Origin of the sequence: Aquimarina sp. MMG016 (assembly GCF_018100805.1) — a bacterium.
Classification (GTDB): domain Bacteria; phylum Bacteroidota; class Bacteroidia; order Flavobacteriales; family Flavobacteriaceae; genus Aquimarina.
In genome coordinates this window covers 115,343-346,028 of sequence record NZ_JAGJEA010000005.1, presented here as the reverse complement: position 1 = coordinate 346,028, position 230,686 = coordinate 115,343, and the positions used below count along the sequence as shown (strand labels likewise).

The 230,686-nt window shown below is 33.9% G+C and carries 196 protein-coding genes and 12 tRNA genes (2 of these 208 cut by a window edge); 110 read left to right on the top strand and 98 right to left on the bottom strand.

All coding sequences use genetic code 11. From position 1 onward, the window contains the following. The 6 genes from J8M14_RS12680 to J8M14_RS12655 form a co-directional block, all read right to left on the bottom strand. Window positions 1-866, bottom strand: partial view of a matrixin family metalloprotease gene (locus tag J8M14_RS12680; RefSeq protein WP_211074988.1) — the 5' end (the start) only. Its footprint begins 7,927 nt before the window's first position; only the first 866 of its 8,793 coding nucleotides appear in the window; it begins with the start codon at window positions 864-866; its stop codon lies off the left edge, out of view. 415 nt (window positions 867-1,281) lie between these two features. Continuing rightward, window positions 1,282-2,136, bottom strand: a complete 855-nt coding sequence (locus J8M14_RS12675; protein ID WP_211074987.1) for a hypothetical protein — start codon at window positions 2,134-2,136, stop codon at window positions 1,282-1,284. Then, a complete protein-coding gene (locus tag J8M14_RS12670; protein ID WP_211074986.1) occupies window positions 2,129-2,515 on the bottom strand; it encodes an STAS/SEC14 domain-containing protein in 387 nt (128 codons plus the stop codon). Before J8M14_RS12670 ends, J8M14_RS12675 begins: the two co-directional genes overlap by 8 nt. Window positions 2,516-2,541: 26 nt before the next feature. Continuing rightward, window positions 2,542-2,688: a hypothetical protein gene (locus J8M14_RS12665; RefSeq protein ID WP_211074985.1), complete on the bottom strand. Its 147-nt coding sequence runs from the start codon at window positions 2,686-2,688 to the stop codon at window positions 2,542-2,544. 189 nt (window positions 2,689-2,877) lie between these two features. Then, the gene (locus J8M14_RS12660) at window positions 2,878-4,596 is read right to left on the bottom strand and encodes a 7TM-DISM domain-containing protein (protein ID WP_211074984.1); all 1,719 of its coding nucleotides are present in this window, start codon (window positions 4,594-4,596) and stop codon (window positions 2,878-2,880) included. Window positions 4,597-4,766: 170 nt separating this feature from the next. Beyond that, window positions 4,767-4,848, bottom strand: a tRNA-Leu gene (locus tag J8M14_RS12655). Window positions 4,849-4,999: 151 nt separating this feature from the next. On the opposite strand from J8M14_RS12655, the gene J8M14_RS12650 reads away from it, so the two are divergent. Beyond that, entirely contained in the window at window positions 5,000-6,391 is a 1,392-nt protein-coding gene (locus J8M14_RS12650) for a dipeptidase (RefSeq protein ID WP_211074983.1), read from the top strand. Between the two features lie 230 nt (window positions 6,392-6,621). On the opposite strand, the gene J8M14_RS12645 is transcribed toward J8M14_RS12650, so the two are convergent. Both J8M14_RS12645 and J8M14_RS12640 read right to left on the bottom strand, forming a co-directional pair. After that, window positions 6,622-6,807, bottom strand: coding sequence for an Arc family DNA binding domain-containing protein (locus J8M14_RS12645; protein ID WP_211074982.1), 186 nt, complete (start codon window positions 6,805-6,807; stop codon window positions 6,622-6,624). Between the two features lie 6 nt (window positions 6,808-6,813). Continuing rightward, window positions 6,814-7,665 carry an SPFH domain-containing protein gene (locus tag J8M14_RS12640; protein WP_211074981.1) on the bottom strand — a complete coding sequence of 284 codons (852 nt, stop codon included), beginning with the start codon at window positions 7,663-7,665 and terminating at the stop codon, window positions 6,814-6,816. Window positions 7,666-7,954: 289 nt separating this feature from the next. Between J8M14_RS12640 and J8M14_RS12635 the strand changes: the two genes are divergently transcribed. The 3 genes from J8M14_RS12635 to J8M14_RS12625 all read left to right on the top strand — a co-directional run bounded on the left by J8M14_RS12635 (window position 7,955) and on the right by J8M14_RS12625 (window position 11,598). Continuing rightward, entirely contained in the window at window positions 7,955-8,326 is a 372-nt protein-coding gene (locus tag J8M14_RS12635) for a BlaI/MecI/CopY family transcriptional regulator (protein WP_211074980.1), read from the top strand. Continuing rightward, window positions 8,323-10,386 carry a M56 family metallopeptidase gene (locus J8M14_RS12630; protein WP_211074979.1) on the top strand — a complete coding sequence of 688 codons (2,064 nt, stop codon included), beginning with the start codon at window positions 8,323-8,325 and terminating at the stop codon, window positions 10,384-10,386. Before J8M14_RS12635 ends, J8M14_RS12630 begins: the two co-directional genes overlap by 4 nt. Before the next feature lie 111 nt (window positions 10,387-10,497). Then, window positions 10,498-11,598, top strand: coding sequence for a DUF4407 domain-containing protein (locus tag J8M14_RS12625; RefSeq protein ID WP_211074978.1), 1,101 nt, complete (start codon window positions 10,498-10,500; stop codon window positions 11,596-11,598). A gap of 111 nt (window positions 11,599-11,709) precedes the next feature. Here the strand turns inward: J8M14_RS12625 and J8M14_RS12620 are convergent, their stop codons facing one another. The 4 genes from J8M14_RS12620 to J8M14_RS12605 are packed head-to-tail and all read right to left on the bottom strand — an operon-like array spanning window position 11,710 to window position 16,510. Continuing rightward, a complete protein-coding gene (locus J8M14_RS12620; protein ID WP_211074977.1) occupies window positions 11,710-12,957 on the bottom strand; it encodes an FAD-dependent oxidoreductase in 1,248 nt (415 codons plus the stop codon). A gap of 1 nt (window position 12,958) precedes the next feature. Continuing rightward, window positions 12,959-13,969: a 4-hydroxyproline epimerase gene (locus J8M14_RS12615; RefSeq protein ID WP_211074976.1), complete on the bottom strand. Its 1,011-nt coding sequence runs from the start codon at window positions 13,967-13,969 to the stop codon at window positions 12,959-12,961. 1 nt (window position 13,970) lies between these two features. Further along, window positions 13,971-15,554 carry an aldehyde dehydrogenase (NADP(+)) gene (locus tag J8M14_RS12610; protein ID WP_211074975.1) on the bottom strand — a complete coding sequence of 528 codons (1,584 nt, stop codon included), beginning with the start codon at window positions 15,552-15,554 and terminating at the stop codon, window positions 13,971-13,973. Window positions 15,555-15,577: 23 nt separating this feature from the next. Beyond that, the gene (locus J8M14_RS12605; RefSeq protein WP_211074974.1) at window positions 15,578-16,510 is read right to left on the bottom strand and encodes a dihydrodipicolinate synthase family protein; all 933 of its coding nucleotides are present in this window, start codon (window positions 16,508-16,510) and stop codon (window positions 15,578-15,580) included. Window positions 16,511-16,640: 130 nt separating this feature from the next. Between J8M14_RS12605 and J8M14_RS12600 the strand changes: the two genes are divergently transcribed. Further along, window positions 16,641-17,504, top strand: coding sequence for an AraC family transcriptional regulator (locus J8M14_RS12600; protein ID WP_211074973.1), 864 nt, complete (start codon window positions 16,641-16,643; stop codon window positions 17,502-17,504). Here the strand turns inward: J8M14_RS12600 and J8M14_RS12595 are convergent. From J8M14_RS12595 to J8M14_RS12540, 12 genes are all read right to left on the bottom strand, one after another. Further along, the gene (locus J8M14_RS12595; protein ID WP_211074972.1) at window positions 17,478-19,247 is read right to left on the bottom strand and encodes a DNA mismatch repair protein MutS; all 1,770 of its coding nucleotides are present in this window, start codon (window positions 19,245-19,247) and stop codon (window positions 17,478-17,480) included. The genes J8M14_RS12600 and J8M14_RS12595 overlap by 27 nt on opposite strands. Before the next feature lie 83 nt (window positions 19,248-19,330). Beyond that, the gene (locus J8M14_RS12590; RefSeq protein ID WP_211074971.1) at window positions 19,331-19,687 is read right to left on the bottom strand and encodes an MmcQ/YjbR family DNA-binding protein; all 357 of its coding nucleotides are present in this window, start codon (window positions 19,685-19,687) and stop codon (window positions 19,331-19,333) included. A gap of 3 nt (window positions 19,688-19,690) precedes the next feature. Continuing rightward, window positions 19,691-20,098: a GNAT family N-acetyltransferase gene (locus tag J8M14_RS12585; RefSeq protein ID WP_211074970.1), complete on the bottom strand. Its 408-nt coding sequence runs from the start codon at window positions 20,096-20,098 to the stop codon at window positions 19,691-19,693. Continuing rightward, window positions 20,098-20,715: a DUF4230 domain-containing protein gene (locus tag J8M14_RS12580; protein WP_211074969.1), complete on the bottom strand. Its 618-nt coding sequence runs from the start codon at window positions 20,713-20,715 to the stop codon at window positions 20,098-20,100. The genes J8M14_RS12585 and J8M14_RS12580 overlap by 1 nt, the downstream gene beginning before the upstream one ends. Window position 20,716: 1 nt before the next feature. After that, window positions 20,717-21,073, bottom strand: coding sequence for a DUF4260 domain-containing protein (locus J8M14_RS12575; RefSeq protein WP_211074968.1), 357 nt, complete (start codon window positions 21,071-21,073; stop codon window positions 20,717-20,719). Between the two features lie 2 nt (window positions 21,074-21,075). After that, window positions 21,076-21,822, bottom strand: coding sequence for a cyclase family protein (locus J8M14_RS12570; protein WP_211074967.1), 747 nt, complete (start codon window positions 21,820-21,822; stop codon window positions 21,076-21,078). Next, window positions 21,819-22,616: a class I SAM-dependent methyltransferase gene (locus tag J8M14_RS12565; protein ID WP_211074966.1), complete on the bottom strand. Its 798-nt coding sequence runs from the start codon at window positions 22,614-22,616 to the stop codon at window positions 21,819-21,821. The genes J8M14_RS12570 and J8M14_RS12565 overlap by 4 nt, the downstream gene beginning before the upstream one ends. A 13-nt stretch (window positions 22,617-22,629) precedes the next feature. Continuing rightward, window positions 22,630-23,766, bottom strand: a complete 1,137-nt coding sequence (gene hemW, locus J8M14_RS12560; protein WP_211075077.1) for a radical SAM family heme chaperone HemW — start codon at window positions 23,764-23,766, stop codon at window positions 22,630-22,632. 67 nt (window positions 23,767-23,833) lie between these two features. Further along, window positions 23,834-24,391 carry a crossover junction endodeoxyribonuclease RuvC gene (gene ruvC / locus J8M14_RS12555; protein WP_211074965.1) on the bottom strand — a complete coding sequence of 186 codons (558 nt, stop codon included), beginning with the start codon at window positions 24,389-24,391 and terminating at the stop codon, window positions 23,834-23,836. A 56-nt stretch (window positions 24,392-24,447) separates the two neighbouring features. Beyond that, the gene (locus J8M14_RS12550) at window positions 24,448-24,927 is read right to left on the bottom strand and encodes a hypothetical protein (RefSeq protein ID WP_211074964.1); all 480 of its coding nucleotides are present in this window, start codon (window positions 24,925-24,927) and stop codon (window positions 24,448-24,450) included. 88 nt (window positions 24,928-25,015) lie between these two features. Then, entirely contained in the window at window positions 25,016-26,839 is a 1,824-nt protein-coding gene (locus tag J8M14_RS12545) for a M56 family metallopeptidase (protein ID WP_211074963.1), read from the bottom strand. A gap of 5 nt (window positions 26,840-26,844) precedes the next feature. Continuing rightward, window positions 26,845-27,210, bottom strand: coding sequence for a BlaI/MecI/CopY family transcriptional regulator (locus tag J8M14_RS12540; protein WP_211074962.1), 366 nt, complete (start codon window positions 27,208-27,210; stop codon window positions 26,845-26,847). A 304-nt stretch (window positions 27,211-27,514) separates the two neighbouring features. Here J8M14_RS12540 and J8M14_RS12535 point away from each other — a divergent pair, with 304 nt between their 5' ends. Next, window positions 27,515-28,015: a DUF456 domain-containing protein gene (locus J8M14_RS12535; RefSeq protein WP_211074961.1), complete on the top strand. Its 501-nt coding sequence runs from the start codon at window positions 27,515-27,517 to the stop codon at window positions 28,013-28,015. A gap of 150 nt (window positions 28,016-28,165) precedes the next feature. Here J8M14_RS12535 and J8M14_RS12530 read toward each other — a convergent pair. From J8M14_RS12530 to trxA, 3 genes are all read right to left on the bottom strand, one after another. After that, window positions 28,166-28,239: transfer RNA gene (locus J8M14_RS12530), tRNA-Asp, on the bottom strand. An 86-nt stretch (window positions 28,240-28,325) separates the two neighbouring features. After that, window positions 28,326-29,255, bottom strand: coding sequence for a DUF58 domain-containing protein (locus tag J8M14_RS12525; protein ID WP_211074960.1), 930 nt, complete (start codon window positions 29,253-29,255; stop codon window positions 28,326-28,328). Window positions 29,256-29,383: 128 nt separating this feature from the next. Beyond that, complete coding sequence (gene trxA / locus J8M14_RS12520) at window positions 29,384-29,701, bottom strand: thioredoxin (RefSeq protein ID WP_103865399.1); 318 nt, start codon at window positions 29,699-29,701, stop codon at window positions 29,384-29,386. 254 nt (window positions 29,702-29,955) lie between these two features. On the opposite strand from trxA, the gene J8M14_RS12515 reads away from it, so the two are divergent. Continuing rightward, window positions 29,956-30,318, top strand: coding sequence for a hypothetical protein (locus tag J8M14_RS12515; RefSeq protein WP_211074959.1), 363 nt, complete (start codon window positions 29,956-29,958; stop codon window positions 30,316-30,318). A gap of 3 nt (window positions 30,319-30,321) precedes the next feature. Here the strand turns inward: J8M14_RS12515 and J8M14_RS12510 are convergent, their stop codons facing one another. The 3 genes from J8M14_RS12510 to J8M14_RS12500 all read right to left on the bottom strand — a co-directional run bounded on the left by J8M14_RS12510 (window position 30,322) and on the right by J8M14_RS12500 (window position 36,789). Continuing rightward, the gene (locus tag J8M14_RS12510) at window positions 30,322-31,542 is read right to left on the bottom strand and encodes a multiheme c-type cytochrome (RefSeq protein WP_211074958.1); all 1,221 of its coding nucleotides are present in this window, start codon (window positions 31,540-31,542) and stop codon (window positions 30,322-30,324) included. Window positions 31,543-31,709: 167 nt separating this feature from the next. After that, the gene (gene dnaE, locus J8M14_RS12505) at window positions 31,710-36,092 is read right to left on the bottom strand and encodes a DNA polymerase III subunit alpha (RefSeq protein WP_211074957.1); all 4,383 of its coding nucleotides are present in this window, start codon (window positions 36,090-36,092) and stop codon (window positions 31,710-31,712) included. Between the two features lie 193 nt (window positions 36,093-36,285). Continuing rightward, window positions 36,286-36,789 carry a DUF6252 family protein gene (locus J8M14_RS12500; RefSeq protein WP_211074956.1) on the bottom strand — a complete coding sequence of 168 codons (504 nt, stop codon included), beginning with the start codon at window positions 36,787-36,789 and terminating at the stop codon, window positions 36,286-36,288. A gap of 336 nt (window positions 36,790-37,125) precedes the next feature. Here J8M14_RS12500 and J8M14_RS12495 point away from each other — a divergent pair, with 336 nt between their 5' ends. The 3 genes from J8M14_RS12495 (at window position 37,126) to J8M14_RS12485 (ending at window position 39,004) form a co-directional block, all read left to right on the top strand. After that, window positions 37,126-37,686 (top strand): 30S ribosomal protein S16, encoded by a 561-nt coding sequence (locus J8M14_RS12495; RefSeq protein ID WP_211074955.1) that lies wholly within the window; start codon window positions 37,126-37,128, stop codon window positions 37,684-37,686. A 14-nt stretch (window positions 37,687-37,700) separates the two neighbouring features. Next, window positions 37,701-38,225 carry a ribosome maturation factor RimM gene (gene rimM / locus J8M14_RS12490; RefSeq protein ID WP_211074954.1) on the top strand — a complete coding sequence of 175 codons (525 nt, stop codon included), beginning with the start codon at window positions 37,701-37,703 and terminating at the stop codon, window positions 38,223-38,225. A 65-nt stretch (window positions 38,226-38,290) separates the two neighbouring features. Further along, window positions 38,291-39,004, top strand: a complete 714-nt coding sequence (locus J8M14_RS12485; RefSeq protein ID WP_211075075.1) for a methyltransferase — start codon at window positions 38,291-38,293, stop codon at window positions 39,002-39,004. A gap of 136 nt (window positions 39,005-39,140) precedes the next feature. Here the strand turns inward: J8M14_RS12485 and J8M14_RS12480 are convergent, their stop codons facing one another. Then, the gene (locus J8M14_RS12480; protein ID WP_211074953.1) at window positions 39,141-39,452 is read right to left on the bottom strand and encodes a hypothetical protein; all 312 of its coding nucleotides are present in this window, start codon (window positions 39,450-39,452) and stop codon (window positions 39,141-39,143) included. Between the two features lie 383 nt (window positions 39,453-39,835). On the opposite strand from J8M14_RS12480, the gene J8M14_RS12475 reads away from it, so the two are divergent. The 5 genes from J8M14_RS12475 (at window position 39,836) to J8M14_RS12455 (ending at window position 44,333) form a co-directional block, all read left to right on the top strand. Then, window positions 39,836-41,014 (top strand): acyl-CoA dehydrogenase family protein, encoded by a 1,179-nt coding sequence (locus J8M14_RS12475; RefSeq protein ID WP_211074952.1) that lies wholly within the window; start codon window positions 39,836-39,838, stop codon window positions 41,012-41,014. 7 nt (window positions 41,015-41,021) lie between these two features. Then, complete coding sequence (locus J8M14_RS12470) at window positions 41,022-41,699, top strand: glycerophosphodiester phosphodiesterase family protein (protein WP_211074951.1); 678 nt, start codon at window positions 41,022-41,024, stop codon at window positions 41,697-41,699. Beyond that, on the top strand, window positions 41,696-42,910 hold the full coding sequence (locus tag J8M14_RS12465) for an NAD(P)/FAD-dependent oxidoreductase (protein WP_211075073.1): 1,215 nt from the start codon (window positions 41,696-41,698) through the stop codon (window positions 42,908-42,910). Before J8M14_RS12470 ends, J8M14_RS12465 begins: the two co-directional genes overlap by 4 nt. Window position 42,911: 1 nt before the next feature. Next, window positions 42,912-43,463, top strand: coding sequence for a DUF1697 domain-containing protein (locus J8M14_RS12460; RefSeq protein WP_211074950.1), 552 nt, complete (start codon window positions 42,912-42,914; stop codon window positions 43,461-43,463). Between the two features lie 81 nt (window positions 43,464-43,544). Beyond that, window positions 43,545-44,333 (top strand): hypothetical protein, encoded by a 789-nt coding sequence (locus J8M14_RS12455; protein WP_211074949.1) that lies wholly within the window; start codon window positions 43,545-43,547, stop codon window positions 44,331-44,333. 50 nt (window positions 44,334-44,383) lie between these two features. On the opposite strand, the gene J8M14_RS12450 is transcribed toward J8M14_RS12455, so the two are convergent. The 4 genes from J8M14_RS12450 to J8M14_RS12435 all read right to left on the bottom strand — a co-directional run bounded on the left by J8M14_RS12450 (window position 44,384) and on the right by J8M14_RS12435 (window position 47,022). Then, window positions 44,384-45,022: a response regulator transcription factor gene (locus tag J8M14_RS12450; protein WP_211074948.1), complete on the bottom strand. Its 639-nt coding sequence runs from the start codon at window positions 45,020-45,022 to the stop codon at window positions 44,384-44,386. Between the two features lie 65 nt (window positions 45,023-45,087). After that, window positions 45,088-45,918 (bottom strand): SDR family oxidoreductase, encoded by an 831-nt coding sequence (locus J8M14_RS12445; RefSeq protein ID WP_211074947.1) that lies wholly within the window; start codon window positions 45,916-45,918, stop codon window positions 45,088-45,090. Between the two features lie 30 nt (window positions 45,919-45,948). Further along, complete coding sequence (locus J8M14_RS12440; protein ID WP_211074946.1) at window positions 45,949-46,521, bottom strand: TetR/AcrR family transcriptional regulator; 573 nt, start codon at window positions 46,519-46,521, stop codon at window positions 45,949-45,951. A 27-nt stretch (window positions 46,522-46,548) separates the two neighbouring features. After that, window positions 46,549-47,022: a TspO/MBR family protein gene (locus J8M14_RS12435; RefSeq protein ID WP_211074945.1), complete on the bottom strand. Its 474-nt coding sequence runs from the start codon at window positions 47,020-47,022 to the stop codon at window positions 46,549-46,551. A gap of 101 nt (window positions 47,023-47,123) precedes the next feature. Here J8M14_RS12435 and J8M14_RS12430 point away from each other — a divergent pair, with 101 nt between their 5' ends. From J8M14_RS12430 to J8M14_RS12420, 3 genes are read left to right on the top strand one after another with little or no spacing between them, the layout of a single operon-like run. Next, the gene (locus J8M14_RS12430) at window positions 47,124-48,209 is read left to right on the top strand and encodes a diphosphomevalonate decarboxylase (protein ID WP_211074944.1); all 1,086 of its coding nucleotides are present in this window, start codon (window positions 47,124-47,126) and stop codon (window positions 48,207-48,209) included. A gap of 45 nt (window positions 48,210-48,254) precedes the next feature. Beyond that, a complete protein-coding gene (locus J8M14_RS12425) occupies window positions 48,255-49,190 on the top strand; it encodes a mevalonate kinase (protein WP_211074943.1) in 936 nt (311 codons plus the stop codon). A 13-nt stretch (window positions 49,191-49,203) separates the two neighbouring features. Beyond that, window positions 49,204-50,112 (top strand): geranylgeranylglycerol-phosphate geranylgeranyltransferase, encoded by a 909-nt coding sequence (locus J8M14_RS12420; RefSeq protein ID WP_211074942.1) that lies wholly within the window; start codon window positions 49,204-49,206, stop codon window positions 50,110-50,112. Between the two features lie 61 nt (window positions 50,113-50,173). On the opposite strand, the gene J8M14_RS12415 is transcribed toward J8M14_RS12420, so the two are convergent. Continuing rightward, entirely contained in the window at window positions 50,174-50,521 is a 348-nt protein-coding gene (locus J8M14_RS12415; protein ID WP_211074941.1) for a hypothetical protein, read from the bottom strand. A gap of 427 nt (window positions 50,522-50,948) precedes the next feature. Here J8M14_RS12415 and J8M14_RS12410 point away from each other — a divergent pair, with 427 nt between their 5' ends. Together J8M14_RS12410 and J8M14_RS12405 are read left to right on the top strand one after the other, a co-directional pair. Continuing rightward, complete coding sequence (locus J8M14_RS12410; RefSeq protein WP_211074940.1) at window positions 50,949-51,905, top strand: carbon-nitrogen hydrolase family protein; 957 nt, start codon at window positions 50,949-50,951, stop codon at window positions 51,903-51,905. Window positions 51,906-51,953: 48 nt separating this feature from the next. Next, window positions 51,954-52,793, top strand: a complete 840-nt coding sequence (locus J8M14_RS12405; protein ID WP_211074939.1) for a pseudouridine synthase — start codon at window positions 51,954-51,956, stop codon at window positions 52,791-52,793. Here J8M14_RS12405 and J8M14_RS12400 read toward each other — a convergent pair whose 3' ends face one another. The 5 genes from J8M14_RS12400 to J8M14_RS12380 are packed head-to-tail and all read right to left on the bottom strand — an operon-like array spanning window position 52,794 to window position 57,732. Then, window positions 52,794-53,621: an alpha/beta fold hydrolase gene (locus tag J8M14_RS12400; RefSeq protein ID WP_211074938.1), complete on the bottom strand. Its 828-nt coding sequence runs from the start codon at window positions 53,619-53,621 to the stop codon at window positions 52,794-52,796. Further along, the gene (locus J8M14_RS12395) at window positions 53,611-55,011 is read right to left on the bottom strand and encodes a mannosyltransferase (RefSeq protein ID WP_211074937.1); all 1,401 of its coding nucleotides are present in this window, start codon (window positions 55,009-55,011) and stop codon (window positions 53,611-53,613) included. Before J8M14_RS12395 ends, J8M14_RS12400 begins: the two co-directional genes overlap by 11 nt. Further along, complete coding sequence (locus J8M14_RS12390) at window positions 55,011-56,483, bottom strand: cellulose synthase family protein (protein WP_211074936.1); 1,473 nt, start codon at window positions 56,481-56,483, stop codon at window positions 55,011-55,013. Before J8M14_RS12390 ends, J8M14_RS12395 begins: the two co-directional genes overlap by 1 nt. A 2-nt stretch (window positions 56,484-56,485) precedes the next feature. Next, window positions 56,486-57,178: a glycosyltransferase family 2 protein gene (locus J8M14_RS12385; RefSeq protein WP_211074935.1), complete on the bottom strand. Its 693-nt coding sequence runs from the start codon at window positions 57,176-57,178 to the stop codon at window positions 56,486-56,488. Then, window positions 57,178-57,732, bottom strand: a complete 555-nt coding sequence (locus tag J8M14_RS12380) for a hypothetical protein (protein WP_211074934.1) — start codon at window positions 57,730-57,732, stop codon at window positions 57,178-57,180. The genes J8M14_RS12385 and J8M14_RS12380 overlap by 1 nt, the downstream gene beginning before the upstream one ends. Window positions 57,733-58,070: 338 nt before the next feature. Here J8M14_RS12380 and J8M14_RS12375 point away from each other — a divergent pair, with 338 nt between their 5' ends. After that, window positions 58,071-59,348: a HAMP domain-containing sensor histidine kinase gene (locus tag J8M14_RS12375; protein WP_211074933.1), complete on the top strand. Its 1,278-nt coding sequence runs from the start codon at window positions 58,071-58,073 to the stop codon at window positions 59,346-59,348. A 94-nt stretch (window positions 59,349-59,442) separates the two neighbouring features. Here J8M14_RS12375 and J8M14_RS12370 read toward each other — a convergent pair whose 3' ends face one another. Together J8M14_RS12370 and J8M14_RS12365 are read right to left on the bottom strand one after the other, a co-directional pair. Continuing rightward, complete coding sequence (locus J8M14_RS12370) at window positions 59,443-61,041, bottom strand: 4Fe-4S dicluster domain-containing protein (RefSeq protein WP_211074932.1); 1,599 nt, start codon at window positions 61,039-61,041, stop codon at window positions 59,443-59,445. Window positions 61,042-61,087: 46 nt separating this feature from the next. Further along, window positions 61,088-62,389 (bottom strand): FAD/NAD(P)-binding oxidoreductase, encoded by a 1,302-nt coding sequence (locus tag J8M14_RS12365; protein ID WP_211074931.1) that lies wholly within the window; start codon window positions 62,387-62,389, stop codon window positions 61,088-61,090. A gap of 294 nt (window positions 62,390-62,683) precedes the next feature. Between J8M14_RS12365 and J8M14_RS12360 the strand changes: the two genes are divergently transcribed. The 9 genes from J8M14_RS12360 to J8M14_RS12320 all read left to right on the top strand — a co-directional run bounded on the left by J8M14_RS12360 (window position 62,684) and on the right by J8M14_RS12320 (window position 78,645). After that, entirely contained in the window at window positions 62,684-63,397 is a 714-nt protein-coding gene (locus J8M14_RS12360; protein WP_211074930.1) for a DUF547 domain-containing protein, read from the top strand. A 90-nt stretch (window positions 63,398-63,487) separates the two neighbouring features. Then, complete coding sequence (locus J8M14_RS12355; protein WP_211074929.1) at window positions 63,488-64,411, top strand: hypothetical protein; 924 nt, start codon at window positions 63,488-63,490, stop codon at window positions 64,409-64,411. A 43-nt stretch (window positions 64,412-64,454) separates the two neighbouring features. Then, a complete protein-coding gene (locus tag J8M14_RS12350; protein WP_211074928.1) occupies window positions 64,455-65,456 on the top strand; it encodes a glycoside hydrolase in 1,002 nt (333 codons plus the stop codon). Window positions 65,457-65,542: 86 nt separating this feature from the next. Continuing rightward, complete coding sequence (locus J8M14_RS12345) at window positions 65,543-66,799, top strand: POTRA domain-containing protein (RefSeq protein WP_211074927.1); 1,257 nt, start codon at window positions 65,543-65,545, stop codon at window positions 66,797-66,799. 394 nt (window positions 66,800-67,193) lie between these two features. Continuing rightward, the gene (locus J8M14_RS23080; protein ID WP_247672626.1) at window positions 67,194-68,639 is read left to right on the top strand and encodes a tail fiber protein; all 1,446 of its coding nucleotides are present in this window, start codon (window positions 67,194-67,196) and stop codon (window positions 68,637-68,639) included. 1 nt (window position 68,640) lies between these two features. Continuing rightward, complete coding sequence (locus J8M14_RS12335) at window positions 68,641-69,981, top strand: hypothetical protein (protein ID WP_211074926.1); 1,341 nt, start codon at window positions 68,641-68,643, stop codon at window positions 69,979-69,981. Window positions 69,982-70,053: 72 nt separating this feature from the next. After that, complete coding sequence (locus J8M14_RS12330) at window positions 70,054-73,731, top strand: RHS repeat domain-containing protein (protein WP_211074925.1); 3,678 nt, start codon at window positions 70,054-70,056, stop codon at window positions 73,729-73,731. Window positions 73,732-73,744: 13 nt separating this feature from the next. Further along, entirely contained in the window at window positions 73,745-78,082 is a 4,338-nt protein-coding gene (locus tag J8M14_RS12325) for a DUF6443 domain-containing protein (protein ID WP_211074924.1), read from the top strand. Then, a complete protein-coding gene (locus J8M14_RS12320; RefSeq protein WP_211074923.1) occupies window positions 78,079-78,645 on the top strand; it encodes a hypothetical protein in 567 nt (188 codons plus the stop codon). The genes J8M14_RS12325 and J8M14_RS12320 overlap by 4 nt, the downstream gene beginning before the upstream one ends. A 1,277-nt stretch (window positions 78,646-79,922) precedes the next feature. On the opposite strand, the gene J8M14_RS12315 is transcribed toward J8M14_RS12320, so the two are convergent. The 9 genes from J8M14_RS12315 to J8M14_RS12275 form a co-directional block, all read right to left on the bottom strand. Next, window positions 79,923-80,792, bottom strand: a complete 870-nt coding sequence (locus tag J8M14_RS12315; RefSeq protein ID WP_211074922.1) for an NAD(P)-dependent oxidoreductase — start codon at window positions 80,790-80,792, stop codon at window positions 79,923-79,925. Between the two features lie 92 nt (window positions 80,793-80,884). Then, entirely contained in the window at window positions 80,885-81,751 is an 867-nt protein-coding gene (locus tag J8M14_RS12310; RefSeq protein ID WP_211074921.1) for an AraC family transcriptional regulator, read from the bottom strand. A 76-nt stretch (window positions 81,752-81,827) separates the two neighbouring features. After that, complete coding sequence (locus J8M14_RS12305; protein ID WP_211074920.1) at window positions 81,828-82,400, bottom strand: YceI family protein; 573 nt, start codon at window positions 82,398-82,400, stop codon at window positions 81,828-81,830. Between the two features lie 14 nt (window positions 82,401-82,414). Then, the gene (locus tag J8M14_RS12300) at window positions 82,415-82,903 is read right to left on the bottom strand and encodes a hypothetical protein (protein WP_211074919.1); all 489 of its coding nucleotides are present in this window, start codon (window positions 82,901-82,903) and stop codon (window positions 82,415-82,417) included. Between the two features lie 2 nt (window positions 82,904-82,905). Next, a complete protein-coding gene (locus J8M14_RS12295; RefSeq protein ID WP_211074918.1) occupies window positions 82,906-83,307 on the bottom strand; it encodes a hypothetical protein in 402 nt (133 codons plus the stop codon). A 124-nt stretch (window positions 83,308-83,431) separates the two neighbouring features. Continuing rightward, on the bottom strand, window positions 83,432-84,547 hold the full coding sequence (locus tag J8M14_RS23395) for a helix-turn-helix domain-containing protein (RefSeq protein ID WP_211074917.1): 1,116 nt from the start codon (window positions 84,545-84,547) through the stop codon (window positions 83,432-83,434). Between the two features lie 24 nt (window positions 84,548-84,571). Continuing rightward, a complete protein-coding gene (locus J8M14_RS12285; protein ID WP_211074916.1) occupies window positions 84,572-85,282 on the bottom strand; it encodes a TIGR04283 family arsenosugar biosynthesis glycosyltransferase in 711 nt (236 codons plus the stop codon). Between the two features lie 79 nt (window positions 85,283-85,361). Further along, entirely contained in the window at window positions 85,362-86,108 is a 747-nt protein-coding gene (locus J8M14_RS12280; RefSeq protein WP_211074915.1) for a DUF547 domain-containing protein, read from the bottom strand. 378 nt (window positions 86,109-86,486) lie between these two features. Next, a complete protein-coding gene (locus tag J8M14_RS12275; protein WP_211074914.1) occupies window positions 86,487-87,341 on the bottom strand; it encodes a DUF547 domain-containing protein in 855 nt (284 codons plus the stop codon). 318 nt (window positions 87,342-87,659) lie between these two features. Between J8M14_RS12275 and J8M14_RS12270 the strand changes: the two genes are divergently transcribed. Further along, window positions 87,660-88,880: an NADH:flavin oxidoreductase/NADH oxidase family protein gene (locus tag J8M14_RS12270; RefSeq protein ID WP_211074913.1), complete on the top strand. Its 1,221-nt coding sequence runs from the start codon at window positions 87,660-87,662 to the stop codon at window positions 88,878-88,880. Between the two features lie 42 nt (window positions 88,881-88,922). Here J8M14_RS12270 and arsM read toward each other — a convergent pair whose 3' ends face one another. From arsM to J8M14_RS12240, 6 genes are all read right to left on the bottom strand, one after another. Beyond that, the gene (arsM, locus tag J8M14_RS12265) at window positions 88,923-89,891 is read right to left on the bottom strand and encodes an arsenosugar biosynthesis arsenite methyltransferase ArsM (protein WP_211074912.1); all 969 of its coding nucleotides are present in this window, start codon (window positions 89,889-89,891) and stop codon (window positions 88,923-88,925) included. A 97-nt stretch (window positions 89,892-89,988) separates the two neighbouring features. Next, on the bottom strand, window positions 89,989-90,801 hold the full coding sequence (locus J8M14_RS12260; RefSeq protein WP_211074911.1) for a purine-nucleoside phosphorylase: 813 nt from the start codon (window positions 90,799-90,801) through the stop codon (window positions 89,989-89,991). Beyond that, entirely contained in the window at window positions 90,798-91,448 is a 651-nt protein-coding gene (locus J8M14_RS12255; protein WP_211074910.1) for a TIGR04282 family arsenosugar biosynthesis glycosyltransferase, read from the bottom strand. Before J8M14_RS12255 ends, J8M14_RS12260 begins: the two co-directional genes overlap by 4 nt. Further along, window positions 91,412-91,909 carry a rhodanese-like domain-containing protein gene (locus tag J8M14_RS12250; protein WP_211074909.1) on the bottom strand — a complete coding sequence of 166 codons (498 nt, stop codon included), beginning with the start codon at window positions 91,907-91,909 and terminating at the stop codon, window positions 91,412-91,414. Before J8M14_RS12250 ends, J8M14_RS12255 begins: the two co-directional genes overlap by 37 nt. 2 nt (window positions 91,910-91,911) lie before the next feature. Further along, window positions 91,912-92,979, bottom strand: coding sequence for an arsenosugar biosynthesis radical SAM (seleno)protein ArsS (gene arsS, locus J8M14_RS12245; RefSeq protein ID WP_211074908.1), 1,068 nt, complete (start codon window positions 92,977-92,979; stop codon window positions 91,912-91,914). Between the two features lie 107 nt (window positions 92,980-93,086). Further along, window positions 93,087-93,422 (bottom strand): arsenosugar biosynthesis-associated peroxidase-like protein, encoded by a 336-nt coding sequence (locus J8M14_RS12240; RefSeq protein WP_211074907.1) that lies wholly within the window; start codon window positions 93,420-93,422, stop codon window positions 93,087-93,089. Window positions 93,423-93,694: 272 nt separating this feature from the next. Between J8M14_RS12240 and J8M14_RS12235 the strand changes: the two genes are divergently transcribed. Beyond that, entirely contained in the window at window positions 93,695-94,705 is a 1,011-nt protein-coding gene (locus J8M14_RS12235; protein WP_211074906.1) for a LacI family DNA-binding transcriptional regulator, read from the top strand. A 2-nt stretch (window positions 94,706-94,707) separates the two neighbouring features. Here J8M14_RS12235 and J8M14_RS12230 read toward each other — a convergent pair whose 3' ends face one another. Continuing rightward, the gene (locus J8M14_RS12230; RefSeq protein ID WP_211074905.1) at window positions 94,708-96,759 is read right to left on the bottom strand and encodes a glycoside hydrolase family 65 protein; all 2,052 of its coding nucleotides are present in this window, start codon (window positions 96,757-96,759) and stop codon (window positions 94,708-94,710) included. A 105-nt stretch (window positions 96,760-96,864) separates the two neighbouring features. Next, window positions 96,865-97,917, bottom strand: coding sequence for a LacI family DNA-binding transcriptional regulator (locus J8M14_RS12225; RefSeq protein ID WP_211074904.1), 1,053 nt, complete (start codon window positions 97,915-97,917; stop codon window positions 96,865-96,867). A 339-nt stretch (window positions 97,918-98,256) separates the two neighbouring features. Between J8M14_RS12225 and J8M14_RS12220 the strand changes: the two genes are divergently transcribed. The 9 genes from J8M14_RS12220 (at window position 98,257) to glpK (ending at window position 120,689) form a co-directional block, all read left to right on the top strand. After that, a complete protein-coding gene (locus tag J8M14_RS12220) occupies window positions 98,257-99,930 on the top strand; it encodes an alpha-glucosidase (protein WP_211074903.1) in 1,674 nt (557 codons plus the stop codon). Window positions 99,931-100,214: 284 nt separating this feature from the next. Next, the gene (locus J8M14_RS12215) at window positions 100,215-103,361 is read left to right on the top strand and encodes a TonB-dependent receptor (RefSeq protein ID WP_211074902.1); all 3,147 of its coding nucleotides are present in this window, start codon (window positions 100,215-100,217) and stop codon (window positions 103,359-103,361) included. Window positions 103,362-103,373: 12 nt separating this feature from the next. Then, complete coding sequence (locus J8M14_RS12210) at window positions 103,374-104,975, top strand: RagB/SusD family nutrient uptake outer membrane protein (protein WP_211074901.1); 1,602 nt, start codon at window positions 103,374-103,376, stop codon at window positions 104,973-104,975. A 99-nt stretch (window positions 104,976-105,074) separates the two neighbouring features. After that, window positions 105,075-108,392, top strand: coding sequence for a VCBS repeat-containing protein (locus J8M14_RS12205; RefSeq protein ID WP_247672625.1), 3,318 nt, complete (start codon window positions 105,075-105,077; stop codon window positions 108,390-108,392). A gap of 1 nt (window position 108,393) precedes the next feature. Further along, the gene (locus tag J8M14_RS12200; RefSeq protein ID WP_211074900.1) at window positions 108,394-111,699 is read left to right on the top strand and encodes a VCBS repeat-containing protein; all 3,306 of its coding nucleotides are present in this window, start codon (window positions 108,394-108,396) and stop codon (window positions 111,697-111,699) included. Window positions 111,700-111,838: 139 nt separating this feature from the next. Further along, window positions 111,839-115,015, top strand: coding sequence for a VCBS repeat-containing protein (locus J8M14_RS12195; RefSeq protein WP_247672624.1), 3,177 nt, complete (start codon window positions 111,839-111,841; stop codon window positions 115,013-115,015). Beyond that, entirely contained in the window at window positions 114,981-116,390 is a 1,410-nt protein-coding gene (locus J8M14_RS12190) for a vanadium-dependent haloperoxidase (protein ID WP_247672623.1), read from the top strand. The genes J8M14_RS12195 and J8M14_RS12190 overlap by 35 nt, the downstream gene beginning before the upstream one ends. 22 nt (window positions 116,391-116,412) lie before the next feature. Continuing rightward, window positions 116,413-117,327, top strand: coding sequence for a hypothetical protein (locus tag J8M14_RS12185; RefSeq protein WP_211074898.1), 915 nt, complete (start codon window positions 116,413-116,415; stop codon window positions 117,325-117,327). Window positions 117,328-117,509: 182 nt separating this feature from the next. After that, entirely contained in the window at window positions 117,510-120,689 is a 3,180-nt protein-coding gene (gene glpK / locus J8M14_RS12180; protein ID WP_211074897.1) for a glycerol kinase GlpK, read from the top strand. Between the two features lie 3 nt (window positions 120,690-120,692). Here the strand turns inward: glpK and J8M14_RS12175 are convergent, their stop codons facing one another. Next, entirely contained in the window at window positions 120,693-121,559 is an 867-nt protein-coding gene (locus J8M14_RS12175; protein ID WP_211074896.1) for a phosphatase PAP2 family protein, read from the bottom strand. 67 nt (window positions 121,560-121,626) lie between these two features. After that, window positions 121,627-122,541, bottom strand: coding sequence for a LysR substrate-binding domain-containing protein (locus J8M14_RS12170; RefSeq protein WP_211074895.1), 915 nt, complete (start codon window positions 122,539-122,541; stop codon window positions 121,627-121,629). A gap of 113 nt (window positions 122,542-122,654) precedes the next feature. Here J8M14_RS12170 and J8M14_RS12165 point away from each other — a divergent pair, with 113 nt between their 5' ends. The 4 genes from J8M14_RS12165 (at window position 122,655) to J8M14_RS12150 (ending at window position 124,644) form a co-directional block, all read left to right on the top strand. Continuing rightward, a complete protein-coding gene (locus J8M14_RS12165; RefSeq protein WP_211074894.1) occupies window positions 122,655-123,146 on the top strand; it encodes a hypothetical protein in 492 nt (163 codons plus the stop codon). Between the two features lie 87 nt (window positions 123,147-123,233). Then, window positions 123,234-124,013 (top strand): prohibitin family protein, encoded by a 780-nt coding sequence (locus J8M14_RS12160; RefSeq protein WP_211074893.1) that lies wholly within the window; start codon window positions 123,234-123,236, stop codon window positions 124,011-124,013. Window positions 124,014-124,064: 51 nt separating this feature from the next. Further along, complete coding sequence (locus J8M14_RS12155) at window positions 124,065-124,292, top strand: hypothetical protein (protein ID WP_211074892.1); 228 nt, start codon at window positions 124,065-124,067, stop codon at window positions 124,290-124,292. A gap of 55 nt (window positions 124,293-124,347) precedes the next feature. Next, on the top strand, window positions 124,348-124,644 hold the full coding sequence (locus J8M14_RS12150; RefSeq protein ID WP_211074891.1) for an HPF/RaiA family ribosome-associated protein: 297 nt from the start codon (window positions 124,348-124,350) through the stop codon (window positions 124,642-124,644). A 155-nt stretch (window positions 124,645-124,799) separates the two neighbouring features. Here the strand turns inward: J8M14_RS12150 and J8M14_RS12145 are convergent. Then, window positions 124,800-124,872, bottom strand: a tRNA-Phe gene (locus J8M14_RS12145). A gap of 185 nt (window positions 124,873-125,057) precedes the next feature. Here J8M14_RS12145 and J8M14_RS12140 point away from each other — a divergent pair. The 7 genes from J8M14_RS12140 (at window position 125,058) to J8M14_RS12110 (ending at window position 132,826) form a co-directional block, all read left to right on the top strand. After that, on the top strand, window positions 125,058-125,789 hold the full coding sequence (locus J8M14_RS12140; protein ID WP_211074890.1) for a type III pantothenate kinase: 732 nt from the start codon (window positions 125,058-125,060) through the stop codon (window positions 125,787-125,789). Further along, complete coding sequence (locus J8M14_RS12135; RefSeq protein ID WP_211074889.1) at window positions 125,786-127,030, top strand: hypothetical protein; 1,245 nt, start codon at window positions 125,786-125,788, stop codon at window positions 127,028-127,030. The genes J8M14_RS12140 and J8M14_RS12135 overlap by 4 nt, the downstream gene beginning before the upstream one ends. 18 nt (window positions 127,031-127,048) lie before the next feature. Next, window positions 127,049-128,419 carry a hypothetical protein gene (locus tag J8M14_RS12130; RefSeq protein ID WP_211074888.1) on the top strand — a complete coding sequence of 457 codons (1,371 nt, stop codon included), beginning with the start codon at window positions 127,049-127,051 and terminating at the stop codon, window positions 128,417-128,419. After that, window positions 128,419-128,976, top strand: coding sequence for an LPS export ABC transporter periplasmic protein LptC (lptC, locus tag J8M14_RS12125; protein WP_211074887.1), 558 nt, complete (start codon window positions 128,419-128,421; stop codon window positions 128,974-128,976). Before J8M14_RS12130 ends, lptC begins: the two co-directional genes overlap by 1 nt. Window positions 128,977-128,984: 8 nt before the next feature. Beyond that, window positions 128,985-129,182: a hypothetical protein gene (locus J8M14_RS12120; RefSeq protein WP_211074886.1), complete on the top strand. Its 198-nt coding sequence runs from the start codon at window positions 128,985-128,987 to the stop codon at window positions 129,180-129,182. After that, window positions 129,182-130,471 (top strand): hemolysin family protein, encoded by a 1,290-nt coding sequence (locus tag J8M14_RS12115; protein WP_211074885.1) that lies wholly within the window; start codon window positions 129,182-129,184, stop codon window positions 130,469-130,471. The genes J8M14_RS12120 and J8M14_RS12115 overlap by 1 nt, the downstream gene beginning before the upstream one ends. A gap of 243 nt (window positions 130,472-130,714) precedes the next feature. Further along, the gene (locus tag J8M14_RS12110) at window positions 130,715-132,826 is read left to right on the top strand and encodes a peptidylprolyl isomerase (RefSeq protein ID WP_211074884.1); all 2,112 of its coding nucleotides are present in this window, start codon (window positions 130,715-130,717) and stop codon (window positions 132,824-132,826) included. Window positions 132,827-132,907: 81 nt separating this feature from the next. Here the strand turns inward: J8M14_RS12110 and galE are convergent, their stop codons facing one another. Beyond that, complete coding sequence (gene galE, locus J8M14_RS12105) at window positions 132,908-133,924, bottom strand: UDP-glucose 4-epimerase GalE (protein WP_211074883.1); 1,017 nt, start codon at window positions 133,922-133,924, stop codon at window positions 132,908-132,910. 43 nt (window positions 133,925-133,967) lie between these two features. Continuing rightward, entirely contained in the window at window positions 133,968-134,423 is a 456-nt protein-coding gene (locus tag J8M14_RS12100) for a GAF domain-containing protein (protein WP_211074882.1), read from the bottom strand. 141 nt (window positions 134,424-134,564) lie between these two features. On the opposite strand from J8M14_RS12100, the gene J8M14_RS12095 reads away from it, so the two are divergent. From J8M14_RS12095 to J8M14_RS12065, 7 genes are all read left to right on the top strand, one after another. Further along, window positions 134,565-134,978 carry a hypothetical protein gene (locus J8M14_RS12095; RefSeq protein WP_211074881.1) on the top strand — a complete coding sequence of 138 codons (414 nt, stop codon included), beginning with the start codon at window positions 134,565-134,567 and terminating at the stop codon, window positions 134,976-134,978. A gap of 103 nt (window positions 134,979-135,081) precedes the next feature. Next, the gene (locus tag J8M14_RS12090; protein WP_211074880.1) at window positions 135,082-138,804 is read left to right on the top strand and encodes an efflux RND transporter permease subunit; all 3,723 of its coding nucleotides are present in this window, start codon (window positions 135,082-135,084) and stop codon (window positions 138,802-138,804) included. Window positions 138,805-138,855: 51 nt separating this feature from the next. Then, the gene (locus J8M14_RS12085) at window positions 138,856-140,112 is read left to right on the top strand and encodes a TolC family protein (protein ID WP_211074879.1); all 1,257 of its coding nucleotides are present in this window, start codon (window positions 138,856-138,858) and stop codon (window positions 140,110-140,112) included. Between the two features lie 13 nt (window positions 140,113-140,125). Then, complete coding sequence (locus tag J8M14_RS12080; protein WP_211074878.1) at window positions 140,126-140,689, top strand: DUF3347 domain-containing protein; 564 nt, start codon at window positions 140,126-140,128, stop codon at window positions 140,687-140,689. After that, the gene (locus J8M14_RS12075) at window positions 140,686-141,402 is read left to right on the top strand and encodes a heavy metal-associated domain-containing protein (protein ID WP_211074877.1); all 717 of its coding nucleotides are present in this window, start codon (window positions 140,686-140,688) and stop codon (window positions 141,400-141,402) included. The genes J8M14_RS12080 and J8M14_RS12075 overlap by 4 nt, the downstream gene beginning before the upstream one ends. Continuing rightward, window positions 141,399-142,622 (top strand): efflux RND transporter periplasmic adaptor subunit, encoded by a 1,224-nt coding sequence (locus J8M14_RS12070; protein ID WP_211074876.1) that lies wholly within the window; start codon window positions 141,399-141,401, stop codon window positions 142,620-142,622. The genes J8M14_RS12075 and J8M14_RS12070 overlap by 4 nt, the downstream gene beginning before the upstream one ends. Before the next feature lie 212 nt (window positions 142,623-142,834). Beyond that, window positions 142,835-143,593 (top strand): M15 family metallopeptidase, encoded by a 759-nt coding sequence (locus tag J8M14_RS12065; protein WP_211074875.1) that lies wholly within the window; start codon window positions 142,835-142,837, stop codon window positions 143,591-143,593. A gap of 47 nt (window positions 143,594-143,640) precedes the next feature. On the opposite strand, the gene J8M14_RS12060 is transcribed toward J8M14_RS12065, so the two are convergent. Together J8M14_RS12060 and aceB are read right to left on the bottom strand one after the other, a co-directional pair. After that, complete coding sequence (locus J8M14_RS12060) at window positions 143,641-144,939, bottom strand: hypothetical protein (RefSeq protein WP_211074874.1); 1,299 nt, start codon at window positions 144,937-144,939, stop codon at window positions 143,641-143,643. 481 nt (window positions 144,940-145,420) lie between these two features. Further along, window positions 145,421-147,019: a malate synthase A gene (gene aceB, locus J8M14_RS12055; RefSeq protein ID WP_211074873.1), complete on the bottom strand. Its 1,599-nt coding sequence runs from the start codon at window positions 147,017-147,019 to the stop codon at window positions 145,421-145,423. A gap of 121 nt (window positions 147,020-147,140) precedes the next feature. Here aceB and J8M14_RS12050 point away from each other — a divergent pair, with 121 nt between their 5' ends. After that, window positions 147,141-148,622 (top strand): XRE family transcriptional regulator, encoded by a 1,482-nt coding sequence (locus J8M14_RS12050; protein ID WP_211075068.1) that lies wholly within the window; start codon window positions 147,141-147,143, stop codon window positions 148,620-148,622. A gap of 127 nt (window positions 148,623-148,749) precedes the next feature. On the opposite strand, the gene groL is transcribed toward J8M14_RS12050, so the two are convergent. From groL to miaB, 7 genes are all read right to left on the bottom strand, one after another. After that, window positions 148,750-150,390 carry a chaperonin GroEL gene (gene groL / locus J8M14_RS12045; protein ID WP_211074872.1) on the bottom strand — a complete coding sequence of 547 codons (1,641 nt, stop codon included), beginning with the start codon at window positions 150,388-150,390 and terminating at the stop codon, window positions 148,750-148,752. Window positions 150,391-150,478: 88 nt separating this feature from the next. Continuing rightward, entirely contained in the window at window positions 150,479-150,754 is a 276-nt protein-coding gene (locus J8M14_RS12040; protein ID WP_211074871.1) for a co-chaperone GroES, read from the bottom strand. A gap of 149 nt (window positions 150,755-150,903) precedes the next feature. Then, window positions 150,904-151,227: a preprotein translocase subunit SecG gene (gene secG, locus J8M14_RS12035; RefSeq protein WP_211074870.1), complete on the bottom strand. Its 324-nt coding sequence runs from the start codon at window positions 151,225-151,227 to the stop codon at window positions 150,904-150,906. A 9-nt stretch (window positions 151,228-151,236) separates the two neighbouring features. Further along, on the bottom strand, window positions 151,237-152,166 hold the full coding sequence (locus J8M14_RS12030; RefSeq protein ID WP_211074869.1) for a hypothetical protein: 930 nt from the start codon (window positions 152,164-152,166) through the stop codon (window positions 151,237-151,239). A 10-nt stretch (window positions 152,167-152,176) separates the two neighbouring features. Then, window positions 152,177-152,677, bottom strand: a complete 501-nt coding sequence (locus J8M14_RS12025) for an LptE family protein (RefSeq protein WP_211074868.1) — start codon at window positions 152,675-152,677, stop codon at window positions 152,177-152,179. A gap of 6 nt (window positions 152,678-152,683) precedes the next feature. Next, window positions 152,684-153,955, bottom strand: coding sequence for a sigma-54 dependent transcriptional regulator (locus J8M14_RS12020; RefSeq protein WP_211074867.1), 1,272 nt, complete (start codon window positions 153,953-153,955; stop codon window positions 152,684-152,686). 29 nt (window positions 153,956-153,984) lie between these two features. Next, complete coding sequence (miaB, locus tag J8M14_RS12015) at window positions 153,985-155,430, bottom strand: tRNA (N6-isopentenyl adenosine(37)-C2)-methylthiotransferase MiaB (RefSeq protein ID WP_211074866.1); 1,446 nt, start codon at window positions 155,428-155,430, stop codon at window positions 153,985-153,987. A gap of 137 nt (window positions 155,431-155,567) precedes the next feature. On the opposite strand from miaB, the gene J8M14_RS12010 reads away from it, so the two are divergent. The 8 genes from J8M14_RS12010 to J8M14_RS11975 all read left to right on the top strand — a co-directional run bounded on the left by J8M14_RS12010 (window position 155,568) and on the right by J8M14_RS11975 (window position 165,934). Further along, entirely contained in the window at window positions 155,568-156,350 is a 783-nt protein-coding gene (locus J8M14_RS12010) for a hypothetical protein (protein ID WP_211074865.1), read from the top strand. A gap of 109 nt (window positions 156,351-156,459) precedes the next feature. Continuing rightward, complete coding sequence (topA, locus tag J8M14_RS12005; protein WP_211074864.1) at window positions 156,460-158,961, top strand: type I DNA topoisomerase; 2,502 nt, start codon at window positions 156,460-156,462, stop codon at window positions 158,959-158,961. A 3-nt stretch (window positions 158,962-158,964) separates the two neighbouring features. Continuing rightward, the gene (locus tag J8M14_RS12000) at window positions 158,965-160,128 is read left to right on the top strand and encodes a formimidoylglutamase (RefSeq protein ID WP_211074863.1); all 1,164 of its coding nucleotides are present in this window, start codon (window positions 158,965-158,967) and stop codon (window positions 160,126-160,128) included. Between the two features lie 110 nt (window positions 160,129-160,238). Further along, the gene (gene gldK / locus J8M14_RS11995; protein ID WP_211074862.1) at window positions 160,239-161,612 is read left to right on the top strand and encodes a gliding motility lipoprotein GldK; all 1,374 of its coding nucleotides are present in this window, start codon (window positions 160,239-160,241) and stop codon (window positions 161,610-161,612) included. A gap of 81 nt (window positions 161,613-161,693) precedes the next feature. Next, window positions 161,694-162,320: a gliding motility protein GldL gene (gldL, locus tag J8M14_RS11990; protein WP_211074861.1), complete on the top strand. Its 627-nt coding sequence runs from the start codon at window positions 161,694-161,696 to the stop codon at window positions 162,318-162,320. Between the two features lie 47 nt (window positions 162,321-162,367). Then, entirely contained in the window at window positions 162,368-163,915 is a 1,548-nt protein-coding gene (gene gldM, locus J8M14_RS11985) for a gliding motility protein GldM (protein WP_211074860.1), read from the top strand. Between the two features lie 14 nt (window positions 163,916-163,929). Next, on the top strand, window positions 163,930-164,820 hold the full coding sequence (gene gldN, locus J8M14_RS11980) for a gliding motility protein GldN (RefSeq protein ID WP_211074859.1): 891 nt from the start codon (window positions 163,930-163,932) through the stop codon (window positions 164,818-164,820). A gap of 67 nt (window positions 164,821-164,887) precedes the next feature. Then, window positions 164,888-165,934 (top strand): FAD-binding oxidoreductase, encoded by a 1,047-nt coding sequence (locus J8M14_RS11975; RefSeq protein ID WP_211074858.1) that lies wholly within the window; start codon window positions 164,888-164,890, stop codon window positions 165,932-165,934. Here the strand turns inward: J8M14_RS11975 and J8M14_RS11970 are convergent. Then, complete coding sequence (locus J8M14_RS11970; protein WP_211074857.1) at window positions 165,926-166,312, bottom strand: DUF983 domain-containing protein; 387 nt, start codon at window positions 166,310-166,312, stop codon at window positions 165,926-165,928. The two genes, J8M14_RS11975 and J8M14_RS11970, sit on opposite strands and share 9 nt — an antisense overlap. Window positions 166,313-166,370: 58 nt before the next feature. Between J8M14_RS11970 and J8M14_RS11965 the strand changes: the two genes are divergently transcribed. The 10 genes from J8M14_RS11965 to J8M14_RS11920 all read left to right on the top strand — a co-directional run bounded on the left by J8M14_RS11965 (window position 166,371) and on the right by J8M14_RS11920 (window position 179,636). After that, window positions 166,371-168,293 (top strand): ABC-F family ATP-binding cassette domain-containing protein, encoded by a 1,923-nt coding sequence (locus tag J8M14_RS11965; RefSeq protein WP_211074856.1) that lies wholly within the window; start codon window positions 166,371-166,373, stop codon window positions 168,291-168,293. A 214-nt stretch (window positions 168,294-168,507) separates the two neighbouring features. Further along, window positions 168,508-168,963 carry a MarR family transcriptional regulator gene (locus J8M14_RS11960; protein WP_211074855.1) on the top strand — a complete coding sequence of 152 codons (456 nt, stop codon included), beginning with the start codon at window positions 168,508-168,510 and terminating at the stop codon, window positions 168,961-168,963. A gap of 172 nt (window positions 168,964-169,135) precedes the next feature. Continuing rightward, window positions 169,136-170,302, top strand: coding sequence for an HlyD family efflux transporter periplasmic adaptor subunit (locus J8M14_RS11955; protein WP_211074854.1), 1,167 nt, complete (start codon window positions 169,136-169,138; stop codon window positions 170,300-170,302). A 2-nt stretch (window positions 170,303-170,304) separates the two neighbouring features. After that, on the top strand, window positions 170,305-173,532 hold the full coding sequence (locus J8M14_RS11950) for an efflux RND transporter permease subunit (protein ID WP_211074853.1): 3,228 nt from the start codon (window positions 170,305-170,307) through the stop codon (window positions 173,530-173,532). Further along, window positions 173,501-174,898, top strand: a complete 1,398-nt coding sequence (locus J8M14_RS11945; RefSeq protein ID WP_211074852.1) for a TolC family protein — start codon at window positions 173,501-173,503, stop codon at window positions 174,896-174,898. The genes J8M14_RS11950 and J8M14_RS11945 overlap by 32 nt, the downstream gene beginning before the upstream one ends. A gap of 278 nt (window positions 174,899-175,176) precedes the next feature. Continuing rightward, complete coding sequence (locus tag J8M14_RS11940) at window positions 175,177-175,359, top strand: CPXCG motif-containing cysteine-rich protein (protein ID WP_211074851.1); 183 nt, start codon at window positions 175,177-175,179, stop codon at window positions 175,357-175,359. 227 nt (window positions 175,360-175,586) lie between these two features. Beyond that, window positions 175,587-176,681, top strand: coding sequence for a helix-turn-helix domain-containing protein (locus J8M14_RS11935; RefSeq protein WP_211074850.1), 1,095 nt, complete (start codon window positions 175,587-175,589; stop codon window positions 176,679-176,681). A gap of 101 nt (window positions 176,682-176,782) precedes the next feature. Beyond that, entirely contained in the window at window positions 176,783-177,361 is a 579-nt protein-coding gene (locus J8M14_RS11930; protein ID WP_211074849.1) for a hypothetical protein, read from the top strand. A gap of 225 nt (window positions 177,362-177,586) precedes the next feature. Beyond that, the gene (locus J8M14_RS11925) at window positions 177,587-178,147 is read left to right on the top strand and encodes a hypothetical protein (protein ID WP_211074848.1); all 561 of its coding nucleotides are present in this window, start codon (window positions 177,587-177,589) and stop codon (window positions 178,145-178,147) included. An 85-nt stretch (window positions 178,148-178,232) separates the two neighbouring features. Then, window positions 178,233-179,636 carry a S41 family peptidase gene (locus J8M14_RS11920; RefSeq protein WP_211074847.1) on the top strand — a complete coding sequence of 468 codons (1,404 nt, stop codon included), beginning with the start codon at window positions 178,233-178,235 and terminating at the stop codon, window positions 179,634-179,636. Window positions 179,637-179,773: 137 nt separating this feature from the next. Here J8M14_RS11920 and J8M14_RS11915 read toward each other — a convergent pair whose 3' ends face one another. Next, window positions 179,774-180,310, bottom strand: a complete 537-nt coding sequence (locus J8M14_RS11915) for a glutathione peroxidase (RefSeq protein ID WP_211074846.1) — start codon at window positions 180,308-180,310, stop codon at window positions 179,774-179,776. Window positions 180,311-180,365: 55 nt separating this feature from the next. After that, a complete protein-coding gene (locus J8M14_RS11910; protein ID WP_211074845.1) occupies window positions 180,366-180,803 on the bottom strand; it encodes a 6-carboxytetrahydropterin synthase in 438 nt (145 codons plus the stop codon). Between the two features lie 971 nt (window positions 180,804-181,774). Between J8M14_RS11910 and J8M14_RS11905 the strand changes: the two genes are divergently transcribed. Further along, window positions 181,775-183,055 carry an NAD(P)/FAD-dependent oxidoreductase gene (locus tag J8M14_RS11905; protein WP_211074844.1) on the top strand — a complete coding sequence of 427 codons (1,281 nt, stop codon included), beginning with the start codon at window positions 181,775-181,777 and terminating at the stop codon, window positions 183,053-183,055. Window positions 183,056-183,066: 11 nt separating this feature from the next. Here J8M14_RS11905 and J8M14_RS11900 read toward each other — a convergent pair whose 3' ends face one another. The 9 genes from J8M14_RS11900 to leuC all read right to left on the bottom strand — a co-directional run bounded on the left by J8M14_RS11900 (window position 183,067) and on the right by leuC (window position 190,523). Further along, on the bottom strand, window positions 183,067-183,438 hold the full coding sequence (locus tag J8M14_RS11900) for a DUF2237 domain-containing protein (protein ID WP_211074843.1): 372 nt from the start codon (window positions 183,436-183,438) through the stop codon (window positions 183,067-183,069). 27 nt (window positions 183,439-183,465) lie between these two features. Beyond that, entirely contained in the window at window positions 183,466-183,897 is a 432-nt protein-coding gene (locus J8M14_RS11895) for a hypothetical protein (RefSeq protein WP_211074842.1), read from the bottom strand. A gap of 30 nt (window positions 183,898-183,927) precedes the next feature. Beyond that, window positions 183,928-184,149: a hypothetical protein gene (locus J8M14_RS11890; protein ID WP_211074841.1), complete on the bottom strand. Its 222-nt coding sequence runs from the start codon at window positions 184,147-184,149 to the stop codon at window positions 183,928-183,930. A gap of 271 nt (window positions 184,150-184,420) precedes the next feature. Next, window positions 184,421-184,906 (bottom strand): hypothetical protein, encoded by a 486-nt coding sequence (locus J8M14_RS11885; RefSeq protein ID WP_211074840.1) that lies wholly within the window; start codon window positions 184,904-184,906, stop codon window positions 184,421-184,423. A gap of 20 nt (window positions 184,907-184,926) precedes the next feature. Further along, window positions 184,927-185,283, bottom strand: a complete 357-nt coding sequence (locus J8M14_RS11880; protein ID WP_211074839.1) for a VOC family protein — start codon at window positions 185,281-185,283, stop codon at window positions 184,927-184,929. A 250-nt stretch (window positions 185,284-185,533) separates the two neighbouring features. Beyond that, the gene (gene leuB / locus J8M14_RS11875) at window positions 185,534-186,592 is read right to left on the bottom strand and encodes a 3-isopropylmalate dehydrogenase (protein ID WP_211074838.1); all 1,059 of its coding nucleotides are present in this window, start codon (window positions 186,590-186,592) and stop codon (window positions 185,534-185,536) included. 187 nt (window positions 186,593-186,779) lie between these two features. Next, window positions 186,780-188,303: an alpha-isopropylmalate synthase regulatory domain-containing protein gene (locus J8M14_RS11870; RefSeq protein WP_211074837.1), complete on the bottom strand. Its 1,524-nt coding sequence runs from the start codon at window positions 188,301-188,303 to the stop codon at window positions 186,780-186,782. Window positions 188,304-188,414: 111 nt separating this feature from the next. Then, the gene (gene leuD, locus J8M14_RS11865; protein WP_211074836.1) at window positions 188,415-189,011 is read right to left on the bottom strand and encodes a 3-isopropylmalate dehydratase small subunit; all 597 of its coding nucleotides are present in this window, start codon (window positions 189,009-189,011) and stop codon (window positions 188,415-188,417) included. A 99-nt stretch (window positions 189,012-189,110) separates the two neighbouring features. Further along, window positions 189,111-190,523 (bottom strand): 3-isopropylmalate dehydratase large subunit, encoded by a 1,413-nt coding sequence (leuC, locus tag J8M14_RS11860; RefSeq protein WP_211074835.1) that lies wholly within the window; start codon window positions 190,521-190,523, stop codon window positions 189,111-189,113. A 321-nt stretch (window positions 190,524-190,844) separates the two neighbouring features. Between leuC and J8M14_RS11855 the strand changes: the two genes are divergently transcribed. After that, window positions 190,845-190,917, top strand: a tRNA-Met gene (locus J8M14_RS11855). A gap of 118 nt (window positions 190,918-191,035) precedes the next feature. Here J8M14_RS11855 and J8M14_RS11850 read toward each other — a convergent pair. Genes J8M14_RS11850 through J8M14_RS11835 form a run of 4 tightly spaced genes read right to left on the bottom strand, consistent with a single transcriptional unit; the run spans window position 191,036 to window position 196,107 of the window. Further along, window positions 191,036-191,785 carry a LytTR family DNA-binding domain-containing protein gene (locus J8M14_RS11850; RefSeq protein ID WP_211074834.1) on the bottom strand — a complete coding sequence of 250 codons (750 nt, stop codon included), beginning with the start codon at window positions 191,783-191,785 and terminating at the stop codon, window positions 191,036-191,038. Continuing rightward, window positions 191,782-192,825, bottom strand: coding sequence for a histidine kinase (locus J8M14_RS11845; protein WP_211074833.1), 1,044 nt, complete (start codon window positions 192,823-192,825; stop codon window positions 191,782-191,784). The genes J8M14_RS11850 and J8M14_RS11845 overlap by 4 nt, the downstream gene beginning before the upstream one ends. Before the next feature lie 16 nt (window positions 192,826-192,841). Continuing rightward, window positions 192,842-193,717, bottom strand: coding sequence for a DUF4249 family protein (locus J8M14_RS11840; RefSeq protein ID WP_211074832.1), 876 nt, complete (start codon window positions 193,715-193,717; stop codon window positions 192,842-192,844). A gap of 11 nt (window positions 193,718-193,728) precedes the next feature. Then, complete coding sequence (locus J8M14_RS11835) at window positions 193,729-196,107, bottom strand: TonB-dependent receptor (protein ID WP_211074831.1); 2,379 nt, start codon at window positions 196,105-196,107, stop codon at window positions 193,729-193,731. Window positions 196,108-196,410: 303 nt separating this feature from the next. Here J8M14_RS11835 and J8M14_RS11830 point away from each other — a divergent pair, with 303 nt between their 5' ends. Both J8M14_RS11830 and J8M14_RS11825 read left to right on the top strand, forming a co-directional pair. Beyond that, window positions 196,411-196,812, top strand: a complete 402-nt coding sequence (locus J8M14_RS11830; protein ID WP_211074830.1) for a hypothetical protein — start codon at window positions 196,411-196,413, stop codon at window positions 196,810-196,812. Between the two features lie 11 nt (window positions 196,813-196,823). Then, the gene (locus J8M14_RS11825) at window positions 196,824-197,537 is read left to right on the top strand and encodes a hypothetical protein (RefSeq protein ID WP_211074829.1); all 714 of its coding nucleotides are present in this window, start codon (window positions 196,824-196,826) and stop codon (window positions 197,535-197,537) included. Between the two features lie 289 nt (window positions 197,538-197,826). Here the strand turns inward: J8M14_RS11825 and J8M14_RS11820 are convergent, their stop codons facing one another. The 6 genes from J8M14_RS11820 to J8M14_RS11795 all read right to left on the bottom strand — a co-directional run bounded on the left by J8M14_RS11820 (window position 197,827) and on the right by J8M14_RS11795 (window position 205,864). Then, on the bottom strand, window positions 197,827-198,702 hold the full coding sequence (locus J8M14_RS11820; RefSeq protein ID WP_211074828.1) for a hypothetical protein: 876 nt from the start codon (window positions 198,700-198,702) through the stop codon (window positions 197,827-197,829). A gap of 252 nt (window positions 198,703-198,954) precedes the next feature. Then, window positions 198,955-199,758 (bottom strand): DUF4249 family protein, encoded by an 804-nt coding sequence (locus tag J8M14_RS11815; protein WP_211074827.1) that lies wholly within the window; start codon window positions 199,756-199,758, stop codon window positions 198,955-198,957. A 4-nt stretch (window positions 199,759-199,762) separates the two neighbouring features. Next, window positions 199,763-202,459, bottom strand: a complete 2,697-nt coding sequence (locus J8M14_RS11810; RefSeq protein WP_211074826.1) for a TonB-dependent receptor — start codon at window positions 202,457-202,459, stop codon at window positions 199,763-199,765. Between the two features lie 84 nt (window positions 202,460-202,543). Next, on the bottom strand, window positions 202,544-203,506 hold the full coding sequence (locus J8M14_RS11805; RefSeq protein ID WP_211074825.1) for a FecR domain-containing protein: 963 nt from the start codon (window positions 203,504-203,506) through the stop codon (window positions 202,544-202,546). Between the two features lie 73 nt (window positions 203,507-203,579). Next, window positions 203,580-204,047, bottom strand: a complete 468-nt coding sequence (locus J8M14_RS11800; RefSeq protein WP_211074824.1) for a sigma-70 family RNA polymerase sigma factor — start codon at window positions 204,045-204,047, stop codon at window positions 203,580-203,582. A gap of 209 nt (window positions 204,048-204,256) precedes the next feature. Next, on the bottom strand, window positions 204,257-205,864 hold the full coding sequence (locus J8M14_RS11795; protein ID WP_211074823.1) for an isocitrate lyase: 1,608 nt from the start codon (window positions 205,862-205,864) through the stop codon (window positions 204,257-204,259). A 1,202-nt stretch (window positions 205,865-207,066) separates the two neighbouring features. Here J8M14_RS11795 and J8M14_RS11790 point away from each other — a divergent pair. Further along, on the top strand, window positions 207,067-207,780 hold the full coding sequence (locus J8M14_RS11790) for a glycoside hydrolase family 11 protein (RefSeq protein ID WP_211074822.1): 714 nt from the start codon (window positions 207,067-207,069) through the stop codon (window positions 207,778-207,780). Between the two features lie 101 nt (window positions 207,781-207,881). Next, entirely contained in the window at window positions 207,882-208,727 is an 846-nt protein-coding gene (locus tag J8M14_RS11785; RefSeq protein WP_211074821.1) for an SUMF1/EgtB/PvdO family nonheme iron enzyme, read from the top strand. On the opposite strand, the gene J8M14_RS11780 is transcribed toward J8M14_RS11785, so the two are convergent. Beyond that, on the bottom strand, window positions 208,724-209,764 hold the full coding sequence (locus J8M14_RS11780) for a LacI family DNA-binding transcriptional regulator (protein WP_211074820.1): 1,041 nt from the start codon (window positions 209,762-209,764) through the stop codon (window positions 208,724-208,726). The two genes, J8M14_RS11785 and J8M14_RS11780, sit on opposite strands and share 4 nt — an antisense overlap. 648 nt (window positions 209,765-210,412) lie before the next feature. Further along, complete coding sequence (locus tag J8M14_RS11775) at window positions 210,413-211,423, bottom strand: WYL domain-containing protein (protein ID WP_211074819.1); 1,011 nt, start codon at window positions 211,421-211,423, stop codon at window positions 210,413-210,415. A 142-nt stretch (window positions 211,424-211,565) separates the two neighbouring features. Here J8M14_RS11775 and J8M14_RS11770 point away from each other — a divergent pair, with 142 nt between their 5' ends. The 26 genes from J8M14_RS11770 to J8M14_RS11645 all read left to right on the top strand — a co-directional run. Further along, window positions 211,566-211,862, top strand: a complete 297-nt coding sequence (locus tag J8M14_RS11770) for a hypothetical protein (protein WP_211074818.1) — start codon at window positions 211,566-211,568, stop codon at window positions 211,860-211,862. Between the two features lie 254 nt (window positions 211,863-212,116). Then, a complete protein-coding gene (locus J8M14_RS11765) occupies window positions 212,117-212,752 on the top strand; it encodes a hypothetical protein (RefSeq protein WP_211074817.1) in 636 nt (211 codons plus the stop codon). 199 nt (window positions 212,753-212,951) lie between these two features. Beyond that, window positions 212,952-213,260 carry a DUF6331 family protein gene (locus tag J8M14_RS11760; RefSeq protein WP_211074816.1) on the top strand — a complete coding sequence of 103 codons (309 nt, stop codon included), beginning with the start codon at window positions 212,952-212,954 and terminating at the stop codon, window positions 213,258-213,260. Further along, window positions 213,257-214,639, top strand: coding sequence for an RtcB family protein (locus tag J8M14_RS11755; RefSeq protein ID WP_211074815.1), 1,383 nt, complete (start codon window positions 213,257-213,259; stop codon window positions 214,637-214,639). Before J8M14_RS11760 ends, J8M14_RS11755 begins: the two co-directional genes overlap by 4 nt. 1,067 nt (window positions 214,640-215,706) lie before the next feature. Beyond that, window positions 215,707-215,946 (top strand): hypothetical protein, encoded by a 240-nt coding sequence (locus J8M14_RS11750; protein ID WP_211074814.1) that lies wholly within the window; start codon window positions 215,707-215,709, stop codon window positions 215,944-215,946. 540 nt (window positions 215,947-216,486) lie between these two features. Then, window positions 216,487-216,660 carry a hypothetical protein gene (locus J8M14_RS11745; RefSeq protein ID WP_211074813.1) on the top strand — a complete coding sequence of 58 codons (174 nt, stop codon included), beginning with the start codon at window positions 216,487-216,489 and terminating at the stop codon, window positions 216,658-216,660. Between the two features lie 85 nt (window positions 216,661-216,745). After that, complete coding sequence (locus J8M14_RS11740; protein ID WP_211074812.1) at window positions 216,746-218,680, top strand: tetratricopeptide repeat-containing sensor histidine kinase; 1,935 nt, start codon at window positions 216,746-216,748, stop codon at window positions 218,678-218,680. A gap of 11 nt (window positions 218,681-218,691) precedes the next feature. After that, window positions 218,692-220,650 carry a tetratricopeptide repeat-containing sensor histidine kinase gene (locus J8M14_RS11735; RefSeq protein ID WP_211074811.1) on the top strand — a complete coding sequence of 653 codons (1,959 nt, stop codon included), beginning with the start codon at window positions 218,692-218,694 and terminating at the stop codon, window positions 220,648-220,650. A gap of 11 nt (window positions 220,651-220,661) precedes the next feature. Continuing rightward, on the top strand, window positions 220,662-221,330 hold the full coding sequence (locus J8M14_RS11730) for a response regulator transcription factor (protein WP_211074810.1): 669 nt from the start codon (window positions 220,662-220,664) through the stop codon (window positions 221,328-221,330). A 233-nt stretch (window positions 221,331-221,563) separates the two neighbouring features. Beyond that, complete coding sequence (locus J8M14_RS11725) at window positions 221,564-221,866, top strand: GIY-YIG nuclease family protein (protein ID WP_211074809.1); 303 nt, start codon at window positions 221,564-221,566, stop codon at window positions 221,864-221,866. A gap of 481 nt (window positions 221,867-222,347) precedes the next feature. Further along, complete coding sequence (locus J8M14_RS11720) at window positions 222,348-222,908, top strand: sigma-70 family RNA polymerase sigma factor (protein WP_211074808.1); 561 nt, start codon at window positions 222,348-222,350, stop codon at window positions 222,906-222,908. Between the two features lie 1,134 nt (window positions 222,909-224,042). Continuing rightward, window positions 224,043-225,434 carry an RtcB family protein gene (locus J8M14_RS11715; RefSeq protein ID WP_211074807.1) on the top strand — a complete coding sequence of 464 codons (1,392 nt, stop codon included), beginning with the start codon at window positions 224,043-224,045 and terminating at the stop codon, window positions 225,432-225,434. A gap of 140 nt (window positions 225,435-225,574) precedes the next feature. Then, window positions 225,575-226,165, top strand: a complete 591-nt coding sequence (locus J8M14_RS11710) for a hypothetical protein (protein WP_211074806.1) — start codon at window positions 225,575-225,577, stop codon at window positions 226,163-226,165. Continuing rightward, on the top strand, window positions 226,166-226,861 hold the full coding sequence (gene prfH / locus J8M14_RS11705; protein ID WP_211074805.1) for a peptide chain release factor H: 696 nt from the start codon (window positions 226,166-226,168) through the stop codon (window positions 226,859-226,861). 4 nt (window positions 226,862-226,865) lie between these two features. Then, window positions 226,866-227,423, top strand: coding sequence for a hypothetical protein (locus J8M14_RS11700; RefSeq protein ID WP_211074804.1), 558 nt, complete (start codon window positions 226,866-226,868; stop codon window positions 227,421-227,423). Window positions 227,424-227,536: 113 nt separating this feature from the next. After that, window positions 227,537-228,106, top strand: coding sequence for a hypothetical protein (locus J8M14_RS11695; protein WP_211074803.1), 570 nt, complete (start codon window positions 227,537-227,539; stop codon window positions 228,104-228,106). Further along, complete coding sequence (locus J8M14_RS11690) at window positions 228,103-228,648, top strand: 3'-5' exonuclease (RefSeq protein ID WP_211074802.1); 546 nt, start codon at window positions 228,103-228,105, stop codon at window positions 228,646-228,648. Before J8M14_RS11695 ends, J8M14_RS11690 begins: the two co-directional genes overlap by 4 nt. Window positions 228,649-229,522: 874 nt before the next feature. Next, a tRNA-Cys gene (locus J8M14_RS11685) sits at window positions 229,523-229,595 on the top strand. A 9-nt stretch (window positions 229,596-229,604) separates the two neighbouring features. Then, window positions 229,605-229,687: transfer RNA gene (locus tag J8M14_RS11680), tRNA-Tyr, on the top strand. 208 nt (window positions 229,688-229,895) lie between these two features. Beyond that, a tRNA-Glu gene (locus tag J8M14_RS11675) sits at window positions 229,896-229,967 on the top strand. A 136-nt stretch (window positions 229,968-230,103) separates the two neighbouring features. Then, a tRNA-Leu gene (locus J8M14_RS11670) sits at window positions 230,104-230,177 on the top strand. Between the two features lie 7 nt (window positions 230,178-230,184). Then, a tRNA-Arg gene (locus J8M14_RS11665) sits at window positions 230,185-230,255 on the top strand. A 5-nt stretch (window positions 230,256-230,260) separates the two neighbouring features. Further along, window positions 230,261-230,331 (top strand) — tRNA-Gln (locus J8M14_RS11660). 6 nt (window positions 230,332-230,337) lie between these two features. Further along, window positions 230,338-230,412 (top strand) — tRNA-His (locus tag J8M14_RS11655). Between the two features lie 3 nt (window positions 230,413-230,415). Further along, window positions 230,416-230,488, top strand: a tRNA-Phe gene (locus J8M14_RS11650). 43 nt (window positions 230,489-230,531) lie between these two features. Beyond that, window positions 230,532-230,686 carry the 5' portion of a hypothetical protein gene (locus J8M14_RS11645; protein WP_211074801.1) on the top strand. The gene runs 22 nt beyond the window's last position, so 155 of the gene's 177 nt are visible here — the first part of the coding sequence; the start codon lies at window positions 230,532-230,534; its stop codon lies off the right edge, out of view.

Sequence of the window (230,686 nt, the reverse complement as noted above, 5' to 3'; positions counted from 1 at the left end):
CTATAGGTTACAGTAAGATTAGCATTACTTGTTCCTGTTTCGGCAGTACTATTGGTCACCTGAATAGCACCTGTACCTGCCAACGAAGGGACCTGTACCTGGATCTGTGTATCCGACCAACTAATAATCTCAGAACTTAAGGCATCTGTATAGGAGAGACCGCCCGCATTGGCATTTGGAAAACTTACAGTACCAGCGACAGTTCCAAAATTAGAACCGTTAATGGTTAAAACGGTTTGCGTACCTGCACTAGCAGAAGTTGGCGAGAAATTAGAAATAGCGGGTGTTGCCAGTAATGCTTTTGCATTGGTAGTAGTTCTATCCGCAACGGTAGGGCGTTTTTGTAGGGTTCTAAACCTTTTGGCAGTGACTCTTTGGATTTTGGGGTATAATTCTTTTGTAATAGATTGATATTTGTTAAAAACATCAGATGCACTGTCGCTACGCTTACTATATTTTATGACTCCTTGTGCGGCTCCTACAAGCTCATACATAGTGCTTTTGCCGCTAAGTTTTACTGCACTTTCTTTTAAGAAAAAGGTAGCTATAACTCCAACTTCTAACGAAGCTTCACTAGAAGTTATTTGCATAGCATCGCCTACCTGCCCGCCCATCGTTACAAATTGTACGGATGAAGCACTATTACCAAGCATATCTGCGTATACACTTACAGTATGCAAGGTATAGATATTATGTTTTGATATATCCCAATAACTCTGGCTACTGGTAATAACACCTTCTACAATTTGGGTAGATTCATTTACACGATCTTCAATAGATATTGGAACCATTAAAGCTCCACACGATTGGCCAAAAGACCAAATCGGGATTAAAAGAATGAATAGGTTAAGTAAATTTCTTTTCATAAAGGGGTAGTATTAAAAGTTCTATGTAAAAGTTTTTATTTATTTTCTTAGTAATTGTTGCTTTACTTTTGGCAAAAAAGATCCTATGTCACTTTGCACAGTACAAAGTGATTGCAGTATGAAATGCTACCTTTTATTGGAAAAATTCCTTGTAAAGTATGATCATAACAAGAAGTTAATAACTTCTCTATTCATTTCTTTCTAAGGAAAAAAGTGTATGATGTTCATAGTATAGAGATTTTAGGCTTTTAAAAGTTCAGTGGTATACTAACTAGCTCTGATTTGGGTTAATTATTATATTATTCACTTACTTTATTTTATGGTTCAAAATTACCATCCGCTTTTGTTAAAAAAAACTAAAAAGGGAGACTTATGGGAGACATTGTCTTTAATTATCATATTTAACATTTAACTTTTAGACTTCTATCGTAAATATAAACTGTCGTAACGATTCTTGAGGTTGTAGTCCCAGCTTTACACGTAATCGTTGTATCGCTTTTTTAACTCCGGCAATTGATATTCCCATAAAAAATGATATTTCAGAATTATTAAAATTCATCTTTAGAAAAGCTGCGAGTTTGAGATCATTATTCGATAAATCTTCATTGATCGCCAGTAACTTTTTATAAAACAACGGATGCACCTCTTCAAAATGTGCTTTAAACAGTTGATAGTGATCTCCTTTTTTTAAGTTATCGGCAATTAAATCATCTATCTTCAGGAGTTCTTTTTTGATTTCTGGTGTAATTATAGTGTGAAGCTGATTGAGTTGTTGTTGTACTTTTTCTAAACATTCATTTTTGGCATCCAGGATCAAATAGTTGGTTGATAAAATTCTGTTCAATTGATTTGTCTTAAGTAAAACGCTATTTAATCTTTTCCAATATTTCACTGTTGCCATAACCGCTCGAAGAATTGACTTCGAATTTTCTCGCTGTACAAACAAAAATTCTTTGTTCCAGTTAGAAAAGACATCTTCGATCTGCACTTCATCATTGTTTAATACAATAACTGGTATATCTTTATAAGCACTGATTTTTCTGATACTATCTAATTTACTTTCCCAATCTTTATCGATCTTATTGTCCAAAATAATAGTATCCGGGCTTACTTCCCAGGATTCTATATCCGTAGGAATCGCATCCATCAAGTGAACCTTTACATTACGCTCTTTCAACAGCTCCATAAATTCCAATTCTTTATCAGTTGTAACTACTGATATGATAGCTTCATTATAATCACTTGTAGATTCAGTATCAATATTAATCATTCGTTACATATTTAATAGCAGCTTCTTTGTCCGTAAAAAACTTGATCTTACTACCTGTATAACTGATATATATTTTCATTAATAATGACACAATCCCTACAGATCCCACCAATGCGGACTTTTTAAGCTTGGGTTGTACTAGTTTGCCTAATTTTTTAATAGTCCGCATGGCCTTCGGACTTGTTTTCATTCCTTTAGTGTACACCAATGCCCGAACTGATTTATCTGGTCGCTGAAGTCCCATTTCAGCTGCATCTGACACGCATTGAATAATATCTTCTTCTTCATACAATCCTGTAAAATCGATTTCTATATATTCTACATTCATATGATGCTTCCAGGTTGGAGGAGTATACAGAGGAGAAGTGTTTTCTGTCATTATATACATATTTAAGGGGTCCATATCTAGTTACTTTTTTTTACTTGTCTTAGTTCTTCTTCTATCTTTTGCAAATTATTTAGGATATCTTCTAGCTTTTTTTTCTTCATTTCCATATCCTGAATTTTCTCAAATTGACTATTTGATTTTTCAGCGATAAATATCTTTTTCAAAAAAGGTATCATAATAGTTAATTAATCATACTGCTAAGTAACTGATAAAATTCATTTTTCTATAAAAAATAGAGGGTACACCTAGGGGTACAAGCCCTAAATCCCTATAAAAACAAGGAGTTTCAGTTTTTTAAACTACTCTATTAAACAAAGATTTTTCTGCTTTTACATCAGCTGATCCAATAAAAACTAAATAGATTTTATATACTCCTCCAAGTTTACATCTGTAGAAAGATTCATTCTCTTACGTAAACGACTTCGAGATTTTTTTACAGCTTCTATCGAAGTAAAACGAAGTCTGGCAATTTCTTTTCTTCCTAAAGACATTCGCAGGTAGGTACATATCTCCAGATCGGTATCGGTCAAATTGGGATGGATTTCTTTAATGCGTCGTGTAAATTCGTAATTCAATGTTTCGATGTCGTTTTTGATCAAAGTTAATTGTGAATCTTCTAATAGTTCTGATTTAAGATCTGCAATTAAGTTTTGGATGGAAATCGACTCATCATGAGAAGCAACTTTTTTCAGATTTTCTACCAGTTTTTCTTTAGACTTCAATTGTTGAAAGGTTTCATTTCGTAGTTCTGATATTTCTTCTTCTTTCTTGCTGATTCGCTCGGTCATATTTTCGATATCGGTAGATAATTTGACCAGCTGCTTTTCGGTTTGTAATTGTATTCGGTTATTCAGGATAATTTGAAAGCAGACATAAAACAAAAAGCCATATGTAATTATATATTGTGTTTGTATGATCAACATTGCATTCAAAAGATCATTTGCAAGCATTGCACAGGTAATTCCCATACTGATCAGCATTCCTTTGGCATATGGTTTTTTATCTCGTACTGCCATAATCATTTGATAAAAACCTAACAGGATCACAAACAGTCCAAATACCTGAAAGAATAGAGCACTGTAGGTGCTATAAAAAACAGGTGTAACAATGACATACAAAACCCCAAGAATAGGAATTAAAACTAAAAGTCGTACAAACTTTAGGGAAACGTATCCTGGAAATAATAAAGCATGATACATAAATACAGATGACAGCCCGCCGTAATAACCAATATATCGCATTTTTTGAACGCTTTCAAATGAGATTTCGGGAAAGAAATAATAAATCAAGCCCTCTCCGACGAACAATTGTCGTGATACTCCTAATAAGCAAAACAACCCAAAATACAGAAAATAGGAATACTTTGGGAAGCTGAAAAAATGTAAAATCTGATACCCCCCAAAAAGTAAAATAAGAAACGTAACCACTCCTTCAATTAATGGTATTGCTTTATTATCGTTGATAAAATGGGTTGCTTCCTGAATCTTGGTTCTTAAAGCAAAACCGCCTCCTAATCGATGCTTATGGTTGGAAACCAATAACATTACATCCAAATTAGGTTCATTGGGTAGTTCAAATCGCAAAGGGCGCCCATCGATCTTTTCCAGATCAGCGGTTTTTGAGATCTGTCCATGATCGAGGATTTTTTTTCCATTAATCCATACTTGCGCAGCAGCAAGGCATCGGGAAATATTTAACATCAAAGACTTTTGAAGCTTTTTTCTTTGGATAAAAAACCGAAATGTTCCGTAGCCTTGACCTTCATCTATTTTTTGAGACCATATTGCGCCTGGCCAGGAAATCGTATCAGCTGATTGTAATAAAGCGGGAGTAAAGTTATTACTTTCATTAAGTGGCCATTGTTTCCAGTAAAACAGGCCTTTTCCTTCAATCGAAACTTCAGGATTTGTACCAAAATCCCAATCAGAAAGATCTAATGTCCCTTTTTCCATAGTAGGAACATCTTGATTTTTGCCCCCACAACCCGTAAAAAGTATCATCAACATACCTATAACACCTATGTATAATTGAGGCTCTATAAATAAAAATAAAGAGGTTAACGATTTTTTCATCTCAAGAAGGGCAACTATGACTTGATCAAAGATAATTTAAAATAGGTTGAAGAATCCGATTTTAGGGTACATTTAATATTTTGAAGATGTTGTTTATTTTAGCTTGATCCATCCAAAGTGTTACCCCAAACAAAAAACCCAGATCAACTGATCTGGGTTTTTCTTTGCTGTGCGGGCGGAGAGACTCGAACTCTCACACCTCGCGGCACTAGATCCTAAGTCTAGCGTGTCTACCAATTCCACCACGCCCGCATTATTTATTTTTGTACCACTTAGGACTCAGTACAAAATCACTTACTTTTATTAGTAAGCGGGTGCAAATATAAGGAATAGTTTTAAAATAAAAACAACCTTCCAAAAAAATATAAACTTTTAGTACTTTAGGCAAAAATTAACTCATCTCATGCAAAATATTCAATCCTATGTTCAGGAACATAAAGATCGTTTTATAAACGAGCTTCTAGAACTATTAAAAATGCCCTCAATTAGTGCTGATTCGGCTTATGAAAAAGATGTCATCAAAACTGCGGGTGCTATTAAAGAAAGTTTAGAAACGGCTGGCTGCGATAAAGTAGAAATCTGTGAAACTCCAGGATATCCTATTGTTTATGGAGAAAAAATAATTAGCCCCGACTTACCAACAGTTTTAGTATATGGTCACTATGATGTGCAACCACCGGATCCTATGGAATTGTGGGACAGCCCACCATTTGAACCCGTGATTAAGAAAACAGAGATACATCCTGAAGGAGCAATTTTTGCAAGAGGTTCTTGTGATGATAAAGGGCAAATGTATATGCATGTCAAAGCGCTGGAACTGATGACCAAAACCAACCAGTTACCTTGTAATGTCAAATTCATGATCGAAGGAGAAGAAGAAGTAGGGAGTAAAAGTCTTGGGTGGTTTGTAGAACGCAATCAGGAAAAATTGGCTAATGATGTGATTCTGATCAGTGATACAGGAATGATCGCTAAAGATGTACCCTCTATTACTACTGGATTGAGAGGTCTAAGTTATGTAGAGGTCGAAGTTACTGGTCCTAATAGAGATTTACATAGTGGTTTGTATGGAGGAGCTGTGGCTAATCCAATCAATGTATTGACCAAAATGATTGCCTCACTTCATGATGAGAACAATCATATTACCATCCCTGGTTTTTATGATAAGGTAGAAGAATTATCCGCGGAAGAACGTGCGGAAATGGCCAAAGCACCATTTTCTTTAGAAGCATATAAAAACTCATTAGATATCAAAGATATATATGGTGAAGATGGATACTCTACAAATGAACGAAATTCAATTCGCCCAACACTGGATGTTAACGGAATTTGGGGAGGATATACAGGAGAAGGCGCAAAGACAGTGATTGCCAGTAAAGCATTTGCAAAAATTTCTATGCGTTTAGTGCCTAATCAGGATTGGGAGGAGATTACTGAACTATTCCAAAAACATTTTGAAAATATTGCTCCCGAAGCAGTAACCGTAAAAGTAACTCCGCATCATGGGGGACAAGGGTATGTAACACCCATTGATAGTATTGGATATCAAGCAGCAAGTAAAGCTTATACTGATACCTTTGGAAAAACACCTATTCCACAACGGAGTGGAGGAAGTATACCCATAGTTTCTTTATTCGAAAAAGAACTAAGGAGTAAAACTATCTTAATGGGATTTGGGTTGGATAGTGATGCTATTCATTCACCTAACGAGCATTTCGGGATTTGGAATTACCTAAAAGGAATAGAAACTATACCATTATTTTATAAGTATTTTACAGAACTGAGCAAGGATTAAGGCGTTACCCCGATTTGGATCGGGGTCGGGCTTTCTCTACTCGCTCTTACCTAATTAACTGTTAAAATCAAGGTTAACTTCTCTCAGGTTTATGGGTCATAGGCATGAGCAAAGTGTAAAATAAAATAGGTAAGGAGCTCAGACAAAACCGTTCAATCCCTAACGCAAATAGACCTGCAAAGTTTTGGAGAAACTACTTTTGCAGGTCTATTCATATATGCATCAATCGCTTATTTCTTTTCGTCCGAATCTTCAGATTGATTCTTTTGTTTTAGTCGTTTAGCATCTTTTAAGGACTTATTAATCATCCATTCTAGCTGTCCGTTAACACTTCTGAATTCATCATCAGCCCATTTTTCAATTGACTTGAATGTTTCAGGATCAATCCTCAGGACAAATGACTTTTTCTTACTCATGAATTACTAATTTAAGCTACCTGCATTGATGACAGGTATAGCCTCCTTATCTCCACACAAAACTACCATTAAATTACTCACCATGGATGCTTTTTTGTCATCATCAAAATCAATTATATCATCTTCAGATAATTTTGCCAAAGCATCTTCTACCATTCCCACTGCTCCTTCCACAATTTTCTTACGAGCAGCTACGATAGCAACAGCTTGTTGTCTTTTTAGCATAGCGCTTGCTATTTCGGGAGCATATGCCAAATATCCTATTCTAGCTTCCAACACTTTGATACCTGCCATTGCTAGACGTTCTGTAATTTCATTCTCTAAAGCCTCATTTACCTCATCCATTCCAGATCTTAATGTTAACTCAGTTCGTGCATCATCAAAGTTATCGTATGGATACGATCCCGCAAGTTTTCTCACTGCAGCATCGGTTTGTACACGAACGAATTCCTGATAGTGATCCACTTCAAAGGCAGCTTTATAGGTATTATTCACTTTCCAAACCAAAATCACATTGATCATAATCGGATTCCCAACCTTATCATTCACCTTTACGCGTTCACTATCAAAATTCCTTGCTCGCAAGGAGATTTTTTCTTTCGTATAAAAAGGATTTGCCCAAAAGAAACCATTTTCTATCACTGTTCCTTTATATGCTCCAAACAGTACCATTACTTTAGAATTATTTGGGTTCACAATAAAAAAACCTTTAATGATCAGTAATATTACAGGAAGTAATATGAAAAACCAGCGATTTTCTGTAGTTGTTATTCCAGTGATAAGGGACACAATTAAAACTATCAATACTCCAAAGACCAAGTAACCGTTGCCTGCTTTTATAATTTTTTCTTTCTTCATAATAGTATTATTTTGATATCACAATGATACTAATAAATTTTGAATTATTAAAATTATTGGAAAGAAGTATATTAAGTAGTTTATGGGATATATTGAAAAACGTGCTACGCGATAAATAAAGATATATTAATAAATACCTACCTGTGCGCCTTATACTTCTCTTAGTTGTATGAAATATGATTGAAATTATAAGAGATCGAGTGCAGGTCTTATATTTTTTGAAGGCAAATATTTGGAAATACAATTTTTTATTCTACATTTGTAGAGTTAATTCTAATTAAGTAGAGCAATGCAGCTATCCAAAGCCGAAGAACAGTTAATGAAATATCTCTGGAAATTAGAGAAAGCCTTTATGAAAGATCTTTTGGATGCATATCCTGATCCTAAGCCTGCAACTACTACAGTAGCTACTTTACTTAAAAGAATGCAGGATAAAAACTTTGTAGATTATACTTTATATGGTAAATCCAGAGAGTATTATCCACTTGTAAAAAAGACAGATTATTTCTCTAAGCACGTAAATGGTCTAATCAAGAATTTCTTTAATAATTCTGCTTCTCAGTTTGCATCTTTCTTTACTTCAGAAACGAATCTTTCGACTTCAGAATTAGAAGAATTAAAGAAGATTGTAGATCAACAAATCAAAAAACAAAAGTTATGATAGCTTATCTAATCAAATCCTCACTTTGCTTATTGGTGTTAGGAACATTTTATAAGCTCTTTTTAGAAAAAGAAAAGATCCATAACCTTAAGCGATATTATCTGATATTCAGTATGATGTTTGCCTATACAATTCCATTGATGACATTTACCTATGAAAAGGAAGTATACATTAATCCTGAAGAAATATTGGTTGCACCTGTAGAAGTAACCACTAATCCTGGGTATACTACAAAAGTGTATCAAGTTGTAGAAAAACCTACAAACTACCTTTCTATATTGTTGTGGACTATATATGGAATAGGAGTCATAGTCTTTACATTTAGATTTATTAGAAATATATATAACCTTACCCAAAAAGTAAGAAGTAACGAAAAACTAAGAGAACAATCACATACAAATGTATTATTAGGAGGATCTGTAATCCCACATACCTTTTTGAAATACATTTTTGTGTCAAAAACCGAATTTTTACAAAAAGCTATTCCTGAAGAAGTATTATTTCATGAAAAAGCTCACGTAAATCAAAGACATACCTTAGATATACTGTTTGTAGAGGTATTGCAAGTTATATTTTGGTTTAATCCATTACTGTTCTGGATTAAAAAATCCATTAAGTTAAATCATGAGTTCCTTGCAGACCAAACCGTATTGAAACATCAATTTTCGATACAGCATTATGTAAACTTGCTTGTAAGTTACCCCAGTAGTTCTAATCAAACTGCACTTACAAGTACTATTAATTATTCATTAACCAAAAAACGATTACAAATGATGACTAAAGAATTTTCTAAAAAAAGAGTAGCACTAAAATTGCTAGCTGTATTACCTGTTTTATTACTATGTGTGTTATTTTTTAATAATGAAATAGTAGCACAGGAAAAAAATAATTGGAGTTACTCTAAAACGACGAGTACTCAGGACAAGGACATAGAAATTAGAGTCAAAAATGAGCAGATAAGAGTAAATGGTATTTCTGTTACTTTGGATAAATTGGCTAATACGATCGATGATCTCACCAAGACATGGGAAGATGATGAATTAGCGGGATTTAATTTTAATGTAAAATTACAGAACGTTAATGACGAATTTTTGGATAAGGTAAATAATGCTTACCGATCTACGCGATTATATAAGGCAAATCCTGATCACGATTTAATTCCGCCAGCACCTCCAGTTCCGCCATCTCTGAGAGTTAGAAAAGGAGAAGTAAGTGACCTACCTTCTCCAGCCAGAGCTCCAAAATCACCTAAGGCAGTGGGAAAATTCGAAAAAGGTATTGCTCCAACACCTCCGACTCCTCCTTTAGCACCAACATCGGAAGAGATGGAAGATCAAGTAGAACAAGCAGAATTAGCCAGAGAATATGCTGAGGTGGCTGAAATGGAAGCAGAACAAGAAGCAGCTATAGCAATGGTAGAGGCAGAAGAAGCGTTAGCTGAAGCAGAAATGATTGAGGGTGAATCCAGAGAAAATACAAGGGCAGATGTAAGGAAAGCAGAACGAGTGCAAGAGCTGGCAAGACGTAAGGCAGCAATTGCAGCAAAAAAGGCTGAGAGAAGTAGAAGTAGGGCGATGCAAGCAAGAGAAAGAAATTATGTGAGAGCGCAAGAAAGTCAGGTGAGAGCTAGAGAAGCGGCGGAAAAAGCTAGAGCGATGGCTATGGAGCAGTCAAAAAAATCCAGAGAACAGGCAGAAAAAGTAAGAGCAATGGCCAGAATGGAAGCTCAAGTCGCTCGTGAAGAAGCCCAGATAGCGATGAAGTTAGAAAGAGAAAGAGCTCGTTCTGAAGCAGCCTTGGCACGAGAAGAAGCTCAATTAGCAATGAAAATGGAGAGATCTCGTATGAGAATGCAAAGAGAAAATCTTGGAAATGAAGAAGAACTAAAAAAACTCGAAAAAGAAATGCGAAAGTTGGAGAAGGAAACCAAAAAGAAAATCGAAAAAGCTAGAAAAAAGCAATTAGAAGCTACTAAAAAACTTAAAGAGACGCAGCAAAAGGCTCAAGAAAAAAGAATGAAAGCTTTAAAGAAGCACAAAGAATCATTAGACAATAATTAGTTAATGATCCACTTTTCTGATGTTTAAACTCCCACTAGGGAGTTTTTTTGTGCAACATTTTGCTGTAAATCAACGTTCTGTATATTAGTTTCAATCAAAAACCCTTAGATTATGTTAAAACGTTTTTTTATTCTCTGCTCGGGAGCTGATGCAAATATTTTATCGGATTGTTCCAATGGGGAACAAAATAAATATGCAGGTATTGGCGCTACGGTTTTCTTTACAGCTGTTATGGCTTTTATTGCTGCCAGTTATGCATTATATACTGTATTTGATAATTATTTTACTGCAGTTTTCTTTGGAGTAGTTTGGGGATTATTAATTTTCAACCTAGACCGGTTTATAGTCTCAACGATTAAGAAAAAGGAAAATTTTATGGATGAACTACTGCAGGCTTCTCCAAGAATTGTTTTAGCAGTAATTATTGCAGTTGTAATATCTAAACCTTTGGAATTAAAAATATTCGAAAAGGAAATTGATCGTGTTTTGTTAGAACAGAAAAATGATTTTACCCTGGCAAATAAAGAGCAAATAGCAACTCAATATACTCCTGTTATTACAGGGATCGATTCAGAAATAACAAGCTTAAAGGAAGAAATAATTTCTAAAGAAACAGAGGTAAATACTCTGTATGATACTTATATAGCAGAAGCTGAAGGTCGGGAAGGGACTAAACTATTAGGTAAAGGCCCTGTATACAAAGAGAAAAGAGAAAAACACGATGCTGCTTTGGCAGAACTGGCGGAATTAAAGAAAACAAATACTGAAAAAATTACAGGATTAGAAGTTCAAAAAGCAGAGTTGTCTGCTGAGTATGAAGATCAAGTAGTTAATTCTCAACCTATCATTGATAACTTTGATGGGTTAATGGCAAGAGTTAATGCTTTAAATGAACTCCCCTGGCTACCTAGTTTCTTTATCTTTTTATTGTTTCTGGCAATAGAAACTTCGCCGATTTTTGCAAAACTGTTATCTCCAAAAGGCGAATACGATTTTAAATTAGAGGATATAGAAGGAGAAGTGAAAACCTGGGTTGCTCAGAAAGAAGGACAACGCAGAGTAGTACTAGATACAGATCATACTATTAATGATAGAGTATATGGTGACCTTACTGAAGAAGAAGAATTATATGCTTATAAAAAGAAAATTGCTCGTGAAATGATGAAAAAACAACAGGATGCCTTTTATAAAAGACAGACTGGGATTTTGTAACTTCTTGAAGATTTTCCCTCTGTCACCTTCAGCGGAGTCAAGAGATTCCTGATGTGTATACTTCGACCTTGTTTTGGTTGACAGAATTAATGTAAATAGCTTTAGAAAAACTTAAAACTTTCTGTCTGGATGATAAACATCGAGATCTAAAGAAGTTTTCTTGTCAGAAATTATTTCTGAAACTAATTTTCCAGTTGCAGGCCCCATGCTCCAACCCATCATAGCATGACCTGTAGCAATAGTTAGATTTTTGCATTTGTAGGACTTTCCTATATAAGCCATTCCGTCAGGTGATACGGGTCTTAGACCGCAAGCTGCATTATCTTTTTCAGATGTAGAAAGTTCGATTTTTGGGTAATATCTTTTTGTAGCATTTGCAATAGCTTCAACTCGTACTTGATTGATATTATGATTTATCCCTGCAATTTCCATAGTTCCTGCAAATCTGGTAAAACCCTGCATTGGAGTGATCGCTACTTTTGCTTCAGCTAATATAGTGGGGATTGTAATCCCCAGATCTCTTGCTGCATTAATTCGGTATCCTTTTCCGGCTTCTAATAATAGTTGAATTCCTAATTTTTTACTCAATATATTTGACCAAGAACCAGCTGCTAATATGAACTCATCTGCTTGATAAGTACTGTTTTCGGTGTATATAGTATTTATTTTTTCACCTTTAACTGTAATATCAATTACTTTTTCATTTTTAAGAAAGACGACTCCAGACGTTTTTAAATATGCTTTCATCTCATCCATAAATACGTGAGGAGTAGTATGACCATCACATTCATACCATACAGCTCCTTTGGCATTGAACTGTGCATTGGGTTCCATTTGCTTTAATTCGTCCAGCGAAAGATCTTTTACTGTTAACCCTTCTTTTTTAGCAACTTCGGCAACTTGGATTTCTTCTTCAAGCATTTTATCTGTTTGACAAAGCATAAGTAACCCCTTTCGTTCTAACTGAAATTTAAATTTCTCTTGTTGTTTAATTTCAGCATATAGATCTCGCCCCAACAAGTTAATATCCTTAATAGCAGTGATACTACGTTCTACATTTTTTATAGAGCAAGATTTATTAAAAGCCCAAGCCCATCTTAGTAGATTTTGATTTAAACGAGGTTTAATAAACAATGGACTGGCTGGATTAAACATCCATTTCAACCCTTTTTTCATAACACCAGGAGCTGCTAAAGGAATAATATGACTAGGAGTCAAATACCCGGCATTAACATAAGACGCTCCAAAATCCATAGAAGATTGATCAATTACAGTGACTTGATGCCCTTCTTTACTCAAATAATATGCTGAGCATAGTCCTATGATTCCACCCCCAATGATTATTACTTCTTTTGTCATATTATATTACTTGAAATCCGTGAGCATACGGGTCATCTTCACTATCAATAATGATATGATTATACCCATATACTTTTGCCCATCCTTGGATACTCGGTATAATAGCTTTTTTGCCATCTAATTTGGTTTCTTTTTCGATTCGCCCAATAAAAGTGCTGCCAATAAAACTTTCATGAATGAATTCATCACCTTGTTGTAATTTGCCTTTAGCATACAACTGCGCCATTCTTGCAGAAGTCCCAGTTCCACAAGGAGACCTGTCAATGGCCTTATCTCCATAAAAAACTGCATTTCTTCCTGATGAAGCTGGATTAATTGGATCTCCTGTCCATAGGATATGACTTACATCTCTTATGGTTTCGTTTTCAGGATGAATAAAGTGATCCGGATATTTTTTGTTTATACGTTTCCGTATGATTTGAGAGTATTGAATAAGTTTACTTGCTGTGAAATTTTGTACCCCATTAAAGTTTTCTTGTGTATCAATAATAGCATAAAAATTTCCGCCGTAGGCAACATCAAAAATCAAACCTCCTAATTCAGGACAATCTGTTGTTAAATTTTCTGCTGCGAGGTAAGACTTTACATTTTTAAGCTTTACCCACTCTACTTTTTTTCCGGTTTTTTGATATTGGATTTCTACTAATCCTGCTGGAGCTTCCATTCGTATTTTTCCAGGAGTTTTAGGATGAATTAAACCTTCTTCAATTGCGATAGTAATTGTTCCAATAGTTCCGTGTCCACACATAGGTAAACACCCTGAAGTTTCTATAAACAGAATCGCAAAATCATTCTGCGGATCATGTGGTTCGAACAAAAAACTGCCACTCATCATATCGTGTCCACGAGGTTCAAACATTAGTCCTGTTCGGATCCAATCAAATTCTTTTAAGAAATGCTGCCGCTTTTCGCTCATTGATTTACCTTTTAAAGGGGGATGCCCAGTAGTAACTACTCGAACCGGATTACCACAGGTATGTGCATCAATACATTTAAAAGTTGTTTTCGACATTTTAGATCGATTCATTAGTTTGGATACCGTTTACAAGTCTAGAAATATGGAGTGGATTTTCATTTTTAAGCTCATCAGGCAACAAATCATTCGGCCAACTCTGGTAACTAAATGGTCTCACCCATCTTTTAATAGAGTGAATACCCACAGCGGTAAATCTGCTATCTGTTGAAGCAGGATAAGGTCCCCCGTGTAACATCGCCGGGCATACTTCTACACCAGTTGGCACTCCATTAAAAATAATTCTTCCAACTCTGTTTTGGAGTGCTTCAATCACTGAATTATATGTTGAAGCTTCCTCATTTTCTGCGATGATAGTTCCTGTTAGTTGTCCTTCTAGATTAGATATTATGGTTTCTAATTCTTCTGCGCTCTCACATTGTACTACTAAAGAAAAAGGTCCAAATATTTCTTGGTGTAAGGTTGTGTTTTCTAAAAATGTTTTTCCTTCTACAGTAGTAATCGTTTGTCTAGCATGATTTATCGCAATATCTTGATCATACTCTGCGGTAACCGATAACCCATCTTGTTGTAATGCATTAGCTTTATTTCTTTCGTAGTTGCCAATGATATTAGGATGTAACATGCAAGAAGGTTCAATTTTTATAATTTCATTAGACAGTATTTGAATAAAACTATCCAAAGCTTCTCCTTTAATTCCTATAATCAACCCTGGATTAGTACAAAATTGTCCTGTTCCTAAAGTAATAGACTTAGCATATGTTTTAGCAAGATTTTCTCCTCTGGATTTGGTTGCTTTCGGCAGTAAGATAACGGGATTTATACTTCCCATTTCTGCAAAAACCGGTATCGGTTCTGGTCGTTGTGATGCTAGATCAAACAATGCTCTACCCCCACGAATACTCCCTGTAAAACCTACTGCTTTTACATTTGGATGTTTTACGAGTTGAACTCCGACTTCAATCCCTGAACTGTTCAGGTTAGAAAAAACGCCATTAGGCATTCCGGTTTTTTGAGCTGCTTTGATGATTGCAGAAGCAACTAACTCACCAGTTCCGGCATGCATAGGATGCGATTTTACAATTACCGGGCATCCAGCTGCAAATGCAGCGGCAGTATCTCCACCAGCTGTAGAGTACGCTAACGGAAAATTACTAGCTCCAAAAACAACCACAGGCCCTAAAGGGATAAGCATTTTACGAATATCCTGCTTTGGTATTGGTTTTCTGTCCAAATCAGCAGTGTCAATAGTAGCTTCTACCCAAGAGCCATTTGTTACAAGGTCTGCAAACATTCTTAATTGACCTATGGTTCTTCCTCGTTCACCTTTTGCTCTTCCTTCTGGTAAGCCTGTTTCGGACATATAAGTATTAATTAATATAGTATCTAAAGCCAGGATTTCATCTGCAATAGCATTGAGGAATTCAGCTTTTTTGAATCTTGATACCTTTTTAAAAGTTTCAAAAGCTTTTGAGGCTAGTGATACTGCCATATTTATTTCTTCCTCTGAAGCTTCAAAAAAAGTATGCTCGTTTTCAATATTCAGCTTGGGATTCAACGTTTTGTAGGTTTTGTTACCTTCTGATAAAAGTTGATTTCCTATATAATTTTTTCCTGTTATCATATTCAAAGAGGTGAATTAATGATTTAGTTTGATAGTGAATGGTTTAATGTTTTGTAATCAGGTAATTTAGGTCTGGTTTTTATGCCTTTTTCTATAATCTGTAATACTCTGTTACGTTCTTCTCCAAAAAGTGGTAATCGCGGAGCTCGCACGTTTTCAGTGCCAATTCCGGTTGCTACCTCTGCTAGTTTAATGTTTTGTACTAATTTAGGGTTTATATCTAACTCTAACAATGGTAAAAACCATCGGTAGATATCGATAGCTTCTTTAACTCTGCCTGCTTTTTGAAGTTCGTAAATAGCCACGGTTTCTGCTGGAAATGCATCTACTAATCCTGCGACCCAACCATCAGCTCCCATCAATAGACTTTCTAATGCCAATGTATCAACACCACTTAATATCTTTAAACGATCTCCAAATCTATTTTTGATACGTGTTACATTAGAAATATCCCGAGTGGATTCTTTTACAGCTTGAATATTATCAAATTGTAATAATTCTTCAAACATATCTAAGGTTACTTCAATTTTATAGTCTATGGGGTTGTTGTATACCATAATAGGTAAATCTGTATTTCTGGCAACTTCAGAAAAGTAAGTTACAGTTTCTTTATCCCCTGCTTTATATCTCATAGGAGGTAACATCATTAAAGCACTTGCACCATCTTCTTTTGCTTTCCTTGCAGCTTCAATAGCACCTTTTGTAGTTTGCTCTGCAATATTAATAATTACAGGAACCTTAGCTGAGACAATATCTACTGTAGTTCTAACCAGAATTCTTTTTTCCTCATCACTTAAGGTACTGGCTTCTCCTAAAGTCCCTCCTAGTATAATTCCATGTACTCCTGCTTCGAGTTGAGCTAAAACATTTACTTTAAACATTTTTAGGTCTAAAGTATCTTCATCAGTAAATTTTGTTGTTACTGCAGGCATTACACCTTCCCATTGTATTGACATAATATGTGAATTTTGATCAAAGATATTATGATTGATATGTGTAGTATGTTATGAAATTAGCCATTTATGATACTATATTACCTTATATAATGATTAATATCAATTAAATGATTAATATTGATTTAGTTATATGAAGGCATTACCATTTAAAATACCTAAAACTACCGCTACAACTCTCATCATTCAAGAGGATAGAGGTGATTTTTTTTATGATAAACTTCATCAACACGAGGAGATTCAGATTTCTCTTATCGTATCCGGGGAAGGTAGTTTGATTGTCGGCGATTCTATTACAAACTACAAAGCTGATGATATTCTGATTTTTGGTAGCCATGTACCTCATGTATTAAAAAGTAACTACTCTTCTTCAGAATCATATATGATTTCTATGTTTTTCACTGAACAATCTTTTGGGGAAGAGTTTTTTGACCTTTCGGAATTTGAGGATTTAACAAATTTCTTCAGAAATATATCTTATGGTGTAAAAGTGATAAGCCAAAAAGATGAATTAAAAGAACAAATATTAGCTATTAAAGAAGAGGAGCATAAGTTGGATCGTTTTATTACTTTTTTGAAAATTTTAAAGCTTTTTTGTCAAATAGATGTAAAGACGATATCAGAATCAGTTCCAAAGAAAAATTATACTGACAATGAAGGGAAACGAATGGCAAATGTTTTTCAATTAGTGATAAATGATTTTCATAGAGATATTACATTAAACGAAGCTTCTAGTATTGCTAATATGACTCCAAATGCTTTTTGCAGGTATTTTAAACAAAGGACAAATAAGACTTTTTTTCAGTTTTTAACCGAAGTAAGAATAGAAAACTCATGTCAGATGATATCCAAAGAGCTAGATATATCTATTAGTGAAGCTTCTTTTTCTAGTGGGTTTAGAAATCTTTCTAATTTCAATAGGAAGTTTAAAATGATAAAAGGTATAACTCCATCAGAATTTAAAAAGAGGTTACACAATCCCCATCTTCTTCAATAAAAAAGAGGCATTCATATTTTGACAAACACCATCCTTGAATTTGTAATCAAAATAAAGTTCATCATTTACAATCTGAGCATCAAAAAAACGGTTTTCTACTTGTGGCAATTCTGAAGTGATCTCACATAAACTTAAGTCGTGAGTGGCAATAATACCAGAAGCATTGGCTCCAACTAATTTTTCTACAAATTTTCTCGACCCTGCTGCTTTATCTTTACTATTGGTTCCTTTTAGGATTTCATCTAAAATGATAAAGTACTCATCTTCTTCGAGTTTGTCGACAATCTTTTTTAGTTGAGTTAGTTCAGAAAAGAAATAGGAAGCATCATCACTTAATGAATCTGAAGTTCGCATACTGGAAATCAGTTTGATAGGATTGTATTCACAAGATTTTGCACAAACTGGTAATCCAATATTGGACATCACTATTTGCAAAGCTACTGTGCGCAGAAAGGTACTCTTTCCGGCCATATTGGCTCCTGTGATAATAAAAAACTGTTCACGGTTAATCTCAATATCATTATCAATTCTTTTTAGCGTATTTAGCATGGGATGACCAAGCTCTTTTGCCTTAAGAATGATATTATCAGATACAATTCTAGGGTATACATACTTTGGATGATTGAATGCAAAATTACCTAATGAGTTATAGGCATCAAAGAAGGCTATTACCTCAAACCATTGGGTTACTTTATCATGATTTTTGGTAATCCACTGTTCAATACGATAGCTTTGTATGATATCCCACAATGCTAAACCATTCGCAAAAACACCAAACATCATATTATTACGTTGATCAAATGCGCTAAGAATACTTGCAAATTGTTTTAGGGTTTGAGAGGCTTTTTCATTATTACTAATCACTAGTTGCTGTTTTTCTTTTAATAAAGCTGAAGAAAATTCTTCTTTTTCGATAAGAGCAACTAATTTATAATACTGTTCAAAAGTATCTTTTACTTTACTAGCATCATTATATAAAGCATTTACTTTTTTTAGTTGAGTTCCAGCGATCGCAAGCCCAATAAAAAACCAAAATAAAAACACTTGGAATGTGATAATATCTAAAAATAATAAGACTAACATCAATATGGAAATTGCGGATACCATACCTGGAAGAATCTTCATAACTTTTGGTACGAAAGGAGTATAGTTCTGTAACCATTTTTGAATAACAGAAATAGGTGCAGTTACATCAACTAAAGAAGCAATAGCACTGAATTCTTGTCTCCACTTTGGCAGCCCTGTCAGGTTTTTAATGGCTTGCTGTTTTCTTTCGATATCATCAATTGAATTCTCAGTGAGTATAGAGGCCAAAGTATCTTTACCTGCCAGCGTAGTTGTACGATTACCATATTGAAAAAAAGAACGGACACCAAAAAGATCTATATCGTGACTATAGAGGTGAGTAGTATCAATATATTCCTTTCCTGGAGAAAGTTTACTAATATCATCGTTAAAGACATCTAGTTCTAATTGATTAATATCTATAAGTTTTTGAAGCTTATCTCTGGTGTAGCTAAGATCTGTATGCCGATTGACTAAAAAGATAAATATTGTGATCCCAATAGCAATACTTCCTATAATAATCTGAGTATTAGGATATCCAAAATAGATTACCGAAATAATAGCCAGGAAAACCACTAATCGGGTTGTACTCGAAATCGCTAATTGTTGTTTTACTTTCTTTAGAGATTGAGTATGTAGGGATATTTGCTGTTTGTAAAATTCGTGTGGGTTGTTCATATTGTTAATCAGAAAAATAGAGAAATAACATAGAAAATAGAAGTAGTCTATATTCTTTTAATTTTCTTCTATATTCTCAATTTTTATAGATTTTCTAATTCTTGTTTTAGTTTTTTAGTAAGGCTGTTTACAACCAAATCATAAGAATGATCTATTAATTCAAATAATAGATCGGTTGGGAGACCGCCTGTAAAGTCTATTGTATTCCAATGTGTTTTACTCATATGATAGCCTGGTGTAATTTCGGGATGATATTCTCTAAGTTCTATAGCCCGATCAGGATTACATTTTAGGTTAACACTAAAAGGTATTCTGTTTAGTCCCGTAAGTGCAAACATTTTTCCCATTACCTTAAAAACTAGTGTATTTTCATCAAAAGGAAATTCTTCTGTTACTCCCTTTTTTGCTAAGCAATAGTCTCTAAATATTTCTACATTCATCTTTTAACGTTCTATAAGTTTACCCATAATCAATGAAGGATCAGGAAGTGGCTTGAACCCAAATTGTTGATATAAACCGTGAGCATCTTTAGTAGCTAACATCCATCTTTTTACATTTTGTAAATTCGGGTGTTCTACAATAGCTTGCATCAATTGTTTTGAATATCCTTTACCTCTATACTCTTCAACGATAAATACATCCATCAAGTATGCAAAAACTGTATAATCAGTTAAGATTCGGGCAAATCCAATTTGTTTGTTTTTATAATAAACCCCAAAACTCAAACAGTTATTAATACTAATTACGACCTCTTCACGAGTTCTCCCTTTTGCCCAATATGCATTGGTAAGAAATTGATGTATGAAGTCAATATCTAACCTTTTATGATCAGTTGAAATTTCTAAACTCATTATTCCTCTAGCTGTTTTGCGTTATCCTTATTATCTAATTCTAATGCAGAATAATCTAGTTCCCAGCCTATAGCTTGTGCAAGGGTTTCCATTAGAGAGATAGCTGTTAACGCTTCTCTCCTTGCAGATTCCATTAAACCGCTTTGCGGAATTTTATCTTTGATAAACTGTTTAGCTTCTTTGTTTAATTCTGTTAAGTCACCAGAGGTAAATGGATTTAACCAACCTTCTTTTTTATCATAGTATTTAAAATCGGTTTCTATGGTAAGTAATTTTGGTTGCGGAAAATGCGTAAGAATAATACGCTTGTTTTTGGTGTCACTTTCCAGTTTGACCTGGGATAAATCAAAACCGACATAAGCTTTAGCATCGATTACAATTAGTGCTTTTTTAGTTCCTGATAATAGTTTAAAAAATTTTTCTTTTACACTCTCGTAGTGATAAATTTCTGCAAAATCACCTTCAACAGTAATCAGTTTGCATACATTTTTTATTTTTTCCATCAACACTGTAGACTGTGAGCGTACAGTTGATCGATTTTTGGCAATACTGAATCTGGCAAAAATAAAATACGCTACGATAGCACCACCTAATAACCCTACAAATAATAATTCCATGCTAATTCTTTTTCCCTATTTCACCTAGGTGTGTAAATTTAAAACCTTTTTCGTACTTCAGACCATATCCTAGTATTCTATCAAAAGAAGCATGGCCAAAGAGAATAATGCCGGAAAACTGAAGTAATTCATTAGATACATAAACTCCTAGACCATATATTAATATTGCTAATCCTTTATGATGAAATAGATTGTAACAAAATGCACCTGCTTTATTATGTATAGCATATCCAATCATCCCAATATCCGGAGTGAGAAATAAAACTAAAAATAACCACCAAGGATAGGATAGTAAACTGAATAGATAAATACTTAATCCCAACATGGCAATCTCTTCAAGTTTTAATGTCGTTTTCATTATTATAATATTTTATATAGTACCGGTTTACTTGGGGAAGCGTCATTTTCGAATGAGGCAATCTGAAGATTTAATATATATTGTCCATCTCTGATATCATTGGCTACGTAAATCATCTCTGTTATAGTAGCTTGATATCTGGTTGATTCAGGATAATTCCAAAATGCTTTATGTGCCAATAACTTACCATTATCCTTTTCTTTATCGATGGAGGGTAAGTCGATCAGTAAATGCTCTATATCTAAATCTCTAATGTAAGAAGCAGCTTCTTCTGTAAGGTACGGCCAATTGGTATGAGAATATTGCTTATTAAGCTTATCTTCTTTATTAGGAAGTGTTCTTATGATTAGTGCTTTGGAGTTTTTTGAAGTAATTACAGTTTTGATTTGTTCTTTGGTAATTATGTAGTCTTCTTTTAGTTTTTTCGGTTTAACCGAAATAACTTCTGCTAAAAAGAAAAACTGTTTTAATGTTTGATTAATGCTGTGGAATTCAGGAGTGATATGACCTACACATTCGGTATGTGTTCCGTGTCCGTGTGGATTAAAAGAGATGTTATTAAAGTTTGTAGATGCTCCTTCAGATACTTTGCCAACCCAATCTCCATCTTTAACGGGTTCAATTTTAGGAGCTGATATATACCAGGCATTTATATTTTCTTCTGAAGCTCTAATAGGAATAGAAATATCAAGAGGTTTTGATAAATCGACAGTGTAGAATTGTTTGTTATACGTAATTCTTGTAATCATAAATTGTTTTTAGATTTTTTGATAACCATAAAAAGATAATCTCCATCTGTATTTTCATATTTTTTAATAATACGTTGTATGTTTCCTGAAACAATGTCTTGCTTCAAAATTTTTAGCCCTTTTTCAACTTCTTCAGTGTTAGCAAGGGACGAGAAAGAAGAAATTCCTTGCTGTACCTTAGGGTCAAAATATAGCTTAGGATTGTGCTTTCCAGAATAAAGAAATAGATCGCGCAAATCTGGTTGGATAAAATATTTTTCAGTGATTTCAATTTCCAGGTTATTGATCTTAAGTGTATCTTCAATTACTTCGTAAGAAGGCATCTGATTTTTTGAATCTTCTAGCATTTTCGGAAAATAATGATTCAGCCAATATCCATTCATTTGAGAGGGAGTAGCCGTAAAAACTACAATTTTGCCATTAGGTTTTAAAATTCTATTGAGCTCAGAAAAACCCTGTTTTAAATCCGTCCAATGATGTAATGTTAAACTGGCAATAATCCCATTAATACTTTCGTTGGGTAAATCAATTTTTTCGGCTTTGCCTATTTTCCATGTTATAGTATCATTTTTGGCCTTTGCCTTTTCCAGCATTTTGTATGAAGGGTCAATACCTATAAATTGATAACCTTTTTTGGCGAATTCATTAGTATAATTACCAGTACCACATCCAATATCCAGATAGGTTTCTTTTGAATTAGGATCGAGGTGAAAAAGTAATCGACTGAAGAGATAAGGATCTGCTTTTCTTGTTGTATTGTAATCAATCCCTATGATATCGTACTTTTCTTTCACAGCCCATATTTTGCTACCCTAAATTTACTAAGAAAAGATCACTTGCAATACCGTCACTAAGAAACTTTCCTTTTTTGGTAACTAATAGTTTGTCTTTGTCCAAAAACAATAAATGTTCATCGAGATGTTTCTTAGCTTGTAGCAGAAGATGTTCTTTATGTTTATTACCAAATTCTTTTTCTACTTTGTCTAAAGAAACTCCCCAAATTGTCCTTAAACCAGTCATCACGTATTCGTTATACCGATCTATAGTTGTTAAGTCTTCTGTCTCATTAGGAAGCTCGTTTTGCTGTAGAGCTTTGATGTATTTTATGTTGTTTTTGATATTCCAACTTCGTTGTTTACCACTGTATGAATGCGCAGAAGGGCCAATACCCAAATACTTTTTGCCTTGCCAATACGCAGTGTTATTCTTACTAAAGAAACCAGATTTTCCAAAATTGGAGAGTTCATAATGTTCAAAATCGTTATTTTCTAAGGTTTCTACTAAAACCTCAAAATGTTGTTGAGCGAGATGATCATCAACAGGTGGGATTTCTCCTTTTTCGATCAATTTAGGTAATGCAGTATTAGGTTCTACCGTTAAAGCATAACAAGAAATATGCGGTACTCCAGAATCCAAAGCCTGTTGAATATTCTGTTTCCAACGTTCCGTAGACATATTAGGAACACCATAAATTAGATCTATCGAAATATTCTCAAACTCGCGAGTCGCTAGGGACAAGCAATGCAGAGCTTCTTGAGCATTATGAGCACGGTTCATAATTTTCAGGTCTTCATCAAAGAAGGACTGAATCCCAATACTTAGTCTATTGACTTGAGTTTTTGCTAATGCTTTGATATTTTCTTCGGTAAGATCATCTGGGTTAGCTTCTATAGTAATTTCGGCATCATCGGCTACTAGGTAGTTTTCATAAATAGTGTCAATAATAAACCGAAGAGCACTAACTGATAATACTGTCGGTGTTCCTCCACCAAAGTAAATGGTTTGAATCTCTTCGTAATCATCAATTTCTGGTCTTCGAAGCTTAATTTCATTACAAATAGCAAATACCATCTGATCTTTCTTTTCCAACGAAGTTGAAAAATGAAAATCACAATAATGACATGCTTGTTTGCAAAATGGGATATGGATGTAGATACCGCTGATAATTTTAGATTTTAGAGTGTGATTTATGAAATTTATATAATCTGAAATCAAATATCGTAATTCGTAACTACTTTTTTACTCTTTTCTCATTCTGTTTTACAAAAGCTGCCCAGCCCGTATAACTTTTACCCACAATATCTGCTCTACCCATATTATAAAAGTGGCAAACTGCAGCAGCTAATCCATCAGTAGAATCCAGATTTTTTGGTAAAGTTTTGAGTTGTAAAAGGCTTTGTAGCATTTTGGCAACTTGTTCTTTACTGGCGTTACCATTTCCTGTAATGGCCATTTTTATTTTTTTTGGAGAATACTCTGTAATTGGTACTTCACGGCTTAATCCTGCAGCCATAGCTACTCCTTGAGCACGACCTAATTTAAGCATAGATTGCACGTTTTTACCAAAGAAAGGAGCTTCAATAGCGATTTCATCAGGATGATAAGTATCTATGAGTTCTACTGTTCTCTCAAAAATAAGCTTTAGTTTTAGGTAATGATCATCATATTTACTCAGTTGCAATTCGTTCAATTGCAGAAAAGACATTTTTTTATTGACAACTTTTATGAGCCCAAAACCCATTATTGTAGTTCCCGGATCAATACCTAATATGATTTTTTCTTTAGTCAAAAGGAAATTTTACATTGTGTTTTACAAAACTACATAATTCAAACTAAGCAAAACTATTAATCAATATCTATTACCAAAGGAAGTTTATAGCGTGCTGAGGTTGGAGTCCCTCTTGTATGTGCAGGTTCAGCTTCTGGAAGGGAACTAATACTGGCTTCTAAAACAGTCTTAAAATCAGGAACTTGATTCTGAATGATGTCTGGCAGTAAAAATTCTTCTAGAATAATCTCTCCGTCTTTTGTAATTAGTAATGGAACCCAAACCGTATCATTGATAGCTTCTTGCACCTTAAAAGTATGATCTATCAGGTGATCCTGAATATGTTTGGTAATCGTATTTTGGAAACACCGTTCGAGTTCTTTTTCTGTTTTGTATTGACAAGTTTTGAATAGAGGAGGTTGATCCACTTCATTTTTATCTACCTCACTCCACTTTTTTTGAATGATATCTTTGCGATTATCTTTTTTAAAAACAAAGTTATCACATGAAGTGGATGTGAGCACAATTAAATAAATATACCAATATCTCTTACTCATTATTTGTTATGCAATTTAGCAAATAGCAAACTACATAATTTTTTTGATAGTATGAAGATCTTATGGGGCGGTTATTTTTTAATAGCTTTTATTTTCCATATACTTTTAGAATATACATATCTCCATAGTATCTTTTATCCAGATTATTTAATAGTTTCTTTTTTGCTTCTTCTAGTGTGTCGTATCTTCCAAGATAGACGTAAGAGTACCCATCTTTTGGGTTTTTAAACATTTTTGCAGGAAGCCCTAATTCATTGAATTTTTTAAGCATTTTATCAAGATAATTTTTATGCTTAAAAATATTAGTGATCAAATAATATCCTGATTTAATATCATGATCCAGATGCTCAGTTAAGTTTTCTGAGATTATATTACCTTCTGTAATCACAGGTTTTTTTTGAATTTTGTTTTCTTCCGTCTTAGCAGAATTAAAGAACACGATAGGTAAGGTGTATAAAACAGAAACTTTTTGTCCTTTATGTTCTCCAGGAATCATCTGTGGCAGTAACTTAATTACTCGAGTAGCTTCTTTTTGCATTTCTGGTGCTGGACCACGAGCTTGTATATCTGCTATGTTTCCTAGCGTGTCAATTTTGAAACGTACATAGATTCTATTCATATCCGGTTGCGCATATTTACGCATTTCCGCTATGTTGAAGTTTTCGTTTACGAATTTTTTGATTTCATCAGATACACATTTTTTGCGCTCGGTATTATCGGCAATATCTTTGCAAGATTCTGTAGTTGGTGTTTTTTCAACCTCATCAAAAGGAAAATCTAATTTTTGAGGAATTACAGTGTGTTTAGTATTTCTAGTTTTGTTATTAATTTCTTCTGAAAGCTTATTTTCAAGCTCTTTTTTCTCAGTGTCATTAATAGATATAGGAGCTTCCGTATTTTTGGTGCTTTTCGGATCTATATTTGTACCAGTAGTGTTGTTTTTTTGAAGGTTGTTATAATGGATTTTATTTGTTTCACTTTGTAACTTATCTGTCGTCTGTTTATTCATTGGTGGAATTAAACTTTCTTGATCTTTAACAAAAGAACTTAGTACAATCATTAGAGTAAGAATAGGTAATATTACCAAGTATTTATATTTTACGATAGCTTTGGATTTAGATTTTTGCAACATTAATATTCGTTTTTTGAGTAAAGAGTGATTATAAAATTGATTAATGAACTTTATATCTTCGGTATCAAAGACAGTATTTAATAATTGTTCATAGTATTTTCTTTTTCCAAGAACTCCAACACTTTTTGCATCAGCAATAAATTCGTGTAATGTATTTATATTGGATTGATAAACATATACCAAAGGGTTAAACCAGAAGATGATTTTTAGCATTTCGAACCATAATAGATCTAATGAATGTTTTTGTTCCAGGTGTACAATCTCATGGGCGATAATCCGTTCTTTTTCTAATTGAGGTATTCTGTCTCCGAGATAAATTGTGTTCCAAAAAGAGAATGCATCTTTGCTTTTAGGTAAAGTAAGTAGTTTGTAATTCCCGATTTTGGTATGAGTAGAATGAGTTCTAAGTTTTCTGAGTTTTACACTTTTTGAAATTAGATGCAAAAGCATTAGAATTACACCGCTAACATAAATTACAATCCACCAGTTTATATTATCGAAGATATAAGAGGTGTTTTGTATAGTAGTTACTGTCTCTGCAGCTAGAATATTTTCTGGCTGTTGACCTATAAAAATAGTTGGTAGATTAACTGCATATTCTTCAGGGATATTTTCTTGAATGCTTTTGATTTTTATAAAAGGCAATACAAATGATAGTACAGATGTAATAAGTAAATAAGCTCTGTTTAAAGAGAAAAAAGTATCCTTTTTATGAAATACATCATAAATGATGAGGAATAATAGCTGAAACAGTAGGGTTTGTAAGATATAGTAGAGCATGATAATTATTTTTCTTCTTCTTTATCTATTTCAGTTAGAATTTTTTCCAGATCCTTGATATCCATGTCATTCTTTTTTACAAAAAAGGAAACCATATTTCTAAAAGAACCATTAAAGTAGTTGTTCATCAACTTGTTTAATGATTGATTGCTGTACTCTTCTTTTTTAACTACAGGGAAATAGATATACCCTTTTCCTTCCTTACGATGAGATACAAAAGCTTTGTTTTCCAAAATTCTAATAATAGTGGAAATTGTGTTGTATGCGGGTTTAGGGTCTGACATCTGGCCAATTATAGAAGCTACATTAGCTTCTTCTAACCGCCATAACAATTGCATTACTTCTTCCTCTGCTTTGGTAAGTTGCTTCATGATTTTTAACTAAAAAATTAGTTGAATGAGACAAATATAGGAAATATTTTGTTTCAACTAATTTTTTAGTTAAAAAAACAAACCAGTGTTGTTTTGCAATATTTAGTTTAAATAAACTGAAGATGAGTTATCAATTTCCTGTTAACCGTTCTCCCAGAATCTTTATATCACTTTCTTTAATATTAAATAAAATTGGTAAGGTGTGATATTTTTTTGAGCTATATTTTTATTGAAACTTAACTTTTGGATGAAACTTAAGTAACAAATCTGTGACATTTTCGTCACATAGACAATTGTATAGATTATGGATATAGTTTTAGTAGTAGTAGGTTTTCTTTTTTGTGTTTTGGGAATAGTAGGTAGTTTTCTTCCTGTATTACCGGGGCCGTTTACTTCGTGGATTGGCTTATTAATACTTCATTTTACCAAGGCGATACCTCAAAATTGGACTTTTTTAGGAATTACACTTGGTGTCTCGATTTTGGTATGGGTGTTGGATTATATTGTGCCAGCCCTGGGGACTAAGAAATTTGGCGGAACTAAATATGGAATGATAGGTAGTTCTCTTGGTCTTATTATTGGTCTGCTATTTCTTGGGCCGTTTGGGATTATTATTGGGCCTTTTGCGGGGGCGTTTATTGGTGAGATTATTAAAAACAGCGAAGATTCTTCAAAAGCACTAAAAGCTGCATTTGGATCTTTTATAGGTTTTTTGGCGGGAACATTATTAAAGTTTATCGTTTCTGTATGGTTTGCCGTGCTTTATTTTCAAAAAGTATGGGAATATAAAGAAGGGTTATTTTGAAAAGATCATAAATTAAAAAAAGCCTCTCCAAATTTATATGGAAAAGCTTCTCATTGGTTTACTACTAAACCGCTCACGCTAGGCGTGAGACAACACAACATTTTCTTGCTAAAAAAAGCTTCAATTATAATTGAAGCTTTAGCAATTTTGCGGTCTGGACGGGACTCGAACCCGCGACCCCCTGCGTGACAGGCAGGTATTCTAACCAACTGAACTACCAGACCAAGGCCTTATTGCGGATGCAAATATACACCTCATTTTATTACCCGCAAATGTTTTTTTTGTTTTTTTTATATTTTATATTTTGTAATCACGCAAACTTCTGTCTTTCAACTAAATATGTTGTGAGAATTTTATCAAAATCTTTTGTGGTGTCTGCAGCTACATACTTTATTCCGTATTGAGCACATTTCATTTTTAGATCATAAAAATAATCAGCAACTTCTTTTCGGTAATTATCCTTGATATTATCGGCGTATAGGTTAATAAATTCTCCAGTTTCAACATCTACGTATCGAGTGGGGCGATTACTAAAATCAAAATTCAATTCTTTTTCGCTATCAAAAGTGTGGAACAAAATAACTTCGTGTTTATTATATTTTAAATGTCTAAGTGCTTCAAATAATTTATCAGGGCTAGAGGTTGCTTGTAGCATATCTGTAAATAAAAAAATCAGAGATCTGCGATGTATTTTTTCAGCAATTAAATGCAAAAAACTGTAAGTATCTGTTTTTTTAGACTCAGTTGTATGGATTAGTGTATTGTTAAGAGTGTTTAATAACATTTGGTGATGTCTTTCACTTCCTTTTTCAGGAGCGTAATAATCATATTGGTCACTATAAATACTGAGCCCTATAGCGTCTCGTTGTTTTTTTAAGATATTCATTAAACAAGCAGTTGCTAATACAGCAAAACTAATCTTATTCAAAGATCCTAAATGATGTTCCTTTACTTTTGGAAAATGCATTGAAGAGGAATTGTCAATAATGATGTGACACCTTAGATTAGTCTCTTCTTCATATCTTTTAGTAAAAAGTTTATCGGTTTTAGCATATAATTTCCAATCAATATGCTTAGTACTTTCGCCGTTGTTATATACTTTATGCTCTGCAAATTCTGCAGAAAAACCATGGAATGGGCTTTTATGCATTCCTGAAATAAAACCTTCGACTACTTGTTTAGCTAATAGCTCTAGATTAGTAAAACCTCCGGTTTTGTTTATTTCTTTTTGAATATCCATGGAATAAAATAGAAGCTTTTGTTTATTTAATGATTACTGCAAACAATATACGTATAACTACTATATAATGCACAAAAAAAGGTTTGACACTTTGCCAAACCTTTTTTGATTTAATAATATGTACTTTTTTATAAAAGAGAGTCTAATGCCTCTGCATATACGTTTTTAGGAGATACTCCAACCTGACGTCCTACAACTTCACCATTTTGGAAAACCAAAACAGTTGGGATGTTTCTTACTCCATATTTTGCAGCAAATTCTTGATTCGCATCAACATCTACTTTTCCTACAACAGCTTTCCCGTCATATTCGTCACTAATTTGCTCGATAATTGGACCTACCATTCTACAAGGGCCACACCATGCTGCCCAAAAGTCAACAAGTACAGGTTTATCACTTTTAAGTACTACTTCATCAAAAGTAGCATCTGTTATTTCTAGTGCCATAGTTATCTATTTTGTTTAAAAATTTTATTTATTTTAAATATTCACAAAATTAGTCAATAATTCTGCGAAAGCTTACAACCCTGATATTTGTTTTAGCTATAGGGTTATTTAATTTACTGATACCTAAAGTATAGTTGAGTTCTATTCTTTAGCTAATACCTTATGTAAAGCAATAATAGGGATTAAATTTCAAAATAAGAAGGAGAGGGTGTTCAAAATAAAATTAACATTATATTTGTATGTATGATTTATAGATGATGAAAGAAACCCAATTATCTTACTGTGACTTAATTTTTAAAGAATCTCATGCAATTTTAGTGATGCGTGAAGGCTCTGCCATTACTATTGAGACGGCAAGTGAAATTACCTCTTATCTAGAAGAATACTATAAAGGTAGAAATTTTATATTCATAACTCATAGAAAATACCCCCATGACATAGACCTTAATGTCTATAAAGGTAGAATTCTAAAGAATATGATTGGATTTGCTATTGTTTCTGAAAATCCTGAAGAAGTAAAAAGAGCGATGCAAGAACAGCCGCTTTGGAATGAGGCCTTTACTTTTTTTAAAGATCTTGAAGAAGCCGAAAACTGGGCAAGAAGTTTTTTTGATTAAAAATTAGTCTGAAGTTTTATTATATATCCCTATAAAATGTGTTCTTACCTGAACTGAGACTTCATCTTTTTCTGAGACTTGTATTTTCATAATTTTACTGTTGACCAATGGCATATGACATTGCACACAATTATTCCCCATTTTCTTGATTTCATTTTTGTTCCCCGAACAGTTTATAGGTTTTTTCTGTGTAGTGTGACAATCTATACATTTTTGGTTGAATACAGCGATATTACCTCTTTCCTTTTTATGTGGATTATGACAAGTTGTACAATCGAGAGTAGCACTTTTTTTAAAACATTGACTTGCTTTTAATAAATCATATTGATTTCCATGAACATCTAAGTCTTCAAGATTGGTTTCATTGTAATCAGAAGAAGAGAAGTTAGCTAAGGTGTCTCCGATCATAAATGTAAAAGCACGTTCTGTGGCCTTGGTTCTTAAACCAGAATGACAAAGCGCACAGGCATCTAATCTTTGTTGACGTGTGAGAGAACTGTATTTGAGAATATGTTTTGCAGTTTTTTCTTTTGGATGCTGTTTGTGAAATTTTACGTGTTTAATTACCGAGCCATGACAACGTTGACAATCTATGCCGTAGACTATGTTTGTTTTATGGAACTGATTTCCATTTTTGTTTCCTGATGTATTTTGAGCATAAGTGGTATGGCATTCTAGACATCTTTCTATAACAGGCCTTGCTGGTGTTAACTTATCTGGTGCTCCAGGGCTGTTGATCCAACTATTGGTTGGTGTAAAGTAAGAAGCCTGCAATTGAAATAAATTGTTTTTATTCCACATCAAGTATGATTGCCCTTTTGTACCTGATCCTATAACAAGATCCATCTTAGCAGCATAAAAAGGAGTGCTTTGTTTCTTGATAATTGGTTCCTGATAAAACCCTGAACTTCGTTTTATCATATTAAAAATTACATTTTCATTAAGTCTGAAGCTATTATGTTCTTTTTTAAAACTGCCTTTTATAGTTTCGTCATTTGCAACTTTTAGAGAATTATAATGTGCTGTTTTATAATGATCCTCTACAATCTGTTGATGACATTCTATGCAAGTAGAGGAATCTATAAATTCCATTCCGTTATCATGGGTTGCAATAGGGGTGATGTCTACATATACGTTTTTTGTATGCTTGTATAGGGTTAAAAAAAAGATAAGGCAACAGATTATAATTGCTAGTGTAGTGATGATGAATATCTTTTTTTGCATAGGTGATAGTGAATAAACCTATTACAATATAAAGGTATTTTTACAGATAACTGAGCAAATCTATAATGTGTTTATAAAATCAACAAAACTTTTTCTCCATACAATTTAATGCATTGAGTAAAATGTTGTTGATAAATAATATTCGAATATCAAATGATACATTGTTTCTAATTCAATTTATAGTAAACAGAATCATTTTCCAATGCTGTGAGTAATTCTGGAGATATGTTTACCTTTTGTTTTCGACTTGGCATATGTAATTTTAGTTTTTCAGCCATTTCGAAAATTACAAAATTCAGCGTATGATTTCCAGAATGTTCTGTCAGTAATTCTTTTAAATTATCAATTCTTGAGTCCGACAAATCATTAATGTCTAGCTGGATAGTTAATTTCTTTGCGTAGCTTTCCATGACATCGTGTAATAGTTGGAAACTATTAAACTGAATTCTTGGATCACCTTTTTTACCTGTATCACGATTAACCCAGCCTTCTTTGATAAAAGCTTTGACATAAACAAAGGTACTTTGAACCAAAAATGGACGATGTTTTAGATAATCTTCGCCAAAAACTCTAAACTCGTGAGCTGTATTATAGTCTTCTATTGTAAAAGTTGCCCAACCTTTACCATTTTTTGAAGTACGGTGTTCTACACCAGTAATTACTCCACCGAATGAGATTTCACGATTCAGATTGTTTTCTAGATCTGCAAAATTGAGTAAAGTGCCATTGCAGAAGTATTTCATTTCGTATTTAAAATCATCTAGCGGGTGCCCTGAGAGATAAATACCTACAACCTCTTTTTCTCTGGCAAGTTTTTCCATGGTTCCCCATTCTTCGCATGGAGGGACTATCGGCTCCGGGATTTGAACATCGCTAGATTCTCCAAACAAGCTTACCTGAGATGAGTTTTCATTTTCCTGATATTTAGCCCCATATTTCATGGCTTTTTCGAGAAAAGTAATACTATCCCCATCCTGATGGAAATATTGTCCTCGATGAGTATTTGCAAAAGAATCAAATCCTCCTGCTAGCGCTAAACTTTCAAAGGCCTTTTTATTGGCAGCCCTGAGGTCAATACGTTTGGCCATATCAAAAATGGATTTATAATGTCCATCTTTTCTGTTTTCTACTATAGTAGCAACTGCACCAGTACCTACTCCTTTAATAGCTCCCATCCCAAATCGTACCGCACCGTCTTTGTTTACTGAAAACTTTCGATAAGATTCATTAACATCAGGTCCTAAAACATCTAACTTCATTCGCTTACATTCTTCCATAAAGAAAGTAACTTGTTTGATGTCGTTCATGTTATTGGATAACACTGCAGCCATATATTCTGCAGGGTAATGAGCTTTGAGATATGCAGTTTGATAAGCAATCCAAGCATAACAAGTAGAGTGGGACTTGTTAAAAGCATATGCAGCAAAGGCTTCCCAATCTTTCCATATTTTCTCTAGTTTATCTTCTGCATGTCCTTTGGCAGATGCCTGAGAGATAAACTTAGGTTTCATCTTATCCAGTACTGCTTTTTGTTTTTTACCCATTGCTTTACGCAATACATCAGCTTCACCTTTGGTGAAATCAGCTAGCTTTTGCGAAAGTAACATTACCTGCTCTTGGTATACTGTGATTCCGTAGGTTTCTTTCAGGTATTCTTCGCAAGCTTCTAAGTCATAAATAATCTCTTCGGTACCATGTTTTCTGTTAATGAAACTAGGGATGTATTCTAAAGGACCTGGACGATACAATGCATTCATAGCAATGAGATCTGCAAAAACTGTAGGTTTCAGTTCCTTCATATATTTTTGCATCCCAGGAGATTCATATTGGAATATTCCTACAGTTTCCCCGCGTTGGAAGAGTGCATAAGTCTCTTCATCGTCTAGCGGAAAGTTTTCCGGATCGAGTTCTATACCATGCTTTGCTTTGACAATCTTCACGGTATCCTTAATAAGGGTTAAGGTTTTCAGTCCCAGGAAATCCATTTTTAGTAACCCTGCATTTTCTACTACAGAGTTATCAAACTGGGTGCAGTACATGTCAGAATCCTTTGCTAATGCCACAGGAACGAATTTGGTAATGTCATCAGGTGTAATGATTACCCCACAGGCGTGAATTCCAGTATTTCTTACTGAACCTTCTAATACACGTGCTTGATTCAGTGTTTCAGCCTCTAGGTCTGAACCTTCAGCAATATTTAGGAGCTCATTGACTTTTTCGAGTTCATCACTTCTAAATTTTTTCTTTAAGGTAGCTTCGTCTACTCCAAAAATCTTTCCAAGTTTAGACATATTCGGAATTAACTTGGCAATACGATCCGCATCTCCTAAAGGAAGATCTAGTACACGTGCAGTATCTCTAATAGAAGATTTTGCTGCCATAGTACCGTAGGTAATGATTTGTGCTACTTGATTTGCCCCATATTTTTCAATTACATAATCCATGACACGACCTCGTCCTTCATCATCAAAATCAATATCAATATCAGGCATACTTACACGATCCGGATTCAAGAATCTCTCAAAAAGTAAATCATACTTAATTGGATCAAGATTGGTAATCCATAAGCAATAAGCTACTGCAGAACCGGCAGCTGATCCACGTCCTGGGCCTACCGAAACCCCCATATCACGGGCGGCTCGAATAAAGTCTTCTACAATTAAGAAGTATCCTGGATACCCTGTTTTTTCGATTACTTTTAGTTCAAAATCTAATCGCTCATCAATTTCTGGAGTGATTTCTTCATAGCGAATCTTTGCACCTTCATATGTAATATGTCTTAAATATGCATTTTCACCTCTTTTCCCACCATCTACTTTATCTTCTTCAAACTGAAACTTTTCCGGAATATCAAAAGCAGGTAATAATACGTCTCTAGCTAATACAAAAGGTTCTATCTTATCCACGATTTCCTGGATATTGATAACGGCTTCAGGAAGATCTTTAAATAAAGTTTTCATTTCCTCTGAAGACTTGAAATAATATTCCTGATTAGGTAATCCGTAACGATAACCTCTTCCACGTCCAATTGGTGTTGCCTGCTTTTCGCCATCTTTTACACATAGTAAAATGTCATGGGCGTTCGCATCCTCTTTCTCGCAATAATATGTGTTATTGGTAGCAACTATCTTGATATCATGCTTTTTACCAAAATTGATCAATACTTGGTTTACCCTTTTTTCATCTTCCTGGTTATGACGCATAATCTCAATATATAGATCATCACCAAACTCTTCTTTCCACCATAACAAGGCTTCTTCAGCTTGTTTTTCTCCAATGTTTAATACTTTACTAGGAACCTCTCCGTAAAGGTTTCCTGTAAGTACAATGATGTCTTCTTTATATTGTTTGATTACTTCTTTATCAATTCTTGGCAAATAGTAAAACCCATCTACAAATCCAATGGAAGACATTTTTGCTAGGTTATGATATCCGTTTTTGTTTTTGGCAAGCATCACAATTTGATACCCATTATCTTTTCTGGATTTATCTGTATGATTTTCGCAGACAAAAAACTCACAACCTACAATAGGTTTGATTTCTATACCTGTGGGTGCTGAACCATTTTCAATTGCTTCTTCATTAGCTGCCTTTACTGCTTTGTTATGATTTGTTACTGCAGAAACAAAATGAAACGCTCCCATCATATTGGCGTGATCAGTCATTGCGACAGCATTCATTTTATGCTTTGCCGTTACTTTTACTAAGCCTGGAATACTTGTGGTGGATTGTAATACTGAAAACTGAGTGTGATTATGTAAGTGAGTAAAATTTATTTCGTCAAGTGCGGCTAGGTTATCGTCAATCTCCTGCTGCGACAGATCAGATCCAACTTGTTTTTCCAGGGCTTCTCGTATTTTTTGAGAAGCTTTTTTTAGATTAATATGTTTTAAACCTATGATTTGTATAGGTTCAGGATTAGCTTCTGCAAAATTTTGAAAATAATCCGGTTGAACATCAAGTTCTTCTTGGGTGAATATTTGTTTACGGATTAACTCCAGAAAACAGCGCGTAGTAGCTTCTACATCGGCTGTTGCATTATGCGCTTCTCCAAACGCAGTGCCAAAAAGATGTTGGTGTAATTCTGTTAATGTAGGCAACTTGTATTTTCCTCCACGTCCTCCGGGAATCTGACATAGTTCTGCTGTAGTTTCTGTACAGGTGTCAAGCACCGGGAGTTCCTGAAGCTGATTATCAACTCCTAAGCGATAAAACTCGGCTCCCATGATATTGACATCAAAACCAACATTTTGTCCTACAATAAATTTGGTTTTGGATAAAACTGTATTGAATTTTTCTAAAACCTCCTCAAGAGTAATACCATCCTGAGCGGCCAACTCCGTTGATATGCCATGAATTTTCTCAGCATCATAAGGGATGTTAAAACCTTCTGGTTGTACTAAATAGTCCTGGTGTTCGATACAATTGCCCATAGCATCATGCAACTGCCATGCAATTTGTATACATCTTGGCCAGTTATCAGAATCGCTAATAGGAGCATCCCATCGTTTAGGTAATCCGGTGGTTTCGGTATCAAAGACTAAGTACATAAAATATGTTTGGAGAAAGTTATAACCTTACAATTAACCTTCAAAAATAATTAAAATTAAGAGGTGGTCTTCAGAAAAGTTATTCAGAATTATTAACTAATACTATTTATGATAAAACTATAATGTGTTAAAAAATGAAAAGCGCCCATTTTTAAAAAAATGAACGCCTCTCGCCCTATAATTGAGTTAATGTTTAGTAACCGAATTCAAAAAAACCTTCAGAAACAGCAATATCGTTTATTGTTTTAAACTCAAAGTTGCCAGCAATACATTTAGTATAAATGTTGTAATCTTTAATTATTAGTTTTCCTGAAAGGGAGGAATAAGTTTTGTTATTAGTTTGATAAGAGGCACTATACTTTCCTTTTTTGGATAATTTGTATACTCCGGGTGAGGTGTTTATAGGAAACTTAAGTGTTGTGCTCTTTGTTTCATTATTTGCTTTTAATGTTATGATCTGATTCTTAGCATCTACAGTAGCCGTATGATCATCTGTAATCATTTTGGAATCATTTATTATTGCCGTTAGGGATGCGTCCAAAAGACAAGGGTTAATTATTTCTGAAGTATTATATGCACTATGTTTAGTAAATTTTTGAACTTTAAAAGTTTGAGCAAGGTTAACATCTGTATCTTTAATACAAGATATTATAGCAAAAGGAATACATAAGAATAACAGTGTAGTTTTTCTATTCATAGGCTTGGGGCGTTGAATGCTTTTTACAAAAAACTGTAAAAAAGTATGGAAACAAACATATTATAAAAATCCTGGTTACACAATTTTTTGACGACAAAAGAATGTTTTTATCGATGAAATACACAAAATCAATAATTTTTGATTTAAAAATGAAGATTTAAAATTTTTCCTTTAACTAGTTATACGTTTTTTTAGAATAGTATACTAAAGAAGTACGACTAAGCATTTGTCTTATAAGAGAATAAACTTTGAATTTAGTAACTTCTTTTATTTAAAAAATACTTACCTTTGCGCCCTTAATTATGAACAGGGTCGTGTACCCAAAAATTAATTTTTATGCCTGTTAAAATTAGATTACAGAGACACGGTAAAAAAGGGAAGCCTTTTTACTGGATCGTAGCAGCAGATGCTAGATCAAAAAGAGATGGTAGATTTCTTGAAAAGTTAGGTACTTACAACCCTAATGTAAACCCAGCAAGTATTGACTTAGATGTTGATGGAGCTGTAAAGTGGTTACAGAATGGTGCGCAACCTACCGATACTGCAAGAGCTATATTATCTTACAAAGGAGTAATGCTAAAAAATCACCTTGCTGGTGGAGTTAGAAAAGGTGCTCTTACTGAAGAACAAGCTGAAGAAAAGTTCCAAGCATGGTTATCAGAGAAAGAAGGATCTGTTAATGCTAAGAAAGATGCAGTAGCAAAAGCTGAAGCTGATGCAAAAGCTAAAGCTCTTGAAGCTGAGAAAGAAGTAAATGCTAAGCGAGAAGCAGAAGCTGCAAAAGCAGAAGCTGAGGCAAATGCAGAAGAAGCGGCTGAAGCAGAAGTAGCTACAGAAGAAACTGTAGATGCACCTGCAGCAGAAGTAACTGAAGAAGCTAGCAACGAGGAAGAATAGTTGCATTATTGACGATGAAGAAAGAAGAATGCTTCTATCTAGGTAAAATCGTAAGTAAATTTAGTTTTAAGGGTGAGGTCCTAATTAAATTAGATACCGATGAACCCGAAAGTTATGTAAAAATGGAATCAGTGTTTATCAATTATAATGATAATCTGGTTCCATTTTTTATTGAAAAATGTTCATTACACAAAAGTGACCTACTTCGCGTAAAATTCGAAGATGTAGATACAGAGGAAGATGCTGATGATTTAATGAAAGCCGAATTGTACCTGCCACTTAGTCTACTTCCTAAATTAGAAGGGGATCAATTTTATTTTCATGAAGTAATAGGTTTTACTATTATAGATAATTCCTTTGGAGAAGTTGGGATTATAAAATCGATTAACGATTCTACTGCTCAAGCTTTATTCGAAATTGATAGGGAAGGTACGGAGGTTCTTATACCGATGGATGATGAATTCATTGATAAAATAGATAGAGACTCTAAAGAAATATATGTCAATACTCCTGAAGGGCTTATTGATCTTTACCTATAAATTAAGCTAATATTTTTGTTCTCTTGATGCAGATTGGAATTTCTTCTGCCGGTTTTAAGATAACTATGAATAAACCTTTTGAATTTAAACAATTTACCGTTCATCAAGATCGTTGTGCTATGAAAATAGGCACTGATGGGGTGTTGTTAGGTGCTTGGGCACCGATAGATAATAATATTGGATCAATTTTGGATGTTGGTACAGGAACTGGAGTTGTTGCTTTGATGATGGCACAACGCTCTGATGCAGAAATTATAGACGCTTTAGAGATTGACTCAGATGCTTATGAACAGGCAGTTGAGAATTTTGAAGCTTCGTCTTGGGGAGATCGATTATTCTGCTACCACGCATCTTTTCAGGAGTTTGTTGAAGAGATTGAAGATGAGTATGATCTTTTGATTAGTAACCCTCCTTTTTATACAGAAGATTATAAAACTACAGATACTAAAAGAGATGTGGCAAGATTTGAAGATGCACTTCCTTTAGAACATATTTTGATGGGTGGTGTTTCATTATTATCAAATCAAGGCAAATTAGCTATAGTTTTACCATATAAAGAAGAGCAAAGAGCAATTGACATTGCCGAAAAAGTAAAATTGTTTCCTCAGAAAATCACTAGGGTAAAAGGTACTCCAGATTCAGAAATTAAAAGAAGTCTTTTGTTATTAGGTTTTGATCAAATATCGGTAGACATTAATGAATTGATCATAGAACACTCACGCCATAATTATACTAGTGATTATATAGATTTAACAAAGGAATTTTATTTAAAAATGTAATATTATTGTAAAAGGAAAAGGAGAACCATAACGATCCTCCCTTTCTGAAAATTCAATCACTCTATTGTTAGTCAGCTATAAAATAATATGGATAACTCACTTAATTTTGGTTAGTTATTACTATTTGGTGGTTTAGTTACTTGGTGATCCAATTTCCTTCAGCGTCACAGTATACTTCAACTGTTTCCCCATCTTCTTTGGCTAGTTCTAGTTTAAATTCTGAAGCATCTTCTTTCGCAGCAGCTTTGCTAATAGTAGATCCTTTAAAATCTCGAGCAACAGCATCTAGCACAGATTGTGGCAAATTCTCGACAGCAAGATCAATATATTTCTCTTGAGCTACTGTAATCTCATCCTGATCGTTAGATGCTGTTTCCTGAGCATAGCTATTTTGAGTTCCTAATAATAATACTAATGCTAAGATTGGTAATACAAATAAATTTTTCATGGTTATTTCCTTTAAGATTTTAAAATTTTGTTACGCTTAGTTAGTATAGAATAATTATGCCACAGCAATTAGGGATATGTAGAACAGGACGTTAATACTCTGAAAAACAATTATTTAAGAATTGAAAAGGTTAGATTGAAGATGTTTTAATGCCTTAAATAAGTGTAGAAAAAAGTTGTAAACTGCGGAATTTATACACGGATTTCTTCGCTAATGCAAAGGATAAAGGTATTAAAGAAGTGTTAACTGATGATATGTATAATTATTAATCTTTTTCTAGTTTTTTTAAAAATGTCAAAAAAATTGGTTGCTCTTTTTCCATTAATTACATTTGTTGACGGTTTAACGATCTTGATTTTGATAATACTATAAAATAATTTTAAATGAAACCAGACCTTTTTGAAGCTCCTGACTATTATAACCTTGATGAATTATTGAGTGATGAACATAAATTGGTTCGTGATGCAGCCCGCAGTTGGGTAAAACGCGAAGTATCGCCTATTATTGAAGAATATGCGCAACGTGCAGAATTTCCGAATCAAATTATCAAAGGTTTGGCAGAAATTGGGGCTTTTGGGCCTTATATCCCTGAGGAATATGGCGGAGCTGGTTTGGATCAAATCAGTTATGGTCTGATTATGCAGGAGATCGAAAGAGGAGACTCTGGAGTACGATCTACATCTTCTGTGCAATCGTCATTAGTAATGTATCCAATCTGGAAATATGGTTCAGAAGAACAGCGTAAAAAATACCTTCCTAAATTAGCATCAGGAGAATTTATGGGATGTTTCGGTCTTACGGAGCCTGATCATGGATCTAATCCTGGGGGGATGACAACTAATTTTAAAGATAAAGGAGATCATTATCTATTAAATGGAGCTAAACTATGGATATCTAATGCTCCTTTTGCTGATATTGCAGTAGTTTGGGCAAAAAATGAAGAAGGAAGAATTCACGGATTAGTAGTGGAACGAGGAATGGAAGGTTTTTCTACTCCTGAGACTCATAATAAATGGTCGCTAAGAGCTTCTGCAACCGGAGAATTGATTTTTGATAATGTAAAAGTGCCTAAAGAAAATCTTTTACCTGGTAAAAGTGGATTAGGAGCTCCATTAGGATGTCTAGATTCGGCACGTTTTGGGATCGCTTGGGGTGCTATTGGCGCAGCAATGGATTGTTATGATACGGCTTTGCGTTATTCTAAAGAACGTATACAGTTTGATAAACCTATAGGAGGAACACAATTACAACAAAAGAAACTGGCAGAAATGATTACCGAAATCACCAAAGCGCAGCTATTAGCATGGAGATTAGGAGTATTACGAAATGAAGGTAAAGCCACTTCTGCTCAGATTTCTATGGCTAAACGTAATAATGTAGATATGGCAATCAAAATTGCCAGAGAAGCACGACAAATCCTCGGTGGAATGGGTATTACAGGAGAATATAGTATTATGCGTCATATGATGAATTTAGAAAGTGTAATTACTTATGAAGGAACTCATGACATTCATTTGTTAATCACAGGTATGGATATAACAGGAATTTCTGCTTTTAAATAAATAAGAAGTGAAAATATTTGGTCATCGTGGGGCAGCGGGACTAGTTGCCGAAAACACGTTAGAATCTATTACAGAAGCACTGAAACAAGGTGTAGATGGAATCGAAATTGATGTTCATAGGTGTAAATCAAGTGAGTTGGTCGTTATACATGATCATACATTAGAAAGGACTACCAATGGCAAAGGAAAAGTATCAGAGTTTACCTGGTCAGAGTTAAAAAGATTTAGAACTCCTGAAGGTTATAGAATTCCAAAATTAGATCAGGTACTAGATCTGATAGATGGAAAATGTGTTCTAAACATAGAATTAAAAGGAATAGGAACGGCTATACCTACCATAGAACTTTTAGAAAAGTATATTAAAAATTATAGTTGGGACTACAATCATTTCATTTTATCAAGTTTTGATCATTCGCAGTTATTTCAGATAAAAAGAATAACTTCTAAATATAAGCTAGGTGTTTTAACAGAAGATGATATTTTTAGTGTGGTGTCCATTGCAGAAGCTTTGGATACATTCTCGATACATCCGCCTGTTTATTCGCTCACTAAAAAAGAAGTTGATTTGGCTAAATCAAAAGGGTTCCAAGTATATGTTTGGACTGTAAATGATAAATTGAAAATGCAACAATCAAAAGACTGGAAGGTAGATGGAATCATAACTGATTTTCCTAATTTTGCATAATGCAATATGATCTCATCATAGTTGGTGGCGGAGCTGCCGGTTTTTTTACTGCAATTAATGTAGCTGAAAATAATCCAAAGCTCAAAATCGCTATTCTAGAACGCGGAAAAGAAGTCTTATCCAAGGTTAGGGTTTCTGGTGGGGGTCGATGTAATGTGACCCATGCCGAATTTATCCCTAATGAATTGACAAAGAATTACCCTAGAGGAGAAAAAGAACTGAAAGGGCCTTTTCATACTTTTATGACTGGTGATACGATGGAGTGGTTTGATAATCGTGGAGTAGCGTTAAAAATTGAAGAAGACGGAAGAATATTTCCGGTTTCTGATTCTTCACAGACAATTATTGATTGTTTTCTGAAAGAAGCGAAACGATTGCAGATAGAAATTCTAAAGAGTCATGCCGTAAAGAATTTTAGCAAAGAGGAGGATTCCTGGATATTAAAAACAAATCAAGGTGATTTTAGCACCAAAAAATTGATGATTGCTACTGGTAGTAATCCTAAAATATGGAATTTACTAGAAAATCTTAATCATACTATTGTAGAAGCCGTACCCTCTTTATTTACTTTTAATATCAAAGACTCCAGAATTAAGGATTTACCGGGAGTAGCTACCAATGCTTCAGTTAAGGTTAGAAATTCTAAATTATCGAGTGAAGGGCCTTTGCTTATTACGCATTGGGGAATGAGCGGCCCGGCAATTTTAAAGCTTTCTGCTTGGGGAGCCATAGAACTTAATGCTTTTGACTATAATTTTGAGATAGAAGTCAATTGGCTTCAGTTTTATAAAGCTCAGGAAATAGTTTCAGAATTAAAAGAGCTTAAGGATGCTAATGCTAAGCAACAGGTACATAAATATGCCCAATTTGAATTGCCTAAAAGATTGTGGCAAAGCCTGGTTGCTGCTTCAGGAATCAATAATGACACAAGATGGGCAGATGTTAATAAATTTCAACTTAAAACATTATCAGAGCAATTGACTCAAAGCATTTTTCAGGTAAAAGGGAAAAGTACTTTTAAAGAGGAATTCGTAACTGCTGGTGGGGTTGATTTAAAAGAAGTGAATTTTAAAACTTTCGAAAGTAAAAAATATCAAAATTTGTACTTTGCAGGAGAGGTGTTGAATATTGATGCCATCACAGGAGGATTTAATTTTCAGAATGCTTGGACAGGAGCCTATATTGCAGCTCAAGCTATAACTTCTAAATAATATGAAAACATATATCGCTTTGCTACGTGGGATTAATGTCAGTGGTCAGAAAAAGATCAAAATGATTGATCTTAAGACTATGTTTGAGAATCTAGGTTTTACTTCTGTAATAACCTATATCCAAAGTGGTAATGTTGTTTTTCAAAGCGCTTCTCAGACAACAGGTTCGCTAAGTATTTTAATTCATAAGGGTATTGAAGATCGTTTTGGTTTTGACGTTCCTGTTTTAGTCTTGACGCGAGATACTTTAGCAAAAATTCATCAAAATAATCCTTATAGAGAAAGACTTGACAGCGGAGAAATTGAAGACAAAAAAATGTATTTCACCCTGCTTTCCGGAGAGTCTGATGCTTCAGCTGTAGAAGAGCTTACCTCTACTTCTTATGAGCCAGAAGAATATGTAATCACCAAAAATGCAGTCTATTTCTTTGCTGCTAACGGCTATGGAAGAACAAAATTAAACAACAATTTTTTCGAAAAGAAACTACAATGCACAGCTACTACAAGGAACTTAAAAACAGTATCTAAATTACTGGAATTAAGTAATTTATAACATAAAATTATAAAGCCTTTGATTAGTTGTTCTGAGTAATTTTTTGTACCTTATTAAGGTTTAACTAATTCCTTATGAAAGATGAAAAAAATTACTTTTACTCTTGTTGTTTTGTTTTTGTTTAGTGGTTTACACCAAAGCTATGCCACAGTCAATGAAGAACCTATAAAAAAATTGTTAATGGATTACATTAACAAGATCAATGCTCTAAATCAGGGGACCAAAAAAAATGATGTTTTAGGGTTGTTTGACGAGAAGTATAGTGGAAATACCGTATATGTTAATCTTTCTGGAGCTTTAGTCAGGAAAACGTATGAGAAAAAAGATATTTCCTCACAATTAGATGATATTATTGATGATGACAATTATGATTTTAAAATGACGTTAGATAAAATCGTTTTTCAGACTCAAAAAGAAAGAGCGGGTATTATTTCTGCTGTTATAAATTTTGAATCTAGTATAGATAAGAGGCTTGCAGAAAAGGGAACAATGTTAATGGATATTGTTGGAGTAAGAATAAATGGGGGGTGGAAAATTGTACAAAATAATATGGTTAGGGTTTCTGAAGCAAAAGATATTGGAGAATGTGTTTGCTATGTGTATGAAAAAGGCTCCACAAAATTTGTAACAGAAGTATATTTTCCTTCAGGATTAGAGTATAGTCAGGAGTTTGATGCTTTTCAGGTAACAAGCAAAGATAATAAGCGAATTATTAAGTCTAATAGTAATGAGTTTTATTGGAATCGATCAACCGGAAAACTCACTTTTAAAGGAGGCTCACTAGGAAAAGCTCAGAGCGCCAGAAAAGCTATTGAATTTGTCTTAAAAGATTTATATAAAGACGCATGTGTAAAGATTGCATTCAATTAGGGTTAAAAATCATAAATATTATAAATAAAGCAGCTTTCTAGCTGCTTTATTTATGCAACCGCCAAATTATATTTTTCTTGCCTATTCATAAGTTTAATAATTTCATCCCTATTTGTTACTTGTAATTTTTCATAAATATTGCGCACATGCATTTTAATGGTATTGATACTGACATATAGTTCTTCTGCAATTTTAGAATAGCTTTTTCCTTGAGAAAGTATAAAAAGGACTTCATTTTCTCTATTGGTCAATTGGTCAAACTTTTTTTGCTGGAAAGATTCTACTACCAATCTCGAAATGGTGTCACTTAATGGTGCACCTCCATTAGATAATTTTATGAGTGCTTCTGTAATTTGTTGTTTGATATAGGTTTTGGTAATAAAACCGGTTGCTCCGGCGCGCAAGGTTTCAAAAACGTATTTTGTATTTTCAGCCATTGTGACAACTAATATTTTTGATTTAGGAACCATTTCTTTGATATACTCTATTCCTTGAATCCCAGATACAGCAATGTCAGTTATGATAATATCTGGATTTAGATATTCAAGTTCTGTAACTGCAGATTTGTGATTTCTAAATTCTCCAATTACTTTGTGTGCAGAAGAATTATTAATAACTTCTCTATAGGTTTTTAAAACGCCAATTTGTTCCTCAATAATTACAATACGCATCATACCTGCTTTTTTCAATTAACAGCTTTAATGTATTGAAGTAGAAAAATGTTACCTTTTTTAATTAAATAAAGATTATAAAGCTATTGCTTATCATACCCTCTTTCTACCACCGAGCTTACCATTTTGGTAAACCAAGAAAGGGGAATAAGTTTACGAAGCATTAAAAAAAGGCCGGCTGATGGCCCTACGGGATATCTCAATTTAAAACTTTTGCTATTCGCTGCTTTATAAACAGTCTTAGCTACGATTTCTGGACCCGGAGCATCTTTACCAGCTTTTTGAGTATTAGCAAAGGTTATTTTTTCATAGTCATCATAATCTGCGATTTCCGGATTCTGAAACAATTCCTGAGAGCGATCATAGAAATCAGTTTTGATAGCTCCCGGTTCTACATTCTTGACTTTGATATTAAATGGCTTTAATTCAAATTGTAATGCTTCTGCAAATCCTTCTACAGCCCATTTCGTGCCGTGATATACAGAATATAGAGGAAAAGTAATTCTACCACCTACAGAAGTGATGTTAATGATAGTGCCGTTGTGGTTTTTTCTGAAATGTGGTAAAATATATCTCGTTACATTCATTAATCCAAAAACGTTGACATCAAACTGTTTTTGAATATCTTTATGTTCAGATTTCTCAAAAATACCTACAGCACCATATCCCGCATTGTTGACTACAACATCAATTTTATCAAAATCTTTTATGATATCATTTATGGCGGTTTGGATACTGTTTTGATCAACAACATCCAAGGGATAGAGTTTTATGTTTTTTAGATGTTGAAGCTCTGTTTCTTTATCAGGTTTACGCATAGTAGCGGCAACATTCCAGTTTCTTTCAGAAAAGTAAGTAGCTATAGCACGACCAATTCCGCTACTGGTTCCTGTAATGAGTATAGTTTTTATCACTTATTGAGGTTTAGAGATGTGTGTGTTTACCTATCTGATGATTGTATTATCCTTTAAAAAACCTCTCCATGAAATCTCAATAGCCTGATTGATGTGTTTTTCCTGAAGCTTTACCGTTTCATTTTCGTGAATTTTTACAAGAGAGACCACGTTTCCGAAAAACAATTCTTCCATTACCAAAGTGTTGTACGACTTAAATATTTTTTGACGGATACCTTCTTTAAAATAACTCTCAATGTCAGCATAGTATTCTCGAGCTTTGTCTTTTAGCGATTGCGGAATCTCAGGAGAACGTGCTATCTGTTCAGAGAAAACAAAAGCAAGTGGGTTATTGACAAAATAATAAAACAGGTTGAGCCACATTATCGTGAATTGTTTTTTGATATCATCTTTTGGGATGTTACGCATCACAACAGTACCAAAATCCTGAGTCAACATTAAATACAATTCGGTTATAATTTCTTCTTTATTTTTAAAATGATGATATACAGTTCCATTGGCTACCCCGGATTCTTTGATAATTTGTGAAAGAGACGTAGCACGGATACCTTGCTTGGTAATTAATTCTAAAGTAGTCTGTAAGACTATAGCTTTTTTACTCATAAAAAATCTTATTCCTTATTTCTTGGTTTAGTTAAGTTGCCATATTCCATAATTCAATGCAGTCGCAAAAGCAACCCATGTGGCATAAGGTATAAGTAGGTAGGCGGCAGTGGTATTTACTACTTGAAACCATCTAATCGTAAACAATAATAGGATAAAAAGGGCTATAATATCCAATAATGCGATTAGCGGGTTTTGTAATCCAAAGAAAAAAATGGACCATGCAGCATTGAGTAACAATTGAAATCCAAAATGATATAACGCAACTTTTACCCATTTATGATAAAAACCTTTGCTCCAAACAATTCCGGCAGCGACACCCATCATAATATATAGGATCAACCATACCGGAGCAAAAATCCAATTGGGCGGAGTAAACGATGGTTTACGTAATGTGGCATACCAAGTATCAATAGAGGTTTGAGTAGCGACACTGCTCAAAAAACCAATCAATAAACAGATAAATACCGCAATTCCAATACGAAAAAGCTTCTTTTTCATCTAAATGCGTTAGTGTTGTACTAAAATAGCAATTTATTTTTAGTACTAATATGCTGTAAATATACTACAGCGCTTATATTTGCTAAAATTTATTTTGAACTATGATTAATTATCCTGAGTTCGTCTTATCATTAGGATCAGGTTTCCCTGAAAATGGAATAGTCACTTGTACTTCTCCTAGTAATATTGCTTTGGTTAAGTATTGGGGTAAAAGACCAGTGCAGCTGCCAGAAAATGCTTCAATCAGTTTTACATTAGATAGTTGTAAAACTATAACTATTTTAAAATATCAGAAATTAGATACAGTTTCTGAAGGTTTTAATTTTGAACTATTTTTTGAAGGGAAACCTAAGCCAGATTTTAAACCAAAAATTAATAGTTTTTTCGAAAGAATTTCTGGATACCTCCCTTTTTTAAAGCATTATAAATTTACCATAGAGACCAGTAACACTTTTCCGCATAGTAGCGGGATTGCTTCTTCTGCAAGTGGGATGAGTGCTTTAGCATTTTGTTTGATGCAAATAGAACGAGAAATTAATCCGGGGATTACAGATGAAACTTTTATAAAGAAAACTTCATTTCTAGCTCGATTAGGTTCAGGGAGTGCTTGTAGAAGTCTCGAGGGACCAATTACAGTTTGGGGAGATCATCAACACATTGAGGGCAGTAGTGATGCCTATGCTATACAGTTTCCACATAAGATTCATTCTAATTTTAATAATTATCAGGATACAATCTTATTAGTAGATAAAGGAGAAAAACAGGTTAGTAGTACCGTTGGGCATGATTTAATGCACGGCCACCCATTTGCTAATAAACGTTTTGAACAAGCTTCTGATAATATTATAAAGCTAAAAGAAGTATTAATTTCAGGTAATTTGGATGCTTTTGTCGAGATTGTAGAAAGTGAAGCGCTAACGCTCCATGCGATGATGATGACCTCATTGCCTTATTTTATTTTGATGAAACCTAATACTTTATCGGTAATTAATAAGGTTTGGCAATATCGTAAGGATATAGGTTCTAAACTTTGTTTTACACTCGATGCAGGTGCAAATGTACATTTATTGTATCCTGAGGCTGAAAAAAATGAGGTTTTAGACTTTATTAATAATGAGCTAGTTGTGTATTGTCAGAATGGGCAGTATATTTGCGACAAAATAGGATTAGGCGCCAAAATATTGTAACTTTATAGGCGTTAGGGATACAAATAAGATAAATCATCAGAATTCATGAAAGGACCGCTATTTTATTCAAAAATATTGTTGTTTGGAGAGTATGGTATTATTAAAGATTCCAAAGGCCTTTCTATACCTTATAATTTTTTTAAAGGGGCATTAAAAGTTTCTGAAACACCAGACGAAGAAGCTATAAAGTCTAATGAAAATCTAAAGAAATTTACAGAGTATCTTGAGAACATTCAGGATGAGGGCGTTGTTAAGTTTGATTTAGAAAAACTTCAGGAAGACATTACTTCAGGAATGTATTTTGATAGTAGTATTCCTCAGGGATATGGAGTAGGAAGTAGTGGTGCTTTGGTAGCTGCTATTTATGATAAATATGCAGAAGATAAAATCACAGTGTTAGAAAACTTAACCAGAGATAAATTATTAAAGCTTAAAGAGATTTTTGGATTAATGGAGTCTTTCTTCCACGGAAATAGTTCTGGCCTTGATCCTCTTAATAGCTATCTTAGTTTACCTATTCTTATCCATTCTAAAGATAATATTGAACCTGCAGGAATCCCTTCTCAAAGTATTGATAATAAAAAAGGTGCTGTTTTCTTATTAGATAGTGGTATCGTTGGAGAGACTGCTCCTATGGTTAGTATTTTTATGGAAAACATGAAGCAAGAAGGATTTCGTAATATGCTAAAAGAACAGTTCGTAAAACATACAGATGCTTGTGTAGAAGATTTCCTGAAAGGAGATGTTAAGTCTCTATTCTCTAATATCAAACAATTATCACACGTTGTGTTAGATAATTTTAAACCAATGATCCCTAAACAGTTTCACACTTTGTGGAAAAAAGGTATAGAGACTAATGATTACTACCTTAAATTGTGTGGATCTGGTGGAGGAGGTTATATTCTCGGTTTTACCCAGGATTTTGAAAAAGCACAATCTGCACTTAAGGGCCACAAACTAGAAGTGGTTTATAACTTCTAATAAGCATTTTTGTATGCTTACCAGAAAAAATAAACTTTTTCTTCTAAAACTATTGAGTTTATTTTCTGTTGTAAGAGGATATAATATTCTAATTATTGTATTAGCTCAATACTTTACTTCGATATTTATCCTAGCCCCTCACATTAGGTTACGAAATGTGATTCTGGATCCTAATCTATTCGTAATTGTATTAGCTTCTTCAGGAGTAATTGCAGCAGGATATATCATTAATAACTTCTATGATCGGGAAAAAGATCTAATCAATAGACCACAGAAAACAATGCTGGATCGTTTGGTAAGTCAGCAAACCAAATTAACAGGGTATTTTATACTAAATTTTCTTTCAGTAGTACTGGCAAGTTATGTTTCCTTTAGAGCAGTATTGTTCTTTTCATTTTATGTATTTGCAATTTGGTTCTATTCACATAAACTAAAGAAGTTTCCTGTAATTGGTAACATAGTGGCTTCAATTTTGGCGATTACACCATTCTTTGCAGTATTTATTTATTACAAAAATTTTGATGAGGTTATATTCGTTCATGCTACCTTTTTATTTTTAATGTTAATGATGAGAGAAATGATTAAGGACCTGGGGAATCTAAGTGGCGATATGGCTCAGAATTATAAAACAATTCCAGTTGTGTATGGTGAACCTGCCTCTAAAAAAATATTGAGTACTCTGATTTTTGCAGCTGGTATCCCAATTTATTTATTATTAACAAAATACGAAATAGGATATATGTTCCTGTATTTCTATGTTTGTATAGCGCTTTTGGGAATTTTTCTAATAGGTATATGGGGTTCAAAAGGGAAGACACACTATGTATGGCTTCATAATATCTTAAAGCTGATTATAGTCTCAGGAGCTTTTAGCATTATATTAATTGATGTCAACATGATTTTGGATAGAATTCTTTGGTAAAAAGAAAACAGCTATACAAATTAATGTATAACTGTTTTTTTAGGTTTCGTGATTACCTTTTTTAAGCCTCTTGTGGCTTTTGAATTTTCAAAGTAATATTGAATACTCTGTTTCCAGTTGACAATACTTCTGGATCTACTTTTTTATAATTCAATCTAGATTTTACAAAATCTTCTACTATATAGTTTTTAGACTCTACATTTAGCACCACAATTTCTCTTTTATTGTTTAGAGTAAATTGGATATTAGCTTTTAGTTCAGTTTCCACTTCGATTTGTGGAGCTTCTAATAACGCAGCGATGGTGTTTCTTAGTTTTTGTACTTGATTTTTGTTCGGGTTGTTATCAGAAGCAAATACTTGACTTGATCCTAATACGGCTACTACTAATAATACAGCTAACTTTTTCATTTTTTACGTGTTTTAAGATTTGAGTTTTTTAAACATTGTTTGTAAATCATTTACAGTACAAATTTATGTCCCCGCATTAGATTATTCTGATTTTAGCTTTTATTAGAACGTGCCTTAATGGTTACTATTAAGTTAAAAACGATGTGTTTTAACGTAAATTAAACTTTGAGTGATATATAGTTTTTATATGTTTACTGCGTATAGATCAATATAGAAATGTTTTTTTAGTTGAATAATCTATACTATTTAAAAGGAAACATTATCATTTTTTGGATTTTAGACACTTGTCTAATGTTACCAGAATGTTATTTGAATAGTTTCTTGTAGTGTAATTTTACTTATTTAAGTATTTGGTAATCAATTTGTTGAAAGTTAATTGTTTGTTAATAAAACATTGTGAATTTCCCAAAAAAAAGAACTACTATATATGAAAAATCAATTACTTAAAGTTGCCTTGGCACAGATTTCCCCAGTCTGGTTGGATAAAGCTGCTACGATACATAAAATCGAAAACTCGATTCTTGAAGCCGTATCCCAAAAAGTCGAACTTATCGTTTTTGGAGAATCACTGTTGCCGGGATATCCATTTTGGGTCTCACTTACTAATGGGGCACAGTTTGATAATGCAATTCAAAAAGAAATTCATGCACACTATGCACAGAATGCTGTGGTTATTGAGAATGGAGATTTAGATTCAATCTGTAATATTGCTAGAGAACACGAAATAGCGATATATCTCGGTATTATCGAACGTCCATTGGATCGTGGTGGTCATAGCTTATATGCTTCTTTGGTGTATATTAATGAAAATGGAGAAATAAGGTCAGTGCATCGTAAGCTGCAACCTACTTATGAAGAAAGATTAACATGGTCTCCCGGAGATGGTAATGGTTTGAGGGTACATCCATTAAAGGAATTTATGGTCGGAGGATTAAATTGTTGGGAAAACTGGATGCCATTGCCGCGTGCTGCATTATATGCACAAGGCGAAAATTTGCATATTTCTGTATGGCCGGGTAGTGATTATAATACCAAAGATATTACACGGTTTATTGCTAGAGAATCTCGTTCGTATGTAATTTCTGTTTCTAGTTTAATGAAGAAAGAAGATTTTCCTTCTCACACTCCGCATCTTGATAAAATATTAAAAAATGCACCTGATATTTTGGGTAATGGGGGATCGTGCATCGCAGGTCCTGATGGAGAATGGGTTCTGGAACCGGTATTACATAAGGAAGGATTGTTGATCGAAACTATAGATTTTAATAGAGTTTTGCAGGAACGTCAAAATTTTGATCCTGTTGGTCATTATTCACGCCCAGATGTTACCCAATTAAGTGTTAATCGAGAACGACAAAGCACCATTTGGTTTGATGAAGAATAGTTATACAATCTAAAGACTAAACAGCTATCTTTGCACAAAATGTAAGATATGAGTCGTGGAGATCATTCCCGTAAAGGAAATAGTAGTGGAAAAAGAGTTGGAAAATCAGCTGGGAAACAATATGGAAAAGGAAGTGCACCTGTAAGAAAGACTGCCAATTCACCCAAAAAGATTTCCGATCCTGATGAAATACGATTAAATAAGTTTGTGGCGAACTCTGGGGTTTGTTCCAGAAGAGAAGCCGATTTATATATTCAGACAGGTAGTGTTTGGGTAAACGGAAAACCGGTTACAGAAATGGGTTATAAGGTAAAACTAACCGATGAGGTAAAATTTGACGGTAGACTAATTACTCCTGAGAAAAAAGAATATATTCTTCTGAATAAACCTAAAGGTTTTGTAACTACTACCAGTCCTGAAAAAACCAGAACAGTGATGGAATTGGTTGCTAATGCTTCCAGAGCTAGATTAAAACCAGTAGGAAGATTAGAGCGTAATACTACAGGATTACTATTATTTACTAATGATGTGGATCTTGAAAAGAAACTCACTCATCATAAAAGCGGTGTACGCAAGATATTTCATGTAGAGTTAGGTCGTAACCTTAAATTTGAAGATCTTCAGAAAATTGAAAATGGTATTAAGTTAAAAGAAGGTTTTATTCAGGTTGATGAAATCTCTTATATAGAAGGTGCTTCAAAAAATGAAATAGGAATCCAATTGCAATCGGCTAAGAATAATATCATTCATAAACTTTTCGAACATCTTAATTATGATGTAATTAAATTAGATCGTGTAATTTTTGGAGGATTGACCAAAAAAGACTTGCCGCGTGGTCATTGGAGAGTATTAACTGAGCAAGAAGTGATTAACCTAAAGATGATGTAGTTAGTATCTATTCAACAACTCTTTTAATTCATCATAATATTGTTTGGTAAGATAAATACCATTATGTCCTGCACCCTTGATCATGGTGTGCTTAATTTTATTAGGGTATAAAGCTTCCAGCCTTTTTGAATTTTCTTCTGGTTTGATTAGAAAGTCTCTAGATCCATGATAAACCTGAATGGGACATTTGACTTCTTTTAAAAATTTATATGAAGGAATTTCATAATTGATAAGAGATTCCGGAACGGGAGCCATACTGGCTATAAATTCATTCCATGCATAATAAGGAGCTTCGAGTATTAACAGTTTTGGATTGTTCTTTGCTGCTGTATATGAAGCAAAGCCTGTGCCTAATGAAAAACCAAGTACAATAATATCCTTTTCATTATAGCGAGTTTTAACATAGTCATATATCTTTTGTGCATCGTTATACAATTGTGACTCTTTAGAATAAAAACTATCACTTTTACCATAGCCTCTATAATCCACAAAAAGAATATCATAGTTGTTTTCAGTATATAAAGGTGCGCGTTCACCCCACTCATGGATTGCTCCTGCATTGCCGTGAAAGTATAAAATAACACCTTTGCTTATAGAATCTGTCTTGAAAAGTAAGGCGTTTAAAGATATATCTTTGTCAACATCTATATTGATTTCTTCGAATGGTTGGTCAAAAGAATATTGATAATTTTTATCTAATGTTTTTGGGTTGAAAAAAAACCGTTCTTGTTTGACATATAAGAAGATATAACCGCAAAAAATTAAAACTGCAATTACGGCTATAACTCTTAGGAGCCGTCTTCCTATTTTTTTAAAATTAATCTTCAATGTATATTGATTTTACTGAAGTAAAAGTAGTGTTCTTATAAATCTCAAAAATAAAAATACCAAATACAGTGAGATATTCTAGAGAGACAAACCATAAATTTTCTTTAAAATTCGGGTTAAGATATGCCGTATAACTAAGAATGATTACAAATGACCACGCGATCGGAAATTTATAATTTGTAAAAATACAAAGTGCTAGAGGTACTGAAATATACCAGGGATGAATGGTAGTAGAAAGAAAATAGTAACTACAAATACCTATAACCATTACAGTAATTAACTGAATGGTAGTTTTGTTGTTTCTAAAGAAGGTTAACCCTAAAAGAATAGTAATCGTAACCAAAGGCAAAACTTTACCAGCAGTCTCAATAACATTCCACCCTACAATCTGATAGCCAATCCATCTGATGATATAAAATATACTGGCATTAAACTCAAAATTCTGAAACCAAAGGCTAATGGTTTGACTAAAGTTATTAATAAACTGCTCCGAAAGAAAGGGAGAAAATGTTAATAATACTGTTATAATGAGAAGACTATAAAACCCTATTAGTTTAACTAACCCTTTTGTTAGATCTGGACGATCCAGGTTTTTTTGTCTATTTAGAATGAATTTCTGAAAAAACAGCGGTAAAAATAGCAAAGGGATCAATTTTACAGAAACCGAAAGTGCTAAAATAATTGCCGCCCAATACCAATACCCTTTTTGTAAGAGATATAAGGACCAAATGATAAAAAACACCATTACAGCTTCAAAATGAAGGTTTCCGGTCAATTCTATGATGATAAAAGGGTTCAGAGTGTACCAAAAAATGTTGTTTACCGGAAGATTAAGAGATTTCAACAATTTCTTCCCGAAGAAAAAAGTACCTACATCAGCCAAGATGATCAATACTCTAAAAACCATAGCTGAACCTAAAATGCTTTTACCGGCGAAAAGCGCCGCGATAACATAACAAAATTGGCTTATGGGAGGGTAATTTGTATAATGATGGCCGTTAAGTTGCCCCATACCGTTATATAATTCCTGAGCTTGTGCAATTGGAGCATTACCATCAGCAATCCAAACTTCTGGTAAGGATAAGTAAGGATTATATCCTTCTAGTAACATTCGCCCATCCCAGATGAATCGATAAAAATCCTGTGATAAATTAGGTATAGCAATTAGAAATATGATTCGGAATAATAAAGCTGTTATGGCCAGTAGCTTCCAGTTATTAGGGTTAAGCCGGATAAGTTGATAAGAAATGATAAACAACCCAGTCCAAAGTGTTATCATTTTTACAACATCGGTTCGAACAAGTTGATAAGCAAAACTCCAATAAAAAAGAATGCCAAGAACAATAAAAAGTATGGAAAGCTTATGATATTTCCATACTTCTTTTATCATTATAGTTTAGAAGTAACCGATTTAAAGAATACAAATCCAAATCCAAGAAATAACATAATATGAAATAGGAATAAACCAAAATCCTGAAGTTTGAAGGCGCTATACAATGCAAAACCAAAATATCCCATCAATAAAGCTTCGATAATAGTATTGCCAGAGATATTTTTGTTAATGTATTTGTTATCCTTCCAGGAATCTTTCAATGAATTAATATTAAACTTCGGTGTACGTACAAATTCGCTTTTCTTTCCAAAATGACCTTCTAAAACTGCCATAGAATTATGTACAGAGAATCCCATTGCAATAGAAAAGAAAGTAAAAAACATTTTGATGTATTCTATAAAATTCCAGAATCCTTTACCGTGTATCTTTTTAAAGGTATGCCAGTAGCAGAAAAAGAATATGACTGTACTCAATGCAAAGAAAGCGATGACGTTAAAATACCAGCTAAACATTGGGTTACTATTCTTTACATACATTACGGGAACACTTAGTACAGCTACCAATAACACTAATAAGAACATACTGCTATTTAATAGGTGGAAGAAACTATGAAATTTAGTTTTAAAAGGAACTGTTTTATCTCTAAGGAGTTTCCAGTATAATTTCTGAAAATTTTCTGCAGCACCTTTATTCCATCTAAACTGTTGTGAGCGAGCAGCACTAATTACTACTGGTAATTCTGCAGGTGTTTCTACTTCTTCCAGGTACTTGAATTTCCATTTTTTAAGCTGAGCTCTATAACTTAGATCTAAATCTTCAGTTAAGGTGTCACCCTGCCAGTTTCCTGCATCTTCAATACAGGTTTTTCTCCAAACACCAGCGGTACCATTGAAGTTGATAAAGTGATCTTTATAATTACGGCCAACCTGCTCCATTGTAAAATGAAAATCCAAAGCAAATGCCTGAATTTTAGTTAGCATAGAATAATCTCTATTAATATGTCCCCAGCGGGTTTGAACTACACCAATATTTTCATCTTTGAAATAAGGGATAGTCTGTAGCAGCCATTTTTTTCCTGGGAGAAAATCAGCATCAAAAATAGCGACGTAATCACCTTTGGCAATTTTTAAACCTTCTTTTAAAGCTCCTGCTTTAAATCCAGATCTATCTTCACGTCGTATATGCTTGATGTCTAAACCAGACTGTTGTAATTTTTCAATATGAGCAGCTGTTGTAACCACTGATTCATCTGTAGAATCATCTAATACCTGAATTTCTAACTTATCTTTAGGGTATTCTAACTCTGCAATGTTATCCAGCAAACGCTCCATAACATATAATTCATTGAATACTGGTAATTGTACAGTTACATTAGGAATCTCCTCCTCTTTAGAAAAATCAAAAGTAGGAGAGTTGTCAGGTTCTTTTCTAGACTTTAGATAGTTAACGAGCAGATTCAGTTGTGCCAGACTATACATAAAAATGATTAGTAGGGCAAGGGTGTAGGTTATGATGATAGCAATATCCATGGTTACGTAAAGCTATATTTAAAAATCCAACTTAATATCTTAACGCCTGCAAATATAGCACCTTTTATGGTTCCTGAAACTTTTGAGACACCAATTCTCTTTTTGTAATGCACGGGTACCTCTGTATAATTATAACGTTTCTTTAACACTTTTAGTTGCATTTCTACCGTCCAACCGTAGGTTTTATCCTGCATGCCCAAGGATAGTAGTTTGTCATATTTGATCGCTCTAAAGGGACCTAAATCTGTGAATTTTGCACCAAAAAAAAGTTTCATTAAACTGGTTGCAAGCCAATTTCCGAAGATTTGAGGAGTGGTCATAGAGCCAGATTCGCGCAATTTTTTGACTCTAGCTCCTATTACTAAGTCCATATTATGTTCTATAATAGGCTCCACAATATGAGTTAGCTCTGCTGGATAATCGCTATAATCTCCATCAAGAAATACGATAATATCTGGTTTAATATCTTGGGATGAGACATATTCTATTCCTTTTAGACAAGCATAACCATATCCTTTTCTGCTTTCTTTTAAAACTGTTGCTCCTGCGTTTTTGGCAACACTTTCCGTAGTGTCTGTAGAATTATTACTCACCACTACCACTTCAGAGACGATCTCAGGTATCTCCTTTATGACATGAGCAATAGAATCTTCTTCGTTAAAAGCAGGTATGATAACTTTTATGATTGGAGGCATTATAATGAAGCGTTGGGGTTGTCTCGTTTAAAACTAAATACATCTGTCCATTCTCCTGTTTTTATATCATTGATATAACGTTCGGCTTTAAATAGCTTATTACTTCTATACAGTAGACTATATCCCTCTTTTTTATTGTTTTTATATTGATATTTTCTGATAATTCCGGACGCAATATCGTAAATAATCCACCATTTCTCGGCTTTATCGTTTATAAAATGTCCTTCCTTAACTAATTTGTTATTTGTATTGTAAAAATACCAATATCCAATCTTTTTATCATCTCTAAAATGGCCTTCTATGGCTACTTTACCATTTTTATTGTAAAAATACCAGAATCCCGTTTTCTTATTATTCTTAAAATGTCCCTCGCTGGAAACTTTGCCGTTAGGATAATAAAAGTGCCAGAAATCTACTTTTGTATTCCCTGATTTCCAACCTTCGGATTTTACTATTCCATTAGTGTAATATTCATAATGATATTCTTTTGCCTGTGATGTTTGTGCAGTTGAAAAGTGAATAAAGCATATGAAAATTAATAGTCTAAGAATCATTATTAATTAGTTTATATATGCTTTAGACGAAAATAAAAATAAATACCTACAAAGTAGATGGAAAATACTTTGTATTCATCTAAAAGTGTAAACGATTTATTTGAATTTGAAAAGAATAATTCAAAATTTTCTGTCTTTAGGATAAAATAATTTATACTAATTTTCTTACTTTTTATAAGTATTTATGAAAATAAAAATCGATTAAAACACATTTAATGACGATAAAATACATATTTAATTTTTTTATTTGTTAAAGAAATACTACATTAGGCTAGAATTTCACCAGTAAATTATTGTATTCGAATTCTTGGGCTTAGCTATAATAAATTTATATCACTATGAATTTTTTACCTCAGAAGATTGTAAGCCTTTTTAAGTTTGATAAAGTATTATTTACCATACTCTTTATAGTATTACCAGGGGTAATTCTTGACGGTTTAGTAGAATATAATCAGGGAGGAACCAATCTTTTCTTCATTCGATCAGTGGTCACATTTGCAATCACCATTATTGGGTTAATATGTTATAGGTTTTCTCTTGTTCGTAAATCTTTTGTGTTAACTATTCTTGTATATACTATAGTAATAAGTATGATGATTTCACTTATGATTGGTTTGCAGGATCCAGAGTTTGCTTTTACAGAACATTTTCTAAAAACTGAAGTTATTGTTGCCTTACTGATATTTGCTGCAGGAATGTTGGTGCACTTTAGGCATATCATAATACTTTTAATTGTTAATATTCTATTTATAGCAAGTTGTTCTGTCGTTTATAGTTCTTTTCCGTTAGAGAAATTTATGTTCTATACTATTATTGTGAGTGGAGGAGGGTTAATGGCTTATTTTTCTCAACGTCTTTTAGTAAAACTTTCTAGAAAAGTAAAAGAAGCTAATACTTTAATAAGAATAAAGAATGAAGAGCTTAGAGAAATGAATGAATCTAAAGACGAACTTTTTAGAATTATTGGACATGATTTAAGAACACCTTTTCATCAACTTAAGCTGTTGGTGGAACTAATTGATCAGGCAAAAGATCAGGAGGAAAAAGATGAAATAAAATCTTTGCTAAAACAGTCTGCAAATAAAGGGAATAAATTACTTGAGGATTTATTAAAGTGGGGAAAAACCTATCAGCAACAATCGGAGGTTGTTCTGGAAAAGAGAAATTTATCCTTAATAGTAAATCGTGTTTTTGAGTTTTCAGATTTTAAAAGGAAGAGGAAAGAAATAAGTTTAGTAAATATGCTTCCTGAAAACCTTGAAATAGCTATTAACGCTACAATGATGGAAACTGTTTTGAGAAATCTTATTGCGAACGCTATTAAATTTTCTCATCGAGGCTCTAATATTGTTATTAGATCTCAAAAAGAAAATCGTCAGTTACGAATTGAGATCGTCGATAATGGAATAGGGATGTCAGATGAACGTATAGGAAGGTTATTTCAGGAGGATAAAAATATATCTACGCTTGGAACCGATAACGAAAAAGGAACAGGTTACGGTTTGAGTATCGCTAAACGTTTGGTAGAGAAGCAGAATGGAATCATGGAAATAAAAAGCGAATATAGAAAAGGAACTACAATTAATCTTATTTTCCCGTTAGGACTAACAGCTTAGTTCTGTATGATTTCTGTTATGATAAAAAACAAAGTAGCATTCTAAATATTTAGAATGCTACTTTGTTTTTCTAATAACTTATATAAATTATAAACTATTTTTTATTTACATAATCCATTAAGTTTACGTCATTACCTAATAAGATTTCATTAGAATTGATACGTCCATCAAGCTTATCATTTTCTAATTTAAGAACACCTCTGGGACATACTGCAGAACAAATTCCGCATCCTACACAGCTCGATCGTACAATATTTTCACCTTTTTGTGCATAAGATCTTACATCAATACCCATTTCACAATAGGTAGAGCAGTTACCACAAGAAATGCATTGTCCTCCATTAGTTGTTATTCTAAACTTAGAGAATAATCGTTGTTGGAAACCAAGAATAGCAGCCATAGGACATCCAAAACGACACCATGCTCTGTTTCCCAGGATTGGATAAAACCCGGTACCAATCACTCCTGAGAATATGGAACCGATTGCAAATCCGTATGATGATCGTAAAGTTTCAGCTTTTATAAAGAATATTTTACCACCATCACCAAAATAGTGCATACCAATAAGTAGAGCGATTACTGCAAAATATCCAATAGCTCCATAACGAGCATCTTTACCAAGTTCCTTTCTTTTGAAAATCATTACTCCCGCAAATACCAGTGTCAAAAACCCAGCGACACTAATAAGGAAAACATCTTTAGTTAACCAGTATTTATTGGGGTCATAACCTAAGTAAGTATATACAACGGCAGTTGTCATAACTACTGCAAAAACTAGTACGGTATGAATTAACCAACGCTCCAATTTCCATGCACTAAGTTTTTTACTGGACAATTGTCTAAAGGAATCTCCTGCAGTTTCAGCCAATCCACCACAACCACAAACCCATGAACAGTACCATCGTTTTCCGAATTTGTAGGTTAGAATCGGTGTGATAATAAAGATTGAAGCAACTCCAAATATCAATAAGGCTAAACCAATATTACCAGCATTGATGAATTCATCTATTCTATATTGTTCAAAATTATAATAGTTTAATGGCCAAACATTTTTTAGATCATAATATGGGAGTTTAAAAGAATCTGAATTCAGCCTTGCCATAAACTCTGGAATTAAGAATGCAAATCCTAACTGAAAAAACATTACCGAAACTGTACGGATCTGTTGATAGCGATTATGTCGATACTTAAGAATAAATTTATACCCAAAAGCAATGATAGCTATAGTATATAACGTTCCATATACAAACCATTGACTAGCAGGATTGCCACTTAATAACCTACTTAACGGATCAAATAACGATACTAACCCTGTATTAGCTTGGCCATTAGTTCCTAATCCTAGTAATTCAGCATAGAAGTAGAGTACAATATAAAATGCAGTTAACCCAACTCCTGTAAGCCATCCCAGTACACCTCGAGAAGATATGGATTTAAACCATACACCATCATTTTTAATTCCTTCTAATTTGGTGAGGTAGGCATCATTGGCAAATAATATAGTTCCTACTGTAATTAACCCTAAAGCTACAGTAAGAAACACCCCTTGATTAGGAAGATTAATATTTGCTAGTGCTAACACCAGAACAAAAAGTCCAATTAGCCCGGTTGCTAAAGCTATCTTTTGTTTTGTAGAAATCCCTTTAGCGTCAGGGCTTGCTAAAGACATACTATGATCTAATTTATTACTCATTGTGTTTATGTTTTTCCAGACCTTGTAGGTCTAAATAGATTATTTTTTATGCAGTTTGTAGTTGTGTTTTTTTAAAAGCTGAGAGAATCTCAGATTCATATAAAGTGTAGAATTCCGGATCAAAATTAGCTTCAGAGAGATGTTGCATTACATAATTAACATCTCGCTTTTCGGTTAACCAACGATCAAAAACTTCATGACGCATCCGTATTCCAAAGGTGTTAATACCTAAAAATTCCTGAGTTTCTTTATGATAGGATACTGTAATACATTTGGTATCATCTTCATGAATCCAATGAAATTGCGCTTCATATTCCTTAGGTTGCCCAAATACCCAACCATAGGTTTGATATTCGATATCTAAGAACTTAGCACTGTTAAACCAGTGTCCGGGTTTATATTCAATTCGATTTCCACAGATTGTTTGTGCGACAGTTTCCCCCATCATCCTACCAGTATACCATACCGCTTCGATAGGTCTTCTTAATCCTATGGCTTCATGTTGCTCTGCACAGTCACCAATAGCATAAATATTGGGAATATTGGTTTCCAAAAAGCGATTAACCTTTACGCCACGACCTAATTCGATCCCTGATTCTTTAAGGAAATCCACATTAGGAGATACCCCAGGAGTTAATCCTACTACATCACAATCAATAACTTCTCCTGTTTCTTGTACAACAACAGCTTTGGCTTTACCATGTTCATCTGAGATGATTTCTTTGAGATTAGATCCCAGACGAAGATCAATATGATGATTTTTAATATGTCTATTGATCATACCACTTTCGCCGGCAGGCAGTACACCATTCCAGAAGCTATCTTCTCGCACCAAAAAAGTAACAGGAATATCCCGAGAATGAAGCATCTCTGCTAATTCGATTCCGATCAATCCGCCACCAACAATAACAGCTCGTTTACATACTTTATTGTTAGGAGCGTGTTTTTCCAAGTTCTCCAGATCTTGTTTGTGATACATACCCATCACACCATCGAGATCCTGACCAGGCCAACCAAATTTATTAGGTTTAGAGCCTACAGCTATGACTAGTTTATCATATTTCATGGTTTCTCCACTAGCAAAAACTAATTCATTTGCTTGGTGATTCACTTTTGATACAAAACCATTTTTAAGCTCGATTCGGTTTTTTTTCCAGAACCAGTTTTCATAGGGTTGCGTATGTTCGAATTTCATATGCCCCATGTATATGTACATAAGTGCAGTGCGTGAAAAGAAATAATCTGTTTCGGCAGAAATAATGGTAATCCTTTTGTCAGACATTTTACGAATATGTCTGGCAGCAGTAACTCCTGAAATTCCATTTCCGATAATTACAATATGTTCCATAAAGATGATTGTTGATTGTCAATTTTATCTATAGAAGTGAACACTTCGGTGAATAAGTCGATTATAAATATAAGAACTTATGTTGCTTGATTAATTTAGAATCAGTCTAAAAATCAATTGTTTCTGTAAGGAAAAGCATTTTATATCGAACGTGAAATTTGCCTATAGAATTTCAAAAAACTTTGTAAGCAGCTGAAATAACCTTCGACTGACTGCTCGTTACCCAAGTGAATTTTAACATTTTTAAAACTCAAATTATATTTCCTAATAGGAAAACTAGTAAAAATTAAAATCATGAAAAAGATAACCTTACTACTATTAATGATTCTGTCGGCTCAAGTAACTTTTTCTCAGGATGTGGAGGCGTTTTTTACTAAAGCGGATGCTTTTTTTAAAGTAAATGTATCTAATGGAAGAGTAAATTATAAGGCAATTAAAAAAGATCCGTCGTCATTGAATCTACTAATAGAAATGGCTGCCGAAATCAATGTTTCGAAAAGTAATCCTAAAACTTACCAGGCATTTTATATAAACGCTTATAATCTGGCAGTGATTAAAGGAATAGTGGACAAATACCCTACCAAATCACCTTTGGATATTAAAGGTTTCTTTGATAAGACGACTTATAATCTTGGAGGAAAAACTACTACACTTAATGACTTAGAGAATAAGATTCTTCGTAAAAACTTTCCTGGAGAGGCACGTTTTCATTTTGTTCTGGTGTGTGCCGGTCTAGGATGTCCTCCAATTATTACTGAAGCTTATAAGCCTTCTGTTTTAGAGAAACAGTTACAACGCCAAACGGTTAAAGCTCTAAATGATCCTAACTTTATTAAGGTAAAAGGGAAGAAAGTGCAAATCTCACAAATATTCGAGTGGTATAAAGAGGATTTTGTTCAAAATGGTTCTGAGATTGATTATATCAATACATTTAGAAAAGAACCATTACCTGCCAAATCAAAGGTGTCATATTACCCATATAACTGGAGTTTAAACCAGACTAAATAATAAATCTCAAACTTTTATAAATCGAAATAAATGTTCTTAGAAGGTATATACATATGCCTTAGAGGAAAATTTACATTAAAAATCTTAAAAATGAAAAGCAAACAACTAGTAACTGTATTATGCCTTTTTGTTCTAACTATGGGGTTTGCCCAGGATCAAGAAGTATCAAATATTCAAGAGTTCACTCCTTCAAAACTATTGAGAAAAGGACAATGGGATATCAAGTTTTTTAATAGTATTTATACGCAGACAGAACAAACAGATGAAGGGTCTGAATCAAGAACAATAGACAGACAAACCTTCTTTACGAATACTACTGAAATATTTACGGGGGTTAGTAAGAATTCAAGAGTAAATGTTGGAGCAGTTTTTCAATTTAGATCTAATACATTAGGAGGTCAAGGAGCTTTAGATGTTTTTTCTTTTGAAGATAATGGAAACGATAGACGGTCAGGCTTAACAACCATAGCACCTGCAATTAGAGTGCAACCTTTTAGAAGTTTATCTACTTTTTCTTTTACTACATCTTTTATCATTCCGGTATTCGAAGATAAACCGGACTCAGTTGAGGATGATGTTTTTTCATTCTTAGATCAGAGAAGTTTTGCCTGGGAGACAAAATTCTTCTATGATCATACATTTGGAGGAAATAAATGGCAGATTTTTACCGAAGTAGATTTTAAGTATAATTTTGGAGAAAAATCCAGTGATGCAGATGGATCACAAGAGAATTTAAGTGAGCGTTTTGCAAATAATAGTTTGTTTTTACCCCTAAGTGCATTTCTAAGTTATTTTCCTACATCAAAATCTACAGTCTTTGTAAATGCTCAACAAGCCTTTCTTATTGATTTAGGAAATGATTTTGCTCAAAATGGAACTCAATTAGGCTTTGGAGGTAAATATCAATTGACTAAAATACTGAATATAGAAGCTTCTTTTGGCAAATTTGTTAGAGGAGATAATTTTCAAGGATTAGGACAAACTTTTAGTTTAGGTTTAAGAGCATTGTTCTAGGATATGACATAAAAATTGTATTTTCAGCGGTATAAAAATAGATATGAGAAAGTTTTTTATACTGCTGATTACGATTACGTTCTGTAATTGTTCTGGGCAAGAGCCAAAAATTAACGGAGTTAGTTTTGTAGGTTCTCCAAAAGAGATTAATAATACACATGTAGATCCGGTTGTAAAAGTAAATGCTAATTGGGCCGCGGTTATGCCTTTTGGGTTTGTAAGAAATCTAGAGTCTCCTAAGGTTACTTTTAATATCCAAAGACAATGGTGGGGAGAACGAAGAGATGGAGCCAAAAGAACTATTGAGCTGTTAAACGCCAGAGGAATCCAGGTGATGCTAAAACCTCAGATTTGGGTATGGAGAGGAGAGTTTACGGGTAATATCAGTATGAACTCTGAAGAAAACTGGAAGGTTTTTGAAACATCGTATGAAGCATTCATTTTGCAGTATGCAGAATTAGCCGAAGAAATGAAAGTTCCTATATTATGTATTGGTACTGAGTTGCACACTTTTGTTCAAAAAAGATCAGGGTATTGGAACGAGCTGATTAAAAAGATCAGGTCTATTTATAAAGGTAAACTTACGTATGCCGAAAACTGGGATCAGTTTGATCGTGCACCATTTTGGAACCAACTGGATTATATAGGAATTGACGCTTATTTTCCGGTTTCAGAAAGTAAAACGCCTTCTATAGAAGAAATGAAACTAGGTTGGCAAAAACACAAAGAAAAAATGAAGGTATTGCAAGCTAAAATACAGAAACCTGTTTTGTTTACAGAATATGGGTATCGTAGTGTACATTATACCGGAAAAGAACCCTGGGATTCCGGAAAAACTAATGGCAATGTCGATTTACAAGCGCAAAGCAATGCTCTAACAGCTTTATATGAAGAGTTCTGGAACGAACCCTGGTTTGCGGGTGGATTTCTTTGGAAATGGTTTCATAATCACTCTGAAGTCGGCGGAAAAAATAATAATAGGTTTACGATACAGAATAAACCTTCAGAAAAATTAATAAAAGAGTTTTACTCAACAAGCAAATGAAACGAGCCATAACAAAGCTTTTGATACACATCGAAAATATTTATTTGGGGAGTTCTGTGTGATATCCAAAACAATATTATAAACACATGAAATCTAAACTTACATTTTTTTTCCTTTTAATAAACTATCTAAGTTTTAGCCAGGATAGAGTTATCTCTGAGATTATTATTCAAGGCAATAAAAAAACGAAAACCTCCGCAATTGCTAAGTTAACTTCTATTAAAGAAGGAATGGTTTTGGACTCTTTGATTATTGAAAAAGATATTAAAAGGCTAAAACGATTACCATCAATTGCCCATGCGTATTATCAGGTACACGAGAAAGAACAAGGTTATGAGGTGGTATATGGTGTCGAAGAGAACTTTACAATTATTCCGGGAATTAATGTATATACCACTAATGATGATGAATTTGCTTTTAGGGCAACATTGTCTGAGTTTAATCTTTTTGGACAGAATATTACGCTAGGAGGGTATTACCAAAATGATATCTACAATTCTTTTGGAGCACAGCTTAGAGCACCTTTTTTATTCAATAAAAGATTTGGATTAGCAGTAAACTATCAAAACCTCACCACTCAGGAGCCAGTATTTCTCGATAATGGTACCGCAGATTATAAATATAACAATACATCCTATGAATTAAGTGGATTGTATCAAATCAATCTACAAAACCGTGTAGAATTAGGAATCAATTATTTTAATGAAGATTATACCTATAAAACCGGTGCTACCAGTCCTGATGTGCCTCAGGATTTTGATGTTAATAAACTACTCTACAAGTTTATATATGAGTATAACAACCTAAATTTTGATTATCAGTATGTGTCTGGATTTCGTAGTATTTTGAACACTCAATATGTAATTAGCACAGAAGATGTATTGCCTGATTTCTTTATATGGTGGAATGACTTCTTTTATTACCAAAGGATTGGTAAACGAGGTAACTGGGCAAATCGATTACGAGTAGGCCTGGCAACTAATGACGATACTCCTTTTGCTCCTTTTGCGGTAGATAATAACCTTAATATTAGGGGAGTTGGTAATATCATTGATCGAGGTACTGGAGTTATTGTACTCAATACAGAATATCGACATACTTTGTATGAGAAGGATTGGTTTGTATTACAAAGCAATGTATTTGTAGATGGTGGTAGCTGGCGAAATCCAGGTGGTGATTTTGGTGATTTTGGTGATACTCAAAACTTCAGAGTATACCCAGGTGTGGGCTTACGTTTTATGCACAAGCGTATTTTTAATGCCATTTTTAGAATTGATTACGGATATGGAGTTACCGAAGACTCTACCAATGGATTTGTGTTTGGGATAGGGCAGTATTTTTAGTTGTGTCACTTTCTTATTATTAGATAAATGTTCTGGATAAAGAAAAACTACTCTTTTTATCATCGAAGTAACATCTTTTGTTAAGTAAACTTCTTTCTTAGAACACAGAAATCAAAATCAAAGAATGTAAATGTTAAAATCTCATTTTTTTTAGCATTAAAAAACTTTTTCTGTGTAGTTTATCTCCACTACTTCTCTTCTTAACGAATTGTTAAACACAAAGGGGAAAAACACCCCCTTATTTCTATTGTTCAGTATTACTTTTTCATGTATTTTCGCCGCTTGTTTTAAAAAAAGTTTTGGGGAAAACTTCTTTTTTTCAAAAAAGTAGGGTAACACTTTTGCCATAAATGGCACTACCTATATATAAACCATATTAATCAGTCAGTATATTATGAAAAAATCATTGCTTCTTTTGTGTCTTTTAGTCTCTAGTGTTAGTATTATTGGGCAGACCACAACATTTGACAACCTAAATGCTAATTACTCCACCAATAAATCCATTACTTGGTATACATCAAATTATGGATCTGGATTTGGGCATAGAATTATTAACTCTGATCCAGGTGGTAAGACTTTACTAAACTTTCAAGGAAGACATAATAGTACTAGTTGGATAAATATAATGTCCTTGACTTCTGATGGAAAAATGGGAATTGGAACAACGAGTCCTGCAGTTAAACTTCATGTTTTAGGGAATACATTAATTTCCAGCTCTAATCCTACTATTCATATCGAAGGAACGGGTACAGGTAGCTATCAAGGAGCTACCTTGATTATGTCAGCCAAAGGGGTAACCACTGGTAATAGTCATGTCTCAACTTGGTTTATGACCCATAGAGGTACAGATGGTACTGCAGCTATAACGTTGCAAAGACGTGGCCTTAATGGAGAGTTTAACGGATCATTACTAAGTTATAAAGATGGTGATGGGTGGAAATTTGCGGTAGCAGCTAATAAAACATCTGGATTATCCAATGCAATGAATATAATGAATGATGGTAAAATAGGAATAGGCACTACTACACCAGATAGTAAATTAACGGTTGTGGGACATGTTAATATTGGAGGTAATGGTAATTATCATCTTAAAACGAGACACATAGATGGTAAACATTTCTCTAATAGCAATATAGATGATCTATATCTAAATTACAATACTGGAGAACACGTATTGGTAGGATTTGGAGGCCAAGATTCAAACCTACACGTAAGCGGTAATATTGGCATCGGTACTACTAGTCCAGATAGAAAGTTAGATGTTATAGGAGGGGATACTTGGCAACTTAAACTATCAAATGCCACTGAAGATAAAAGAATGTTCATAGGATGGTATAAGTCCAGAAATGCTATGGAAATAGGAACTTGGGGTAATGGAAACTGGCAAGATGTACCATTGAGAATCCTTCCAAAAATAACAACATTTGATGGCAACGTAGGCATCGGCACCACCACCCCAGACGCCAAACTCACGGTAAAAGGAAACATCCATGCAGAAGAAGTAAAAATTGATCTATCGGTTCCTGCACCGGATTATGTGTTTACCAAGGACTACGATCTCCTTACTATCGAAGAAGTACAACAACATATCGCAGTACAAGGACACTTGCCTAATATTCCATCCGCTAAAGAAATGGAAACCAATGGTGTAGAATTGGGTCTTATGAATATGAAACTTCTGGAAAAAATCGAGGAGCTGACGTTGTATACGATTGCGCAGGAGAAGCAATTGAAGGAGCAGAAAAGCATAAACAACAAATTAGATAAAGAGTTAGAAAATCAAAAATCTAAGCTTTATCAGTTAGAAGAAAAATTGAACCAACTAATAGAAAACAAATAACATGAAAAAGATCTTATCACTTATTATATTTTTAAGCTTTCATCTAATCCATTCGCAAAATTCTATAAATCAGAATGGAATTCAAACCTCTGTAACTAATGAGTTTTCTGCCAATAGTGCCCAAGCTAGGAGGTATGAAATTGCTAAGGTAGGGTTCAATTCTCATCATTGGCAGAGAGGTAGTTATATGGTCGTGGAATTATTTCAAACGTACTTTTCATCAGGATATGAAAAGTATATCATCCAAATAGGTTACGAAGAGGGAGCGCAAAATACTAGTCCAAATATTTATTTGGTAGAAGCTAGAGGTCTAAGAAGAAATGCAAAAATCTCATTAGGCAATATCACAGATTTATCAACCTCCAGAGGTGGTTATATTAATAAGACAATATCCATTTATGCAGATGTAAGATATTATACAAGATACAAAGCGCGAATAACATACATGAGGAATAAAGTTGATATTGTTTCTGAAGACAATCAGATACAAATTAACGAGACTCCAATAGGGATTGATATACCTGACTTTATAGTGCCTGATGTTCCTAATACAAGTATATCTTCTGATAGTAATCTAGAAGTAACCGGAACTGGTAATCATTATTTTCAAAATGGAAATGTAGGTATTGGCACTACCAGTCCAACGGAAAAACTAGAAATTAATGGTCTTATAAAAATTAAACCTGCCAGTACAGAAGATAATAACTCACCAGGGATTACCATGGCTAGCAACGATGATTTCCTATATAATGATGAGTATATCAATCAATACGGGTTTGGTTTTCACGGGTATCAGGATGGCACTACATCCTTTGCTAACCCTCAAAATGCATATATGTCTGGTCATTTTGGTTTGGATTTTTTTACTGGAAGTCAAAGCAGAATGCGAATTAGTCGATTAGGAGAAGTTTCGATTGGTACTCCAACAAGACAAGCTGGTTTTAGACTTGCTGTAAATGGTAGTATAAGAGCTAAAGAAATCAAAGTAGACACGGGTTGGGCGGATTTTGTATTCGAAGATGAATATGAACTACCTACATTAGAAGAAGTAGAAAATTATATCAATGCAGAGGGGCATTTACAAGATATTCCCTCGGCAGCAGAGGTAGCCCAAAATGGAATCTTCCTAGGTGAAATGAACTCTAAACTCCTTCAAAAAATCGAAGAACTGACGTTGTATACCATTGCCCAGGAGAAAAAGATCACAAATCAAGAAATCAGAAATCAGAAATTGGAAGAGGCACTTCAGAAACAAGAAACCATCAATAAACAACTAAAAACCAATAACCAAAACCTGGAAGTTAGATTAGCTAAGATTGAGGCTTTGTTGGGTGAGGAGTAATGATACTTCTCTTATCTCTAGGAAAACAGCTTCAATACTTAAACATTAAATATTTTCTTTAATATTTTAAAAATGAAACATACATATTTACAACTAATATTAATTATATCTTGCTTTTTTGCTTTTCAAGCAGAATTATTTGCCCAAGATAACAGTCACGATTTCCAGCCATATAAACTTGCTGAAAGCATTTCTTCAAGCCCGGAAGTATCTGGATTAGGGAATTATGGATCAATCAATGGTAACAAGTATAACGGTACAATAGATCTATCCATTCCTATTTATACTATAGATTTTGAAGGTATTACACTACCTATACAATTGTCTTATAACTCTGGAGGTGTAAGAGCCAATCAAGATGCAAGTTGGGTGGGGTTAAACTGGAATTTATCTTCTTACATAGCTATAAACAGAACTGTCAATGGTTCAGATGATTTTAGAGGTGAGGCTCCAAGAAGAGGATTTATCTATAATAATTATAATGTACAAGAATCTCAAGGAGCGGATCCTTATATAGAATATGAAGACATAAAAGATTTGCACGCCAGTTTTAGTAATTCCCCGATTATCCCTATAGATATGGAGCCCGATTTATTTGAGCTAAATCTATTTGGTAAAGCCTACAAATTTCGACTGAAGAAAAAAGGGACTGGTAATATTATTGAAACCGTAGTTTTCAACAATAATAATGTGATTATAACTTTTGATTTTGCAGATAAATCTTTTACGATTATTGATGAAAAAGGATTTAAGTATACCTTTTCTACTAAAGAAATAAATACTTCATTTAGTACTATTCCGGGAGGTGGCAATGGAGCAACTCGACCTTCAAATGATTCCCAGGCACTTATTCATATACTAGCTGATGAAAACAGAAGTAATGAGAGTGTTATCACCAGTTGGCTTTTAGATTCTATAGAATCACCATATGGTAGAACATTAAATTTTGAATATCAAGAAGGGTTACATTTTACCTATCCCAGTTATTCCGAATATATGGAGGTCTATGATAGTACAAATAAAATTTTTCCAAATGGAGGAGGTATTACCAATAGTATCAATTATGTTCATGCAACTACGGTAGTTATTGAAAACCAATATTTAAAACGTATTTCAGGAGATTTTGGAGAAATTGAATTTAATTTAGATACTCGCCTCGATTTAGTTACTCCCATAGCTTTATCTAAAATGATGAATAATACAAACTTTGCTATCGTTACCTCTTTAGGTACTATAAGAAGTCATCCAGCAGTACCCTCCACAAAAGTTCCATTACTATTGGATAATATTAAAATCAAAAACATTAAAAACAAGGAAATAAATCACATTGATTTTGTCTATAGTTATTTCAATAATGGTCAAATCGATCATACAAGTAAAGAAAAATTTATAAGACTAAAATTAGATTCGTTACTTATTAATGATAAGAAATATACATTCGAATATGAACAACAGGATGAACTTCCTATTAAGAGTACTAAAGATGTAGATTTTTGGGGGTTCTATAATAATGCTAATAATACACAAAGAATACCAAGTATTGGGCGTTTTGTTACAGCTGCATATTTGGGAGGTGAAATTCCGGGGCAAGCATATGTTGATTATACTTTAGCTAATCGTTCTGCTGATGTTAATTATGGGAAAATAGGAACTCTTAATAAGATTACATACCCCACTGGTGGATATACTCAGTTTGAATATGAGGGTCATACCGCTCTGGTGGAGGTTACAGAACCTTATAAAGTTACCGAGTACTTGGCTGATGGTAGAATACGATGGACAAGTTTAATTGATGAAAAAAAATATAATTTTACTTATCAATATCTAAAAAAAGCAAAAGATCCAACATATAAATTATTAGATCAGGTAGAAGGAGGAACTAATAATACAGAATTCGAAGAAATTAACATTCCTAGTAGAGAGTTCGTTGTTACAGAGCCTACTGTTTTCAAAGCTTCGAGTAAGATATTATGTTATCATAATTGTGCTAATATTGGGTTCTATTATAGTGATCCTATACGAAGTATTGTTAATGTTTCTACTGGAGAAACCCAAACGTTATTTAAATGTGGTGATGCAGGCTCTACAGTTACAGTTCAAAAAAACCTCTCTCCGGGAACATATAGGGTTATCAACAATAGTCTACCATTTTCTCCTGGCGATCCTGGATGGCCATCAACAGGTGTTGAAAATGAGCAAAACTCTGTTGGAGCATATAAAATTTATGTGCGAAGAAATGGGAGCAACAATAATATTCCTCAATTATTTGAACCTTTTGAAATAGGAGGGCTAAGAGTAAAAAGCATCACCAATTATTCTGATCAAGATGTAATAAGTGGCAGAAAAATATATGAATATGAACACTTAAATGCCTTTGGTACAAAAGAAACAAGTGGTGTTTTAATGGATGAGCTAATTTATTTTTCTAAACCATATGGCTTTACTTCTTATGATCCAAGATTTTGGGGAGGTTCTCCACTTAAACTAGATTCAGAATCTTCATTAAGAAAATTACCATCTGCAATGGGTAGTCATATCGGATATTCTATGGTTACCGAAAAAAATATAGACGCATTTGGTAAGTCTAATGGGTTTACAAAAACAAAATACATTAATCTACCGAATCAGTATCACGAATTAAGTTTTTGTAGACGTGTATATGAATCCGGAACTATTCCGGGACATTACCCCGAAGATGTATGTATAGAAAACACTTATGTATTAGGGATTGCTCCTAAAAACAGCTTTGGATATATTAATGGCAAAGTATCAGAGGAGATAATCCATAATCGATCCGGAGACACATTAGTTCATACCAAGAATAAGCATAAAACACTTTATGGAATCTCCGGCGATAGAAACTTTGCCAGGGTAATGCCTATCTATTTATTTACTCCTGTTTTTGATTTTGGTAGAGATCATACTACTTATTATACTTTTGAATTTCCTCGGCATTACGCATTTGAATCAGTGCTAGAAGAAAGTATTACTACAAAACATCTAGAGAACCTAATCAGTAATACCGAGCTCAATGTATTTAATACTGCGACTCATCACGTTAGTCTTTCTAAGTTTATAGGAGCCGAAAATCAGGAAATTGAAACAAAGTACTATTATCCCTATGATACAGAAGTGTATAATTTACCCAATATGGATAAGCTAAGAAATACAAATCGTATCAGTACTCCGATCAAAAAGGAAATCTATAGGAACAACAATCTATTGAGCACTCAGGTAATTAAATTTGGGAATAACCTAAATACAAGCAACAAAACCTTACGAACAGCTGTAGAAACTGCAAAGGGGATAATCACTACAGAAAATCCTCTGGAGACTAAAGTAGAGTTTGATAAATACGATGATCACGGAAATATTCTTCAGTATAAAAAGAAGGACGGAATGGTTGTCACCTATGTATGGGGTTATAATAAGACACATCCTATTGCTAAAATAGAGAATGCTTCTTTTACTGATGTGTATACAGCTTTGGGAATTACAGAAAATGAACTAAAAAATTATAGTGAATATAATATCTCTAGGCTGGATGCTCTTAGGTCACATCCTGATATGGTTAACGTTATGATTACCACCTTTGTTTATGAATCGCTAATAGGGCTAAAAAGCATGAAAGATCCAAGAGGTTATACTTCATACTATACATATGATGAAGCTAATAGACTTAAAGAGGTAAAAGATGCAGAAGGGAATATACTTTCTAAAAACAAGTATAACTACAGATCACAACACTAAAAAAAGCAACATCATGAAAAAAATAATATATATTCTAGCCTTTTGCATTTATAATGCCGTTGTTTTTGGACAGACTCAAACTGAGAATTATGTAGAAACAACTGTATACCAAAGGGAAATCAAAGTTTCACCAGATGACTATCAGGATTTCTCGATAAACTCAGGGATATCTGACTTCTTATATGATGGAAGTGGAGGTGGAGGGTACTCCATCAGTATGACAAACAATGTTTTGCAAGTAAGCTTTAGTGGTGGTTGGAGCACAGGGAAATTAAAAACAGGGGTTGTCAAAACCTTACCTATTTCTCCTCCTCTTCAAAGCGACCTGGAATTGGGAGAAATCATCACTAATGGTCAACCTAGTGGTTTTAAATTAAAAATTAGAAGAGACAAGCTTATCGTATATTCTAAATATTTTGTAGGCGGTATTGCTACTCATAATCAAAGAACGATACCAGGAAATCAATCCTATGGATCAAACTATATTTCGCTTAATGGCCTGGTTGGTATTTGCCCTGGAGGTAGTAGATTTGGGGAAGGTTATCTGCAAATAAATGGTAGTACTATAACATTACACGTTGGCTTTAATTATAATTTTAGCACCAGAAGTGATTGTAAGCCCTATTCAGGATTTATTACCTCGTTAAGTGGATCTTCTATTCCCGATATGGAATTAGGAAATTTAAGAAGTGCAGCAGGAGAAGAAACAGTGTATAAAGCAAGAATTTGGAATAATATTTTAGAGTTTTATACTGATGAAACCATACCCACATACCCGACTTCAGGAGGGATATCTTATACGAATGATTTTAATATTGATGAAAAGGACGAAATCAGTACTATAGCATATTATGATGGTTTAGGAAGACCAAAACAGAGCATAGCCATAAGAGCTGGTGGTCAGAGTCAAGACATTATATCACATACCGAGTATGATGCGTATGGTAGACAAAACAAGGAGTTTTTACCTTATGCTAAACCGACGACCCAAGGTGATATTGTTCCTAATCCATTGGCAGAACTTACCAGTTTTTATAAAACCCTTAAATATGAAGATACAGATAATCCATATAGCGAAAGTATATATGAACCTTCTCCTCTAAATAGGGTGACAGAACAAGGTGCTCCGGGGAATGATTGGAAAGCGGATAGTTTGGTAGATAATGATCATACAATCAAGTTTGACTGGAGAACAAATACCGATACGGATGAGGTTGTAGGTTTTAAAGTGAATTATGTTAATGGCGATACAGAAAAACCATCATTAATCAAAAACGATTTTTACACTACCGGACAACTATATGTTACTATCACCAAAGATGAAAACTGGTCTCCGAATCAGCAAAACCTTAATGATCGTACCACCAAAGAATTTAAAGATTCTGAAGGACAAGTTATTTTAAAAAGAGCGTATAGTAACAATGAAGCCCACGATACTTATTATGTATATGACGATTTTGGAAATCTTACTTATGTGATTCCTCCAAAGGTAATATTAAGTGCCACCGATGGAGTATCACCAGAAGAGCTAGCAGAACTATGTTATCAATATAAATATGATTACCGTAATCGATTGGTTGAGAAGAAAATACCGGGTAAAGGTTGGGAACACATCATATATAACAAACTAGACCAACCCGTAATGACTCAGGATTCTGTACAACGATCCAAATCTCCTGTAAAAGAATTGTTGGTTACTAAATATGATGCATTTGGTAGGGTAGCGTATACCGGTTTAGTAAAGAATAATAGTACAAGAACACAACTTCAGGCCAGTGCTGATACTGGGGCATATACACAATATGTGACCAAAGAAAAAGATCCCTCTATGATTGGCGGGACTACCATATACTATTCTAATGATGCCATCCCAACAGGAATTAATGATATATATACTATTAATTATTATGACAATTATACCTTTGATCATAACGTGACCAATCCGGGTACTGTTTTAGGACAAACGGTTACTGATAATGTTCAAGGACTAGTTACAGGATCCAAAGTACGTGTATTAGAAACCAGTGATTGGATCACTACAGTAACGTATTATGACCAAAAAGCAAGACCTATCTATATTCATAGTACGAATGAATATCTTAATACTACAGATATAGTAGAGACTCAATACAATTTTGTAGGGAATGTACTAAAAACCCGATCCAGTCATCAAAAAGGAAGTAATCCTGAGATAGTGACCATAGATAATTATACCTACGATCATATGAATCGACTACTTGCTCATAGACAATGTGTAGGAGATAGTAGTTTATCTGTAGATTGTGGAGGAGTCAATACTAGTATTGAAGATGCATTAGAATTTCCGGCACCAGTTACAGAAACCACAGCAGCCATTGCTAATAAAACCATTTTTCTAAGAGAAGGCTTTCATTTTAATGCCACACCCGGTGCTGTTTTCTCTGCTAATATCAATGAACCTGATGGAGAACTGATTGTAACCAATACCTATGATGAATTAGGACAACTAGTATCCAAAGAAACTGGTGGAGGATTACAAACAATAGATTACTCTTATAATATAAGAGGATGGTTAACACAAATAAATGATCCTGGTAATTTAGGGAATGACCTATTTGCTTTTGGCATTAATTACAATAATCCAACACATGGAGCTACAGCGCTGTTTAATGGTAACATCTCTGAAACCGAATGGAAAACGGTTAATGATAACCAACAACGTTGGTATAAGTATTCTTATGATGCATTGAATCGAATAACAGATGCGGTCAGTAACAATAGGCGTTACGATCTTTTTGATGTTAGTTACGATAAAAATGGTAATCTTTTATTTTTAGGAAGAGATGGATATCAAGGGAATAATTTATACAGTGGAATGGATGGATTACACTATTTCTATGATACTGGTAATAAACTATTGCAAGTTGCAGATCAAGGCAATCCTGACTATGGTTTTATAGATGGCACCAATACCAATGATGACTATGTCTATGATGCTAATGGTAATATGACTATAGATCGTAATAAAGGCATCACTGGTATAAGCTATAATTACCTTAATCTTCCTACTAGCGTATCGGTAAATAATACCGCACCAGCCAACGATGCTAACGGAAATATTCAGTACATTTACGATGCCACTGGAGCAAAACTAAAGAAGATTGCTACAGAAGGAAGTTCTTTAACAACCACAGAGTATGCTGGTAATTACGTATATAAAAATGGACAACTACAGTTTTTTAATACACCTGAAGGCTATGTAGAACCCGATGGTAATACCTGGAAATATGTATACCAATATAAAGACCACCTGGGTAATATCAGATTATCCTATGCAGATAATGATAATGATGGCAAGATAGATGTTGTACGAAATGCAACTGATGTTGACGGGGATGGTGATAATGCAATGGAGATCAGGGAAGAGAAAAACTATTATCCCTTTGGACTTACTCATAAAGGGTATAACGATACTCAAAGAGGAACTCCACATAACTATGGATATAATGGTAAGGAAGAACAGAATGAACTAAGACTTGATTGGATAGATTATGGTGCTAGAAACTATGATCCTACACTTGGTCGTTGGATGAACATAGATCCATTAGCTGAAAAATATTCTACTTTTTCTTCATATGTTTATGTTGCCAATAGCCCAGTATTAGCTTTAGATCCTGATGGTAGAGAAATTAGATGGGCTTCCTATAAGGAGGTCAAAAATGACAAAGAACTTAGCAAACAGTTTTCTTCTAGAAAAGAATACAGACAGGCTAGGAGGGCTTTAAAAAAAGAGTTTAGAAAACTTAGAAAATCTTCGAATACAGCTAAACAAGTACTAATTGATTTGGACGCAGATAGTGATGTTCATACAATATTTGCAACTAAAGGTTCTTCTGGAACTACAAAGGAAAATACTGAAGGAGGTACAACTATCAAAATAGGTGTGGGACTTGATGGAGGAAATGATTTTCAAGAAGGAGCAAGCTCAAGAGAAGCGAACACTTTAGCTACGTCAGCGCATGAATTGGGTCATGCTTGGAGATTTATGAATGAATTTGATAAAACTATTACTGAAGAATTAGATGTACTCAAGGAGAATGTACCATTAATGAATATGATAAATAATGAAAAAGAAAAAAGTGAAAGAGGAGCTTCACATATAGAAAATATCATTAGAGGTGAGTTAATATCAAATGGAGTTCAAAATTTAAATATAAGATCAATTTATTCAGGAATTAGGTTTACCAAAAAACCGCCTGGAAGCTTTATCAAACATTCTCTTGGTTCAGCGCATTACAGTTTACTAGGAGATAAATATAATAAAGAAGGTTATCTCAATAATTCATACAACTTAAAAAACATAAAAAAATGAAGATTTTAATAAAGGTTTTTTTGATTTTTCTATTTTGTTCCTTTTGTAAATCTCAGAATATAGATGCTAAAAAACAATGTAATTTAATAGAGATCAGTCTGGATGATTTTTATAGTGAGTTAAGTAGTTTAGATTCTGAAAAGCAATTTAAAAATGAAGTAGACAAAATTACAGATGGAATTATTTTGTATAGAAAAATGGAAGGTATGGAGAAAGCACAGATTTCAAAATTTATTATTGAAAATGATTCTGTTCATGCTAATAAAAGTTCTAAAGAAAGCTCTATAAACATTTTTATCAACGAAAAAGAAGGAATGTTTATTAAAAGAAATATTCAACAGATTAAATCTGTTGAAAATTATTATGCTTCTTGTAGTATAAAATCATTTCACAATGAGATCTTTGCATTTATTATCAAAAAGAATAATATAGTACAAACAAGTTTTTTTTCAGGGAAAGGAACTCCTTTTGGGATTGAAAACAAATCAAATAGTTACAATTGGAAATTTAGTTTGGATTTAGTTGAATTTGCTTATCAAAAGATAATGTCTGCTGATAGGTAATGTTCTCCGCTCTCCGAAGAGTGATGCTCTACAAATGTCTCTGACTTCGTAGCGGTACGAGTAAGAAATAAGACCAGTTATAGAAATGTAGCTGGTTTTTTTATGCATAGGTATTACGAGCCCCCGCTCCGCAAAGAGTGATTAAAAATAAAAGTTAGAATGCTGCGCAAAGTCTCCTGACTTTGAGCGATACGTATGCCAAAACAATAAATAGGAAAAGGTAGTCACATTTATATATAATGTGGATATTTTTCGTTTTACAATACAATATAATGTATAACAAAGCTTACAAATTTTTGTAACTTCATCACTTGTATACAAAAAGCAGATAATCCAGTAATTGATGTTTTAAAAACTTCTTCAATTACAAATAGTATATGTAGGTAACACATACCTCAAAGTCAGGAGACTTTGCGGAGCTAGGCAGCGAGGGTGCCACATATTTTAGAACTAAGTCATATTGGGTCAGGTTGAGCACTTAGACTTCGCTCAGCACGGGCTAAGTCTAGACCTTCATTTATGCTAAATAGTTCTCGACTGCGCTCGAACAGACAAAATAAACAAGAAGGTGTCTAAAAAACAACTTTATAATGTCAAACTGAGCCTGTAGAAGTTTTTAACTTCTTGATTTTCAAAATGTTTTCGACAGACTCAGACTGACAATTTTAGGTTTTATAGACTTTTTAGATACCTTCTCTATTTTGGTAAAATGAGTAGGAAATCGTGCTATCGAGGCAAAGAGTGATTAAAAGTTAAAAACGAAATGCCGAACAGAGGGATAACATGTGTATAGTCAAACACTTGTTTGCAAAGAAAAATCCACAAAAGTAACTGACACAATGACAATTTTGCATGTTTTTAACATATGTATTGAATTTTATGTAGGGGTCAGAGCTATCTCAGAGATACCTCAGAGGTATGTCGCTAATGGTAAAGAGCTATCTCGCTAAGGGTAACTAGGTATGTGGTTAATGGGTTCCTACCCATCTCAGAGAGGGGTCAGACCCATCACTACGAGGGGTCTGTCAGGTGGTTGTCATCCATATGACCCCCTATCTGTCATACGATGTATGCGTCTTGTCGAGGGGTAGACACCCCTCAGCAACATAGCTCCTACCCATCTGCAAGATAGCTCGGAGGTATCTTATAGATACCTATTAGGTGTCTCTGAGATCGTTGATTGCCTATTAGTAAATGGAGGTGAGGGTGCTGTAGTATGCGAGTATCCCTTTTATGATCTCCTACTTATATCCAACCCACATTAAAATAGTCTGATATCATTTCTGAGGTTTTAAAAACTCATATACTGCAGTAAAGTCCTGCTCACCAAACCCTTGTTGCCTGGCCTGAGCAAAAACTTCTTTGGTAGTGTTAAGATTGGGGGTTGCGACTCCATTTTCATAGGCAGAGATACTGGATAGATGAAGATCTTTTTGTATCCATTGCAGTGGGAAGTTTACTTCATAATTACCGTGCTCCAGTTTAGGGCGAACAGCGGCCATCACCGGAGCCACTACCGGAGTATTCAACAATACATTAAATAGTGTTTCTTTCTCTATCCCCATAGCTTCGCCCATCACCATTGCTTCTGCAAAAGCAACCATAGATTGACCCAATAGTTGATTGATCAACATTTTCATAGCTGATCCTTTTCCTACTTCACCCAGGTGCAGTGTTTTCTTACCCATAATCTCTAAAAGCGGTGTCGCTTCTTCGACTGAAGCTTTTTCTCCACCTACCAGGAATAGCAATTCTCCAACTTCTGCAGGGTCTTTGGTGCCGGCAACCGGTGCATCAAGGTATTGTATTCCATGTTGTTTAGCTGTAATTTCCATGTCTTTGGTAAAAGATGGATTTACGGTACTACAGTTGATCCAAAGGCTATTTTCTTTCGCCCCTTGTAGTAATCCGTATTCACCTAATGCAATTGTTTTTACCACTTCTGGAGTAGAAAGCATAGTGATAATGATATCCGAATTTTGAGCAACTTCCTTGGCAGTATTTGCCCATATTGCACCATTCTTTATTAAATCATCAGCTTTTTCTTTGGTTCTGTTATGTACTATGAGATCATAACCAGCTTTCTGAAGGTTAGCAGCCATACGGCTACCCATAATTCCTAATCCTATAAATCCTATGTTGCGCATTTGTATATGGTTTTAATTCCATACAAATGTCATGTAAAGGAGTACCACTAAACTTTCTAAAAATCAAAAAGTGGTGTTTTTCGGTCAAAAGATCAGATGATGATATTTTTTCTATGGTTGATTTGGAATTGCTTGGGAGAAATGTCAAATTCTTTATGAAAAGCTTTAATAAAGTGTGAGGTGTTTTCATATCCTACTTGTAGTGCAATATTAGTTACAGAATCGTGCTTTTCTTTAAGCAATACGTAGGCTTTTGCTAAGCGTTTCTTAATCAGCCATTTTTTTGGGGAGATTCCAAATTTAGATTTAAAATCTCTTCTGAAAGTGGAGATGCTTCTACCGGTTAAATAGGCATAATCTTCTATATCCAGAGGTTTGTCATAGTTTTCATCCATAAACTTTTTGATATTACTTCGTTCTCTATTCTTAATGGATTGAAGCCTGGTTATAAACTCGTTTCCCTTGCTGGAAATACTGATCAGATGCAACAACTCTAGTAGTTTTGGTTTGGTAAACTGATACTGATGTTTACTTCTATAGAGCATCATCAACGAATCTACAAATAACCTTAGGTTTTGATCATAGTCTATAATCAATGTATCAGAAATAAGATCCGTTGAGGTTTTTTCAAAATTCATTAAAAATTCATCAGTGAGTTCTTCATCAAAAAAGAAAACGATGGCATCAAAAGATTCATTTTTTGGGATAATATCAGAGATCATATACAATCCCTTAGGCAAAAGGATTATTTGATTTTTGTTTACGATGGTAATATCACCTTCAGGATTTTCAACTTGCAATGCTCCATTCAAAACCAGGGTTAATGCATGAGCAGCAAGATAGCGTTCATTTTGTAAATCTGCCTGTTGTACACTTTTTAGGATAACACAAGAAAGCCCGTCTACCAGGACTTTCTCTATGTTGGGGTGTTTGTAAAATACCTGTGGTACTACTTTCATAACTTACAAAGTTCCATAGAAATTGCTATACAAATTATTGTTTTTTATTAAAAGTAGTGATTTTCGGTCAAAAGGGCTATGGATTAAAAACTAGTTTTCCTTTTAAGATAAAATCATCAGCTATGGCGTTTTCTTTTAATCGCTTGAATATACTAGGGGAATTATGGTTAATACCGTATTTGGTACGGTCAATACTGTATTCAAAGGTTATGATCACCTCTGATTTACTTTGTTGAATAGTAACCGGAATTTTTTCATTATTTGTTTTGTTTTTTATGGTTAGCATTCCGGATAGCGTTGTTGTATTATTCGCAGGTATACTAGAATCTTGAATTAAAAATTCAGATGTTGGATAGGTTTTTACTTCAAAAAAATCTTTACTTCTTAGATGTTTTTTTAAATCCTTGTTTTCGTGATCCAGACTTTTCATATCAATCATTATTTTTAAATCTGAAATAACATTCTCATCGATAGAAAGTGTGCCTTTTTCTGATTGGATAGTGCCTGTGAGTGAATAGCTGTTAAAAGCTGCTTTACCAGTCCAGGTTAGCAATGATTTTTTAGGATTCAATGTATAATCCTGACTATACAACGCTTGTAGACCAATAAGAATACTAAAGGCAATGAATATGGTTTTTATATTTTTCACAAGTTTAATTTTTTTTAGTTCAAAAGCTTATCTGTAGTTTCAATTTTTTGATATCCACATATTTTTTCTCCGTCTTTGGTCACACCGATAAAGTACCACATAGCCCATCCGGCATATAGATTGGTGTCAACTCTCCAGTTATTAACCCAGGTATAAGGTTGTGCTTGTTTAATGACTTGTTTTTTGGTGCCAAAACTTTTATTAAACTCTTTCAGAGGGTAGGATTTTCTTAAATTCCATTGGTCGTTATAAAACAGGTACGCGCCATACTCGATAATTTGGATTTCACTTTCTTTACATAGAATTGCGGTATTGTGTTTCCAGTAGTATGTATCTTTTATTTGTACAGGATCTATTTGTTTCGGAAAATTGGTAACCTCAATTGCTATGCGCAGTTCCTTTAGCTTCTGTGGTAGTTCATCGTTTACCGGTGTCCCAAAATCTCGTTGTGCGTGGATTACCATTGAGCACATCATACATGTGAATAAAACAAACTTCTTCATTTTTATTTTGTTTTTTCTGCGATCCAAACGGCCAAAAACCCTCTGTCTACGGCGTGGGTTGATCCATATAATTTTCCTTCTTGATAATAAAACGAGGTATTATAGCTGCCACTATTATCACCAGACATCAAAGCCACATAAATTCTATCCAGTTGTGTATTCACCCTTCCTTCTTTTATTTTGACACCTTCTCTATAAAAGGTGCCTTGCACCGATTTGTCGTCAATTTTATCAATACGCATCATTGCAAAATTGTTATCTGTTTTATCCTGAGGGCTCATATCGAGTTGCCATTCACCAACTAATGCTTGCAAGTTTTTGTTTTCGGTTTGTGCGTTACAAGAAGAAAAATAAAATGTGGTTATAAGAAGAAATAACTGTACTAAAATCTTTGATTGATTCATTTTTATTTTGATTTAAAAGTTTGCGAATACAAATATGGATCAAATAGAAATCAGAATCGTTTCAATTTGATAAATGAGACAAATTTTGAAGTATATAGAAGGCTTAATTATTGAATTGAAACCTTTATTTTACCAGTTTTAGGGCGCTGGGAGGATTTCCTGTAATTTTCTTTACAGCTCGGTTAAATGAAGCTTTAGAGTTAAACCCGGCTTCATATGCTAATGCCAAAAGGGTAAGATGTTCATTTTTGGGATCGTTGACTAACCTTTTTACTTCTTCGATCCTGAACTCATTTATATAGTCATTGAACTTTTTTTGATAAATAGTATTTAGGCATTTAGTAACCAAATAAGATTTAACCGAAAGTTGTTTTGATAAAGAAACCAAAGTAAGTTCAGGATCTTTAAAGAGTCTTTCCTCTTGCATTTTTGTTTCCAGAACTTTGGCAATATTTTGTAGTTGTTCTTTTTCTTTATCAGAGAGCGTAGCTACTTGTTTAAAAGCATTTTCTTTTCTTCTAGAAAACCCCTCTAGCCCCAACCAATAAGTGATAATAGCCATTCCGACGAATACTGGATGTCCATAAAAGAAGTTACTGGCAAAATTAAAGAAGAAAAAATCAATGAGTATCCCAATAACATATAGGATGGAGAATATTTTCATCACCAGGATCACTCTTTTGATCCAGATCAGTTTTTCTTTGATTACTTGAAAACCTTCTACCTCAATATCATTGCTGAGTATTTTTTCAGCTTTAATACAGTAAAAGATGATAAGCACTCCTGAAACGACAAACATAGTAGGATAGTGCATCCATACCACATATCCCCAATATCCTAACCAAGTAAGACTCTCTCGGGTGCCATCCCAAAAAAAGTTTTGAGCTTTGATAAAAAAACTCCAGATAAACTCTATGATAACTGGGAGAAAGTGAATCCAATCTTTTCTGATAAGTTTGAACTTGGGATGAACATAACTTTTTACAAAAAAGTAGATTAGTGCACCATAAATCCAGTTATATTCTAGTAGTATGTGATACCATAGATCATATCTTCCAAGTCCAAATATATTAAGCGTTTCTACAATGAGGCGATACGAGAAAAAGAACAATATAGAAGCAAGAAATCTATTTGCTATGTAGTGAATGCCTTGTTTTTGCCATAAAATAATGCCAAAGATGATTCCTTGTATGGCGCCAATACATAATAGTACGACTAAAAGTATATCTATCGTTTCCACTTCTTTAAAGATAAAGAAGAACTTTTAAGAAACAACTTTTTCTTTATAGTATCGATACAAATCTTCTGATGAAGCTCCCATCCATCTGCGCATATGGATATTGAGAAAGTGATATTGTAGTCGCCAGACTCCGATTTCGCGATAGCGTCGGGCTGAAGTGATTACATATCTTGGAATAATTACAAATTGATCAATGGCAAACAATCGATCTACGAGATCATTATCCTCATAAACGATAAAATCTTCGTCATACCCATCTATTTGGTCAAATAGTTTTCTAGTAATAAATTGACTTTGGTCTCCGCCACGGCAACGCTTACTTTCGAATTGTGTTAACCATCCTAAAAAGCGTAACCACCAGTGATTAGAATCAAATTTCATCCTGAAACAACCTGCCTCATTACCTTTTTTTACTTCTTCAATTATAGATTGATCATAGTCTTGAGGAGGAAAAGAATCTGCATGCAGGAAATAAAGAATGTCGCCTTTGGCACTTGCAGCTCCTGTATTTAATTGTAAGGCTCGACCTTTTTCTGAAGGAATAAGTTTGACTTTATGATTGGTTTCGTAGACTATTTTTTCAACAACTTCTTGAGACCTATCTATGCTGCCTCCATCTACTACCAGGATCTCTGCTATGTTCTCTTTTTCTTTAGAAGAATTAATCAAATACCAAAGCAGCTTACTTATTGTAGCTGCTTCATTTAGTATAGGGATGATAATAGATATTTTCAATGTAGAGTTATTATAGTTCGGCTATAAATTTACTCATTTAGGTTTCAATTCAATTTTTTGAACTTCTTTTTATAAAGAACTAGTCTAATACAAAAGCTCGAGACGGTTCTGTTTGTTCATTTAAACTCCAGTCGTATTTTTTATATCCCTTATTGGGTTGATTTGTAATTTTTACCGCAGCATATCTATTAATAAAATCTTTAACATCGCCACCATTTACCTTAAAATCTCTTTTATACCAAGAGAATATTTTTGATACCGAAACTACATTTTTTGTAATAGTATTTCTAGTAGGATCATTAATGAACTTTTCTGTTTGTGAATCTAATGCTTCGTGTAAATTATCTCCAGTATACGCTCTATTCCAAACAACAGGACAAGAAAATGAAGCACAATTAATAGCAAAGTGAATTCTAGGGTCACCAAACTTTCTTAAGATTTTATGTTCTAAATCATTAAGGCTATACCACTCTCCATCAATCTTAAAGAATTTTTTACCCCAAGGGTCTTTTAGATCTTTAATACTTTTTAAAGGATAACTATCTATTACTAATTTTATCGTGTATGCATTATAAGCATTGATCCAATAGGCTAGTTTCTCTTCTCTAGACCAGCTCTCTGTGGGCTTATTTTCTGAGAGTTGTCTAAAATATGCGTACAACTGAGAACTATCTCTCATAAAGCCATCATAATCTACTTTGCCATCTTCGGATACATTGATTAATAGAGCCTGATCCCAAACGGAGTGATCAAAACGATTCTGTGATTGTGCTGAGGTAAGGAACAATAGTCCTGCAATTACTAATATGATTCTAGGGATTGTCATTTTCTTAATTTTTAAAGGTTAATTATTTTTTCAATAATTGTCAATTTCTACTTCATATACATAAAAAATTAGAAATTGGTTTCCCGGGTTGGATTTTTAGTAGGTATAGGGTCGTATACCTTACAGACGAGTAAAAGGTTTTTTTGAGAGATTAAGTAAAAAATGCTTCTTGCCAGAAGTAAAATAGAAAAACAGATTTCTAGTATGCTTGTATATTAAATAACTGTTAATCAGGTTATTAATGCAGTATGAGTTGCTTATAAAAAAGTGATTGCCGTTAAGTATATATATATGGTTTTTAGGATAATTTTAACCTTAATTCGTTGTGCTAAAAGGACTTAATTTTAATTGGGACAATAATAAAAACCATTAGTAATATTATTCATTAAGTGTCCAATTATATTTTTTATAGCTTTTTTGTGCATTTTGGTTGACAGTAACTTTAGCATATTTGTTTAAGAAATCGATAAGGGAACCTTCAGTTTTAAAATCTTTGCTAAACCAGGAGAATATTTTAGAAAGTTGAACTTTATCGGTAGTTAATGTGTTACGTTTAGGATCATTAATAAAGGTAATAGCCAATTTCTCAAGTTCTTGATCCACATTTTCTGCAGTAAACGCTTTGTTTAATAGTGGAGGACAGGAAAATGAAGCACAATTGATTCCAAAATGAATTCTGGGATCTTCCATTTTTCTTAGTATTCTATGTTCTATATCATTAAGTGTATACCATTTGCTGCCTATTTTAAAGAATCGCAGGTCCCAGGGATCCTTTATATTTTTAATGCTTTTTACTGGGTAGTTGTTTATGATCAATTTTATGGTAAAGGCATTATAGACATTCATCCAATAGGCCAGCTTATCTTCCTTACTCCAGGTTTCTGCCGGTGTGGTGTTTTCTAGTGATTTAAGATAAGTTCTGAGCAAAGCTTTATCCTTTATAAAGCCTTTATAGCTTACATTACCTTCTGGTGTTACGTGTTTTTGTAACAACACATCCCAGGATTGGTGGTTAAAAGCTTCTGTTACTGTTATCGGTTTTTCTTCAATTACCTCTGGTTGTTGAGGTGTTTCCTTTACGACTTCCTCTTTGGTCTCTTCTATTAACGGCTCTTTTTCTTCTGAAACTGTAGTATTTTGGGTGTTAGGTTTTGTGGTGTTTTGGACTATTTTTTTACTTCCGCCGCAGGCTATAAGCAAGCAAGCTGATAGTATGAAAAGGATGTTCTTCATATTAAAATTTCTTTTTTAATGTAAAGGGATATATTTTCTGCCGAGTGAAATCCAAAGGATAGTTACCTCCGTTGAATCCAAGTTCAATATTCCTATTATTAGTAGGAATATGATCAGTTTTAAACATGTAATCCCAATTACTTAGAGTAAGTCCAAAATTCACGCCATACTTTACAAGATAGGATGATTTTTTGGTTTAACGTTGCATAGGTAATTAATATTGCTAAAAAATAGAAATAAGATGAGATACGTGTTTTTAAATTTTTAGATTGTACAAAACATTAAGATTGTGTATCATTGTAATCGAACTATTTTGATATGATTAGTACAGAAATAACACTTCCTTGCGGTGCGGTTATGAAAAACAGATTAGTGAAGTCGGCTATGACTGAACGTATAAGTAATAAAAACTTTGAACCTACTAAAGGTCATGAGAAGTTATATAAGGATTGGTCAGATACCGGAGCTGGATTATTGATTACGGGTAATGTAGTCATTGATAGAAAACACTTAGAATCTGCAGGTAATGTTTGTTTTGATGATAGTAATATGTTGTCCAAGCTACGATCGTGGGCTATATCGGCAAAATCAGGTGGTAACCAGGTATGGATACAGGTTTCTCATTCTGGCCGACAGGCGAATAAATTTAGTACTAGTCGTCCTCTGGCACCATCAGAAGTACAGTTAAGAAAAATGGGACTTTTTGGGAAACCTAAGGCAATGATAGCTCATGATATCCAAGAAGTGATCGCTGGTTTTGTAAAGGCAGCTAAACTGTCTAAAGAAGCTGGTTTTGATGGTGTTCAGATTCACGCAGCTCATGGGTATTTATTGAGTCAGTTTTTATCCCCAAGTACCAATGTTAGAACAGATCAATGGGGAGGAAGCATAGAGAACCGTAGTCGTTTGTTGCTAACCATCATTCGAGAAGTCAGAAAAGAAGTAGGAGATCATTTTCCTATTGCAGTGAAGTTGAACTCTGCCGATTTTCAAAGAGGTGGGTTTACTGAGGAAGAATCTCTTGAAGTTGTAAAAATGTTGGATGCTGAAAAAATTGATTTATTAGAAATCTCTGGCGGAACATACGAGAAGTTGGCTTTTTTTATAATGAATGAGGAAGGGTCGGAATTAAAAGAAAGTACAAAAAGGAGAGAAGCTTATTTTATAGATTTTGCAAAGAAAGTAAGAGCGATTAGTAAGTTGCCATTAATGATTACCGGTGGTTTTCGATCATATGAATTTTGCAATGAAGTATTAAAAAATGGTGAAGTTGATTTGATTGGTATGGGGCGCCCTTTTATAACTAATAGAGATGAAATTTCCGGTTTCCTTAAAGGAGAGATCCCTAACCTTAAAAATATGGTGCTTAGGACAGGATTTAAACAATTTGAAGATTCTGCAGAAGGTGGTTTCTATGCCAGGCAATTGATCAGGTTTTCTAAAGGAAAAAAGTTTAAACCTAATATGAGTCCCCTATGGTGTTCTATGTTCTTGGTCCTTTATGAGTTTAGAAAAGCAATGGCTAAGAAGTTTGCATAAATAAAAAAGAGAGGTAAATCCTCTCTTTTTTATTGAAATTAATTAGCAGCATCCACCACCATCATAGTGGTATGTAGATTCACTAATAAATATATCATCTCTTCCAAGGTCAGCAAGAGCACCTGCAGTTTTATCACATACTGCTATAGGCTGATTTTTTAGTAAGACGTGTCCTTTTTTATCATCAAAATAATCTTCATCTCCAAAATAAATTGCAGCTTTACCTGTAAAGACGCAAGGACCATCTGCTGGCATTGGGTCTTTAATAGCTGCAACTTCGATCGACTCGATATAGATCAACTCATCTGTATCATAGTTTTTAGGATCAAGAATACGGTATGGTTTACGAGCTCTGATCTCAATCGTTCCAAAACCAACATCAGTTAATGCTTTTACATATTCTGCAATAGGTAAACTTCCACTAAGACATAATGCTCTTAAACGTTCGTCATTACGAAGGTTCTCATTCATAGGTTGCTCACAAGTTGGATCACTCATCACCAGTCTTCCATGAGGTTTTAACACTCGATACATTTCTTCAATTGCCTTTTTTAGATCTTCTTCCTTAAAAATGTTAAAAAGACAATTCTGAGCAGCAACATCAATACTGTTATCTTCTACAGGAAGATTAAGCGCGTCACCAAATCTAAGATCTACAAATTCACTTTTGAACCAATCATTTTGAGCTTCGGCTTCCTTAAAGTTTTTACGAGAAGCATCCAACATCTCCTGCACAACATCAACACCTATAACACCACTTTTTTGACGTGAGAAATAAGAGAATTGTAATAGCTCCATTCCACCACCAACTCCTACATAAAGGGTTTTAGGATTATTAGTCAAATCACGAGCGTGCACTGTGCTTCCGCATCCATAATTCATTTCTTGCATGATTCTGGGGATCTTAAGTCCAGGAAGTTCCCAAATAGGATTAGTAGTACAGCATAATCCAACATCTGGTGTTAAGGCTGCTTCTTTATATACATCGTGAGTAGTTTCTAAGTAGCTCATAAATTGTTTTTATTTTCTTTTTCCAAAAAGGAATATAGTTTATTTTGGGTTATAAATTTTTTTTAGTCGAAAAGTTAACATAGAACTTTCAGATAGATTAAAGAGATTTTATTAATTCTTTGAATAAAAGTATCATATTGGGTTCTGCTTTTCCAGCCATGGCAATAATCTCATCAATATTTACAGGTTGAAGATTATCCGGATCACATTCATCAGTCAATACAGAAACCGCTGCAACAGAAAGATCAAGATGATTAGCAACAATTACTTCTGGTACTGTACTCATTCCTACAGCATCTGCACCAATAACTTTTAGATAACGATACTCTGCTCTGGTTTCTAGTTGGGGACCAACCACTGAAGCATATACTCCTTTATGAAGTTTGATATTATTGTCTTTTGCAATAGCTTCTAATTTAGTATTGATCTTAGTATTATATGGAGCACTCATATCGGTAAAACGACTTCCTAGCTGTTCTACTCCTTTAAAAGCTAACGGAGATCCACCTTGTAGATTAATGTGATCATCAATAAGCATTAATTCTCCTTTTTTGAAATCTAGATTAATTGCTCCTGAGGCATTTGAAACTAGTAAGGTTTTAATTCCTAGTGTATGCATAATGCGTACAGGATACGTTACATCCTGTAATGAATATCCTTCATAAAGATGAAAACGCCCTTGCATTACGATTACATTTTTACCGGCTAATTTTCCATAAATTAATTTTCCTTTATGGAATTCTACAGTAGCTGTAGGAAAGTTAGGAATGTGATTATAACTAACTTCTTTAAGGATTTCAATTTCATTGATTAATTGTCCTAATCCTGTTCCAAGTATAATTCCTATTTCAGGGTTTTCAAAACCTTTCTGAATAAGGTAGTCTGTGGTTTCTTCTATTTGTTTGATCATTGTTTTGTTAGCTTAAAAAATTTTTGAAAAACGTCTATGTCTTTGATGTCTTCATAATAATCAACATCATTGCGTTCTTCGAGTAATTTTACATTTTCTGTTTTTAAGTCTTCCAGGGTATCCTTAAGCACTGTTTCTTTTCCCCAGATTTTGTTCTTAAAAACTTGTGAATTTAAGGATTTCATTCCAAATAAATAATATCCTCCATCTTCAGCGGGCCCTAAAACATAATCGTGAGATGTTAATTGATGGAAAGCATTTTCCAGGTCATTTTGACTCAAATCATACATATCACTACCAATGATAATTATATTTTGGTAACCATTAGCAAACCCTTCCGCGGAAGCGTACTCCATACGTTTACCAAGGTCTTCACCGGTTTGTTGTTTTTTGCTGTAAACTTCTGAATCCCAAACATCATTTTCGCGAACTTCTACAGAGTAATGAACCTCTTTAGTTACATTAAGTTTACTGGTAATCTTAACTGTATGTTCTAAAAGAAATGTATAGATTTCTAGTGCCGCCTGATCTCCAATGGTTGCTGCCAATCGTGTTTTACATTTACCCAATTCCGGATTTCGGGTAAAGATGATGAGTAGATTTTTTTTCTTCAATTCGAATATACTTTTTTTCCTTTGAGTAACCATTTGGCCCATTCTTTAGAGCAAGCATGAACTTCATCAGTAATCTCATCTTCGGAGTTTACCACTGGTAAGTCCCTATTTTTCCATTCAAAAATACCTCCATAGAGGTTAAAGACATTCTCATAGCCAGCTTTTTTTAGTTTTTCAGAGATATCTTCAGAACGAACACCAAGACTACAATACACTACAATGGTTTTATCTTTTGGGATGTTTTGCGAAGCAAGTGAATCTATAGAAAACAGATTATATCCTACATGAATAGCTTTTTTTATATGACTAACATCGTATTCTACTTGTTCCCGAGCATCAAGTAATATTACATCATTCTGCAGGGTTTTTAAATCATCAACATTGATATAAGGAATTGTTTCATTGTTATAATTGTCCAATAATTCGTGTAACGAATCTTGGGCAACAGTGACCTGAAAAATGATTAGAAATATGTAAAGGGGCGTGATTTTCATGTTTATGCTACTGTTCCCTGACAACTACTTCCTGCACCTGCAGTACAGCCATAACAATGTTGAGAAATTATAATATTTCTATTCTGAAGTAATTCTTCATTATATTCGCTAATATGTTTTACTTTACTAGCTACTTTTAGGTCTAACATTTGATTAAAATCACAATCATATAACCAACCGTCCCAGCTCACCGAAATGGTATTAGTACACATCACATTAGCTACTGCTGCTGGGTTGTAAGCTTCTACTAAAGCATACATGTAATCTTCGTAGTTGTCTGAAGCAATTAAGTAGTCCAAAAATCTACTGATAGGAAGATTTGTTATCGAAAAAAGGTTATGAAATTGAATACCAAAATCCTCTAACAATGCTTTTTTGAAATCTTTTTCCATTGAGGCCTGATCTCCGGGTAAAAATGCTCCTGATGGGTTATAAACTAAATCTAGTCTCAGGTTGCTATCCGGCATACCGTATCCTCTTTCATTTAGTTCTTGTAATGCTTTGATAGATTTATCAAAAACACCATCTCCTCGTTGTTTGTCAGTTTTTCCTCTAGTCCAGTGAGGCATAGAAGAAACGACATGTACATTGTGCTTCTTGAAAAAATCTGGAAGGTCATAATACTTTTTATTAGCTCTAATGATAGTCAGATTACTACGAACGATAAAATCTTTAATTCCTGCTTTGCTAGCTTCTTCTACAAACCATCTGAAGTTAGGATTCATCTCTGGAGCTCCTCCAGTTAGATCCAGTGTATGTGCCCCAGTTTTTTTAATGACTTCCAGACATTCTTGCATGGTTTCTTTAGTCATAATCTCTTTACGGTCAGGGCCCGCGTCTACGTGACAATGTTCGCATACCTGATTGCACATATATCCTACATTGATTTGTAGAATCTCCAATTTATTAGGGCGTAATGGGTTATGACCAATTTCTGCAATTTTTTCGGCGAATTTTGGTAGCTCACCGTTAGCAAAAATTCCATTGTTTAGAATTTCTAATTGCCTATGCGCATCTGCTAGCTGGTCATTACGTTTATGTAAAGATTGCTTTTTTTTAACTTCTGACATCTTCCTTTGTTAGATTATTCTTTGATTTGGGTAGTATTTTATTTGGATTCCAGCTGAAACTGAGATAGTAGTATGTACTGTGTTTTACTATAAAACCTACACCTTGGTCACATTTCTAATTTATTAACCTTATTCATCATCATTACTCCATGTACCAGAGTAGCTCCACTTTTAATAGCAGCTCCGACGTGTATTGCTTCCATCATTTCTTCTTTGGTAACCCCTCTTTGCAAGGTGTCTTTACTATAAGCATCAATACAATAAGGGCATTGTTCTGTGTGTGCTACCGCTAAAGCAATTAATGCTTTCTCTCTTGCAGTCAGAGCTCCTTCTTCGAAAACTTTGCCATAATATTCAAAAAACTTGTTTCCTAATTCTTCACTCCATTCTGTAATGTTTCCGAATTTTCTCAGATCTGCGGGATCATAATATGTTTTAGACATGCTGTTTATTTTAGTTACAGACATAAATTATATATGTCGAGAATCATGTGTGTAAGCTTACAATAAAAGTAATTTTTTTTAAATTGAAGAACATTATGATTGTTAAAAGTTAGGTAAGATAAAAACCTAAATTGATAAATCATTAAAGAATTTAACTCAAAAAGGTTGAATGTCTGCACAAAGTATCAAAAACATTAATAATACGTTAAGAAAAAACCTTATTTTAGGCTCGAAATTCTGGTTTATTCAAAATAATTCCAAAATTGACAGTCATGAGGAAAAAAGTTACACTAAAACAACTTGCAAGAGAGTTAAATTTATCAATTTCTACTGTTTCTAAATCATTAAAGAATGATCCGGAGATTAGTGAAAAAACGATTAATAGAGTTCACGAATTGGCAAGTTTTTATAATTACAAGCCTAATGCGTTGGCAGTTAGTTTAAAAAGTAATAAGACCAAAACTATTGGAATTGTTTTACCTGAAATCCTTAATCACTTTTTTGCTAAAGCACTTTTTGGTATCGAGCAAGAAGCTTCAAAAAGCGGATACAAGATTGTGACTTGTATCACTAATGAATCTTATGAGAAAGAGGTAGAATATGTAGAGATGTTAAATTATAGTAGTGTTGATGGTTTTATCGTGGCATTGAGTCAGGAAACACAAGTACTTAATAAGTTGGACCATTATCAATCTATACAAAGAGATAATGTGCCAATAGTGATGTTTGATCGGGTGAGTAATGAGATTGATTGTGATAAAGTGATTGTTGATGATAAAGTTGCATCCAAAAATGCAATTCAATATTTAATAGATACCAATTGTAAAAAAATTGCTTTGATTACCACAATTGGAGGCCTAAGCGTGGCAAAGTTACGTTTAGAAGGAGCTAGAGAAGTTGTTGATAAAAATGATGATATAACATTGATAGAACTGGAACTAAAAGACTCAAACAATGTAGAAGCCGAAATAGAGAAATTTTTGAAAAATAATGATATAGATGCGGTACTTGGGTTAGATGAAACTGCAGCTGCTATTACGATAAATATGTCACATAAATTAGGATATAAAATACCCGATGATATTTCGGTAATTGGTTTTACAGACGGATTATTGTCCAAGCACTCCTATCCTAAACTAACTACTGTTTCTCAACATGCCGAAGATTTAGGAGCTAGAGCTGCTCAAATTCTTGTAAATCATCTAGATAACAATGAAGAAAAATATAAATCTAAAACTGAAATTGTAAAAACATCTTTAATTATTAGAGATTCAACTAATTAAAATTACTCTATTACATATGTTTTTTTGTTTGGTCCAACACCTGTAATGGTTAGCTTTTTCCACTGTTTGGGTAAAATTGGATTCTTTTGAATGATTCCATTTTCACTTAAATGAAGCCCTCCAAAGCCAAAAATTACAGTTTGTAACATTCCACCTGCACCAGTTGCAAAATATGGGTTATTACTTGTAGCAGCTTCGGCTAATGCTCCAAAAGGAGGTCTTTTATTAGGTTCATAACTTCTTTTGAAAAGCCTAAAGGCATTTTCAGCATCACCCAATCTTGCATAAATAACAGCAAAAATGCTTTGTGCCATAGCAGGTCCTTCTTCTGCTAGTTTTGGTTCATAATATTTTAAATCCTTAAGAATAGTTTCTTTGTCATTAATAATATCTAATGGATAGGCTAGTAAATTAACATCAGCCTGTTTTATACGATCACCGGTATATGTGCTATGTTCCATAGTAGTGCCATCATCGAATTTGTGAATTTTGAGGTTGTCAGCTACTGCATTCCAATTTTTGTTAGCACTTAATCCTAATGCTGTAGCAGCTAATGTAGTATATCGTAAACAAGTGATCGCAGAACCGTTAGTAAAAGCGTTGTCATCAATATTTGAAGCAAACTCATTAGCTCCGACCACATTTTTGATGGAATAAGAACCGTCTTTGTTTTTTGTAGATCGACTTACCCAATAATCAGCCACCTCTTTTAATAATGGATAACCTCGCTCTAATAGCCACTTTTTGTCTTTGGTTACTCGATAGTAATTCCAGAAAGCAATGCCAACATCAGCAGTAATATGATGTTCAAAGGTTCCGGTAAGCGCCCAGGCTGGTGTAGCTTCTTCTCCGGTGTCATCACTTTCCCAGGGGAACATTGCTCCTTTATACCCGAAGTTAATAGCTTTTTTCTTTGCGATTTCCAGTCGGTCAGACCTATAATTAACAAGTGATCGAGCAATATCTTGGTTTAATACTAATAGAGGTGGGTACATCCATAATTCTGTATCCCAGAAAATATGTCCGTTGTAGCCTTGAGAACTTAAGCCCATAGGTGCAATACTTAGATTAGAATCTGCTCTGGAAAAAGCATATAAGTGATAAAGAGCTAGACGCACGTCTAATTGAGATTGCAGATCGCCTTCTATAATAATATCTCCTTTCCAAAGCTCTTTCCAAAGTTCTTTGTGTTGCAATAAGAGATCATTTCTAGGAGTAAGTAAATTAAAAATAACAAAACGTTCACTTTCGGTTTGTGGGTCATAAAAATCTTGTGTAGAGCATTGTGCTGCTGTCCACGCAAATTTGTAATTCTCGTCTTTCATTACTCTTTTTCTAAATGAAAGCTGATTGTTATAATCAGAAACTTTTTTATGGTTTAATTCAGGCCTTTGACCTTCTTTGGTTGAATTGATATCGTGCCATATGAATGTTGCAGACGTGGCTACAGTATGTCTACCGAATTGACTTTTGGCTACGGTTTGTAGAATGGGCATCGTAGTTTCTGCATCTTTTAATATTCTAAAAGTACTTATAGGGTCATTGTATTCTTTTGAAGCCTGAATTTTTCCAATAACTTCTAGATCTATATTTTCAGATGTTTTTATTTCAAAATCAATATAAGCGGTATATTGAACATTTCTTAGAGCGTAAATACTGTATGAGATTTCTGCTAAATTTTTGTAATTAAAAGAAGTAGTAAATCTTGCTTCTTTCATATGAATAGTTTGTTTCCAATTGCGGATTTTGGTATTGTCTAATTGTTCTCCATTGATGAAGATATCTAGGTTACCAAAGTTCATTCCTAAAAGCACTCTGCTAACTCCCAAAGGAGATTCCTTATCATATACATTGTTAAGTATTATTTTATCAGTTTGCAATATTTGGGAAGAGGGTAGAATTCCAATTCTTCCATTCGCAGCAACAACTCCGGTATACTTTTCATAATCTTTTACTGAGATTTCCCAACTTTTTTGCTGAGCAATACTTGGAGAAGCGGTAAAGGTTAGGAGGGAAACAAAAAGAAAAATTACTTTTAAGGATTTTGTAAACATGGCTAAAAAGATGATTTGTAATATGAATGCAATAACTGTCTCAATAACAAAGGTTTTGAGTAGTATTAAATATAATCATTTTTTAGAATGCAAGAAATGGCAAGGTCAGATATGAAAGTTAACTTTTTTAAATCTAGTACTATCTCTATGAACAAGATGGGTTTTAAGCTTAATAACTTTTTTAGGAAGAGTCTCTTCCTCAGATTTATTAAGTTGATCAATAAGTAACTCTGCTGCTTTTTTTCCCATCTCAAAACTAGGCTGAGCGACACAGCTCAATGATGGTACAAACACATCTCCTAAACCTAGATCACCAAAACCTATGATAGCAATGTCTTCAGGAATTTTATATCCCATTTTGATAAGTGTTTTCATTGCAAGTAGCCCATAATTATCGGTACACGTAAAAACAGCGTCAGGTTTTTTAGATAATTTTTTAAGAAAACCACTAATCTCATCATCTTCGAATTCACGATCAATAGAGTTACAATGAAATATCATTTCTTTATCAATAGGGATATTGTGTTTTTTTAAAGCCTCTAAGTATCCTTTATATCGATCTTGAAATACTTTTTTCTCTTTGATCCCTCCTATAAATGCAATATTTTTTCTTCCGTTTTTTATAAAGAATTCTACAGCAGAGAATGAAGCTTTATCATCATTGATCAAAACATGATCCGCTCCTTTTACCATTTCTCTAATATTATCAAATAACACTACTGGGATTTCTTTGTCAATTATACTTCTGATATGCGCAAAGGTTTCGGTATCGTGCGACGGGCATAAAATTATGCCGTCTACTAATCCTCTCTCAAAAGAAATTAGATTCTCTCTTTCAAAATCAAAAGAATTTCTAGATGAACTGATTAGAATTTTATAATTATGACTTCTTGCATAGTGATCAATACCACGGCATGCCTCAATAAAGAAAGGCTCGTCATATCTAGGTATAATTACCCCAATGATATTAGTTTTTCCAGAACTAAGACTCTTGGCAATTTGATTGGGCATATAACCCATTGCCTGTGCCATTTTTAAAACCTTTTCTCTAGTAGCGAGTTTTACTCTTGGGTTTTTATCCAATGCTCTAGAAACTGTTGCAATAGAGATATTTAGTTTTCTGGCTATATCCTCAAGTTTTACCCTTCTTTTTTTCAAACTTTTTTATTATTTCGTTAAAAAATTGTCATTAAAACATCAATTTCACTAAAAATATAATAATACAAACGTTTGTATTATTTTAAATCAAAGGTTTGTTTTTCAGTTTTCTAAATTGTTTAGTAATTTGTAATAGTCGTAATTGATAATTGAACATTTGACAAAAATACCTACATAAAAGAATCAAACTTTCAGTACCCCAATTCATATCCTTCGTTCAAGATTAGTACGGCTCTTCAATTTTAGGATAAACAATGTTTAATAAATATAGTAAACATTGTTTAAAATGCAGAAGGATTAAATTTTTTGTGATTATTTAATTTTAAAAACCTGAATTGCATGGAGCTATCATGGTTCAAAAAAGGAACTATTTATCAGATATATCCAAGAAGTTTTAATGATAGTAATGGTGATGGAATAGGAGACTTAAGAGGAATTATAGAGAAACTGGATTATTTACAAAGTTTACATGTTGATATACTGTGGTTGAGCCCAATTTTTAGCTCACCAAATGACGATAATGGTTATGATATAAGTGATTATTGTGCTATAATGCCAGAATTTGGTACTATGAAAGATTTTGATGAGTTGCTAAAAAAAACTCATGAAAGAGGTATGCGATTAATTCTTGATTTAGTAGCAAATCATTGTTCTGATGAACATATCTGGTTTAAAGAAGCAAAAAAATCAAAAGATAATCCTTACAGAGATTATTTTCATTGGAGAAAACCATCCTCAAATGGAGGTCCACCAAATAATTGGAAATCTTTTTTTGGAGGCAGTGCCTGGGAATATGATGAAACATCTGGAGAGTATTATTTACATCTTTTTACAAAAAAACAACCAGATCTTAATTGGGAAAATCCAAAAGTCAGAGAAGAGATGTACGATGCAATGCGGTTTTGGTTGGATAAGGGGGTAGATGGTTTTAGAATGGATGTAATTCCTTTAATATCTAAAAGAGAAGGTTACCCTGACGCACCAGGTTTTGGTTTTAGAAAAGTTATTGAAGAAGTGTATGCTAATGGACCAAGAGTTCATGAGTATCTTAAGGAAATGACAGAAAAAGTTGTTAGTCAATATGATGCATTTTCACTTGCAGAAGGAGTGGGAATTAATCACGAAAATGCAGGATTATATATTGATAATGATCGAAAGGAATTAAATATGCTCTACCATTTTGATATTCTTGAATGTACTATTGTTAATGGAAAATTTGAAGAAGTATCGCCTTTTGATTTAGTAAATATGAAAGGAATTTTTAAGAAATGGAGAGATGCAGTGCATAAAAAAGGATGGATAGCTAATGCTATGGGAAATCATGACTTTGCACGAATGGTATCTAGGTTTGGAGAAGATAAAGAACATTGGGCAGCATCGGCCAAGATGTTATTTATTATGCAGGCTACCCAGAATGGGACTTTGAATATTTATCAAGGTGATGAAATAGGTATGACTAATATAGAATTAGAATCTATTGATGAAGTTAGAGATATACAATCACTTAATTTTTATAATGAAAATTTGAAGACTAAAAGGTATTCCAAAGAATTAGCATTGAAAATGATTAATAATGAAGGGAGAGACAATGCCAGAACTCCTATTCAATGGAACGATGAGATAAATGGGGGGTTTACTACAATAAAAAAAGAACCTTGGATTAAGGTGAATCCAAATTATAATACCATTAATGTAAAAAAACAGGATGATGATCCGGTTTCTATATTGAATTTTTATAGAAACCTGCTAAAAACGAGAAAACAACACGATGTTTTCGTTTATGGTGATTTTGAAGAATTAGAGTTTAATAATCCTGAAATCTATGCATATAAAAAGAAATTTAAGGAAGAAGAAATCATAGTTATTTTAAATTTTAAAAATGTTACGCTTGATTTCAAAATCCCTTATAATTTAAGTGATGTTGAGCCTTTACTAAATAATTATGAGGTTTTAGAGATGAACAATAATGTCATGAACCTGAAACCATATCAAGGAGTAATTTTTAAGATATAATTAGATAACAATAAAATATTAGCCAGTTAGAAAGTGAAAATTAGTTTTTGTTTGTTAGCAAAGGAGTTTTATAGATAGTAGAACTCCTTTACAATGGTAACATATGGGGGCATCCATTAAAGTAACTTTTTGTTTTAAAATATTGGTTTATAGTTACAAATCAGTCAATTGGGCTTGAATGATAAGGATGCACCCATAGTTACTTATGTTTAACATGAATGTAAAAATAGCTTTAAATAAGTAAACAACTAAAATAATTCAAATTTTAAATCAAACTCTATATTATGAAAAGTATGATACTTAAAAAACTCATATTCCTGCTGGTATTCCTATCCGGAAGTATGATGTTTGCACAGATCACAGTTACCGGGGTGGCTTCCGATGCTAATGGTCCCGTTCCGGGGATAAATGTTATTGTCAAGGGTACAACTAATGGGGCAAGTACTGATTTTGATGGACAATACACTATTGATAATGTTGCAGAAGATGCTATATTAGTCTTTAGTTATGTTGGTTTTCAAACTCAGGAAGTAGCTGTTAATGGTCGTACCACAATAAATGTAACCATGGTTGAAGATGCGGCAGAACTTGAAGCTGTTGTAGTAATCGGGTACGGAACACAATCAGTAAAAGATGCAACAGGGGCAGTTGCAGTTGTGAGTACTGAAGATTTTAATCAGGGTGTTATAGCATCGCCAGAACAATTGATTCAAGGTAAAACGGCTGGGGTTCAGATAACACAAACAAGTGGTGAACCTGGTGCAGGGATTAACTTAAGAATTCGAGGAACAAGCTCAGTTCGATCTAATAACAATCCGCTGTTTGTAGTTGATGGAATTCCTTTAGCAGGAGATGAAACAGGGTCTAGTGGAAGTAATATCGGTGTAGGATCTAGTGCATCCAGGAATCCATTAAATTTTATTAGTCCTAATGATATAGAGAGTGTAAGTATATTAAAAGATGCTTCAGCTACTGCAATTTATGGTTCTAGAGGAGCAAATGGAGTAGTAATAATTACTACAAAAAGTGGAAGAGGATCAGCAAAGCCAAAATTTGAGTTCTCTTCTAATCTTAGTATTGCTTCACCGGCTGAAGAATTTGATCTATTAGACAGGGATCAGTATTTGTCGGCAATTCAATCCTTTGGAGGAGATGTAGCAGCACAGGATTTTGGAAATAATACGGACTGGCAAGATGTAATTACAAGAAAAACAGCTTCACAAAATCAGAATTTATCATACTCTCAAAGTTACAAGAATGGTAATATACGCGCATCCTTTGGGTATGGTAAGCAATTTGGGGTAGTAGAAAAAAGTTCCTTAGAAAGAATAACAGGCCGAATTAATGCTGCGCATCGTTTTTTTAATGAGAAACTTAAGGTAAATGTTCAAGGTACTATTTCAAGAGTAAATGATGAAGCTCCACCAATTGGTGCTGATGCAGGTTTTCAGGGAGATTTATTGGGTACGGCTTATATAGCAAATCCAACTTGGCCTGCAGATCCTGGTTTTGATCCGGGGGGCTCTTTTGTAAATCCCCTGAACTTATTAAGAAATAGCCAAAGTGAAACAAAAACAAATAGAATACTATTAAATGGATCTATTGAGTATGAGATCATAGAGGGGTTATCTGCAAAACTTAATTTAGGATATGATGATTCAGAATCTACTAGAGGAAGTGCAATTTCCGGTGATGTTATAGGGCTTCAAAATGGAACACCTGGTAATGGTAGGGCTACAGTAAACGATATAGATGTAACTAATAGATTATTAGAATTTACTATAAATTATGAAAAGCAATTTGAGAATTCTACATTTTCTATACTTGGGGGGTATTCCTTCCAAGACTTTGAGAGATCAGGAAGAAATATTGGAGGGTTTGGCTTTAATACCACAAGTTTAGATGGTATGATTGATGGCCTGGAAGCCTCTGCCAATGCTATAGAAAATAATATACAAGGACCATATCAGCAATATATAGTATCAGATAAGATAAGGGATGGTGATGGTACTATTGCCGGAGCTTTTATTAACAGAATTGTACCTGTCGTTGAAGGACGTGTACCTTTTACAGCTCCTGGAGGTTTAATAGCAAGCACAATTACGGCAGATACATTTGATAATAAAGATGAGTTACAATCTTATTTTGTTAGAGCTAATTATACTATAGCTGATAAATATATTTTTACTGCAACAATGCGTGCAGATGGTTCCTCAAGGTTTGGAGAGAATAATAAATATGGATATTTCCCCTCTGGTGCGGTTGCCTGGAAAATTGACCAAGAAGATTTCTCTCCCGATGCTTTTTCTACGCTCAAGTTGAGGTTAGGATATGGTATAACTGGTAATCAGGATGGCTTAGGTTTTGGTAATTTTGTTCGTAGAGAACGGTTTGTTGCTCCTGTAAATTGGATAGAAAATGGAGGAGAGGTTGTTGTTCCTGGAACAAGTGATGTATCTTTTGAGAATCCTGATTTAAAATGGGAAGAAACTAGTCAATTGAATGTTGGTATTGACTTTGGGTTTATGAATGACCGTTTACAAGGTACTATTGATGTGTATAGAAAAGACACTAAAGATTTATTATTACGAGTTCGTTCAGCACAACCTGCGGCACAACCTTTTACATTTTCAAATGTGGATGGTAATGTAATCAACCAGGGTGTTGAATTTGCAATTGATTATGATATTATTCAGCAAGAAGACTTGAATTGGAATTTTGGTTTTAATATAGCTTATAACAAAAATGAGTTACAAGATTTCGAAGGTCAATTTGAAGCAGGTACTATATTTGGACAAGGACTTACGGGGGCATTTTCTCAGATTTTAACAGAAGGAGAGCCATTATTTTCGTATTTTTTAAGGGAGTTTCAGGGTTTTGATGAAAATGGACAATCAATTACTGCAAATAACGATTTACAGGTTTTAGTAGGAAAAAGTGCATTACCGGATTTTAATGTAGGTATTTCTACAAGTTTTGATTACAAGAACTGGGATGCATCGGTCTTTTTTGCGGGGCAATTTGGACATTATATATATAATAATACTCAAAATGCATTCTTTACAGCAGGAAGTATACAAGGTGGGCGTAATGTAACAACAGATGTTATAGGAAATGGTGAAGCAGGCACAAATGCTGCAGATGTTTCTACCCGTTTCTTAGAAAAAGGAGATTTTTTAAGACTTCAAAATGCAACTATTGGATATAATGTACCTCTTAAAGGAGATGGAGTATTCAAGACATTAAGGTTATTTGCCACTGGTCAAAATTTATTTGTAATTACGGATTATAGTGGTTTAGATCCTGAGGTTAGTACCACTCCAACAGATGATAGTAACAACTTGTTAAACAACCTTCCTACTGCTGGAATTGATTATACAGCCTTTCCAAGGCCAAGAACTTATACATTTGGATTAAATGCTACATTTTAAAAAAATATAATTATGAAAAAAGAACGTTTAACATCAAGAATATTGATAGCATTGTCGGTACTACTTGTAGTATCATGTACGGATCTGGAGATTGAAGAAAGTGATTCTTTGATTGCGGATTCTGAGACTGAATTTACAGGGATAGAGAACCCTGAACCTTTTATAGAAAATCTTTATACTGGGGATTTAAAAGGAATTATAGAAAATCAACAAGATCTATACGCATTAAATGAAGTTACCACAGATGAATTATTGGTACCAACGAGAGGTACTGATTGGGGGGATAATGGAATATGGAGGAAATTACATGAACATACGTGGGATGCTCAACACCCCTATGTTTTAAATAACTGGAACAATCTAAATCAGTTAGTATTTAGAGCATCTCAAATCATTGATCCCAGAACTGTTAATGCAGAAGACACAGAAAGAGCTAGTGCAAGGTTCATTAGAGCATATGCTATGTTTTGGGTAATGGATATGTATGGTATAGCGCCATTCAGAAACCCTGGTGATGGACCAAGTATCACTCCTATGGTAATGACACGTCCAGAAGCTTTTGATTTTATTTTAGAAGATTTGAATACTGCATTGCCTGATTTGCCAACTAGAGGGCCGAGTGTAGATAATTTGAGGCCAACAAAAGCAGCGGCGAATTTTCTATTGGCAAAACTATATCTGAATAAACATATTTATCTGGGATCAGGAACTCCCGCAGCATCAGATATGACCAAAGTTGTAGAGCTGGTAGATGCGATTGCAGCAGACGGATATGCGCTGCAATCTGGTTATTTTGATATTTTTAAATCTGATGTGGATACTGAAACAATCTTCTTCAGTATATCAAGTGTAGGGAATAGAATGTGGAATGGATTACATTATAACCAGAATGGACCTGGTAATAGTGGAGGTGGATGGAATGGCTGGTCTACACTAGCGGAGTTTTATGATTTGTTTGAAGGAGACCCTAACACAAATGTAATGGGTAGTGGTCAAGAGGAGAGAAGAGGATTTGTTAGAACAACAGGTGTACCCCTACCAGTAGGATTAGATCCTGACGATTTTGATAATAATAGAGATGGCTTTTTGGATGGTTCAAGCATTGGTTTTGGGTTTTTAATTGGACAGCAATATGACGAAGCTGGGAACCCTCTTACTGATCGTACAGGAAACCCATTAATTTTTGAAAAACAATTCCCTGCTTTGTCAGGTAATACAGAGCGAACAGGTATTCGTACCATAAAATATCATCCTGAAAATGGTGCATTTGAAGGTCATCAAATCTTATTTAGATATGCAGACGCACATCTAATGAAAGCAGAAGCTATTTTTAGAGGAGGTACAGGTTCGGGTGACCCATTGACTATGATAAATGACTTAAGAGGTATCCGTAATGCAGGAAATCTTGGGGCACTAATTGAACAGGATATACTTGATGAAAGAGGAAGAGAATTATATAAAGAATTCTGGAGGCGTAATGACTTAATTCGATTTGGCAAGTTTGCAGAACCATGGGAGCTTAAAATTAATAATGATGATTTTAGGGTATTATTCCCAATACCAGCTTCAGCATTGTTAACAAATTCAAACTTAGTACAAAACCCTGGATATTAGAGATTTAATTTGAATAAGTGTTTTTTGGTAGAGCCCTTCAGTATTGAGGGGCTCTACTAATTAATTTACTAGATTTAATTATTTATTTAAAAGATTAGATTGAATACCCCTTTTAAAAATATCAGTATAATAATAGTCTTTTGTTTTACGCTCCTGATATCGTGTAAAAGAGAAAAGAAAACATATCTTTTTAACCTCTTATCAGAATCTGAAACAGGTATATCTTTTGTTAATGAGTTAAAAGATACCCCGGAACTTAATATTCTTACCTATTTATATTATTATAATGGCTCAGGTATAGCAGCAGGGGATTTTAATGGTGATGGTTGGCAGGACCTTTATTTTGTGTCCAACCAAAATGAAAATCAGTTATACATAAATCAAAAGAATTTTCGATTCAAAGAGGTAACTCCGGAAATATTAAAAGATAATAACGGTTGGTCTACTGGTGTTACTACCGTTGATATCAATAATGATGGTTTACTGGATATTTATGTTTGTAAAGTAGGTAATTATAGAGGTATAAAAGGTAAAAACAAGTTGTTTGTAAATCAAGGAATTGATAACGATGGTCTTCCAGTTTTTAAAGAAGAAGCATTAAAATATAATTTAGATATTATTAGTTTTTCAACTCAAGCTGTTTTTTTTGATTATGATAAAGATGGAGATTTGGATATGTATTTGTTAAATCATTCTGTTCATCCTAATCGGACTTATGGAAGAGGAGCTAAACGAAAACAAATAGATTCACTTTCTGGAGATCGGCTATATGAAAATGATAACGGATTATATAAAGATATTTCTGTAGAATCAGGAATATTTCAAGGCGCTATAGGATATGGACTGGGTATAGCAATCAGTGATATTAATAATGATACATATCCTGATATATATGTAGGGAATGACTTTTTTGAAAATGATTATTTATATATCAACCAAAAAGACGGCACATTTAAAGAACTAATTAGCAATACCCTACAGAATATACAACACACCTCTCATTATACCATGGGAGTAGATATTGCGGATATAAATAATGATGGATTTAGTGATATTCTATCCTTGGATATGCTACCGGAAGACTTGTCAACCTATAAATCGTCTGGTACTGAGTATACCTATTCAATTTATAATCAGTATCTAAAAAATGGATATCAACCACAATATATGCAAAATGCATTACAGTTGAATAGGGGTAACTCCACTTTTAGTGAAATTGCATTGTTTTCAGGTATAGCAGCTACAGAATGGAGCTGGACTCCATTAATGGCAGATTATGATAACGATGGGTTCAAGGATATTTTTATTTCTAACGGAATTAAGGGGGCAACTAATGATATGGATTTTATAAGCTTTATAGCCAATGATAATATCCAAAAGCGAATAAATCAAGGAATGACCAATGAAGATATGGCATTGATTAATGAACTACCTAGTAAAAAGACAAGTAACTATTTTTATAGGAACCAAGGGGATTTAACTTTTAAGAATATGTTTGGTAATTGGTCAGAAGAGATACCATCTTATAGCAATGGTGCTGTGTATTCAGATTTAGATAATGATGGAGATTTAGACCTTGTTGTTAATAATATTAATGAGAGAGCATTCATATATGAAAACGAATCCGACAAACGAATAGGAAATAGTAATTATATAAAAATAAAATTAAAAGGAACCAAAAATAACCTTAACGCAATAGGAGCGAAAGCAACTGTTTATACAAAAAAGGGTCTTCAAGTTTCAGAAATGTATACTACCCGAGGATATTTATCATCAGTTCCCCCAATTTTACATTTCGGATTGAATAATACTGCTGTTGTAGATTCGATAGTAATAGATTGGCCAGGTGGTGATATATCTATACATAAAGACATCCAGATAAACTCTACTATTTCCCTGAGTAAGGATATAGGTTCACTTTATGCTGGTTCAGTTGAGGAATCTCTTACTTTTTTAAGAAACGATTCGCTAACTATTAAATTCAAACACCAAGATTATGAAACTAAAGATTTTAGTGTAGAACCTTTAGCTCCATACGCCAGTTCAAATGAAGGGCCTCATCTCTCGGTGGAAGATATAAATAATGATGGATTTGAAGATGTATATATCCCAGGAGGGAGGTTTAAAACTCCAAGAATGTTTTTACAACAACCTTCTGGTGATTTTATAAAGAGTGATCAACCAAATTTTGAATCAAATAAACGTTATGAAGATGTAGATCAATGTTTCTTTGATACAGATGGAGATGGGGATTTGGATGTTCTTATTGGTTATGGAGGTAACGAAAACTATTCTGGATATCAAACTTCTCCCAAACTATTCATAAATGACGATGGGATATTTACTAAAAAAGAAAAAGCTTTTCCAGATATAGAAATAAATGCTTCAGTAGTTATTGCATCAGATATAGATAACGATGGTGATCAAGATGTTTTTATAGGTAGTAATAGTGTGCCTGGAAAATATGGGGTAACACCAAAAAACTATCTTTATAATAATGACGGTAATGGTAATTTTAGAGAGGTTACCTCTGATACCGCACCTGATTTATCTTTAATTGGACAAGTATACGACGCTAAATTTGTAGATGTTAATAATGATAATTACCAGGACCTAATATTAGCAGGACATTATATGCCAATCACAATACTAATCAATAATGGTAATAGTAATTTTAAGAAAGATGATAATCTATCGTTACAGAACACCAATGGTTGGTGGAATTGTATCGAAATTAAAGATATGGATAATGATGGAGACCTAGATATTATTGCCGGTAATTGGGGATTGAATAGCCGCCTATCGGCATCAATAGAAAAGCCTATACAGTTGTATCTAAATGATTTTGATGATAATGGGAGAGTTGATCCTATTGTAACTTATTTTTATGAGGGAAAAGAAACTCCTATTGCTACCAAAGATGAATTGTCTAAACAAATACCAGCACTTAACAAACAGTTTCTTTCCTATAATGCTTTTGCGAAAGCAGATTTCAATGATTATTTTCTCAAATCAAAAATAGATAATGCACGTAAAAAAGAGGTTTTCACCTTACAAACGACATATTTCGAAAACAAAGGCGATCTCAATTTTGTTGCTCACACACTCCCTTGGGATGCTCAGCTATCATCGGTACATAGTATTTTGATTAATGATGTAAATAATGATGGACATCAGGATATTCTTCTTGGAGGTAATACTTATGAGATTAATACACAATTAAGTAGATTGGATGCCTCTTACGGCACATTATTGATAAATGATCAAAAAGGAAATTTCAAAAGTAATATTAATAGCGGGTTTAGTGTTCAGGGAGCCGTTAGGACAATAAAAAAGATAAAAGTTAATGAACAAGAATATTTTTTATTTGGAGTGAATAATGATAGCCTTCAAGTGGTAAAAAAAATCAAAGAATAAAATGAACAAATTAATATATGGTTGTTTCATACTATTACTTCTAATCTCTTGTGATAAGAAAAATAATGAGGTAGAAGTTATTGTAGATAAAGAAACTTTATTCACAAAGTTATCTCCTGAAACTACAGGAGTTAATTTTACAAATACGGTACATAACGAGAGGGATTTTAATATATTCAAATATAGGAACTTCTATAATGGTGGTGGGGTTGCAATTGGAGATATCAATAATGATGGGTTACCGGATGTATATCTAACGGCTAATAGAGGAGATAACAAGTTATATCTGAATAAAGGAAATTTCATATTCGAAGATATATCTTCCGGCTCTGGAACCCTAGGCAAGAATTCTTGGTCAACAGGAGTGGTAATGGTTGATATTAACGCAGATGGTTTTTTGGATATCTATGTGTGCAATGCTGGTAATGCAGAAGGAGATGATCAAAAAAACGAATTATTCATTAATAATGGAGATTTAACCTTTACTGAAAAAGCAACTGATTTTAATTTAGCGGATAGTGGGTTTACCACGCATGCTGCCTTTTTTGATTATGATCTCGATGGCGATCTAGACGTATATATTCTCAACAATAGTTTTATACCAGTGAGTAGTCTTGGATTTGTGAACAAACGTAATCTGAGAGCAGAGGACTGGGATATTCCCGATATCCTTAAAGGAGGTGGAGATAAATTGCTTAGAAATGATAATGGAGTATTTACAGATGTTAGTGTAGAAGCAGGTATATATGGTAGTCTTATTGGATTCGGATTAGGAGTTACCATTGGAGATGTTAATAAAGATTTACTTCCGGATATATATGTGTCTAATGATTTCTATGAAAGAGATTACCTATACATCAACAAAGGAGACGGAACTTTTGATGAAGAAATAAAAGACTGGGTAAAACATTTGAGTATTTCATCTATGGGGGCTGATATGGCAGATATTAATAATGATGGATATCCTGAGATTTTTGTAACCGACATGCTTCCGGAAGATGATCAACGACTAAAAGAGACTACAGCTTTCGAAACCTATGATGTGTATCAATTAAAAAAAAGCAGAGATTTCTATAATCAGTATATGCAAAACTCTTTGCAATTTAATAATGGAGATAATACCTTTTCAGAAATAGCACTGTATAGTGGTGTGGCAAAAACAGATTGGAGCTGGGGAGCCCTACTTTTTGATATGGATAATGATGGATATAGAGATATTTATGTGAGTAATGGTATTTATCATGACTTAACCAATCAAGATTTTATGAATTTTTTTGCTAACGATATCATACAGAAAATGACATTAACAGGTAAAAAAGAGGAAGTGGATTCAATTATTAATAAGATGCCATCTACGCCAATTCCTAACTATGCATTTAGGAATAATGGAGACCTTACTTTCAATAATACCACAAGTGACTGGGGTTTTGATGAACCCACATTTTCTAATGGATCAGCGTATGGAGATTTAGACAATGACGGCGACCTTGATTTGATTATCAATAATTTTAATATGCCTGTTTCCATTTATAAAAATAATAGCGAAGGCAAAGAGAATAATTACCTTAAGATAAAGGTAAAAGGGAAAGGCAAAAATACTTTTGGGATAGGAAGTGTTGTGGAAGTGTATTCTGAAGAAGAAATCTTAAGGCAAGAATTAATACCTACCAGAGGCTTTCAGTCTTCAGTAGAATATACAATGACCATTGGTTTAGGTAAAACTAAAAAAACAGATTCTTTACGAATAATATATCCAACTGGTAAAACTCAAGTGTTGACTGATATTTCTTTAAATACCTTAATCGAGTTGAATGAAAAAGATGCAATAGAGGTTTATAAAAATAATCCTAAGTCTAAAACTGCTTATTTTGAAACAGTAACACATTCCATAGAATCGCATAAAGAAGATCCATATGTTGATTTTGATTATGAAGGGTTAATTTATAAAATGCAATCCAGAGAAGGACCAGCCCTGGCAATAGGAGATGTTAATAATGATGGTAATGATGATGTTTTTATAGGAGGGGCATTTAAACAAAAAGGGAAGCTATATCTACAAAACACTTCTGGTAAACTAATACCGGGAACATTCGAAACCGAGGAAGCTTTTGAAGATACAGTAGCAGTATTAGAAGACGTTGATGGAGATAAAGACTTGGATCTCATTATAGGATCTGGCGGTAATTATAAAGGAGCTAGAACAGGAGTTAGATATTATGTTAATGATGGTAAAGGAAATTTTTCCAGAGGGGGAATCATCAAGGCCACAAATACAAATATATCTACCATGGCAGCTTATGATTATGATCAGGATGGAGATATAGATTTATTTATTGGTAGTCAGAGTGTTGTTGGGATGTATGGAACTTCTCCTCAGAATTATTTAATAGAAAATGATGGGAAAGGAAATTTTAGGGACATAACTGCTATAAAAGCTCCAGGTTTAAAAGAAGTTGGTATGGTAACGGATGCTGTTTGGGAGGATGTTAATGAAGATCGTAAAAAAGACCTGCTTCTGGTAGGAGATTGGATGGCTCCAAAAATATTTACCAATGATGGAAATACATTAACTCAGCTGAGTACCAATATGGAGAGTATTTCCGGATGGTTTAATACCATAGAAGCCAAAGATCTTGATAATGACGGGGATATTGACCTGGTGTTGGGCAATAGAGGGTTAAATGCGATTTATCAGGTAGATGAATCCAGACCATCAAAAATGTATATTAGTGATTTCGACAATAACGGAACTATGGAGCAAATAGTTACCCAGACCATAAATGGTAGAGATGTTCCTATACATCTTAAAAACGAAATCACAGGACAAATTAACTCACTAAAAAAGCAAAACCTGAAATATTCGGAATATGCTACAAAAGCTATTGATGAATTATTCTCTAAAGAAACTTTAGATAAAGCCACAGTAAGAACAGTGAACAATTTTTCGAGTATGGTTGCTTACAATAATGGGGAAGGAAATTTTAGGATTAAACAATTACCAAAAGAAGTACAATTATCCTGTGTGTGCGATATCGAAACCATAGATCTTAACAACGATGGATTTATAGATCTCATTTTAGGAGGAAATAACTACAATTTTAAACCTCAGTTTTCCAGATTGGATGCTAGCAGAGGTAATGTATTACTTAACGATGGAAAGGGTGGGTTTATAGATCAAAAATCTTCAGGATTTCAGGTAGAAGGGGAAGTAAAAGCCATGCGATGGATGACAAATAAGTCTGGCGATAGATATCTGGTGACTGTTATTAATAATCAAGAACCAAAGATCTTTAAACTTAATGAGTAGGGTTGTAAAAATAGTATACGATTGCTGGGTAAGAGTGCAGAATCTATTAGGTATCCGTAGAGTAATTTTTTTTATAATCACTCTGTTAATAGTTTCTTGTTCCAAACAAAAATTACAGCAAGGAGCCTTGTTTGAAAAAATGCCTTCAGCAATAACTAAGGTAACCTTTCAGAATGAACTTAATCCTACAGAAGAATTAAATATTCTGGACTATCTGTATTTTTATAATGGTGCTGGTGTAGCGGTAGGAGATATTAATAATGACGATCTGGTAGATGTGTTTTTTACTTCCAATCAAGGTGAAAACAAGCTATATCTCAATAAAGGAGATTTTCAATTTGAAGATATTACCAAAAAAGCTGGAGTAGCAGGAAAATCAGATTGGAATACGGGAACAACTATGGCTGACGTAAATGGAGATGGGTATCTCGATATTTATGTTTGTGCCGTAACCGGAATTCAGGGCCTGCAAGGGCAAAATGAGTTGTTTATCAATAATGGTAATGGAACATTTACTGAGAAAGCATCAGTCTACGAATTAGATTTTCAGAATTATTCTACTTCAGCCAGTTTTTTTGATTATGATAATGATGGAGACCTTGATATGTATCTCTTAAATCACGCAATACATACACAAAATTCATTTGGTAAAGCAGCAATTAGAAACAACCGCCATAAAAAAAGCGGAGATAAGTTACTTCGTAATGATGGAAATAAGTATACTGATGTAAGCGAAGAAGCAGGCATTTATGGAGGGGTAAATGGATATGGATTAGGGGTTGCTACAGCAGATTTTAATAATGATGGATATACGGATATTTACGTAAGTAATGATTTTCATGAAGATGATTATTACTATATAAACAATGGAGATGGCACATTCAGAGAAGCACTCAAAGAAAAATTTGGGCATACCAGTCGATTTTCTATGGGTAGTGATGTTACAGATATCAATCACGATGGATATACAGATATATTAACCCTGGATATGACTCCCGAAGATGAAAAAGTGCTTAAGGCATCTGCAGGGGATGAAACGATTGATATGCTGAATATGAGAGTCAACAGATTGGGATATCATTACCAGTATGCTCGTAATATGATTCAGATAAACCAAAAAGGCCAATACTTTACAGAAACAGCATTGATGAGTGATATAGCTTCCACAGATTGGAGTTGGTCAGTGTTATTTGCAGATTACGATCAAGATGGTGAGCAAGATATATTTATATCTAACGGAATACCAAAGCGGCCAAATGATTTAGATTATATCAAATACATTTCAAACGATAAGATTAAAGAAAAACTTAATACTACCAAACTAGTAGATAACGAAGCACTTAATATTATGCCATCAGGATCTGTGCAGAATTATATATTTAAAGGCAATAGAAGTATAGTTTTTGAAGATAAAACTGCAAATTGGTTACCAAATGAAAAAGTGATTTCTACTGGTAGCGCTTATGCTGATTTTGATAATGATGGAGATCTGGATATTGTGACTAATAATATCAATACTCCGGTTGCTTTTTATAAAAACAAAACTAATGAAAAAGCAAGGTTTTTAAAACTGAAGTTAAGTTTTAAAGCATCTAATAAATTTGGCATAGGAGCCAAGGTTATATCTTATCATCAGGGAGTTGCTCAATGTAAACAATTATATACCTCTAAGGGGTTTCAGTCCTCTTCAGAGCCAGTTATTCATTTTGGTTATGGAGATGTTGAGGTAATAGATTCATTAAAAATTATTTGGCCTGATAGTACTATTCAGATAGCAGAAAACATAAAAACCAATCAAACCCTGAATATCAAATTACTACATAAAAGAAAATCAGTGGATTATGATGATATATTTCCAAATTCTAAAGGATGGTTTAGAAAAGTCGATAACATTCCCGGATTACAATATGTCCATAAAGAAAATAGCTATATAGATTTTAACCGACAGAAATTGATACCCTATAAAATCTCGGATAAAGGTCCTGCAACAGCTGTCGGAGATTTGAATGGAGATGGAAAAGATGATATTTTTTTCGGAAGTTCAAAAAACAAATCTTCTATACTATTTTTTCAAAATGCAAATGGTTTTGAATCACAACAGATTGATGTGCTTGAAGCCGACAAACAAAGCGAAGATATAGTTGCTTTGATCAAAGATTTTAATAGGGATGGTAAAAAGGATCTTATTGTAGCATCGGCTGGAGGAGAAATCTCGGGTTCGTCCAAAACATTATTAGATCGGTTATACATTAACTCAGGTTCAGTATTGATAAAAAGTGATTTTCCGGAAATTTATGAACATACTTCTACTATAAAAGCAAATGATATAGATGGTGACGGAGATCTAGATTTATTTGTAGGTAGTTATGCGGTAGCTGATGATTTTGGTAATATTCCTGAATCTTATGTGTTGATAAATGAGCAAGGAAGGTTTAGAATAAAAGAAAACAAAGAACTTCAACAAATTGGAATGGTAACTAATGCCACTTGGAGTGATTTTGATAATGATGGAATTAAAGATCTAATAGTTATCGGAGAATGGATGTCTCCACATTTTTTTAAAAATGACAAAGGAGAATTAGTAGATGTGACTGAAACTATTGCTTCAAAGAGACTCAATGGATTATGGCAGTCCATACAAGAGTTCGATATCGATAATGATGGTGATCAGGATTATTTATTAGGTAATTTTGGATTGAATACTAAATTTAATGCATCATCAGATTATCCAATGCGATTATATTATTCTGATTTTGATAATAATAAAAAAACAGAAACTATTTTGGCACTTCCTAAAGATGGAAAATATTATACAGCTTTGGGATTAGATGAATTATCTGGTCAGTTAAATTATTTACGCAAAAAATTTACAACCTATAAAGATTTTGCCGGGAAAACGGTAGAAGAAGTTTTCGGTAATGATATTTTGAAAGAAGCTACTATTTTAGAAGTACATGAATTAGCATCGGGATATTTAGAAAACCAAAATGGTAAATTTTCTTTTATTCCTTTTGTAAATGAGCTTCAGGTTTCTCCTATTACATCAATGCTAAAACACGATTTTGATAAAGACGGTAAACAAGAAGTATTCTTGGCAGGAAACTATTTTGGAGTAATCCCATATCACGGAAGATTTGATGGTTTTGGAGGAGCAATATTAAAAGATAGAAATAGTATAATTGAGGCTCCGGAACTGAATGTTAATCTATCTCAAAAATTAATTAGAGGTTTAAATATTATTAATTTTGATAGTAAGGACTATTTATTAATTACAGTACACAATGAAAAAGCAGAGATATATGAATTTTCTAAATAAATTATGCACTATTTCCTCTTTGAAGGTGGTAAGAAAGGTGTTTTCATTAGCTTTACTAATAGTAGTTTTGACTTCCTGTCAAAAGGAACCCCAGGAAATCATAATCACAGCAGATGATTATCACGCAGCGGTGGATAAGATCACAGAAGTAATGGTTCATGACATTTTTTCGCCACCGGTGGCTAGTAGAATATATAACTATTCCAATATTGCAGCCTACGAAATAATTCGTCAAGAAGAAGATAAATATATTTCATTAGTTAATCAGTTACATGATTTAAAATCTATACCTATTGCAAATGCAGAAAAAAAGATAAACTATAAAGTAGCGGCATTAGTAGCATATCTCGAAGTAGGGAAAAACCTTATTTTCTCTGAAGATCGAGTAGTAGTCTACCAAGATAGTTTATACAACTCCTGGAAAGATATAGATAAAACTACCTTTAATAATTCTAAGGCGTACGGAGATGAAGTTGCCGAACATATAAAAAACTGGTATGCCTCTGATAATTATGCTCAGACTCGAACAATGCCAAAGTTTTCAGTAAATACAGAAGATCCTTCTCGCTGGCAACCTACACCTCCGGATTATATGGATGGGATTGAACCTCATTGGTCTAAAATAAGGCCGTCAATCATAGATTCTGCAGCACAGTTTAAACCTGCCAGATATCCAGATTTTTCTATGGAAAAAGATAGTCCTTTTTATAAAGAAGTAATGGAGACCTATGAAGTTGGTGAAACAATTAAAAAAGAAGGAGAGACTTCTGAAAAACTCGAAATTGCCCAGTTCTGGGATTGTAACCCCTATGTTTCAACGCATAAAGGGCATCTGATGTTTGCTACCAAAAAAATAACCCCGGGAGCACATTGGATCGGAATATGCAAGATTGCTAGTAAAAAAACCAATGCTGATTTTGCAAAAACCATTTATGCATACACAAAAACTTCTATTGCTATTGCTGATGCGTTTATTAGCTGTTGGGATGAGAAATACAGAAGTAATTTGATCCGCCCGGAAACGTTGATCAATCAGCATATCGATGAGAACTGGGTGCCGGTTTTACAAACACCACCTTTCCCGGAGTACACTAGCGGACACTCTGTAGTATCTGGAGCAGCTTCTACAGTTTTGACAAAGATATTTGGAGATAACTTTGCATTTAATGATAATACAGAGGTGCAATATGGGTTGCCAATACGTTCTTTTAACTCATTTAATCAGGCTGCAGATGAAGCGGCCATAAGTAGATTATACGGAGGAATACATTATAGAGCTGCTATAGATTTAGGGTTAGAACAAGGACGGTCGTTGGGAAGTTTTGTGAATAAAAAATTGAAAATGAACAAAGAAGCTTCTGTAGTTACGAAGTAAAACTGTATTAAAGTATAAAAGAGTGAAGAGAACAAAAGTTTTTTCAATCACCACAATTTTGTTTTTGGGGATAACAATTTGGTATTTGTTTATTAAAACATATGATTATCAGATTACTTTTAGAGCAAAAGGTGCTCCTGGAAGTATATATCATCAAATATTGAGTTGGGAATCTTGGGGGAATGATTCAAAATCGTTGAACATCAATACTTTGAATGCTAGTCTGTTCGAAACAGTACGGCAGCAGGTTAAACTAAAAGATACTACACTTAATCTATACTGGAGTTTACAAAGCGTTAATGATTCTGTTACAGAAATTAAAGTTGGAATTACTTCAAAAGAACATTCTATTATCAATAGACTAGGGGTGTTGTCCGGAGAAACAAAATTCATTAGATCGGTTAAAAAAGAGCTAACTGGTTTTGGTAAAGGGGTCAATAATTTTTCACATAATTTTAGAATAAAAATAGAAGGAGAATCCGAAATTCCTGAAGTTGAATATTTGTATTTATCCTCAAAAACTAAACGTTTTATGAAGGCAGGTGCGATGTTAAGAGCTAATGCGGATTTATATCCTAAAATAATTGAGAATAAAATTGAGCAAAACGGGTATCCATTTGTGAAAATTAGAGAATGGGATATAAGAACTGATGATATCTGGTTTGATTTTGGTTTTCCAATAGAATATAAGGATTCGCTCCCTACAAGTTCTAAAATAAAATATAATAAACGTCCTTCTCGTAAAGCACTAAAGGCTATTTTCTATGGTAATTATAGGAATAGTGATCAGGCCTGGTTTGCATTATTAGAATATGCTAAACGAAGAAGTATTTTAGTAGAAAAAAAACCATTAGAGATTTTCTACAATAACCCTATGCAAGATGATAATGCATCCAGCTGGAAAGCAGAAATTTTCTTGCCGATTAAAGACAAGTAGTTTTCTTTAAAGAAAATATAATACAAACGATTACATTTTTTTTATACTTAGATTCTCTTTTCTATTGGTCAAAAAGATACTATTTTACATAGTGATTTCAATTACAAAGTAATGTGAAAGATTGTTTAATGGTTATTTTGAAATAAGGATATTCAATATAACACTTCAAATAAAATTCTGATATGGTCAAGAAATATGTAATCGCATTTGATCAGGGTACTACCAGCACACGTGCAATTATTTTTAATAACCTTGGGGAGATTTGTGGAATTGCGCAACAAGAACTCACTCAGCAGTATCCAAAACCTGGATGGGTTGAGCATGATCCTTTAGAAATTTTTAGACACCAACAAGAAGTATTTATAGAAGTAATTGAAAAATCAAATATATCTATCGAAGATGTGGCCGCTGTTGGAATCACAAATCAACGTGAAACGACAGTGGTTTGGGATAAAAATACCGGATTACCTGTTTATAATGCCATTGTTTGGTTAGATAAAAGAACTACAAAGATTTGTGAATATTTAAAAGCCGAAGGATTAAGCGATTATGTATCAAAGAATACCGGGTTGATCATTGATTCTTATTTTTCTGGAACTAAATTAAAGTGGATTTTAGATAATGTAGATGGAGCAAGAGAAAAAGCTGAGAAAGGAGAACTATTATTTGGAACTATAGATACTTGGCTGATTTGGAAATTCACCAACGGAACAAGTCATGTCACGGATCATTCTAATGCTTCCAGAACAATGTTGTATAATATCATTAATCTGGATTGGGATGAAAAACTATTATCTGCTATGAGTATTCCTAAGACGGTACTTCCTAAAGTTCAATATTCCTCTTCTGATTTTGGAAACATTGATTATGATGGTCACAACATCCCTATTTATGGTGTAGCCGGTGATCAACAGGCTTCTTTGTTTGGGCAAGGAGGGTATAAATCCGGAATTGCCAAAAATACCTATGGGACGGGTTGTTTTATGTTACTCAATACAGGAAAGAAACCTTATAAATCTCAGAATGGATTATTAACTACATTGTGCTGTAGTATACCCGAAGACAATATAAAATATGCGTTAGAAGGAAGTGTTTTTGTGGCAGGAGCTTCTATACAATGGCTCAGAGATAAACTCCAGGTAATTGAAAAAGCTTCTGAAACCGAAGAAATTTGTAAAACAACCAAATCTTCAGAAGATTTATATGTTGTTCCGGCATTTGCAGGACTTGGAGCTCCGCATTGGGATATGAATGCCAAAGGAGCGATTTATGGACTTACATTGGATTCTGGTAAAAATGAGATTGTAAAAGGCACTGTAGAAGCGTTAGCTTATCAAACCCGGGATGTACTGGAGGCCATGATAGAAGATAGTGGTAAACAAATGGCATCACTAAAAGTTGATGGAGGAGCATCTGCAAACAATTATCTAATGCAATTTCAGTCAGATATTCTTAATGTAGAAGTGGATCGCCCTAAGATGTTAGAAGTTACTGCATTGGGTGCAGCTTTTCTTGCAGGAATTAAAGCAGGAATTTGGACTAAAAAAGATATCACCAAGATCAGAGCTGTCGATACCATATTTAAACCAAAAATTACAGAACACGAGCGAAGCCGAAAATATATCGGGTGGCAAGAAGCAGTATCTAGAACACTAACAGTAAACAAAAATATGTTGGCTGTAAAGGAAGAAGGGCCAATACGGTTTTCGGTACTAGATCGTCAAACACAACTCCAAAGGGCTAAAAACACAAAATATGACCTTACTATTATAGGCGGAGGAGTTACAGGGGCAGGAATTGCTTTAGATGCAGCCTCCAGAGGGTTAAGAGTGTGTCTGATTGAAAAAAATGATTTTGCTTCGGGGACTAGTAATAAATCCACCAAACTTATCCACGGAGGATTACGATATCTAAAGCAATTAGAAATTGGATTAGTTGCAGAATCAGGAAGTGAAAGAGCTACCGTACATAAAATAGCTCCTCATTTGGTGGTTCCGGAGAAAATGTTGCTTCCTCTTATTGAAGGCGGTACCTATGGTAAAGTTATGGCTTCAATTGGATTAAAAGTTTATGATTTTTTGGCTAATGTAGAAGGAGATGATAAACGCAAGATGCTTAGCGCAAAGGAAACTATGAACAAAGAACCTTTATTAAACAAAGAAGGCCTTACCGGAGGAGGGTATTATGCAGAATATAGAACTGATGATGCAAGGCTTACAATTGAATTACTTAAAAAAGCAGCTTCCTATGGCTCAAATAGTATTAATTATTGTGAAATGACTTCTTTTAATTATGATGACGAAGGTAAAATTAAAAGCTTACAATGTTTGGATCATAATACCAAAGAAGTATTTACAATTAAATCTAGGAGTTATGTTTCTGCAGCTGGCCCGTGGGTAGATCTTTTAAGAGAAAAAGACGACTCCTTGAATAATAAGTATCTCCATCTTACTAAAGGTGTACATTTGGTTTTTTCCAGAGAACGTTTTCCGCTTACACAATCTATCTATTTTGATGTACCTGATGGAAGAATGATTTTTGCCATTCCAAGAGGAAGAGCCACTTATGTAGGAACCACGGATACAAATTATAATGCTAATTTAAATCGGGTCGTAGCTACGCAAGATGATGCTTCATATCTTCTTAAAGCGGTAAATAATATGTTTCCTAGTGAGGCATTAACAGTAGAAGATATAGAATCTAACTGGGCAGGACTGCGACCATTAATTCATGAGGAAGGAAAAGATCCGTCTGAATTATCCAGAAAAGATGAGATTTTTATATCCGAAACAGGATTGATCTCTATTGCCGGAGGAAAACTAACAGGGTATCGTAAAATGGCGCAGCGGGTTATCGACGAGGTTCTTAAAACCATGGGGAGTAAAAGAAGAGAGCGATTTTCTAAATCCCATACTAAACAAATACCGTTAACCAGTGATCCTCTTAAAAATAGTAAGGAAGTAGATGCTTATTTAGATCAGATTGCTCAGCAACTGATTGATTTGAAGGTTGAAGATTTGCATTATGGATGGTATTTGGTTTCTACCTATGGTAAACAAGCAGATATTATTATTGATAAAGTGAATTATTTTCTGAATGATGAAGTAGAAGAAAGATTAATACGGTCAGAGTTATGGTATTGTGTGCATCATGAGATGGTGAATAGTTTAGTAGATTTCTTTGTTAGAAGAACTGGAAGGTTATATTTTGATATTAATAGCGTACATAGATATAGATCAATTATAGAGGAAGATTTAATAAAATATCTTAATTGGAATGAAAACCGTCTTAAAAACGAAAATAAATATTTGGATATGCTGCTACAGGATGCCGCTACGTATTATGAGAAAGAATTTGAATAAATTTTAAAATGTACCAACAACTCCTAGTTGCCCTGCTCCTAGCTTAAGATCCCATTTGATTTTAAACTTTTTAGGGTTATATACATACCTTTTATTATTATTTAAAAAATTGTCAATTCCGTCAACAATAGCTATACTGAGGGCTATGCTCAAAGCGGTATCACTTAACCAATGTGCGCCTTCCCATAAACGGGATACAGGTGATAATAGACCTAATGCAATTATTCCACCTTTTACATAAGGGTTTTCAAACTGCTTAGCAATTGCATAAGCGGTGGTAAACGAAAGAATGGCATGTCCGGAAGGAAATGAATGATAAGCCGCCTCGTTTGACCAAAGTTGAAAGCTAAGATTACCTTCATTTGTTGTAGGTCTTGCACGACCAGCCAGGGTTTTACTAAAGGTCTGAATAATCCCTCCTGCTGTTGCAGAAGCAATCAGTAAAACACCTGTTTTTCTCACTTTTTCGTTTTTGGTGAATAAACCAAAAGCATAAACTCCGGTAGTAAGCCCATAATTGACCAAAGGTTTACCAAAGCGAAAACCTGTTTCTCTTATAATATGAGGAATTCCTTCTCTTTGATTGGTGAAATAATCATTAACGGGTTCGTCAACAGCCAATAAAATTGCACTACCGGCAATAACACTTCCAAAAGTTATCCAATCTTTTCCTTTCCATCGTGCAGGTTGTGTGTAAGCGTGTTTTACACCGCCAAAAACAGATGCGCCATCGTATTTTAGCATTTGCCAGGTAGTCAATTCTTTTTTTAAACCTAATGAATCAATAGGTTCTTGTAAATTTTGAGAATGTAACTGAAATGTAGAAAATATGAATATGGAAAGTACAAGTAAATATTTGGGTGTGTTCATATCAAAATTTTGCTTTACAAAAATAGTAACTTATGATGAATAGTAATAGTTGAGGTAAATCTGTTTTTTATATATTTTCAAATTTCTGTTTAATGACTGTATCCTTCTCACTTTCCAGATATTTTAAAAAAGCATCGGCAACCAATGAGAATTTTTTGTTTTTCAACCAGATTAGATGCCAGTTTGATTTAATAGGAAAACCTTTTACAGGTATGATCTGCAAACGGCCAGTTTTTAACTCATTTCTGATGCCAATCAAAGGCATAATAGAATATCCTAACCCTGCAAGTACAGCTTGTTTTACAGCCTCATTAGAGGTGAGTTCCATGTTTTTTCTAACTTTCAGATCATTTTTCTGAATAAACCTTTCCATAGTATGTCGGGTTCCGGAGCCTTGTTCTCTATATATGAGAGGAAGTTCGGCCAGGATGGAAGTACTGTACATTTTTTTATCAAATTTTTGCTCTGTATTGCCTACTAGATATAATTGATTTTCCATCAATTGAATCTTATCTATTTGAAGATGATCAGGAAGTACGGAAACCAGTGAAAAATCAACAGTATTTCGTTTAAGGCTTTCTATAACTTGTGCCTTATTGGTTACATCTAATACGAGATCGATACCTTCATGTTGATTAATAAAGTCTGAAAGAAAATATGGCATCACATATTTACCCGTTGATACAATCGAAATTTTTAACTTACCTGTAAGTTGACCACTATAAGACATTGTTTTATAATTGATCTCCTCTACTTCTTCTAATATTTTTTCTGCTGCTGCCGCTATTTCTTTTCCAAAATCAGTTATATATAGTTTTCTGCCAATCACTTCTGTAAGCGGAATAGGAAATTGATCTTGAAACTTCTTCAATTGTATAGAAACTGCAGGTTGGGTTAGATATAATTCTTCAGAAGCTTTTGTAATACTTTCTTTTTCAGTGATTTTTAAGAAAATCTGTAATTGATGAAGTGTATAATGCATAATTAGTATTTATGTAAATCATAATAAATATAAATAAAAATATATGGAAGTAATTCAGTAAATTTGAATAATTAATAAAAAATTAACAATAATGATTAAATAATATTATCAAAATGAAAAAAACATCATACATAATTGCATTTTTCTTATTCAGTAGCTTTTCTTTTTTTGGAAATGGAAGTTTTATGGACAAAGATGTTTTTATGTCTGATAGATGTGTAGATAAATTGAGCTGGTTTTGCCTTTATGGTGATACTAATTATTCAGTTTCGGGGAGTGTTTTGGAAGCCCCAAATAGTTTAAAAAATAAAATGATGGTTAATAATGAAACCTTGTTCCTTAATACCGAAAGATTAGCTCCTTTATCACTACTGTATTTGCACTCAGAAAATTATTCTGATATCAAAACAAAATCATTAGAATCCAAAATAAGAAACACTAATGGCGAGCATCGTTCTAGAGGTTTATTGCCTAAAGTGAATCCATCAATAATATTTCAAGAATATATCTTTAATACGAATCTCCGGTCTGTTGATATAAATTCTAATCAACATCCATTTTATGAGCTGAGACTTGAAGGTTTTGGAATTAGATTACGGATTTAAGTAGAGCATAATATATGCTATGATAAAATGAACCTTAGGTGTGATATTATTTTAATAATGAATGTTGAACAAAAAAAGTAAGCGTGTATGAAAACTAATTTTTTTCTTTTGATGGGAGTACTTATTGTATTTTCCAGTTGTGCGGTAATTAGGCCTGGAGAGGCTGGTGTAAAACAAACTTTGGGGAAGTTTTCTAATAAAGTTTCTACTCAGGGGACTGTATTTTATAATCCACTGGTAAGTAAAATAGTAAAAGAATCTACTCAGACTAGTAATATAAAATTGATTTTAAGTCTACCTAGTAAAGAGGGATTGAGTGTCAATTCAGAAATTTCGATTTTATATCGGTTAGAACAAAATAAAATTCCTGACGTATTAGAAAATTTAGGAGAAGGATATGAGTCTATTATTACTAGTGTGTTTAGATCAGCTTCTTCTGATGTATGTGCACAATTTTTTGCCAAGGATATGCATTCCGGTATGCGAGCCAAAATAGAGGATGAGATTATGATGAAGATGAAAGTAAATCTCGAAAAACAGGCTGATGGTATAGAATTAATAGCCGTATTGATGAAAAGTATTCAATTACCAAGAGGGTTGGCAAATTCAATAGAACAAAAATTGCAAGCAGAACAAGATGCGATGAGAATGGAATTTGTGATTCAGCAAGCTAAGTTAGAAGCAGATAGAAAAATAATTGATGCACAAGGAGAACGTGATGCACAAAAAATATTAGCTGAAGGGTTAACTAAGGAGATTATTAAAATACGAAGTATAGAGGCTTTTAATAAATTATCTCAGTCTCCTAACAGTAAGATCATTGTCACCGATGGAAAGACACCTTTATTAATAGAAGCAGATGATTAATAAAAAATAGTAGTAATAATTATTGTTAAATAAATTTTTAAAAACTTGATTATGGAGTTAGTGGAAAAAGCATTGGAATTCGAAAAAAGAAAAATGGCTCATATGACTTTTAGTGATAGGATTTCTGCATCAAGAGAAGCAAAAATATTAGTTCTGAAAATTAATGAGATTTATAAAAAGACCAAAGATCCTAAACTAATGGAAGTAATGAAATTGGTGACTGTTAAGAAACGAAAAATTGAAAAACGTCTAAAAGGAATTGTAAGAAGTAGTATTTAGTTTTTTAAATAACCTAATTGATTCTTTAAATGAATTGCCTAACGAATGAATGTAAATGAAAACAATCTTTGAATACGTGAATGTTAAAGCTAGCGACTCTTTGGAGTCATATGTAAATAAGAAAATGGACAAGCTTTATAATCAATATCCTTTTGTGATCAGAGGAGATGTGTTCTTTAAAAGAGAAAGCAAAAATGATGATTCAGGTCATATATGCGGAATTCGATTAAGCGCTCCTGGACCGAGAATTTATGCATCTTCTGATGAAAGAAGTTTTGGTAATGCTATTAATGAAACCATAGATGATCTCAAAGATCAGTTAAAGAAACGAAAAGAAAAACTATATCAATAATATAATTTTTGCAAAAATAAATTTGACTTGTTTTCTCATGATTACCCTGATTTTGATTTCGATCTATATTTAGGAAACCAGCATCTTCGTAATAAAACGATGTATAGGTCGAATTTCATTAAAAAAACCCGAACAATTTGTTCGGGTTTTTAAGGTGGTGCCTCCAGGAATCGAACCAGGGACACAAGGATTTTCAGTCCTTTGCTCTACCAACTGAGCTAAGGCACCTTGTTGTAAGCGGATGCAAATATAGAACGCTTTTTTTAATCATCAAAAGAAAAAATTAAAAAAATCGTTTTGTACTTTTGCGACTTACGAATAATCACATGAAATAAGCTATAATTTAGGTTAATAGCAACCAAAACGATTATGGATTAATTTCATCTGACTTCTAAAGAAATAAACGCAAACAGATGAATCTTGTTATAGATGTTGGTAATACTTATATAAAAATAGGGGTTTTTGATACATCTTCTATGGTATATAAAGAGACCATTGAACCACAAGGTTTTTCTGGTTTTATAGATAAGGTCAAGGAAGACTATCCTGCAATCAAGAATGCTATATTATCTTCTGTGTCTAACATTAGTAAAGAAGATGTAAATAAAATTAGTAGTTTTTTTAACACCTTAATTCTTGATCATACCTTAAAAATACCTTTTGAAAATTTATATACTACTCCGACCACTTTAGGAGTGGATAGAATTGCATTAGTTGCAGCAGCAGTAGATCAATATCCTAAGAAGAATACTTTGATAATTGATGCAGGAACTTGTATTACGTACGATTTTAAAAATAACAAGGAACAATATTTAGGAGGAGCTATTGCTCCAGGAATTCGATTGCGATATGCCAGTCTAAATAATTATACCGCAAATTTGCCCTTATTGGAAACAAAAATACCTGAAAATTATATTGGTGATAGTACAGAAAAGTCTATTCATTCTGGAGTAGTAAATGGAATTTTATGCGAAATAGATGGAGTAATTGCTCAATATTGCAACACTTATAATGATTTAACAGTTATTTTAACCGGTGGGGATGCTCATTTTTTGTCTAATAGATTAAAAAATAGCATATTTGCCACCTCTAATTTTTTATTGGAGGGACTAAATTACATTTTAGCTTTTAATAATAGTCAATGATAAAGAAGATTTTAGTAGTCATTCTGGTAATAGTTACCAGCATATCTTATGCTCAGGAAGGAACAACTTCGCCTTATTCTTTTTATGGAATCGGATTGCAGAAGTTTAAAGGAACGATAGAAAACAGATCGATGGGAGGGCTGAGTATTTTATCAGATAGTATTCATCTAAATCTTCAAAACCCATCTGCTTACGGAGAATTAAGACTTACCACGTATACTGTTGGTGTAAGTTATAGTAGTATTGCCATAAATAATGAAGCATCTAAATCATATACGGATAATGCTACATTAGATTATTTAGCCATAGGAATCCCGGCAGGAAAATTTGGTTTTGGCTTTGGGGTTATTCCTTTTACCTCTGTAGGGTATGATTTAAATTCCTTTGATGAAAATGGTGCTGAAAGAAGGTTCTCTGGTAATGGAGGGCTGAATAAAGTTTTCGTAGCTGCAGGCTTTAAAGTTAACGAGAATTTTAGTGTTGGTCTGGATTTTAATTATAACTTTGGTAATATTGAAAACAAAGCAATTTTTAGAGATCCAAATTCACAATTTGATACTAGAGAGATAACGGACTCTAATTTATCAGGGGTGAGCATGTCATTTGGATTGAATTATAAAAAAATGCTTAATAACAAGTTGGAGCTGATTGCCTCTCTTGTATCTACTCCATCTTTTAACTTGTCGTCAGCTAATTCTAGAGAATTAGCCACTATAACGATTGGGTCTAATGGTCAGGAAGCTGTTATTGATCGACAAGAAATAGAAATTGCGGATCGTAACCTTGATTTGCCTGCAGAACTTAAATTTGGTAGTGGAATCGGTGATCCAAAAAAATGGTTTGTTGGAGCAGAATATGTGTATAAGGATAATGGGGATTTTACAAATAGGTCGTTTACCAATGATAATGTATCTTATAAAAACGCATCAGAATTTAAATTAGGGGGATATTATTTACCTAAATATAATTCACTAACCAGTTATTTTAAAAGAGTGGTATATCGAGCAGGTTTTCGATATGAAGAAACAGGTTTAAACATCAACGGACAGTCTATTGATGAGTTTGGCATATCTTTTGGAGTAGGCTTACCGGTCGGCAACTTGTTTTCTAATGCCAATCTAGGTTTTGAATACGGACAACGAGGAAAAACAGATTTTGGATTAGTAAGAGAAGATTTTTTCAATTTTTCAATAAGTTTGTCTTTAAATGACCAATGGTTTAGAAAAATAAAATTTAATTAACTACAATTTAATACAGCTATGAATACTAAAGTTTTATATACGATAGCGGCGGGATTGGTTTTAAGTACAGCAACTATTACTGCTCAGGCTACTGACTGTGCAACTACTGCATCTATAGCCTATGAACATGCAAAAGTAAAGAACTATGAAGCGGCGGAAGCGCCTTTATGGAAAGTAAGAAAAGAATGTCCTACGTATAGTGTGGCAACTTTTCAGTTTGGTCAAAAATTATTAGCTGCTAAATATAAAAAAGCAGAAGCTGGTCAGAAAAATGCTTTAGCAAATGATATGATCGCACTTTGGAAAGAACGTAAGCAATATTTTCCTGCAAAAACTAAGATTGGTGATATGCACGCAAGTATTGGTCAGTTGATGCATGATAATAAGATCGGTACAAAAGAGACTCAGTATGCTGAGTTTCATAAAGCCTGGACAGAAGATAAAGCTAATGTAAGTAACCCAAAAAATGTTTATACATATTTCTCTTTATTAGTAGATCTTCACGGCGAGGGTAAAAAGGGAATTCAGGATGTTTTTGACCTTTATGATGATGTTATCGAAAAAATCGAAAACGAAGAAAGTGAAAAAGCAAAAACTATTTCTGAATTAACTGAAAAAGAAGAATCAGGGACTCAATTAAGCAACAAAGAAAAAAAGAAACTTAAAAGATCTGGTATAATTTTATCTAACTATAGTAAAGTAAAAGCTGGGGTTAATCAGAAGCTAGGAGAATTGGCAGACTGTAAAAACTTGATTCCTTTGTATAATACTCAGTTCGATGCTAAGAAAAGTGATATCAATTGGGTAAAAAGTGCCTCTAGAAGAATGTATTCAAAAGAATGTACTGACGATCCATTATTCTTTAAGTTAGTAGAGTCTCAGCATAATCTAGAGCCTTCAGCTAAAACTGCATACTATCTTGGGATATTAGCATTAAAGGATAAAAAGACTTCTGTAGCTTTAAAATATTTTAACCAGTCTGCTGAGTTAGAAACTAAAGCTAGTGATAAAGCTAAAGTATACTTTAAGATTGGAGAGGTAATGAAGAAGCAAGGAAGCAAAGGAAAAGCAAGATCATACTATAGAAAAGCATTGAAACAAAAGCCTTCTATGGGTGTTTGTTACCTTAGAATCGCAAGTATGATTGCCAGTAGTGCTAATAGTTGTGGAGATGATGTATTTAGCAAAAGAGCAGTGTATTGGTTAGCTGAGAACTATGCAAGAAGAGCAGGAAAAGTGGATCCAAGTTTAAAATCTACTGCTTCTAAAACGGCAGCTAATTATAAAGCTAAGGCTCCTTCTAAGACAGATATCTTTAATAATCCGGAAATAAAAACTGTAAAAATCGGATGTTGGATAGGAGAAACTGTAAGAGTTCCTAAACTATAATGCGAAACAACAGGTTGAATATCATATTAAACTTTGTCACAGTGCTTGCTGTGACATTGTTTTTTTCATGTCAATCGAAAGAGAAAAAAACTAAAAAGAACCTGATTTCTGAAGATGCGCCTATTGCTGAAGGTTTTGAAATTAACCTGAAGTATACGGACTCAGGAAGATTAACAGCAATTCTTAAAGCTCCAAGGATTTTAGATTTTACCAATAGCGATTTTGGGTATTGGGAGTTTCCTGATGGAATTGTCTTGGATATGATTGATAAAGATGGTGGAGTAAGTGTAGTGACTTCAGACTATGCTGTTTCTTATGAAAAAACGGGACTTATTGATATGCGTGGCAATGTAGATATTAAAACTGCAGATAGTACGCATCTACAAGCTCAACAACTATATTGGGATCAAAATATTAATTGGGTTTTTACCGATCTCCCTTATAAAAGTAGATTGCCGGATGGCGCTACAAATGAAGCAGATGGTTTTGATGCTAATCAAGATTTTACTATCTTGAATTCGCGCATCAATGAAGGAGTGATGTTTATAGAGGAATAAAAAATAATATGAAAAAAGTATCTAGATTTTTTGAATTTGCATATCTGGCGGTAATGGTGTTATTTCTTTACCAGGCATATGCAGAATGGGGTCAAGAAGGTGGTAGAAGCATATTATACCTTTGTTTTGCAGGAGTAGCAATATTTATGTATTTCTTCAAAAGAAGCTTTCGTAAACGATTCGAAGCAAACAACAAAGACCGATAATGGAACTGCAGATTACGGTCATTATTCTTTCCCTTATTCTTTCTGCTTTTTTTTCAGGGATGGAAATAGCTTATGTTTCTTCTAATAAAATCCATATTGAGATTGAAAAAAAACAAGGTGGTTTTCTTGCTGGTATACTCAAACGATTAACTAAAAAGCCTTCTAAATTTATTGCGACAATGTTAGTGGGTAATAATATTGCTCTAGTCGTATATGGGTATTATATGGGTGAATTATTAATGAATTCGTTTCAGTCTTTAATGCCAACAGGCCTTTGGGTTTTAGACTATTTATTCGCAGACCTTAGCCTGTTAACACAAACAGTAATATCTACAGTTATTATACTGCTAACAGCAGAATTTTTGCCTAAAGTCTTCTTCCAAATATATTCTAATACCTTATTAAAGGTATTTTCTTTTCCAGCCTATATCTTTTATTGGCTTTTTTCTCCGATATCATCGTTTGTGATTTGGATTTCGGATTTTGTATTGAGAAAATTTCTAAAAACTAATGGAGATGAAGTTCAGCTTGCATTTAGTAAAACAGAATTAGGGGATTATATTACGGAGCAGATGGAAACCGTAGAAGAGCATGATGAAATTGATAGTGAAATTCAAATTTTTCAGAATGCCTTGGAGTTTTCAGATGTAAAATCCAGAGAGGTTATGATACCCCGTACAGAGATTGTGGCTATTGATAAATCACAGTCCATAGAAGAGGCTAGTAAACTTTTTATTGACACAGGGTTGTCAAAAATATTGGTGTTTGATGTTACAGTCGATGATATTATAGGATATGTACATTCATTTGAGTTATTTAAGAAGCCAAAATCATTAAGGTCAATCTTAATACCAGTAGTTTTTGTGCCTGAAACAATGTATGTAAAAGACGTTCTTAATCTTCTGACTAAGAAACATAAAAGTATGGCAGTGGTTATCGATGAGTATGGTGGTACCAGTGGTATTATCACTGTAGAAGATATTGTCGAAGAGCTTTTTGGCGAAATTGAAGATGAACATGATTCGATAGCACTGATTGAGGAACAGTTAGCGGAAAATCATTATCGTTTTTCTGCAAGAATGGAAGTGGACTATATCAATGAAGCTTATAAATTGAATTTACCCGAGAGTGAAAACTATGAAACCTTAGGAGGTATGATTGTTAATCATACTGAAGAAATTCCTGAAAAAGGAGATAGAGTTAATATAAATTCCTTTAATATTAATATTGTCGAGACTTCTAATACTAAAATTGAAATAGTAGAATTAAAAGTAATTCCAGAAGATTGACCTTCTTCATAATTGCGACTCAGTGTTTTGTAATCCTTTGCTAGTTTAATTTCTTTAATTGTTTAAAAGGTTTTTTTGATAAAAAAGTATTCATTTTTTTGATAAAATGTCCTTTTAGGATTGATGCTTAAAACTATCTAATTTATAAAGCAAAAAAACTTCAAAAGACTTTCATATTTTTAATTGGTATTATTCTAATAAAATGGTATTTTCGCCCACTATATTTGAATAAATTAACTTACAATGGCAGTTTTAAATAAAATCAGACAACGTTCCGTTTTTCTAATCGTGATTATCGCATTAGCTTTATTCTCATTTGTATTAGCAGACGTGATTCGTAATGGAGGATTTATTTCTCAGAAGGCTCAAAACACGATTGCAACAATCAATGGTGATGATATTGATAGAACAGAATTTGCAAAAGAGGTAGAGGCAGCTTCTGCTAATTACAGAGGAGGGTCTACAATCCAAGTAGTAAATAGTGTGTGGAATCAGTTTGTGAAAAAAGCAGTGTATGCAGAACAGTTCGAAGAGCTGGGGATTACTGTAGGAAAAGATCAGTTAAACGAAGCTTTAGAAGAAGCGCTGGCTAACAATCCTACATTCCAAAATGATGCAGGAGTTTTTGATAAAGGTAAAATGAGTGAATATGTAGCAAGCGTTAAGGGAACCGCTGGGTATCAACAATGGTTGAATTATGAAAATACGCTTGGAGAGTCAGCAAAAGAGCAGACATATCTTACTATGATTAAAGCAGGAGTTGGGGCTACACTAAAAGAGGGTGAGATAGCTTATAAAATGGAGAATGATAATGTAGATATTAAATATGTTCAGCTTCCGTTTTCAAGTATTCCTGATGCAGATGTAAAAGTTTCTGATGCAGAGATCGAAGCTTATATAGCTAAAAACCCAGATAGCTATGAAGCTGAAGCAACTAGAAGTATTCGTTACGTGTTTTTTAAAGAAGAAGCTAGTAAAGAGGATGAAGATGCGATTATGACTGAAGTGACGAAGTTGTTAGATGATAGGATTGATTTTAATTCTGCTACGAATTCTAATGATTCTATTTTAGGGTTTAAAAACACAAAAGATGTTGAAGGGTACGTAAGTCAAAATTCTGCATTACAGTATGATGATCGTTTTGTGTTTAAAAAAGATTTACCAGCTACTGTAGCGGATACATTATATAATATTCCGGTAGGAGAGGTTTTCGGACCATATAAGGATGGTGAATTTATTAAAGTATCAAGAATTGTTGCGCACAAGCAAATGCCAGATTCTGTAAAAGCAAGTCATGTTCTTGTTTCTTGGGAAGGGCTTAGTACTGCTGGAGAAACAAAAAGAACTAAAGAAGAAGCAAAAACCCTAGCAGATAGTATAGCTAGCGTTATAAAATTAGATGGTAGTAAATTTGAAGCTCTAGCAAGTCAGTTTTCTGCAGATAACTCTAATAAAGATAAGGGAGGGGATTTAGGATATTTCACTCCGGGAAGAATGGTTCCTGCATTTAATGATTTTTGTTTTGATAATAAGACAGGAGATCAAGGTGTAGTAGAAACTGCATTTGGATTTCATGTTATCAAAATTAATGATCAAAAGAACGAGCAAAAAGCTGTAAAGGTTGCTACCATTGCCCGAAAAATTGAACCAAGCGAAAAAACTATTAACGATATATTCGTTAAAACAACTAAATTTCAAATGGCAACAAAAGAGGGTGACTATGCAGAGGTTGCTAAAACTGAAGAAAGAGATGTTCGCCCTGTAAATAAAATAAAGGAATTGGATGAAAATATTCCAGGATTAGGCGCTCAAAGATCTATAGTGCAATGGGCTTTTAATGAAGAATCTAAAATAGGAGAAGTAAAACGTTTTGATGTTACTGATGGTTATGCTGTTGTACAATTGACGGCTAAAGCTGCAAAAGGGCTTATGAAAGCTGAGGATGCTAGTCCAACAGTAAAACCAATCTTAATCAAAGAGAAGAAAGCAGAAATTCTAAAAAATAAAGTGTCTGGAACTTCTTTAGATGCTATTGCAAGTGCTAATTCACAAACTGTAAAAACTGCTTCTGCTCTAAATATGAAAACTCCTACAATAAGCGGAGCTGGAACAGAACCAAAAGTTGTAGGTGCAGCTTTTGCACTAGAAGAAGGTAAAGTTTCTGAGCCGATTATTGGTAATAATGGAGTGTATGTTGTCGAGGTAACCAAGAAGACTCCTGCTGCAGGTTTGGATACATACTTAAGCTATGCATCACAAACGACAACAACACAAGTTGGTGCAGTTAGTTATAGAGTGTTTAATGCGCTTAAAGAAGCTGCAGAAATAGAAGATAAAAGAGCTAAGTTTTACTAGACTTTTATTAAATATAAGTTCATAAAAAATCCTGAAGAAGCTCTTCAGGATTTTTTTATTGTTAGATAATGTGTTTTTTGTCTAGCTTCTCACCTTTTGTTCCCACTTCCACGCAGAAGCAAGCGCTTCATCAAGACTGCTTTTTGCTTTCCAACCTAATTCTTGATTAGCTTTTGTTGTGTCAGCATAGGCAGCTGTTATATCACCTTCTCTTCGCCCTACAATTTTATAATTTAAACGTTGGTTAGAAACTTTTTCAAAAGAATGTATAATTTCTAGAACAGAACTTCCAGTTCCTGTTCCAACATTAAATACCTCATAATTACTCTTGTTTTTGTTTTCTAATAACCTCTGTAATGCTACTACGTGAGCTTTTGCTAAGTCAACAACATGTATGTAGTCCCTAACTGCAGTTCCGTCATTTGTGGGGTAGTCATCACCAAATACGGATAATTGTTCACGTAATCCAATTGCGGTTTGCGTAATGAATGGTACTAAATTCTGTGGCACGCCAATAGGTAACTCACCAATTTCTGCAGTTGGGTGTGCGCCTATTGGGTTAAAATATCGTAAAGCAATAGCTTTCAGGTTCGGTTTTACTTTGCAAGTATCTCTAATGATTTCTTCCCCCATTTGTTTGGTGTTTCCATAAGGAGATTCTGCAGCTTTTACTGGAGCAGTTTCTGTAATAGGAAGTTCGTCTGCTTGGCCATATACAGTACAAGAAGAGCTAAATATAAAACTACTGTCTTTCTTTTTTTGTAATTCTTGTAATAAGTATACCAGTGTGGAAATATTGTTTTCGTAATATAGTAAGGGTTTTTCAACACTTTCACCAACAGCTTTTGATGCTGCAAAATGAATGATACCTTCAATATCCTGGTGTCTTTTAAAGAATTCCTGAACTTCACCTTTTTCCCGTAAATCGAATTCTTCAAAAATAGGTTGTTTTCCAGTAATCGAAGTAATACCTTTTAAAACATCTTTAGATGAATTAGAGCAATTGTCAATAATGACTACCTCAAAACCTTCGTTTTGTAACTCAACTACAGTGTGCGAACCTATAAACCCCAATCCTCCAGTGACTAAGATCTTCATGTGATTATTATTATGTAATTAATAAACCACTAAGGAACAACAATTAGAGGATTTTAGCAACCTCTTGGTTTACAAACTCCAAGAAACGTTCGTCTTTTTCTGTAAATGGGTCAGGAGTGTCAGAATCAATATCGATCTGACCAATGTTTTCTCCATCTTTAAATAAAGGAACTACAATTTCAGATTTTACATTAATACTACAAGCGATATAATTATCCTGTGCCTGTACATCAGGGACAACAAAATTTTCGTTAGAGATTGCAACCTGACCACAAATCCCTTTTCCAAAGGGGATGACCTCATGATCGGTCTTAGCTCCAACATAAGTTCGTAATATTAATTCTTCTTTATCCCCATTCCTAAAATAAAAACCAACCCAGTCATAATGATCAATATTGTCTTTAAGCAGTTGACAAATCATTTTTAGTTTATCTGTAACCGGTTGATTTTCTTTTTTAAGTATATCGGTAACTTTTAGCTTTAAGTTTTCGAATGGCATTCTTACAATTTTTTCCGGCAAAAGTATTCAAAATATTTAGAACGGTTGATTATTTGTTATGGTATAGTTTTGTTAAAAATAATAGCAGTAATAACCTAAAATCTAAAGATTTCTTTAATATTGTGTAACTTTGTAATGCAAATGAACAAAAGTTTTCAGAAAATATCCTCTTTTATACTAGCTGGTTTGGTATTACTCTCTACGGTATCGTTTACTGTAGAAAAACATTATTGCGGAAGAATTTTGGTAGATATAGCTATTTTTTCTGAAGCCAAAGGTTGCGGGATGGAGACAATGGATCATAATTCTGATCAAAATGAAATGATAAAAAAATCTTGCTGTAAAGATGAAATTATAGTAGTCGAAGGGCAAGATGATCTTAAAATTTCACTAGACAAGATAGATGTCCCTCAACAGGTATTTCTTGTTGCCTTTGTTAGTTCTTATTTTGACTTTTTTAATCTTCCGGATAAAAATAATGTAATTTTTAAAAAATACTCACCACCTGATCTGGTTGTTGATTTCCATGTCCTTCATGAAGTCTTTTTAATTTGATTTTTAGTTGATGAATATACTTTGATCTTTAAGATCATAGTTGTAACCTTTTTGTCAATATTTAGATAACTGACTTTTCTGTCAAAAGCTAAAAATCAATACAATGCTCCATAAAAGCATCAAATTTTTAATAGAGAATAAATTAGTTGCAGTACTAATGGTCACCCTTTTTGTGTGTTGGGGTGTTGTAAATGCACCGTTTGACTGGACTACACATTTTTTTCCAAATGATCCTGTGGCAGTGGATGCTATTCCTGATATAGGTGAAAACCAACAAATAGTTTTTACCAAATGGGAAGGACGATCACCAAAGGATATAGAAGATCAGATCACTTATCCACTTACAGCCTCATTGTTAGGAATACCTGGAGTCAAAACTATTCGTAGTTCTTCAATGTTTGGTGTATCAAATATCTATATCATTTTTGAAGAAGATATTGAATTCTATTGGTCACGAAGTCGAATTTTAGAAAAACTTAATTCATTACCGGTTGGTTTATTGCCGAATAATGTTAATCCTTCCTTGGGGCCGGATGCAACTGGTTTAGGTCAAATTTTTTGGTACACTCTCGAAGGTCGTGATGAAGAAGGTAATGTGACTGGAGGTTGGGATTTACAGGAATTGCGAAGCATTCAGGATTACTATGTGAAACATGCGCTTTCATCTGCTAGTGGAGTTTCTGAAGTAGCTTCTATAGGAGGTTATGTGAAAGAATATCAGGTAAATGTAAATCCTGAATTAATGCGACAATATGACATTGGTTTGCAAGATGTTGTAAAAGCTGTTAAAGAGAGTAATCAGGATATAGGAGCTCAAACACTCGAAATTAATCGAGCTGAGTATTTAGTTCGTGGTTTAGGGTATATAAAATCTATAGATGATATTGAAAATGCGGTCGTTACTTCAGAAGGTTTTACATCTTTACGTATAAAAGATATTGCAAAAGTTCATCTGGGGCCACAAACTCGTAGAGGGATTTTGGACAAAGAAGGAGCAGAGGTAGTTGGTGGTGTGATTGCTTCCAGGTATGGAGCTAATCCGTTAGAGGTTATCAATAATGTAAAAGAAAAAATTAAAAAACTAAGTACAGGATTGCCCTCAAAGGTTCTTTCTGATGGTAGAGTTTCTCAATTGACTATAGTTCCATTTTATGATCGTACAGAGCTTATTCACGAAACATTAGAAACTTTAAATGAAGCACTGATGCTAGAGGTGCTCATTACCATTTTGGTGATTATTGTTATGGTGTTTAATATAAGGGCATCTATATTAATTTCGGGATTATTACCTGTCGCCGTCTTAATGGTTTTTATTGGGATGAAAGCTTTTAGTGTAGATGCTAATATTGTCGCGCTTTCTGGTATTGCTATTGCTATTGGTACTATGGTGGATGTTGGAGTAATACTTTCAGAGAACATTATAAGGCATTTAGATGAGAACCAAAGTAATTTACCTGTTAATTTAGTAGTTTATAATGCCACATCAGAAGTTTCAGGAGCTATTTTGACTGCAGTGCTAACTACGATTATTAGCTTTATTCCTGTTTTTTTGATGATCGGAGCAGAGGGTAAATTGTTCCGTCCTTTAGCATTTACTAAGACAATGGCACTTATAGCTTCAATTATTATTGCTTTGTTTTTAATACCTCCTTTTGCAGCCTTTTTGTTCCGTAAGAAAAATTTAAAAAAATCTTTTAAATATATTCTGAATCTATCTTTAATTATAACCGGAATCATCGCTGTTGTTTATGGCTTATGGTTAGGGTTGATTTTGATAGGGTTTGGAACAACCTCATTAATAACTCTATATGGGGTGTTTTCGCGAAAGCGCAAAAATTTAATTGATTTAGCAATTTCATCATTAGTAATAGTATTTCTATTAGCAGAACATTGGCGCCCTTTAGGTTTTGATCGAAGTATTGGAATAAACTTGATATTTGTAAGTGTTATTTGTTTTGGTTTATTAGGCGCTCTTTGGATATTTCGTTATTATTATACACGTTTATTAAGATGGGCGTTACACAATAAAATTCTTTTTCTTTCTATTCCGGCTACTATTATAATATTTGGTGTATTAATTATGCGAAATACAGGTAAAGAGTTTATGCCATCACTTAATGAAGGGTCTTTTCTATTGATGCCCACTTCACTACCACATGCAGGAGCTGAAGAAAATAAGAGAGTGTTACAACAGTTAGATATGGCAGTAGCAGGTATTCCTGAAATTGAAACTGTAGTTGGCAAGGCAGGTCGAGCGGAGTCTGCATTAGATCCGGCACCACTCTCGATGTATGAGAATATGATTTTGTATAAATCTGAATATATGCGGAATGAGGATGGAGAACGACAAAAATATGAGGTTGATGAACAGGGGTTGTTCAAATTAAAGAATGGGACATCTATCACAAATCCAAATAATCAGGAAGATAACGTTGATCCATATAAAACCTTAGAATTGGCGGTTAGTGTGACTAATAATGACTTGATTCCGGATGATAATGGAGAGTATTATAGAAACTGGCGACCAAAAATTAAATCACCCGACGATATTTGGAAAGAAATAGTGAAAGTTACTAAATTACCAGGAGTGACTTCTGCGCCTAAACTTCAACCTATCGAAACACGATTGGTAATGCTTCAAACGGGTATGCGCGCTCCAATGGGGATTAAGATCAAGGGACAGGATTTAAAGAAGATTGAATCCTTTGGGTTAAAACTTGAGGATATTTTAAAGCGTGCCAAAGGGGTGAAAGCACAAGCAGTTTTTGCAGATCGTATCGTAGGTAAGCCTTATTTACTTATTGATATCAAAAGAGAACAGCTTGCTCGCTATGGAATCTCTATAGCAGATGTGCAAGAAACTCTACAAGTAGCAGTTGGAGGTAAACAACTTACACAAACTGTTGAAGGACGCGAACGATATGGAGTACGAGTTCGTTATCCTCGAGAGCTGCGTGATAGCCCTGAAGATCTTAAAGAGATTTATATCCCGGTAGATAAAAACAATCCTGTACCATTAAGTGAATTAGTTGAAATCAGATATGAAAAAGGTCCTCAGGTGATTAAAGGTGAAGATACTTTCTTAATAGGTTATGTGCTTTTTGATAAGCTAGATGGTTATGCAGAAGTGGATGTGGTGAAGAGCGCTCAACAGCTTATTAAAGATCATATCGATGCCGGAGATTTAGTTATTCCTACTGGAGTCAGTTATCAGTTTACAGGAACCTACGAAAATCAACTAAGAGCAGAAAAGACATTGTCAATTATAGTTCCATTAGTTTTGATAATTATCTTCTTGATTCTCTATTTTCAGTTTCGTTCTGTGGCAACGTCATTAATAATTTTTACAGGGATTTCGGTGGCTTTTGCAGGTGGTTTTTTGATGATTTGGTTATATGGGCAAGATTGGTTTTTAAACTTTAACTTCTTGAGTGAAAATGTAAGAGACTTATTCCAGATGCACACGATTAATTTAAGTGTTGCAGTTTGGGTAGGGTTTATTGCTCTTTTTGGAATTGCTACAGATGATGGAGTTGTTATGGCTACTTATCTGACCCAAACGTTTGATCGTAATGTTCCTAAAACCAAAGAAGAAATTGTAGCATCTGTTATAGAAGCTGGTGAAAAAAGGATAAGGCCTTGTTTAATGACCACTGCAACTACAATACTGGCATTGTTACCCATATTAACATCTACAGGTCGAGGAAGCGATATTATGATACCCATGGCGATTCCAAGTTTTGGAGGAATGTTAATTGCATTAATCACTTTATTTGTGGTACCTGTATTGTATAGTTGGAAAGAAGAAATGAGAGTGAAAAATTAAAAGTAAAAAGATAAAAGTGTAAAATTTATAATATTAAGAACTATAGTGATTATGGTCAAGTTGAAATATAATGAGGAAAGAAATTATAGAAAAGAAAATAGAATAGTCTTTCTTCTATTTTCTTTGTTCTTTTATTTTTCCGGTAACAGTCAAACACTTCAGGATTATATTAGAGAAGCAGAGCAAAATAATCCCCAACTTAAGGCAATGCAGTATACTTATGAAGCAGCTTTAGAAAAAGTAAACGAAGCGGGAAGTTTACCTAATACTTCTATTGGAGCCGGGTATTTTGTAAGTGAACCAGAAACCAGAACAGGAGCACAGAAAGCAAAATTTACAGCAAAACAATCTTTGCCGTGGTTTGGGACCTTAAAAGCTAAAAAGAACAAAGAGACTTCTACCAGTGAAGTGTTTAAAAATGATGTAGAGATCTTACGACGTAAAATTGGACTAGATGTAAAGCGGCGTTATTATGAGTTGTATAGCTGGAAGGCAAAAGAGAAAATATTAAAACAACAAAAGGAGTTGTTATCCGATTATAAAGAAATTACGATCTCTGAAGTTGCTAATAATAAAGCTTCGGCAGTAGATGTGCTTAAGATTAATATTGCTCAAAATGAATTAGACAATAAGATCGAGATTATAAAAGGAAATATTCTGAACGCAGAAACCAGTTTTAATAAAATATTAGATCGTGATGGTTTTGAAGATTTAATTGTCCCGGATAATCTCATCATTCCTGATGAAGAACCTACAATGTCTATTGATGATGTTACATATCATCCAGAGTTACTGAAATATGATAATCTCAGTGATATGGTTATTGCACAACAAAAAGTAAATGATAAAGAACGTTTACCAGGACTAAGTGTGGGACTGGATTATGTTGTTGTAGAAGAACGCCCTGATCAAACCTTTAGTGATAATGGAAAGGATATCGTAATGCCTATGTTGTCACTTTCGATTCCATTGTTTTCTAAAAAATTCAAATCTAAAGACAAACAATTCGAGCTAAAGCAAGAAGGATATTCACAGCAACGAGAAGCAGAGCAAAATAAATTGGAAGAAATTTTAGAAAAAGCAATTAATAACAGAATTACTGCGAGGATCAATTATACAACTCAGGTCAAAAATATAGAACAAGCTAATCAGGCAGAGCAAGTTGCATTATCAATGTATCAAACAAATCAATTAGACTTTAATGAGCTTCTGGAGATTCAGGAGATGATATTGGGTTTTGAACTAAAAAAGATTACATCCATTAAGGATTATTTTATACAAACAGCAATTATTAATTATTTAGAATAAAAGAATATAAAAGATGAAAAAAGTAATAATAAAAACGATAATACTAACTGTGATATCAACTGTTGTTTTTTCCTGCGGAAAAGATAAAAAAACACCAGAAGTGGTTAGTGACGATAATGAGGTTGAAGAGGTATCAAAAGTAGATCTTAATCATACAGATTCTAGAAGTGATGTGGTTTTTGCTGATACGTCAGTAACTAAAATATATCATCAATACCTGAACATAAAAAAAGCTTTAGTCAATGCAAATAACGAGATGGCGCGTACAGCAGCAAAATCATTAGCAGAAAGTATTTCTGAAGAGGAAAGTAATAAACAACTAAAAGCTACTGCCAAACTGGTATCACTTACCAAGGATCTAAAAAAGCAAAGAGATTTTCTAGTAACACTAACTAGCGAAGTAGAAAAACTCATAACCAATGCTGAAATAACCTCTGGCGAAGTACATAAACAATTTTGCCCTATGGCATTTGAAGGAGAAGGAGGGTATTGGTTATCAGACTCTAAAGAAGTTCGTAATCCATATTTTGGGAATAAAATGCTGAAATGTGGTAGCGTGAAAGCAACAATACAATGAAACATACCTATCACATACAAGGGATGACTTGTAATGGCTGTCGAAGCAAAGTAGAACAATTGCTGACAGAAGTTGAAAGAGTCACATCTGTAGCTGTAGATTTAGAAAAAGCTCAGGCAGTTGTAGAGACTAGTGAGCCGGTTAATATAAAAACATTTCAGGAGGTGTTACCTGCTAAATATTCTATTACAGAAGTGACTCAGAAAAACATATCTAATACTGTAGAAGAACAAAAAAGCGAATGGAGACAATTAACTCCATTATTTCTAATATTTGGATATATCACGGTAGCTTCGGTTTTGCTGAATCAAGATTCTTGGCAAGGTTTTATGCTCGACTTTATGGGATTGTTCTATGTGGTATTTAGTTTTTTCAAAATGCTAGACCTAAAGGGTTTTCCACAATCGTTCAGGATGTATGATCCTTTAGCAAAGGCAATTCCAGTTTATGGATGGATATATCCGTTTATAGAAACTGTGTTGGCACTACTATTTTTAATGCGTTTTGAAATAGAAATAGCTTTAATAGTCACCATAGTCATTTTAGGAATCACAACCATTGGTGTTACCAGGGTGCTTTTGAGTAAAAAAAGTATTCAATGTGCTTGCTTGGGTACAGCTTTAAAGCTCCCAATGACTAAAGCTACCTTTATAGAAAATACTATTATGCTGGTGATGGCTATAATCATGTTAATCAATAATATGGGATTATGAAAAAGTATAGTATATATATTGGGTTTTTAGCTTTAGGATTACTACTGGGCTATTTTTTCTTCGGAAAAACCACGAGGGTAGAAAAAGACCACGATCACACCTTAGAAACCGGTCAAATGTGGACCTGTTCTATGGATCCTCAAGTAATGTTACCTGAACCTGGAGATTGCCCAATTTGTGGTATGGATCTTATACCTGCTGTACAGAAAGAAAGTGAGCTTACTCCTAATCAATTTCAAATGACAAAAAATGCAATTGCATTGGCAGATATACAAACAGTTATCGTAGGTAAAACATCATTAAGAGAAAATACAGTGATGTTGTCAGGAAAGATTACAGAAAACGAAGAATCAAGATCTATACAGACTTCGCATTTTTCGGGTAGAATAGAAAAATTATATGTTAATTACACAGGAGAAAAGGTGAACAAAGGACAGCTTTTGGCTTTAGTATATTCACCAGAACTTGTTGCAGCACAGCAAGAGCTAATAACAGCGTCCAAGCTTAAAAAATCCCAACCAGATTTATATGAAGCTGTAAAGAAAAAACTCTTGCAATGGAAACTTTCAGAGAATCAAATTAAAGAGATAGAGTCATCACGAAAGATAAGGGCTAATTTTCCGGTGTATGCAAATGTGTCGGGTGTGGTAATTGAGAAAATGGTTGAAGTCGGGAATCATCTTCGTGAAGGGCAGCCAATGTTTAAGATTGCCAATTTGAATTCTGTTTGGGCATCTTTTGATGTTTATGAAAACATGATTTCTACTCTCAGAAAAGGTCAGAATATAACTATTACGGCTAAAGCATTTCCAGGTAAAAAGTTTAAAGCAACTATTTCTATTATTGACCCCGTAATGAATGAAAAAACGAGAACAATAGATGTTAAGGCGGTTTTGAGGAATAATGAAGGGTTTAAACCTGGAATGTTTATAAGTGGAGAGTTAGGTATTCCTATAATTTCCAAAAATAAAACTATTAAGATACCTAAAAGTGCTGTACTATGGACAGGAAAACGATCTATAGTATATGTTAAACCGGACTCTACTCTTTCTGTATTTGAGATGCGAGATATTCTACTCGGAAAAACTTTTGGAGATTATTATGAAATACTTGAAGGTCTAAAATTTGGAGATGAAGTCGTTATAAATGGTACTTTTACTGTGGATGCTTCAGCCCAGTTACAAGGTAAAAAGTCTATGATGAATAAAGATATAAATTAATTTTTACAACTATTTAATTTTTAGAGGCTTAACAATTTTGGGAAAAATATATAAAAAGAAGCTATCTTTGTATTTGGGAAATATTTTGGAATATAAATTTTGTTAATTATCTTTTGTAGACAAATAGCTCTTTTAAAAGCAGTATTTGTGTTTTTTTTAGGCTTTATTAAGATACTAGAGATTGCCCTAAACAAACTAAAACCGGGGATATTATGGTAAAAAAACTACTCTTATTAGTAGTTCTTACAAGTACTTTTTCTTGTATTGAAACTACTACGATTACTCCTAACGAAAAAACTTTAGCTCTTTTAGAAAGGTCTAAGGCTATACAGTTGAGAGCCAAAAAAGTAGAGCAAAACATGCTCAACAGACAAGAAGAACTGAGTGCGGTTTTGGATAGGCAAGAAGTTATTAATTCTATACAAGATAACGAGTTTATAAACATCGAAGAACTATCTAATTATTTTGTTTTGGACATGAAATACGCTACTTCAGATAATTTTCTGAAGGAAGCGGTGTATTCTTGTGCAAAATGCTATGTGCGAGGGGCTGTTGCTAAAGCTTTAATGAGTGCAAACAAGGATTTTATGAAGCAAGGATATCGAATCAAGTTATTCGATTGTTATCGCCCACATAGTGTTCAGAAAAAAATGTGGAAATTAGTCCCTGATCCTGGATACGTTGCAAACCCCAAAGGAGGATCTGTACATAACAGAGGGGCGGCACTAGATATTACCTTAACGGATTTAAAAGGAAATGAATTGGATATGGGTACTGCATTTGATCATTTTGGAAAAGAAGCAGCTCACGCTTATGCAGACTTATCTGATGAAGTAAAAACGAATCGTAAACTACTAAGAGGTACTATGGAGAAACATGGTTTCTCAACCATTAGAACAGAATGGTGGCATTATAACTTCGAAGGTGGTAAAAAGTTTAAGATATCAGACTTCAAATGGAAGTGTGATTAGATCTGGTATTAATATGGCTTTGCTATAAAGACAAAGCCATATTAATATTATCGATTAAATGGATATTCATTGATCCAATTAAATCCTCTGTTTATTAATAAAAACTCTTCTCGCTCTTTCTTTTTGGCTTTAATTTTTAAGGTATCACCTTTGTAAATACTTTCAAAAAAATATAAACTATCTTTTAATTTGTAAGAAAGACTTTGCACGTCTGTACTATCCCTATATGATATAAGTCGTAATGTGCTGGAAATAGTGTCAGTTTCTTCTTTTCTATATTGAATTTTTTCATTCATCGTTTGAATCCCACTATATCTTTTTTCAATAATTAAACGTTTCCATCGAATAGTGTCTGTGGTTAATGGGGATAGAGTATCATTATTTTTGATAAAATTCTCAATTTCATAAATTCCATACAAAGCAGATTTAGGAGCCTTTTTTCCCCATTTCTTTTCCCCTTCAATAACCCTATCGATATTAGTATAAAATAAAAAAAGAACAACTAATACCTTTAAAACAATTGTAGTGATCTTTAGTTTATGTTTCTTGAAATAAGAGGTAAGTTCTTTAGGTTCTACAGGTTTGTTTAGGATGAGAAAATTCAAAGTGCGCTTCAGGTCTGGAGCAAGAAGAAATAATCCCATTATGGTTAACAATCCGCTATATAGTTTGACAGGAATATCATAACTCATATTCATCATAAATACATTAAACATAACTGCTACGACCATTAAAGCACCAAATACAGTAGTTTTTCTAAAAAGTAACAATATTCCTGCTATGATTTCTGCGTATCCCGAGAACCGAGTGTATGTGTCGCTATATTCCATAAAGTTCCACATTAACCCCATGGGAGATTGATTTCCGAAAGTTTTAATTAAATCAAAATTACTTAACTCAGAAAATTGTAGAGTAAAAGCCTTAGAAAAACCATAAGAAAACATTGTGGCTATAACATAATACCTTACTACGGTTCTTGAATAGAGGAATAATGTACCATAATTTTTTCTTCTAAAATCCAAAGCACTCCAAACTACTGTTGCTATTATAGCTACGGTTATAGTAATAAATTGAAAGATGTAGTCAGCAGTGGTGTCACCACTTCCATTAGGACCTATTCGTATTTCGTATTCAATTCTGAGTATATTTTTTCCTACCCATACCGAAAGTTGTTGCATCCAGTCCGTGTAAAAAGAAAATAAGTCATCTATCCCGAGAATAGTGCCTATGTAGTATAAAGGAAAAGGAAAAATATTAAGAAAGAGATAGGCAAAAAAGAACCTGAAAGTTAAAAGTGTTGGTAGATTCCAGCTGTTGTTTTTAGAAATGTCTTGAAGTACGGTCATACTGATAAATTAGATAAATAATGATATACGAAATTCTTTATAAGTTTTTGTATTATGGTATATAAACTGTTGAAACAACTGACTTGCTTTCTGAAACTGTTGTTTATGTTGCTAAATTCGTATAAATAAGCCAAGGTACAGGTGTTTTTCTTTAATTGATTTGTTATGATGTTAATGTATTGAGATTGGAATTTGTTACCATGTTTATGACTTTGTATTTATCAGAAAAGAAAAGATTGATACTATTTTTATAACAAGAAACAGCACTCACAATTGTGAGTGCCGTTAAGAGCACAATAATAAAATCGGAAAAAATTAAAATTGTTTAACTTCTGTACTACCTTTCATTATTATAGTAGATGATTTAACAATAATGATCCTTACTATATTTTGTAAAGTATTGATGTAGGTAGTTACTTAGAATTCTTGGTGCTTTATGGCACAGAATCCAAACTCTTTTTCTTTTAATTAAGAATAGCTATTATAAATATTTATATGCTTTAGTGGTAAGGAATTCTTCAAATTCCCCTGCTGTTACCAGTTCATAAAAGATCTGGATAGCATTTTGATAATTTTTACTTTCAAATAATGACTTTCCTGCCTGATTTTCAATAGTTTTTAATTCATCTTCAAAAAGTATGTGAAACATGGAGGCGTTTAATTGTAATCCATTTTCAAGTTTAACTTCATTCTTTAACCATTGCCATATCTGAGTTCGGCTAATTTCTGCCGTAGCAGCATCTTCCATAAGGTTGTATAATGCCACAGCTCCGTTTCCACCTAACCAGGTAGCGATATAATGGATTCCAACATTAATATTCTCTCGGATTCCTTTTTCGGTAATAGTTCCTTGTGGGATTGCTAAAAGATCTTCTTCAGTAATCTTGATATCATTTCTTTTAACATGCATTTGGTTAGGAGTTGACATCTCTTTATCAAATACCTGTAATGCTAATTTTACCAGACCAGGATGTGCTACCCAAGTACCATCGTGACCATTTTGCACTTCACGCTCTTTATCGGCTTTTACTTTTGCAAAAGCGATAGCATTACGTTCTTCATCTTCCTTGATAGGAACCTGAGCCGCCATACCACCAATTGCAAGAATATTTCTTTTGTGGCATCTCTGGATTACAAGTTTGCTATATGCATCCATAAAAGGACTGGTCATTGTTACCTGAGCACGATCGGGTACTACAAAATCTTTATGGTTTCTTAACTTTTTGATGTAGCTAAAGATATAATCCCATCTTCCACAATTTAATCCAACGATATGGTCTTTTAAAGCATAAATGATTTCATCAAGTTGAAAACTCGCTGTTATTGTTTCTACAAGAACAGTTACTTTTACACTTCCTTGTTCCATTCCTAAGTACTCTTCAGAAAAATCAATTACATCATTCCACCAGATAGCTTCTGTAAAGTGTTCCAGTTTTGGTAGGTAATAGTAGGCTCCTGAACCATTTTCTTTTAATTGTTCATTATTATGGAAAAGATATAATGCGAAGTCAAATAGAGAAGCGCTCATTTCCTCATCTTTAATCAAAAGGTGTTTTTCATTAAGATGTAACCCTCTGGGACGTACAATTAGTGTAGCGATTTTCTCTTTTAACTGATAGGTTTTCTCTTTTTTTGGATTATAGAACGAAATAGTTTTATTGACGGCATCCATAAGATTCTTTTGCCCTTGTAAACAGTTTTCCCATAGAGGAGCATTACTGTCTTCAAAATCTGCCATAAAAGTTTTGGCTCCAGAGTTTAATGCATTAATGACCATCTTTCTGTCAACCGGACCGGTGATTTCAACTCTACGGTCCTGTAGGTCTTCCGGAATCGGAGCAGCAGACCATTCGCTATTACGAATTTCTTTAGTGTTTTCTGGAAAAGAAGGATACGTTCCCAGATCAAACAACTGCTGTTGGCACTCACGATTTCTTAAAAGGACTGATCGTCTTTCGTTAAAACGATCTTGCAAAGCTTCTAAAAAGGTCAATGCACCATCGGTTAAAATTTCAGGATGGTAGTTTTTAACTTCTTTCGTGAAGCTAATTTTTTGACTAAGGTTTGTCTGTGTTTCCATAACTATATCGTTTTGAGTGAACAATATTAAAAAAAAGTTTTTTATAAAACAAGCGAACGTTCGCTAAATGTGAATATTTTATTTTTTGAGCAATTACGCAAAAATGGTTACTTTTGATTCTATGGCAATAGCAGAAGAATATATTAGATTGATTTTCGGGTTGAAAATCAAACAGATACGTACAGAAAAGGATTTATCCCTTTTTGGGTTATCCAAGTTAAGCGGACTCTCCAAATCCTATCTTAATGAAATAGAAAAAGGAAAAAAATATCCAAAAACAGATAAAATCATTAAGCTGGCAGAGACACTAGAGGTGCCTTATGATCAGTTGGTGTCTTTAAAATTAGATAAAAACCTAGCACCAATTGGTGAAATTCTACAGTCTGGAATATTGGATGAGATTCCATTAGAACTTTTCGGGATTCAACAAAGTGATCTTATAGATATCATAGCCAATGCTCCTTCTAAGGTCAATGCTTTTATAAGTACAATTATAGAAATCGCTCAGCACTATAATATGAGTCGAGAAGGTTTTTATCTAGCTTCTTTACGATCTTATCAAGAAGCGCACAATAACTTTTTTAAGGATTTAGAAGATAAAGCGATAAAATTTGCGAACTCATATCAACTGGACCTGACAGGAAAAATAACTTCAGCCGAATTAGAAGAAATTCTAAAAGAGGAATATGGGTATACTATAAATTCATCAGGTATTCCTGAAGAAGAAGAATTAGATAACCTGAGATCGGTTTTCGTGCCTTCTACAAAGACTTTGTTGTTATCAGATAGGGTTGATGAGCCGCAAAAAACATTTATTTATGCCAAGGAATTAGGATATCAATATCTGGAAATTAAAGAACGGCCTTATACTTTTTCTTGGATACGTTATGATAATTTTGAAGAAGTACTGCATAATTTTTATGCTTCATATTTTGCAGGAGCATTAATTATTCCTAAAAACCATCTTAGGGATCATCTCAAAGAACTATTCGATATGAAACGTTTTTCTGAGAAGGCTTTTCATAAAATCATGAAATTATATAATGCTTCTCCAGAATCATTTTATCAGCGGTTAACCAATGTTTTACCAAAGGATTTTGGGATGCAAAATGTATTTTTCCTAAGGTTTACACATAAGTTAGGCGTTGAGAAATTTAATTTGGTGAAAGAGTTACATATTACCCATCAGCAGCAACCACATGCAAATGAGGTTAACGAACACTATTGTAGACGTTGGATGGCTATAAAAACGTTACAACGAACCGCTAGTGAAGATCTGAATTATGCATTTGATATTCAGATTTCGGATTATGCGGATACCAATCAGCAATATTTAGTATTTACTTCTGCAACAAAAGACCCTTTTAGAAAAGATTACTATCGTAGTATCGGAATTGGGTTTTTAATTTCTTCTGCTTTGGAGAAAAAGATCAGTTTTGTTAATGATTCTAAAATTCCTAAGGTTAAAGTAGGTGTAACTTGTGAAACTTGTTCTTTAACTGATTGTGAGGTAAGAATGGCTCCTCCAAAACGATTGATTGCAAAAGAAAAGTACAAGAAAACTTCAAAGTTAGTTGAAGATATTGTTAAGCAGTATTCTTAATTGATTTATTGAAATTCATGGTAGAAAATCAAAACCCGTTTTGAAATTTTCAAAACGGGTTTTTTATAATTTTAGCAATATTTGATATTCACAAACTTGCTGAAATTTTATCTATGGCGATTCGCCATTACATCATTCCTGGCATACCTCCGCCCATTGGTGGCATTCCACCTCCAGCTGCTGGAGCATCTTCTTTAATGTCAGTTAATGCACACTCGGTAGTTAGGATCATTCCTGATACAGAAGCAGCATTTTCTAAAGCGATACGAGTCACTTTTTTAGGATCGATAATCCCTGCTTTAAGCATATCTGCATATTCTTCAGACTTGGCGTCATACCCAAAGTTATCTTTTCCTTCAAGAACTTTAGCGATAACTACAGATCCTTCTCCGCCTGCATTTTCAACGATAGTTCTTAATGGAGATTCAATAGCACGATTTACAATCTGTACACCTGTAGCCTCATCAGCATTTTCGGTTTTTACTTTATCTAATACAGCTTTAGCTCTCACAAGTGCAACGCCACCGCCGGCAACGATACCTTCTTCTACAGCTGCACGAGTTGCGTGAAGTGCGTCGTCTACACGGTCTTTCTTTTCTTTCATCTCCACTTCAGAAGCAGCACCTACATATAATACGGCAACACCACCAGCTAATTTAGCTAAACGTTCCTGTAATTTCTCACGGTCATAATCAGAAGTAGTAGTCTCGATCTGTGCTTTGATTTGATTTACTCTATTCTTGATTAAATCTTCTCCTCCTGCACCATTAACTACAGTAGTGTTATCTTTATCGATAGCAACTTTTTCTGCAGTACCTAAGTGTTCAATAGTTGTGTTTTCTAAAGTGAAACCTCTTTCTTCAGAAATTACTGTTCCTCCCGTAAGTATGGCAATATCTTCTAACATTGCTTTACGTCTGTCTCCAAAACCAGGAGCTTTAACCGCAGCAATTTTTAATGCTCCACGTAGTTTGTTTACTACAAGAGTTGCTAGTGCTTCTCCATCTACATCTTCTGCAATGATTAAAAGAGGTTTTCCCGTTTGAGCTACAGGCTCTAAAATTGGAAGAAGGTCTTTCATTGCCGAAATTTTCTTGTCGAATAACAAAATATAAGGATTCTCCAGGTCAGCAGTCATTTTTTCGCTGTTGGTAACAAAATACGGAGAAAGGTATCCTCTGTCAAACTGCATTCCTTCAACGATATCTACGTGTGTGTCTGTTCCTTTAGCTTCTTCAACAGTAATTACACCTTCTTTCCCAACTTTTTCAAAAGCTTGAGCAATAAGATCACCAATAGTCTCGTCATTGTTAGCAGAGATAGCAGCTACTTGTTTGATTTTATCAGAAGAGTCACCTACTTCCTTAGTCTGCTTCGCTAGATCTTCAGTGATTGCTTTTACTGCTTTGTCAATACCACGCTTAAGATCCATTGGGTTAGCACCTGCAGCAACGTTTTTAAGCCCTTCTTTTACAATAGCTTGAGCTAAAACTGTTGCAGTAGTTGTACCGTCACCAGCTAAATCGTTAGTTTTTGAAGCTACTTCTTTTACCATTTGAGCTCCCATATTCTCAAGAGCATCTTCTAACTCAACTTCTTTAGCTACAGAAACACCATCTTTGGTTACCGTTGGTGCTCCGAATGATTTACTAATAATTACATTACGACCTTTAGGTCCTAGAGTTACTTTTACAGCATTGGCTAATGCATCCACACCACGTTTGATTCCGTCACGTGCTTCTATGTCAAATTTTATATCTTTTGCCATGATAACATTTTATTTTGTTGCTTTCGCGAAAGCGAAAATCTTTTGGATTAGTGTTTAAATTGATTTATTTTTTGAAGTTGAATTAAGCTTAAACTATAGCTAGAATTGTTTCTTCACGCATAATCAGATAATCTTTGCCATCTATTCTAAGTTCGTCAGGGCCGTATTTTGCATAAAGAACGGTGTCACCAACTTTAACAGTCATTTCGTGATCTTTTTTACCGCTACCAACAGCAACTACTTTACCTTTTTGTTGTTTTTCCTGAGCAGAGTCAGGAATGAATAGTCCTGATGCAGTTTGTGTCTCTGCTGGAAGTGGTTCTACAACCACACGATCTGAAAGAGGTTTGATATTTACTCCCATTATGATTATTTTTTATATTTAAAATTAAAAATGAAATGTTCTAAAGCGTTATTTCAGAAATTATGCCAGTACTGTGATACTGACAAATTGAAACAAAAAATGTCGACTGTATGACAAGTCGACATTTTATTATTGTTTTTCAGAAGATGTTATTCTGGATTAGTGTCATCTGTAGTGGTCGCTGGGACATCTACAGGAACTTCTTGTGTGTCAACTTGTGATTCTTGGGTAGTACCTTCATTCATTAATCCAACATTAGATAATAAAATAAGAACTAACAATAAAGTGGCTAATGCCCATGTACTTTTGTCTAAAAAGTCTGTAGTCTTCTTTACTCCGCCTAACTGTTGTGTTCCACCGCCACCAAAAGAAGACGATAATCCGCCACCTTTAGGATTCTGAACCATAATTACTACAACTAGTAAAAATGACACCAAAATGATTAAACCTAAAAAAATTGAAAAAGTTGTCATTATATTGTATTATTTATTTTCTTGTAAATTCTTGATTGCCCGAATTTGGTCTGCAAAGAAACCACTTTTTTCGGGATTTTTCAAAATTAATATTTTATAAGCCTGAATTGCTTTTTTATAGTTTTTTTGGGCTAAGTAAACTCTTGCCAAAGTTTCTGTCATTAATTCATCCGGAGTCGTTTGATTTTCCTTTGCAAGATTACGAGAAGGTGCATTTTTAGACGCTGGTTTAATTTTTGGATTGTTGGCAATAAATTGATCAATCAAATCAAATTTATGTTTTTGAGGGAAGGATTTTTCTTCTGATGTATTTGTTTTGGTTTCAGAGTCTGAACTATCTTCTCGATCAATAGGTTTTAACGAAGTTAGTTTCATCCATTCTGTAAAAGAATGTGACTCTTTTTTGTTAAAAACCAGAGGTTTATCGATTTGTAAATTTTCTTCAGTGGATTCTTCTGGATTGGTTTTTTCTTCTTCAGTTTGTCGTGATAAAGATTCTGAAACACTAACCTGTCTGTGTATATTTTCTTCTTCTCTGGTTGAGAATAGTGAAGGATCAAGAACGTCTTCTGCTTCTTCCATTTTCATGGTTACGGCATCGTCCATTGACATTCTAGGTAAAGTTTTTATTTCTTTAGCATCAACTACCTCAATATCAATTTTCTTTTTCTTTTTGACCTCTTTTTGATCAAAATCTTTAAGGAAAAGAGGTGATGTTATAAAATCGAATAAAACACTTCTGTCGGTTGTGTATGCTGCAGTTGTTTTAAGTTCTTGATTATAACGAAAGCTTTCCTGGTCCTTTAAACCTTTTAGAGCCAATGATCTTGCAGATTGAAAATAAGGGAACTCTCGTACCAATTTTTCAATAGTATGGGTGTGTTCCTTTTTTAATTCCGAAGGATTTTGAAGTAAATATGTAAGCTCTTTAATGTTCAAATTTATTGTTTTACCATTTAGCTAAAGTGGCATTAAGGATATCCTGGGTAATCCGCTCAAAAATCTCTTGTACAGCAGCATCTCTTGCTACTGTTTCTGATTGCGCCGCAGAAAAGTCTGAGAAAAATGAAAATCTTTGTTCTAAATCCTGATTAGGGTCTTTGGTGTCATAAAACCTTAAATTAACTGCAATTGTAAGGCGGTTTTGTGCAGCAGTATTATCAGCAGTTGCATTATTTGGCGCAACATAATCCTGGACAATTTCACCTTCGTATATAACATCTGCATTAGAAGTTACCAGGTCAAGGTTGGTCTGGTTAAGGATTAAATCTTGTAATTGATTGGTGAAATCCTGATCTATTCCCGGGTTAACTCTTGAAGCTTGGTTTTGAAAAAAATTAACTTGGAATGTTGTGGCTGAAGTGTTTATTCCGCTAAAAGAATATGCTCCGCAACCTTGTAGAATAAAAACTCCTGCTAATGCAGCTATGATATATTTTAATTTTCTCATCAACTTTTATAAATCGTATTGTTTAATTTTTCTATACAGAGTTCGTTCGCTTATTCCTAGTTCTTCTGCTGCAGCTTTACGTTTACCACGGTGTCGCTCCAGAGATTTTTTGATTAATTCTAATTCTTTGTCGTGTAACGATAAAGTTTCTTCTTCTTCGATCTCTTCAGCGAAATGATATTTATCTTCTTCTTTTTGCTCTAAAGCAGGCTGAGGAGAAGGTATTTGGATTAACTCCGTTGTTGTTGGTTGAACTGGTTCTTCAAAATTAACTTCAGGTGGTGTTTCTTCATCACCATATATCTTCCTGATTAAACCTTCATTTTCTTTTTGTACTTGTGAAGAGTTTCCGCTTTGCATCAACTCCATGGTTAATTTTTTGAGATCATTTAGATCACTTTTCATGTCAAAAAGAACTTTATACAGGATCTCACGTTCATTACTGAAGTCACTTTCTTTTTTGTTAGATGAAATCACAGCTGGTAAATTGCTTCCCATGTCTGGGAGGTAACTACGAAGCGTTTCTGGATTTATCGCCCTGTTTTGTTCAAGGACTGAAATTTGTTCTGCAATGTTGCGTAGTTGCCTAATATTACCACTCCAATGATATTTTTCGAGTAGACTAACTGCATCTTCATCTAATCTAATGGTTGGCATTTGGTATTTGTTGGCAAAATCTGAAGCAAATTTTCTAAATAATAAGTGAATATCACTTTCTCGATCTCTTAAAGGTGGTAGAAAAATTTCTACGGTACTTAATCGATAATATAGGTCTTCTCTGAATTTTTCTTTTTTGATCGCCTCAAACATATTGACATTGGTAGCTGCAACGATACGGACGTCAGTTTTTTGAACTTTAGAGGAGCCTACTTTAATAAATTCACCGTTCTCCAAAACTCTAAGCAATCGTACCTGAGTGGTTAACGGAAGCTCTCCAACTTCATCCAAAAATATGGTTCCTCCATTAGCAACTTCGAAATAGCCATTACGCGTTTGAGTTGCTCCCGTAAATGCTCCTTTTTCGTGTCCAAAAAGTTCACTATCTATAGTTCCTTCTGGAATTGCACCACAGTTAACAGCAATGTATTTACCATGTTTGCGATGCGATAAAGAGTGTATGATTTTAGGAATACTTTCTTTACCTACACCACTCTCTCCGGTAACTAAAACTGAGATGTCAGTCGGTGCAACCTGGATTGCTTTCTCGACGGCTCGATTTAGTTTAGGATCATTTCCTATGATTCCGAATCGTTGTTTTGTAGCTTGAACTGATTCCATTATGATGAGCTATTGTTTTTTTTACTTATTTAATTGTTTTCAGAATATCCAACAGCTTCACCAATTAGCGTAGCACTGGTACAATCATCAATACGTACCATTACAAAATCTCCAACCTTATAGTTTTCTTTTGGGAAAACAGCAACAGAGTTTTGTGTAGTTCTTCCGCTCCAGTGCTCGTCAGATTTTTTAGAAGCTTTTTCGATCAATATTTCTACAGTTTTGCCTACAAGAGCATCTAATCTGTATTTGCTATGACTTCTCTGCAATTCATTGATTTCAGAAAGCCTTCGTTTTTTAACCTCTTCAGGAACATCATCTTCCATTTTGCGCTCAGCAAGTGTTCCCGGTCTTTCTGAATATGCAAACATAAATCCATAATCATATTTTACATACTCCATCAATGATAGAGTATCTTGGTGATCCTCTTCGGTTTCTGTTGGAAAACCTGATATAATATCCTGAGAAATTGCACACTCTGGAATAATTCGTTTGATATTGTCTATAAGTTCAAAGTATTGCTGGCGAGTATGCAGACGATTCATTTCCTTAAGAATACGATCACTTCCGCTTTGGATAGGTAAGTGAATGTATTTGCAGATATTTTTATGTTTAGCCATAACTTCGATTACATCCAGGGTCATGTCCTGAGGATTAGATGTTGTAAATCTTAGTCTTAGCTTAGGATGCTTTTCTGCAACCATATCTAATAGCTTTGCAAAATTAACTGCTGTTGCTTTTTGGAAATCACTAGCTTTATCAAAATCTTTTTTCAGGCCACCACCATACCATAAAAAGCTATCCACGTTTTGGCCTAACAAAGTAACTTCTTTGAAATTTTTAGCAGCTAAATCATCAATTTCTTCTAATATACTCTGGGGATCACGACTACGTTCTCTTCCTCTGGTAAAAGGAACCACACAGAATGTACACATATTATCACAACCTCTTGTAATAGATACAAAGGCAGATACACCATTGCTTTGTAGACGAACTGGAGAGATGTCTCCATAGGTTTCTTCTTTTGATAAAATTACATTTACTGCATTACGACCGGCATCTACTTCCTCGATAAGGTTAGGAAGATCTTTATATGCATCAGGGCCTACAACAAGGTCAACTATTTTTTCTTCTTCCAGAAATTTACTTTTCAGTCGTTCTGCCATACAACCCAGAACACCAACCTTCATTCCCGGATTGATTTTTTTTACAGCATTATATTTCTCAAGACGTTTTCTAACGGTTTGTTCAGCTTTTTCTCTAATAGAACAAGTGTTTACCAAAACCAAATCTGCATCTTCTAGATTTTGAGTAGTATTAAAACCTTCTTTAGCAAGAATTGATGCTACAATTTCACTATCACTAAAATTCATTTGGCAACCATAACTTTCTATAAAAAGCTTACGTTGGTTTTCTTTCTTTTGGTCAAGAACAAGAGGTTGTCCTTGTACACTTTCATCAATAATCTTCTCCATAAAAATAATTACTTATCAATTCGGGACAAATAGTGTGCAAAGATACTTTTTAAAACGATTTATGACAAAGTGTCAGGATTTTATTTTTTAAAAAATATATATTTGAGGCAAATAAATCAACTAAATCAACCTTTGCTATGAATTCTAATCAACTTTTTGAAAAAATAGAAAATTCGAAAAAACCAGATTTTGGTGATGTTTTATCCAAAAGTTTTGAGATGTACAAAAAAACATTTTCGATTGGTTTGGTCCATGTATTGATAAGCTTGGCTTTGGCCATTCCTTTTATCTTAATTATTTACATCCCTCTTTTACCTTTTTATATAGATATGATTCAGAATTCGGGAGATCCATATTACCAACCTGAATTTTTAGAAGGCTTTTCTGTTATTATGATTATTGTATGGATATTATTGGTGTTTGTATTGTCTTTTGTGTTGCAAGTATTTAATATTTCTATTTATGGTCACTTTCTTAAAGTTTTAAAGAACGAAGATTTAGGACTAACAGAAGAAACAGGCGGTTACTTTACTATTGCCAAAAATCATTTCGGTAAAATTATACTAATTTCTTTAGCTAATATGGGGATAGCCTTGGTGGCAGCCTTGGCTTGTTATTTTCCTGTTTTCTATGTGATGGTTCCACTTCAATTAGTAATTCCAATTTTTATTTTTAATCAAGAAATGAGTGTTGGGGATATTATTAAAGCAGCTTTTAAATTAGGGAATAAATATTGGTTGGTCTTTTTTGGGCTAATATTAGTTTCTAGTATATTTTCGGCTCTTGGTTTAATCGTTTGTTATATAGGAATAATTGCTACAATGTTTTTTTCTTATATCGTTATATATTATATGTATAAGGATACAGTAGGGTTTGATGAGGAAGAATCTCAGGAAGAAGATACGTTATTAGTAAACTAAAATCTTTATAAACCTGCTATTCAGCAGGTTTTTTTTAAACTAATTTTTTGATAAAGAATCTCGATATCAAAAAATTGATATACTTTTGTTGTCACAAAAAAAATGGATTATGGCTAAGAATTTAGTGATTGTGGAGTCGCCGGCAAAGGCCAAAACAATAGAGAAATTTCTTGGAAAAGATTATACAGTAGCATCTAGTTTTGGGCATATTGCAGATTTACCTGCAAAAGAACTTGGAGTCGATGTAGAAGGAGATTTTAAACCTAAATATATCGTTTCTAAAGACAAGAAGGATGTGGTTAAAAAACTTAAAGATCTTTCTAAGAAAGCAGAAATGGTATGGTTGGCAAGTGATGAAGATCGAGAGGGAGAAGCAATTGCGTGGCATCTTGCAGAAACACTTAAGTTGGATAAGACAAGAACTCGTAGGATTGTTTTTCATGAAATAACTAAAAATGCTATTCTTAAGGCAATAGAAAATCCGCGTAGTATAGATTATAACCTTGTTAATGCGCAACAAGCCCGACGTGTATTGGATCGTTTGGTAGGTTATGAGTTATCTCCGGTATTATGGAGAAAGGTTAAAGGAGGATTGTCAGCTGGTCGGGTGCAGTCTGTGTCTGTAAGGTTGATAGTTGAACGTGAACGTGATATTATTGGTTTTAAACCTGAGGCATCTTATAGAATTGATGCAGAATTCTCTAATGAGTCTGGAAAATCATTTAAAGCAAAACTTCCTAAAAACTTTAAAACTAAAGAGGAAGCAGAAGCATTTTTGAAAAAAAATATAGGAGCTTCTTTTAATGTCGCAGACCTTACTACCAAACCAGCTAAAAAGTCGCCTGCACCACCATTTACAACTTCTACATTGCAGCAGGAAGCTTCTAGAAAATTATATTTTTCTGTAAGTAAGACTATGACTATGGCGCAGCGATTGTACGAAGCAGGGTTGATTACATATATGAGAACTGATAGTGTGAATTTATCAGTTGAAGCTCAAAATAGCGCAAAAGCAGAAATTATTTCTGCATATGGTAAGGATTATAGTAATCCAAGGCAGTATAAAGGTAAGTCAAAAGGAGCTCAAGAAGCTCACGAAGCAATACGTCCTACAGATTTTTCAAGGCATAGTGTAAATGTGGATTACGATCAGCAGCGATTATACGAATTGATTTGGAAACGAGCTATCGCCTCACAAATGAGTGACGCTAGGTTAGAAAGAACAAACGTTAGAATTGAAGCTAATCAACACAAAGAGCAGTTTACTGCTAACGGAGAAGTAATCAAATTTGAAGGTTTCTTAAAAGTATATCTTGAAGGCAACGATGATGAAGATGAGGAGCAAGAAGGAATTCTTCCTGCAATGAAGGTAAACGAAACCTTATTTAATAAATACATCTCTGCCACAGAACGATTTACCAGACCGCCAAGTAGATTTTCTGAAGCTGCTTTAGTTAAAAAACTAGAAGAGTTAGGTATAGGGCGTCCGTCCACTTATGCTCCAACTATTTCTACTATTCAGAATAGAAAATATATTGAGAAAGGCGCTAAAGAAGGGGAGCTTCGTTCATATGTTCAGATGACACTTAGTGGCGATGATATAAGTCAAAAGAACCTGTCTGAAAAAGTAGGTAGTGATAAAGGGAAATTAATCCCTACTGATGTTGGGATGGTAGTAAATGACTTTTTGGTGAATCATTTTTCTTCAATCCTTGATTATAATTTTACCGCAAAGGTAGAGCAGGATTTTGATGAGATAGCAGAAGGTCAGGAAGACTGGACTCACGTCATGAAAGAGTTTTATGATGAATTCCATCCGCGAGTAGAAGATGTAGCTCAGAATGCTGATCGAGAAGTCGGGGAGAGAATACTAGGAGAAGATCCTGCAACAGGAAAGCCTGTAAGTGTGCGTTTAGGTAAATTTGGTCCAATGGTTCAGATTGGTACTGCAGAGGATGAGGATAAACCTAGGTTTGCAAGTTTACCTCCTGGTCAGACATTAAGCAGTATTACCTTTGAAGAAGCAATGGATTTATTTCAGTTACCAAAGGAGATCGGAACATATAAAGGAGAAACTCTTGTGGTTAATAATGGTCGTTTTGGCCCCTATGTGCGTTTTGGCGAAAAATTTGTTTCGCTAGATAAAGGAGAAGATCCATTAAATACTTCTTTAGAAAGAGCAATTGAATTGATCGATGCTAAAGAAAAAGCAGATGCTCCAATATATACGTATGAGAATCTTCCTGTGCAAAAAGGTAAAGGTCGATTTGGTCCATTTATTAAATGGAACGGGATGTTTATCAATGTAAATAAAAAATACGATTTTGATAACCTTTCTGATGAGGATATTGTACAATTGATCGAGGAAAAGAAACAAAAGGAGATTGATAAGGTAATCCATAATTGGGAGGAAGAAGGTATTCGTGTAGAAAAAGCCAGATGGGGCAGAAGTAATATTATAAAAGGTAAAATTAAAATCGAGTTACCTAAAACTGTAGATGCTTCTAAATTAACTTTAGAAAAAGTAAAAGACCTAATCGAGAAAAACGCTCCTAAGAAGAAAACAACCAAAAAGAAAACTACTAAAAAGACTTCTGCAAAAAAGAAATAAAATATGTCTTTCGAATTTTTGTCACCTGTTAGTGATTTAGTAGCCGCACATACCGCATTAGTTTCGGATTATGCTTTAGGAAAACATATCAAAATTCATACTGCCGAGTCTGGGGTTCCGGATCTAGATGAGGTTGATATTGCTATTATAGGAGTGCAGGAGAATAGAAATGATGAAAATTATCTTGGAGAGCAATTGAATTTTGATACTATTCGTAAATCATTTTATGATCTTTTTCCAGGTAATTGGGATGCTAAAATCGTGGATTTAGGGGATATTGCTCCAGGAAATGAAGTTAGTGACACCTATTACTTGGTTCAGGAAGTATTATCTTCTTTATTAAAAAAAGATATCTTACCGATAATATTAGGAGGGAGTCAGGATTTAGTATATGCTCAATATAGATCTTTTGATGTCTTAGAGCGAATGGTAAATCTGGCTAATGTAGATAGTCGATTCGATCTGGGTAACTCTTCTCAGCCGATAACCAATAAATCTTTTATAGGTAAAATTATTGTAGAGCAACCATATAACCTATTTAATTATAGTAATATAGGGTATCAAACGTATTTTAATGCTCAGGAGGAGATTGATCTTATAGAGAAACTTTATTTTGATGCGTATCGTTTAGGAGAGGTAATCTCAGATGTAACCGTTGTTGAGCCTATTATGCGGGATGCTGATATAGTAACAGTAGATATGGGGGCAATGAATGCTAATTGTATTAATAATATGTATGCTTCACCCAATGGATTTGATGGCAGAGAGATTTGTGCGATATCCAGGTATGCAGGAATTAGTGATAAGGTAAAAAGTTTTGGGATATATGAATTCAAAAATTTTAAACAAGAAGAAACACCAGCGTTATTAATAGCTCAGATTATTTGGTATTTTATTGAAGGATTCAATTACAGGTCTGATGAATTGAATATCAAAAATGCTAAAGGCACACTTCATTATAATGTTCCTGTTGAAGATGAGATTTTATCCTTTTATAAGAGTGTGAAAACACAAAGATGGTGGATAGAAATACCTTTTATTGCTTCAGGGAATAATAAATTGAAAAGACACACGTTATTACCTTGCACATACAACGATTATGAGCGCGCTTGTAATCAAGAAATACCTGAAAGATGGTATAAGGCAAAACGAAAAAACGAAGTTTAACATTTTTATTAGGCTGATTTAAGGTTTTTTTTGGAAAAAAATTGTTTTTCTGGAAATAAATAAATAGGTTTACGACCTTAAATCTAGAAGATCTTAACCTAAAACACGTTATGAAGAAATTTGTATCACTCTTTGCTATTTTGGCAATGCTCTATAGTTGTGGTGGTGGAAACCGCGGAGAACTAATCGGAGCACAAGGTAAAAAATGGCATCCACAAAAACCTTATGGAATGGCCCTCATCCCCGGAGGATCGTTTATCATGGGTAAATCGGATGACGACAAGGCAGCATTATCTAATGCGCCTACAAAAACGGTAACCGTCCGTTCTTTCTACATGGATGAAACCGAAGTCACTAATAGTGAATATAGACAGTTTGTTCAATGGGTTCGTGATTCTACAATTCGTATGAGACTAGCTATTATGGCTGATGAATTAGGAAAAACCCCAGGAGATGATGGTATTGGCGAATATGCATTTTTAGACGCCGATACTGAAAATATGTCTGTATACGAGAAGTATATGTACGATAATTATAGTGGTACTGGTGAAACCGGATATGAAGGTAGAAAACTTAATAAAGATATAGATATTGAGTGGGATGCAGAAGATTATCCTGATGAGTTTTATGCTGAAGTAATGGATACTATGTATATACCATTAGAAGAGTCATATAATGGTAGACGTACTCTTGATGTAAGTAAATTCGAGTTTAGATTTACTTGGATGGATATTCAAGCAGCTGCACGCGCTAAACAAGGAAGAAGAAAAGACTTCGTAAAAGAAGAAGTGATTGAGGTGTATCCTGATACAACGGTTTGGATCAAAGATTTTAATTATTCATATAATGAGCCTATGCATAATGATTATTTCTGGCATAGTGCATATGACGACTATCCTGTAGTTGGCGTTTCGTGGGAGCAAGCAAAAGCTTTCTGCCGTTGGAGAACTATAGAGAAAAATACATTCCAAAAGAAACGTAATAAAGAACTTGTGAACTATTTCAGACTTCCTACGGAAGCTGAGTGGGAGTACGCTGCAAGAGGTGGTTTAGAATCAGCTACTTTTCCTTGGGGTGGACCCTACGCTTTGAACGACAGAGGTTGTTTTCTAGCTAATTTTAAACCTTTAAGAGGAAACTATGCTGCGGATAACTTTTTATATACTGTAGAGGCAGACGCATTTGAGCCAAACGATTATAATCTTTATAATATGGCAGGTAATGTGGCAGAGTGGGTGCAATCATCCTACGACCCATCAGCATATGAATATGTATCATCAATGAACCCAAATGTCAATGATGATGAGAACAAACGTAAAGTAGTGCGTGGAGGATCTTGGAAAGATGTTGCTTATTTCCTACAGGTAAGCACCCGAGATTATGAGTACGCCGACTCTGCGAGAAGTTATATTGGATTCAGAACTGTTCAGGACTATATGGGTACTGACATTACTGGAGAAGATAATACTCGAAACGAGAAATAAGTCCCAAAATTTTCTATCAACTTAATTACTAACCTTTTTTAATTATTAAATTTTTTAAAAAAACTAAACACATTTATTATTATGGCAAATTCAAAATCAAGCAAGAAGTTAATGAATATGGTATACGGTCTAGGAGCGGCTGTAGTAATCCTTGGAGCATTATTTAAAATTATGCACTGGCCATTTGGTAACGAAATGCTTATCATAGGTCTTATTACAGAAGCATTAGTATTTACTGTTTCTGCATTCGAACCTGTTGATGATGATGTAGATTGGTCTCTAGTATATCCAGAATTAGCTGGAGGTAGCAAAAGAGATAAAAAAGAAAAAGAAACTCCAGAAGGTTTATTGTCTAAAAAATTAGATGATATGCTTAAAGAAGCTAGATTAGATACTAATTTAATGAATAGCCTTGGAGAAAGTATCCGTAACTTCGAAGGTGCTGCAAAAGGAATTGCTCCTAGTGTAGATGCTATTCAGGGAACTAAAAAATATAGTGAAGAAATGGCTACTGCTGCTGGTCACTTAGAATCTTTAAATAGCCTTTATAAAGTACAGTTGGAATCTTCTGCAAAACAAGCTGAAGCTAACGCTGCAATTGCGGATAATGCTAAAGCATTGGAAGAGCAAATGAAGAGCTTGTCTAGTAACCTGTCTTCTCTTAATGGGGTTTATGGTGGTATGTTAACTGCAATGAACAGAAGTTAACATTTATTTAGAAAGAAAATATATAACTACCAAAATCTAAAAAGAATATGGCAGCAGGAAAATTATCACCAAGGCAGAAGATGATTAATCTTATGTACTTGGTATTTATAGCGATGATGGCATTAAATATGTCGAAAGAAGTACTATCAGCTTTCGGTTTAATGAATGAGAAGTTGACTAGCTCTAACGCTATCTCTACTGAACGTAATACTGCTTTTATGGCAGGTTTGGCTGAAAAAGTTTCAGAGCAACCAGAAAAATATACCCCTCTTAAAGAAAAAGCAGATCAAATTAGTGTGCTATCTAATGAGTTTAATGCTTATATAGATCAATTAAAAGCTGAAATTTTAGAAGGAGCTGACGATCCTACAGATTATGAAACAATGGATAAATCTGCTGCTCTTGATCAAAAGTTTTTTGAAGGAGGTAACCTGACGGCAGCAGCTAAGGAGTTTGTAGAAAAAATTAACACGTATAGAGATGGTGTTTCTTCAACTATTAGAACTGTAAAAGAAGTTGATGCTCAAGTTGCAGATGATGTTGATAAAACATTTGCTACTGGAGAAGTAAGAAATAGAGATAACAGACCTGTAGATTGGTTAAAATATAACTTTGAAGGTTTTCCAATGGTAGCATCTATTACTAAGCTTACTCAGATGCAAACTGATGTGAAAACTACAGAGAGTAAAGTGTTATCTGCTTTATTGGCTGGTCAGCAAGCTTCAGAACTTTCGTTTAGTAACTATGAAGCAATTGTGGTTCCGGATAAGACAGCTTTCTTTAGTGGAGAGAGTTTTAAAGGAAGAATCGTTCTTGGACGTTTTGATGCTACTTTGAAGCCAACTAAAGTAATGGTTAATGGTAAAGAGCAGAATGAAGTTCAGAATGGTCAGATCATGCTTGATTTCCCAGCAGGAAATGTTGGAGAAAGAGAAGTAAAAGGAGAACTTGAATTTAAAGAAGGAGATTCTATAGTAAAAATTCCAATCCAGAGTTCTTATGCAGTAATACCGAAACCAAATTCTGCAGTAATCTCTGCTGATAAAATGAATGTGGTATATCGTGGAGTAAATAACCCAATGACTATTTCTATCCCTGGTGTACCGGCTGTTAATGCTTCAGCACCTGGTTTAAGAAAATTAGGTGGTGCGGGTAAATATATGATGAACGTAACTACAGTAAAAGCTCGTGAGGTTAGAATTAAGGTTAGTGGTAAATTGCCAAACGGTTCTACTGTAAGTGATAGTAAGAAATTTAGAATTAAAGATATTCCTAGACCTGTTGGAACTGTTCGTGGTGAAGATGGAGCTGTAAAGATGTCTAAGAAAGCTCTTGAAATTGCTTCTATAGGAGCTATTTTACCGGACTTTGATTTTGATATTAAACTAAATGTTACTGGATTTAAGTTTAAAGTAGAAGGTCAACCGACTGTTAGTGTTAATGGTAAAAGATTAAATACGAAGGCTAAATCAGCTTTACGTAAAGCTAAGAGAGGGTCTTCTGTGCAAATCATAGATGTAAAAGCTAAGTTAACTACTAACAAGTCATATAGATTAAAGAAAATATCTCCGGTTATTGTTGAGTTAACAAACTAAAAAGATTAATAATTATGAATTTGAGAAATTTTTTAGCGACCGTTTTTGGTCTTTTCTTAACTTTCTTTTCATACGGTCAGGCAAATGTACTAAACGCAGATACTCCTGATGAAATAGGAAAGAAGACTCAAGAACAGATCAAGTATGATAATGACCATCCGTTAGAGTATGGATATGTCGATGAGCGTGACGTATTATGGGCTAAAACTACATGGGAAACCATTGATCTTGATGAAAGAATCAATTTTCCTTTGTATTATCCTATTGATACATTTAATATAGGTGCTCACCGTCGTTCTTTATATGACGTTTTGATCGCTAATGTTAAAAATGGTAAGATTAAGAATTTATATTCGGATTCATATTTTACTGAGACTCGTACTTTTGAGGATCTTAAGACTACACTATCCAGAGTTGATACTACTGACCTTGGGTTCGAGCAGTTCAATGCAGGAGAAGAAGTTGAACAGCAATATATTAATCAAAGAGATATTACTGCGGCTGATATCGCAGAATATAAGATTAGAGGATACTGGTATTTTGATAAGCGTCAGGGAGAATTAAGATATAGATTGCTAGGTATAGCACCTGTGGCTCCAGATGTTAACTTTATTGATGATGATGAGCCTGATATGGTACCTTTATTTTGGGTGTGGTATCCGGATGTGAGGGAAATTCTTCATAATGCAAAAGCATTCAACAGAAGAAATACCTCATTCCCTTTTAATTATGATCATATCCTTAATGCACGAAGGTTTAACTCCATTATCTATAGAGAAGATAATGAACAGGGTGACCGGGAGATTAAGGATTATATCGTTGATAATGCTTTGATGCAGTTACTGGAAAGTGAACGTATCAAAGAAAGTATCAGAAACTTCGAAATGGATATGTGGGCATATTAAGCTTGATTATGTCTAAATAAATATAGAAACGCTCAACTAATAGTTGGGCGTTTTTTATTTTTGAACTATGGTTGATTACATCATTGTTGGTTTTGGATTAGCAGGATTGTCCTTTGCAGAACAACTGGAAAATAATAGTAACTCATATATAGTTATTGAAGATAATTCTCAGAAATCTTCAAGAGTAGCAGGAGGATTGTGTAATCCGGTTATATTAAAACGTTTTACAGCTGCTTGGAATGCTTCTGATCAGCTTAAAACTGCGGTTACTTTTTATAAAAACATAGAGGATAAATTAGGTGAGTCTTTTGTTGTTGACCTTCCGATATTTCGAAGATTTAATTCTATAGAGGAACAAAACACTTGGTTTGAAGCTTGTGATAAACCTGTTTTAGCTGAATTTCTTTCTTCTGAGTTGGTTAAAAATGAGAATTCATCTTTGGATGTACCTTATTATTACGGACAGGTACATAAAACTAGAAGAATTGACATTAAAAAAATGTTATCCATCTATGTAGATTATCTAAAAGAAGGTAAACGTTATATAGAGGAATCCTTCGAGTATGATAGGTTAACCATAAAAGAAGATAGTGTTGAATATAAAGGAGTTAAAGCAAAAAATATTATTTTTTGTGAAGGCTTTGGAGTTAAAAAGAACCCATTTTTCAATTATCTGCCTTTGGTGGGAAACAAAGGAGAGTATCTTATTATTAAATCTACAGAACTTCAGTTAAAAGAAGCTGTAAAATCATCAATATTTATCATTCCGTTAGGAGAAAATTTGTATAAAGTTGGAGCAACCTATAATAATCAGGATAAATCTTCTGATACTACACGTGTAGCAAAGGAGGAGTTGCAAGAAAAATTAGCAAAGTTTCTAAAAGCTGATTATAAAATTGTCGACCAGGTAGCGGGAATCAGGCCAACTGTAAAAGATCGTAGACCTTTAATAGGCACACATCCTGAACAAGAAAAAATCCATATTCTTAATGGTTTTGGTAGTAGAGGGATAATGATAGGACCTTCTGTTGCGAAAATGCTATATGATTATATAGAAAAAGGTATTGATATGGATCCTGAAATAGATATCAAACGTTTTGACGGTTTACGATAGGCTTTTTTCTTTTTTATAATGCATAAAAAGATTAATCCAGATATTCCTAGATAACCTAAGAATTACAGGAAGAAATACAATCAACGTTCCTGCAATCGAAAAGAAAGTGCTAAGTAATCCAAGTTTAAGAATAAGATTAGAAATAACAAAAGCAGCTACAGCAAAAGCGATACCTACTCCATAGCTTACATACATAGCGCCGTAGAAAAATGATGGCTCTATCTTATATTTGGTATTACAATGACTACAGCGTTCTTGCATTTTTAAGGTTTGGTTTAGCTTGTAGGGGTTCGAAGTTTTATACATGCTTTCTTCCTGACAAACAGGACAACTGCCTGTAAGAATGCTATAAATTTTGGTTCCTTTTAAGAAGTTCATAAGCGACTTTTATGCTAACACAAAATTAATCATCTTTGCACAAAATATTCAAAAGCTGATGTTAAACATACATAACTTATCGATTTCGTTTGGAGGAGAGTATCTTTTTGAAGAAATAAGCTTCAGGTTACAGGCAGGAGATCGTGTCGGATTAATTGGTAAGAATGGAGCAGGAAAGTCGACAATGCTGAAAATTTTATCCAAAGAGCAGGAGCCAGATTCCGGACAACTTGCGATGGATAAAGAAGTGAAAATTGGTTTCCTAAAACAAGACATAGATTTTATCGAGGGCAGAACAGTACTTGATGAAGCATATGAGGCTTTTACAGAAATTAAAAAAGCAGAACGAGAAATAGATAAAATTAATGCTCAGTTAGCAGAACGTACAGATTATGAAAGTAAAAGTTATAATCAACTAATTACCGAGCTTAGTGACTTAACTCATCATTATGAGATTCTTGGTGGATACAATTATCAAGGAGAAACAGAAAGAGTTTTACAGGGATTAGGGTTTGTAAGAGAAGATTTTGATCGATTGACCGATACATTTTCTGGTGGATGGCGTATGCGTATAGAGCTAGCAAAGCTTTTACTTCAGAGCAACGATATTTTATTATTGGATGAGCCTACTAATCATTTGGATATAGAATCTATAATTTGGTTAGAAAGTTTCCTAAAGAATTATTCAGGCGTTGTGGTGATTGTGTCACACGATAAAATGTTTTTGGACAATGTTACCAATCGTACTATTGAAATTTCTTTGGGTAGGATTTATGATTATAATAAACCGTATTCTAAATATTTAGTGCTTCGTGATGAAATGCGCGAACAGCAGTTAGCAGCTCAGAAAAATCAATCCAAACAAATTGAACATACTGAAAAATTGATTGAGAAATTTAGAGCAAAGGCAACCAAAGCTTCTATGGCGCAATCACTGATCAAGAAGTTGGATAAAATCGAGCGTATTGAGGTTGATGAAGATGATAATGCTGTAATGAATGTGACTTTTCCTGTAAGCGTACAACCTGGAAAGGTGGTCATTGAAGCAGATGGTGTTGGAAAATCTTATGGTGAAAAAGAAATTCTTAGTGATATTGACCTTTTGGTAGAGCGAGGCTCCAAAATAGCTTTTGTAGGGCAGAACGGACAAGGTAAAACTACATTGGCAAAGATCATTATTGATGAAATCTCATATCAGGGAATGCTGAAATTAGGTCACAATGTTCAGATAGGGTATTTTGCCCAGAATCAATCAGAATATCTTGATGGAGAGATTACGATCCATGAAACTATGGTAAATGCCGCTAATGAGAAAAATCGCACTAAGGTTAGAGATATGCTTGGAGCTTTTTTATTTAGGGGTGATGAAGTAGATAAAAAGGTAAAGGTGCTGTCTGGAGGAGAGCGTAATCGATTGGCATTGTGTAAAATGCTTCTGGAGCCATTCAATGTGCTAGTGATGGATGAGCCTACTAACCATTTAGATATAAAGTCCAAGAATGTGTTAAAAGAAGCTTTAAAAAGTTTTGAAGGTACCTTGATCTTGGTATCGCACGATAGAGATTTTTTACAAGGGTTAACTAATACGGTATATGAGTTTAAGAATAAGCAAATCAAGGAATATCTGGGTGATATAGATTTCTATCTGGAACAACGAAGAGTGGATGACCTGAGAGATATTGAAAAGAAAGATAAGCAACAGCCCAAAGATGTTTCTGATACCAAAGAAACTGCAAAAAAGTCCTATCAGGATCAAAAGAAGCTAAAATCATTAAATAATAAACTAAGTAATGTCGAAGCCAAAATCAATAAACTTGAAAAAGAAATTAAGGAAATCGATGTAGAATTGGCTATTAATTATGATCAAACCATAGCTCAACCTGATTTTTTTGATCATTACCAAGCAAAAAAAGACCAATTATCGACACTAATGGAAGATTGGGAGGTGCTACAGGAGGAAATAGATTCCTTATCTAATTAGGGTAATTTTTAAGGAATTATAAGTATTGCTTAGGTTACTTTGACATATTTTCAATAGTTTCTTCTATTTTTGAAAATGCTTAAAAACAATCTATGTTAAGTTAATGTTATGTGAAAATCAATAGGTTACTTTTGTGATATTTTTATCGCCAGTAGAGGGTACAACTAGATTTTTATAGATATTTTTGTAGCTTAAAATTTAACAGCATAAATGTATGAATAGTACAAAAGCTATAGATTTAAACGCTCACGCACTTTCTTGGATAGGAAAGATTCATTATGATTTTGGTTTTTTGGTTCAAAAAGCTTTTACTGAGAATGGATTAGATCTTTCTAAAGAACAATGGAGTGTGTTAAAGCGTTTACGAGTAAATGATGGGCAACCACAGAATGATTTGGCCTTTATTACGCATCGCGATAAAACATCAATGACCAGATTGGTGAATACGATGGAAAGCAAAGATCTGGTAGTTCGTAGAAGTGACGAGAATGATAGAAGGGTCAATCGTATTTTTTTAACAGATCACGGTAAAGAAGTCATAGAGAAAGTAACCCCTATTATGTATGATTTGATTCCAGCAGTTCAGGAAAGCCTAACTCACGAAGAAATAGAAACCTTGATTGCAACACTTAAGAAGATAAAAACTAAAATTGCTGATATAGCAGAATAATAATTTCACATATTTTTTATCCTAAAAAACATCTATTCTGTAGATGTTTTTTTTGTTTCGGTAGATTAGTAAAAAAAGCAAGCGAACTTTTATGAGTTCTTTAACGGCAAGCTAGCTTTGTTGTCGATAGTTTTGTGTAACTTTTTAAGGCTTAAGATTAAACAAATTGTTTATGAGAAATGTTATACTTTCTATACTTGGACTATTGCTGATTGTGGGTGCAATATTTGGTGCCAAAATGATCATCGATAGTAACACAAAGCAAAAGCCTAAACCGGTAAAGGAGGTTAAAACTGTTTTTGTAGATACTATAAAAAATGCAACCATACCTATTAGTATTGCCGCCAATGGTAATCTTACTGCCAAAAGAAGGTTAGAATTATATGCTGAAGTTCAGGGTATTTTTAGGGGTGGAAGTAAACTATTCAAAACCGGTCAAAAATATAAAAAAGGACAACCCTTGATTCGTATAGATGCTTCAGAGTATTATGCCTCAGTGCAGTCGGCCAAAAGTAATCTGTATAACTTAGTGACTTCTATCATGCCGGATCTTCGATTGGATTATCCGGAGATTTATGATAAGTGGCAGCAGTATCTTAGTAGTTTTGATATGAATAAGGCTACTCCTAAGTTGCCAGAAATTACTTCAGAAAAAGAGAAGTATTTCATTACAGGAAGAAATATATACGCTACTTATTACAATGTGAAGAACCTAGAGCAACGATTAGCAAAATATACTATTTCTGCTCCTTTTGATGGAGTGTTAACCGAAGCATTGGTCACTGAAGGAACTCTGATTCGTCAAGGTCAAAAGCTGGGAGAATATATCGATACTAGTGTATATGAGATGGAAGTTGCTATAGGAAAAGAATACGGCGATCTATTGCGTGAGGGGAAATCTGTAAAGCTTTCTAATCTGAATAAAACTAAAACCTTTTCAGGTGTTGTAACCCGAATCAATAGCAGAGTAGATCAAGCTACGCAAACCATAACCGCATTTATTGAGGTCAAAGACCCTGCGCTCAGAGAAGGGATATATCTCGAAGCTAACCTGGATGCGAAAAAAGAGGAAAATGCTATAGAGATTGATAGAAACCTACTTCAGGAAGGAAGTAGAATTTTTGTAGTCAGAGATAGTATTTTAGATATGATCGATGTGCAACCAGTATATTTTACTGATAAAAAAGTAGTGCTTAAAGGAGTTCCTGATGGAAATATCATACTTAACAAACCTGTTCCCGGAGCCTACGCTGGGATGTTGGTTAAGGTATATAAAGAGAAAGGACAAAAATCTTCTACCCCTGATAGTAATGTGATTAGTAATAACTTAACACAGTAGCCATGCGCAAGATTATTTCCTATTTTATTAGATATCATGTGGCCGTAGACGTTATTGTAATTGCTTTTATTGCCTTTGGAGTTTTTGGAGCACTTTCGCTTAAATCTTCTTTTTTCCCACTTACAGATTCTAAAAACGTTAGTATTAATGTTGTATATCCTGGTGCCTCTCCATTAGAAGTAGAAGAAGGTATTATACTGAAAATAGAAGATAATCTTAAGGGATTAGAAGGAGTGGAACGAGTAACATCGACTTCCAGAGAAAATAGTGGAAGTATCAATGTCGAAATCGAGAAAGGTAAGGATATTGATTTTATGTTACTCGAGGTTAAGAATGCTGTAGATAGGGTTCCTACATTTCCAACCGGAATGGAGCCAATAGTAGTTGCTAAACAAGAGGCTATTAGACCTACTATCAATTTTGCAGTAAGTGGTGATAATATACCCTTGGTTACCTTAAAACAGATCGGACGTCAGATAGAAAATGATCTTAGAGGAATCGAAGGTATTTCTCAGATTACAATTAGTGGTTATCCTGATGAAGAAATTGAGATAGCCGTAAATGAAAATAACTTACTTGCATATAGGCTTAGTTTTAATGAAGTTGCTCAGGCAGTAAATCGAGCCAATATTTTAACCACAGGTGGAACAATTAAAACAAGTGCTGAGGAATATCTTATTCGTGCAAATAATAGATCCTATTATGGCAGTGAATTATCTAACTTAGTGATACGGGCAGATGCTTCGGGTCGTACCATTAGGCTTAAGGATGTTGCCGATATTAGGGATCGCTTTTCAGAATCACCCAATGCCTCTTATTTTAATGGAGAGCTGTCGGTTAATGTGCAAATTACCAGTACGAATACTGAAGATTTGATTTCTTCTGCAGAAAAAACTAAAGAATACATTGAAAGCTTTAATGAGAAGTATAATAATGTACAACTTAATGTTATTAGTGATCGCTCTATTACCTTGGTGCAGCGTACAAAACTCCTAACAGAAAATGCTGTTATTGGAATGCTTTTGGTACTTACCTTTTTGTCTTTGTTTCTTAATACAAGATTAGCGTTTTGGGTAGCTTTTGGATTACCTATAGCCTTCCTGGGGATGTTTATTTTTGCTGGGTATTTTAATGTAACGATTAATGTATTGTCGTTGTTTGGGATGATCATTGTTATAGGGATATTGGTAGATGATGGTATTGTGATAGCTGAGAATATCTATCAGCATTATGAAAGGGGTAAAAGTCCAGTTCAGGCAGCGATTGATGGAGTAATGGAGGTAATTCCACCTATTGTTTCTGCAATATTAACCACTATCATAGCTTTTGGTATATTTTTATTTTTAGATGGTCGTATAGGGGACTTTTTTGGCGAAGTGTCTGTTATAGTAATTCTTACACTTTCGATCTCATTGGTAGAAGCGTTAATTATTCTTCCTGCCCACTTAGCGCATTCTAAGGCATTAAAAGCAGATGATGGAAAGCCTAAAAAAGGGATAGCAAAGCTGTTTTCTAAGCTTCGTTATATCAATACTTTTGGAGATAAGATCATGCGATGGTTACGAGATAACATGTATAGTCCTACCCTTCGTTTTGCTTTACAACACAAGTTTTTTACCTTTTCTATTTTCATAGTGATATTCATATTTACTATAGGAGGTATTGGTGGTGGTATCGTAAGAACTTCTTTTTTTCCACGTATTGCTAGTGATGTGATATCGGTTGATTTAGGGATGCCTAATGGAACTAATGAAAAAATCACAGATTCCATTATTTCTATGATCGAAGAAAAAGCCTGGATAGTTAATGAAGAATTAAGTGAAGAATTTTTACAGGGTGAAGAGTATAGCGGCAAAGAGTTATTCGAGAATATCATCAGAAGTGTCAATTCTTCTTCCAATGCTTCTTTACGAATTAATATGTTACCTGGTGAGGAGCGGCCTAATGCTGTGAACTCTGGACTAGTGGCAAACCGCTTACGCGAAAAGGTAGGTCCGGTATTTGGTAATGAGCGATTAATCTTTGGGTCTGGTGGGAATTTTGGCGGAAGCCCAGTTTCAGTTTCTTTACTAGGAAATAATATTAGAGAATTAAAGGCAGCTAAAGAAGAGTTTAAAAAAGTTTTGGAAAATGATGCCAGGTTAAAGGATGTGGCTGATAATGATCCTGCAGGAATTAAAGAAATCAGATTAGAACTAAAAGAAAATGCGTATGCTCTTGGCCTCAATTTAAGGGATGTGATGGCCCAAGTACGTTCTGGATTTTTTGGAGTGCAAGCACAGCGATTCCAGAGGGGACAGGATGAAATTAGAGTTTGGGTACGTTATGATCGTGAGAATCGCTCCTCTATCCTAGATCTGGATAATATGAGGATTGTCACGACATCAGGTGAACGAGTACCTCTAAACGAAATTGCAGATTATAGTATCGAGCGAGGTGATGTAGCTGTAAATCATCTGGATAGTAGACGCGAAATTCAAATTTCTGCGGATATAAAAGATCCTGAAACTACAAGTTCGACAGATGTTTTGGAAGAAATTCGAACAGTAATTATGCCCGAAATCATTTCTAAATATCCTACAGTAACTCCTTCTTATGAGGGGCAGAACCGAGAAGCAGGTAAGTTTTTAGGATCTTTGGGACCAGTAGGGCTTACAGCATTGGCTTTAATATATATTACTATCGCATTTACTTTTAGAAGTTATAGTCAACCGTTGTTACTTCTATTACTTATACCACTAAGTCTTCCTGCTGTTGCTTTTGGTCATTGGGTTCACGGTTTTCCGATCAACATATTATCATTATTAGGTATTATTGCACTTATTGGGATTATGGTAAATGATGGATTGGTGCTCATCGGTAAGTTTAATAGTAACCTAAGATCCGGGATGACTTTTGATGATGCTATATATGAAGCAGGAAAATCTCGTTTTCGAGCAATTTTTCTTACCTCATTAACTACTATTGCAGGATTAGCTCCTTTGATTTTTGAAAAAAGCAGACAAGCACAATTTCTAAAACCAATGGCAATTTCTATTGCTTATGGGATTGGTTTTGCTACGGTACTTACATTATTATTGCTGCCATTATATTTATCTTTTAGTAATTATGTAAAAGTGAATACAAAATGGTTGGCTACAGGAAATAATATCACTAAAGAAGAGGTGGAACGCGCTATAAAAGAACAAAAAGAAATACATGAAGAACATCAGGAATTGCAAGAAGTATAGGTATATACTACAACTTGTTTTCTTTCTGTTTTTTGCTTTAGGGAATTTGAATGCCCAAAAGTTAACAAAACAGGAAGCCCTAAGATTGGCTTTAGAAAATAATTTTGGGATACTGATTGCTACCAATAATATAGAGATTGCAAAGAATAATAAAAACATCCTAAATTCGGGATATCTACCATCTCTGGCTTTAAGTGCAGGGGCGAATTACCAATCTACTTCATCAAATACTTCTTTTCCAGGGGTGCTACAAGAATTTGTTCCAGAAGGTACTACAGATACTATTATCAGGCCTCGTCCGGATATAGAAATCCTCGGTGCAGAAACCCAACGTTATAATGCCGGATTAAACCTTAATTACACTTTATTTGATGGTTTGGGGAGATTTTATAATTATAAAAGACTAAAAGAACAGTATAATCTAACCGAATTACAAGCTAGGGAAACTATAGAAAATACTGTTTTACAACTATTTTCAGTATATTACGAGATTGCCAGGTTATCAGAAAATGTAGATATTCTGGAGCAAACACTTCGTATTTCTAAAGAAAGAGTGTCTAGGGCAAATTATCAATTCGAGTATGGTCAGAATACTAAACTTAATGTTTTGAATGCAGAAGTTGATGTAGCTAATGATAGTATTAATTTGTTAAATACCAGACAACAACTAATCAATACCAAACGCGATCTGAATATACTGCTGGTTAATGAATTAGAAGATCAGTTTTCTGTGGATACGACAGTCAGTTTTATTTCTAAGCTTGAAGTTGATGGATTTCTGGAAACATCAGTTGAGAATAATGTAACATTATTGCAAAACAAAACGAATATTCGAATTAGTGATTACGATATTAAGGTAAGTAAATCAGGGTATTTGCCTACAATAGGGCTAACAGGTTCCTATGGGTGGAATGAAAACCGAAATCCTCCTTCTGCATTTTTTCCAGGAAATATAGCAGACACATACACCTTAGCGGCCGGAGTAACCTTAAGCTGGAATCTATTTGATGGTGGCGGTACAATTACCAGAGTTAAAAATGCAAAGATTGCCTTAGATAATCAGGAACTTGTGCAAGCTCAGGTAGAGCAACAAGTTAAACGGGATATAGCCAATGCATTGGGTAATTATGAGAATCGATTAAGTATATATGATATCCAACAACAAAATGTGCTAACAAATCAAAATAACTTTGATCGTTCCCGAGAACGTTTTAAGCTAGGGCAGATCACCTCTATAGAATTCAGACAGGCACAGATTAATTTGATTAATGCCCAAACCAATAAGAATCTGGCTAAATATGATGCTAAGCTGGCAGAATTACAATTATTACAGCTTACAGGGCAGTTATTAAATGTAGAGTTTTAAGTAAGATATTAAAATATAACATTATAAGTTTGTATAAGGTACCTTTTAAGTTACTGGTGGAGGTATTAGAGGTGTTCCAGGAGGACGAACCTGTTGTCTCAATGTTTTGCTAGGTGCTACGGATCTCTAAGATTAAGTTCACTGAGTTCAGAACCTTTATATACCTGATCTAAATACTCTCATCACCTACCTTTTGTGGTAGGTTTTTGAAGTTTTGATACGGTTTTTAATAGTTTTTGTTAAGAAAAATATATAGCTTGTAATTAGGATAATTACGAATGTTTGAACACTTTTTTCAATGTCCCTATTGCTGGGAAGAAATTTCGATGCTTTTAGATCCATCCATTACATATCAAGTATATGTCGAGGATTGCGAAGTATGCTGTAACCCCATTGAATTACACCCTCGATTTGAAGATCAGGAATTAATGGCTTTTGAAGCCCTAAGTATTGAGCAGTAATAAATTTATACCTTACAGGTCTCTGAAACTTGTAAGGTTTGTTCTTTCTAAATGGGTTTATCAAAAAAAGGCAAATCAGTTTATATTTACCACAAAACAAAAAACTCTTGTAATATCTCAGAATATTTATAGTTATTAGTGTGATGTATTGTATTGGAGGATTAAACATTTATACTCCAATGATGTATGCTTCTCATTGAATTTTATATCATTAATTTCTTCAACGATTGAATATAACTATATTAGACTTCACGATTATTGCCAGTGGAATTATGGGATATTTTATAAGTATCTCATTAGTCACTTCTTCTTTTTATAAGAATCGTGCAAATAAATACCTTGCTATATCACTATTCTTGCTGACAAGTTTAACCTTTCTAGGTTGGTATGATATAGAACATTTTGTCTTGTTGTTTTTAGACAATATCATGTTAGAAACGCTGTTTGCGGTTACCTTTTTTACTTATTTTTTAATTCAGATCCAGCATAAGTACCTTACAAAAAGGTGGTATAAATTGCTTTATGCTCCTTTTATTATTTCTGTAGTTTTTGAAATTTCCATTACTTTTTTTCATGCTGTTTTTGATCTTTATGATCCAGATTTTGATGATCTTATATTGGATATTAAGGATCATGGGTCATTTATCTATAATGTGTTTTTAATCTTTTGGGGAAGGTATTTAGTTAAAAAATCCAATACAATTTCTAAAGAGAAAAGGCGTTGGTTGTTGCGATTAAATCTTTTTATGATATGTCTTATTATCGTTTGGCTTTTATCTAATATAGAACTCTATATATACGATTCAGAATATGCTACAAGCTTTCTATGGATGTCACTCTCATTTTTATTCTGGTGGATTTTGTATTATGGGATATTCAAGTTGCAGATAATAGCTCAAAAAGATGAAATACACCAGTATCTGGTTTCGAAAAAGGTAAATACTTCACTACCAAAGAAAAAAATAAATGAAACTACCGTTTCTAAAATTGTCACTGGGTTATACAGAATAATGGATGAAGAAGAGTTATATAAAAACCCTCTTTTAAGCCGATTAGATCTGGCAACTCGATTAGGAACAAGCGAAGGATATCTATCGCAGATCATAAATCAGGAAATCAATAAAAGCATCATTCAGTTCGTAAATGAATATAGAATTGAAGCTGCTAAAAATCTATTACACGATCCGGTATTTAATAAATACTCTATCGAAGCCATTGGCTTAGAAGCTGGTTTTAAGTCCAAGAGTGCTTTTTATAATGCTTTTAATACCGGTTTAGGAATGTCTCCGGGAGCCTATAGAAAACTTCAGAAAAAGTCCTAATTCGTATGATTCTATTGTTTTAGTACGTCTACAATCTCAAAACTGCCCTTTTATTTTTTTGATACAGATACTTTTATATCGGTACATCAAAAAAACGTAAAATGGAAAAACACTGTGTAATATTTGGTAATAATATTTTTTCAAAATCAATCTCCAGTATAGAAAAAGTAATTCTGGTCTCACTATTCTTCTTTGGTTCTTATGTTGGATTTTCACAAAAAGCAGTAGAGGCATCCGTAGAAAAATCCGTTTTTGGAGTTCAAGTTGGTCCTATTGGTGTTTGGGCTCATAATGAATTGAAATTATCTAATCAAATTGCCTTGCGGAGCGAAATAGGTTGGGGAGGTGTTAGTTCGGCCCACATAGAACCTTTGATAGCATTAGAACCTCGTTGGTATTACAATTTAAATAGACGAGCTAATAAAGGTAGAAGAATAGATGGTAATAGTGGGAATTACATATCGTTCAGAGCAAACTATCGTTTCTTTGATATTTCAGAAGCCGAAAACAATAATCAAGACTATCTAATACTTGCTACCTCCTGGGGGATAAGAAGAAATATTGGCAATCATTTTAATTATGAAGCGGGACTTGGTGTAGGGCTTGGAATTCGTGATGAAGAAGGAAAAGAAATAGGGTATACAACCATTTTTAATCTCAAAATTGGATATCGATTTTAATAAGGAACAGCCTTTATCTTAAATATATCTTCAAGGAGTATATAGTAAACGTCAAGAAACGTCCTGATTCGTAAAATTCTATTGTTTTAGTACTTCTTCAATCTCAAAATCGTCCTTTTATTTTTTTGATACGGATACTTTTACATCGGGACATTAAAAAAATAAAAAATGGAAAACTACTACTTAGTATTAATCGATAATACCTTTTCAAAATTAATAGTTAGTATGAAAAAAGTAATTTTTATCTCATTATTCCTCCTTAGTTCTTATGTTGGAATTTCACAAAATATAGAAGATGCATCGGTAGAAAAATCAATTTTTGGAATTCAAATTGGGGTTATGGGCGTATGGGTGCATAACGAATTAAAAATATCTAATCAAATCGCTTTACGAAGTGAAGCAGGAATATCTATTGTAGGTATGTGGACAGAAGGTAATGACACCTTGATTGGTACTGGTTATTCATTACCTATAGTAGCCTTAGAACCTCGTTGGTACTATAACTTAAGTAAACGAGCAAGTCAAGGCAAGAGAATAGATGGTAACAGCGGTAACTATATAGCGCTACGAGGGAGTTACTATTTTTATGACAATGCGGATAGTGGTACTGATAGAAATTTGTCAAGTCATCCATTTACAGCAGTAAGCTGGGGAATTAGAAGGAATATTGGTAATCATTTTAATTATGAAGTTGGAGTTGGTGCAGGACTTGGTTTTGGAAATGATACAGGCAGAGAAATTGGTCTTACACCTTATTTTAATCTCAAAATTGGATATCGATTTTAACATGATACAACAAGGAACCTAGTTAGAGCATAAACATAATCAGGTTCTATTTTCTTAACTCTTAACATTACAAAAAACTAAAACTATGATGCTACAAGTAATCAAAAAAGAAATGCCTTATATAATTATGAAAAAATGGTTTGTATGTTTCTTATTATTCTTTATTTCTTCTTGTCAATCTGACGATGATACTACACTTCCACCAACAGAAGATTCGATCAATGGTTTTTGGCTCTCAGAAGAACTAGGATACATTTTGGAGTTTACAGACGGAAAGGATGTAGTTTATAATATCAATAGTGCAGGATGCGCAATTGCAGATGATGATTTTGAACTAGAAGATTTTGTTCCAAATCTGGTAAGTGGAAATGAACTGATATTAACTACAGACTTAAATGAATCTGATTTTGAATTTACTCGATTATCAAATCAAAACCCAACGTGTCTTCCTGATCAGATTGCAGATACAGATGATCCAAAGGTGAATTTTGATCATTTCTGGAATATCTTTAACGATTATTATGCTTTTTTTGAAGCTAGAAACGTGGACTGGTCTCAGTACGAAAGTTTGAGAGATCAAGTGACCACGGACAACTTCTATGATATTTTAGAGGAGCTTGTAGTTTTATTAGAAGATGGTCATGTAAGTATCATTGATGATGAGAATGGTATTGAAATTGATTCAGGATTACCAAAATTATTAGAAAAATTCAACGAGAACTTAAGTGGGGATTTAATTGTGGAAAATGGAGACGATGTAGGAGAACTTTTTAATCAAAAAGCCACAACCATAGTAACAGAATATTTAGGAGGAGATTTTGAAATAGATGAAAGAAGAAATATCGTATGGGGATTGATCAATGATACCGTAGGATACGTTAATATCTTAACGATGGCAGGATATGGAAGTGATTTTAGTAATGAGATGTCAACATTAAATCTCATATTAGACACAATGATGAACGATATTTCTGCATCAGGAGTTTCTAAACTGATTATCGATATACGATTAAATGGAGGAGGACATGATACGGCAGCTTTGGATATAGTATCTCGTTTTATGGATCAAGAGCGATTTTTATATACTAAAAAATTTAGATTAGGGGATAGTTTTACAGAAAAAAGAGCAGTCTCTGTAGGTCCTAAAGGAGATTTTCAGTTTACTGGAGATATCGTATTACTTACCAGTCCAGCATCCATAAGTGCCGCTGATCTTTTTGCTTTGTGTATGAAAGACTTACCGTATGTTACTATTGTAGGAGAGAACACCGCTGGTGCTTTGTCCAATGTTCTTAGTCACACGTTACCAAATGGTGCAGAAATAGGTTTATCTAATGAAGTATATGAAGATCCGCAAGGAGTCATTTTTGAAGTGGTAGGAATCGGGCCTGAAAATCAAGAAAATCAAATACCATTTTTATCGACACTAGATTTTCAAGAAAAAAAGGATAGTGGGATAGAACGCGCTATTGAAATACTTCAGCAATAGGCAATTTGTCAAGTTTTAATAATCGATATGGATTATTAGAGTATTATGTTTGTTAAAGCTAAACAATGCTGTATTTGTTTAGCTTTTTTATATGGATATTCCCAAGTTAGGTAGAAAGATTATAGAATGAAAGATAATTATTTGAGGTGCTTTGTGATTTTTGAACTCATTGGACTTGTGGTCGAAAAATAATAATCCATGAGTTCACCGTGTTCATCAATCAGGTATTTCTGAAAATTCCATTTTACACTTGAATTTTTCTTACCATTTTTTTGTTTACTAGTTAACCAATCATATAGCGGGTGTTGATTACTTCCTTTCACATCAATCTTTTCAGTTATTATAAAGTTTACCCCATAATTACGTTCACAAAATGATTGAATTTCAGAAGCACTTCCTGGTTCTTGCTTACCAAATTGATTACAAGGAACCCCTATAATCATCAACCTATCTTCATATGTGTTATATAGTTTTTGTAAATCTTTATATTGGCTTGTAAAACCACATTTAGATGCTACATTGACAAATAATATCTTTTTTCCTTTAAAATCTGTAAGGTTAATAATCTTACCTTCTAAACTATTTATTTTGATATTGTAAATAGGTTCAGCAAATTTTGAAATTGTATGGCTTGATTTTTTAGGAGCAGTCTTAATTTTATTAATGATTTTCATAGTTTAACGTTTGAGGTAGTTCACCATAATTTATATCAAATACAATATATTAGGGCTAATAAGGGTATTCCACATAATTTCTTGGAGTTTCGTATAGCTTTATTTTAAGTTCTAGCTCTTTATTTAAATGCTCTCTTAATATGTTATAAGTCACAATTGCAATGTTTTCGGCAGTAGGATTTAAATTTTTAAATTCTGCGACATCCAAATTCAAGTTTTTATGATCAAAACGGTCAGTTATTTTTTCTTTAATAAGGTCTGATAATATCTTAGTGTCAATAACATATCCGGTTTCTGGTTGGACGTAACCAATAACTTTAACTTCCAGTTCATAATTATGACCGTGATAGTTGGGATTATTACATTTACCAAAAATCTTTTTGTTTTTTTCTTCGTTCCAATTAGGATTATGTAGTCTATGAGCTGCATTAAAATGTTCTCTTCTAATGATGGCGATTTTTCTTTCAGAAAAGTTTTCTACTTTATCAATCATTTGTAATGAAAATTTTTAGAGATAATGACACCTGTTAATGCAAAGTCTTTTGGGTTATTTTTTAATATATTTTGGTAAAGTTAAAGTATATTGTATATTTGTTTAATGTTTTTAACAATAGTTTAAACAAAACTACAAACATAAGAGCGTATACTTTAAAATGATCCCGAGATGATTGAACCAAAGTAAAATTTAATTCACTATCTTGAACATGATTAAAAACTTTATAAAAAAAGTGGGTATGATGAACATCATCATGCTATTAACTGTTATAGGAGTTATTTGTTTATCACACTATTCATTCAGCAGTGGCAGACATCTTGAAGCTATTTTTATTGGTCTATGGGCTCCTACAATTTTAGGTTTTCTTAATTATTTTAAAAGCAACTAGTAATGGATCCAGTTATTTTATATTCTATAGTAGTTACCACTATTTTTCTGGCCTGGATTGTTTTTGTAATAAGGTCTTACAATAAGAATTATAATCAAAAAAATGATTAGCCTTGGATAGATATTTTTATTTGGTTGATGATGATGTCAATTAACTTCTATTATCATTAAGAAACAAAGATGTAATAAGATAAAAGCTTGAAAACTAAATAAATTAAATCTAAAAAATCCCCAAAGGCACAGTCATAAATTCCGGACTATAAGACTGACTTGCCATAACAATTTTGTTTATTTATTGATTACAGTCATTCTCTGAGGATTATAATATGAAAAACAACTCGTAAAGCCCATTAAGAATGTGCTCATAAAGTTCTTAATTGTATCTAATAAATTTCACGTAAGTTATAAAATTTATAGCCGTATAAGGCATTTAACTTGGTTTTTGTGAATCGTTTGATACCTCAGTTTTTAGACTAAACAAAAATTAATAAAGTACTATTATTAGCAACTTGGAATACTTTTTATCATTTGAAATTGTGAGGTAAACCAAATTTTTATATACATATCAAAATACATGATGTATGAAAAAAGAAGCATATAAAATTCATATTGTTGGCGCCGGTATTAGTGGTTTAATTGCAGCTCAAATATTAGAAAATCATGGATATTCGCCTGTGATTATAGAAGCTACTGATCGTGCAGGTGGTCGTGTAAAAACCGATATCATAGATGGATATCAATTAGATCATGGTTTTCAGGTTTTATTAACGGCATATCCGGCAGCTCAGAAATATCTGGATTTCGATAAGTTATCGCTACAAAAGTTTTTATCCGGAGCGTCGATTTTTACCAAGGGAAAGCTAAAAACCGTTGGTGATCCGCTTCGCAATCCATCTCTTCTGATTCCGACATTGTTTTCTAATATTGGGAATTTTTCTGACAAAGTAAGGGTGCTACGACTCAATACTATGTTGAAGAAAAAATCAATAGCTGATATCTTCAATAAAAATGAAACCACAACATTAAAGTATTTACAGAATTATAGTTTTTCTGAAGAAATGATTCATGATTTTTTTAGACCTTTCTTTAGTGGTATTTTTTTAGAGCCAAATCTAGAAACATCCAGTCGTATGTTTCAGTTTGTGTATAAAATGTTTGGTGAAGGCTATGCTGCACTTCCAAAAGATGGTATCGAGAAGATTGTACATCAATTAGTTTCAAAATTAGGGAAAACAAAATTTCTATTTAATTCTCCGGTAAAACAAGTGATCGATGGAAGTGTATTCCTAGATAATGGCGAAGAGCTAAAAAGTGATTTTACTATCGTCACTTCACAGGCACATCAGTTGATTGCTAATCTCAATAATCAGGAGATGGAATGGAAATCTTGTGATACTTTGTATTTTGAGGTTGATCATAGAGTAATTGATAAACCGTTAATTGGTCTTATTGCTAATGAAGAAGCTTTGATAAATAATATTTTTTATCACACCAGTTTAACAACTTCATCTACTCCTAAGAAAGAGCTTCTTTCGGTAACTGTAGTTAAAGATCATCAATTCAGCGAAAAAGAGTTGATAGAAAAGGTTGTCGAAGAATTAGGTAAATATTGTGGGATTAATGGATGTAGGTTTATAAAGCATTATTATATCAAACAGGCGTTGCCAAAATTACAAAACCTACAATACGAGCTTTCAGAAACAGAAACAAAGCTAACCAGTAGAATTTTTCTAGCAGGAGATCAATTGCTTAATGGATCTTTAAACGCAGCGATGATATCGGGTGAGCGAGCTGCTCTGGGTATTATTAAAACGTTAGAAGATGGCTTGATTGTAGAAGAATTCACGTCAGAATTTAATTAGAAACGGATTCCTTATAGTGTTGTGTGTTTATATTCCAGTAAGGTTTCAATATCAGTATATTCTAAAGTTTTTCGATGACAACTTTCTAGTATAATGAGCGGTGCTTTTCCAGCTTTTTTGGCTTGCAGCCACCTTGAAATACATAAACACCATTTGTCGCCTGGTTTTAATCCAGGAAAATTCCAATAAGGCATTGGTGTAGACAGATCATTCCCTTTAGATTTGGTGTATGCTAAAAACGCTGAGGTCACTACTGCACAAACAGTATGTGTACCAGTATCCTCTGCAGTAGTTCTACAAAACCCGTCTCTAAAATATCCTGTCATTGGTTCATAACAACAAGGCTGTAGTTGGCTTCCTAATACATTCAGTTCTGTAGCCATATATACTTTGATTTAAATTGAAGAATGTTAAATAGAGTCCACATGTGGGAACCTTTGATCATATTCCGTTTTTAATCGTGTTAACTTCTTAAAAAAAGGAGCATTTTCTTGATGCGTACGATTATTTCTAAAATGAACAAATTTACCTTGTGCGTGAATACTAATCCCGTTTGTTTTATAAAGATAAAATTGGTAGTAGGGGATTACCCAAGTGAAGTTTTGTAACCCTTTATTAATCGCTATCAAAATTCCACCAGGTCTTAACTCTATACTGCCATAGTTTACATCTGAAACGGTATTCAGATATTTTTTCAAATTAGGACTCACATCCTCTATGATCATGCGCTTAGAACCAACACCTTTAAGTTTCATAGAACTCAATAAGGAAAAGGGCTTTCCAACCAGATCATTGATAAGCTCTTTGTTTTTCTTATTACTATACGTAGTTTCTAATAACATTTTGGAGAATTCTTAATTATTATTGTTAGTCTATACGGTAGGAACTCCTTTAAGACGTTTCTCTATTTTTCTTTTTTTTGCAGTGAGCGATTTCATAACATCCATCAATTTTGAGTCTTTTGTTTTCTTGTAGACTTCGTTAATCGCTAAAACAAGTGCCTTAGCTTCTCTTGAAGCCGCTACCCTATCACTGGTGGTCATATTGCTCATCTTTCTACTTTCGAACTCTAAAGCTTTGTCAATAAGTTCCATATCTCTTTTTTCATAAAGATACAAAATGTTTAATATTATTTTAAAATGTTTAAACAAAATTAACTATTACAAATAGAGCAATAATAAATAGGGACAAGAAGGCCTGATTTTATTGGAAATTATGTTCAGGATATCTCAGTTATTAGAATTGAAGCTAGATAATAAGGGTACTCCATACTTCCCTAATTGTTAAATTGCTTTGAAGAGAGAAAGATGTTTCTACACTAATCAGTTATTTTAGTATTTGTTATCTGTTTTATTCTCTTCGATATTAAAATACATCAGTTGAGAATCCTATAATTTCATTTACTTCTTGAATGAACTTTTTATTGTCACGTGTTATGCCATGAATAGTGTATATATTTTTTCCATTGGCATTGTGGAGTCTTAAAACCCGAAGCATGCCGTGGTATTTTGTTTTTTTTATTTCTGACCAAGAATAACTAGAAGTATTCCCTCTTTTAAGGATGATAAAACCATTTTTATGATAGGTAACCTGAGCGGTTCGATACCTTAGCACTAGCAAGCCCACATAGGAAGCATATCCTGCAAAAAAGGTAATAACAGGAATACCCCCAACAGCTACTAATCCTTCTGTTTTTATTAATGTAACCATCCAAATGCAAGAGAGTATAGTGATACAACAAAAACTTAAGACAGTGATGTAGGTAATAATTTGATGCGACAATGGATTAGGTATGGCGTATGCTCTGCCTCCTTTTTTATGAATTCTTTTTTCATAGTTCTCTCTTTCCATGACAATTGTTTACTCCTATTCTAAATTGATTCTCCGAAAGTTAACAAATTATTGTCTGGGTCAAGAATAGAAAATTCCTTTTGTCCCCAAGGTTTTATCTCCAGGTTTCCATTAGGATGGATACTTGTTCTGTTATCCAACAATACTTGGTAAAACTTTTCAATATCATCCACACGTATATAAACCTGCCCGTAATTTTCTTTTGGATCAAGTGCTTTGAATTCAAAAAAGTGGAGCTCAATAGAGTCCTTTTTTAGCATCAGGTAGCCATCATAATCCACATTTCCTAATTCTTGAAAATTTAATCTGTTTATATAGAATTCCTTGGTAATTCTTTTGTTACGCATTGGTAATTTTGGGTGGATATCTTTTAGCATCTTAATTGGTGTATTCGAATTTTAACTCATCATTTCTTACAGAAAGCGTTTCTGTGTTATTTGGTTCTAGGGTATAACATCAGGAAGATACAAAATTCTCTTTACGTGCTATTTTATAGATTTTTTACTAGAAAGATTAATGTCAATTTATGTTGGTTTAACTATAGATAGAAGGGGAAACTCTAGTAATTCAAAAGCCCAAAGAAACAATGTCCTTTGGGCTTGATATACAATATATATATTATACTTCCTAAATGTTGGCTACCAACCAGTCACCAACTTCACTGGTTTTGTATGATTTTTGTTCTCCAGACAGGTCTTCGGTTACAATACCTTGATCTAAAGATTTGTCTACAACATTTCTGATGGCTTTTGCTTCTTCTGTTAATCCAAAAGCAGTTTCAAACATCATCGCAGCAGAAAGCACAGTTGCTAGTGGATTAGCAATATCTTTTCCAGCTGCCTGGGGGTAGGATCCGTGAATAGGTTCAAACAAAGAAGTTTTCTCTCCCAAAGATGCAGAAGGCATTAATCCCATAGATCCTGAGATTACCGAGGCTTCATCTGTTAGGATATCTCCGAATAAGTTTTCTGTGATCAACACATCATAGGAGTTAGGCCATTGTACCAATCGCATTGCTACAGCATCTACGAATTCATAGCTCACCTCAACTTCGGGATAATCTTTTTCCATGGCTTGTACGGTTTCTCTCCATAAGCGAGAAGATTCTAATACATTAGCTTTGTCTACACAACATAGCTTTTTACTTCGTGCCATAGCGGTTTCAAATCCTTTTTTGGCAAGGCGTTGAACTTCTGCACGAGTATATGTACACGTATCATAGGCAGTATCACCATTGTCTTCTCTGCCTCGTTTTCCAAAGTAGATACCGCTAGTTAACTCGCGAAGGAATACTAGATCAGTTCCTTCTATTCGTTCTTGTTTTAGTGGAGATTTATCAATCAATGAAGGAAAAGTAAAGGTTGGTCGTACATTGGCAAATAAGCCTAGTTTCTGACGCATTTTTAGCAACCCTTGTTCAGGACGTATCTTGGCAGAAGGGTCATTATCAAACTTAGGATCACCAATCGCTCCAAATAATACAGCATCTGCATTAACACATATGTCGTGAGTTTCATCAGGATAAGGTTCTCCCACAGCATCAATAGCAGCAGCACCGGTTAGAGCAGTGGTCCATTTGATGTTATGATTATATTTTTTGGCAACGGCATCACAAACTTTTACAGCTTGGTCGATGACTTCTGGTCCGATTCCGTCTCCGGGTAGTAAGGCTATGTTTAATTCCATTCTTTTATTCTAAAAAATTATTCTTTTTTGTCAAACTGAGTACCCAATCAAGTTGAGCACAAGCCTGTCGAAGTTTTTAGTAATCATATTCCAAATTGCCTTCGACAGGCTCAGGCTGACAATTTGGTTTATATTCTCTGATTTGCTATTATATTTAGCAAAGTCAAAATGTACTAGTGTTGTTTTTTTATAATTCAATAATATTCAGCATTTTTTCTGTGGCTTTGATGGCCGAAACGGTCTGATCCGAGTCTAATCCTCTGGTCACAAATTCTTTTGCTTCAGTTTTCCAGGTGATCACGGTTTCACAGAGTGCATCTGAGTTACTTCCCGGAGGAATGCGTACAGCATAATCAATAAGCATAGGTAATTCCTTATTTTTTTGATCATACACCTTTTTCAGTGCATTGATAAATGCATCATATTGTCCGTCTCCTTGTGCGTGCTGTTCTATAGTTTCATCATCTATTTTTATGGCTACCGTAGCAGAAGGTTTTAATCCTTTGGCGTGATTGAGCACATAGGACTTAATTTTTACGTGATCCTGATAGAGCTTGCTATCTAATACATCTGATATAATATATGGAAGATCATCCTGGGTAACGACTTCTTTCTTATCTCCCAGTTTAATAATCTTTTGAGTGACTTTTTTGATATCCTCAGGACTTAGTTTTAGTCCTAATTCCTGAAGGTTTTTTTCGATATTGGCTTTTCCTGAAGTTTTTCCGAGAGCGTATTTCCGTTTTCGTCCAAAACGCTCAGGCATCAGGTCATTAAAATAGAGGTTATGTTTATTGTCCCCATCTGCGTGGATTCCGGCAGTCTGGGTAAATACATTGGCACCTACCACAGGTTTATTGGCAGGGATTTTAAATCCGGAAAAAGTTTCCACCAACTTGCTTACTTTGTAAAGTGCAGCTTCTTTTATATTGATTGTTACCTCCGGAATGTAGTCATTGATAACGGCAACTACACTGGCCAATGGTGCATTACCTGCACGTTCACCCATTCCGTTCATCGTAAGGTGTAAACCATTGACCCCGGCTTTTACACCCTCAATAGCATTGGCTACACCCAAATCATAATCGTTATGTGCGTGAAAGTCAAAATGCAGTTCTGGATATTTACTTCTTAAGGATGATAGGTATTGATATGCTTCAGAAGGAATAAGTACTCCCAGTGTATCAGGTAATAATATACGTTTTACTGGTTGTGAGGTTAGGAAGTCAAGGAAATGATATACATATTCCGGTGAGTTGCGCATACCATTACTCCAGTCCTCGAGATAAATGTTGTTGGTGATTCCTTCTTTTTGCGCAAGATCAAAAGTTTCTGCAATAGCCGAAAAATGCTGTTCAGGAGTTTTTTTGAGTTGATAGGTGAGGTGGTTAAGAGATCCTTTAGTCAGTAGATTCTGTACCTTGGCTCCAGTATCTTTCATCCATTGTATGGATTGACCACCATCTACAAAAGTTAAGATTTCTACCTGATCTATATATCCGTTTTCATTTGACCAATCAATAATATTCTTTACAGCTTCAAACTCTCCTTCGGATACTCTGGCAGATGCTACTTCGATACGATCCACTCCTAACTCTTCGATCAGCAGTTGAGCGATCGTTAGTTTTTCTGAAGCAGAAAAGGATATCCCTGATGTTTGTTCGCCATCGCGTAGGGTAGTATCCATGATTTCTATTGATCGTTTGGTCATACTATTGTTTTTTGCGTTAAGGATAGTAGCGACATCCTTTTCTGACTGGTAGGGCAGAAAAGATATAGCGGATAGCCTGGCCGCCTTAGCGGAAACGCCCAAATTATATATTTAGAAAGGACGTTCTGCTGCGAATTCCTGAATCTCTGATTTCATTTTGGTTAGGTAATCGATATCATCATAACCATTCAGCATATTTTCTTTTTTGTAACTATTGATCTCAAAGGATTCCGATTCCCCTGAAGCTTTTAGCGTAATCGTTTGTTCCGGAAGATTGACTTCGATTTCTGTATTGGGATCAGCATCTATAACACTGAATATTTTTTCTAAAAACTCAGGACTTACCTGAACAGGTAATACGCCAATGTTTAGACAATTCCCTCTGAAGATATCAGCAAAGAAACTAGAAACCACACATCTGAATCCGTAATCGTATACTGCCCAGGCAGCGTGTTCACGTGAAGATCCAGATCCAAAGTTTTTACCTCCCACCAGGATTTTACCGCTATAGGTTGGGTTGTTTAGTACAAAATCTTCTTTTGGAGTATCATCACTATTATATCTCCAATCTCTGAATAGATTATCTCCAAACCCCTTACGTTCTGTGGCCTTAAGAAAACGAGCAGGAATGATCTGATCTGTATCTACATTTTCTATGGGTAGTGGTACTGCTGTACTGGTTAGTATATTAAATTTATCGTATGCCATGTTTTAATTACGAATTAATGAATTAAGAATTACGAATTCAGCGTTTTATTAGTATTCGTTTTAGATTCTGAATTTCGTATTTTCAATTCTAAGTTATTTTTATGCTAATGCTTCTTCTTTTAAAAGCGTTCTAGGATCGGTTACTACACCGGTTACTGCGGTAGCTGCTGCTACTAGAGGACTGGCTAATAAGGTTCGTGATCCTGGTCCTTGTCTTCCTTCGAAGTTTCTGTTAGAGGTACTTACTGCTAGTTTTCCTGCAGGAATTTTATCGGCATTCATTGCTAGACAGGCAGAACATCCAGGTTCTCTTAACGTAAATCCTGCTTCGGTAATAATCTCCAGTAGCCCTTCTTCTTTAATCTTATCTTCTACAATATGGGAACCGGGAACCAGCCAGGCAGTAATGTTTTCTGCTTTCTTTTTTCCTTTTACGATAGAAGCAAATGCTCTGAAATCTTCGATTCGACCATTGGTACAACTCCCTAAGAATACATAATCTACTTTTTTACCGATCATAGCCTCTCCTTCATTAAAGTCCATATAGCCTAGTGACTTTTTATAAGTTGCTACTCCACCTTCTACCATTTCGGCATCAGGGATATTATTGGTAATACCGATTCCCATTCCAGGATTGGTCCCATAGGTAATCATGGGTTCAATATCAGAACCATTAAAGGTAAGCTCTTTATCAAAAACAGCATCTTCATCAGTACTTAGGGTTTTCCAATATTCCATAGCAGTATCCCAGGCTTCTCCTTTTGGAGTATGCAGTCGGTCTTTGATATACTCATAGGTTTTTTCATCTGGGGCAATCATTCCTCCACGTGCTCCCATTTCGATACTTAGGTTACAAACGGTCATACGGCCTTCCATAGTCATATTGCGAAATACTTCACCGGCATACTCTACAAAGTATCCTGTAGCACCTGAGGTAGTTAGTTGGGAGATGATATATAATGCAACATCTTTAGGAGTAACACCAAAACCAAGTGCTCCATCAACATTGATTCGCATTTTCTTAGGTTTAGGCTGCATAATACATTGAGAAGAAAGTACCATTTCTACTTCAGAGGTACCAATACCAAAGGCAATTGCTCCAAAAGCTCCGTGCGTAGAGGTATGCGAATCCCCACATACGATGGTGGCTCCAGGAAGTGTAATTCCGTTTTCCGGTCCAACTACGTGTACAATTCCATTTTTCTGATGTCCTAATCCCCAGTGTGAGATACCCCATGCTGCGGCATTTTCTTCTAGCGCTTTTAGTTGGTTAGCAGATAATGGATCCTCAACAGGTAAGTGTTGATTGATTGTCGGGGTATTATGATCTGCTGTTGCAAATGTACGTTCCGGGTATAACACCGTATTCCCTCTGCTTTTTAATCCCAGAAAGGCTACCGGACTAGTTACCTCGTGGATAAAATGTCGATCAATAAAAAATACATCAGGTCCATTTTCTATCTTACGTACTACGTGCGAATCCCACACTTTGTCAAATAATGTCTTACTCATTTTATGATCTTTAACTACTATAGTGATGATGCTTTTCGCATCTTGTTATTAAAATGTTAAAAAGGAAACAAATTTACGAGATACTATAGATAAGAGCTAATAAAAACGCAAAGAGGGTAGTAGTTTTAAGTATATTTCAGTTTTAGGAGGAATTTTAGATAATTTGATAAAAAAAGGTCGATTTTACAGAATAATAATATTTTTTGTTCTGGTATATGATTTAAAATCAGCAGCTAAGCGAAAGTAATGCAAAAAGAATATTAAATTTTATGAATTATGCTTTGCAAAGCTAAAAAAGGTTGTATATTTGCCGTCCAATAGCGCGGGATAGAGCAGTAGGCAGCTCGTCGGGCTCATAACCCGAAGGTCACAGGTTCGAGTCCTGTTCCCGCTACGAAGAGAAAGTTTCACAGAAATGTGAGGCTTTTTTGTTGTTATAATGTTTATTACTCGGGATTTTTGAAAGGATTAAGACCTATTTTGGATCAATGCTAAATGTATAGGTTCTATTCCTATTTAGATAACCACTTTTTAAACTTGCCAAGCTTTTCAATAGCAACAGATATTTGTTGGTCTTCTGCTACTGGTTCTAGATGCAGCATGATTTTGGATTTTGAAGAATAGTACATTTTTGATATAGCAGATATATGAATGATATATTTTCTATTAATACGGTAGAACTCTTTGGGATCGAGGATTTCTTCAAGCCTTTTTAGAGAATGATCTATTGGTAATTTCTTGTCATTCTTAAGCTTAATAAATGTAATTTTATCTTCTGAATAAAAATAAGCTATTTCCTTTACCTCAACGGTTTTAAGATTGTTATTGATCTTTACCAAAAACCGTTTTTTATAAGTATCCCCAGGATTAAATAAAACTTTGTTATAATCTGGATTCGGATGGCTGTCGTACTTTCTTAATTTCTCCAAACTGCGTTGTAGTGCTTCCTTTGGAATTGGTTTCAATAAATAATCTATACTGTTTTGCTCAAATGCTTTGATGGCATATTCAGAATAAGCGGTTGTAAAAATTATTTTTGAAGTAATATTATCGACCAGATTAAAAATTTCAAACGAGTTATCATCAGATAAATTAATATCAAGAAATATTAAATCCGGAGTATTTTCATTTAGATATGCAACGGATTCTTTTACTGAAGACAAGATACGAGCAATATGAATTTCAGAATCTAGCTCTTGTATCATCTTTTGCAACTTTATGGCTGCGATATCTTCATCTTCTATTATTATTGCGTTAATCATATGTCGGGTGTTATTAGGGGTATACGCGCTATATAGGTGTTATTTTCAATGGTAAATGTAGGCACTACGGTGTGCATAAGTTCATATTGTTTTTTTAAATTTTTAAGACCTATCCCAAAGGATGCCTCTTTATTAACTGCTGTTCCCCTGGGTTGGTAATTGTTCTCTACAATGATATAATCCCCTTTGGTAAATACATTAATATACAAGGGGTTCGTCTTTTCTATAATGTTGTGCTTAATGGCATTCTCCACCAATAACTCCAAAGTCATTGGGGGTAGGAGGTAGTTGCTTTTTGATTCATCAATCTGATAAGTAATCTGTATGCTTTCACGAAAGCGAATATGTTGCATTACCATATAAGACTTAATTAGTTTTACTTCATTATCCAGAGAAACAACAAGGTCTTCACTATGATCCAAATTATATCGGTATATATTGGATAACTGTTGTAAAAAATCATCAGCTTTATGAGTATCGATGCCTATTAAGGCGGACAAGCTATTAAAACTATTAAACAAGAAATGTGGGTTTAATTGATTTTTAAGGGCTTGATATTTTGCCAGGGTACGTTCGTTTTCTATCTCATTTAGTTTCATAGCAAATTCTTGTTTCTCCGCTTCAGATTCTAAAAATGCTTCCATTACATATACAAAAAGTATTATACAAAATACAGCTGTAAAGTTTCCCCAAAAGAATAAACTTGTAATTGAAGTGTTATAATAACCTGGGAAAAATAATTCTGACAATCCCATAGCGATTATAGCAAATAGTACAGACTTAGTTGTGATTAATAATAACCAGTATCCCCATTTTATACTTCGCTTATTTTTAGGTATAATTTTATTCACCCCGGGAAGCTCTAAAATATAGGATCGCAGGTAATACATACCGATCGTAAACGTCAAAATGGTAGGAAAAACATAAGGGACATATTTTAAAGCTTCTATTACAGATTCATCTTGTAAATCCCTTAAGAAATTGACTACATTTACTAGTGTACATAGTAAAAAGTAAAATAAAAATCTATTAATATTCAATGTGCTACGATTTTAATTATTGGGTTATTATGATCGAATTCTCTATCACATCGGCAGCATAGAAAAACCCTACTGCTCTGTTACTAGGTGTCGTGGTATTGATCACATTACTTCTAATTGTAGCAGGTGGAGGATTACCCCCGAAAGAGATTCCTGTATTGCCGGTTTGAGTAAATAATTCAAAAAGATAATCAAAATATTCTTTAGATATACCAAGTTGCTGACCAGTTGCAGTTTCACCAATTTCAAAACTAATCTCTCCATTTACATCTACATTAACGCGCTGCTGACCATCGAAGAACTCATCTGAGGTAATTAGATTCTGAGCATTACCAGGATCTGGAGATATGACAAATTCACCATTTTTGAATAGTCTATTGTAATAATAATTTTCAATATTAACCGGGTCGGTACTGTCAAACTTCAAAAAATAACCACCAGGTGAAAAAATAGTTTCTTCTTCAAATTCAGCGAAAAAATTATCAAATCCGGCAACTTCATTTAGAGTATCAGAACCCTGGTAGGTTTCCCCGTTCCATAAGATAGTTATGGTATACGTCTTGCCAAGTTCTGGAACTAGTGCTGTATTCGTATAAAAACCATCTCCTTGGTGATCATAGGACCAGATATTAGTTCCATCAGTAACTGATACATCAGCATCTGCTACAATTGGATTGGGTTCGTTGGATAGAAAATTATTGGTTGTGGTCAATCTTAATTGTTGAGCAGTTAAGGGACTTACGGTGTTTCGTTCTATACCTCCATTGATGACTAGTTTTGCTGGAAAGGTCGCTAAATTGATATCATCGCTAACATCTGTCTCACAAGAAAAAAATAATACGATGATGCTAATACGTATGACCCGTTTGATTGTTGTTATGATCGTTTTCATAGGTTTTATAATTAAAATTTAAACTGATAAGTTATTGAGGGTACTATTCCCAAAAATGAGAATTTACTGGCTTCCGTTTGACCGGTTGGAATATTGACATTGTTTATTTCATCTACTCTTTCTCTAAAAAAAATAGTTGCTGCATTTTGTCTGTTATATACGTTTCCGATACTAAAAATCCAGGTGCCATTGCCACCTTCTTTTGGGTTTAAGGTCGCAGAAAGATCTAATCGGTGAAATGCAGGTAATCTGTTTCCGTTTCTGCCCTCATAATCTGCTACTACAAGCCCGTTTTGTTCAAATTTACCGGTTGGATACGTAACAGGTTTTCCTGAACCGTAGACAAAATTTGCGCCAAAATCCCACCTGTCATTAAGCTTATATAATCCAACTATACTAAGCTCGTGTGTCTGGTCATTGTTTGAAGGGTAGTACTCGTTATTATTAATTCCTAGAACCTGCCTTTCAGATTTTGCAAGTGTATAACTTAGCCATCCTGTAAGTTTACCGGAATTTTTGTTTAGTTGAAATTCTATCCCGTAAGCTCTTCCTTTGCCTTGTACAACTTGGGTTTCTATGTTTTCTTGGAAAAGAAGATCAGCACCATCTACAAAATCTGTTACGTCTCTTAGGTCTTTATAATACGCTTCTATACTAAAATCATATGTGTTATTTTTTAAAGTCTTAAAATACCCTATGGCAAATTGATCTGAGTATTGTGGCTTTAGGTAGGAGCCGCTAGGTGTCCAAATATCTAATGGTGTGGCAGAGGTTGAATTTGAAATTAGATGTAAATACTGATAATTTCTATTATAACTAGCTTTTATAGAAGTGGTTTTGTTCCATAAATATCGGGCAGAAGCACGAGGTTCTATATTGTTGAAAGTCTTAATGGCATCTCCAGAGTCAAAACTAGTTGTTCCTACTACTTCATTTTCTTCAAACAAATCTAGTGTTGGGTTGTATGTCAATGGGCTTCCGTTTGCATACTGTGAAACGGTTTCTTTTCCTATACGTTGAAAATTGGACCATCGTACTCCATATTGCAAACTCAGTTTGTCAGATAATTTATGTTCAAAATCTATATAAGGAGCTATTTCTAAAGCATATTTATCCTGAAAGTCCTGGGGTGTTGTGGAAGAGTTGTTGAGTGCCGATATCTCTCCGGGATTGAAGTTGTAATATGTAAAGTCAGCGCCAGTTCTAAGTGTATTTCCTGAACTTATAAACCAGCTAAACCTAGGTTTAAAATTATAGTTCACAATATTTGATTTCCAACGAAATTCTGATCCTGAGGTTAAAACATCCACCTCATATTCATAATCACTATATATAGCAGAAGCTTGAAAGAACAATTTGTCACTTAACTCACTAGTCCATCGTAAGGTGGCAGAACCATTTCCGTAGGTGTTTCCGAATACATTATCAATGGCAAATCTATCTCTTCCGAAGTATCCGGAAAGAAAAAGACGGTTTTTATCATTTAAATTATAATTCACTTTTAGATTCACATCATAGAAGAATAGTTTTGTGTCTTTAAAATCATCTATGAGAGGGGCAAATAAATCTATATAAGAACGTCTTCCCGCCAATAGATAACTTCCTTTTCCTTCTCCATTATCATCTTTATTTATAGGTCCTTGGACTAATGCTCTACTTGAAATAAGGCCAAGGCCAAGTTCTCCATTGAATTCCTTAGTATTACCTTCTCTTTGCTTGATATCCAAAACTGAGGACAGTCGACCGCCAAAAGTTGCGGGTATTGCTCCTTTATGAAGTTTCACATCCTTTACAGCATCGGCATTAAATACGGAGAAAAAACCTAAAAGATGAGAAGCGTTATAAATGGTAGCTTCATCTAATAATACAAGGTTTTGATCCGCGGAACCTCCTCTTACATTAAAACCGGAAGAGCCTTCGCTAACGCTAGAAACTCCGGGGAGTAGTTGTATAGATTTTACTAAATCTACCTCACCAAGACCTGTTGGTAATTTTTTCATAGTAGTTGCTTTAATAGTTGCAACACTCATTTCAGTAGATTTAATATTTCTACTTGCTTTGGATGACGTTACCACCACTTCGTCTAATGCCGCTGCATCTTCTTCCATTTCGAAGTTCAGTTTCATATCTCCATCAATTACGATTTCTTTGATAATGGTTTTGAATCCAATAAAAGAAAATTCAACGGTGTAGGTCCCTTTTTCTAACGTGATGGAATAGAACCCGTAATCATTTGTGATAGTACCCTGATTTGGCCCAACAATAATATTTATTCCCCAAAGACTTTCTCCAGAGGTAATATCTTTTCCGTAACCGCTCAAGGTATATTTCTCCTGCGCTTGTGTTGTTAAAAAAAACAGTCCAAACAAAATACTAGCATAAAACTTCATTAGCTTTTTGATTTTAAATTACAGGACAAAACTATTTAGGAGTCAAAAGGGTTTAATATGAAAAAAGATGAGACTGGATTTTTTCCGATAAACCGGTCAAAAGAGTTGAAAAAGGTCTTTAACCAAAAAAAGAGAATCCAGTTTTTAAGAATTCTAAGAACAATTACCTTCGATCGAAACAGTTCTCAGTTTCATCAACAAAAATCCAGTCTTATCATATTTTTTCTTGATATGGACCTATCTAAGGATAAGTTTGTATGGATAAACAGCACACATTTCTGTGTGGATTAAATACTTAATTATATGGAGAGGTTGGTTAAATTATTGTTTTATGCTCCTTTTATAATGCTTGTTATTACGTATGCTAAACAGTCTATTCAAGCATTTATTGGTACAAAATATATGTATGATATATCGAATGCCCTGGAAATGGACACCTTTGGTACATTGATATTATTTCTATTCGTAGGATTTCATGATACGATGGTAGTGGTATTATTACTTTTTAAAGAAAAATTATTACCGAAACTTCCAACTATTTATCTGTATACATGGGTTGGAATTTGGCCTATAATCCCTCGATTTGTTTTATGGATTGGTGGTGCTTCATTCGTTTGGAGTGAAGCTATTATTTTCTTCCTGCTATCAGCCATATCTTATTATTTATTAAAAAGAAGAGCAACCCCATTATTATTAAATTTTTAAACATCATGATTATGACAACATCACAATTTACGCAATGGCGAAGTATCGCCTGGAAATCTTCAGCTGCAGCAGCTGCAAGTATTTTTTTAACTAGTATTTATTTTGCAATTATATTACCTCTTTTTGGATTTACTTTTGAAATGCTGGATGACCATGTTGCAGCCATTAATTGGTATGTAAAAGCAAAAGCCTCCGGTGTTTTTCAAGGATTAATGATATGCTATTTTATATCGCAATTAGTACTACTTCCTGTTCCCTTTGCACTACATAACCTTGTGTCAAAAACGCATAATTCTGTTTACTCCTTTTACTTTGCTTTATTAGGAACTGCTGGTGTTATTATAGCGATGGCTGGTCCTATATTTATTTTTGCCAATATTCCAGAACTGGCAAATGCTGCAGTAAAAGGAATGGTGCCAGTAGATATATTAGTAATGACAGGTAATATGTTTGCAGATTTGACAAAAGATTTTAGATTGTTTTCAGAAATCCTTTTAGGTATTTGGCTAATGGGTTTTGGATTTATGATAAGTAAGAGTACCGCTCATAAAGTAAAATCACTTATCATAGGTGTGTTTGGGATTACTGTCTTTGTTATACCGGCAATTAAATTAGCAGATCCTTATATGCATAGTGAAGATTATATTGGATTAGTATTAGCTGGATGTTTTATTTTATTATCAATTGTAGCTTATAAATCAAAACCTGAAGAAATTATAGGTTAAAATTTCATGGTATTGAAGTGTAAGTATGGTTGGTGTTGGAGTATGTAGGAATGGTAAAAGAAGGTGTCTAAAAAGTATTAAATTTCCTATTCTGTCACATTGATTGGAGTCGAAATATATTGAAAATCATAAAGTAATATTTCTCGACACTGTTAGAAATGACAGAGGAAGGATTTTTTAGACACCTTCTTTTTAATTTTGGTAAGGGTAATGTTTGGACCTACTTTTGTTGAATTAAGGCTGTAGAGCTTTATTTTTTTTAAAACACCTGATACCAACGTATACTTAATTACTGCAATTCTATCCCAAATGCTTTATTAAAACCTTGGATCACAAAATCATTAATAGTTGTATCATGATCTCCAGGTCCAACTATTATATTTACATTTTTAGATTGCAAGAATTCAATTTCAGAAGTTGTCAGTCTACCAACAGCTTGATCGGTTTCTCCATACACATAGGTGATGTTAGATAAGTCCGAAAAGGTATTAAGAAGTTGCGTATATCTCTGCATTCCTAATCCAGCTGTTAGTTTGTCCAAGTTTCTATCAGTTATATCTGTGCCAACTTCTTGCTCTACGATAGGCGTAATTCCGTTTTCAAAATATGCGAACCTTCCTTCAGAAAGAGCTTGCCAGATAATATCATGTATATCTAATCTACCTACCATTAGTAAATAGTTGTCGGCCACATCTATTCCTTTTTTTGCAATAAGTTCTTGCGTCATAAATGCACCAAATGAAATTCCCAACACATACACTGTTCTTCCTTGATCTTTAAAATATTTGACAACCTTGTAGAGTATTTCTACACTTTCTGCATTATAGTTAATAGCTTCATCAAATGTGATATCATCACCTTCCAATAGACTTGGATCTAAGGTTTGTGATTGGTGCACGTTTACAGCTAAAAGGTCTGTTGTATCAAAAGATTGAAAAATTTCGTCAACTTCACCTGTACTAAGTTCTGTATCGGGACCACTTTGCACATTGATTAGAACTGTAGAAGCATCTTCATCTCCTTTGAAATAAATTAAGTCTTTAATTTCTTCCGATATTCCAATAGTGTTGTCATCGGGTGATATTCCAATAGTGTCATCAGATCCGCAGCTGATAACAAAGAATGATAAAATAAGTGCTGTTGTGTACTTGAAATAATGTTTCATAATAACTTGTTTTCAAATTGTTTGTAATGATTTAATTAAATAAGTTGTCAGACTGAGCCTGTCGAAGACTAACAAGACTCTGATTTTTTAAATGCACTTCGACAGGCTCAGTGTGACAAAAAGATGGTTATGTCCTCTGACTTAAAAACATTGATAATCCGGATTAAAACGTAATAATTGATTAAAATCAAAGCATGAGATCGGGATAGTTTTTATGCCGACTTGGTTATAAAAAGTATATATGATAATAGTCTAGAAATCCATGGTCATAGTACTAAACCCTGCTACACCAAAATTGCCAAGTGCCAGTTTGTTTGTCGTGGTATTGGTAATATTGCCTACAATATTTATGGGCGAAAATAATGATGATATGTCCAGGTTATCTCGGTCTTCACCTAATATGTTACTATAGAACTGAAAGGTATTAAAGTTGATGGTGTAGGCACTTACTCTAACTGTGTCACCATCATTTACAATACTAATTTCAAGAGATTCTTCTAAATCGTCTGTTATAATAGTATCATTAAATACCAATAATTCATTTGTTAATAATGTTCCGTTTCTCAGGATCTCTATACGACCTAAATAGAAATTTTGTTCCCCTAATTGATCTCTAAAAGTTATCCTTACGGTATTATCGATTTTTACCAGGTCCAGAATAGGTATAGGAGGTTTTAAAATTTCTTCTTCTGATCTATACATAGTTTGGTCTTGTAACATTACCTCGATCCAGTAGGTGTTTCCTGTAACAGGAGTGATTACCTCTGTGGTGGTATATATTCCATCGGTAACCGCAAAAGAATCCGAAACCAATGAGACCGTGTTGGATGCATCTCTGGTATACAATGATATTTGTGCATCATTTACAATGCTTACTGTGGTGTCTGTTACCGGGACGGTTTTTTGAATCTGAACAGAAACAAAATCTTCTTTATCGGTCATTAATCCCGAAATGAATACTTGCTCTTCAAATTCAAAATCAGGAGTAATTTCATCAACACAACTTATAAAGCTGGATAGAGAGATAACAATTAAATATATATGTAGTTTTTTCATGATGCTAAAATTTAAAATTATAAGAGATGAATGGAATTGGAGCTCCAATCAAAGAAAATTGACCGGTTTCTACTTTGTTATCTTCAAAAATAGTATTGATCGAAAACGCGTTTTTACGACCATAGACATTATATACGCCAAAACTCCAGCTTCCTGCCCAGTTGGTTTTAGGATTTCCGGTAGGGGTATAGGTAAATGATATGTCTGCTCGATGGGTGTTCGGAATTCTAAAAGCATTTCTGTCAGCATAGGTAAGAAACGAAACTCCTTCAAAACGTATTCTACCATTTGGCTGAGTATTAGGTCTTCCGGTTTGATAGGTGAAAAAAGCTCCTGCTTCCCACTTTTTGGATAATTTGTAATTGGCCGTAATATTGAATATATGTGGTCGATCAAAGTTTGAAGGAAAATAATTGTTGTTATTAATTTGTTCTGAAGAGAAATCACTTTTCGTTTTTCGTTTGGATACAGAATAGGTGTAATTTACATTTCCTGTCAATTTTCCTTTATTCTTATAAGCGGCTAATTCCAATCCATAAGAAAAGCCTTCGGCTGAGACTAGTTCGGTTTCTATGTTTTCATTTAATCCTGGGTCGATTAACCCAATGTTTGCTCCGTTTTTATATTCTACGATATTATCGAAGTGTTTATAATATCCTTCGGCCGAAAAGTTATAATTCTGGTCTTTGGTGTCATAGGCATATCCTGCAGACCATTGATTCACTTCTAAAGGTTCAATATGTACCCCGAAAGGTTTCCATAGATCGTTTGGTAAAGCCACTGTTTGATTGGATATTAAATGGATATATTGAAACATTCTGTTGTATCCTATTTTTAAAGCTTTGCAATCATTTACATCATATTTTAATGCTAGCCGGGGTTCTAACCCCAAAAAGCTTTTGGAAACTTCATTTTTTTTAACATTTCTAAAACCAGTTATTGTGCTTGGAGTTTGTGGAAAGTTAGGATCATAGATTGCTACACGCTCTGGCCCAAAATTTCCAAACCAAGAAGCTCGAAGCCCGGCTTGTAATGATAATTTATCCCATTGTTTGTGAATGCTATAATAGGCTGCTAGTTCTAAAGCTTTTTCTTTATCAATTGATTGCTGTATGGCATTACCGCTTAGTTTAGGGATAAATTGATACAAATTACCATAAAGACCGAATCTCATTTTTGTAGTAGGACTCGAATAATAGGTGAAATCTGGTTTAAAGATCCAGTTTTCAATAGATCGATTTAAAATTCCTTCAATATCTTCTTCTACGGCTTCTTCTCTTGCACCTAATGAATACTTGTATCTGCTATAGATACCTGTAATATTTGTGAACAATTTATTAGAAAAAATATGATTCCAACGTAAGGTCGCTGTAGTATTGGTCCAGCCCAAATCTGCTGTGATATTTTGATCATCGACATCATCTTGTTTGAATTGGATAACATCTGCACCAAAAAATCCTGAGGCATATATCTTATTATTTTTATTAACATCCCAGGACACTTTGGTATTCAAATCATAGAAGTGAAATTTTGTAAAACGAATATCTTTAAATAAAGGAAAAAATAAATCAAAATAAGACCTTCTTCCTGATGCTAAAAAACTCAATTTATCTTTTTTAATAGGGGCTTCTATAGTAAACTTAGAAAATAGTAATCCTAATCCACCTTCACCTTTAAGCCTTTTTGAGTTTCCGTTTTTTTGTCGAATATCAAGTAGAGAAGAGGCTCTACCCCCAAACTGGGCTGGGATTTCGCCTTTATATAGCGTAGAAGTTTTAATAGCATCAGCATTAAAAATAGAAAACAATCCAAATAAGTGTGAGGTATTGTAAAGTGGAGCTTCGTCTATCAATACTAAATTTTGATCCACATTACCACCTCGTACATTAAAACCGCTAGTTCCTTCTCCCACACTGCTAATACCTGGTTGCGTAAGTATGGCTCTGTTAATATCAGGTTCGCCCAGTAACGCAGGCGTTTTCTTTATTTCTGAAGCTGTCAAACTGGTAGTACCTCCCAAAACTCGGGTTACCTGACTTTTAGAATTTTGATTGGACTGTATTACAATTTCATCTAATTCACTGGAAGAAGGGATGAGTGCTATTTTTAAGCTTAGATTGCGCTGCAGTTGTACTTTAATTTCTTTGGTAGCATAGCCTAGATGTGTAACTTCAAAAATATAATCTCCTTTGGGCAAGGTTATGGAATAAAATCCATAAGTATTAGTAAATACTCCTTTGGTAGTGTTTTTTATGATTATACTAGCACCTAACAGTATTTCACCAGTACTAGCGTCTGTAACAATCCCACTAATAGTAAAATGGTCGTCTTTTCTTTTAGCTTTAGAAAGAATAATATGCTTTTTTTTGATTTTGTAAGAAATGGTAGCGTTCTTAAAAAGCTGTTCAAGAGTTTCTGTTACATCCTTTTTTATAACTGTTATGCTAAATTTTTGATCCACATCGATCACATCGTTATTTAGAATAAAACTGTAAGATGTCTGTTCTTCAATTTTATGTATAATCGATTTTAATGAACTATTTTGTTCTTCTAGAGTTACGTTTTTTTGAGAAAACCCATTGAATGCCAGGAGTTGAAAACAGAAAAGCAAATAAAAAAAGAAGGATAATTTCATTAAAAAAATGGTTTTTCCATAGCTATTTTTTGGCCAAGGTATGACCCCAAAATGGTATATTTTCATACATTTGAATATTGTTAATTAATACTGATTTCGCGATTAGAATTTTTAACGTTTAGTGAGGAAATGGCAGTTTCCTCACTTTTTTTATTTTATCATCCACTCATTCGTTTTTGTGTTTAATTGATATGTAAAGTCTTTGGAGATTTTAAGAACCTCAAAAATCTCATCTATAGGAGTTGTATTGTCAAAAGAGCCTGTAAATTTAGTAGTCGCGATGTCTTCATTTTTAAAAAGGATTTGTTGACCAAACTGAGCTTCTAAATCGACTGCTATTTCCCTGAAACTTATGTTTTCGAATTGTATTTTTCCTTCTCTCCAGGCAATGATGGACTCATTATGATTCATTTTGGATTTCACCACTTCTTGGGTATGCTTATAAAAAGTTACTTTTTCATCAGGAACGAGGATTATACGTTCTTTAAACTGTATGTTAGAAGTAACTTCGACCTTGCCGGTAAGCAATTTTGTTTCTGTGGTGGGACTATCTTGATACGATTTTACATTAAAACTTGTTCCCAGTGCTTTTACTGTGATATGATTGGGTGTGGTCACGGTAAATGGGTTCAATGAATCTTTGGCAACCTCAAAAAATGCTTCTCCTTCCAGATATAAAGTTCTTGGAGTTTCTGAATTATAGGTTAGGCTACTTGAAGCATTTATCCATACTTTGGAACCATCTGATAATTCAATACTTTTTTGTTCTCCATAAGTAGTTTGTACTACTATTTGATTCTTATTGGAGGATACGGAATTGTAGAAATACGTTCCGGAAATAATAACGATCAATATAGCTGCGTACTTTAGTACCTCTTTCCAAACTGTTGTTTTTGGTTTCGATTTGACAGTAGTAAAAAAACGTTTTTTCGCTTGTTCAACAGATGGGTGTTCTCTAGAAGTATGCTTATAAATGGTAGTTATTTTGTTAAATAAATCTTCGTCATAATCCGTAGAACCCATCCATTTTTCTACTTTCTGAATGGTTATATCATCAGCAGTTTTGGAAATATATTCCCAAATTTCAGTTTCTGTAATTTTAAAATGATCCATACCTTAAAGGTGTTAACTACCTATAAGACGTATGCCAAACAAGACTACCCTATCGGAGATGTGTTTTTTTTTCTTAAAAATAATCTTTTAACCCTTTCTTAAATGCTGTTAAAGCCTTTGAAATATGAAGTTCTACGGTTTTTACAGAAACACCTTTTCTTTTGGAAATTTCTTTGTAGGTCAAACCTTTATCTCTTGATAACTTGAAAATATCTGTTGTTTTTTGTTCTAACGTAGTGTAAATATCTTCAATGCGCTGTGTTAATTCCCATTGCTGATCAATCTGAGTTTCGATACTTGTATTTAGCGTATACAAATTAGTATGCTTTTCTCTGGTTTGTTTTTTTCTATAGTCATCTATAATTTTATTTTTGAGTGCTGTGATTAAAAATGATGTTATAGAGCGTTCTGATTCTTTGATGTTCTCAAAGTTTTCCCAAAGCTTAATAAATGTTTCCTGCACTAACTCCTCAGAAAGGTCAGTTTCTTTTAAAACTTTGAAAGCATAATTGTACAATCTGCTATAGTGTCTGTCAAACAAATTGGAGAATTTTGCCTCTTTAATGGAATTCGATGTAATTTTTTTATTCAAATAATTTGAGTAACGGTAGATTGCTAAATTATATAAAAAACGCTCAAATTTCTTTTCTGTTACATTTTATACCATTTATCCTTTTCCTAATTTTAAAACTATAAAAAAAGGTGACCCGAGATCGGATCACCTTTATGAATAAACTTCAAGACAAGTTTTTATTTATCTGCCAGTACTGGTTCTTTAGTACTTGCTTTAACTTCAAATTGATTACTTGTGTTTTTCTCACCGCCAGCTTTTAAAGCTTTTTCACCAGCAAAGAAGGTTTTGTGATCATCTCCTAAGTCTGAACCTGCCATACGTTGATGTTTTACACAGGATACTCCTTTTCGTATTTCCTGACGTTGAACAGAATCAACATATTGTAACATACCTCTGTCTCCAAAATACCCTTCTACCAAATCATTCATATGTAATGCCGTGGTGTGATACGTTGGTAGTGTAATTAAGTGATGGAATACACCAGCATCACGAGACGCTTCTGCCTGGAACAAACGGATCATTTCGTCTGCTCGATTTGATAATTCAGTACCATCATATTTAGCATCCATTAGCTCTGCACGGTTATAAGCAGAAGTGTCTTCACCTTGTTCTACCATAAGATCATATGCCTGTTGGCGGAAATTGATCGTCCAATTAAATGATGGAGAATTATTATATACTAATTTGGCATTTAGCACCTTTTCTTTTACTCTATTTACCATATGTGCAATTTGTTTCACATTTGGAGTTGGCGTCTCAATCCATAATAAATCCGCACCATTTTCCAGACTGGTAATACAATCCAATACAACACGATCGATATTAGAACCTTCTTTAAATTTATACAAACCATTTGGCAATCTCACCGGACGCACTAATTTACCATCACGTTTGAATAATACATCATTTTCGTTAACCTCTTCTACTAAAACTTCTTCTGCTTCAACAAAATCCATATACTGTGATGCCAGATCCCCTTCTTCCATAGATACTGGTAGTTTTTGAGTTAAACCAGCTCCTTCAGAATCTGTTCGAGCAACGATAATACCTTCGTCTACACCTAATTCTAAGAATGCATATCTGAGTGCATTTAGCTTAGCGATAAAATCTTCGTGTGGTACCGTTACTTTACCATCCTGATGGCCACATTGCTTAGCGTCAGATACCTGGTTTTCGATCTGAAGTGCACAAGCACCAGCCTCGATCATTTTTTTAGCTAAAAGGTAGGTTGCTTCTTCGTTACCAAAACCTGCGTCAATATCAGCAATAATAGGTACCACGTGGGTTTCGAAATTATCAATCTTTGCTTGCACATCTTCTCCAGCATCCAGACGACGAAAAAGATCATTTAACTCTACTGCATCCGCCTGACGTAAGAAAGTATATATCTCCTCGATTAATTTAGGAACTGAAGTCTTTTCGTGCATGGACTGATCTGGTAAAGGTCCTAATTCAGAACGTAATGCTGCCACCATCCAGCCGGAAAGATATAAATATGTTTTTTCAGTTGTACCTTTATGTTTTTTTACTGCGATCATTTTTTGCTGAGCCACAAAACCATGCCAGCAACCTAGTGATTGAGTATAGTTTACACTGTTAGCATCGTATTCTGCCATATCTTTACGCATGATAGACGCTGTGTATCTAGCAATATCTAATCCTGTTTTAAACCTGTTTTGTACAGCAATACGCGCAGCGTTTTCCGGCTTTATGGTTGCCCACGTATTTCCGTGTTTTGCTTTTAATGTGCGTACAGTATCAAGTGCCGAATTATAAGTAGTCATAATATAATTTTTTAGATTTTATTTTAGGTTAATGTCTTTAAATGTTAATTATTGGTTTTTTCCACATTGTAATCAATCGTATTATTAATAGCCCAATTGGTAACCAATGTTTTAGTTTTTGCTTTTGATTTCATCCCTTTAGATTTTGTTATTTATTAATAATTCTAATTGCTACTTAGTAGCGTCTGCCAGATTCTTTTTTTTTTGTAATGTGTTTTACTAAGCGTCCTTGTAAATTAATTACAGGGCAATATTATAAAAAAGTTTTTGATAAAAAAAGCGAACGTTCGCTAAATGTTTAAAAAATGTAAAATAATAGATGTACGCGACAGCTGTTTTGTTTAGTTGAAAATCATGAAGAAAGAACCCAATTTCTTATGTTTTAACCTGAAAATCAAATATATATGAATGGTTGTGTATTGGGTAAGCTGTAGTTTTTTGACGTGTTAAAATCAGGTTTTAATTAAATTGATAAAAAGAAGAATATTCAGAAAGCTGATCACTTTCTTCCTTTTTTTTTAGGAATTAGATGTGTTGTCTGATCATTTCGAGCGGTGGAACTCGATAAAATTTGGAGTTCATTACCGTTTCAATAAATAGTAGATGAAAAAAATCAAGGAGTCTTTTACGAAAAAGAATGAGTATTCAGGAAGAAGTAGATTTGGTAGATTATATTAAATCTATTTAGTAGTATTTTTTGATCATAAATTGACCTTCTACATCAAAATAGTTAAGTCTAAATATACTAGTATATATCCGTTATGGTAACAGAAGTCGTTATATTTTTTTGAGCAAAACATGATATATCATAACTGGATTCTGGATAGATTCGATTGGTTTTCTCTTTTTTGAGGATCCCAGCTTTTGCATATTATCACCATCGATACTTCCTTCTAATTCTAAGAACTTGGTTTTAAGAGATGAGAAATGAGGCTTTAAATCTTGATGATTCGTACATTTAAAATTCAAGGTAATTATTTGATAATCAGTTGCTTGTTTGAAGTCTTTTTACGAAAAGTTTTCGTAAAAAATGATGCGCATTCAACTGAATTATGAAATACTTATTATTTACATCTTAATTTTGTGGGTATAACTAATTTTTAACACAAACTCAATCATATTGACATAAAAATTATTTGTTCGTCAAATAAATAATATGAGATATGATTTTTTGAATTATTCTAATGTAAAACTATCTAATTATGAAAAAAAATCTAATTTTTATGACTACAGCTTTATTGCTGTTTATTAGTTGTTCAGACGATTTTGAGAATGATAACTTTTCTCAAAATACAGACATAGAACAAAAATCGATCGATTCAAATGGATACATCAGCGATAATAGAACTGATGGGTATAACAATGGCTATTTTTGGACTATTTATAAAGAGGGAGGATGGGGAAGATTGAGATTCCCTTATGCTAATCAGTATAGTGGTAATTTTGAAATTGAATATAAAGACAACCAGGATATTGTAGGAGGGAAAGGTTGGAGAACAGGCAGTGGCAGAACTGTTAATTACAATATTGGCCTTTTGCAAGGGTCATATAATTTTGTAGGTGTTTATGGTTGGACCAGATCCCCACTTATAGAATATTATATTGTAGAAAGAGGAAATATCCAGGGTCAAAATCAGAACAAGAATTTTAACGCTAATGGAAAAAACTATCAGTTTAAAAAGCAAAAACGATCTAACGCTCCTTCAATTCTGGGTACCCGAACTTTTTATCAGTATATAAGTCAACATGGTAATGCCGCATTAGGAAGTAATCAAAAAGTAAACATGCAGGCACATATTAATCACTGGAATAAACATGGAGGACACAATGGTAATCTCAAAAATTTTGATTACCAAGTTTTTGGAATTGAATCCTATAGCGGTGGTTGGGGAAAAATTAACGCAACCGTGTGGTAAAAAAGTATAACGTGTAAAATGAGGTGGTTAATTGTATTAACTGCCTCATTTTTTGTACACCTGTTTGTGTACACCTTTCTTATATAAGTAATTGTAAATTCATGAAAAAAATATCTTGGCTTATAGTTTTTGGAAGTTTGATTCTTTATTGCTGCAAAAAAGAGAAACAAGATGAGGTTTTGCAGGATAATTTACTTTTAATAAAAGGAGGAGTTTTTATAAATAAAAAATCAAATTTGTATAAAAAAAATGTGTTTGTAGGCGACTTTTATATAGGTAGGTTTGAAGTTACCCAAAAAGAGTGGATTGAAATTATGGGAAACAACCCTTCTGAATTCAAAGCTGATAATCTTCCGGTTGAGATGGTTAGCTGGTATGATTGCATAACATATTGCATTAAAAAAAGTAAAAAAGACGGACTGAAGCCTTATTATAAAATTTATAAGGATTCTATAGATTCCTTTAATAAATCAGAGTTTGATACCATTAAATGGTTGGTAAAAATAAACCCCAAAGCAAATGGTTATCGCTTACCTACAGAAATAGAATGGGAATATGCAGCAGGGGGAGGACAGCTTAGTAGACACTATACCTATAGCGGAAGTAATATGGTAGAAGATGTAGCTTGGTATTGGAGAAATTGTGGAGATACTTTGTTGACTCAGCATTGGGATTATAAGATTATAGAAAAAAATAATTGTAAAACTCATCCTGTTGGGGATAAAGCACCTAATGAACTTGGTTTGTACGATATGACAGGCAATGTAAGAGAGTGGTGCACAGACTGGTATGAGAATAATAAGATGCCTGGAGGACATTTTCGATCCCAGCGAGGAGGAGGTTGGATAGGCGTTGAGTTATATAGCGAAAATAGTGATAGAGGGTATTTTGAAGCCAGTGGAGTCGGACCAGATCAAGGCTTTCGAATTTGTAGAAACAAGTCTTAAAAACTTTCTAATAATCTCTTTGTACTTTCTCTTTCAATCAAATTAGTTTTGATGACTTTAGTAGTATAGGTGGGTTTAGTATCCATAAGCTCAATTCTATCAATAAGTATTCTAGTAGCGATTTCGCCTAAATAGATACTATGTTGACTTATGGTTGTGATCGATGGTGTCACATAGCGTGGTAATACTCCATTTGTAAAACCAATTATAGAGATATCTTCAGGGACTTTATATCCCTTGGATTTTACAAGTTTCAACGTGCTCACCGCAGCATCCTCTTCAAGACATAAAATGGCATCGACTTTTTTGGAGTCCAGCAAAATCTTTAATAACGTATCTATATCATTAAATTCATCAACATTCAGAATTAGAGCATCATCTATCATCAGGTTTGCTTCCAAAAGAGCCTGTTTATATCCTTCTAGTCTAAGTTTACCAACACTGAGGCGATGAATGTTAGATACAATAGCAATATTCTTACAACCAGTTTGGATAAAATGATTGGTAGCATTATACGCCCCTTCTTTGTCATTTACAATTACCTTATCGCTTGCTATTTTGTCTGTAACACGATCTATCATCATAATAGGAATACCTTGGTCGATCGTATTCTGAAAATGTCTAAAATCTTGTTTTACCTCTGTTTCCTCTGCAATTGATAAAATAATACCATCTAAGTGCGAATTTTTTAGAAGCTCTATGGCTTCAGCCTCTTTTTTAAATGACTCATTAGAAATACAGGTTATGACATTATAACCTTTTTCGGCAGCTATTTTTTCAACACCCACAAAAACCTTGGTAAAAAAATGATTTAACATATTGGGGATAATTACTCCAATAGTTTTGGTGTTTTGCCTGGTATCTTCTTGTAGGACAATATTACTGGATTTATAGTTATGCACTTTGGCATATTCCTGAATTTTTGTCTTTGTCCCAACGCTAATTTCGTAGCTGTCATTAAGTGCTTTGGATACGGTGGCAATAGATACATGAAACTCTTTTGCAATATCTTTTAGCGTTATTCTCTTTTTTTTCATACCGGATAAATTTCTAATATGAGTATAAATGATTACAAAAATGGTAAGGGGATGGTAAGTTTTATAACCTGATGTGATTCATAAGAAACTGAATTTAAGTTATTTTTTAATTACTTGACTGATTAATTCGTTGTCAAAATTTAAAATGCAACATGGTTTATATGATTTGCTTCAATTTTTTTATTTATAGGGTTGTTATTTATAAACATGTACTATGCAATTGGGACAAGATAAAGTCATTTAGCATTAAATGTTTTTTAAAAATAGATGTAAATACGACTTATAATGTGGTAGTTGTATAAGTCTATTTTTATACATGATATACAAGATTTACTTCAAATCTTTTATCTAATTGGAATGTCAAGCAATAGGTATATTTTTTTGTGAAGTTTTAAGTAAAAAAAGAGAACGTTCTAAAGGTTTAAAAAATTAAAATAAACAAAATAAGTAATGGCTGTTTTATTGAGTTGAATGTTATGAGGAAAGTATCTAAATATTTTATTTTACGATGATGATCAAATACATAAGTGTTTTTATGTATTGAAACCTGGTTTTAGATAGGGGTATCTTATGATCATTTAGAGCCGTAAAACTTGATAATTACCGTTTCAATAAAAATTAGCTTAACTGATTCATAAAGGTTTAAATCTATGGTGTATCGTAGAGAGCAGTTGCTCTTTCTAGTTTCTTTAGAATTCTTTTTCTGAGTTTTTCGGGTTTTAGGACTTCAATTGAATCTCCAAAACCTAAAAGCATACGTTCCAGTTCAAAGTTGATCTGAACAAGAATATTAAAAATGACTCCGTTTTCATCTTCCTTTATAATTCGTTGTGAGCTATGAAAAGGTTTGGTAATTACATAAGGGGCATTTTGCTTATCAACCCAAAATTGAATGCGCTGAGCTCTAGAATTAGCAACCGTTACACCGATAATATCCTTGTAATATGCATCTCCATCAAATTTCTCATCCAAGTAAGGAATGCTAGTATCAAAATCAATGTCGATAATCCTATCTAATGCTAAATTTACAATAGGTTTCTTAGCTGAAGACTTACCAACCAAAAACCATCTGTTATTGAACTCTTTTAGGATAAAAGGATGAAAGACAAATTCTGAAGCTTGTTGTGCTTTGAAAGACTGATATTTTATCTTTAAAACAAGTTTCTTTAGAATGGCTTGGTATAAAATATCAAGATGCTCTAATCCTTTTAGCTTTTCGTTTTTATCCAGATGAATTACAGAAGCTTGTTGTGTCTTTTCGGTATATACTTTGTCCTCTAATCTTTGGATAATGCCACCAAGTTCAGAAAATAGGGAAAAGTCCTTGAACTGTTTCAGCATTTCTACAGTTTCTGATAGTACATTCATATCATTTTCGGTTAGTGGGATATCAGTAATCGAATAATCCTCATCAGCATACTTGTAATACTTTTTATCATAAACTTCTATAGGAGCATTATATCCCAATTTATCACTGCGCATCATTTGGATATCTAGCTGCACAGTACGCTTACTTACATTTATATCTCTTCCTTCATATTCATACAATGCATCGGAACAAGCTTCGATAAGATTATCTAATGTCCATGAACGGTTATTGTTTTGCAAGCATTTATCAATGGTTTTATAACGGATTAATGCATTTTTATTTTGAGCCATAATTGATTTATATAAGAGCTAGAATTATAATACATTGTAAAAAGTATAATTCCTATTATATTTGCAATATAAAATTAGTTCATTATTTTTTTGTTACTAGTCAGTAGTCTTTGAATTTATGTTTAATTTAAATACTATGAAAATGAATTGGAAAATTCAAAAGCTACTGAATGGAGAAACCATTATTTCAAAAGAACCGGGTAATTCGATGTTACCGATTTTAAGATCTAAACAACCTGTGGTACTAAACCCTGTCAATTGGGAAGATTGTAAGAAAGGGGATATTGTTTATTGTAAAGTTAGAGGTAATTGTTTTACTCATTTAGTAAAAGGAAAAGATCCAAAGAGAGGACTATTGATTGGAAATAATCATGGTCGTATCAATGGATGGACTAAAAACGTTTATGGTAAAGTCGTTAAAATTTTACCTTGTAAGTAGCGCATAATAGCGCTTTTTTTGTTTAAACACTTTTCTATTTACCACCTAATCTTCACTTTTTTTTCTACGTAAAATAATTGCGCGCAATGATTAAATCTTTGTATTGTAATTGAAAAAGACATTTGGTGCAGAAAACATAATCCAAAAACCGAACAAAAAAAAGCATTATAAATAAAACAAAGGATTGTTGGATTTATTTCTTTTGTTCTTTCTCTAATAATTACTTATCATTATATCACTAAAACTAAACAACCATGAAAAAGACATTGCTCATATTAGCATCTATACTTTTAATTATTTCTTGTAAAGACGATCAAAAATCTAAAGATGCAGAAAATAAAACCTCTGATAAAAATGAAGTTGTTTCTGATACTGAGACAAGTTCAACTCCCCAAAAAACTTCCAGCCCCACAAATGCTTCCAAAACTTTGGACCTTGAGCAAGAAGTACAAAACTTTATCACCTGTAAAAAGGCAGCAACCGAGCGTAATGATTGTAGAAATAGTATCACCAAAATTATTTCTGAAGGATTTGATTTAACTGAATTTAATGACCCTAAATTAGGCTATGTCGTTTATGATAGTATTCGCCCCATTGCCGAATCATCCAGAAACTGGATACAGCTAGGAACCATCAATCAGGAAACTATAGATCAGGCACTGGAACATACTAACAGAGGAGGTTTGGCACTTATAATCGACACATCAGAAACCTATGGGCATGTAGTGATGATTGTTCCTGGAGAAAGTAAAAAATCAGGTTCTTGGGGTATGAAATTACCCAACGTACTATCACTAACAAATTATAAACCAGAAAAATCATTTAGCGACAAATCACTTTCTTATGCAATGAAAAAAAGCGATGATCTAAAAATATTTCTCAGACAATAAGTAATAGCTTCAATTATAGAATAATCCTCAAGTGATAGATTTTCATTTGAGGATTTTTTTTGAATTATATTTTGCTACGCGGAATAATTGCGTACTTCAATGTAATATTTGTACCGGAATCATAAACAAGCTATGAAACATTGGCTTTAAGGTAACGCTCCGTCGAACGGGGAGTCGGCGGAGCTTCAAAAAAGAAGTTATGAAATTAAAGGGAAGTTTTTCAGCAGATATTTATTTAGAATTAAATAAAGAGTTCTGGCGAGATTTGGAGATTCATTGTGTAGCAGAATGTTGCGGAGTTGATGCTTTTGATTTTTCGAAAGAAGAGATACAAAAGACTATTACATGTTATGATAAAGAGGAAATCATTAATAATTTAGATTTTCTATTAGGGAAGATTGAATTATCTGATTATAAATATGTTTCAAGTGGTTTGTTCGATGAATATTCGAAGAAAAAAGTATTTGTAGAACGTATTAAAAGAATTAAAGAAAATATTTTAAAATGAAGATGATAACAGGAAAAACATTAATCGAATTAGGATTCAGATCCGGAAAATGGTTTCCGGAAGCAATCGATCATATCAATACAAATCAATTAGAAGGAGAAGCAATGCATACCTATTTGGAGCAGTTCCAATCTCCACCGATAGTAGATTTACATTCAGAAGCAGCTCCATTTGCTATCAATATAAAAGCCGAAAACGAGTTGGAAGAAACCAATGTAAACTCAGTGGTAGAATCTATGAACACCTTGATGAAAACCCCAACATTGGTGAACGGAGCCATCATGCCAGATGCTTGTCCTACGGGACCTAACGGAACTATTCCAGTTGGCGGTGTAGCAGTTGCTAAAAACGCTATACATCCCGGGATGCATAGTGCAGATATCTGCTGTTCTGTGATGCTTACTGATTTTGGTAAGATGGATCCTAAAAAAGTATTAGATGCTGCGCATCAAAATACTCATTTTGGACCAGGCGGAAGAGATCGAAATACTCAATATAGATTTCCTGATGAGTTATTGAAGGATTTTGAAGGTAATTATATGCTGAATAACGAAAAGATGATTCAGGCAGCAAGATCACATTTGGGAACTCAAGGAGATGGAAATCACTTCTTGTTTATTGGTACATCCAGAAAGACAGGTAATACCATTATGATTACCCACCATGGATCTAGAGGCCCGGGGGCTAATTTGTATACTAAGGGGATGAAAATTGCTGAACGTTTTAGAAAGGAATTGTCTCCAGAAACCTTAAAGCAAAATGCTTGGATTCCTTTTGATACAGAAGAAGGGCAACAGTATTGGGAAGCCCTTCAAATCATAAGAAAGTGGACAAAAACGAATCATGAAGTCCTTCATAACGCTACTTTACAAGCCTTAAACATAGATGGATGCGATCGTTATTGGAACGAACATAACTTCGTCTTTAAAGATGAAGATCTATTTTATCACGCTAAAGGAGCCACTCCATTAGACCCTAAGTTTATGCCTGATATTACAGGACCAAGATTGATTCCTTTGAATATGTCAGAACCTGTATTGATTGTAAATGGCGAAACCACCACTACCAATCTTGGATTTGCACCACACGGAGCGGGACGTAATGTGAGTAGAACCCAGCATAGAAGAAGTAAAGAAGGGAAAACCGTTAACGAAGTTTTTGCTGAAGAAACCCAAGGATTAGATGTTCGGTTTTTCTCTAAGGAGATTGATGTTACAGAATTACCGAGTGCATACAAGAATGCAGAAACTGTTAGAGACCAAATGGATGAATTTGGGCTGGGTAACGTGATTGATGAAGTCCTTCCTTACGGATGTATTATGGCAGGAGACTGGCAAAAGAATGCACCTTGGAAAAAAAGGAAAAGAAGAAGAAAGTAATTTGTTTTTAATAGTGGTTTAAGTTTTTTAGCCAAACTTTCGTAAGCCTAGACTTTCTTGACTACCTGTGGTGAGCAGGCAGGTTTGTTTCTTTTTTTGGCAATGAAAAAAAGAAAAGAAAGATTATTTAGGACAAGATTAATTCGAAATAAAAGATAGCTTCCTTTTTTGAAAGTAAATTTGTATATTATATAATAAATGACAAATATTTGTACAACGAAATGAAACAAAATAGAGTACATATCGAACCAAAAGTAATGTTTAATCCCGGGGATAACCTTTGGATTTATGGAGTACCCATGTCAAACAGGATGCTATGTGACTATTTTAATCATTTTTTGAAGTGATATAAATTAAAAACTAAAATAGAAGTAAGCGTCCAGGAAACTGGGCGCTTTTTTTATGGAGACTTTTTGAACAAAAACGAAGTGAATGCTTTAAATCTAGTCTAATTCACCTCTGTTTTAGAGAAGGAGTTTTATTAATAATAATTTTGTCATTCCTGCGTAGGCAGGAATCCATTGATTAACCCTTGTTACATTATCTGGATTCCGGCTCAAGGCCGGAATGACAAAAAGCAAACAGAATATGAGCCATAAATTAAAAAAAGTAAAATTTTTTTTTACCAATATGAATAGCATATAATCAGACATAAGAAATAGTAGTTGGAAAGTAAGCATCAGATATACAGAAGATTGCCAAAACATCCAAAATCCGTCGTAAAACGGACAGGAATTCTTATGCTTAATTTTTGTATTTAACTATCTGATTACCAATAAAATAAATCAACTTTTCTTTGCAGATTTAAAAAAAAATATAATCTTTGCAATGTAATTGAAACACAATATAAATCGTTTCATACCAAATGATTTTAATGTAATTAAGAAGGCTAATATTAATAGTTTTTTTGTCAAACTGAACCTCCTCCAAAGACGGACAGGTGTAGAAGTATAATAAAAAGAATAGTTTATTTAGTCTTCGACAAGCTCAGACTGACAATTCAGATTCTTAATAAAACAGAGAAATCAAATTAGTACCATTAACAAAATAAATTAAAAGATAGAACAATGAAGTATAATCAATTTAATAACAAGGAGCAGGAGATCAGCAATGACCTGTTTACCGATGCGTTCGGAAGCATCCTTGGAGTTAGTGGATATACTTCGGTTGTCAATCCACTTCTCATAAAGATGCCTGAATCAAAAGGCAATAACAGACCAGAATCCACCTTTTTATGGATGTCAGATGATATTCATGCAATACGCAATCTAGTTGCAGGTGTTTCTGACAAAGCATTTATTTCGTAAGCGTCGGTCTGATATCCTAAATAGTTTGATTGTAGTAAGTGATGAAGCTTTTTTGTCACACTGTCCCAAAATCTCGGGAGTTGAAGTGTGATTGAAGGACTAATATTCACCACTATTTTCGATCAACATTTATAGATATCCGCTATCAAGCTTGCCGGTTTATCCAAGATTTCTGTAGAAATGTCAAGACTTGTATTGATGCCACACTGTTCCGAAACCTCGGGAAGCGAAGTGTAAACAACATCAATTAATAGGCCTTCGACAGGCTCAGGCTGACATTGTAACACAATACAGTCTAAGTTACTATGATAATCACAATGAAACTGTCATTCCGGCCTCCGAGCCGGAATCCATAATCACATCCACCCTACAGTTGCGCGATCCCATAAGGGGAAAGTAGGGATACGCAACTGTACAGGATGTCACTTTCCCAATAACTAATCGATCATTTCCCATAGGTGCTGTACACGAGTTGTACAATCTGGGGTTCAAACCTATGGGCGTACCCCAAACTGTGGAATACAAAAAACAATTAATATCATGAAAACTTTACAATACATACTATTAGCTATTCTTTTAGGAATCAACCTTGTTTCTTGTGAGACTCCTGCTATCAGTGAGGAAGTTGGAGTTGAGGAAGTGAATTCTTTTGATTCTGAGGAAGACTCGGGCGATGTTGAAATTGTTGAAGAAGAGAATAAAGAAAGGTCTTAGTACAAATCAAATTATTCTATCTTTAGGGGGCTTTATTTATTTTCAATAAAGCCCTTTTGAAACATATATTATTAGTGTGTTAGATATGAAATACTTTTTTCTTTCTTGTGTAAGTTTTATAATTTTTTATAGTTGTACTATTAAAGAAAGTCAAATAATAGACCATAATGGGAGTGAATTGTTAGAAACTTATATTTCTAATGCGAAGAATAAAGAAAAAGGTATTCATTTTAGATTGGAGAATGCTAACAAAGCTTATGCTTTAGTTAAAGATATGGATGATAATATTCAGAAAAGAAAGAAATTAAACAGTCTATCTTTAGCATATCTGAATCTGAACAGAAAAGACAAATATATTGAGATTATAGAGGAATCGATAATTCTATCAAAAAAGATTTTTGACTCAGCTGGAATCGCATTTAATTATAATAACTATGCAATTCTTTATAAAGGATTGAATAGACTAGATAGTGCTTATGCCTTTCATAAAAGAGCTGAAGAAATTTATTCTAATTTAAATATTAAAAAACATTACGAACATGGAAAAGCACTATTAGGGATAGCTATAATTCATAGACAAATAAAGGATTATCCTAATAGTATTTCCTCAACCATTGAAGCAATAAAATATTTTGAATTAGATGGTAAAGCAAATAATTATTTAACAATATCATATAGCAATTTAGGAATAGTTTGTAATCGTTTGGAAGAGTTTGATGAGTCAATTAATTATCATAAAAAGTCTATTGAATACGCCAAAGCCCTTAAAAATAGAATTGAAAGAGAAGTACTAGCATATAACAATATAGGTATAGTTTTCAAAAATCAAAAAAGATACAAAGAAGCAATTAGTTATTTTAAAAAAGCATTACTTTATAAGGATTATCTTAATAAAAACCCAAAAAACCGTGCTAGGTTACTAGATAATATAGGATATATAAAATTTTTATCTAATAAAAATGATACAACTGCTTTAGACCTATTTAATAAAGCATACAAAATAAGAGATAGTATAAATGATGTCCAAAATATTTCAACAAGTAATTTGCACTATGCTGAATACTATAAGGTTCTAGGGAATGATAGCCTTGCTATATCTTACGCATTAAAAGTTGAAGATGCTTCATCAATAGCCAATGATAATGATGAATTATTGCGATCGTATCAGATTTTATCTAAAGTTTTGGATAGTAAGAAGGGGTTAGTGTATGCTCAAAAATACATCAAACTAAATGATAGTTTAACAAGACAAGAACGTCTACACAGAGACAAATTCGCCCGCATCCGCTTCGAAACCGATCAAAAAGAGCAACATATCATCGAGGTTCAAAACAAAAACACCATCTATCTACTCGGTATACTATTACTTTTAACCATCATTAGTTTTGCCTTCTTCTTCTTTCGGCAACGCACTAAATACCTGGCACAACAAAACAAAATCATACAGTTTCAGGCTAGTTATGATACAGAAACCCGTATCTCTAAACGCTTACATGATGAGTTGGGTAATGATATCTTTCAGATGATGCTACAATATCAGCATAATCCACAAGATCCAACCATACCAGAAAAACTAAATACAACTTATCATAAAGCCAGGGATATCTCACGAGAAAACAGTGAATTCGATACCGATGCTTCCTATCCACAAGAACTCACTAATATGCTACAAAACTACACCCAAAACGAGGTGCAATTTATCCTGAGAGGACTAGATAAAATGGAGTGGAATAACATTGGTAGAAATATCAAAATTACGGTCTATAGAGTACTACAAGAACTGATGACCAATATGCAAAAACATAGTCAGGCGACTTTAGTAGCTTTAGTTTTTAATTATACTGAGAACCAACTGACTATAAAGTATTCAGACAATGGGGTAGGAATGAACCAAATTGATCAAAAATCCAGTAACGGACTCCGTAATACGGAAAAGCGTATTCAAGCCATAAATGGAACCCTTATCTTTACCACAGAAAAAGACAAAGGCTTTAAAGCCGAGATGCGAATCCCCTGTTAACTATGAATGCTTTGTCTATAATAATAAGAATCATATTTCTTTGTATAGGTTGCATTTTCCTTGGTGTAAGCTGTACTACTGATAAGCAAAATGAGAACGAAGAATACGCTTTGATCAATTCTTATATTGCTAAAGCAGAAGATATAGCAATAACTTCAGATCAGAGGAAAGATATTTTAAAAAATGTCTTTGAAGAGGTTAAAAAACTTCCTAATGATTCTTCCAAAGTTAATAGAATTCACGAGCTCTCTTATATATATTTTAATTATGAAAACGATCATAAAACTTACAAAAACTTAAATGACATAGCTCTAAAAATCTCTTTAGAAATATTAGATTCATTGACTATAGCGAAATCATATAAAAATATAGGAATTTATTATAGATATAAGCAGTTGGATAGTGCTTATAGAAATTTTTATAAAGCAGATAAAATATATCTTTCATTTGATAAAAATGGCTCAATAAATCGCAAAAAATATGCTTTTGATCATGGTGCAGTATTAATTGATTTAGCAAAATTATTAAGGAGAGTTAAAGACTATAGCGAAAGTGAAGATTTAACTATACGCTCCATTAAGAAATTTGAATTTTCTGGAAATCTAGAATATATATCATTATGTTATATCACTTTAGGAATAATCGCAAAATATTTGGAACGTTATGAAGATGCAATTAAGTATAATTATGAATCAATTAAATTTGCAAAGAATACTCCAAAAGATACTTTTTATACAACATCAGCCTATAATAATATAGGAACAATTTATAAGTCTAAAAAAGAATATAAAAAAGCTGAAGAATATTATTTAAAAGCTCTTTCATACAAAAGTTTTTTAAAGAGAATACCAAAAAATCATGCTCAGTTACTGGATAATTTAGGATATGTGAGGTTTTTATCCAATAAGGATGATAAAAGCGCTTTAGACTTATTTGACAAAGCATATAAAATTCGAGACAGTACAAATGATATTCATAATATTTCAACAAGTAATTTACATTATACTGAATACTATATGACTTGGGGGAAAGATAGTATTGCCAGAGATTATGCATTAAAAATAGAAGAGATTTCGTCTATTGTGAATGATAATGATGAGTTATTACAAGCATATCAATTATTATCAAAGCTCTCAAATAACAATAAAGGATTGCAATATGCTCAAAAATACATAAAGCTAAACGATAGCCTAATCAAAGAAGAACGCCTTTATAGAGACAAATTCGCCCGCATCCGCTTCGAAACTGATGAAAAAGAACAACAAATCATTGAGGTACAAAACAAAAATACCATCTATCTACTTGGTATGTTATTACTTTTAACTATCATTAGTTTTACATTCTTTTTCTTTAGACAACGCACCAAATATCTAGCTCAGCAAAATAAAATTGTACAGTTTCAGGCTAGTTATGATACAGAAACCCGTATCTCTAAACGCTTACATGATGAGTTGGGTAATGACATCTTTCAGGTGATGCTGCAATATCAGCATAATCCACAAGATCCAACCATACCAGAAAAACTAAATACAACTTATCATAAAGCCAGGGATATCTCACGAGAAAACAGTGAATTCGATACTGGAGGCACCTATCCAAAGGAATTAACTAATATGCTACAAAACTACACCCAAAACGAGGTTCAATTAATCCTGAGAGGATTAGATAAAATGGAGTGGGATAACATTGGTAGAAATATCAAAATTACGGTCTATAGAGTACTACAAGAACTGATGACCAATATGCAAAAACATAGTCAGGCAACTTTAGTAGCTTTAGTTTTTAATAATACTGAGAACCAACTGACTATAAAGTATTCAGACAATGGGGTAGGAATGAATCAAATTGATCAAAAATCCAGTAACGGACTCCGCAATACGGAAAAGCGTATTCAAGCCATCAATGGAACCATTATCTTTGACTCAGAAAAAGACAAAGGCTTTAAAGCCGAGATACAAATCCCTAATTAAAAAGTGAGTAGATGTTTACTAAGGTATTGGTGGCAGAGGACTATGAAATTGCCAACCACGGTATTATAAAAGTTTTACAGGATAGCGTTGGCATCCAGAATATCCAGGAAGCCAAATATTGTGATGATGCCTATCTAAAATTCCGTAAGGCACATAATGATCATAATGAATTCGATCTATTGATTACAGATCTTTCTTTTAAAGAAGACCATAAGATCCAAACCAGAGCTTCTGGGATAGAACTGATACAAGATATCAGAAAAATTCAACCGGATCTTAAAGTGATTGTATATTCTCAGGAAAGCAGACCCGATAGAATAAAGATGTTGTTTGATAAACTAAACATCAACGGGTATGTTTGTAAAGGTCAGCATGCGGTAAAAGAATTAATAACTTGTGTCAATAATGTGTATCAAGGTGATACCGTGTTACCTCCAGAATTGACTAATGCTTCTAATAGCAATGCCATGATTCAGTTGGATGATTTCGATATGATATTGTTAGAAGAATTATCACAAGGACTCACTAAAAAAGAAATCGTAAGCAAGCTTAAAAAACAAAATATATCTCCTAATAGTGAAAGTACGATTGACAAAAGAGTCAGTAAACTTTTTGATGATTTCAAAGCCAAGAATACTACGCATTTGGTTGCCATCGTAAAGGATTTAGGGTTGTTGTAAAAAGACTCTTTTGTCATTCCGCACTTGACCCGATTTGTATCATTTTTTGTCATTCCGCACCTGATGCGGAATCCAAAGCAGTGTTGCAATGATCAATCAATGGATTCCTGCCTACGCAGGAATGACAAGTAAGGTTGAAAAGTAATGTGCTTCTATAAAAATGAAGCGCATTAAATTGTAATTCCGGGCTTGACCCGGAATCCAAAGTAGTGTTAGAATGAAATAATTATACTGTGCTAAAACCAAACCACCAATATGCTGTTTATATCCTTACCAATAAAAAGAACGGCACATTATACATCGGCATGACTAATAATTTAGAACGAAGGGTTTTTGAGCATAAAAACAAATTGACAGAAGGGTTTACTAAAAAATATGGATTAGATAGACTGGTTTATTTTGAAATATATCAATATGTCAATGACGCTATTAAAAGGGAAAAGCAATTAAAAAAGTGGAAACGGCAATGGAAAATTGACCTGATAGAAGAAGAAAATAAAGATTGGAATGATTTAGCAAAAGATTGGTGCGATTGATGAATTCCTATTGGAGTTTACCTTGAGCTGTAGTCGAACGGAAGGAATGACAAAGAAGAAGAAATAACAAAAGTAGTACCTTGTCATTCCGCACCTGATGCGGAATCCACAACATTGTAATAAGGATTAGTCGATGGATTCCTGCCTACGCAGGAATGACAAGTAAGGTTGAAAAGTAATGTGATTCTATAAAAATAAAGCGCATTAAATTGTCATTCCGCACCTGATGCGGAATCCAAAGCAGTGTTGTTCTGATCAATCAATGGATTCCTGCCTACGCAGGAATGACATCATAAGGTTTTGTCATTCCGCACTTGATCCGGAATCCATAATACGAATGAATGAGCCCTCCTAATGTTAAAATCTCCCTGCATTACGGAAATCTGTAAGGACATATCCCGTAGCTGATATATGTTTGTGTCGTAAAAGAATTAAAGTGATGGGGATTACTTTAAACCTACAAGCATAAAAAACTATACAAATGGATCGGGATAAAATAATTATTGCAGGGATTATTAATGGAGACCAAAGAGTACTGAAAGGTTTTTATAACGATAATATAAGATATATTAAGGCCTACATTCTTAAAAATTATGGTACTACACAAGATGTTGAAGACGTTTTTCAGGATGCTTTTATGATTCTATATCAGAAATTAAAGTCAGGGATTTTAGAAGTAACAATATCTCTGAAAAGCTATTTCTTGGGGATTTGTAAAAACATCTGGAGAAATCAATTACGCAAAAACCAAAAGTTTATTATTAATAACGAGTTAATAAATAAAAAAGAGGCTAATAATCCTTACACAACTGATAACGAAAGTAAGGAAAGAGAACATTTGTATAGAAAATATTTTCAGAAACTAAGTGTTAAAAATAAGTATCTATTACTGCTCTCCTTCGAAGGGAATTCTGCAAAAGAAATTGCAACTATAATGGGGTATAGCGAAGGATATACACGTAAAAAGAAATTCGAAGTTAAAAAACAATTATTTGATATGATCGAAAAAGATCCTCTGTATAGAGAATTAAAAACAATCTAATTTCACAAATAAATTTGGAAGCAATGGGATAATTACTTCATATTTGCACTATTAATAAGAACAAAAAAACAAGTTTAATTATCTATGAATTTATTCTGTATACATAAAAAAGGACGCTGTAAAGCTATTTTTACATCGAAAGCATAGGTAAAAAAACTAGAAAACGATATAAATCTAAAAGGCGTCCAAAAAAATTGGGCGCTTTTTTTTATATCTTTTCTTAGAAACTATGAACATCCAATACAATGTTGTTTGAGCGATACTCATAAGAGCTACAGTTAGTTACCAAATAGATCACTATCCGTTAGTAAACGGACAGGATTTTTCTTGCTTAAAAATAAGTTTAACCATTTGATAATCAGCAAAATAAATACAAAATAAATTTGCATACTTAGAAAATAGATTTCATATTTGCACCGCAAAACAATTAAGTTTTGATAAGAAAAGTGTTTTATCTTGTGTAAGAGACTAAGCGTTTAAAAGCAGAGCTTTTCAAACCTTTTTCCACCAGTATAAGATTTGTTTTGCGTTAAAAAATCTTGAAGCCTTGGAAAGATTTTAGCAAAACAAATCTGGTTTTCAGTTTTACTGAAAAATACCTTGGAAAAAGTGCCCTTTCTTTTGGTTCGTTTTCTTTGGGCAAACAAAGAAAATGAACAAGAGACCTAATCAATGGATAATTTTTATTCTAAATTGATTAGTATTTAATGTAATAATAAATTTAATCTTTAATAACCGAAGTACTATGACCTTTACAAACATATACACAGATACTTTAAGAGAACCAGGTTCTTTTCTAGGTATGCTTCGGGACTTCTATAATTCATAAACTGAAAATGATCAGTTAGATAACAAGTCCGAAGCCAGAAAAAAGTTTCGGACTTGTTATTTTCAATAGCTTCAAAATATACTGAGCCGTCACACTGAGCCTCCTCCAAAGGCAGACAGGTGTCAAAGTGTTGTCGAAGTATTCCGAAACACATAAGCAAACAATCAAAATATAATGCGTTAGGGATAGAGCGGTTACCCCACAGATTGTCATACTGAGCCTGTCGAAGTATAGATAATCGAGGAGTATGAGCGAAAGCCCGACCCCGAAAAGTATGCATCGGGGAACGCCCAAATTCCAAAATCATGGGAAAGAAATTAAGCGGAAAAGACTTAATCAAATTAGGCTTTCCAAAAAACAATAGTATTAATGTGACTTTAGGTCAGATTAATCGATATCAAAAAAGAGTAAAAAAAGAACACATATTAATAGAAGCCAAAAAAGTATTATTAAATCCAGAAGCCTATCAAGGAGATGGTATCTGGGGCAAAATTGCGGAAAGTTTACTAAAACCTGTAGCCATAAAAAAGCACGCTTTAAAGACCATAAGATCACCGTTTCAGATCTATGGCGAAAACGAAATCGATGAGCACGCAAAATACCAATTGTATGATGCACTTAAGTTACCGGTTTCAGTCGCAGGAGCTTTGATGCCAGACGCACATAGCGGATATGGTTTGCCAATCGGAGGAGTACTGGCAACAAAAAATGCAGTGATTCCTTATGGCGTAGGAGTAGATATCGGATGTAGAATGTGTTTAACCATTTATCCAATTGCGATCTCTTATCTGAAAGGAAAAAAGCATCAGTTGGAGAATATATTATCCGAACATACAAAATTCGGGATGTATGAAACCCATAAAGTGAAGCATGATCATGAAATCTTTGAGCGTGATGAATTTAAAAACATTCCGCTGGTAAAAAGATTAAAAGATAAAGCTTATAAACAATTAGGAACCTCTGGTGGTGGTAATCATTTTGTAGAATTTGGAGTAGTGGATATTACAGATACCGAGAATGAATGGGGATTGGATGTAGGATCATACATAGGTGTTTTATCACATAGTGGTTCTCGTGGATTGGGAGCTAATATTGCAAAGCATTATACCTATTTGGCAACCAAACAATGCCCATTACCAAAGCATGTACAACAACTGGCATGGTTGGATCTAAACACTCACGATGGCCAGGAATATTGGTTGGCTATTAATCTTGCCGGAGATTATGCACAAGCATGTCACGACGATATTCACGCCAGAATCGGAAAGCTATTAGGATCGAGGCCCGTTGCCAAAATTGAAAACCATCACAATTTTGCCTGGAAACAAGAAGTGAATGGTGAGGAATGTATTGTTCATAGAAAAGGAGCAACTCCTGCTGCCAAAGGCGAATTAGGAATCATTCCAGGATCAATGACAGCGCCAGGATTTATAGTGAGGGGATTAGGAAACCCGGAAAGTTTGCAATCCGCATCACACGGAGCTGGAAGATTACATTCCAGGAGAAAGTGTAAAGAGAAATTTACTAAGAGTGATATCAAAAAACAATTAAAAGCAAATGATGTCACACTGATCGGTGGAGGAATTGATGAAGCACCGATGGCTTATAAAGATATCAATAAAGTCATGGCAAATCAGCAAGAACTGGTAGAGGTAGTTGGAACATTCACACCAAAAATCGTGCGAATGGATAAATAATGTGATTTGGGCGTTTCCCCGATACATACTTTTCGGGGTCGGGCTTTCGGCTGTATCTTTTCTGTCATACTTCTCGACTCCGCTCGAAGTGACAGAAAAGGATGCCGCCTCAATCCCTAACGCAAAAAAAGAATATAAAAATGGAACAAAATAGATTTAGATCCACAGTAAAATGGCTAGGTGCATTCAGTGATAAAATTATTGTTCATTGTCCTAATTGTAATTCAAAAGCCCAGCTACTAAGAAGATGGGCTGAATATCGAAAGTATAATGACCCTTATGATTTTCAATGTAATCATTGCCATACAGAAGTAAGAGAATTAGAAAAACATATATATAGCATTAACAGAAACTGCCCTTTTTGTGCAGAAATAATGACGTATAAATCAGCTCCTACTACAAAAATTAAAAAGGAGATTGAGGTAAGCTGCGATCAATGTCAAAAAAAACTTTGCTATCCTCCAAAGATTGAAATAATCAAAGAATGGATATCTAAAGGTAAGACGGTAGAATTACACTATTGGTACGAAACAAAATATAAAGGAGAATGGTTTTGGGCATTAAACGAGGAACATCTAGAATATCTAGAACAGTTTATAGCTTCAAAACTAAGAGAACGAAGTTTATATCGATCAGGAATGATGCTAGTAGACAAATTACCTCAGTTCATCAAAGACAAAAAGAATAGAGATTCATTATTAAAAACAATCTCTAAACTAAAAGAAAAATAAATGAAAACTAAAATAATTCAAATAACCGCCGGAAGAGGACCCGCAGAATGCTGTTGGGTAGTAGCACAAGTACTGAAGTTATTTTTAGAAGAAATTAAAAGTTGTGGATATGCCTACCAAATCCTTCAGAGAGATAAAGGCTTTGAAAATGGAACCATACAATCCGCAACCATACAACTAAAAGGAAAAGTAATAGAAGCTTTTCTAGCAAGTTGGCTTGGAACTATCCAATGGATTGGCACATCTAAATTTCGAAAATACCATAAACGGAAAAACTGGTTTATCGGAATGTATGAAGTCAAACAAGTTCAGCTAACGTCTCTAAAGGAAAAAGATATTTCCTTTCAGGCAATGCGAAGTTCTGGTCCTGGCGGTCAAAATGTAAACAAAGTAAACTCTGCCGTTCGCGCCACCTACAATCCAACAGGAGATCAGGTAGTCGTAATGGATAGCAGATCACAACATCAAAACAAAAAAATCGCCATAGAACGATTAAAAGAAAAAGTGAATCAAAGTCAGCTCACCAAATTACAAAAGTCGTTAAGCGACCAATGGGAGAATCATTTGCAGGTGCAACGTGGTAATCCTATCAGGGCATTTAAAGGAACTGATTTTAAAAAGCATTATAAAAAACAATCGTATGCGTCCAATCGACAACAATTAAAAAAGGATTTGCGCAACGAATTAAAAAATTAGAATTATGTCAAATTTATTAGATAAATATCTATTTCAGGCATTGGATGCGTATCCGTATAACCTTGAAGAAGCTGTAGAATCCTTGAATTATGCATTGTCATATGATGATAAAAATCCAATAGCGCTTTGTTTAATGGGACAGATCTATGCAGAAAATCTAAGAAATTATGAAACTGCAAAGGAATACTATCAGCAAGCATTAGCAGAAGATATGTATGCTTTAGATGTGTACCCAAAGTATATCAATGTACTTCTTTGGAATGAAGATTATGAAGAGGCAGAAAAATTGATTGATTTTGCTTTGACCTTAAAAGGAACCGACAAAGCAGTTTTGTATTTAAAAAAAGGAATTTTTTTTGAACAAAAAAGAGCATATAAAAAAGCACTCAAAGCTTTGAAAAAGGCCAAAGAACATACTTATAACAATTATTTTATAAGTGATATCGAAGGCGACGAAAAAAGAATAAAAGATAAAATGCCTAAAAAGAAGAAAAGAAAGAACAAGAAAAAGGATAATAAAACTAAAGATTCTTCTAAAAAATCAAAAAGGAAGAATAAGTAATTAAGTATAAAATTTGTCATTCCGGGCTTGACCCGGAATCCATATAGGGAATTATCTTATCAAACAACAATGGATCACAGTCTGCATTGGGATGACAAAAAAAATAAAGAATTATGGGAACCATACATAATAAAAAAAGATACGGAGAGGTCTGGCCATCATATAGGATCGACTATGCTTTAAAAGAGCTATATCAATTACAGAAACTAATAGTGTTATCAGGAGGATGGGCGTGGCATTTTTTGTCACCAGATGGGCATATTGAGTATAAGCACGCACATGATCATAAAGATATAGATATATTCGTACACCCAAGAAATGTTGCGGAGGTAATGTGTATTTTATTGAAGAATGGTTTTAAAAAGACCTGGACTCGGTATGATAAATTACCTAGCGAAGAGAATTTCAGGAGATACGAAAAGCTAATGGTTATTGATGAAGATAAATCATTTAGAATCACAATTGATTTCTTTGTCAGAGAAGTGCCTTATAGAAAAGTGAAGGGATGGAATATTGTGAAGCCCATATTTCTGTTAGGCTTATATAGCAACATCCATTCTAGTGACAAGTGCTGGGCTGTACAGGCCACATTAAAACTCTTGGATAGACAGATAGATCCACTAGATAGAGAAGAATTAATAACAATTCCATCTCGAATGGAAAACGAAAACTTACAACAATGAAAACAATAAATACAATTATAATCATTGACCTCGAGGCTACTTGCTGGAACGGACCGGTTCCGGCAGGCCAGGTCAGTGAAATCATAGAAATAGGCATCTGCTTGTTAGATACTGAAACAGGCGCTATTTCTAAGAATCAAGGCATCTTAGTGAAACCCGAAAGATCAGAAGTAAGCCCTTTTTGCACTGAGCTTACCACGATAACTCAGGAGTTATTGGACAAAGAAGGAGTTTCTTTTGAAACCGCTTGCGAAATGCTAAGAACAGAATATAGAGGTTACGAATATACCTGGGCAAGCTACGGACAATATGATCTGAATATGATGAAGAAACAATGTTCGTTTAGAGGAATAGAGTATCCATTATCCAAAAATCATATTAACGTAAAAGAACTTTTTGCCAAGACTAAAGGGTTACGAAAAAAAGTGGGAATGAAAGGCGCTTTAGGCATATTAGATATTCCTTTAGAAGGTACCCATCATAGAGGAGTGGATGATGCAAAGAATATTGCCAAAATTCTGGATTGGTGTCTGAAAAAATAGAAGCAAAAACAATTGAAGTCAAAAGCGTTCAGGAAACTGAATGCTTTTTTTATGGCCACTTGTCTTTATTAGAATGCTTATAAATTAATTAGTAATTCAAAAATAATTTGGATATGAACTAAAAAACTAATGATATTTGTAACACAAAATGACAAGAAATAACATACATACCGCACCGAAATCACTGTTTAGTCAGTGTGATTATCGATGGATTAATGAATTATCCATTCGAAACAGGACGTTATGTAACTATTTTTAAGCATTTTTATGAAGTGATTTAAAACAAAAACTAGATATAACTATGAGCGTCCAAGAAATTGGGCGCTTTTTTTATGAATTTTTTTTAGCAATAATGCATAAAAGTTAATTAGTACATAAAGATTAGTGTTTGGAAAGTAAGCATCAGGGAGACAGGCTATTGCGTCAACTATCCAAAATCTGTTGAAAAACGGACAGGGATTCTTATATCTAATACTTAACATAACTAATTGATAATCAGTAAAATAAATCAAAAAAATATTTGCAGATTAAAAAAAAGTCTTCATCTTTGCATCGCAATCCAAACAAGAAATAATCGTCAAGGTTGCATTCATAGAAAATAATTTAAAACGTATAAAAATGATACCGAATAGTTCGCAACATATTTTAAATCGCTTCTTTACTAAGCAAGGAGAATATTGTTCTGATGTGAACATAAAGGGTGTCTGTTTTATAGAAAAGATGATAATAAGAGTATAGCTTATATAAACATCAAGATATAATAAGAAGACGCCCGAACAAGGCGTCTTTTTTTATGAATATCGTTCATTGACATTTTGAAAACCAAACCTAAAAATAATTCTGAATTCAAAAATCTGAATTTAGAATTAGAAATGACAAGGTGGCTGAAGAGTGAAGGCAACGGTTTGCAAAACCGTTTTTTGCAGGTTCAAATCCTGTCCTTGTCTCAAAACTATGGAAGTATTGAGCAATTGGTTGGCTCACCGGACTGTAAATCCGGTCTCTTCGGAGCTTGTAGGTTCGAGTCCTACTACTTCCACTATTTAGTACCGTAGCACAATGGCTAGTGCACCCGACTGTCTCTCGTGTGTTCGTCCCGCCTTGGCGGGATCGGTACTGTAATACTTATCTGGGGGTATAACAATGGTAGTTTACCCGCCTTGGACGGGGGAGGTTATAGGTTCCCTGCCCGCCACAGCTTTTTAGAAATAGGATGACAGGCGGGGAGCCCTGCTCTCTAGACAAATGTTCCGTTGGTCAAATGGTTAAGACGCCACACTTTCTATGTGGAATTAGGGGTTCGATTCCCCTACGGAATACAATTAATACAGGAATGACGGAACTGGTATACGTACTTGATTTAGAATCAAGATTTTGAGAGTTTGAAATGCTTAGCATTCGTGAAGTCATATTTATCAAATGTCAATCACTTGAACAATCTCTCTCCTGTACAATGCTCCACTAGCCCAATTGGAAGAGGCATCGGGTTTAAGCCCCGTGCAGTCTTGGTTCGAATCCAAGGTGGAGTACGACTATGGGCTCATGGTGTAACGGAAGCACCCAAGGCTACGAACCTTGGAGTATAGGTTCAAATCCTATTGAGCTTACAAATTGACCTGTAATGTAATGGTAACATACAAGACTTTGACTCTTGAATTGGGGGTTCGAATCCCCCCGGGTTGTCAATATGGTGTCTCTAGCTTATCTGGTAAAGCGTCCCACTGTGAACGGGAAGAATAGGGTTCGAGCCCCGGATTACACCCAAAAGGAACAGTAGAAAAGTTGGTCAATGCGCCGGATTGAAGATCCGAGGATATAGGTTCGAATCCTATCTGTTCCACTGATTTTTTAAAAACAATGTTTAACCAATTCATCTAAGTATTATGAAAACTCATTTTACTATTACTAAAGGAAAAAAGAAAGGTTTGAAGCTTTTACTTACAAAAGTGTTATCAAAGTGGGCTTCAAATTATATTAGATCGATGAGTAAAGCTCTATTTCCTCCTGGCTCAGAAGAGGTGCAGCCTAAAAATGACAA

What these genes read in the sequence shown, in the direction of transcription:
- J8M14_RS12250 (WP_211074909.1), bottom strand. Translation starts at nt 91,909, where the DNA reads ATGAAAATCACGCCCCTTTACATATTTCTAATCATTTTTCAGGTCACT.
- J8M14_RS12410 (WP_211074940.1), top strand. Translation starts at nt 50,949, where the DNA reads ATGAAAAATCAATTACTTAAAGTTGCCTTGGCACAGATTTCCCCAGTC.
- J8M14_RS12155 (WP_211074892.1), top strand. Translation starts at nt 124,065, where the DNA reads ATGGAGTTAGTGGAAAAAGCATTGGAATTCGAAAAAAGAAAAATGGCT.
- J8M14_RS11930 (WP_211074849.1), top strand. Translation starts at nt 176,783, where the DNA reads ATGGAAAAACACTGTGTAATATTTGGTAATAATATTTTTTCAAAATCA.
- J8M14_RS11850 (WP_211074834.1), bottom strand. Translation starts at nt 191,785, where the DNA reads ATGATTAACGCAATAATAATAGAAGATGAAGATATCGCAGCCATAAAG.
- J8M14_RS12350 (WP_211074928.1), top strand. Translation starts at nt 64,455, where the DNA reads ATGAGAAAGTTTTTTATACTGCTGATTACGATTACGTTCTGTAATTGT.
- J8M14_RS11715 (WP_211074807.1), top strand. Translation starts at nt 224,043, where the DNA reads ATGGGAAAGAAATTAAGCGGAAAAGACTTAATCAAATTAGGCTTTCCA.
- J8M14_RS12425 (WP_211074943.1), top strand. Translation starts at nt 48,255, where the DNA reads ATGAAAGGACCGCTATTTTATTCAAAAATATTGTTGTTTGGAGAGTAT.
- J8M14_RS12510 (WP_211074958.1), bottom strand. Translation starts at nt 31,542, where the DNA reads ATGCAAAAAAAGATATTCATCATCACTACACTAGCAATTATAATCTGT.
- aceB (WP_211074873.1), bottom strand. Translation starts at nt 147,019, where the DNA reads ATGGAAACACAGACAAACCTTAGTCAAAAAATTAGCTTCACGAAAGAA.
- J8M14_RS11870 (WP_211074837.1), bottom strand. Translation starts at nt 188,303, where the DNA reads ATGACCAAACGATCAATAGAAATCATGGATACTACCCTACGCGATGGC.
- J8M14_RS12600 (WP_211074973.1), top strand. Translation starts at nt 16,641, where the DNA reads ATGAAGGCATTACCATTTAAAATACCTAAAACTACCGCTACAACTCTC.
- J8M14_RS11940 (WP_211074851.1), top strand. Translation starts at nt 175,177, where the DNA reads ATGTTTGAACACTTTTTTCAATGTCCCTATTGCTGGGAAGAAATTTCG.
- J8M14_RS12545 (WP_211074963.1), bottom strand. Translation starts at nt 26,839, where the DNA reads ATGCTCTACTATATCTTACAAACCCTACTGTTTCAGCTATTATTCCTC.
- J8M14_RS12515 (WP_211074959.1), top strand. Translation starts at nt 29,956, where the DNA reads ATGATGAAAGAAACCCAATTATCTTACTGTGACTTAATTTTTAAAGAA.
- J8M14_RS12120 (WP_211074886.1), top strand. Translation starts at nt 128,985, where the DNA reads ATGAAAAAAGTATCTAGATTTTTTGAATTTGCATATCTGGCGGTAATG.
- dnaE (WP_211074957.1), bottom strand. Translation starts at nt 36,092, where the DNA reads ATGTACTTAGTCTTTGATACCGAAACCACCGGATTACCTAAACGATGG.
- J8M14_RS12115 (WP_211074885.1), top strand. Translation starts at nt 129,182, where the DNA reads ATGGAACTGCAGATTACGGTCATTATTCTTTCCCTTATTCTTTCTGCT.
- J8M14_RS12100 (WP_211074882.1), bottom strand. Translation starts at nt 134,423, where the DNA reads ATGCCATTCGAAAACTTAAAGCTAAAAGTTACCGATATACTTAAAAAA.
- J8M14_RS11790 (WP_211074822.1), top strand. Translation starts at nt 207,067, where the DNA reads ATGAAAAAAAATCTAATTTTTATGACTACAGCTTTATTGCTGTTTATT.
- J8M14_RS12605 (WP_211074974.1), bottom strand. Translation starts at nt 16,510, where the DNA reads ATGTCAATACAATGGGAAGGTGTAATGCCTGCAGTAACAACAAAATTT.
- J8M14_RS11925 (WP_211074848.1), top strand. Translation starts at nt 177,587, where the DNA reads ATGAAAAAAGTAATTTTTATCTCATTATTCCTCCTTAGTTCTTATGTT.
- J8M14_RS11830 (WP_211074830.1), top strand. Translation starts at nt 196,411, where the DNA reads ATGGAGAGGTTGGTTAAATTATTGTTTTATGCTCCTTTTATAATGCTT.
- J8M14_RS11710 (WP_211074806.1), top strand. Translation starts at nt 225,575, where the DNA reads ATGGAACAAAATAGATTTAGATCCACAGTAAAATGGCTAGGTGCATTC.
- J8M14_RS12455 (WP_211074949.1), top strand. Translation starts at nt 43,545, where the DNA reads ATGAAAAAAATTACTTTTACTCTTGTTGTTTTGTTTTTGTTTAGTGGT.
- J8M14_RS12415 (WP_211074941.1), bottom strand. Translation starts at nt 50,521, where the DNA reads ATGAAAAAGTTAGCTGTATTATTAGTAGTAGCCGTATTAGGATCAAGT.
- J8M14_RS12640 (WP_211074981.1), bottom strand. Translation starts at nt 7,665, where the DNA reads ATGAAGAAAGAAAAAATTATAAAAGCAGGCAACGGTTACTTGGTCTTT.
- J8M14_RS12110 (WP_211074884.1), top strand. Translation starts at nt 130,715, where the DNA reads ATGGCAGTTTTAAATAAAATCAGACAACGTTCCGTTTTTCTAATCGTG.
- J8M14_RS11950 (WP_211074853.1), top strand. Translation starts at nt 170,305, where the DNA reads ATGCGCAAGATTATTTCCTATTTTATTAGATATCATGTGGCCGTAGAC.
- J8M14_RS12095 (WP_211074881.1), top strand. Translation starts at nt 134,565, where the DNA reads ATGAACAAAAGTTTTCAGAAAATATCCTCTTTTATACTAGCTGGTTTG.
- J8M14_RS12535 (WP_211074961.1), top strand. Translation starts at nt 27,515, where the DNA reads ATGGATATAGTTTTAGTAGTAGTAGGTTTTCTTTTTTGTGTTTTGGGA.
- J8M14_RS12420 (WP_211074942.1), top strand. Translation starts at nt 49,204, where the DNA reads ATGCTTACCAGAAAAAATAAACTTTTTCTTCTAAAACTATTGAGTTTA.
- J8M14_RS12175 (WP_211074896.1), bottom strand. Translation starts at nt 121,559, where the DNA reads ATGAACACACCCAAATATTTACTTGTACTTTCCATATTCATATTTTCT.
- J8M14_RS11690 (WP_211074802.1), top strand. Translation starts at nt 228,103, where the DNA reads ATGAAAACAATAAATACAATTATAATCATTGACCTCGAGGCTACTTGC.
- J8M14_RS12150 (WP_211074891.1), top strand. Translation starts at nt 124,348, where the DNA reads ATGAAAACAATCTTTGAATACGTGAATGTTAAAGCTAGCGACTCTTTG.
- J8M14_RS12375 (WP_211074933.1), top strand. Translation starts at nt 58,071, where the DNA reads ATGAATTTTTTACCTCAGAAGATTGTAAGCCTTTTTAAGTTTGATAAA.
- J8M14_RS11895 (WP_211074842.1), bottom strand. Translation starts at nt 183,897, where the DNA reads ATGTTATTAGAAACTACGTATAGTAATAAGAAAAACAAAGAGCTTATC.
- J8M14_RS12405 (WP_211074939.1), top strand. Translation starts at nt 51,954, where the DNA reads ATGAGTCGTGGAGATCATTCCCGTAAAGGAAATAGTAGTGGAAAAAGA.
- leuB (WP_211074838.1), bottom strand. Translation starts at nt 186,592, where the DNA reads ATGGAATTAAACATAGCCTTACTACCCGGAGACGGAATCGGACCAGAA.
- J8M14_RS12650 (WP_211074983.1), top strand. Translation starts at nt 5,000, where the DNA reads ATGCAAAATATTCAATCCTATGTTCAGGAACATAAAGATCGTTTTATA.
- J8M14_RS12370 (WP_211074932.1), bottom strand. Translation starts at nt 61,041, where the DNA reads ATGAGTAATAAATTAGATCATAGTATGTCTTTAGCAAGCCCTGACGCT.
- J8M14_RS11905 (WP_211074844.1), top strand. Translation starts at nt 181,775, where the DNA reads ATGAAAAAAGAAGCATATAAAATTCATATTGTTGGCGCCGGTATTAGT.
- J8M14_RS12500 (WP_211074956.1), bottom strand. Translation starts at nt 36,789, where the DNA reads ATGAATAGAAAAACTACACTGTTATTCTTATGTATTCCTTTTGCTATA.
- J8M14_RS12300 (WP_211074919.1), bottom strand. Translation starts at nt 82,903, where the DNA reads ATGAAGAAGTTTGTTTTATTCACATGTATGATGTGCTCAATGGTAATC.
- arsM (WP_211074912.1), bottom strand. Translation starts at nt 89,891, where the DNA reads ATGAGCTACTTAGAAACTACTCACGATGTATATAAAGAAGCAGCCTTA.
- J8M14_RS12080 (WP_211074878.1), top strand. Translation starts at nt 140,126, where the DNA reads ATGAAAAAAGTAATAATAAAAACGATAATACTAACTGTGATATCAACT.
- J8M14_RS12525 (WP_211074960.1), bottom strand. Translation starts at nt 29,255, where the DNA reads ATGGATATTCAAAAAGAAATAAACAAAACCGGAGGTTTTACTAATCTA.
- glpK (WP_211074897.1), top strand. Translation starts at nt 117,510, where the DNA reads ATGGTCAAGAAATATGTAATCGCATTTGATCAGGGTACTACCAGCACA.
- J8M14_RS11755 (WP_211074815.1), top strand. Translation starts at nt 213,257, where the DNA reads ATGAAGATGATAACAGGAAAAACATTAATCGAATTAGGATTCAGATCC.
- J8M14_RS12140 (WP_211074890.1), top strand. Translation starts at nt 125,058, where the DNA reads ATGAATCTTGTTATAGATGTTGGTAATACTTATATAAAAATAGGGGTT.
- J8M14_RS12635 (WP_211074980.1), top strand. Translation starts at nt 7,955, where the DNA reads ATGCAGCTATCCAAAGCCGAAGAACAGTTAATGAAATATCTCTGGAAA.
- J8M14_RS11955 (WP_211074854.1), top strand. Translation starts at nt 169,136, where the DNA reads ATGAGAAATGTTATACTTTCTATACTTGGACTATTGCTGATTGTGGGT.
- J8M14_RS12495 (WP_211074955.1), top strand. Translation starts at nt 37,126, where the DNA reads ATGCCTGTTAAAATTAGATTACAGAGACACGGTAAAAAAGGGAAGCCT.
- J8M14_RS12135 (WP_211074889.1), top strand. Translation starts at nt 125,786, where the DNA reads ATGATAAAGAAGATTTTAGTAGTCATTCTGGTAATAGTTACCAGCATA.
- J8M14_RS12485 (WP_211075075.1), top strand. Translation starts at nt 38,291, where the DNA reads ATGAATAAACCTTTTGAATTTAAACAATTTACCGTTCATCAAGATCGT.
- J8M14_RS23080 (WP_247672626.1), top strand. Translation starts at nt 67,194, where the DNA reads ATGAAAAAATCATTGCTTCTTTTGTGTCTTTTAGTCTCTAGTGTTAGT.
- J8M14_RS12595 (WP_211074972.1), bottom strand. Translation starts at nt 19,247, where the DNA reads ATGAACAACCCACACGAATTTTACAAACAGCAAATATCCCTACATACT.
- J8M14_RS12020 (WP_211074867.1), bottom strand. Translation starts at nt 153,955, where the DNA reads ATGGAATCAGTTCAAGCTACAAAACAACGATTCGGAATCATAGGAAAT.
- J8M14_RS12000 (WP_211074863.1), top strand. Translation starts at nt 158,965, where the DNA reads ATGTCTTTCGAATTTTTGTCACCTGTTAGTGATTTAGTAGCCGCACAT.
- J8M14_RS12570 (WP_211074967.1), bottom strand. Translation starts at nt 21,822, where the DNA reads ATGATTACAAGAATTACGTATAACAAACAATTCTACACTGTCGATTTA.
- J8M14_RS11840 (WP_211074832.1), bottom strand. Translation starts at nt 193,717, where the DNA reads ATGAAAACGATCATAACAACAATCAAACGGGTCATACGTATTAGCATC.
- J8M14_RS11945 (WP_211074852.1), top strand. Translation starts at nt 173,501, where the DNA reads ATGAAGAACATCAGGAATTGCAAGAAGTATAGGTATATACTACAACTT.
- J8M14_RS11745 (WP_211074813.1), top strand. Translation starts at nt 216,487, where the DNA reads ATGAAAACTTTACAATACATACTATTAGCTATTCTTTTAGGAATCAAC.
- trxA (WP_103865399.1), bottom strand. Translation starts at nt 29,701, where the DNA reads ATGGCACTAGAAATAACAGATGCTACTTTTGATGAAGTAGTACTTAAA.
- J8M14_RS12075 (WP_211074877.1), top strand. Translation starts at nt 140,686, where the DNA reads ATGAAACATACCTATCACATACAAGGGATGACTTGTAATGGCTGTCGA.
- miaB (WP_211074866.1), bottom strand. Translation starts at nt 155,430, where the DNA reads ATGGAGAAGATTATTGATGAAAGTGTACAAGGACAACCTCTTGTTCTT.
- J8M14_RS12675 (WP_211074987.1), bottom strand. Translation starts at nt 2,136, where the DNA reads ATGATTAATATTGATACTGAATCTACAAGTGATTATAATGAAGCTATC.
- J8M14_RS11885 (WP_211074840.1), bottom strand. Translation starts at nt 184,906, where the DNA reads ATGGAAAGAGAGAACTATGAAAAAAGAATTCATAAAAAAGGAGGCAGA.
- J8M14_RS12390 (WP_211074936.1), bottom strand. Translation starts at nt 56,483, where the DNA reads ATGGATATTGCTATCATCATAACCTACACCCTTGCCCTACTAATCATT.
- J8M14_RS12275 (WP_211074914.1), bottom strand. Translation starts at nt 87,341, where the DNA reads ATGAAGAACATCCTTTTCATACTATCAGCTTGCTTGCTTATAGCCTGC.
- J8M14_RS12085 (WP_211074879.1), top strand. Translation starts at nt 138,856, where the DNA reads ATGGTCAAGTTGAAATATAATGAGGAAAGAAATTATAGAAAAGAAAAT.
- J8M14_RS12480 (WP_211074953.1), bottom strand. Translation starts at nt 39,452, where the DNA reads ATGAAAAATTTATTTGTATTACCAATCTTAGCATTAGTATTATTATTA.
- J8M14_RS12630 (WP_211074979.1), top strand. Translation starts at nt 8,323, where the DNA reads ATGATAGCTTATCTAATCAAATCCTCACTTTGCTTATTGGTGTTAGGA.
- J8M14_RS12585 (WP_211074970.1), bottom strand. Translation starts at nt 20,098, where the DNA reads ATGAGTTTAGAAATTTCAACTGATCATAAAAGGTTAGATATTGACTTC.
- gldM (WP_211074860.1), top strand. Translation starts at nt 162,368, where the DNA reads ATGGCAGCAGGAAAATTATCACCAAGGCAGAAGATGATTAATCTTATG.
- J8M14_RS12295 (WP_211074918.1), bottom strand. Translation starts at nt 83,307, where the DNA reads ATGAATCAATCAAAGATTTTAGTACAGTTATTTCTTCTTATAACCACA.
- J8M14_RS12440 (WP_211074946.1), bottom strand. Translation starts at nt 46,521, where the DNA reads ATGAGTAAAAAAGCTATAGTCTTACAGACTACTTTAGAATTAATTACC.
- J8M14_RS12360 (WP_211074930.1), top strand. Translation starts at nt 62,684, where the DNA reads ATGAAAAAGATAACCTTACTACTATTAATGATTCTGTCGGCTCAAGTA.
- J8M14_RS12050 (WP_211075068.1), top strand. Translation starts at nt 147,141, where the DNA reads ATGGCAATAGCAGAAGAATATATTAGATTGATTTTCGGGTTGAAAATC.
- J8M14_RS12210 (WP_211074901.1), top strand. Translation starts at nt 103,374, where the DNA reads ATGAAAAAAGAACGTTTAACATCAAGAATATTGATAGCATTGTCGGTA.
- J8M14_RS11750 (WP_211074814.1), top strand. Translation starts at nt 215,707, where the DNA reads ATGAAGTATAATCAATTTAATAACAAGGAGCAGGAGATCAGCAATGAC.
- J8M14_RS12380 (WP_211074934.1), bottom strand. Translation starts at nt 57,732, where the DNA reads ATGATTCTTAGACTATTAATTTTCATATGCTTTATTCACTTTTCAACT.
- J8M14_RS12070 (WP_211074876.1), top strand. Translation starts at nt 141,399, where the DNA reads ATGAAAAAGTATAGTATATATATTGGGTTTTTAGCTTTAGGATTACTA.
- J8M14_RS11910 (WP_211074845.1), bottom strand. Translation starts at nt 180,803, where the DNA reads ATGATTGATAAAGTAGAAAACTTTTCTGAAAGAAAAATCGCCATCATT.
- J8M14_RS12320 (WP_211074923.1), top strand. Translation starts at nt 78,079, where the DNA reads ATGAAGATTTTAATAAAGGTTTTTTTGATTTTTCTATTTTGTTCCTTT.
- J8M14_RS12040 (WP_211074871.1), bottom strand. Translation starts at nt 150,754, where the DNA reads ATGGGAGTAAATATCAAACCTCTTTCAGATCGTGTGGTTGTAGAACCA.
- J8M14_RS12620 (WP_211074977.1), bottom strand. Translation starts at nt 12,957, where the DNA reads ATGACAAAAGAAGTAATAATCATTGGGGGTGGAATCATAGGACTATGC.
- J8M14_RS12385 (WP_211074935.1), bottom strand. Translation starts at nt 57,178, where the DNA reads ATGCCTCCAATCATAAAAGTTATCATACCTGCTTTTAACGAAGAAGAT.
- J8M14_RS12310 (WP_211074921.1), bottom strand. Translation starts at nt 81,751, where the DNA reads ATGAAAGTAGTACCACAGGTATTTTACAAACACCCCAACATAGAGAAA.
- J8M14_RS12270 (WP_211074913.1), top strand. Translation starts at nt 87,660, where the DNA reads ATGATTAGTACAGAAATAACACTTCCTTGCGGTGCGGTTATGAAAAAC.
- J8M14_RS12195 (WP_247672624.1), top strand. Translation starts at nt 111,839, where the DNA reads ATGCCTTCAGCAATAACTAAGGTAACCTTTCAGAATGAACTTAATCCT.
- J8M14_RS12330 (WP_211074925.1), top strand. Translation starts at nt 70,054, where the DNA reads ATGAAACATACATATTTACAACTAATATTAATTATATCTTGCTTTTTT.
- lptC (WP_211074887.1), top strand. Translation starts at nt 128,419, where the DNA reads ATGCGAAACAACAGGTTGAATATCATATTAAACTTTGTCACAGTGCTT.
- galE (WP_211074883.1), bottom strand. Translation starts at nt 133,924, where the DNA reads ATGAAGATCTTAGTCACTGGAGGATTGGGGTTTATAGGTTCGCACACT.
- J8M14_RS12575 (WP_211074968.1), bottom strand. Translation starts at nt 21,073, where the DNA reads ATGAAAACGACATTAAAACTTGAAGAGATTGCCATGTTGGGATTAAGT.
- J8M14_RS11900 (WP_211074843.1), bottom strand. Translation starts at nt 183,438, where the DNA reads ATGGCTACAGAACTGAATGTATTAGGAAGCCAACTACAGCCTTGTTGT.
- J8M14_RS11975 (WP_211074858.1), top strand. Translation starts at nt 164,888, where the DNA reads ATGGTTGATTACATCATTGTTGGTTTTGGATTAGCAGGATTGTCCTTT.
- J8M14_RS12670 (WP_211074986.1), bottom strand. Translation starts at nt 2,515, where the DNA reads ATGACAGAAAACACTTCTCCTCTGTATACTCCTCCAACCTGGAAGCAT.
- J8M14_RS12335 (WP_211074926.1), top strand. Translation starts at nt 68,641, where the DNA reads ATGAAAAAGATCTTATCACTTATTATATTTTTAAGCTTTCATCTAATC.
- J8M14_RS11835 (WP_211074831.1), bottom strand. Translation starts at nt 196,107, where the DNA reads ATGAAGTTTTATGCTAGTATTTTGTTTGGACTGTTTTTTTTAACAACA.
- secG (WP_211074870.1), bottom strand. Translation starts at nt 151,227, where the DNA reads ATGACAACTTTTTCAATTTTTTTAGGTTTAATCATTTTGGTGTCATTT.
- J8M14_RS12130 (WP_211074888.1), top strand. Translation starts at nt 127,049, where the DNA reads ATGAATACTAAAGTTTTATATACGATAGCGGCGGGATTGGTTTTAAGT.
- J8M14_RS12215 (WP_211074902.1), top strand. Translation starts at nt 100,215, where the DNA reads ATGAAAAGTATGATACTTAAAAAACTCATATTCCTGCTGGTATTCCTA.
- topA (WP_211074864.1), top strand. Translation starts at nt 156,460, where the DNA reads ATGGCTAAGAATTTAGTGATTGTGGAGTCGCCGGCAAAGGCCAAAACA.
- J8M14_RS11920 (WP_211074847.1), top strand. Translation starts at nt 178,233, where the DNA reads ATGATGCTACAAGTAATCAAAAAAGAAATGCCTTATATAATTATGAAA.
- arsS (WP_211074908.1), bottom strand. Translation starts at nt 92,979, where the DNA reads ATGTCAGAAGTTAAAAAAAAGCAATCTTTACATAAACGTAATGACCAG.
- J8M14_RS11810 (WP_211074826.1), bottom strand. Translation starts at nt 202,459, where the DNA reads ATGAAAATATACCATTTTGGGGTCATACCTTGGCCAAAAAATAGCTAT.
- J8M14_RS12590 (WP_211074971.1), bottom strand. Translation starts at nt 19,687, where the DNA reads ATGAATGTAGAAATATTTAGAGACTATTGCTTAGCAAAAAAGGGAGTA.
- J8M14_RS11775 (WP_211074819.1), bottom strand. Translation starts at nt 211,423, where the DNA reads ATGGCTCAAAATAAAAATGCATTAATCCGTTATAAAACCATTGATAAA.
- J8M14_RS12280 (WP_211074915.1), bottom strand. Translation starts at nt 86,108, where the DNA reads ATGACAATCCCTAGAATCATATTAGTAATTGCAGGACTATTGTTCCTT.
- J8M14_RS12435 (WP_211074945.1), bottom strand. Translation starts at nt 47,022, where the DNA reads ATGAAAAAGAAGCTTTTTCGTATTGGAATTGCGGTATTTATCTGTTTA.
- J8M14_RS12170 (WP_211074895.1), bottom strand. Translation starts at nt 122,541, where the DNA reads ATGCATTATACACTTCATCAATTACAGATTTTCTTAAAAATCACTGAA.
- J8M14_RS11720 (WP_211074808.1), top strand. Translation starts at nt 222,348, where the DNA reads ATGGATCGGGATAAAATAATTATTGCAGGGATTATTAATGGAGACCAA.
- J8M14_RS12025 (WP_211074868.1), bottom strand. Translation starts at nt 152,677, where the DNA reads ATGAGAAAATTAAAATATATCATAGCTGCATTAGCAGGAGTTTTTATT.
- J8M14_RS12315 (WP_211074922.1), bottom strand. Translation starts at nt 80,792, where the DNA reads ATGCGCAACATAGGATTTATAGGATTAGGAATTATGGGTAGCCGTATG.
- leuD (WP_211074836.1), bottom strand. Translation starts at nt 189,011, where the DNA reads ATGGCATACGATAAATTTAATATACTAACCAGTACAGCAGTACCACTA.
- J8M14_RS12200 (WP_211074900.1), top strand. Translation starts at nt 108,394, where the DNA reads ATGAACAAATTAATATATGGTTGTTTCATACTATTACTTCTAATCTCT.
- J8M14_RS12610 (WP_211074975.1), bottom strand. Translation starts at nt 15,554, where the DNA reads ATGATAACAGGAAAAAATTATATAGGAAATCAACTTTTATCAGAAGGT.
- J8M14_RS12220 (WP_211074903.1), top strand. Translation starts at nt 98,257, where the DNA reads ATGGAGCTATCATGGTTCAAAAAAGGAACTATTTATCAGATATATCCA.
- J8M14_RS12235 (WP_211074906.1), top strand. Translation starts at nt 93,695, where the DNA reads ATGAGGAAAAAAGTTACACTAAAACAACTTGCAAGAGAGTTAAATTTA.
- J8M14_RS11770 (WP_211074818.1), top strand. Translation starts at nt 211,566, where the DNA reads ATGAATTGGAAAATTCAAAAGCTACTGAATGGAGAAACCATTATTTCA.
- J8M14_RS11970 (WP_211074857.1), bottom strand. Translation starts at nt 166,312, where the DNA reads ATGAACTTCTTAAAAGGAACCAAAATTTATAGCATTCTTACAGGCAGT.
- J8M14_RS11960 (WP_211074855.1), top strand. Translation starts at nt 168,508, where the DNA reads ATGAATAGTACAAAAGCTATAGATTTAAACGCTCACGCACTTTCTTGG.
- J8M14_RS12010 (WP_211074865.1), top strand. Translation starts at nt 155,568, where the DNA reads ATGAATTCTAATCAACTTTTTGAAAAAATAGAAAATTCGAAAAAACCA.
- J8M14_RS11880 (WP_211074839.1), bottom strand. Translation starts at nt 185,283, where the DNA reads ATGCTAAAAGATATCCACCCAAAATTACCAATGCGTAACAAAAGAATT.
- J8M14_RS12395 (WP_211074937.1), bottom strand. Translation starts at nt 55,011, where the DNA reads ATGATAAAAGAAGTATGGAAATATCATAAGCTTTCCATACTTTTTATT.
- J8M14_RS11965 (WP_211074856.1), top strand. Translation starts at nt 166,371, where the DNA reads ATGTTAAACATACATAACTTATCGATTTCGTTTGGAGGAGAGTATCTT.
- J8M14_RS11890 (WP_211074841.1), bottom strand. Translation starts at nt 184,149, where the DNA reads ATGGAACTTATTGACAAAGCTTTAGAGTTCGAAAGTAGAAAGATGAGC.
- J8M14_RS12190 (WP_247672623.1), top strand. Translation starts at nt 114,981, where the DNA reads ATGAAAAAGCAGAGATATATGAATTTTCTAAATAAATTATGCACTATT.
- J8M14_RS11730 (WP_211074810.1), top strand. Translation starts at nt 220,662, where the DNA reads ATGTTTACTAAGGTATTGGTGGCAGAGGACTATGAAATTGCCAACCAC.
- J8M14_RS12430 (WP_211074944.1), top strand. Translation starts at nt 47,124, where the DNA reads ATGATTAATTATCCTGAGTTCGTCTTATCATTAGGATCAGGTTTCCCT.
- J8M14_RS11760 (WP_211074816.1), top strand. Translation starts at nt 212,952, where the DNA reads ATGAAATTAAAGGGAAGTTTTTCAGCAGATATTTATTTAGAATTAAAT.
- gldN (WP_211074859.1), top strand. Translation starts at nt 163,930, where the DNA reads ATGAATTTGAGAAATTTTTTAGCGACCGTTTTTGGTCTTTTCTTAACT.
- J8M14_RS12660 (WP_211074984.1), bottom strand. Translation starts at nt 4,596, where the DNA reads ATGAAAAAATCGTTAACCTCTTTATTTTTATTTATAGAGCCTCAATTA.
- J8M14_RS12580 (WP_211074969.1), bottom strand. Translation starts at nt 20,715, where the DNA reads ATGGAATTATTATTTGTAGGGTTATTAGGTGGTGCTATCGTAGCGTAT.
- J8M14_RS12255 (WP_211074910.1), bottom strand. Translation starts at nt 91,448, where the DNA reads ATGGTTACTCAAAGGAAAAAAAGTATATTCGAATTGAAGAAAAAAAAT.
- J8M14_RS11805 (WP_211074825.1), bottom strand. Translation starts at nt 203,506, where the DNA reads ATGGATCATTTTAAAATTACAGAAACTGAAATTTGGGAATATATTTCC.
- J8M14_RS12260 (WP_211074911.1), bottom strand. Translation starts at nt 90,801, where the DNA reads ATGATCAAACAAATAGAAGAAACCACAGACTACCTTATTCAGAAAGGT.
- J8M14_RS12345 (WP_211074927.1), top strand. Translation starts at nt 65,543, where the DNA reads ATGAAATCTAAACTTACATTTTTTTTCCTTTTAATAAACTATCTAAGT.
- J8M14_RS12355 (WP_211074929.1), top strand. Translation starts at nt 63,488, where the DNA reads ATGAAAAGCAAACAACTAGTAACTGTATTATGCCTTTTTGTTCTAACT.
- J8M14_RS12090 (WP_211074880.1), top strand. Translation starts at nt 135,082, where the DNA reads ATGCTCCATAAAAGCATCAAATTTTTAATAGAGAATAAATTAGTTGCA.
- J8M14_RS12550 (WP_211074964.1), bottom strand. Translation starts at nt 24,927, where the DNA reads ATGAGTAAGAGATATTGGTATATTTATTTAATTGTGCTCACATCCACT.
- J8M14_RS11765 (WP_211074817.1), top strand. Translation starts at nt 212,117, where the DNA reads ATGAAAAAGACATTGCTCATATTAGCATCTATACTTTTAATTATTTCT.
- J8M14_RS12060 (WP_211074874.1), bottom strand. Translation starts at nt 144,939, where the DNA reads ATGACCGTACTTCAAGACATTTCTAAAAACAACAGCTGGAATCTACCA.
- J8M14_RS11825 (WP_211074829.1), top strand. Translation starts at nt 196,824, where the DNA reads ATGACAACATCACAATTTACGCAATGGCGAAGTATCGCCTGGAAATCT.
- J8M14_RS11740 (WP_211074812.1), top strand. Translation starts at nt 216,746, where the DNA reads ATGAAATACTTTTTTCTTTCTTGTGTAAGTTTTATAATTTTTTATAGT.
- J8M14_RS12645 (WP_211074982.1), bottom strand. Translation starts at nt 6,807, where the DNA reads ATGAGTAAGAAAAAGTCATTTGTCCTGAGGATTGATCCTGAAACATTC.
- J8M14_RS11795 (WP_211074823.1), bottom strand. Translation starts at nt 205,864, where the DNA reads ATGACTACTTATAATTCGGCACTTGATACTGTACGCACATTAAAAGCA.
- gldK (WP_211074862.1), top strand. Translation starts at nt 160,239, where the DNA reads ATGAAGAAATTTGTATCACTCTTTGCTATTTTGGCAATGCTCTATAGT.
- J8M14_RS12460 (WP_211074950.1), top strand. Translation starts at nt 42,912, where the DNA reads ATGAAAACATATATCGCTTTGCTACGTGGGATTAATGTCAGTGGTCAG.
- J8M14_RS11785 (WP_211074821.1), top strand. Translation starts at nt 207,882, where the DNA reads ATGAAAAAAATATCTTGGCTTATAGTTTTTGGAAGTTTGATTCTTTAT.
- J8M14_RS12065 (WP_211074875.1), top strand. Translation starts at nt 142,835, where the DNA reads ATGGTAAAAAAACTACTCTTATTAGTAGTTCTTACAAGTACTTTTTCT.
- J8M14_RS11815 (WP_211074827.1), bottom strand. Translation starts at nt 199,758, where the DNA reads ATGAAAAAACTACATATATATTTAATTGTTATCTCTCTATCCAGCTTT.
- J8M14_RS12615 (WP_211074976.1), bottom strand. Translation starts at nt 13,969, where the DNA reads ATGTCGAAAACAACTTTTAAATGTATTGATGCACATACCTGTGGTAAT.
- groL (WP_211074872.1), bottom strand. Translation starts at nt 150,390, where the DNA reads ATGGCAAAAGATATAAAATTTGACATAGAAGCACGTGACGGAATCAAA.
- J8M14_RS12625 (WP_211074978.1), top strand. Translation starts at nt 10,498, where the DNA reads ATGTTAAAACGTTTTTTTATTCTCTGCTCGGGAGCTGATGCAAATATT.
- J8M14_RS12230 (WP_211074905.1), bottom strand. Translation starts at nt 96,759, where the DNA reads ATGTTTACAAAATCCTTAAAAGTAATTTTTCTTTTTGTTTCCCTCCTA.
- J8M14_RS12540 (WP_211074962.1), bottom strand. Translation starts at nt 27,210, where the DNA reads ATGAAGCAACTTACCAAAGCAGAGGAAGAAGTAATGCAATTGTTATGG.
- J8M14_RS12365 (WP_211074931.1), bottom strand. Translation starts at nt 62,389, where the DNA reads ATGGAACATATTGTAATTATCGGAAATGGAATTTCAGGAGTTACTGCT.
- J8M14_RS12160 (WP_211074893.1), top strand. Translation starts at nt 123,234, where the DNA reads ATGAAAACTAATTTTTTTCTTTTGATGGGAGTACTTATTGTATTTTCC.
- J8M14_RS12475 (WP_211074952.1), top strand. Translation starts at nt 39,836, where the DNA reads ATGAAACCAGACCTTTTTGAAGCTCCTGACTATTATAACCTTGATGAA.
- J8M14_RS11915 (WP_211074846.1), bottom strand. Translation starts at nt 180,310, where the DNA reads ATGAAAATCATTAATAAAATTAAGACTGCTCCTAAAAAATCAAGCCAT.
- J8M14_RS11820 (WP_211074828.1), bottom strand. Translation starts at nt 198,702, where the DNA reads ATGAAACATTATTTCAAGTACACAACAGCACTTATTTTATCATTCTTT.
- J8M14_RS12240 (WP_211074907.1), bottom strand. Translation starts at nt 93,422, where the DNA reads ATGTCTAAAACATATTATGATCCCGCAGATCTGAGAAAATTCGGAAAC.
- J8M14_RS11700 (WP_211074804.1), top strand. Translation starts at nt 226,866, where the DNA reads ATGTCAAATTTATTAGATAAATATCTATTTCAGGCATTGGATGCGTAT.
- gldL (WP_211074861.1), top strand. Translation starts at nt 161,694, where the DNA reads ATGGCAAATTCAAAATCAAGCAAGAAGTTAATGAATATGGTATACGGT.
- leuC (WP_211074835.1), bottom strand. Translation starts at nt 190,523, where the DNA reads ATGAGTAAGACATTATTTGACAAAGTGTGGGATTCGCACGTAGTACGT.
- J8M14_RS12165 (WP_211074894.1), top strand. Translation starts at nt 122,655, where the DNA reads ATGAAAAAAACATCATACATAATTGCATTTTTCTTATTCAGTAGCTTT.
- prfH (WP_211074805.1), top strand. Translation starts at nt 226,166, where the DNA reads ATGAAAACTAAAATAATTCAAATAACCGCCGGAAGAGGACCCGCAGAA.
- J8M14_RS11695 (WP_211074803.1), top strand. Translation starts at nt 227,537, where the DNA reads ATGGGAACCATACATAATAAAAAAAGATACGGAGAGGTCTGGCCATCA.
- rimM (WP_211074954.1), top strand. Translation starts at nt 37,701, where the DNA reads ATGAAGAAAGAAGAATGCTTCTATCTAGGTAAAATCGTAAGTAAATTT.
- J8M14_RS12325 (WP_211074924.1), top strand. Translation starts at nt 73,745, where the DNA reads ATGAAAAAAATAATATATATTCTAGCCTTTTGCATTTATAATGCCGTT.
- J8M14_RS11780 (WP_211074820.1), bottom strand. Translation starts at nt 209,764, where the DNA reads ATGAAAAAAAAGAGAATAACGCTAAAAGATATTGCAAAAGAGTTTCAT.